At 56.3% G+C, this 230,686-nt stretch carries 157 protein-coding genes, 2 tRNA genes and 2 pseudogenes (1 of these 161 cut by a window edge); 68 read left to right on the top strand and 93 right to left on the bottom strand.

Translation table 11 applies throughout. The annotated features are described in order from the left end of the window. Nucleotides 1-165 precede the first annotated feature (165 nt). The 3 genes from K334_RS0101870 to K334_RS0101880 form a co-directional block, all read right to left on the bottom strand. Nucleotides 166-2,232: a glycoside hydrolase family 20 protein gene (locus K334_RS0101870; RefSeq protein WP_025881870.1), complete on the bottom strand. Its 2,067-nt coding sequence runs from the start codon at nt 2,230-2,232 to the stop codon at nt 166-168. A gap of 295 nt (nt 2,233-2,527) precedes the next feature. Further along, the gene (locus K334_RS13300) at nt 2,528-4,288 is read right to left on the bottom strand and encodes a M56 family metallopeptidase (protein ID WP_051218627.1); all 1,761 of its coding nucleotides are present in this window, start codon (nt 4,286-4,288) and stop codon (nt 2,528-2,530) included. A 7-nt stretch (nt 4,289-4,295) separates the two neighbouring features. Next, nucleotides 4,296-4,655 (bottom strand): BlaI/MecI/CopY family transcriptional regulator, encoded by a 360-nt coding sequence (locus K334_RS0101880; protein ID WP_025881869.1) that lies wholly within the window; start codon nt 4,653-4,655, stop codon nt 4,296-4,298. Between the two features lie 463 nt (nt 4,656-5,118). On the opposite strand from K334_RS0101880, the gene K334_RS15445 reads away from it, so the two are divergent. From K334_RS15445 to sucD, 4 genes are all read left to right on the top strand, one after another. Continuing rightward, nucleotides 5,119-5,325, top strand: coding sequence for a winged helix-turn-helix transcriptional regulator (locus K334_RS15445; protein WP_081658006.1), 207 nt, complete (start codon nt 5,119-5,121; stop codon nt 5,323-5,325). Nucleotides 5,326-5,442: 117 nt separating this feature from the next. After that, nucleotides 5,443-5,601 carry a rubredoxin gene (gene rd / locus K334_RS14335; protein WP_021589580.1) on the top strand — a complete coding sequence of 53 codons (159 nt, stop codon included), beginning with the start codon at nt 5,443-5,445 and terminating at the stop codon, nt 5,599-5,601. Nucleotides 5,602-5,861: 260 nt separating this feature from the next. Beyond that, nucleotides 5,862-7,001, top strand: a complete 1,140-nt coding sequence (gene sucC / locus K334_RS0101890; RefSeq protein ID WP_021589539.1) for an ADP-forming succinate--CoA ligase subunit beta — start codon at nt 5,862-5,864, stop codon at nt 6,999-7,001. Nucleotides 7,002-7,017: 16 nt separating this feature from the next. Continuing rightward, entirely contained in the window at nt 7,018-7,890 is an 873-nt protein-coding gene (gene sucD / locus K334_RS0101895) for a succinate--CoA ligase subunit alpha (protein WP_025881866.1), read from the top strand. Between the two features lie 140 nt (nt 7,891-8,030). Here sucD and K334_RS0101900 read toward each other — a convergent pair whose 3' ends face one another. Continuing rightward, nucleotides 8,031-9,311: an O-acetylhomoserine aminocarboxypropyltransferase/cysteine synthase family protein gene (locus K334_RS0101900; RefSeq protein ID WP_036889817.1), complete on the bottom strand. Its 1,281-nt coding sequence runs from the start codon at nt 9,309-9,311 to the stop codon at nt 8,031-8,033. A gap of 262 nt (nt 9,312-9,573) precedes the next feature. Between K334_RS0101900 and K334_RS0101905 the strand changes: the two genes are divergently transcribed. The 6 genes from K334_RS0101905 to K334_RS0101925 all read left to right on the top strand — a co-directional run bounded on the left by K334_RS0101905 (nt 9,574) and on the right by K334_RS0101925 (nt 15,082). Further along, a tRNA-Val gene (locus K334_RS0101905) sits at nt 9,574-9,648 on the top strand. Between the two features lie 11 nt (nt 9,649-9,659). Continuing rightward, nucleotides 9,660-9,741, top strand: a tRNA-Tyr gene (locus K334_RS0101910). 13 nt (nt 9,742-9,754) lie between these two features. Beyond that, nucleotides 9,755-10,111, top strand: coding sequence for a hypothetical protein (locus tag K334_RS14690; RefSeq protein WP_154655522.1), 357 nt, complete (start codon nt 9,755-9,757; stop codon nt 10,109-10,111). A 28-nt stretch (nt 10,112-10,139) separates the two neighbouring features. Next, complete coding sequence (gene purL, locus K334_RS0101915) at nt 10,140-13,925, top strand: phosphoribosylformylglycinamidine synthase (RefSeq protein WP_027444416.1); 3,786 nt, start codon at nt 10,140-10,142, stop codon at nt 13,923-13,925. Between the two features lie 40 nt (nt 13,926-13,965). Continuing rightward, nucleotides 13,966-14,502, top strand: a complete 537-nt coding sequence (locus K334_RS0101920; protein WP_027444417.1) for a chromate transporter — start codon at nt 13,966-13,968, stop codon at nt 14,500-14,502. Nucleotides 14,503-14,509: 7 nt separating this feature from the next. Then, nucleotides 14,510-15,082: a chromate transporter gene (locus K334_RS0101925; RefSeq protein ID WP_025881864.1), complete on the top strand. Its 573-nt coding sequence runs from the start codon at nt 14,510-14,512 to the stop codon at nt 15,080-15,082. Nucleotides 15,083-15,125: 43 nt separating this feature from the next. On the opposite strand, the gene K334_RS0101930 is transcribed toward K334_RS0101925, so the two are convergent. The 4 genes from K334_RS0101930 to K334_RS0101945 form a co-directional block, all read right to left on the bottom strand. Continuing rightward, on the bottom strand, nt 15,126-17,024 hold the full coding sequence (locus K334_RS0101930; RefSeq protein WP_025881862.1) for a glycoside hydrolase family 13 protein: 1,899 nt from the start codon (nt 17,022-17,024) through the stop codon (nt 15,126-15,128). Between the two features lie 13 nt (nt 17,025-17,037). Next, on the bottom strand, nt 17,038-18,963 hold the full coding sequence (gene pulA, locus K334_RS0101935) for a type I pullulanase (RefSeq protein ID WP_027444418.1): 1,926 nt from the start codon (nt 18,961-18,963) through the stop codon (nt 17,038-17,040). Nucleotides 18,964-19,026: 63 nt separating this feature from the next. Continuing rightward, nucleotides 19,027-21,159: a glycoside hydrolase family 97 protein gene (locus K334_RS0101940; protein WP_025881861.1), complete on the bottom strand. Its 2,133-nt coding sequence runs from the start codon at nt 21,157-21,159 to the stop codon at nt 19,027-19,029. Between the two features lie 78 nt (nt 21,160-21,237). Continuing rightward, nucleotides 21,238-23,931, bottom strand: a complete 2,694-nt coding sequence (locus K334_RS0101945) for a 4-alpha-glucanotransferase (RefSeq protein WP_027444419.1) — start codon at nt 23,929-23,931, stop codon at nt 21,238-21,240. Nucleotides 23,932-24,001: 70 nt separating this feature from the next. Between K334_RS0101945 and K334_RS14695 the strand changes: the two genes are divergently transcribed. Beyond that, nucleotides 24,002-24,181 (top strand): hypothetical protein, encoded by a 180-nt coding sequence (locus tag K334_RS14695; protein WP_154655523.1) that lies wholly within the window; start codon nt 24,002-24,004, stop codon nt 24,179-24,181. A gap of 100 nt (nt 24,182-24,281) precedes the next feature. On the opposite strand, the gene K334_RS0101955 is transcribed toward K334_RS14695, so the two are convergent. Next, nucleotides 24,282-25,604, bottom strand: coding sequence for an MFS transporter (locus K334_RS0101955; RefSeq protein ID WP_027444420.1), 1,323 nt, complete (start codon nt 25,602-25,604; stop codon nt 24,282-24,284). A gap of 84 nt (nt 25,605-25,688) precedes the next feature. Then, nucleotides 25,689-26,714, bottom strand: a complete 1,026-nt coding sequence (locus tag K334_RS0101960) for a LacI family DNA-binding transcriptional regulator (protein WP_021589588.1) — start codon at nt 26,712-26,714, stop codon at nt 25,689-25,691. A gap of 365 nt (nt 26,715-27,079) precedes the next feature. Here K334_RS0101960 and K334_RS0101965 point away from each other — a divergent pair, with 365 nt between their 5' ends. The 5 genes from K334_RS0101965 (at nt 27,080) to K334_RS14700 (ending at nt 35,149) form a co-directional block, all read left to right on the top strand. Continuing rightward, nucleotides 27,080-30,262 carry a SusC/RagA family TonB-linked outer membrane protein gene (locus tag K334_RS0101965; RefSeq protein WP_154655535.1) on the top strand — a complete coding sequence of 1,061 codons (3,183 nt, stop codon included), beginning with the start codon at nt 27,080-27,082 and terminating at the stop codon, nt 30,260-30,262. Nucleotides 30,263-30,286: 24 nt separating this feature from the next. Continuing rightward, nucleotides 30,287-31,915, top strand: coding sequence for a RagB/SusD family nutrient uptake outer membrane protein (locus K334_RS0101970; protein WP_027444422.1), 1,629 nt, complete (start codon nt 30,287-30,289; stop codon nt 31,913-31,915). An 18-nt stretch (nt 31,916-31,933) separates the two neighbouring features. Further along, on the top strand, nt 31,934-33,088 hold the full coding sequence (locus K334_RS0101975; RefSeq protein ID WP_081658007.1) for a SusE domain-containing protein: 1,155 nt from the start codon (nt 31,934-31,936) through the stop codon (nt 33,086-33,088). Between the two features lie 63 nt (nt 33,089-33,151). Further along, nucleotides 33,152-34,603 (top strand): Outer membrane protein SusF domain-containing protein, encoded by a 1,452-nt coding sequence (locus K334_RS0101980; RefSeq protein ID WP_027444423.1) that lies wholly within the window; start codon nt 33,152-33,154, stop codon nt 34,601-34,603. Between the two features lie 15 nt (nt 34,604-34,618). Next, on the top strand, nt 34,619-35,149 hold the full coding sequence (locus K334_RS14700; protein WP_154655524.1) for a hypothetical protein: 531 nt from the start codon (nt 34,619-34,621) through the stop codon (nt 35,147-35,149). A 1,129-nt stretch (nt 35,150-36,278) separates the two neighbouring features. On the opposite strand, the gene galK is transcribed toward K334_RS14700, so the two are convergent. From galK to K334_RS0102040, 11 genes are all read right to left on the bottom strand, one after another. After that, a complete protein-coding gene (gene galK / locus K334_RS13305; RefSeq protein ID WP_051218640.1) occupies nt 36,279-37,424 on the bottom strand; it encodes a galactokinase in 1,146 nt (381 codons plus the stop codon). An 81-nt stretch (nt 37,425-37,505) separates the two neighbouring features. After that, nucleotides 37,506-38,018: a GNAT family N-acetyltransferase gene (locus tag K334_RS0101995; protein ID WP_025881851.1), complete on the bottom strand. Its 513-nt coding sequence runs from the start codon at nt 38,016-38,018 to the stop codon at nt 37,506-37,508. A gap of 7 nt (nt 38,019-38,025) precedes the next feature. After that, nucleotides 38,026-38,226: a hypothetical protein gene (locus K334_RS0102000; RefSeq protein WP_021589544.1), complete on the bottom strand. Its 201-nt coding sequence runs from the start codon at nt 38,224-38,226 to the stop codon at nt 38,026-38,028. Between the two features lie 80 nt (nt 38,227-38,306). After that, on the bottom strand, nt 38,307-40,037 hold the full coding sequence (locus K334_RS0102005) for an RluA family pseudouridine synthase (protein ID WP_051218628.1): 1,731 nt from the start codon (nt 40,035-40,037) through the stop codon (nt 38,307-38,309). Next, nucleotides 40,021-40,926 (bottom strand): YitT family protein, encoded by a 906-nt coding sequence (locus K334_RS0102010; protein WP_025881895.1) that lies wholly within the window; start codon nt 40,924-40,926, stop codon nt 40,021-40,023. Before K334_RS0102010 ends, K334_RS0102005 begins: the two co-directional genes overlap by 17 nt. 36 nt (nt 40,927-40,962) lie before the next feature. Further along, on the bottom strand, nt 40,963-42,282 hold the full coding sequence (gene lpdA / locus K334_RS0102015; RefSeq protein ID WP_025881896.1) for a dihydrolipoyl dehydrogenase: 1,320 nt from the start codon (nt 42,280-42,282) through the stop codon (nt 40,963-40,965). Then, nucleotides 42,269-43,678, bottom strand: coding sequence for an aminomethyl-transferring glycine dehydrogenase subunit GcvPB (gcvPB, locus tag K334_RS0102020; protein ID WP_027444425.1), 1,410 nt, complete (start codon nt 43,676-43,678; stop codon nt 42,269-42,271). The genes lpdA and gcvPB overlap by 14 nt, the downstream gene beginning before the upstream one ends. Beyond that, a complete protein-coding gene (gcvPA, locus tag K334_RS0102025) occupies nt 43,675-44,994 on the bottom strand; it encodes an aminomethyl-transferring glycine dehydrogenase subunit GcvPA (RefSeq protein WP_027444426.1) in 1,320 nt (439 codons plus the stop codon). Before gcvPA ends, gcvPB begins: the two co-directional genes overlap by 4 nt. A gap of 3 nt (nt 44,995-44,997) precedes the next feature. Then, nucleotides 44,998-45,378, bottom strand: a complete 381-nt coding sequence (gcvH, locus tag K334_RS0102030) for a glycine cleavage system protein GcvH (RefSeq protein ID WP_027444427.1) — start codon at nt 45,376-45,378, stop codon at nt 44,998-45,000. Between the two features lie 174 nt (nt 45,379-45,552). After that, a complete protein-coding gene (gene gcvT, locus K334_RS0102035) occupies nt 45,553-46,629 on the bottom strand; it encodes a glycine cleavage system aminomethyltransferase GcvT (RefSeq protein ID WP_025881897.1) in 1,077 nt (358 codons plus the stop codon). 117 nt (nt 46,630-46,746) lie between these two features. Then, complete coding sequence (locus K334_RS0102040) at nt 46,747-47,718, bottom strand: lipoate--protein ligase (RefSeq protein ID WP_021589558.1); 972 nt, start codon at nt 47,716-47,718, stop codon at nt 46,747-46,749. 614 nt (nt 47,719-48,332) lie between these two features. Here K334_RS0102040 and K334_RS0102050 point away from each other — a divergent pair. Next, entirely contained in the window at nt 48,333-50,855 is a 2,523-nt protein-coding gene (locus tag K334_RS0102050) for a TonB-dependent receptor (protein WP_025881899.1), read from the top strand. Between the two features lie 191 nt (nt 50,856-51,046). On the opposite strand, the gene K334_RS0102055 is transcribed toward K334_RS0102050, so the two are convergent. After that, nucleotides 51,047-52,393: a YihY/virulence factor BrkB family protein gene (locus tag K334_RS0102055; RefSeq protein ID WP_025881900.1), complete on the bottom strand. Its 1,347-nt coding sequence runs from the start codon at nt 52,391-52,393 to the stop codon at nt 51,047-51,049. A 581-nt stretch (nt 52,394-52,974) separates the two neighbouring features. Here K334_RS0102055 and nhaA point away from each other — a divergent pair. Together nhaA and K334_RS0102065 are read left to right on the top strand one after the other, a co-directional pair. Continuing rightward, nucleotides 52,975-54,300: a Na+/H+ antiporter NhaA gene (gene nhaA, locus K334_RS0102060; protein WP_025881901.1), complete on the top strand. Its 1,326-nt coding sequence runs from the start codon at nt 52,975-52,977 to the stop codon at nt 54,298-54,300. 161 nt (nt 54,301-54,461) lie between these two features. Continuing rightward, the gene (locus K334_RS0102065) at nt 54,462-55,601 is read left to right on the top strand and encodes a nucleoside recognition domain-containing protein (protein ID WP_027444428.1); all 1,140 of its coding nucleotides are present in this window, start codon (nt 54,462-54,464) and stop codon (nt 55,599-55,601) included. A gap of 28 nt (nt 55,602-55,629) precedes the next feature. Here K334_RS0102065 and K334_RS0102070 read toward each other — a convergent pair whose 3' ends face one another. From K334_RS0102070 to K334_RS0102135, 14 genes are all read right to left on the bottom strand, one after another. After that, the gene (locus K334_RS0102070; protein ID WP_027444429.1) at nt 55,630-57,279 is read right to left on the bottom strand and encodes a beta-N-acetylhexosaminidase; all 1,650 of its coding nucleotides are present in this window, start codon (nt 57,277-57,279) and stop codon (nt 55,630-55,632) included. A gap of 88 nt (nt 57,280-57,367) precedes the next feature. Further along, on the bottom strand, nt 57,368-59,602 hold the full coding sequence (locus K334_RS13310) for a GH92 family glycosyl hydrolase (RefSeq protein ID WP_025881902.1): 2,235 nt from the start codon (nt 59,600-59,602) through the stop codon (nt 57,368-57,370). Next, nucleotides 59,599-61,743, bottom strand: a complete 2,145-nt coding sequence (locus tag K334_RS0102080; RefSeq protein ID WP_025881903.1) for a glycoside hydrolase family 31 protein — start codon at nt 61,741-61,743, stop codon at nt 59,599-59,601. The genes K334_RS13310 and K334_RS0102080 overlap by 4 nt, the downstream gene beginning before the upstream one ends. A 111-nt stretch (nt 61,744-61,854) precedes the next feature. Then, entirely contained in the window at nt 61,855-63,519 is a 1,665-nt protein-coding gene (locus K334_RS0102085; protein WP_027444430.1) for a RagB/SusD family nutrient uptake outer membrane protein, read from the bottom strand. A 13-nt stretch (nt 63,520-63,532) separates the two neighbouring features. Beyond that, nucleotides 63,533-66,646: a SusC/RagA family TonB-linked outer membrane protein gene (locus tag K334_RS0102090; RefSeq protein WP_025881904.1), complete on the bottom strand. Its 3,114-nt coding sequence runs from the start codon at nt 66,644-66,646 to the stop codon at nt 63,533-63,535. Between the two features lie 196 nt (nt 66,647-66,842). Further along, complete coding sequence (locus K334_RS13315; protein ID WP_154655525.1) at nt 66,843-70,229, bottom strand: hypothetical protein; 3,387 nt, start codon at nt 70,227-70,229, stop codon at nt 66,843-66,845. Nucleotides 70,230-70,239: 10 nt separating this feature from the next. Continuing rightward, entirely contained in the window at nt 70,240-72,690 is a 2,451-nt protein-coding gene (locus K334_RS0102100) for an ATP synthase F0 subunit C (protein WP_027444431.1), read from the bottom strand. 11 nt (nt 72,691-72,701) lie between these two features. Beyond that, the gene (locus tag K334_RS0102105; RefSeq protein ID WP_027444432.1) at nt 72,702-75,005 is read right to left on the bottom strand and encodes an FAD-dependent oxidoreductase; all 2,304 of its coding nucleotides are present in this window, start codon (nt 75,003-75,005) and stop codon (nt 72,702-72,704) included. After that, nucleotides 74,986-76,692 (bottom strand): sodium:solute symporter family protein, encoded by a 1,707-nt coding sequence (locus tag K334_RS0102110; RefSeq protein WP_027444433.1) that lies wholly within the window; start codon nt 76,690-76,692, stop codon nt 74,986-74,988. The genes K334_RS0102105 and K334_RS0102110 overlap by 20 nt, the downstream gene beginning before the upstream one ends. A 134-nt stretch (nt 76,693-76,826) precedes the next feature. Continuing rightward, nucleotides 76,827-77,846 carry a LacI family DNA-binding transcriptional regulator gene (locus K334_RS0102115; protein ID WP_021589556.1) on the bottom strand — a complete coding sequence of 340 codons (1,020 nt, stop codon included), beginning with the start codon at nt 77,844-77,846 and terminating at the stop codon, nt 76,827-76,829. A 9-nt stretch (nt 77,847-77,855) separates the two neighbouring features. After that, nucleotides 77,856-78,329 (bottom strand): 2-C-methyl-D-erythritol 2,4-cyclodiphosphate synthase, encoded by a 474-nt coding sequence (gene ispF / locus K334_RS0102120; RefSeq protein ID WP_025882296.1) that lies wholly within the window; start codon nt 78,327-78,329, stop codon nt 77,856-77,858. Between the two features lie 12 nt (nt 78,330-78,341). Beyond that, nucleotides 78,342-79,514, bottom strand: a complete 1,173-nt coding sequence (porV, locus tag K334_RS0102125; protein ID WP_027444434.1) for a type IX secretion system outer membrane channel protein PorV — start codon at nt 79,512-79,514, stop codon at nt 78,342-78,344. Between the two features lie 61 nt (nt 79,515-79,575). Further along, nucleotides 79,576-83,124, bottom strand: coding sequence for a type IX secretion system sortase PorU (porU, locus tag K334_RS0102130; RefSeq protein ID WP_027444435.1), 3,549 nt, complete (start codon nt 83,122-83,124; stop codon nt 79,576-79,578). A 38-nt stretch (nt 83,125-83,162) separates the two neighbouring features. Next, nucleotides 83,163-83,780, bottom strand: a complete 618-nt coding sequence (locus K334_RS0102135; protein WP_021589565.1) for a fumarylacetoacetate hydrolase family protein — start codon at nt 83,778-83,780, stop codon at nt 83,163-83,165. Nucleotides 83,781-84,241: 461 nt separating this feature from the next. Between K334_RS0102135 and K334_RS0102140 the strand changes: the two genes are divergently transcribed. From K334_RS0102140 to K334_RS0102160, 5 genes are all read left to right on the top strand, one after another. Further along, nucleotides 84,242-84,715, top strand: coding sequence for a GFO_1088 family ECF-type sigma factor (locus K334_RS0102140; protein ID WP_025880240.1), 474 nt, complete (start codon nt 84,242-84,244; stop codon nt 84,713-84,715). Continuing rightward, on the top strand, nt 84,708-85,178 hold the full coding sequence (locus tag K334_RS0102145; RefSeq protein WP_025880238.1) for a PG0215 family putative anti-sigma factor: 471 nt from the start codon (nt 84,708-84,710) through the stop codon (nt 85,176-85,178). Before K334_RS0102140 ends, K334_RS0102145 begins: the two co-directional genes overlap by 8 nt. A gap of 27 nt (nt 85,179-85,205) precedes the next feature. Next, entirely contained in the window at nt 85,206-85,658 is a 453-nt protein-coding gene (locus tag K334_RS0102150; RefSeq protein WP_025880237.1) for a DUF6108 family protein, read from the top strand. A gap of 11 nt (nt 85,659-85,669) precedes the next feature. Further along, nucleotides 85,670-86,539 (top strand): hypothetical protein, encoded by an 870-nt coding sequence (locus tag K334_RS0102155; protein WP_238318919.1) that lies wholly within the window; start codon nt 85,670-85,672, stop codon nt 86,537-86,539. Nucleotides 86,540-86,671: 132 nt separating this feature from the next. Continuing rightward, entirely contained in the window at nt 86,672-87,547 is an 876-nt protein-coding gene (locus K334_RS0102160; protein WP_025880234.1) for a hypothetical protein, read from the top strand. Between the two features lie 126 nt (nt 87,548-87,673). Here the strand turns inward: K334_RS0102160 and tsf are convergent, their stop codons facing one another. From tsf to K334_RS0102210, 10 genes are all read right to left on the bottom strand, one after another. Next, nucleotides 87,674-88,666 carry a translation elongation factor Ts gene (gene tsf / locus K334_RS0102165; RefSeq protein WP_021589568.1) on the bottom strand — a complete coding sequence of 331 codons (993 nt, stop codon included), beginning with the start codon at nt 88,664-88,666 and terminating at the stop codon, nt 87,674-87,676. A gap of 105 nt (nt 88,667-88,771) precedes the next feature. Next, on the bottom strand, nt 88,772-89,593 hold the full coding sequence (gene rpsB, locus K334_RS0102170) for a 30S ribosomal protein S2 (RefSeq protein WP_025880233.1): 822 nt from the start codon (nt 89,591-89,593) through the stop codon (nt 88,772-88,774). A gap of 143 nt (nt 89,594-89,736) precedes the next feature. After that, on the bottom strand, nt 89,737-90,123 hold the full coding sequence (gene rpsI, locus K334_RS0102175) for a 30S ribosomal protein S9 (protein ID WP_025880232.1): 387 nt from the start codon (nt 90,121-90,123) through the stop codon (nt 89,737-89,739). Between the two features lie 9 nt (nt 90,124-90,132). Further along, nucleotides 90,133-90,594, bottom strand: coding sequence for a 50S ribosomal protein L13 (gene rplM, locus K334_RS0102180; protein ID WP_025880229.1), 462 nt, complete (start codon nt 90,592-90,594; stop codon nt 90,133-90,135). 937 nt (nt 90,595-91,531) lie between these two features. Next, the gene (locus tag K334_RS13320; protein ID WP_025880227.1) at nt 91,532-92,749 is read right to left on the bottom strand and encodes a Gfo/Idh/MocA family protein; all 1,218 of its coding nucleotides are present in this window, start codon (nt 92,747-92,749) and stop codon (nt 91,532-91,534) included. Nucleotides 92,750-92,905: 156 nt separating this feature from the next. Then, the gene (locus K334_RS0102190; protein WP_025880225.1) at nt 92,906-93,838 is read right to left on the bottom strand and encodes a PorV/PorQ family protein; all 933 of its coding nucleotides are present in this window, start codon (nt 93,836-93,838) and stop codon (nt 92,906-92,908) included. A 1-nt stretch (nt 93,839) separates the two neighbouring features. Beyond that, the gene (locus K334_RS0102195) at nt 93,840-96,665 is read right to left on the bottom strand and encodes a S8 family serine peptidase (protein WP_025880223.1); all 2,826 of its coding nucleotides are present in this window, start codon (nt 96,663-96,665) and stop codon (nt 93,840-93,842) included. 27 nt (nt 96,666-96,692) lie between these two features. Continuing rightward, nucleotides 96,693-98,294, bottom strand: coding sequence for a DUF6850 family outer membrane beta-barrel protein (locus tag K334_RS0102200; protein ID WP_027444437.1), 1,602 nt, complete (start codon nt 98,292-98,294; stop codon nt 96,693-96,695). 14 nt (nt 98,295-98,308) lie between these two features. Next, a complete protein-coding gene (locus K334_RS0102205; RefSeq protein WP_027444438.1) occupies nt 98,309-101,032 on the bottom strand; it encodes a TonB-dependent receptor in 2,724 nt (907 codons plus the stop codon). 109 nt (nt 101,033-101,141) lie between these two features. Then, a complete protein-coding gene (locus tag K334_RS0102210) occupies nt 101,142-102,329 on the bottom strand; it encodes a DUF4876 domain-containing protein (RefSeq protein WP_025880220.1) in 1,188 nt (395 codons plus the stop codon). Nucleotides 102,330-102,602: 273 nt separating this feature from the next. On the opposite strand from K334_RS0102210, the gene K334_RS0102215 reads away from it, so the two are divergent. Further along, on the top strand, nt 102,603-103,550 hold the full coding sequence (locus K334_RS0102215) for an acyltransferase family protein (RefSeq protein WP_027444440.1): 948 nt from the start codon (nt 102,603-102,605) through the stop codon (nt 103,548-103,550). A gap of 6 nt (nt 103,551-103,556) precedes the next feature. On the opposite strand, the gene K334_RS0102220 is transcribed toward K334_RS0102215, so the two are convergent. Both K334_RS0102220 and K334_RS0102225 read right to left on the bottom strand, forming a co-directional pair. Continuing rightward, the gene (locus K334_RS0102220; RefSeq protein ID WP_025880219.1) at nt 103,557-104,582 is read right to left on the bottom strand and encodes an NAD-dependent epimerase/dehydratase family protein; all 1,026 of its coding nucleotides are present in this window, start codon (nt 104,580-104,582) and stop codon (nt 103,557-103,559) included. Further along, on the bottom strand, nt 104,582-105,301 hold the full coding sequence (locus K334_RS0102225) for an IspD/TarI family cytidylyltransferase (RefSeq protein ID WP_025880218.1): 720 nt from the start codon (nt 105,299-105,301) through the stop codon (nt 104,582-104,584). The genes K334_RS0102220 and K334_RS0102225 overlap by 1 nt, the downstream gene beginning before the upstream one ends. Before the next feature lie 109 nt (nt 105,302-105,410). Here K334_RS0102225 and K334_RS0102230 point away from each other — a divergent pair, with 109 nt between their 5' ends. Beyond that, the gene (locus K334_RS0102230) at nt 105,411-106,274 is read left to right on the top strand and encodes a glycosyltransferase family 2 protein (protein WP_025880217.1); all 864 of its coding nucleotides are present in this window, start codon (nt 105,411-105,413) and stop codon (nt 106,272-106,274) included. 8 nt (nt 106,275-106,282) lie between these two features. Beyond that, nucleotides 106,283-107,725: a lipopolysaccharide biosynthesis protein gene (locus K334_RS0102235; protein WP_025880216.1), complete on the top strand. Its 1,443-nt coding sequence runs from the start codon at nt 106,283-106,285 to the stop codon at nt 107,723-107,725. On the opposite strand, the gene K334_RS0102240 is transcribed toward K334_RS0102235, so the two are convergent. After that, the gene (locus K334_RS0102240) at nt 107,726-108,700 is read right to left on the bottom strand and encodes a glycosyltransferase (RefSeq protein ID WP_025880215.1); all 975 of its coding nucleotides are present in this window, start codon (nt 108,698-108,700) and stop codon (nt 107,726-107,728) included. Then, nucleotides 108,697-109,578 carry a LicD family protein gene (locus tag K334_RS0102245; RefSeq protein WP_025880214.1) on the bottom strand — a complete coding sequence of 294 codons (882 nt, stop codon included), beginning with the start codon at nt 109,576-109,578 and terminating at the stop codon, nt 108,697-108,699. The genes K334_RS0102240 and K334_RS0102245 overlap by 4 nt, the downstream gene beginning before the upstream one ends. A 120-nt stretch (nt 109,579-109,698) precedes the next feature. On the opposite strand from K334_RS0102245, the gene K334_RS0102250 reads away from it, so the two are divergent. Continuing rightward, complete coding sequence (locus K334_RS0102250; RefSeq protein ID WP_025880213.1) at nt 109,699-110,604, top strand: beta-1,6-N-acetylglucosaminyltransferase; 906 nt, start codon at nt 109,699-109,701, stop codon at nt 110,602-110,604. A 32-nt stretch (nt 110,605-110,636) separates the two neighbouring features. On the opposite strand, the gene K334_RS0102255 is transcribed toward K334_RS0102250, so the two are convergent. The 3 genes from K334_RS0102255 to K334_RS0102265 form a co-directional block, all read right to left on the bottom strand. Beyond that, nucleotides 110,637-111,986 (bottom strand): DUF6080 domain-containing protein, encoded by a 1,350-nt coding sequence (locus tag K334_RS0102255; RefSeq protein ID WP_027444442.1) that lies wholly within the window; start codon nt 111,984-111,986, stop codon nt 110,637-110,639. Between the two features lie 9 nt (nt 111,987-111,995). Then, nucleotides 111,996-113,411 (bottom strand): DUF6080 domain-containing protein, encoded by a 1,416-nt coding sequence (locus K334_RS0102260; RefSeq protein WP_027444443.1) that lies wholly within the window; start codon nt 113,409-113,411, stop codon nt 111,996-111,998. Nucleotides 113,412-113,506: 95 nt separating this feature from the next. Then, entirely contained in the window at nt 113,507-114,952 is a 1,446-nt protein-coding gene (locus K334_RS0102265; protein WP_025880212.1) for a DUF6080 domain-containing protein, read from the bottom strand. A gap of 184 nt (nt 114,953-115,136) precedes the next feature. Here K334_RS0102265 and K334_RS0102270 point away from each other — a divergent pair, with 184 nt between their 5' ends. Beyond that, nucleotides 115,137-115,631 carry a low molecular weight protein-tyrosine-phosphatase gene (locus K334_RS0102270; protein ID WP_036889829.1) on the top strand — a complete coding sequence of 165 codons (495 nt, stop codon included), beginning with the start codon at nt 115,137-115,139 and terminating at the stop codon, nt 115,629-115,631. 373 nt (nt 115,632-116,004) lie between these two features. Here the strand turns inward: K334_RS0102270 and trpS are convergent, their stop codons facing one another. The 7 genes from trpS to tsaB form a co-directional block, all read right to left on the bottom strand. After that, a complete protein-coding gene (trpS, locus tag K334_RS0102275) occupies nt 116,005-117,090 on the bottom strand; it encodes a tryptophan--tRNA ligase (protein ID WP_025880209.1) in 1,086 nt (361 codons plus the stop codon). A gap of 49 nt (nt 117,091-117,139) precedes the next feature. Continuing rightward, the gene (gene rseP, locus K334_RS0102280; protein WP_021589859.1) at nt 117,140-118,516 is read right to left on the bottom strand and encodes an RIP metalloprotease RseP; all 1,377 of its coding nucleotides are present in this window, start codon (nt 118,514-118,516) and stop codon (nt 117,140-117,142) included. Between the two features lie 91 nt (nt 118,517-118,607). Then, nucleotides 118,608-119,756 (bottom strand): 1-deoxy-D-xylulose-5-phosphate reductoisomerase, encoded by a 1,149-nt coding sequence (locus K334_RS0102285; RefSeq protein ID WP_027444444.1) that lies wholly within the window; start codon nt 119,754-119,756, stop codon nt 118,608-118,610. Nucleotides 119,757-119,788: 32 nt separating this feature from the next. Then, a complete protein-coding gene (gene rimM / locus K334_RS0102290) occupies nt 119,789-120,310 on the bottom strand; it encodes a ribosome maturation factor RimM (protein WP_025880208.1) in 522 nt (173 codons plus the stop codon). After that, the gene (gene murA / locus K334_RS0102295) at nt 120,303-121,613 is read right to left on the bottom strand and encodes a UDP-N-acetylglucosamine 1-carboxyvinyltransferase (protein ID WP_021589940.1); all 1,311 of its coding nucleotides are present in this window, start codon (nt 121,611-121,613) and stop codon (nt 120,303-120,305) included. Before murA ends, rimM begins: the two co-directional genes overlap by 8 nt. A gap of 6 nt (nt 121,614-121,619) precedes the next feature. Then, nucleotides 121,620-122,219 (bottom strand): DUF4290 domain-containing protein, encoded by a 600-nt coding sequence (locus K334_RS0102300; protein ID WP_021589918.1) that lies wholly within the window; start codon nt 122,217-122,219, stop codon nt 121,620-121,622. A 15-nt stretch (nt 122,220-122,234) separates the two neighbouring features. Then, nucleotides 122,235-122,942, bottom strand: a complete 708-nt coding sequence (tsaB, locus tag K334_RS0102305) for a tRNA (adenosine(37)-N6)-threonylcarbamoyltransferase complex dimerization subunit type 1 TsaB (protein WP_025880207.1) — start codon at nt 122,940-122,942, stop codon at nt 122,235-122,237. An 88-nt stretch (nt 122,943-123,030) separates the two neighbouring features. Here tsaB and K334_RS0102310 point away from each other — a divergent pair, with 88 nt between their 5' ends. The 8 genes from K334_RS0102310 to K334_RS13325 all read left to right on the top strand — a co-directional run bounded on the left by K334_RS0102310 (nt 123,031) and on the right by K334_RS13325 (nt 132,143). Then, nucleotides 123,031-123,909 (top strand): YicC/YloC family endoribonuclease, encoded by an 879-nt coding sequence (locus tag K334_RS0102310; protein WP_025880204.1) that lies wholly within the window; start codon nt 123,031-123,033, stop codon nt 123,907-123,909. Between the two features lie 136 nt (nt 123,910-124,045). Beyond that, the gene (gmk, locus tag K334_RS14340; protein WP_021589964.1) at nt 124,046-125,065 is read left to right on the top strand and encodes a guanylate kinase; all 1,020 of its coding nucleotides are present in this window, start codon (nt 124,046-124,048) and stop codon (nt 125,063-125,065) included. Nucleotides 125,066-125,074: 9 nt separating this feature from the next. Beyond that, nucleotides 125,075-125,659 carry a nicotinate (nicotinamide) nucleotide adenylyltransferase gene (gene nadD / locus K334_RS0102330; protein WP_025880201.1) on the top strand — a complete coding sequence of 195 codons (585 nt, stop codon included), beginning with the start codon at nt 125,075-125,077 and terminating at the stop codon, nt 125,657-125,659. 366 nt (nt 125,660-126,025) lie between these two features. Further along, a complete protein-coding gene (locus tag K334_RS0102335) occupies nt 126,026-127,846 on the top strand; it encodes a phosphoethanolamine transferase (RefSeq protein ID WP_025880198.1) in 1,821 nt (606 codons plus the stop codon). Continuing rightward, nucleotides 127,809-128,900, top strand: coding sequence for an acyltransferase family protein (locus tag K334_RS0102340; RefSeq protein WP_027444446.1), 1,092 nt, complete (start codon nt 127,809-127,811; stop codon nt 128,898-128,900). Before K334_RS0102335 ends, K334_RS0102340 begins: the two co-directional genes overlap by 38 nt. A 99-nt stretch (nt 128,901-128,999) precedes the next feature. After that, a complete protein-coding gene (locus K334_RS0102345; protein WP_025880196.1) occupies nt 129,000-130,043 on the top strand; it encodes an acyltransferase family protein in 1,044 nt (347 codons plus the stop codon). Nucleotides 130,044-130,141: 98 nt separating this feature from the next. Continuing rightward, entirely contained in the window at nt 130,142-131,032 is an 891-nt protein-coding gene (locus K334_RS0102350; RefSeq protein ID WP_025880194.1) for a decaprenyl-phosphate phosphoribosyltransferase, read from the top strand. Between the two features lie 58 nt (nt 131,033-131,090). Beyond that, nucleotides 131,091-132,143: an HAD-IB family phosphatase gene (locus K334_RS13325; RefSeq protein ID WP_025880193.1), complete on the top strand. Its 1,053-nt coding sequence runs from the start codon at nt 131,091-131,093 to the stop codon at nt 132,141-132,143. A 579-nt stretch (nt 132,144-132,722) separates the two neighbouring features. On the opposite strand, the gene K334_RS14150 is transcribed toward K334_RS13325, so the two are convergent. From K334_RS14150 to K334_RS0102385, 6 genes are all read right to left on the bottom strand, one after another. Further along, on the bottom strand, nt 132,723-133,349 hold the full coding sequence (locus K334_RS14150; protein WP_154655526.1) for a LolA-like protein: 627 nt from the start codon (nt 133,347-133,349) through the stop codon (nt 132,723-132,725). Nucleotides 133,350-133,366: 17 nt separating this feature from the next. Beyond that, nucleotides 133,367-134,698 carry a DNA recombination protein RmuC gene (gene rmuC, locus K334_RS13335; RefSeq protein WP_051218630.1) on the bottom strand — a complete coding sequence of 444 codons (1,332 nt, stop codon included), beginning with the start codon at nt 134,696-134,698 and terminating at the stop codon, nt 133,367-133,369. Nucleotides 134,699-134,736: 38 nt separating this feature from the next. Continuing rightward, on the bottom strand, nt 134,737-136,149 hold the full coding sequence (locus K334_RS0102370; RefSeq protein WP_025880191.1) for a threonine/serine exporter family protein: 1,413 nt from the start codon (nt 136,147-136,149) through the stop codon (nt 134,737-134,739). A 4-nt stretch (nt 136,150-136,153) separates the two neighbouring features. Beyond that, nucleotides 136,154-137,842 (bottom strand): putative transporter, encoded by a 1,689-nt coding sequence (locus K334_RS0102375; RefSeq protein WP_027444447.1) that lies wholly within the window; start codon nt 137,840-137,842, stop codon nt 136,154-136,156. 180 nt (nt 137,843-138,022) lie between these two features. Then, on the bottom strand, nt 138,023-139,693 hold the full coding sequence (locus tag K334_RS0102380; RefSeq protein WP_027444448.1) for a formate--tetrahydrofolate ligase: 1,671 nt from the start codon (nt 139,691-139,693) through the stop codon (nt 138,023-138,025). A 288-nt stretch (nt 139,694-139,981) separates the two neighbouring features. Continuing rightward, on the bottom strand, nt 139,982-141,193 hold the full coding sequence (locus K334_RS0102385; RefSeq protein ID WP_027444449.1) for an SGNH/GDSL hydrolase family protein: 1,212 nt from the start codon (nt 141,191-141,193) through the stop codon (nt 139,982-139,984). Nucleotides 141,194-141,407: 214 nt separating this feature from the next. On the opposite strand from K334_RS0102385, the gene K334_RS0102390 reads away from it, so the two are divergent. From K334_RS0102390 to K334_RS14155, 7 genes are all read left to right on the top strand, one after another. Beyond that, complete coding sequence (locus K334_RS0102390; RefSeq protein WP_025880190.1) at nt 141,408-141,890, top strand: hypothetical protein; 483 nt, start codon at nt 141,408-141,410, stop codon at nt 141,888-141,890. After that, a complete protein-coding gene (locus K334_RS0102395; protein ID WP_025880189.1) occupies nt 141,887-142,471 on the top strand; it encodes an RNA polymerase sigma-70 factor in 585 nt (194 codons plus the stop codon). The genes K334_RS0102390 and K334_RS0102395 overlap by 4 nt, the downstream gene beginning before the upstream one ends. Before the next feature lie 93 nt (nt 142,472-142,564). Continuing rightward, nucleotides 142,565-143,569 carry a FecR family protein gene (locus tag K334_RS0102400; RefSeq protein ID WP_027444450.1) on the top strand — a complete coding sequence of 335 codons (1,005 nt, stop codon included), beginning with the start codon at nt 142,565-142,567 and terminating at the stop codon, nt 143,567-143,569. Between the two features lie 62 nt (nt 143,570-143,631). Continuing rightward, entirely contained in the window at nt 143,632-146,889 is a 3,258-nt protein-coding gene (locus K334_RS0102405; RefSeq protein WP_248623496.1) for a TonB-dependent receptor, read from the top strand. A 20-nt stretch (nt 146,890-146,909) separates the two neighbouring features. Continuing rightward, a complete protein-coding gene (locus K334_RS0102410) occupies nt 146,910-148,493 on the top strand; it encodes a RagB/SusD family nutrient uptake outer membrane protein (protein ID WP_025880184.1) in 1,584 nt (527 codons plus the stop codon). A gap of 81 nt (nt 148,494-148,574) precedes the next feature. Next, nucleotides 148,575-150,410, top strand: a complete 1,836-nt coding sequence (locus K334_RS0102415) for an FAD-dependent oxidoreductase (protein ID WP_027444452.1) — start codon at nt 148,575-148,577, stop codon at nt 150,408-150,410. Between the two features lie 32 nt (nt 150,411-150,442). Continuing rightward, entirely contained in the window at nt 150,443-152,965 is a 2,523-nt protein-coding gene (locus tag K334_RS14155) for a family 20 glycosylhydrolase (RefSeq protein WP_051218631.1), read from the top strand. A 15-nt stretch (nt 152,966-152,980) separates the two neighbouring features. Here K334_RS14155 and K334_RS0102425 read toward each other — a convergent pair whose 3' ends face one another. Next, nucleotides 152,981-153,703 carry an SDR family NAD(P)-dependent oxidoreductase gene (locus K334_RS0102425; protein ID WP_025880180.1) on the bottom strand — a complete coding sequence of 241 codons (723 nt, stop codon included), beginning with the start codon at nt 153,701-153,703 and terminating at the stop codon, nt 152,981-152,983. 521 nt (nt 153,704-154,224) lie between these two features. Between K334_RS0102425 and K334_RS0102430 the strand changes: the two genes are divergently transcribed. After that, a complete protein-coding gene (locus K334_RS0102430; protein ID WP_021589931.1) occupies nt 154,225-154,428 on the top strand; it encodes a hypothetical protein in 204 nt (67 codons plus the stop codon). 94 nt (nt 154,429-154,522) lie between these two features. On the opposite strand, the gene cysS is transcribed toward K334_RS0102430, so the two are convergent. The 4 genes from cysS to K334_RS0102450 all read right to left on the bottom strand — a co-directional run bounded on the left by cysS (nt 154,523) and on the right by K334_RS0102450 (nt 158,087). Continuing rightward, nucleotides 154,523-156,013: a cysteine--tRNA ligase gene (cysS, locus tag K334_RS0102435; RefSeq protein WP_025880177.1), complete on the bottom strand. Its 1,491-nt coding sequence runs from the start codon at nt 156,011-156,013 to the stop codon at nt 154,523-154,525. Nucleotides 156,014-156,099: 86 nt separating this feature from the next. After that, a complete protein-coding gene (locus tag K334_RS0102440) occupies nt 156,100-156,792 on the bottom strand; it encodes a TrmH family RNA methyltransferase (protein WP_025880175.1) in 693 nt (230 codons plus the stop codon). Beyond that, nucleotides 156,792-157,214: a SufE family protein gene (locus K334_RS0102445; RefSeq protein ID WP_027444453.1), complete on the bottom strand. Its 423-nt coding sequence runs from the start codon at nt 157,212-157,214 to the stop codon at nt 156,792-156,794. The genes K334_RS0102440 and K334_RS0102445 overlap by 1 nt, the downstream gene beginning before the upstream one ends. A 78-nt stretch (nt 157,215-157,292) precedes the next feature. Beyond that, nucleotides 157,293-158,087, bottom strand: coding sequence for an Ig-like domain-containing protein (locus K334_RS0102450; RefSeq protein ID WP_154655527.1), 795 nt, complete (start codon nt 158,085-158,087; stop codon nt 157,293-157,295). Between the two features lie 322 nt (nt 158,088-158,409). Between K334_RS0102450 and K334_RS13345 the strand changes: the two genes are divergently transcribed. From K334_RS13345 to K334_RS0102480, 6 genes are all read left to right on the top strand, one after another. After that, the gene (locus tag K334_RS13345; protein ID WP_025880172.1) at nt 158,410-159,882 is read left to right on the top strand and encodes a leucine-rich repeat domain-containing protein; all 1,473 of its coding nucleotides are present in this window, start codon (nt 158,410-158,412) and stop codon (nt 159,880-159,882) included. Between the two features lie 13 nt (nt 159,883-159,895). Further along, nucleotides 159,896-160,522: a DUF4903 family protein gene (locus tag K334_RS0102460; RefSeq protein WP_025880171.1), complete on the top strand. Its 627-nt coding sequence runs from the start codon at nt 159,896-159,898 to the stop codon at nt 160,520-160,522. Nucleotides 160,523-160,596: 74 nt separating this feature from the next. Beyond that, nucleotides 160,597-162,951: a TonB-dependent receptor gene (locus K334_RS0102465; RefSeq protein WP_027444455.1), complete on the top strand. Its 2,355-nt coding sequence runs from the start codon at nt 160,597-160,599 to the stop codon at nt 162,949-162,951. Next, the gene (locus tag K334_RS0102470) at nt 162,948-163,649 is read left to right on the top strand and encodes an HmuY family protein (RefSeq protein ID WP_025880170.1); all 702 of its coding nucleotides are present in this window, start codon (nt 162,948-162,950) and stop codon (nt 163,647-163,649) included. Before K334_RS0102465 ends, K334_RS0102470 begins: the two co-directional genes overlap by 4 nt. Before the next feature lie 4 nt (nt 163,650-163,653). Next, complete coding sequence (locus K334_RS0102475; RefSeq protein ID WP_025880169.1) at nt 163,654-164,529, top strand: hypothetical protein; 876 nt, start codon at nt 163,654-163,656, stop codon at nt 164,527-164,529. Between the two features lie 44 nt (nt 164,530-164,573). Next, nucleotides 164,574-166,025, top strand: a complete 1,452-nt coding sequence (locus tag K334_RS0102480; protein ID WP_027444456.1) for a PepSY domain-containing protein — start codon at nt 164,574-164,576, stop codon at nt 166,023-166,025. Between the two features lie 189 nt (nt 166,026-166,214). Here the strand turns inward: K334_RS0102480 and K334_RS14345 are convergent, their stop codons facing one another. From K334_RS14345 to K334_RS0102525, 6 genes and pseudogenes are all read right to left on the bottom strand, one after another. Continuing rightward, nucleotides 166,215-169,580, bottom strand: coding sequence for a zinc-dependent metalloprotease (locus tag K334_RS14345; RefSeq protein WP_081658010.1), 3,366 nt, complete (start codon nt 169,578-169,580; stop codon nt 166,215-166,217). Nucleotides 169,581-169,907: 327 nt separating this feature from the next. Next, a pseudogene (locus K334_RS13355) lies at nt 169,908-172,113 on the bottom strand (SusC/RagA family TonB-linked outer membrane protein); the annotation flags it as partial. An 849-nt stretch (nt 172,114-172,962) separates the two neighbouring features. Next, the gene (locus tag K334_RS0102510) at nt 172,963-173,898 is read right to left on the bottom strand and encodes a peptidoglycan DD-metalloendopeptidase family protein (RefSeq protein ID WP_025880162.1); all 936 of its coding nucleotides are present in this window, start codon (nt 173,896-173,898) and stop codon (nt 172,963-172,965) included. Nucleotides 173,899-174,141: 243 nt separating this feature from the next. Next, nucleotides 174,142-176,244, bottom strand: coding sequence for an ATP-dependent DNA helicase RecG (gene recG, locus K334_RS0102515; protein ID WP_027444458.1), 2,103 nt, complete (start codon nt 176,242-176,244; stop codon nt 174,142-174,144). 39 nt (nt 176,245-176,283) lie between these two features. Beyond that, entirely contained in the window at nt 176,284-176,964 is a 681-nt protein-coding gene (locus K334_RS0102520) for a 2-C-methyl-D-erythritol 4-phosphate cytidylyltransferase (protein WP_027444459.1), read from the bottom strand. 3 nt (nt 176,965-176,967) lie between these two features. Continuing rightward, entirely contained in the window at nt 176,968-177,540 is a 573-nt protein-coding gene (locus K334_RS0102525; RefSeq protein WP_025880158.1) for a DJ-1 family glyoxalase III, read from the bottom strand. Between the two features lie 121 nt (nt 177,541-177,661). Here K334_RS0102525 and K334_RS0102530 point away from each other — a divergent pair, with 121 nt between their 5' ends. From K334_RS0102530 to K334_RS0102555, 6 genes are all read left to right on the top strand, one after another. Then, nucleotides 177,662-178,489, top strand: coding sequence for an NAD kinase (locus K334_RS0102530; RefSeq protein WP_025880156.1), 828 nt, complete (start codon nt 177,662-177,664; stop codon nt 178,487-178,489). 48 nt (nt 178,490-178,537) lie between these two features. Then, the gene (locus tag K334_RS0102535) at nt 178,538-180,235 is read left to right on the top strand and encodes an ABC transporter ATP-binding protein (protein ID WP_025880155.1); all 1,698 of its coding nucleotides are present in this window, start codon (nt 178,538-178,540) and stop codon (nt 180,233-180,235) included. Nucleotides 180,236-180,525: 290 nt separating this feature from the next. Next, nucleotides 180,526-181,245 carry an ABC transporter ATP-binding protein gene (locus K334_RS0102540; RefSeq protein WP_025880154.1) on the top strand — a complete coding sequence of 240 codons (720 nt, stop codon included), beginning with the start codon at nt 180,526-180,528 and terminating at the stop codon, nt 181,243-181,245. A 28-nt stretch (nt 181,246-181,273) separates the two neighbouring features. Further along, complete coding sequence (locus K334_RS0102545) at nt 181,274-182,533, top strand: ABC transporter permease (RefSeq protein WP_025880153.1); 1,260 nt, start codon at nt 181,274-181,276, stop codon at nt 182,531-182,533. A gap of 22 nt (nt 182,534-182,555) precedes the next feature. After that, on the top strand, nt 182,556-183,800 hold the full coding sequence (locus K334_RS0102550; RefSeq protein WP_027444460.1) for an ABC transporter permease: 1,245 nt from the start codon (nt 182,556-182,558) through the stop codon (nt 183,798-183,800). Nucleotides 183,801-183,848: 48 nt separating this feature from the next. Continuing rightward, the gene (locus K334_RS0102555; protein WP_027444461.1) at nt 183,849-184,961 is read left to right on the top strand and encodes an efflux RND transporter periplasmic adaptor subunit; all 1,113 of its coding nucleotides are present in this window, start codon (nt 183,849-183,851) and stop codon (nt 184,959-184,961) included. Between the two features lie 29 nt (nt 184,962-184,990). Here the strand turns inward: K334_RS0102555 and K334_RS0102560 are convergent, their stop codons facing one another. Further along, a complete protein-coding gene (locus K334_RS0102560; RefSeq protein ID WP_025880151.1) occupies nt 184,991-187,003 on the bottom strand; it encodes an alpha-amylase family glycosyl hydrolase in 2,013 nt (670 codons plus the stop codon). Between the two features lie 215 nt (nt 187,004-187,218). Here K334_RS0102560 and K334_RS0102565 point away from each other — a divergent pair, with 215 nt between their 5' ends. After that, nucleotides 187,219-189,495 carry a C10 family peptidase gene (locus tag K334_RS0102565; RefSeq protein WP_036889869.1) on the top strand — a complete coding sequence of 759 codons (2,277 nt, stop codon included), beginning with the start codon at nt 187,219-187,221 and terminating at the stop codon, nt 189,493-189,495. 88 nt (nt 189,496-189,583) lie between these two features. Here K334_RS0102565 and K334_RS0102570 read toward each other — a convergent pair whose 3' ends face one another. Continuing rightward, nucleotides 189,584-191,857: a GH92 family glycosyl hydrolase gene (locus tag K334_RS0102570; protein WP_027444463.1), complete on the bottom strand. Its 2,274-nt coding sequence runs from the start codon at nt 191,855-191,857 to the stop codon at nt 189,584-189,586. Between the two features lie 142 nt (nt 191,858-191,999). On the opposite strand from K334_RS0102570, the gene K334_RS0102575 reads away from it, so the two are divergent. Then, nucleotides 192,000-192,986, top strand: a complete 987-nt coding sequence (locus K334_RS0102575; protein ID WP_025880149.1) for a YqiA/YcfP family alpha/beta fold hydrolase — start codon at nt 192,000-192,002, stop codon at nt 192,984-192,986. Nucleotides 192,987-193,345: 359 nt separating this feature from the next. On the opposite strand, the gene K334_RS15140 is transcribed toward K334_RS0102575, so the two are convergent. Beyond that, nucleotides 193,346-193,543: a hypothetical protein gene (locus tag K334_RS15140; RefSeq protein ID WP_155803997.1), complete on the bottom strand. Its 198-nt coding sequence runs from the start codon at nt 193,541-193,543 to the stop codon at nt 193,346-193,348. A 363-nt stretch (nt 193,544-193,906) separates the two neighbouring features. Between K334_RS15140 and K334_RS0102580 the strand changes: the two genes are divergently transcribed. Further along, complete coding sequence (locus K334_RS0102580; RefSeq protein WP_025880148.1) at nt 193,907-197,065, top strand: glycoside hydrolase family 2 TIM barrel-domain containing protein; 3,159 nt, start codon at nt 193,907-193,909, stop codon at nt 197,063-197,065. Between the two features lie 206 nt (nt 197,066-197,271). After that, the gene (locus K334_RS13360; protein WP_051218633.1) at nt 197,272-200,046 is read left to right on the top strand and encodes an alpha/beta hydrolase family protein; all 2,775 of its coding nucleotides are present in this window, start codon (nt 197,272-197,274) and stop codon (nt 200,044-200,046) included. Nucleotides 200,047-200,171: 125 nt separating this feature from the next. On the opposite strand, the gene K334_RS0102590 is transcribed toward K334_RS13360, so the two are convergent. Both K334_RS0102590 and K334_RS0102595 read right to left on the bottom strand, forming a co-directional pair. Further along, complete coding sequence (locus tag K334_RS0102590; protein WP_027444464.1) at nt 200,172-202,361, bottom strand: glutamine synthetase III family protein; 2,190 nt, start codon at nt 202,359-202,361, stop codon at nt 200,172-200,174. A 124-nt stretch (nt 202,362-202,485) separates the two neighbouring features. Continuing rightward, nucleotides 202,486-202,665, bottom strand: a complete 180-nt coding sequence (locus K334_RS0102595; protein ID WP_021589885.1) for a DUF4250 domain-containing protein — start codon at nt 202,663-202,665, stop codon at nt 202,486-202,488. A gap of 171 nt (nt 202,666-202,836) precedes the next feature. On the opposite strand from K334_RS0102595, the gene K334_RS0102600 reads away from it, so the two are divergent. Next, complete coding sequence (locus tag K334_RS0102600) at nt 202,837-203,661, top strand: pyridoxamine kinase (protein WP_025880138.1); 825 nt, start codon at nt 202,837-202,839, stop codon at nt 203,659-203,661. Between the two features lie 65 nt (nt 203,662-203,726). Continuing rightward, a complete protein-coding gene (locus K334_RS0102605) occupies nt 203,727-205,385 on the top strand; it encodes a putative transporter (protein WP_027444465.1) in 1,659 nt (552 codons plus the stop codon). A gap of 168 nt (nt 205,386-205,553) precedes the next feature. Here the strand turns inward: K334_RS0102605 and K334_RS0102610 are convergent, their stop codons facing one another. From K334_RS0102610 to K334_RS15145, 6 genes and pseudogenes are all read right to left on the bottom strand, one after another. Beyond that, on the bottom strand, nt 205,554-206,444 hold the full coding sequence (locus tag K334_RS0102610; RefSeq protein ID WP_025880136.1) for a carbohydrate kinase family protein: 891 nt from the start codon (nt 206,442-206,444) through the stop codon (nt 205,554-205,556). A gap of 47 nt (nt 206,445-206,491) precedes the next feature. Then, nucleotides 206,492-207,709: pseudogene (locus tag K334_RS0102615) on the bottom strand (MFS transporter); the annotation flags it as partial. 174 nt (nt 207,710-207,883) lie between these two features. After that, on the bottom strand, nt 207,884-209,617 hold the full coding sequence (locus tag K334_RS0102620; RefSeq protein ID WP_025880132.1) for a glycoside hydrolase family 32 protein: 1,734 nt from the start codon (nt 209,615-209,617) through the stop codon (nt 207,884-207,886). A 35-nt stretch (nt 209,618-209,652) separates the two neighbouring features. After that, entirely contained in the window at nt 209,653-211,389 is a 1,737-nt protein-coding gene (locus K334_RS0102625) for a RagB/SusD family nutrient uptake outer membrane protein (protein WP_021589896.1), read from the bottom strand. Between the two features lie 23 nt (nt 211,390-211,412). Beyond that, the gene (locus tag K334_RS0102630; protein WP_025880130.1) at nt 211,413-214,526 is read right to left on the bottom strand and encodes a SusC/RagA family TonB-linked outer membrane protein; all 3,114 of its coding nucleotides are present in this window, start codon (nt 214,524-214,526) and stop codon (nt 211,413-211,415) included. Between the two features lie 59 nt (nt 214,527-214,585). Continuing rightward, nucleotides 214,586-215,041 carry a hypothetical protein gene (locus tag K334_RS15145; protein WP_154655529.1) on the bottom strand — a complete coding sequence of 152 codons (456 nt, stop codon included), beginning with the start codon at nt 215,039-215,041 and terminating at the stop codon, nt 214,586-214,588. Between K334_RS15145 and K334_RS0102635 the strand changes: the two genes are divergently transcribed. Beyond that, nucleotides 215,028-215,465 (top strand): hypothetical protein, encoded by a 438-nt coding sequence (locus tag K334_RS0102635; RefSeq protein WP_154655530.1) that lies wholly within the window; start codon nt 215,028-215,030, stop codon nt 215,463-215,465. The two genes, K334_RS15145 and K334_RS0102635, sit on opposite strands and share 14 nt — an antisense overlap. 185 nt (nt 215,466-215,650) lie before the next feature. Beyond that, entirely contained in the window at nt 215,651-217,873 is a 2,223-nt protein-coding gene (locus tag K334_RS0102640; RefSeq protein ID WP_025880125.1) for a substrate-binding domain-containing protein, read from the top strand. Between the two features lie 10 nt (nt 217,874-217,883). Here K334_RS0102640 and K334_RS0102645 read toward each other — a convergent pair whose 3' ends face one another. Then, nucleotides 217,884-221,270 carry a DEAD/DEAH box helicase gene (locus K334_RS0102645; protein ID WP_027444466.1) on the bottom strand — a complete coding sequence of 1,129 codons (3,387 nt, stop codon included), beginning with the start codon at nt 221,268-221,270 and terminating at the stop codon, nt 217,884-217,886. A 907-nt stretch (nt 221,271-222,177) separates the two neighbouring features. Beyond that, entirely contained in the window at nt 222,178-222,684 is a 507-nt protein-coding gene (locus tag K334_RS14350) for a nuclear transport factor 2 family protein (RefSeq protein ID WP_025880124.1), read from the bottom strand. Nucleotides 222,685-223,184: 500 nt separating this feature from the next. Between K334_RS14350 and K334_RS15365 the strand changes: the two genes are divergently transcribed. From K334_RS15365 to K334_RS0102670, 3 genes are all read left to right on the top strand, one after another. Further along, nucleotides 223,185-223,859: a Spi family protease inhibitor gene (locus tag K334_RS15365; protein ID WP_161625370.1), complete on the top strand. Its 675-nt coding sequence runs from the start codon at nt 223,185-223,187 to the stop codon at nt 223,857-223,859. Further along, complete coding sequence (locus tag K334_RS15370; RefSeq protein WP_025880118.1) at nt 223,819-224,457, top strand: C10 family peptidase; 639 nt, start codon at nt 223,819-223,821, stop codon at nt 224,455-224,457. Before K334_RS15365 ends, K334_RS15370 begins: the two co-directional genes overlap by 41 nt. A gap of 259 nt (nt 224,458-224,716) precedes the next feature. Beyond that, nucleotides 224,717-225,697, top strand: a complete 981-nt coding sequence (locus tag K334_RS0102670) for a hypothetical protein (RefSeq protein ID WP_161625371.1) — start codon at nt 224,717-224,719, stop codon at nt 225,695-225,697. 93 nt (nt 225,698-225,790) lie between these two features. On the opposite strand, the gene K334_RS0102675 is transcribed toward K334_RS0102670, so the two are convergent. The 3 genes in view from K334_RS0102675 to K334_RS0102685 are tightly spaced (at most 38 nt apart) and all read right to left on the bottom strand, a layout consistent with a single transcriptional unit that may run on beyond the window. Continuing rightward, the gene (locus K334_RS0102675; RefSeq protein WP_027444468.1) at nt 225,791-228,157 is read right to left on the bottom strand and encodes a beta-glucosidase family protein; all 2,367 of its coding nucleotides are present in this window, start codon (nt 228,155-228,157) and stop codon (nt 225,791-225,793) included. A 38-nt stretch (nt 228,158-228,195) separates the two neighbouring features. Next, entirely contained in the window at nt 228,196-230,511 is a 2,316-nt protein-coding gene (locus K334_RS0102680; RefSeq protein WP_373277769.1) for a glycoside hydrolase family 3 C-terminal domain-containing protein, read from the bottom strand. A 36-nt stretch (nt 230,512-230,547) separates the two neighbouring features. Continuing rightward, a protein-coding gene (locus tag K334_RS0102685; protein ID WP_025880112.1) for an esterase crosses the window boundary here: on the bottom strand, nt 230,548-230,686 show its 3' end. The gene runs 1,058 nt beyond the window's last position; 139 of the gene's 1,197 nt are visible here — the last part of the coding sequence; its start codon lies off the right edge, out of view — the gene reads right to left on this strand; the stop codon is at nt 230,548-230,550.

Here is a 230,686-nt window from a genome sequence, read left to right on the forward strand (position 1 = left end):
CGTCGCCCGAAAGCGGATGCAAAAGTAGGGACTTTACAACGAAAAACCAAGGAAATGCGAAAGAAATGTGCGAAAAAAGCAATCTTTTTATGTTTTTTCAGCCATCATCAACCAGCGAGAGAGGCTTCCACATTATTATATATAGCGATATACGTCAAAGCAAAATCACTTTACGATTACTTCATCCGTGAATATCCAACCGCCTTCAGGCCCTGCTTTTGCCTGGTAACGAACAAAGCGTGCTTTCGTTTCTCCATTCCATTCACAATCTTTCACGCAAAAATCGGCAGAGGTGTCAACATCATGGCGGCTGTCATCCAGCGTTTTGAAATTCTCCCCATCCTCCGAAACCTGTATGACAACCTCACCAGGTGTATAAATCACGGCACTGGCCGATTGGAAAAAGCTTGCCTTAACCTGCTTCAACGCCTTCACCTCGCCCAGATCAATCGTCACGTCCAACCGTCCATGTCCGATAAATCCCTGCCATGCGCCATCATGGAAGTCCCAACCGCCACGAATGCCGTCCACCAAAGCGCCGTCACCAGAACTCCGGTAATTGTCTGCATAGGGAGCATTGTAGGTCACCTTCTTGCCCAAAGCCAAATGGCAGAGCGGTTCTTTCTTTTCCGGTCGGTTTCCAATCTCCTTACGCAAGTCGAAAGGATGGTAACCACGGCCCGCCAAAACATCCTGCATACGCAAAGCCCTGCGATGGAAGTCGGCGAAATCCGCCTTGCGATTGCTCCATCCATTTTCGGCTATCGCAAACAAGCGTGGATAAAGCATATACTCGCAATGCGACATTGTCTCGACCTGCTCAGTCCATAGATTTCCCTGCACGCCAAGAACACGTCCGGCAATGCTGTCGGGCAACTGGCAGGCCGGGTCGAAAGAATGGCATTGTTCCAGCGGCATATAGCTGCCAAAGGCCTTCGGCTGCGAAGGAGGACAATCTTGGTAATGGTCCAGATAGCAATACCGACCCGGCGTCATGATGACGTCGTGACCCGCTTTAGAGGCCTCGATGCCGCCTTTCTCGCCCCGCCACGACATGACCACGGCATTGGGAGCCAGCTTTCCCTCGAGAATTTCATCCCATCCTATCAATATCCGGCCATGCCCGTTGAGGAAACGCTCTATGCGTGCCGTCAGATAGCTTTGCAATTCAGCCACGTTCGCCAACCCTTCTTGCGTCATCCGCAGCTGGCAACGGGGGCAGTTGCCCCAGGCTTTGCGCGAAGCCTCGTCGCCACCGATATGAATATATTTGGACGGAAAGACTTTCATCACCTCCTTCAAGACATTCTCCAAGAAAGTGAAAGTCTGTTCATTTCCCACGCAAAGGTCGGAAGACTTGTCCACAACACCTTGACACAGCAGTTCCGGATAGGCGTGCAAGGCCTCCACACTGTGTCCGGGCATTTCTATTTCAGGTATGACAATGATATGTCGCGCAGCCGCATACGCCACGATTTCCTTCAAATCCTGCTGCGTATAATAGCCTCCATAAGCTCCATCGTCCCCCTTGCGGGCGTAGGGGCGCCCCTCTTTGCGCCATTTATCCCAATTAGACTCCGTCCTCCATGCCGCCTCTTCCGTCAACTTCGGGTATTTCTTGATCTGCATGCGCCATCCGGCTTCATCTGTCAGGTGCAAATGCAGCCTGTCCATCTTCAGACAAGCCATCGCGTCCAGTTGCTTCATGATGAACTCCTTGGGCCAAAAATGGCGGGAACAGTCCAACATCAGTCCCCGATAGACGAACCGCGGCTCGTCCTTTATCATACAACAGGCTATGCGTCCCTGTTCCTCCAGTTGCCTCAACGTCTGCAAACCATAAAACAACCCCACCACAGTGGGAGCCTCCAAACGGATTTCCGTGGGCGAGACATGCAACTCATAACCTTGCAACCGCTTGTCATTCGCCGCCTGCCTGCCGTCCTTTTGCGGACGAGTGAGGTTCATTCGCACGATGCGGTCAGCCTTCTTGTCGAACGTCAAGGCAGGGAAAGCCTCGGCAACCTGCAGCCGCAGCCATCGGCCTTCCTTATGTTTCACGTTGGTGACAAGCCGAAGCCGCCCCGTCGTCACAAAGTTTCCATCCGTCTCGACATACGAAGTCGGCGCGGGAATCAGCTTCGCCGAACCCGCAGGCCGCGCACTTTCAGCTGCAAACGCGCTGGTGACACACGAGCAAAAAGCCAAGAAAAGAAATAAAAAGTGTTTCATGAAATAAAATGATTTATGCTTATGGACGCGACAGATTGGTTGAGACCACCATTCCATCCGCTATTTCAAACGCCATATACCCGTTGTTCTCGCATATCCGACCGACAGGTCACATGAAGTTTGATGCAAAGATATGTTTTTTTAGTGCAAGATAAAGAACCTATATGTCATTTTTTGCATCCGATGACGAAAGTGCCGAGCATTGACAATCGCAACACTCGGCACTTCCAGAAAGCCATCCCTCACGGACAGCCATTACCGGAGAGATTTATAGTTTACCATCAACCGTGGCCACTTACTTCTTTTTCAGCTTCACCAACACGACGGGCTTGCCGCCGGAATCGTACTGTTTCATCGTGGCTTCGTCCTTCTGCACGGTTATACTTTCAATGTCGTCGGGGTTCAAAGCGTCGACATTGTCGACACGCTTGCCATCGACAAAAAAGACAGACGACGTATTGCCCTTGACCTGTGATATAGTTACGCCGGTAGCATTGTATTGCTCGAAGTTGATAGGAATGTTATACTTCACTCTCACGGGCTTACCATTCAGCTTGCCCGGTTCCCATTTGGGCATGCCTTTGACGGCATCGAGAGCAGCCTGGTCGAGTTTCGGACTGACGCTCCTGACCACTTTCGGTTCGACAACGGCGCCATTCGTGTCCACGATGAACTGGACAACAACTCTTCCACTCGCCTTGGTAATCGGATATTTCACCTTGCCCGAGATATATTTCATCATCGCCTCCTTTCCACCAGGGAAGTTCGGCATTTGGTCCACTATATCATAAGCCGCCTGCTGCTTGTCGGCCGTCCGCGCCACGCCAAGCGTCACGTCGCGACGGACGCCCTTCACGGTAAACAGAACGGTGCCCGTGCCGACATATTTCACTTCCACAGCACTTCCGACGGGCACTTCCGACAGGCGATAGCGGCCTTCCTTGTCCGTCACCGTGCCCCGTTTGCTGCCCCGCAGCACAACGGTCGCGCCGACAACGGGCCGCCCTTTCGTGTCGCGCACCGTACCCGAAACGGTCAGTTTCTTCACGGGCCGGGCGGCTTCGTCCACGGCTGTCGCCGTCATGTCTTCCAACGTGGCGGCCGCCGGCGAAGGATTGGCAATCTCGGTCTGCAACAGTTGCTCGGCCTTGTCGGAGAGCGAACGGGCCATCGGCACATTGCGGCCTACCGTGCGCGCCACCGACTCGATGTTGCTTACTATCAACAATGCGGCTGCCAAGGGCGCAAAGAGCAGATACTTGGCCACGCCTATCTGCTTGGTTCTTCTCTTGTTCATCATTTTAATTCTCTTTTTAAGCGGTAAAACATTGAAGTTGTTGGCCACATCCCAATGGTTTGGATGATAAGCCAGGCCGAGCAGATGATACTGATAGGCTTTGCGCGCGTTGCCATCAGCCAGCACCTTGTCGTCGGCAAGAAATTCCAGATTGACTCTCACTTCGTGTTTCAGCAGCCAGGCGAACGGATTGAACCAGCAGAATATGCTGAACCATTCGGCCACCATCGTGTCGACGGAGTGCCACTGCGCCACATGGGCGTGCTCGTGGGTGAGTATTTCGTTCAACTGAACGGCCGTGTGACGGTCGGGATTGACGAATATCCAGCGGAAGAAGGAGAACGGTCCCTCGCAACCGTCCAGGCAATGCACCCGCATGCTGCCCATACGGCGCACCCGTGTCTTGCGGGCCAGGGCCACAATGCCCATCAACTGCCACGCCATTCGCAGCGAAAGCAGGCCCACACCGAGCCAATATACATAGCCAAGGGCGTCGAATACCGTCATCGTCGGCCCCTGGGCGTAGACCTCCAAGGCCGGCAGCACGTTCACGGCATAGCTCTCCGCCAGGGTGGCCGTGGCCGGCGTGTCCTCTATCCACCAAGCGATGTCGAGCACAGGCAACGCCAACGCCACGCCATAGATGGCCCACAGCGTGAAGCGGCGCAGCGTGAAAAACGTGTCGCGGCTCACCATCAGCCGGTAGAAACCGTAGAGCAGCATGAGCGCCAGATTGACTTTGAGCAGGTAAACAGCCATAAACTTGTCAATTTTCGTTTTCTATTTCAGAGATGATGTCGCGCAAATCCTTTTCAGAAATCTGCTCTTCACGCGCGAAAAAGGTAACCATGTCCTTGAACGAGTCTTTGAAGTAATCGCGCACGAAGCCCGTCATGAAGCTGCGCTTGTAGTCCGCCTCCTCGATGTTGGGCGAATAGCTGTAGCCCTTTCCTTCGCGTTCGGCCTTGACAAAGTCCTTCCGTTTCAGGTTGTTCACCACCGACGCCACCGTCGTATAGGGCGGTCGAGGCTCGGGCAGGGCCTCCACAATCTGCTTCACGACGCACCGGCCCAGTCGCCAAATGCACTTCATCACGTCTTCTTCTTGTCTGGTTAGATTTTCCATATCGTCGTTTCTCGGGATTTCAATTGAATGACGGCTTTTCAACAAGCACATTGCAAATCTACGAAAAAATCGTAACAATCAAACTGTTAGTGCGTTAATTAATTCTAAAAGCATGAAAAACGACCGATGGGCGTGGGTGTTCAAAAGCGCAGCAACTGCGTTTCTGCATGACAACGGCACTGCTTTGAGCGTGTAAAAGCAGCCCTTTGGAAACGTGAAAGCAGCCCTTTTGGCGCGCAACGGCAGCCCTTTTGCAAGCCGAAAGCGCAGCTTTTGAAAAACGACGGCGCAAGTATGGATTAAAAACCGTATTTTTGCAGGACGAAGAAGGCATATCAAGACACGAGCAACTACACACCTCCATTCACGGTTTCAGCCAAGGCCATCAATCTGATTGCTGACATTTCGGCGTTGATAGAACGTCATGCTGTCAGGTTGGAGCAGGCTGACAAGTTCCTGAAAAGTGGCAAAAAGCCTTTCCAACCTGTCGGAAACAACGTGGCATGTCTATGCTTTGATTAAGGAAAATCCCTATATGACAAATGTTGTTCTGGCCCGGCGGTTAGGTATTTCAGACCGTATGGTCAGGAAACATATCATGACTTTGAAAAGCATTGGGCTGCTCTCTCGGGTGGGAAGCAATAAAACGGGATATTGGAAGTTGAAATGACAAGGTTCGATTTGCCGATAAAAAACACGTCATTTATTTTGCCATTCCAAACCATTGCGCTATATTTGCAGCCGAGTTAATTAACAAAGACAATCAAACATTAAATACAAAGACATTATGAAGAAGTATGTATGCGACACATGTGGCTGGGTGTACGACCCCGAAGTAGGCGATCCGGACAACGGTATAGCACCGGGAACGGCGTTTGAAGACCTGCCCGAAGATTTCGTATGCCCCGTATGTGGTGTAGGCAAGGAAGATTTTAGCGAAGAATAAAGTCCGATTTGCACGAAATAAGAAGCCATGCTTCATCTGGAAACAGACGGGGCATGGCTTTTCTTGTGCGCCGTTGTGGCGGCGGAACGCTGCCACAACGACGCCCCGCAATGCCGTTGCGACGCTTCTGCCGACCGTTGTGCCCGCATACACCTTATTATATATAGCAAAAGCATAAAAATATCAGCATTTCCTTTCGCCCTTGGAAAATATTTTGTAATTTTCCGCGGTAATTCCTAAACATATATTATTTAATAACTATGAAGGTACATGAATATCAGGCAAAGTCTTTCTTTGCGAGTTATGGGGTCCCGGTGGACAGACACGCGCTGTGTCGCACGGCTGAAGAGGCCGTGGCGGCTTACCGGGAGTTGGGAACCGGCAAGGCCGTCGTCAAGGCACAAGTCCACACGGGTGGGCGCGGCAAGGCCGGCGGCGTGAAACTTGGCGGCAGCGAAGACGAGATTCGTCGCCATGCCGAAGCCATCCTGGGGATGGACATCAAGGGATTCACGGTCGACCGCGTGCTGGTGAGCGAGGCGGTGGACATCGCCGCGGAGTATTATGTCAGCATTCTTGTCGACCGAAAGTCGAAGTGTCCCATGATGATGCTGAGCCGTTCGGGCGGCATGGACATAGAACAGGTGGCCAGGGAAACCCCCGAGAAGATTGAGAAGATCGTCATCGACCCCGTTCTCGGCATGACGGACTTCCTGGCACGGCAGGCCGCTTTCAAGCTCTTCGACGACATGGTGCAGGTGAAGCAGGCCACGAAGATTTTCCAAAACCTCTACCGGTTGTTTGTAGAGAAAGACGCCTCGCTCGTCGAAATCAACCCGCTTGTCAAATTGGGAGACGGCACCCTCAAGGCCATCGACGCCAAGATGACGTTCGACGACAACGCCCTGTTCCGCCATCCCGACGTGAAGGAACTCTTCGAACCTACACCCGAAGAGCGCAAGGAGCAAGAGGCGAAGGAGAAAGGGTTCAGCTACGTGAACCTGGGAGGCAAGATTGGGTGCATGGTGAATGGCGCCGGACTGGCCATGGCCACGATGGACATGATTAAACTGTACGGCGGCGAGCCTGCCAACTTCCTTGACATCGGCGGCAGTTCCAACCCCGAGAAGATCGTGGAGGCCATGAAACTCCTCTTGAGCGACAAGCATGTCAACACCGTTCTCATCAATATCTTCGGCGGAATCACGCGTTGCGACGACGTGGCCAAGGGCCTGATAGAAGCCTTCAAGACGATAGAGACCGACATCCCCATCGTGATTCGCCTCACGGGAACCAACGAAGCCGAGGGCCGCGCGCTGCTCCAGGGCACCCATTTCACCGTGGGCACCAGCATGTCGGACGCCGGTCACAAGGCGGTAGAACTGAGTAAACAACATTAAAAACCATGATTAAGCTATGAGTATTTTACTGCATAAAGATTCGAAAGTTATCGTTCAGGGTATCACCGGTCGTGATGGCAGCTTCCATGCCACCAAGATGAAGGCGTATGGAACGCAGGTTGTGGGTGGCACATCACCCGGAAAGGCCGGTCAGGAGGTAGCGGGCATTCCCGTATTCAATACCGTCAGAGACGCCGTCGAGGCCACCGGAGCCGACACTTCCATCATTTTCGTCCCCGCTCCGTTTGCCAAAGACGCCATGCTCGAAGCCATTGACGGCGGCGTGAAGCTCGTCATCTGCATCACCGAGGGCGTTCCCACGCTCGACGCCGTGGCCGCACAGCGTTACGCAAAGATCAAGGGCGTGAAGGTGATAGGCCCCAACTGCCCGGGACTGATTTCTCCCGAGGAGAGCATGGCGGGCATTATGCCGACCAACATCTTCAAGAAAGGCCACACGGGGGTCATCAGCCGCAGCGGAACGTTGACATACGAGGTGGTTTGTCAGCTGACACAAGCCGGTCTGGGACAGTCGACGGCAGTCGGTGTGGGCGGCGATCCCGTCGTCGGACTTTACTTCGAAGACTTGCTCCGCATGTTCCAGGACGACCCGGAGACCGACTCCATCGCCCTCATCGGTGAGATAGGAGGCGACGCCGAAGAGCGTGCCGCACAGTTCATCAAGCAACATGTGACGAAACCCGTGGCCGTATTCATCTCCGGCCGTCAAGCTCCTCCGGGCAAACAGATGGGCCATGCCGGCGCCATCATTTCGGGAGGATCGGGCACTGCGGCCGGCAAGGTGGCGGCGTTTGAGGCCGTCGGCGTTCCCGTTGCCGATGAAACGAGCGAAATTCCCACGTTGCTGAAGAAGCAGTTGGGCCGCTAATCAGCGATGATTGATACACGAAAAGAGGATATTCGGTGCCGGATATCCTCTTTTTTATGGTTGGATGAATCGAAATGGGGCGTCGAGCGCCCATTTCACACTTCACGTTCCACATTTGTCACGGGCCTTCGCCCCGCCGTCTACAGCTTCTGCATGGCCTGTTCCAGGTCGGCGATGATGTCGTCGCAGTTCTCTATGCCGACGGAAAGGCGGATGAGGTCGGGAGCTATGCCCGCTTCGCGCAGCTGCTCGTCGGAAAGTTGGCGGTGGGTGTGGCTTGCCGGGTGGAGCACACAGGTGCGGGTGTCGGCCACATGCGTCACGATGGAGACGAATTCGAGGCTGTCCATCCATTTGATGGCTTCCTCACGACTGCCCTTCAAGCCGAAGGCGATGACGCCGCACGAGCCGTTGGGCAGGTATTTTTGCCCCAATTCATAATACTTGTTGTCGGGAAGTCCGCAGTAGTTGACCCATGCCACGCGCTCGTTTCGCTCCAACCATTCGGCCACGCGCTGCGCGTTGGCGCAGTGTTGGCGCACGCGCAGGTGGAGCGTTTCAAGTCCCAGGTTGAGCAGGAACGAGTTCTGTGGGGCCGGAATGCTGCCCAGGTCGCGCATCAGCTGCGTCACCAGCTTCGTGCAATAGGCCGCCTTGCCGAACGATTGGGTATAAGTCAGCCCGTGATAGCTCTCGTCGGGCGTCGTCAGACCTTTGAACTTGTCGCCCTGGGACTCCCAGTCGAAGTTGCCAGAGTCGACCACCACGCCGCCCACCTGTGCCGCATGGCCGTCCATATACTTGGTGGTGGAATGCGTGACGATGTCGCATCCCCACTCGAAAGGCCGGCAGTTGATGGGCGTGGCAAAGGTGTTGTCGACGACGAGGGGCACGCCGTGCCTGTGGGCGATGCGCGCGAAGCGCTCGATGTCGAACACGTGGACGCCGGGGTTGGAGATTGTCTCGCCGAAGAAGCACTTGGTGTTGGGACGGAAGGCCGCCTCTATCCGCTCGTCGCTCCACTCCGGGTCGATGAACGTGCAGTCAATGCCCAGCTTCTTCATCGTCACGCCGAACAGGTTGAACGTGCCGCCATAGATCGTATTGGTCGTGATGAAGTGGTCGCCGGCCTCACATATATTGAAGATGGCATAGAAATTGGCCGCCTGTCCCGAAGAGGTGAGCACGGCACCGACGCCTCCTTCGAGCGCCGCTATCTTCTTCGCAACGGCGTCGTTGGTAGGGTTGGCCAGGCGGGTGTAGAAGTATCCCGCGTCTTCAAGGTCGAAGAGGCGGGCCATCTGTTCGCTGGTTTCGTATTTGAAAGTGGTACTTTGGTAGATGGGCAGCTGCTGCGGCTCGCCCTTCGACGGCTTCCATCCGCCATGGATGCAGATGGTTTCCAGGTTTCTTTTCTTCATTTTTCGTTGTTGGATTATGTATGTGGTGCTGCAAAAGTAGTGCAAACGAACGGAACGCCCAAACAAGAAGGGCATTATTTTCATGTCGCGGGAATCCGAGAAGGCTGCTTCCGCGTCGCAAGGTGCATCCATGACGGTGCATGGAGCGGCGTTTGCGGCTCCAATGGCCGATGATTTTTGGTTAAAACATGTAAAATAACGATGTGAAAGTTTGGCTTTGTCGATATAATCCCATACTTTTGCACCCGCTTACGAGGAGTAAGGGCGTTTAGCTCAGCTGGTTTAGAGCGTCTGCCTTACAAGCAGAGGGTCGGCGGTTCGAATCCGTCAACGCCCACACTACGGTTCGGGTAGTTTCCAGAGTGGCCAAATGGGGCAGACTGTAAATCTGCTGCTTCTAGCTTCGGTGGTTCGAATCCATCACTACCCACAAGCCAAGAGATTTGAATTGCGGTTCAAGTCTCTTTTTTTTATTGCCCTTTTTCAATCAATTCAAACGTGAAGTGTCGGGTGCGCATCGTGCGGTGTTGGAATCGCCGCGCGTCGGTTTCAAGCCCACGGGCCTGCCTTTCCTGCGGGGAAGGATTGCTTTTGGCTCGCCATCGCTGCCCTTTCGGCTTGCAAAAGGGCTGCCGTTGCGCGCCAAAAGGGCCGCTTTCACGTTTCCAAAGGGCTGCTTTCACAAGCTGAAAGGGCCGCTTCTGCGCCGCAAAAGCTGTGCTTTCAGAAAACAAAAAAACAGCCTTACCGGATCATTTATTTGGTCATGTCATGCTTTTCGACTAACTTTGCAACATTGAGTTTAATACATAATTATAATAATTAAACATGATTCTTTTCTTTAGAACTCCTTCCCAAACCGTGATTGCGACAGAGATTAACCATCAACCCAATCAGGATGAGATTAACAAACTGTGTTGGCTCTATGGCAACGCCACGCCCGAAGAAGCCCAAACGTTGAATGGATACTTCGTCGGCCCACGCCGTGAAATGATTACTCCTTGGAGTACGAATGCCGTTGAGATTACTCAGAACATGAGTCTTGACGGCATTTTGCGTATAGAAGAGTACTTCCCCGTGGAGTCGGAACAGGCTACCCACGACCCCATGTTGCAACGTATGTATAACGGTCTGGACCAAAACATCTTTACCATTGACCACCGGCCGGAGCCCATTAAGTATGTGGACGACCTGGAAAAGTACAACGAGGAGGAAGGACTGGCACTGAGCGAGGACGAAATGGCCTATCTGCACACGCTGGAGAAGGAAAACGGACGACCGCTGACCGATTCCGAAATCTTCGGTTTTGCGCAAATCAACTCGGAACACTGCCGCCACAAGATTTTCGGAGGACAATTCGTCATCGACGGAGAGGAAAAAGAATCATCGCTTTTCAGCCTTATCAAGAAGACTACACAGGAGAATCCGAACAAGGTGATATCGGCTTATAAAGACAATGTGGCCTTCTCCGAAGGACCGGTTGTGGAGCAGTTCGCGCCCGCCGATCAAAGTACGAGCGACTATTTCCGGGTGGAAGACATCGAAAGTGTCATCTCGCTGAAGGCCGAAACGCATAATTTCCCGACAACGGTAGAGCCTTTCAACGGCGCCGCAACGGGCACCGGAGGCGAAATCCGTGACCGTATGGGCGGCGGTGTAGGCTCATGGCCCATTGCCGGAACGGCTTGTTACATGACAGCTTACCCACGATTGAAAGACGACAACGGCCAGACCGACGCCGATCGTACATGGGAAGAGCTTATCCCCGTGCGCAAGTGGCTCTATCAGACGCCCGAACAGATACTTATCAAAGCGTCTAATGGCGCCAGTGACTTCGGCAACAAGTTTGGCCAACCGCTCATCACGGGTAGCGTACTGACCTTTGAATACGAAACAACGACCGACGACGTGAACCCCAACGGGGCAGGACAGATTTACGGTTACGACAAGGTAATCATGCTGGCAGGTGGCGTGGGCTACGGCAAGAAGCGCGACTGTCTGAAGAAAGAACCGCAACCGGGCAACAAGGTGGTTGTCGTGGGTGGCGATAACTATCGTATCGGACTGGGCGGAGGCTCTGTCAGTTCGGTAGACACGGGTCGTTACAGCAATGGTATCGAACTCAATGCCATTCAGCGTGCCAATCCCGAAATGCAGAAGCGTGCCTATAATCTGGTGCGTGCGCTCGTTGAGGAAGACAATAACCCCGTGGTCAGCATTCACGACCATGGTTCGGCGGGCCATCTGAATTGTTTGAGCGAATTGGTAGAGGACTGTGGCGGTCGCATTGACATGCCCCAGCTCCCGATTGGCGACCCGACGCTGAGCGCAAAGGAAGTGATTGCCAACGAATCGCAGGAACGCATGGGCTTGCTCATCGACGAGAAGCATATCGAACACGTGCGCAAGATTGCCGAACGCGAACGGGCGCCGATGTATGTGGTAGGCGAAACGACGGGCGACGCTCACTTCAGCTTTGCCCAAAGCGATGGTGTCAAGCCGTTCGATCTCGATGTCAAGCAGATGTTTGGCCACACACCGAAGACCGTTATGGTAGATGAAACCGTCACACGTACCTACGCCGATGTACAGACAGATGATAAGAAAATCGACGAATATTTAAATAAGGTGCTCCAATTAGAGGCTGTTGCCTGCAAGGATTGGCTGACCAACAAGGTCGACCGCTCCGTTACGGGCAAGATAGCACGCCAGCAATGCCAGGGCGAGATACAGCTCCCGTTGAGCGATTGTGGCGTCGTAGCCCTCGACTATCGTGGCCGCAAGGGTATCGCCACGGCACTTGGACACGCTCCGCAGGCCGGATTGGCCGACCCGAAAGCCGGCAGTGTGCTCTCGGTTGCCGAAGCACTGACCAACATCGTGTGGGCACCGATGGCCGATAAGGAAACTCCGCTCAACGCAGTGAGTCTCAGTGCCAACTGGATGTGGCCCTGCCGCAGCCAGAAAGGTGAGGACGCACGCCTCTACGAGGGTGTTCAGGCATTGAGCGACTTCTGCTGTGCCATCCATGTCAACGTACCAACGGGCAAGGATTCGCTCTCGCTTTCGCAGCAATACCCCGATGGCAGCAAGATTATCGCGCCGGGAACGGTTATCGTCAGTGCCGGCGGCGAGGTCAGCGACGTACGAAAAGTGGTGAGCCCGGTGCTTGTCAACGACAAGAATACAAGCCTTTATCATATTGATTTCAGCTTCGACGAGCAGCGACTGGGCGGTAGTGCCCTTGCTCAAAGTTTGGGTAAGATTGGTAGCGACGTGCCTACGGTACAGAATCCGGAGTATTTTGTCGACTGCTTCAACGCCATTCAGGAACTCATCGAGCGTGGATGGATTATGGCTGGCCATGATATCAGTGCGGGCGGTTTGATAACCACCTTGCTCGAAATGACCTTTGCCAACACCGAAGGTGGTCTGCACGTCAACCTGCACGACCTGGCAGGCAATGATATGGTGAAAATGCTGTTTGCGGAGAACCCCGGTGTGGTGATCCAAGTGAGCGACGCGCACAAGAACGAGTTGAAAGAATTCCTCGACGACGCAGGTATCGGCTTCGCCAAGATTGCCTATCCTACGCCCGACAGCCGAAAGATTGTCGTGAAGAACGATGCTTACGAGCACACATTCGATATCGACAGCCTGCGCGACACGTGGTACAAGACCAGCTATTTGCTGGATCGCGATCAGAGTTTCAATGGTATGGCCAAGCAACGCTTCGACAATTACAAGAAGCAACCGGTAGAAATGAAGTTCAACAACGACTTCAAGGGCACGCTCGAAAGCTATGGTCTCAATGCCGACAGATGGAAAACAGCAACGGCCGACACCCAACAGCAGGCACCCAAAGCAGCTATTATTCGTGAAAAGGGTACCAATGGCGAGCGCGAAATGGCCTATTCGCTCTATCTGGCCGGCTTTGACGTAAAGGACGTGACGATGACCGACCTCATCAGCGGTCGCGAAACACTGGAAGAGGTCAACCTGATTGTCTTCTGCGGAGGTTTCTCTAACTCTGACGTTTTGGGCTCAGCCAAAGGTTGGGCGGGAGCTTTCCTCTACAATCCGAAGGCAAAAGAGGCGCTCGACAAGTTCTACGCACGTGAAGATACGCTGTCATTGGGTATCTGCAACGGCTGTCAGCTGATGGTAGAGCTCAATCTTCTCAACCCCGAACACAAACATCGCAGCCGTCTTCTGCACAATACGTCGAAGAAATTTGAAAGCATTTTCCTCTCGCTTAACATTCCACAGAACGACAGCGTGATGTTCCGTAGCCTCAGCGGCAGCAAACTGGGTATTTGGGTGGCCCACGGTGAAGGCCGATTCAGCCTGCCCGAAGCCGAAGATAGGTACAATGTCATTGCCAAATACAACTATGCCGAATATCCCGCAAACCCCAACGGCAGCGATTACAACGTGGCCGGTATCAGCTCGAAGGACGGCCGTCATCTGGCCATGATGCCCCACTTGGAGCGTGCGATCTTCCCTTGGCAGAACGCTTGGTACCCTGCCGACCGACGCAATGATGAGGTAACTCCTTGGATTGAGGCCTTCGTCAATGCCCGTAAGTGGATAGAAGAGAAGAAAAAAGCATAGAAAAGCAAGAAAAAAAGAAGCTAAATTTGAACCATAAATAATGTATCTCACATTATTCAAAACATTCTTTAAGATTGGCATAGTCACCTTTGGTGGTGGCTATGCCATGATTCCCATGATCAAGGCTGATGTTGTTGACAAATACAAATGGATTAACGAGGAGGAATTTCTCGACCTTTTGGCAATTGCCCAAAGCTGTCCGGGCGTGTTTGCCATCAACATCAGCATTTTTATAGGCTACAAACTACGCCGACTGAAGGGCGCGATCTGTACGGCATTCGGTACAGCCCTCCCCTCTTTCCTCATCATTCTGGCCATCGCCATGTTCTTCCATGCCTTTCAGGAGAACAAAACCGTGGCTGCCATGTTTGCCGGTATACGCCCGGCCGTGGTCGCATTGATTGCCGTTCCTACGTTTGAACTGGCCAAGAATGCCAAAATCGGCCTGTCCAACTGCTGGATTCCCATTGGCGGAGCACTGCTGATATGGCTTTTGGGTGTCAATCCGATTTACGTAATCATAGCCGCCGGACTGGGAGGTTATATCTACGGACAATACTTAAAGACCACGGAGTGAAACGCTTATGATATTCCTATACTTATTTCTGACGTTTTTCGAAATCGGACTTTTCGGTTTTGGTGGCGGCTATGCCATGATATCGCTCATTCAGGGACAAGTCGTGAACCGCTGGCACTGGCTTTCGATGGGCGAATTTACCAACGTCATCGCCATCAGTCAGATGACACCGGGGCCCGTGGGTATCAACTCGGCCACCTACTGCGGCTATACGGCCGTGAAGAATGCCGGCTTCGACGCACCCATGGCCATCCTCGGCTCGACCACGGCCACGTTCGCGCTGGTGTTGCCGTCGTTCATTCTCATGCTGCTCATCAGCAAAATGCTCATGAAATACATGCACACGCAACTCGTGGAAGACGTCTTTTCGGGGCTGCGTCCTGCCGTTGTAGGACTTCTTGGGGCCGCCGCACTGTTGCTGATGACGGCCGAGAACTTCTCAACTCCCGACAACCCATGGCAATTCTACATCAGCATTGCCCTCTTCGTGGCCACTTTTGTGGGCACCAAATACCTAAAAATCAATCCTATCGCCATGATAGGCTATGCCGCTTTTGCGGGTCTCTTGTTACTATATTGATGAATCGGGCTGATCAGATTTGCCTGACCAGCCCGATTCATTACTATTCCGACCACTCCAATATCAAAGTTTGGCGGGGCGACAGTGGCACATTGGCCGACAAATCGACCGGCTGTCCCGTCATCACATCGGTAGCCTGAACATGCTTGCCGATGATTTCCGCATAACGTTGAACTTCGAGTTGGGCATTGCGACGCAACCCATTGAGTACCGTCATCACCGTTTTTCGGCCATACCGGCGTGCAATGACGTAAACACCTTTGTGAGGTATGAACTGCGTCTGCGTGCCACGGCTGATCACCTCATTGCCCTGACGCCAGTGGAGCAATCGGCTTAGCCAGTTGAACATGGCATTTTCTTCGGCCGTACGGCCCTCTGGCGTGAACGCGTCGCGCTTATCGCCGGGAAAACCACCCGGGAAATCCTTGCGAACATTACCATCGGTCACGGCCTTAGTGCCATTCATAAGCACCTCTGTACCATAATAAAGTTGCGGAATGCGATTGATGGTAAGCAACAAAGCCAATGCCTGCTTCAGTGCCAGCGTGTCTTGTCCCTCTCCCAAGAAGCGGTCGGTGTCGTGATTCTCGATGAAAGCCATCACACTCGATGGGTCTTCATACAGATAATCGTAGCACAAACTGTTGTAGATGCGGTTCAATCCCCGCCACCAACCATCGGTTTCCTCGGCCTTCGCTTGGTTCAACTTGTCGAAGAAGCTGAAGTCCATCACCGTCTTGAGATAACTGTTGATGGTCGAAAGCTTTGAATCCTTCTGCCAAGCAGCCGTATAAGCCGGCTCTGTGACCCATGTTTCGCCCACCGTATTGAAGTTCGGATATTCCTCATCCAGCCTTTCCATCCACTGCGCCATAGCCTTGCGGTCGGCATACGGATAGGTATCCATGCGTATTCCGTCGATTCCGACGGTCTCAATCCACCACTCGCTGTTCTGTATCAGATAAGTGATGACGTGCGGATTGCGCTGGTTGAGGTCGGGCATGGTAGGCACAAACCAGGCATCCACCGTCTCCCGCAAGTCCACTTTCGACGCGTAGGGGTCCAATACGGGCGTCAACTTGTAGGAAGTTTGCAGATATTGGTCGTTCACCTTGGCCCGTTCGCCCGCCTTTTGCCCACGCTGTGCCTCCCGAAGCCACTCCGGCGTATTGAACCAGTCCCTTGTCGGCATGTCCTTTACCCATGGATGTTCGAAGCCGCAGTGGTTAAAAATCATATCCATAACCACTTTCAGTCCCTTCCGATGGGCCTCATCAATCAGTTGTCGATAGGCTTCATTGCTACCAAAGCGTGGATCTACCTTATAATAATCTGTCGCAGCATAGCCATGATAAGTACTTGTATTGCCTTCATCGGGCGAGTTATTCTCGAGCACTGGCGTAAACCACAATGCCGTAACGCCCAGTTCTTTAAGGTAATCCAAGCGCTCGCGAATGCCTTCAAGGTCGCCGCCGTGCCGCAGACTGGGCTTCGTGCGGTCTTCCTTGTAGGCATTGAGGCCTTTCACCTGTGCCGGATGGTTCTTTCCTTGCGCAAAACGGTCGGGCATGAGCATGTAGAGTACATCGGCATTGGTGAATCCCATGCGCTTATCGCCGGCCATCTCGCGCTCTTTGAGCGGATATTTCACCTTCTTGCCGTCGAACTTCAACGTCATCTCCCCGGGCCGGGCACCGTCCAGGTTCAGGTAAACCAGCAGATAGTTGGGCGAATCCAGCCGCACGAGCGAGTCGACGCGTGCCCCCGGATAGTCCACCGTGACGGTGGCATTGCGGATGTCCTTGCCGTAAACCATCAGTTGCAGACTCGGATTCTTCATGCCGGCAAACCAGTTGGCCGGCTCTATCTTGTCGATCTTAGGGGCCGCGTCCATCGACACGGAGCCGAGAAGAAAGCCCAACAAAGCGATTGTCTTTTTCATTTCGTGTAGTTTTTTAGTTGTGCAGAATCAATGCCGACTGAGGCGCCACGGTCACCTGACCGCCCTGCTGCCTGCCCATTCCCTCCTCACGGATGAGTCCGTCGCGGCAAACCACGGTGTAGTCGCCCGCCGGAATGTCCACCGTGCGGCTGTCACGACTGCCGTTGAGCACCACCACAATGCGCTTCCAAGGCTCGCCGGGATAATCGGTGAGCGTGAAACCGACCAGACAATCCTGCGTCGGAAGGAACGAAAGATGCGCCTTGACGTCAGCCGCCGAGCCGCCGCCGAAGGCCGGATGGTTCTTGCGAAGACGAATCAAGCGGCTGTAGTAGTCGAACACCTGCGGGTAACGCTTAAGATTGTTCCAGTCAAGACGATTGATACTGTCGGGCGAATTATAAGAGTTGTGCACGCCTTTCTTATCGCGCAACATCTCTTCACCTGAAAGAATGAAGGGCACACCCTGCGAAGTGAAGACGGCAGTTTGGGCCAACAAGTCGAGCCGAATAAGCTCGTCGTCGCCGATACCGGGCATTGAGGCGCGCAAGCGGTCAACAAGACACATGTCGTCGTGGCAACTGACGTAGCTGATATGCTGGCTCGGCTGGGCGGCCCAGGCCTTCTTGTCGTAGTTCACGCGTGCCATGTCGACCTCGGGATGGGCTATTCCGCCCACGATACCAAACTTCAGACTCTCTTCCTCGCCTGCGATACCGGCCAGAAAAGCCCCCTTCGTGTCATCCGAAAACGGTCCACGAAGCGCGTCACGGATGTTATCGCTGAAGGCCGCGATGCCCAGTAGCTGCGCCATGTGGCCCTTCATGGCCAGTTTTTCCTGCGGATAAACGCAGCTGCCGGCACTCCATCCCTCACCATATATAAATAGGTGGGGATCTATTTTGCTGACTTCGGCACGAATGGCGTTCATCGTCTCAATATCGTGCACGCCCATCAGGTCGAACCGGAAGCCATCGATATGGTATTCGTTGACCCAGTATTTCACGCTTTCAATCATAAATTGGCGCATCAACGGTCGTTCCGAAGCGGTCTCATTGCCGCAGCCCGAGCCGTTGCCGGGCTGTCCATCCTTGGCGTAACGATAGAAATAACCGGGATAAGTGCGCTCAAAGTTGCTGCCGTCCAAGTCGAAAGTATGATTGTACACCACGTCGAGAAAGACCCGAATGCCGGCCTTGTGCAGGGCCATCACCATCTGCTTGAACTCCTTGACGCGCACGGTGGGGTCATAGGGATTGGTCGAATAGCTGCCTTCGGGCACGTTGTAGTTCAGCGGGTCATAGCCCCAGTTGTACTGCGGTTGGTCGAGCTTGGTCTCGTCCACCGACGCGTAGTCGAACGAAGGCAGGATGTGAACGGCCGTGACACCGAGTTTCTTCAGGTGCTCGATGGCCCGTGGCTCGGCAAGGGCCAGAAATTTGCCCTTGTTCGCCATGCCCGAAGACACATCGATGGAGAAATCACGATGATGAAGTTCGTAGATGACGAGGTCGTGGGCCGACCGGTTCACCGGCCGCCTGTCGTTTTCCCAGCCTGCGGGATTGGTGTCGGCCCAGTCGATGATGGCTCCCCGCCGGCCGTTGACACCCACCGCCTTGGCAAAGACGCCCGGCGTCTCGCCCTTTCCGATGTCGAAGGTATAGAATCGTCCTTTCAGATTGCCCCTGACGGTGGCCGACCAAAGGTCACGGCCTATCTTCTTCATCCCCACCACACGCAGGGGAGTCCCCTGAAGGCCGTCGGCATAGATGCGGACAACCGGCTTCCGAGGCGTATTGAGTTTGAAAACGGTTTGCGAAGGGCTGTAAGTTACCTCCCTGAAATCGAACCGCGTGCCTTCGGAAGCAGCATGCAGCGGTGCCGATTGCGTCATCAGTGCAGCGGAAAACACGGCTAATAAAGACTTTTTTAGATTCATGTTGCGTTGGATTTTAGACACAACGCCCTTTCTCCAACACAGCGGAGAAAGGGCGAGAAATGATTATTTGGCAATCAAAGAGATGGCAAAACCGCCACCGGGAGCCTGCGTCAACTTCAGCGTGTCACCCTTCTTGACCACCCGTCGGGTGATGGTATAGGCCTTGGGGTTGTCCTTGTAGTGCGCATCCTTGGCGTCGGCATAAACCGTACACTCGTATTTGCGGCCCTTGTCGAGGAAGTCCAGCTTGACAATACTCCTGTGACCGTTCTCATCGCACTTGCCTCCGACAAACCAATTGTCGGTTCCTTTGGCCTTGCGCGCCACCGTAATGTAGTCTGCCGGCTCGGCCTCCAGGTATCTGCTTTCATCCCAATCACAGGCCACATCCTTGATGAACTGGAACGCGTCGTTGAACTTCGCGTAGTTCTCGGGCAAGTCGGCCACCATCTGGAGCGGGCTGTACATCGTCACATAGAGGGCCAGCTGCCCCACCAACGTCGTGCGAACCCACGACTTGTTGTTGCTCCACGTGCTGAGTTGGGTCTCCAGAATACCCGGCGTATAGTCCATCGGACCACCTTGAAGGCGCGTGAAAGGCAGGATGACGGTGTGGTCCGGGCGGTTGCCGCCGAACGCTTCATACTCCGTTCCACGTGCGCTCTCGTTCCCCACCAAGTTGGGATAGGTGCGGCAGAGGCCCGTCGGGCGCACAGCCTCGTGCGCGTTGACCATGACACGGTGCTTGGCAGCCTCTTTCACCACGTAGAGATAGTGCTCGTTCATGGACTGTGAGAAATGATGGTCGCCCCGTGGGATGATGTCGCCCACGTAACCGCCCTTCACGGCATCGTAACCATACTGGTTCATCAGCCTGAACGCATTCTCCATGTGGCGCTCGTAGTTGCCCACGCTGGAGCTTGTCTCGTGGTGCATCATGAGTTTCACGCCCTTGGAGTGGGCATATTCGTTGAGATATTTCAAGTCGAAATCGGGATAAGGCGTCACGAAATCGAAGACATCGCGCTTCCAATGGTTGGCCCAGTCTTCCCAACCGACGTTCCATCCCTCCACCAGCACCTGGTCGAGGCCGTTGGCGGCGGCGAAATCGATATACTTCTTCACGTTGGCCGTGGTCGCCCCGTGGCGTCCGTTGGGCTTCGCCTTCGTCCAGTCAATGCGGTCCAGCTTGATGGAAGGGTATTCGTCGGTGTAGTTCCATGAGCTTTTTCCGACGATCATCTCCCACCACACCCCGCAATACTTGGTCGGATGAATCCAACTCGTGTCCTCGATTTTGCAAGGTTCGTTGAGGTTCAGGATGAGATTCGACGACAACATGTCGCGCGCGTCGTCGCTGACGAGCACCGTGCGCCACGGCGTCTGACACGGCGTTTGCATGCAACCTTTCAGTCCGGTGGCGTCGGGCGTGAGCCAACTCTCGAAGACAAAGTTCTTGTCGTCCAGGTTCAGGTGCATCGTGGCGTAGTCGACGCACGCCGCTTCATGGATGTTGATGTAGAGTCCGTCGGCGGTCTTCATCTGCAAAGCCGTCTGCACGCCCGTCGGAGAGAAGACGGCCACCGACGAGTTCTTCCAGTTGACCGCGTCGTTGAAGCGTCCCCGTATCTCGGAGAGCCTGCTTTCCTGCGTCTCCTGCTCCTGCGTGTCGTAGTCGCCGGGCAGCCACCACGCCTTGTGGTCGCCCGCCATGGCAAACTGCGTGTGCTCTTCCTTGATGAGGAAGTAGTTGAGCGCCTTCTGCTGGGGGAACTCGTAGCGCAGTCCCATGCCGTCGTCATACACCCGGAAGCGGATGATGACATTGCGGTGGGTGGCCGGTTGGTTCAGGCTCACCTCCAATTCGTTGTAATGGTTGCGTATGGTGGCCGTCTCGCCCCACACCGGTTTCCACGTCTCGTCGAATGTCGACGTCTTGGTGTCGGCGATTTTGAAACCGTCCATCAGGTCGGTTTCCTTCATTTTGCGCGACGCGTGCCTGTCCTTAGCCAGTTCCAAACCCAGTCGGCTGGGCTTGATGACGCTCTTGTCCTTAAACGTCAACTCGTAGGTAGGCACGCCATTGCCTGTCAAAGAGAACGTCAGTTTGACCTTACCATTGGGCGACGTCACCGTCTGGGCGGCCGCCAGCATGGGCAACAGCACCATGGCGAGAAAAGTTTTGATTCGGTTCATGATTCTAAAAGTAATGTGATGGTTTCGTTCAAACGCGGCTTTCCCGCCCGAAAGGCACGGACGGGAAAGCCAAAGGGATTATCTTCCGCTTTCGGCCACCAGCTCGGCGACGTTCTCGCGGAAGCTTTCGTTGGCCATAAGCTCCTCTATCGTCATGTGCATGCGGTAGCGCCAATAGTGCTTGGGGTTGGCCGGAATGTTGATTCGCTCGGCATTGGGGTCGTCCAGACGCAGCCGTTCATCGATGGACAGCCAGTCCTGGATGGACAACACGCAGAGCATGGAGGGCGAACACAGGTGGCGGCTCACGATGTCGCGGGCCAACCAGCCCGGCAACGGATGGGGAGCGCCGCCCGACCGATGGAGCATGGTGCTGTAATAGGCCTGCGTGCGCTCGTCGTCCTCGTCCCACCACTGCCGCAGCGTGGGCATGTCGTGGCTTGAGATGGTGCAGACGGAACGGTAGGGATTGTCTTCCAGATAGCCGAAACGCACCTTCGGGTTCTTCGGCATGCTCTGTAGTTCGAGGCTCAAGACCTTCAGTTCGTTCATCACCCAGGGCACACAGTCCGGCACCATGCCCAGATCTTCGGCGCAAACGAGCATGCGCGTGGCCTGAACGAGCTTCGGCAACTTCTTCATAGCCTCACGATACCAGAAGTGGTTGTTGCGACGATAGAAGTAATCATTGTACAAGCGGTTGAAAGTAGCCTTGTCGCTGTCGTACAAAGCCTCGTAGGTGAAGTCGAACTGAGCGCTGATGCGCGGGTGGAAAAGGTTGGCATCCTTGCGGTCGCGCACGAAAAGCACGTTGCTGATGAGGGCGTACAAGCCGTCGCGGAGCCACAACGCCTGCTCGTCGGTGGCGTCGGCGAAGGCCGCCTCCACCTTTTTCTGCGTGTCATACTCGGGCTTCATGGCCCAGATGTCGTCGTGCAGATGTTGCAGATAGGTGTCTTTCACGCGCTGGGCGTTCGCCCGGAACACGCGGTCGACAACCCAATCGGCGATGAACGGCGTGGTGAAATGCTCCTCCTGGAAGCGCAAACCATAGGCTTCTATCTCCTCGCGGGTCATGCCGAGAGCCGGCGTGAACTGGCCCAGAAGGCCATGGACGGCGTCGGCGGGAATCTCCCAAATACGGAAGAAGCCCAATACGTGGTCAATGCGGTAGGCATCGAAGAACTTCCGCATGTGCTGGAAGCGGCGCACCCACCACGCGCAGTCGTCCTTCAACATGGCTTCCCAGTTGTAGGTAGGGAAGCCCCAGTTCTGCCCATTGACAGAGAAATCATCGGGAGGAGCCCCCGCCTGTCCGTTCAGATTGAAGTACTTAGGTTCCATCCACACGTCGCAACCGTAGCGATTGACCCCAATCGGGATGTCGCCTTTTAAGATAACACCCTTCTTGCGGGCATATTCGTGGGCGGCCTCCATCTGCGAATTGAGGATAAATTGCACGAAATAATAAAACTCTACCTGCTTATAAGCCTTTCTGGTTGTAGCCGACAGGGCCGCACGATCGGCCTCGTTCCACGTCTGATGGTCGGGCCAACGGCTGAAGTCGGCCGTTCCGTAGGTGTCGCGCAGGTGGCAATACTGGGCGTAAGGCACGAGCCACTGCTGCGCTTCCTTGAAGAACGCCTTGTATTCGGGCGTCTTCAGCAGCGCCTTTCCCTCCTGGGCGTAGAGTTCTTTCAGGTATTCGAGCTTGGCACGGTTCACCTGTTCGTAGTCAATCTGGCTGAGGGCGTTGAGCTGTTGGCGCAGGGCTTCGAAGTCGTTGCGCTTCTTCGGGTCGTTCAGCGCGGGCAGACGGCCGAGGTCGGCATACTGCGGATGGAGCGCGAAGATACTGATGCAGCTGTAGGGATAGGAATCCGTCCAGGTGTGGGTGGTCGTCGTATCGTTGATGGGCAGCAGTTGCAGCACCCGTTGGCGGGTCTGTGCCACCCAGTCGATCATCTTCCGGAGGTCGCCGAAGTCGCCCACGCCGAAGCTGGTCGTGCTCCGGAGCGAGAAGAGGGGCACCAACGTGCCGGCCAACTTGCGGTTCCACAGCTCGAAGAAGGCCTGGTCCAGCTCGTAGACGACGGCCTCGCCGTCCTCCAAGTCCATCGTCTCCACGGTGCGGTTCAGCCCCGTCTCCCACATCGGGTCGGCCTCGTCGCTGCCGAGAGCCACAAATTTGAACTCGATGACATCATCCTCGAACGCATCGGCATTGAGGTCGACGATCCATTCGTTGAAGTTGTGCTCATACATGGGCACTGCCTTGGCCGGATTCCACGCCCCCAGCACGTCGCTCTCGCCGCAGACGGCCAGCCGCTGGTCGCCCCGCAGCTGGGGGGCACGCACCACCAGGCGCACGGTCTTGGCGAAAGCCGTGGGATTCACCACCGCCGTCTTGCGACGGTTGACGCACTCCGTGAAGACCGAACTGTAGAGATAGGAGTCTTCGGGAATGTCGATCCACTTGTCGAAGATACGATACGTGTCGGCTTTGATTAGGTTCAGGTTGAGCGTGTGGCACTCGGTGGACCACTCGTGGCGGCGTTCGCTGCCCTCGCAGTCCACACTATAGAAATAGGTGAGCACACGGGCGAGATTGTCTTTCTTGAGTTCCAGCGCGCAAGTCCAGCGCAAACCGTCGACCGTGGCCATGCGGTATTGCGCGACGCGCTCGTTTCCTGACTTGTCGGTATCGACACAATTCAGCAACAGTTCTTCACCGAAGACTGTCCGATAGTCTATGTTGAAATATAAGTTCATAGTGAATGGTTAGTAAATACGCTCCAAAATTAACAATAATCCATGGTCGCCGCTTTCGCGACGAAAGGTATTGATGGAAAAAGAAATGCAATCGTTTGCATGGAGAAAAGGGTTGTTGAGGGATGAAAGCAAAGGGATGACGGGCGGAACATGGGCCTATGGCTTTGCAAAAGCATGGCTTTCAGCGCGCAAGAGCATAGCGACCGGCGTGCAAAAGGGCTGCTTTGAGCGGCTGAAAGGGCTGCTTTGAGGAGCTGAAAGCAGCCCTTTGTCAACACCGCCGCAAACTTATTGATTCTCAACCACTTGACAATCCGTGTCAGCACGACGGCCGCCGGTGCCGCAACCCTCTATTTCTCCTTGACGAATGACACGCACAGGGCGCCCACACCCAGCAGAACGCCGGCCACAATCATCATGTTGGACTGGTCGGAACCCACCAAGTGGAGCAGCACGCCACCCAGAAGGGCGGCCACAATCTGCGGAACACAGATGGTACCGTTGAACAATCCGAGGTAAGCGCCCATGTGACCGTAGCCTTGCAGGGCGTTGGTGACGAAGGTGAAGGGCATGGCCAGCATGGCCGCCCAGGCGCAACCGATGAGCAGGAAGGCAGCGAACTGGCCGTACTGGTTGGGGATGAACGGCACCAGGGCAAAGCCGATGCCTCCCAGCAAGAGGCTCAGCGCGTAGGCAAACTTGCGGTTCTTGAACTGCGGAAGCACCATGGCCCAGACCACACTGCCCATGGCTTGCACGGCATAGAGTATCCCCACCCAGTTGCCGGCCACCTGATAGGCCTCGGTCGACGTGGCGTGCGGGTCGAGCATGTCCACGTTCCAGCACGTGTCGGCGATGGCGCCGTTGGTATAGGTCCACATGTACATCAGCGCGGCCCAGCAGAAGAACTGCACCAGGCCCACCTGCCAGAATGTCTTGGGGGCTTTCTTCAGCAGCGTGAGCCAGTTGTCGCCCTCCTCCTTGCCCTTCACGTCAGCGCGTTCGCCGTTGTAGCGCGCGTATTCCTGCGGATTCCACTCCTTCACTTTCAGCGTGGTGTAGACGACACAGAGTATCAGGATGGCCGCGCCGATGTAGAACGACCAGATGACGGAGTCGGGAACAATGCCCGGCGCGGCCGTATTGGCAATACCCAAGGCCGTAAAGAGGAAGGGAAAGACAAAACCCACCACGCTACCCGAGTTGCAAAGGAAGCTCTGAATACTGTAGGCCAGCCCCTTCTGCCGCTCGTTCACCATGTCGCCCACCAGCATTTTGAAGGGCTGCATGGCCATGTTGATGCTGGTGTCGAGGAACATCAGCGACACCAAACCAAAGCCCATGGCGGCCGAAACGGTCAGTCCGAGCGAACCGGCGTTGGGCAACAGGCACATCACCAGCACCGCCAGAGCGGCTCCGATGAAGAGATAAGGGACGCGACGGCCGAACCGGCACCACGTTTTGTCGGACAACGTGCCGACAATTGGCTGAACCAGAATCCCCATCAGCGGTGGAAGAATCCAGAAATAACTCAGGTTGTGCGGGTCGGCACCTAACGTAGCGAAGATTCTTGAGATGTTGGCGCTCTGTAGCGCGTAAGCAATCTGTACGCCAAAGAATCCAAAACTCAGATTCCATAGGCCCCAGAAATTCATGTCCGGTTTTTGTTTCATTTTCGTAATATATTGTTTTTGTTATTCAGCATTTAGGTTTTGGCCACATCATTCAGCTGTGGTGAGCGGAATATCGGGCAACGTTTAGTGCGTCGTGCCCCGGATAATCAGTCGGGTTCTCACGATTCTCTTCTCCACTTTATCCATGGGAATAGAGCCTTCGACCTGTCCTATCAAGATATTGGCAGCCTCTTCGCCCACCCTTTTGCCTCGTTGCTCGACGGTGGTGAGCATGGGATCGCAGGCTATGGCGCGTTCGCCATTGGTAAATCCGCAGATACTCACATCCTCGGGAACCCGAAATCCCTGGCGTTTTGCCGAATAGAGAATGCCGATGGCGGTGTCGTCGTTGACAGCGAAGAAGGCGTCGGGACGTGGTTCGGCCGCCAGGATGTCTGGGGTGATGGCTTCCGCGTCGACCCGGTTGTCACAATAGCGGATCAGGTGCTCGTCGGGGGTGATGCCGTTGTTGAGCAAGGCGTCGCGATAACCGTTGTAGCGGTTCTTCGAAATCTCCAGTTTCATGGACGTTCCGTAGAACGCGATGCGCCTGCAGCCCGTGTCTATCAGGTGCTTCACGGCCGTATAGGCGCCCATGTAGTCGTCCACCACGACGCGACTGGCGTCGACTCCCGTGCATATCCGGTCGTAGAAGACCAGCGGAAGACCATGTTCCATGAGCTTGGAGAAGTGGTCGTACCGCTGCGTGTCTTTGGCTTGGGAGACGATGACGCCGCAAACCTTGTTCTCATAGAACGACTGGCAGAGCGCCACCTCACGTTCGTACTTCTCGTTGCTCTGCGCCACGAGGATGCGATAGCCCCGCGTCGAGGCTTCTTCCTCTATGCCGCTGAGGATGGAAGAGAAGTAGAAGTGGTTGAGTTGGGGGATGATGACGCCAATCAACTTCTGCGGTCGGACGCGGCTGTTGCGCAAACTCTCGGCTATGACGTTGGGATAGAAATTATGTTCGCGCGCGTAGGACTGGATCATCTGCCTGCGTTCGAGGCTGATGCGCGGGCTGTTCTTCAGCGCACGAGATACCGTCGACACGGAAATGCCCAGTTCCCGCGCGATATCCTTCATTGTTATAGGTGTAGTTTCAGCCATGGTGATGTTACAGGATAGTAGGTTCAAGAACTTCAAAATGAAGCGGCTGTCGTGCCATTCTCAATCTTTACGGTGGTACGGGTGCAAAGATAGCGCAAAACGGCAGTATCTTTGTTTGCGCAAAAGTAAAAAAAAACTTTCTAAAGCGCAAACGTTTGCACATCAAAAGCGGCATTTTCGGCCTCAAAAGGGTGACAACATTTCAAGAATCGGACTACTTTTGCAGCGTTGGCCATCGAACGCCATGCGCAAATCGTGGCGCCAACCACCTAATGACAAGTACATCTCGCCCTGAAAGGGCCTTCTTCCGACCGACGATAATTACTATTATATAAATAACGTTAACTTAAAACCAAAGCAAAATGATGAAGCAGGTAAAATTCAGATTACCGCTAAGGACGTATGTTCTCTTGTTGGGAATACTCCTTTCTGTCAGCGCCTTTGCACAACAAATCAGTGTCAAGGGACATGTTAAGGATGCAACCGGCGAACCAATCATCGGAGCCACCGTCAGAGCCGCAGGCCAACAAGGGGGCGCCGTTACCGATTTTGACGGTAACTTCACGATTCAGGCAGCCAAAGGCACTCTTATTACGATTTCATACATCGGTTATCAGCCGGCTAAAGTTGCGGCAGCGGAAAATGTGATCGTGACATTGCAGGAAGATAATCAGACATTGAAGGACGTCGTGGTCATCGGTTACGGCCGTGCCAAGAAGTCCGACCTCACCGGTTCGGTCACCGCCATCAAGCCGGATGACATGAACCACGGATTGCAGACAAACGCGCAGGACATGATCAGCGGCAAGATTGCCGGCGTGAGCGTCGTGAACGACGGTGGAAAGCCCGGCGGCGGCGCCACCATCCGCATCCGAGGAGGCTCGTCGCTCAATGCAAGCAACGACCCGTTGATCGTCATTGACGGGTTGGCCATGGACAACTATGGCGTGCAGGGATTGTCCAATCCGCTCTCGATGGTCAACCCCAACGACATCGAAAGCTTCACCGTATTGAAAGACGCTTCGGCAACGGCCATCTACGGAAGCCGTGCTTCCAACGGCGTCATCATCATCACGACCAAGAAAGGACGTGCGGGACAGGCACCGAAGGTGAGCTACAACGGCAACATCTCCATCGCTTCGAAGAAGAAGACGCTGGATGTGATGAACGCGGCGGAGTACCGTGAGTTCATCAAAAACACATACGGTGAGGACAGCAAGGCCTACAAGGCGCTGGGATGGTATGACGTGAAGGAGACAAACGTTGAGAAAACGTATGACAAGGACGGCAAGTTCACGGGCTACAAGGGCACCTACGAGCAGGGAGAGCAGCACTTTGCCGACACGGATTGGCAGAACGAGATTCTCCGCACGACCGTTTCGCACGACCACAACGTCACGGTGGCCGGCGGTTTGAAGAACCTTCCCTATCGCGTTTCCTTGGGTTACACCAACAATGAGGGTATCGTCAAGACGAGCAAGTTCGAGCGTTACACGGCCAGCCTCAACCTTTCGCCCTCTCTTCTCAACGACCATTTGAAGTTCAACATCAACGGCAAGGGCATGATCGCCAAGAGTCGCTATGCTGACGAAGGCGCCATCGGAGCCGCACGCTACATGGACCCGACCAAACCCGTGACGGCGACAGGCAACGACGTATATACCAAATACTTCGGGGGCTACACCCAGTGGTACACCTCTTCCACTTATATGGACAAGACCTGGCTTCAGACCCGCAACCGCTTCGCCACCGCCAACCCCGTGGCACTGCTCGAACAGAAGAACGACCGTGCCACTTCCAAGTCGTTTGTCGGCAACATCGAGGTGGACTACGCCTTCCATGGACTCGAAGACCTGCATATCCACATGAACGGGGGTGCCGATTACTCCACCGGAAAGCAGAACACGACCATCAGTCCCTACTCCACGACGAACAACTACTACGGCTATGACGGCTGGAACTCTAAGGATTCGTACAATCTTTCATACAATGCCTACATGCAATATATGAAGGATTTCGACAAGATTCACCATCTCGACGCCATGGCCGGCTATGAATGGCAACACTTCCACGTGAAGAGTGACCGCAACGGTTACGGCTGGATTCCCTCTACAAGCGAAGCGACTGTCGAGACATTCAACCCCGATGGCTCGCACAAAGCTAACGAGCCGCTGGCCAACACCAAGTATGACGCGCCTTCGACAGAGACCAAATACGCCAGCGAATACTATCTGGTGTCTTTCTTCGGTCGACTGAACTACAGCCTGATGGACCGCTATCTCCTCACCTTCACGCTGCGTAGCGACGGTTCTTCGCGCTTCAGCAAGGACAACCGCTGGGGCGTATTCCCGTCGGCAGCCTTCGCCTGGAAGATGAAAGAGGAGTCGTTCCTCAAGGATATCAATGTGATCAACGACGCCAAGCTCCGCCTGGGTTGGGGTGTCACGGGCCAACAGGAAGGTATCGGCGACTATGGCTACATCGAAACGTACAAGCCCAATGCCGACCACGCTTACTACAACATCGGCCTGAACAATGGTGTCACCTACCGTCCGGACGCTGTCAACAAGGATTTGACATGGGAAAAGACGACTACTTACAACGCCGGTATCGACTTGAGCTTCCTCAATGACCGGCTGATGTTCAATCTCGACTGGTATTATCGCAAGACGACGGACCTGATCAACACCGTCTATATGGCTGCCGGAAGCACCTTCCGCAACAAGCTGACCAGCAATATCGGAAGCCTGCACAACACCGGTTTCGAGTTCGGCGCTACCGTCCGCCCCATCCAGACCAAGGATTTCCGCTGGGAACTGAACTACAACTTCACCTACAACAAGAACAAAATAGACGAACTTGTCAGTGGAAACGGCGACAACTACTACGTCGAGACGGGTGGCATCTCTGCCGGAACGGGTGGCAATATCCAAGCGCATGCCGTGGGACATGCCGCAAGTTCATTCTACGTTTACCAGCAGGCATACGACAAGGACGGCAAGATGATTCCCAACACCTACGTCGACCGCAACGGAAACGGCTACATCGACAGTGGCGACCGCTACTTCTACTACAAGCCGACACCCGACGTGACGATGGGATTGGGCTCCAAGATGATTTACAAGAACTGGGACTTCAGCTTCGCCATGCGTGCCAGCCTCGGCAACTATGTCTACAATGACAACCTGGCGGGTGCCATCAACGTAGGTTCAGGTTCCATCTTCTCGCTGGGATATCTTGCCAACCGTCCGAAAGACGCCGTGGCATTGGGTCTCACCAATCCGCTCACCGAGCAGTTCTATTCCGACGCTTTCGTCGAGAACGCTTCCTTCCTGAAGATGGACAACATCACGCTGGGCTACAGCTTTGCCAACTTGCTCAAGGGCAAGAGCTACAACGGAATCAGCGGTCGTGTGTACGCCACCGTCCAGAACGTGTTCACCATCACCAAATACAAGGGCCTCGACCCCGAGATTTCCAACGGAATCGACCGCTCTCTCTACCCCCGTCCATTCACGATGGTACTCGGTCTCAACCTGAACTTCTAAGCAGATCTATTAAAGAAAACGATTATGACACTTACAAACATCAAACATATACTGCCTGCAACTGCACTTGCCATCGCCTCTTTTGGCCTTACGGCTTGCGTGGGAGACCTGGATGTGAAGAACATCAACCCACAGAAGGTCACAGAAAACAACCTGAACGGCAACTTCACGAAGATCTATGCCAACATGGTTTTGACCGGACAGACCGGTCCCGCTGGTGATGGAGACATCGATGACATCGACGAAGGCACGTCAAGTATGATCCGACAACTGTGGAACGCCAATGAACTTCCGACGGACGAAGCCCACTGCATCTGGGGCGACGCGGGCATTCCCGAGTTCAACCACAATGCCTGGAGCGACAGCCACCCCATGATGAAGGCGCTCTACTACCGCCTTTACTTCGGAATCACGCTGGCCAACTCCTTCCTCGAACAAACGGCGAGCGAGACAAGTGACGTCGTTCTCACCCAAAGAGCTGAGGCACGCTTCCTCCGTGCCATGTATTATTCCTACCTGATGGACCTCTATGGCAACGTTCCCTTCGTCACAACAATCACTGCCGAGCTTGCTCCACAGGCATCGCGGCAGCAGGTTTACGACTTCGTCCAGGCCGAACTGAAGGACATCAGCGGCGAAGGAGAGGGCAAGGAAGTGCTCAACGACCCGAAAGCCCGTGCCGCATACGGCCGCGCCGACAAGGCCGCAGCCTGGCTGTTGCTCTCCCGCAACTACCTGAACGCCGAGGTCTACACCGGCAAGGCCGCCTGGGCCGACGCGCAGAAGTACGCCCAGAAGGTGCTCGACGACGGCACCTACGACCTCTGTAAGAGCGGAACCACCAACTACTCGGCATTCCAGCTGCTCTTTATGGGCGACAACGACAAGAACGGAGCACAGAAAGAAATCATCCTGCCGGCCATCCATGACGGTCAGGAGACGCAGACTTGGGGCGGATGTCTCTTCATCATCGCCTCCACCTGCAACGACAAAATCAAAGACAAATATCCTTACGGAACGTCGGAGAACTGGGGTGGCAACCACGCCCGCAAGCAGTTTGTCGAGAAATTCTTCCCCAACGGCGGCTACGCCACGGGTACTCCCGACAAGGTAGCGGCTTCGGCAAAAGACAACCGCGCCCTCTTCTACAACGACGGCCACTCGCTGAGCATTGAGAAGGAAAGCGATTTCACCAAAGGTTTCGCCTATGTGAAGTTCCTCAACACGCATTCCGACGGCACGGCGCCCAAGCACACGCAGTTCGTAGACACCGACTTCCCCATGTTCCGTGCCGCAGAGGCCTATCTCAACATTGCCGAGGCCGACGCACGGCGGCACGGCGGCAAATGTTCGGACACCGGCCTGAAGATGGTCAACGAACTCCGCAAGCGTGCCAACGCTACCCAGGTGACGGCATTCACGCTCAACAACATCTGCGACGAGTGGTCCAGAGAGTTCGCCTTCGAAGGACGCCGCCGCATGGACTTGATTCGCTTCGGCAAATTCGGCGGCCAAAGCTTCTACAAATGGGAGTGGATGGGCGGCACCCAGTATGGAACGCCATTCGACAAGCACCTCAACATCTATCCAATTCCTAACAGCGACCTGAACGCCAACGGCAATTTGAAGCAGAATACAGGTTACGGTAAATAACGATTAACTGACAAAATTATGAAAAAGATCAATATAATGGCAGCATTGCTGATGGGCGCCGTCGTTCTCACGTCATGTGAAACCGACCGTGACGACAACCCTCGGCTCAACGTTCCCAATACATTTACACAACTGACACCGGCCATCGGCGAGAATGTCGTCAATCTGAAGAACAGCGAATCCATAGAGTTCAAGGCTGAGAAGGCTCCCGACTACGGCTTCCCCACGGAAACTTCCTACTGGATTCAGTTCACCGAGGCGGCCGATTTCTCAGACCCCGCGAAGGTGGCGTCGACCGATACGAAGGGAAAATCGGTCACCTACGAGGCTCCCGCCAATGAGATTGACCTCGGACTGATGAAACTTCGCGGCTACGAAGAGGCCGACCAGGTGAATGAAAACGAAGTGATCACGCTCAAGGTACGCCTCGTGGCCAGCCTGTCGCACGCCACCGACAGCAGCTCCTACGTCTATTCGCAGCCGCAGACCATCAAGGTGACGCCCTACTTCCTCAAGGAGAAGTTGCCGAAGTTCTGGTATCTCATCGGTGGTATCGTCGCCGATGGTTCCTGGAGCAACGATCCGGCCAAGATCGGCACGTCGCTTACGCCGATGTACATCAAGGCCGGCCAGTCCTACAACCGCTTCACGGGCGACGGTCTCATCGAGTATGTGGGCTATTTCACCGAAGGAGAGTTCAAGATTCTGGCCCCCGAAGGCCTCAGCAACTGGAACTACGGCATGGGCGGTGGTGACTTGAAGGACGGAGAAGGCTACAAGTACCGCGACGGAGGCGACGACACGGGCAACCTCACCTGCTCGAAGGCAGGCTACTACCGTATCACCATCGACACGAAAGAGCATGTGATGAAGACCGAGGAATACGCTCCGGAAGATCCGGTGAAGAAATATACGTCGATGAAAGTGGGCGATACGGACATGAAACCTGTCACGACAGTGGCCGGAGGCGAGAACCACGACTGGACCGCCACGGTGACTTTGTCCAACGTCAACATGAAATTCACGGCCAACACCGGCACCGCCTGGGGCACATCGGCCTTCCCCTGCGGTATCGCCACCACCGACGGAGGCCAGATTCCCGTAACGGCCGGCACCTACAAGATATTCTTCAACGACATCACGGGTGCCTACATGTTTATCGAGCAGAAATAAATAAAACCATGGGAACGGGGGAAAAGCATGGCGACTACCCCCTTCCCACAAACAGAAAACATCATGAAACTAAAATCATACATGATTGCGGCGGTCGCCCTGATGGGCCTGACAGCCTGCAACGAGGACTTTGGCGACTGGACCAACCAGGCCGGCAACAAGCAGGAAGCAGCCATCAACTTCGGCAACGGCAAGGTGACGGAAGTGGGCGTGATCGACCTTGCCCAATATCCGAAGGCTCCCGCCGACACCGACTCGGTGAAAGTGTGCACGATCGTGGCACCGACGACAACCTACAAGGAGACCACCAACCTCTATTTCATCAACTTGGGCGACAAGGAATATGCCGTAAGCGTCACCGGCAACATGCTGGTCAAGGACCTGAAAGCCTACGTGGAGAAGACGTTCGGCCTGCGGCCTGTCGAGAGAACTGTCACAACCACCGTCACAGCCTACACCGGCGACGGCAAGACGGCCGTCAAGAACACGCTCGTGGCGCAGTCCGGCAAATTCAATGTCAAGGTGATTCCGCAGGCACCGTTCATCGACGAGAAGGGCTACTACATCGTCGGCAACGTCAACAGCTGGAGTCTCATGCGCGACGAAGCCATGCACCTGACCAACGGAGGGGCCGACCCATACGACGTTCCTGAGTTCACGGTCGACCTGAAGCCCGTCGACGGCCTTGAGACCTACGAAATCAAACTGGCTCCGGCGTCCGCTTTCGGCGCCGACGACAAGGTCAGCAACTGGGGCAACGTGCTGTCTTCAGCCGACAGCGACCCCGTAGCAGCCAACTCGGGAACCATCAGCACCACCAACGCGGGCGGCAACATCAAGTTCGCTGCCGTAGAAGGTGCCAAGAAATACCGCATCAAGGTGAATGTGCTCAACGGCACTTACGAGGTGACGGCGATGAGCAATCCCGAACTTTACCTCACCGGCAGCAACTACAGCTGGGGCGGCACGTGGCTCAACCTGCATCCTGTCAACGGCAACGACGACGCTTTCTGGAGAATCATCTACCTGCACAAGGACGAGCAAATCAAGTTTGCGCCGCAAGCAGGCTGGGGCAACGACTTCGGCGCCCAGTACAAGATGGTGGACGAAGCCGGAGCCAACCCCTCTGGAACCGACAACATCGTCATCGGCAACGCAGGCTGGTATCTCGTCTATGTCAATACCAAGCCAACGGTGAAGACCGTTTCGTTCCTCAAGCCCACCGTCTACCTCATCGGCAACACGGCCGGCGAATGGAATGTCAACGCCAGCCACGCCTTCACCACGCCGACCGAAGAGAACGGCGAGTTCGTTTCACCTGCGTTTGCGGCTGATGACGACGTGCGCATGTGCGTCAGCTTCGACGGTTACGACTGGTGGCGCACCGAGTTCATCCTCAATGCGGGCGGGAAGATCGACTTCCGTGAGAATGGTGGCGAACAGACTCGCGTGAAAGGAGTCAAGGGCCAGCGCGCTTACCTCAACTTCACGACGCTCAGCGGCAGCTACAAGTAGACACAAGCCACCACCATGAAAGAGTGGGAAGCCCATAGCGGCCTCCCACTCTTTTTGCTTTTGGGCCATGAAGGGTGCGCCGTCGCGCCGCCAAATGGCCGAATCCAAAGGGATTTCCCCTTGCGCGAAATGCTTCATCAAGAACCTTTCCGCAAAGATTGGAGTCATGCTCATAACACTAAATCCCGACAGGGAAAAGACACTTGCGGCGCAGGCTTACCGCAAGCGCAGGCCCATGTCTTTGCCAAAGCAGCCCTTTCACCCGACAAAAGCACAGCTTTGACAAGCCCAAAGCTGTGCTCTCACCTGCTCAAAGCAGTGATTTCAACTGCTCAAAGCAGTGCTTTCACCTATTCAAAGCTGTGGTTTGACACGCCCAAAGCTGTGGTTTCACCTGTTCAAAGCTTTGGTTTGACACACCCAAGCAGTGATTTCAACTGCTCAAAGCAGTGGTTTCACCTGCTCAAAGCTGTGCTTTCACCTATTCAAAGCTGTGGTTTGACACGCCCAAAGCTGTGGTTTCACCTGCTCAAAGCTGTGCTTTGACACACCCAAAGCTGTGGTTTCACCTGCTCAAAGCTGTGCTTTGACACACCCAAAGCAGTGCTTTCACCTGCTCAAAGCTGTAGTTTGACACGTCCAAAGCTGTGCTTTTGCAAAGGGCAATGAGCCTGTTTCGCAACTCATCGACACACGCGCAAGAGACAGGGGAGATCGGTTGCAAGCAGACCAACCGTCACTCGGTAGCCGGCGCAACCGGTGTTCCTGATTTCCAACAATCAATCACTCCTCCTTGCCCGCCAACAACCCATGCTTGCCCCCCAACCACCCATGCTTGACCCCTCGTTTAAACCCTATCGGTTCATAGGAGCATGGTCATGCAGTACTGTGCGCCTGCAACCGCATGGCGGTTGGTCCTTTTAGAGCAGGCTTACATGACTGCACCCGAGGCCTTCCTGCGGGTATTGAAGCCAGCGGCTTCACCTCTCCGTAACCCCCGGTCATGCCGAAGGATGACCGGGGGAGGTGTGCCCGCCAGCCATCCGTCGACCCTGGAGGGGTCGCCCACGGTCATCACGGCTGTCTTTGGGCGACCCTTCCAGGGTCGATTTCCGCTTTGCCTTTCATCCCCTGGTCACTCCGCTTCGCAGAGATGACCAGGGGTTATCGAGCGATGAAGCCGCTGGCTTCACTTCTTGCGCAGTCTGCGACAGGCATTTCTTGATACTCAATAGTTCATTGGGGACACTATCATGGTGCATTGCGCATGCAACTACTTGGCGGTTGTAGGCGGGGTGTAAGCGGTAGTGTGCGCAGTACGGCATGACCATCGTCCAAAGAACGCTTGGGGATAAAAAAGACCAAGGCCTTCGGCCTAGATTTCTCTGTCACTGGTCAGGCAGGGTAGCTCACTTCGCTCGCAACCCAGCCCTTTAAAAAGGCCAACCGCTACGCGGTAGCAGGCGAAGTACAAGCAGTAGTTTGCGCACAGTACACCACAATCATATTCAAATGAACCTATTGGGGACAATTACTTGCATTTTGAATCCCAATGGGCGCTTTGGGTTGAAAGCCAATGGTGAATCGGAAGGCGGGAGGCAGGCGAGCCATCAAACATAAAAGCAGCAATCCACGGGTGGGATTGCTGCTTTATATGGAGATTGGAACGGCTGTCTTATGCCTCCAGACGGCGCGAACCGTCGCCGATGACCACGTCGTAGACGAGAGGTTCCTTGCCGAAACGCTCGTTGTACTTGGCCTTCGCCGTGGCGATGAAGCGGTCGTAGAGGTCGTCTTTCACCAGGTTGATGGTGCAACCGCCGAAGCCTCCGCCCATGACACGCGAACCAGTGACACCGCATTCGCGGGCGATGTCGTTGAGATAGTCCAGCTCTTCGCACGACACCTTGTAGTCCTTGCTCAGTCCTTCGTGCGTGAGATACATCATCCGGCCCACGGTGTCGTAGTCGCCGTGGGTCAGCGCGTCGGAAACGGCCAGCACACGGTCCTTCTCACCCAGCACGTACTTGGCGCAACGGTAGTCCTCTTCAGGGATTTCGGCCTTCACTTCGTCGAGCCACTCCCATGAAGCGTCGCGCAAAGTCTCCACGCCCTCGTGGCGTTTGGCGATGTGCGCCACGGCATTCTCGCAGCTGCGACGGCGGTCGTTATAGGCCGACGAGGCCAATTCGTGCTTCACGCAGGAGTTGAGCAATACCAAACGGTAGCCTTCGGGATTGAAGGGGAAGTACTCGAACTCGCTCGAACGGCAGTCGAGACGCATGAGATGGCCTGCCTTACCGAAGACAGAAGCGAACTGATCCATGATTCCGCAGTTCACGCCCACGTACTTGTGCTCGGTGGCTTGACCTACGCGGGCCAGCTCGAACTTCTCAATCTTGTTCTCGCCGAACAGCTCGTTGATGGCGAAAGCGAAGCAACTCTCCAGCGCGGCCGATGAAGACATGCCGGCACCGAGGGGCACATCGCCCGCGAAAGCTGTGTCGAAGCCCTGAACGGCTACGCCACGAGCCATCATTTCACGGCAAACACCGTAGATATAGCGTGCCCAGCTGGCTTTCGGGCCTTGCTCGTCGTTGAGGTCGAACGCTGCTTCGTCGTTGAGATCGATGGAGAACGCGTGTACGGTTTGTGTGCCGTTGGGACGGATGGCGGCAATCATGCCCTTGTCAACGGCCCCCGGGAACACGAAGCCCCCATTGTAATCGGTGTGCTCTCCTATGAGATTGATGCGGCCCGGAGAGGCATAGAAGCACTCGGCGGGCTGACTGAAGTGTTTGCAGAAAGCGTCGGCAACCATCTGGGTTGTGAGCGTTGTCGTTTGTTTTGTCATAATCTTTTAGGTATTTAGTTATATGAATTAAATCAAAATGCTGTGGTATCACTCGACTGAAAGAAGTTTCTCGAAGGCCAGCCGCGGGCCTTTGTCGCCGTAATCAATCTCGCCGCACGCCACGTAACCCGTGCTTTGCAGGATGGAAAGCATTTGCGTATTGTCGAAATTGGTGTCTATCTTCAGGCTGCCGACGCCCTGGCGGAGGGCATGTCGCTCGGCTTCATGGATGAAACGGCGGCCGTAGCCCCGGCCCCGGGTCCGCGTGTCGACGGCCAGACGGTGGATGACGAAGTAGTCGCCATGGGTCAGCCAGTGGGCCGAAGGCTGCGTGTAGGCCGGCTCGCAGTTCATGCCGACGGTGCCATAGGCCACGATTCGCCCGTCGTCCGCGAGCAGAAAAGCGCGTCCGAGGGCGATGTCCTGCCGGACGACGGCCTCCGACGGATAGTCGGGCGTCCATTGCTTGCGACCGTCGCGAATCATCTTCCAGCGGGCGTCGTCAATCAGTTGCCAGCAGGAAGCGAAGTCGTCGGCGTGGGCTTTGCGGAATTGAATCATGAAAAAGTCAATCGGACAACAACATGTCGGCCATTTCTTCGGGCGTATTGAAGGGCATGCCGTCGCTCAACTCGTCGTCGGTGAAGCCCCGGAGCACCATTTTGGCTTCTTTCTCGTCCATCACTTTCCGCCCGTCGGCGTCTTCCTTGGCCAGCATGGCGGCCAGCACGGCGGCACGGTAGTTGTCGATTTCTTCTTGTGAAAACATAGGTAAGGTGGTTTATGAGTTGCAAATATCTACATTTTTAATGATACTTGCAAGTGAAAAAAGGCAATTTAATGTTAACGTTAGAAGTCGGGCGGGCACTCGATTTCCATCTTCCGGCCCGTCAAGGGGTGGACGAACGCGAGGCGGGCGGCATGCAAGTACATGCGCGGAGCGGGCAAATCGCCGTAGAGCGGGTCGCCCACGATGGGCGCGCGGAGGCCTTCGGCATGGGCGCAGTGCATGCGCAGCTGGTGGGTGCGGCCCGTCTGTGGTCGCAGGGCCAGGCGCAGGAGCGTGCGACCGTCGCCGTCGGTCTGGCGGCCGATGACCTCATAGTCGGTGACGGCAGGCTTGCCATGCTGGCGGTCGACGCGTTGTCGGGGACGATCGAGGTAGTCCGGGGCAAGTGGAAGGCTGACAGTGCCACGCTGCCGGCCGTCGAGCAGGGGCGAATCGGCACGCGGGCGGACCAAGGCGATGTAGGTTTTGTGGATTCGGTGGCGCAGAAACAAGTCCTGAAGGGCGTGGTACATGTCTTCGGTCAGGGCGCAGAGGAGGAGTCCGCTGGTGTCCATGTCGAGCCGATGGGCCAACAGCAGGCCTTCGGCATGGGGCAACATGTGGCGCAACAGCGTGAGGGCCGACACGCGTTGACCCTTGCCCGGAACGGAAAGGAGGCCCGCCGGTTTGTTGACGGCGATGATAAAAGAATCGGAATAGACCGTTTCCAGCGTTTGTAGAGCCGCGGTGGCCGCGCTGTCGTTGGTGGAATCGGATGAAATAGGTAGATTGAGGTCGGCCGGTAGCAGGTCGCCGAGCATGAATCGCAGAATGGGCTTGCACTTGCCGTTGCAAGCCGGGTAGAAATGAAGGTGGTGGCGAACGGTGTCTTTCGGGCTTTCGCCCCACCAGAACATGGCCATTTGCAGCGGACGGAGCCCGTGGGTGAAGGCGTATTGCAGCAGTTTGGGCTCGCAACACTCGCCACTGCCGGCCGGTGGAAGGTCGGTCGGCGTGTCGGCGTGTGCCCAAATGGTCAGCAGGTCGGCCTCTTGTCCGTCCTTGTCGCGCATGTTGAATTGGGAAAAAAGCCAGCGTTGAAGATGGTCGGAGAGCTGACGACGGAGTCGACGCAGCTGGTCGAGGTCGTCTTGAAAGGCATTGTATTCTCTCTCTAAAGCCGTTTCGTTGCTCACCGACATCTTCAATCTGTGCAGTTCGGCCTTCATAAACTGGCTCTCACGGGTCAGCCGCTGTGTTTCTTCGGCCGTCAGGTCGCCCATTCTGCGGCGTTCGTCGCGGCGGGCCTTGGCCGTTTTCATCTCCTTCCTGTAGTTTTCGATGGTCTGCCGGCGTGTTTCTTCGAGTTGGCGAATCACGTCTTGCGCCACCTTCATCCGTTCGTCGCCTTCCAGTCGGCCTATGGCCTGGTTGATGCGGCTAATCTCCGCCTCGTGCCGTTTGAAGTAACCGTCGGGTTGGAGATAGTCGAACACGGCTGGAACGAAGCCTTCCCAGTCGCTGCGACCGTCTATCTGTCCCGAATAGGCGGCCAGATAGCCGACAGCCCCCGTCTCCTTGTCGGCCGCGACCAGCACGCCAAACATCTTGCCCTGGGCCGTTTCGCGGCGGAAAGCCTCGTCGATGGCATATCCTTCCACCGCTTCGCCCCGCAAGGCAGCCTGCAACAGCGACGCCGCGGCACGGCCATAAGCCTCCGGCTCATAGCAGAACGGGTTGTTGAATCGGCCGGGAAGGGGCGCGGAAAGGCGCAGCGGATGGAATGTCACGGTCTTAGGACTGGAGGGCATTGGGCTTCCTGCTGTCACGCAACTTCATCTTGAAGCGGTCGAAGCCCAGTCCGTAGACGCCGATGACGGCACTCTGCGACACGAAAGCGTTAGGGTCGATCTCCTCAATGAGCCGGAAGATGGAGGACGACTCGGTCTGGCGGGCCAGCACAAACAGTATTTTCACGTCCTTGCCGCTGTAGAATCCGTGGCCGTCGATGACGGTACAGCCGCGTTGCGCCCGCTCGTTGATGGCCTGGCCGATGGCCTGGCTCTTGTCGGAAATGATGAAAAACTGGACGGAACGCCGCATCATGTTGACGGCCTGGTCGATGAAGATGACGAAGATGAACAGGAAAACGTAGCCATAAATGACCATTTCCCAATCGTGAAGAACCAGGTAACTCGATGTGATGATGACCAAATCGCAGATGAAAACGATATGTCCGAGCGAGATGTCGTAGTACTTGTTGACCATCGCCGCTATCGTATCAGAGCCTCCTGTACTGGCATTGCACGCCAGTCCGAGCCCTGAACTGCCGCCCATGAAGAAAGCTCCGACGACGGTGGCCATGAACGGTTGGTCCTTCAGAAGGTGCGTATCTCCCATGAAGTGTTGGACGACGGCCAGCGTTCCGGTGAAGACGACGACGGCATAGATGGTCTTGGCGCAGAATTTCCAGCCGAGAAGCCAGAACGCCAGCAGCAGAAGTGAGATGTTGATGACCAGATAACTGGTCGTAACGGGGATGTTCAGTCCCCAATAGAGGATGGAGGCAATGCCTCCGACGCCTCCCATCGTGATGTGATTGGGCAGCATGAAGACGCCCAACCCTACGCTTCCCATCATCATGGCCAGCGCGATCAAGACGTAATCAAGCCACTCTCGATGTCTGTTTTTTCTTCCCATACATTGTCATTTGGGAACCAAAGTTACAAAAAAAGGTCAGGAATTCATACTTGCCGCATGCAAAATCTCGCCTAAAGTGGGATGAATGTGAATCATGTCGCGCAGCTGCGAGACCGTCGCACCCAAGCACATGAGGCTGCTGACCTCCTGTATCATGTCGGCACTGTGGGCTCCATAGGCGTGACAGCCAATCAGTTGGCCCTCGGCGTCGGTCAGCAGCTTCACCATTCCTTCGGTTTCGTCCATGGACACGGCCTTGCCGTTGGCACGGTGGTAGCCTTTCAGGCTGCCGTAGCCTTGCACATGCTCCTTGCAGAAGTCTTCCGACGCGCCTACGCTGGCCGCTTCGGGATAGGTGAAGACGGCCGACGGCATGATGTCGAGCCGGATGTGGTCGGTCAGTCCCAAGATATGGTTCACTACTTTGATACCTTGCATCGAGGCGGCGTGGGCCAACATCGTCAGTCCGTTGACGTCGCCAATGGCATAGACGCCCTCGACCGAAGTCCGGAGCCGGCTGTCGACGACGATACCCTTGGCCGAGAAGTCGACACCGGCAGCCTCCAAGTGAAGTTGTTCCAAACAAGGCTTGCGGCCAGTGGCCACCAAAATGGCTTCAGCATTGATGGTTTGGGCCTTGCCTTTGCGCTCGAACGTGACGCCTTCGGCCGTAATGGCGGTGACACCGGCCTGCATGTGGAACGTAATACCTCGCTTTTCCATCGACTTGCGAAGGCGTTTGGCAATGTCGCTGTCGAGCATGGGCAGACATTCCTTCAGATATTCGATGACCGTAACCTCACTTCCGAAAGTCTGGAATATGCTCGCAAACTCCATTCCGATGACACCTGCGCCGATAATCACAAGACTTTCGGGCACGTGGTCAATGGCTAATAGTTCGGAAGATGTCATGATACGGTCTTTGTCAAGCTGCCCGATGGGGGGCATTTTGGCTTCAGAACCGGTGGCGATGATGATGTTGGGGGCGGTGAAAGTTTCATCGCCGGTCGTCACGGTGTGTCCATCCACAAACTGAGCCTCGCTTTTTACCAACCGAATGTTGGGTGCAGAGAGCAAGGTCTCTATGCCGCCACGCAGCTGGGCCACCACTTCCGTCTGGCGCTGGCGCACATGCTGGAAGTCGACGGCGGCCTGCGGATCGGCCGAAAGGCGCGCGCGGAGCACGTCGGCTTCGTGACACCAGGTCTTGGTCGGTATGCAACCCACGTTGAGACAGGTGCCCCCTACGTTTCCCCGTTCGATGATGACCACGTCGAGGCCATGCTTTGCGGCATGCCCGGCGGCCTCATAGCCGCCGGGTCCGCCACCTATTATAATAAGGTCAATTGTCGTCATGCTGCATTTGTTGATAAGTGACCACGGGATGCTTGGCCGCCTGCACGTCGTCTACGCGGCCGATGGGCGTCAGATGGGGCGCGGCTTTCAGCTCTTCGGGCCGTTCCTTCGCCTCCTGGGCTATCTTCCGCATCACCTCGATGAAGCCGTCGATTGTCTCTTTGCTCTCGTTTTCGGTGGGTTCGATCATCAGCGACTCGTGGAAAAGCAGCGGGAAGTAAATCGTCGGTGCGTGATAGCCGTAGTCGAGCAGGCGTTTTGCGACGTCCATCGTCGTGACACCGGTCGACTTGTCGGCCAGACCGTCGAATACAAACTCGTGCTTGCAGAGTCCTTCGATGGGCAGAAGATAGAGGTCTTTCAGCCTTTCCTTGATGTAGTTGGCGTTCAACGTGGCCAACGGACCGACCTCCTTGACGTGCTCCTTGCCCAAGGAAAGGATGTAGGCGTAGGCCCGCATCAGCACGGCGAAGTTGCCTTCGTAGGGACTTACGGCGGGGAAGAAGGCTTCGAGGCCCGCTCTCACGCCGACGGGGCCTGCCCCCGGTCCGCCACCGCCATGCGGTGTGGAGAAGGTCTTGTGCAGATTGACGTGCATCACGTCGAAGCCCATGTCGCCGGGACGGCACGCACCGAGCATCGGATTGAGGTTGGCGCCGTCGTAATACATCAGTCCGCCACAGTCGTGGACAAGCTTCGCGATTTCAGGAATGTTCTTTTCAAACAGTCCCAGCGTATTGGGATTGGTCATCATCATGCCGGCGATTTCCGATCCCTGCACTTGGATGATGGCTTTCAGGTCTTCCACGTCGACAGTTCCGTCGGAGAGACTCTTCACTTCCAGCACTTCCAGCCCGCATACGGCGGCCGACGCGGGGTTGGTGCCGTGAGCCGAATCGGGAATGAGCACCTTCGTGCGCTTGTCGTCATGGCGACTTTCGTGATAGCCGCGTATCACCATCAGTCCCGTCAGTTCGCCGTGGGCACCCGCGTAGGGCTTGAGCGTGAAGGCGTGCATGCCCGTCAGCCGGCAAAGCAGCTGTTCCAAGTCTCGGCAAACCTCCCTGGCACCGGCCACGCTGTCGGCCGGTTGCAACGGATGAAGGTCGCGGAAGGCGGGCAGGGAAGCCATTTCCTCGCTGATGCAGGGGTTGTATTTCATCGTACAACTTCCCAAAGGATAGAACCCATTGTCCACGCCGAAGTTGTTGGCGCTGTGGTTCGTATAATGCCGAACGACCGTCAGCTCGTCACATTCGGGCAGTTCGGCGTCCTTTTCGCGGCACAATGACTGTGGAATCCGGTACTTCTCACACTCGAATCGTGGGAGAGAATAGCCGCGACGGCCCTCCTTGGAGAGCTCGAAAATCAAGTTTCCGTATAGTTTGTTGTTCATGATGCAGCTATTTTTACAAGTTTATCCATCTCTTCTTTCGTGCGTTTCTCGGTGACGGCAATCATCAGCAGGTTGTCGCCGACCTTGATTCCGCCGAAGATTCCAGCCGTTTCCAAGCGTTTGAGCAGTCCGTCGACGTCGCCGTCGTACCTTACGCAGAACTCGTTGAAGAACGGATGGGCGAACGCCTCGGTGAAACGACTCGTCGCCAGCAGCTGTTCGTGCAGATAATGGGCCTTGCAATACGACTGCCGGGCGGCCTCCTTCAGTCCCTCCTTGCCCATGAGGGCCATGTAGATGGTCACGAACAAGGCCATGAGCGACTGGTTGGAACAGATGTTGGACGTGGCTTTCTGCCGTCTGATATGCTGTTCGCGGGCCTGCAAGGTGAGGACGAAGGCCCGCTGTCCGCGGTTGTCCTGCGTCATACCCACAATGCGGCCGGGCATTTTCCGGATGAGTTTCTCCTTGCAACACATGTATCCGATGTAGGGACCGCCGAACTGCATGGGTATTCCCAGGCTCTGGCCGTCGCCGACGGCAATGTCGGCGCCCCATTCCCCGGGTGTTTTCAGGATGGCCAGGTCGGCCGCCACGCTGTTCATGATGAGCAACGCCTTGCCGGCATGGCAGCTGTCGGCAAAGCCCGTGTAGTCTTCGACGACGCCGAAGTAGTTGGGTTGCTGCACGATGACGCCCGCCACGCCGCCTGTTTCCAGCTTCGTCTGCATGTCTTGCTTGTCAGTGACGCCCCGTTTCTCGGCTATCGGCTCGACCACCATGTCGTGGAAGCGCGCGTAGGTCTGCACCATGTCCTTGATTTTCGGGTCCACCGTGTCGGAAATGAGGATGCGGTTGGCCTTCTTTCCGGCCGCCACGGCCATCATGGCAGCCTCCGCCGTGGCCGTCGTGCCGTCGTACATGGAGGCATTGGACACGTCCATGCCGGTCAGTTCGGCCATCATGCTCTGGTATTCAAAGATGTAGTGCAGCGTTCCCTGTGAGATTTCGGCCTGATAGGGGGTGTAGCTTGTGAGGTATTCGGACCGCGAGACGATGGAAGGAATCACGGAAGGAGTGTAGTGGTCGTAGACGCCGGCGCCGGCGAAGCACGTCAGCGGTCGGTTCTCACGGCCCAGTCTGTCGAAAAGCTGCCTGATTTCAAGTTCGCTTTTCGCCGAAGGTATGTCGTATTCGCCTTGAAAGCGAATCGTTGCCGGCACCTCGGCGTAGAGGTCTTCCAGTGAAGTCACGCCGATGGTGTCGAGCATTTCCCGGACATCCTTCGCCGTATGAGGGAAGTATTTGTAGTCCATGGCTCACTTGTTGCAGAATTCTTCGTAGGCCTTGACGTCCATGAGACGGTCCAACTCGCCCATGTCCGCCAGCTTCACCTTCATGATCCAGTTGCCGAAAGCGTCCTGGTTGACCAGTTCCGGCGCGTCTTCCAGGGCTTCGTTCACCTCGACGACGGTGCCACTCACCGGACTGACCAGGTCGCTGGCGGCCTTTACGCTCTCCACGGCGCCGAACTCGCCGTCGGCTTCCACGTCGTCGTCAACTTCGGGCAGGTCTACGTAGACCACGTTGCCCAGCTGTTGCTGCGCAAAGTCGGTGATACCAACGTAACCATACTCGCCTTCTACTCTCACGTACTCGTGCGACTCTGAATAATAGAGCCCTTCTATAAATTTAGCCATATTGTTAATGTGATGTTTTAAATGTTGAATGTGAAGTGTTTTAAATGTGAAATGAGAAATGAGAAATGTGTAATGAGAAGTGAGGAATGGGGAGTTTGAAATGAGAAATGTGGAGTTTGAAGTGTTCATTGCACATTCCTCATTGCACATTTCACACTTCTCACTTCACATTCCTCATTTCTTATAATGCTTGTCGTAGAATCTTTTCTTGACAACATGCCCCGGGAACACCTTCTTGCGAATCTGAATGTCGAGCGGCGTGTCGAGCTTTGCGCAGTCGGCGTCGACCAATGCCATGCAAACGCTCTTGTCAGTAGAGATGGTGTGATAGCCCGTGGTGACCACGCCCACCTCCCGTCCGTCCTTCAAAACGGCATAGCCGTGGCGCGGAATGGCCTTGTCGGCGAGTTCTATGCCCACCAGCTTCCTCCTGACGCCCTCCGCCTTCTGCTTGACGAGAGCCTCCTTGCCGATGAATTCGGGCTTGTCGAGCTTGCAGAACATGCTCAGGCCCGCCATGACGGGCGATATTTCGGGCGACAACTCGTCACCGTAGAGCGGCAATCCCACCTCGAAGCGCAGCGTGTCGCGGCACCCCAGGCCGCAGGGAGTGACGCCGGCGGCCATCAACGCGTCCCAAGCCTGCTGTATATAGGCATGCGAACCGTAGATTTCGAAGCCGTCCTCACCCGTATAACCCGTGCGGCTGACGATGATGTCGCCGATGGTCTTGACGGTGTAGAAGGTCAGTTCGTCGCACGCAAGGCGCAACACCTTCTCCATCACTTCGGCGGCTTCCGGGCCTTGGACGGCCAACTGACCGTAGTCGTCGCTCCGGTTCCGCAGGTCGATGTCGAAACCCTCGGCGTTCTGCCGCATCCAAGCCCAGTCCTTGTCGATGTTGGCGGCGTTGATGACGATGAAATAGCGCTGCTCGCCCATCTTGTAGACCAGTAGATCGTCGACCGTGCCGCCGTCCTCGTAGAGCATCATGCCGTAGAAAACCTTGCCGACGGGTGCGCCCGTCACGTCGTTGGTGAAGATGTGGTTCACCCACCGCTCGGCGTCGGGGCCTTCCACCGTCACCTCACCCATGTGGCTCACGTCGAAGACGCCACAGTGTTGGCGCACGGCCTGGTGCTCTTCCGTGATGTTGGTGTACTGGATGGGCATGTCGAATCCGCCGAAAGGCGAGATCAACGCCCCTTGTTTCACGTGTCTGTCATAGAGACAAGTTCGTTTGTTCTCCATAAGCTAATTATTATAAGTAAGCGGGAAAAATTGGTTGCTGTGCAATCGTCCGCCCCATCCGGCTCCGGACGGAATGGCCGTCGGCGGAAGTCGGGCGGTCGAGGTGTCGGCCACGGCTCATTCGAGCAGCAGTCGGATGAGGTCTTCCTTCTTCAGGTTCATGATGACGTCGGCCGTGTCGCCCTTCAAGGCTTCTTGCAGCGCCTCCTCGCGCAGTTCCGTGCCGATGAGCGGCTGCAAAATCTGGTCGTCGAGCGCGCCTATGAGGAAGTAGTCGCCCACCAGGTTGATGGCCTTGATGCGGTCGTTCTTCACCTCCATGCGTGCTTCCAGCTCGCCCACGCCGTCTATCCGCCTCTTCCTGACGAGCGTATAGCTGGGGTTTTTGCCGTAGATGAAGGCCGGGGCGAGGTATTCCTGCTCCAGTTCCTCAATGCCGCGGATGTCCGTTTCGGTCAGCATGATCTCGCCGTCGCACAGGTTTTGCCTGACGAAAGCCTTGAAGTCTTCCAGCGAAATGTCGGCATAGTCTTTCAGAAGCGCGATGTGCTGGCGCACGCTTTCCACGCCCTTGCTCAGCAGTTTCTCGTTGCTGGGCGTGATGGCGCCCACCATGTTGCGCATGTCGGTGTCGTAGAGCATGGTGCTGTGGACGATGCTGCGGCCCGGCAGTCGGTAGAAGGCCGAGCCGCTGACCTTCCGGTCGCCGATCATCACGTCGTTGCGGCCGCTGGCCCGGGCGTCGACGCCCAACTTGACGAGCGTCAGCACCACCATATTTATATAACGGTTGAACGTGAAATTGACGTTGTCTTCGTCCGTAATGTACGAGAACATGATGTTTTTCATGTCTGCATAGACGCATCCTCCCCCGCTCTTGCGGCGATAAGTGTGGATGTTGTTGGCCCGACAATAGTCCAGGTTCACCTCGTTTTCTATCAGTTGGTTGCGTCCGAATATCACACTGGGTTCCACTTGCCACATGAAGAAGCAGTCGGGAGCTTCGATGTGGCGGGCTACGTACTCTTCCATGGCCAAGTAAAAGGACAGCCGTCGTACGCGTTTTTCAGGCAAAGCTATATATTTCAATGGTTCAGGTTTTTGTAAATAGATATTGCAAACTTACATAAAATATTCGTATTCCAAGCCTATTGGGCGAAAAAAGTTTGTCGACAGCCCAAAGTAGTCCTTCCGAAGCACAGCCATTGTGTGAAAATATTTGACAAACAACACTAAAAAAGTGGCCTTTTTTGCAGACGAAAGTACTTTGGATGAAAAAGACGGCAGGATTTCGACGTTCACATTACAGCCTGACAATCAACCGATTAGCTGCAAACCAGGCAACAAAAGGACTGCCATGGCCGGCGAAAGCTGCACTCTTGGCAGGCAAAAGGGCTGCGGTGGGCGGACAGCCGCCATGCTTCAGGCATGGAAAAGGACTGAAACGAAGGCCTCGGAGGGCTGCTTTGGCGCGCTGAAAGGATGGAGACAAGCGGCACGGAAGCGGCCGAACGGCACATGGAAGCATGTCCGTGGGCTGACAGCGGCACGGAATGACACTCGAGACGGAGCCGTTTTTTAGTGAATAAAAGTTTACAAAAGCAGAATCGAAGCGCAATCATTACCCACAGATAGGTATTGGCTTTCCCGCAGAAAATGCCTACCTTTGCAGCACTCTAATTTTATTTACAAGCGATTTGATTATGAAAAAGCTTTTACTTTTTATGGTTGGACTTCTGTGTGCCTTGCAAATTGGCGCGCAGGAGACCGACGCCATGCTCTTCGGCGACGTCAAAAGCAAGACCACCGGAAAGCATTTGCCCTATGCCACCATCAAGGTGAAGGGCACGAAACTCAAGACTATGTGTGACAAAACCGGCCACTTCCAGCTGCCCCACTTGCCTCTGGGCAAGCAGACGGTCGTCGCCTCGATGGTGGGCTACAAGGACCAGGAGCTTGAAGTGATGATGCAGCGCGAGAAAGGCACGGGCGCCTACTTCCATTTGGACGACGACGAGCTGTCGGTCAACCAGGTGGTGGTGACGGGCACACGCACCCAGCACTATATAAAGAACGTGCCCATCCGCACGGAGGTGCTCACTTCGAAGGCCATCGTCAACAAGAATGCCCAGAATGTGTTTGAGGCATTGGAGAATACGCCGGGCATTCGGGTGGAACAACAGTGCCAGTTCTGCAACTTCTCCGAAGTGCGCATGCAGGGACTGGGGGCCGAACACACGCAGGTGCTCATCGACGGCGAGCCCATCTATTCGGGACTGGCGGGCGTCTATGGCCTTCAGCAGATGAATACCAACGACCTCGACCGCATCGAGATTGTCAAGGGCGCGGGCTCGGCCCTCTATGGCAGCAGCGCCGTGGCCGGAGCCATCAACCTTATCTCGAAGGAGCCGGGCTATGAGCCGAGTATCAAGGGCGACTTGCAGTTTGGTAACTTTGGTTATAAGAACTACAACGCCTCCGGTTCATGGCGTAACAGCGACATCGGCTTCAATGTGTTCGCGCAACGCACGGAGATGGACGCTGTCGACGCTACTCAGGACGGCGTGGGTCGCAAGGAAGTGAAGCACAAAGACGGCATTTCCGACCGTGTGAACGAAAAGGTGAACAATCTGGGTTTCGGTCTGTACTTCTACAATCCTTTCGCAAAGAACGACAAACTCGTCCTCCGCGGCAAGGCCACTGACGAGGAACGCCGGGGCGGTGTCATGACCGACGACCAGTATCTGAACCCCTTTACCGAAATGACGGAGAACATCAACACGAAGCGTCTCACGTCCGAACTCTCTTATTCGCTGCCCGTGGGCCGGTATTCGCGGTTCGATCTGGCGGTTGCCTACGTACATCACCGCCGCGAAGCGACCAACGACACTTATCTCGGTTCGTATAAGGAGACCCATGGAGGTAAGGAACCCGATGTCAGTAGCATGCGCCCCTATTTGGCTAAGGAGAATACGGTGACACCATCGCTCACTTTCGGTACGAAGATGAGCAATCATAATCTGCTGTTTGGCGCACAGGGCTATTTCACCCGCTTGCGTGAGACCGGCCTTTATTGCGTTACGGGCAAGCCCGGAGACGCTTATTATGGCACGGATTATACCTCTATCGGTAAGAAGCACGCCAATGAGTTCGGCTTGTTCGTGCAGGATGAGTGGGATGTAACCCCGCAGTTGAGCGTTGTTCCGGGCTTGCGCCTCGATAGCCATAGCTCGGGCGAGGAGTACTCGTCAAGCAAAGTCGTGTTTGATGGTAATTTCCCGAAGACCAAGTTCAATGAGACGAGCGTCAATCCTCGTGTGGCCATCAAGTATGCGGCTACTTCCAACCTCGTACTTCGTGCCAATGTGGGTACCGGTTTCCGTGCTCCTTACGGCTTCTCCGAGGACTTGCACCTCTGTTCGGGTTCGCCCCGCGTATGGAAATCGTCTGATCTGAAAGCCGAGAAGTCGCTCAGTTTCAACCTCTCGGGCGATTACTATGGCAAGAACTATCAGCTGAGTGCCAACCTCTTCCGCACGAATCTGCAGAACAAGATTGCCTTTGGCGATGCCGACGATAAGGTAAAGGCCCTGGGTTATACCTATCAGTGGGAGAATAAGGGCGATGCTTACGTGCAGGGAGTTGAACTGGGTGCTAAGATTAGCCTCATGAAAGACCTGACAGCCAACCTTAATTGGACTTTCAATCAAGGCGAATACAAGAACGTGCGCGACGAATGGAAGTTCGACGACATCATCAGTGGTCTGGAAGATGCTGTAAAGGAGGCGTTGGCCGGTGGTAATGCGGATGATTTGAAGACCGCGAAAGCCAACTTGGCCAGTGTTCAGAGCCGTGAGGCTGAGTACAAACAGTATGAGAAAGACAGCAAGCAGGTTTCACGTTTCCCACGCATGACCGGCGACTTTACGCTGGAATACACGCCTAATACGTGGACTTTCACGCTCACCAGCTCGCTCCAAGGCAGAATGTATATCGACTATATGGCTGAAGCCGGCATGCAAGACTCTAAGATAAAGAAGACCGATGCCTGCATGCTTTTCAACTGTCGTGTGGCTAAACGCATAGGTGAGATGTTCACGGTTTATGCCGGTGGCAAGAACATCTTCAGTTATATTCAGGACGAAAAGCACACCGATGACGCCGCGTTCATGTACGCTCCCGTCTTTGGAGCTACTTGGTATGCCGGTGTTAGTGTCCGTCTCTGACGCTCCGCACAGGCTTTAGCCGACTTCTTTTTTTATTCAAATCCATACAATCATGGGCCCGACAGCAGGAAAATGCTGTCGGGCCTTTTTTGTTTCCGTGCCTGTCAGATGCGAGTATATAAAGACGAATAGGCGGAACGTGATGAATCATGCTCGCTTTCTTTGCGCAACTCACCCGAAGTTCTGCCTCTTTATTCTTTGGGTCTATTTATCAATTCCTTAATATTGATCAATTTCAATTCATTCAGATAAGCGGCACGTACATTTTCCACCTTATTATATACATCACGGTTCCACGCCTTGTTAGGTGAAAAACCTAAAAGGGCAACCTTCGATGAAGGTGCGGATTCTAAACGAGCAATCATTTCACCCACAGTAATGTTATTCGTGTCATGTGTAGGGGTATAAGTGACCTCGTCAGTAGTAGGCGAATGATTCTCCGAAACAAGATTTACCTCTTTTAATTGATGTAGAATATCCATAGTAACACGTACCGGAATATGCGTTGCCGCTTTTATCTGCAAGGCTGTATGAGGAGTTTCACCATTTGCGAAACGCTGACAAATATGACTCAACACGGTCGCGCACATCACCATAAGATCGTTATGACATATATCTTGCGCATCTATCAGACGCTCATAATACTCTAAATTCTGGTTGGTATAGCTGAGTTCAGCACAGAAAAGACAGATATACCACGACGCAAGAATCCATAACATAAACAGCGGAAGTGCCGCAAAGGAGCCATAGATGGCATTATAGCTTGTGAGGAATATCTGTCCGTGAATATAAACAGCCTGTAAGCAGAGCATCGCCAGGCTGGCAATCATTGCGGGGCCTATTGTTTTAGTAATCTTAACCTTCGCATTGGGCATAAAAACATAAAGTACAATGAACATAAAAGTAAGAATTGCCCACGGCACAAGGTATCGAAGAGAAAAGCTTGCGATATTTCCAAGAATACGAAGACCATTTAAATTCTCTATAAAACTATAGAAATAGATGCTCAGTCCCGACAATATGATAATGCTGATAGGCACAAGAAACATCATCGCGGTGTAGTCTACGATGATCCTACTAAATGGGCGAGAATCCTTCACCTGCCATATACTATCGAAAGCACACTCCACCGTTCTTATCAACGAGAAGACACTGTAAAGCATGATCACCAATCCAATTCCAATAAAGAGTCCTGTTTTAGCATGAACAAGATAAGATTGAGTGAGCGTTAGCAGCCAAGTGGCAGCCTCTGGTTGTGCCGACAGCATCTCACGGAACTGATTCTCAATAAACTTACCAAAGCCAAAGCCATCCGCAATAGCAAAAATCATAGCGGCAATAGGCACGATTGCCATGAGCGTTGAAAACGAAAGTTGCGTAGCAGAGGCTATATGGTCGCGTTCTAAAAAGAATTTTACAGCGAGATAGAGTTTCTGCAGCTGTCTGATAAGTATATTTCTTAGTTTCGATCGATGCTCTGTTTTTAAGAACATACCTGTTGTCAAGAAGTATTTTATGCTTTGTATATCCATCTTCATTGTTGTTCCTTTTTCGTGAAAGAGTATAACTTATGATGCAAACTTAATAAAAAAGGCGAAATAAGCAACCATTTTCACCTTTTAATATTCACACTTCAAATCTAATTTGTCAAGTTTTATTCACTCAAAAACAAGCTTCTGAATATGCCCATCTGGCTCAGTGGAGCGGCCGTTTATAGAGGTTTGAAGCGCCCAAACGCATGGTTGTGAGGTCATAGTTATGCTTTCGCGTGGTGAAAGCATAGCTTTTAGCGTGTCAAAGGGCAGCTTTTACAACGCAAAAGGGCCACAATGAAAGCCCCAAAATGGGCAAAATAGGGCGCGAAAGGGTGATGAACGCATGGCGAAAAAAGCTAAATGGCTGATTGATAGTGATTTATGAAAATCGCGAGAATTGCGTTATTTCGTACCAAAATCTTTTTTGTGGCAAATAACGCAACCAGCAGAAGGCGTTTGTAAAGATAATTCAGATCGAGCGATATTTATGAAATAATTTCGTCCGTTTACTTATTTTTATTATTTTTGTATGCAACAAAGATTCAGGATAGCTTTGTGTTTATAATTTATCTTTAATAGATTGTATGAGAGAACTTTATCAAAAGAATATTGAGAACCGGCTGATTATCCCCACGATGCAGTTTCTGCACCGTGAGAAATCAAGCGGTATCGTGTTGGCCGTGTTTGTTGTTTTGGCGTTGATATTGGCCAATTCGCCCCTCCGTGATGAGTATTCGCAGTTTTTGGAACATCATTTCGGTTTCATCGTTGACGGTCGGCCCTTGCTCAACTTCAGCGTAGAGCACTGGATTAACGACGGACTCATGTCGATGTTTTTCTTCGTCGTGGGACTGGAACTGAAGCGCGAGTTTATCGGAGGCGAGCTGCGCGACTTGCGGAAGGTTGTGTTGCCGGTGGTGGCAGCTGTCTTTGGCATGCTCTTTCCGGCCGCCATCTATCTGCTTTTCAACCTTGGAACGTCTGTAGACCATGGCTGGGGAATCCCGATGGCTACGGATATCGCCTTCGCTTTGGCCGTGGTTTATATGCTGGGCGACCGCGTTCCCGTGTCGGCCAAAATCTTTCTGACGACGCTGGCCATAGTAGACGACCTCGGTTCGGTGATGGTCATTGCCCTTTTCTACACTTCTCAAATCTCTTTCTTCAATCTGGCGATCGGTTTGGCCTTACTTCTGACCATGTTTGTGGGCAACCGTCTTGGAATCAAGAATGTATGGTTTTATGGCGTTTTGGGCATCGGTGGCGTTTGGGTGGCCTTTCTGATGTCGGGTATTCACGCTACCATCTCGGCCGTTTTGGCGGCGATGGTTATCCCGGCTGACTCTCGCATCCCCGAATCCGCGTTTATTGCCCGCGTAAAGAAGCTCACCCGGCAGTTTGAACAGGCCGAAGCCAATAACGTAAGGACCTTAGAGCCCGAACAATTGGAAATCTTGGAGAAGGTGAAAGCCGACTCGATTCAGGCCATACCACCCCTTCAGCGGCTCGAACATGGCCTTCATCCCCTCGTTTCTTTCGTCATTATGCCCGTGTTTGCCTTGGCCAATGCCGGCGTTTCGTTTGTCGATATGGACGTTCGCATGTTGAGCGCGAATGGAGTTGCGCTCGGTGTGACGTGCGGTTTGCTTCTTGGTAAACCTCTTGGCATCCTTTCTGCCGTGTGGCTGACCGAGAAACTCGGACTGGGCAGGCGTTCCCGCTCCATCAGTTGGCGCACGGTGGCCGGTCTGGGCTTCCTCGCTTCCATCGGTTTTACGATGTCAATGTTCGTTACGATGCTGGCTTTCAATTCGCCCGAGAACCATAATCAGGCCAAGGTAGGTATCTTCCTGGCCTCTATTCTGGGCGGCATCATCGGCTATCGCTTGTTGAAAACGAAAGGAAAGTGATTTTATATAGCATATTTTTTCATTAAATATACGGACTTTTATGAGGTGAAGTGTAAAAAAGTGCTACCTTTGCGCAAGATAAACCGCACGCGATCACTTGAAATATTGTTCTCGTTTGTGCGGTCTTTGTAAAGAAATAAAAACTCTTTTAATTACAATCCATGAAAAGTCCTTTTAAGAAGAGACTGTCCGGTATTATCTGTCTGTTGGTGGTAGCGGCACTTTTTAGTTTTATTGGTTATCAGATGGGCGTGGCTCACATGCTCAACACCATCATGCACACGGCACATGACCTGTTGCTCAATACGGTGTTCTACTTGATGGGTATCTGCGTTCTGACGGGTGCTATCGGTAAACTGTTCGTAGAGTTCGGCGTTGTCGACCTGCTGGAAATGATTCTCCGTCCGTTGATGCGGCCTTTGTTTAATCTGCCGGGTGTGGCTTCGCTGGGGGCAGTCATGACTTTCCTGTCTGATAATCCCGCGATTATTTCGCTGTCGAAGGACAAACGATTCAGCTCTTACTTCAAGAAATACCAGTATATCTCGCTTACCAACTTCGGTACAGCCTTTGGTATGGGCCTGATTGTCATTGTTTTTATGGTGGGACAAGGCTTTTTCCTTGAACCGATGGTGGGACTTTTTGGAGCCGCTTGTGGCTGTATGGTTTCCACACGGTGCATGCAGCATTTTGTCGTAAAGGCTTATCCGGCCTACGCGGTGGAGAACGCGAATGGCAACGGCAACGGGTATGAGGAGCCGGAAATACAGCATCCCGAGGAAAATTCTGCCTTCCTGCGAACGCTGAACGCGTTGCTCGACGGCGGTAAGGCCGGTGTTGACGTAGGATTGGCCATTATTCCCGGCGTGTTGATTATCTCCACGCTTGTAATGGTGCTGACCTTCGGCCCCAGCAGCAATGGTACTTACACGGGCGCGGCCTACGAAGGCATTGATTTATTGCCGGCTTTGGCCAACAAACTTGACTGGTTGTTCGGCGCTTTGTTTGGTTTTACGGATCCTCATCAGATTGCTTTCCCCATCACAGCATTGGGAGCCGTGGGCGCCGCTTTGAGTTTGGTGCCCAATTTCCTTGCGCAAGGCTGGGTTGATGGCAATGCCATCGCCGTATTTACAGCCATCGGCATGTGCTGGAGTGGCTTTTTGAGTACGCATACGGCCATGCTCGACTCACTGGGTTATCGCGAACTGACAGGCAAAGCCATCCTTTCCCACACCATCGGCGGCTTGACCGCCGCTTTCGTGGCCCATATCACGATGCTGCTGATCGGCGTGATATAGGCCATGGGCATGCTATAGGGGCGGCATGCTACCACACGGCCCTGTCGTGATTGTATCTTTCGGGCCAGATATGCAGCGCATAGGTATAGCCATAGCGGTCGTAAAGGCGGGCAAGACGCGTGGCACGCGCCACGAAAGCGTCGTAGCTCTTGCGCGAAGCAGGCATCCATTGCACCTCGGAGAGCGCGGCCATGCGTGGCAACACCATGTATTCGGCCTGCGCCGTGGTGGGAACATATTCCGTCCATAGGTTTCCTTGCACGCCGATGATGTGTCGTGTGATGTCCGCCGACACGCTGTCCGGACGTGGATTGAAGCTGTACACCTGCTCAACAGGCAGATAGTTGCCGATGGCCTGCGGCTCGTACAGCGTGTTCTTGGCTTGATAATAATCGAAATAGGCATATCTGCCAGGGCAAGTGATTACGTCGTGGCCCGCCTTTGCGGCCTTGCTCCAGGTGGAAAGATAGCGTCGGCTGAGGACAATGGTCGACGGATTCAGCTCCCCTTCCAGTATTTCGTCCCATCCAATCATCGTTTTTCCTTTTCCGTTGATGTACTTTTCCACACGTTTGGTGAAGTACTGTTGCAGATGTTTGGCGTCTATGCCCAGTTCCTTTGCCTTCGCCTTGCAGCGTTCACACTGCTGCCAGCGTGTGGAAGGAGCCTCGTCGCCCCCGATATTGAAGCGTGCCGATGGGAAAATTTGGCACAATTCATCAATGATATCCTGCAAAACAGCATACACCCGTTCGTTTCCCACGCACAACACGTCGTGGTAAACGCCCCAATTGTGCCCCACTTCATAAGGGCCACCTGTACATCCCAGTTCGGGATAGGAGGCCAACATCGCCTTGGTATGCCCCGGAATGTCGATTTCGGGTATCACTTCAATGTGGCGTTGGCGGGCATATTCCACGACTTCGCGCATCTCCTTTTGCGTATAATAGCCACCATGCGGCTGATGGTCGTCCACGTCAGAGTTGTGTCCCACCACCGTTCCGCTCCTCCAAGCGCCAATTTCCATGAGCCTGGGATATCTTTTTATCTCGATACGCCAGCCCTGGTCTTCGCTCAAATGCCAGTGAAAGGCGTTCATATTGTGCAGGGCCATCAAGTCAAGGAACCGCTTGATGAAACTGAGGGGAAAGAAGTGTCGGCCGCAGTCGAGCATCATTCCGCGATAAGGCAGCAGCGGCGCGTCGGCAATCTGCACTGCGGGAAGCTCCACCCGTGGCGTCTGACCTTTCCCGGTGCCGTCAATGGTCACGGGCAAAGCCTTGCGCAGCGTCTGTATACCATAGAAAACGCCGGCCGCAGTGCCGCCTGCTATTGTGACCAGTCGGTCGTTCACCGTGATACGGTAGGCCTCTTTTCCCACAATCTTGTGGTCTATGGCCAGTCGAATGGCCTTTTCCCCTTTGGGAACATTGGCCACGCAGTCCATCTTCTGTCCTGTGACGTCTTCCACATATTGAGCCAGGAAGCGTGCGTTATGACGCATCAACTCTTCGGAAGAGCCACAGACAATCTTCGTCCTTTCGTCCAAGACGAACGGTTTGCCTTTTGCCAGCGTGATGGTTTGTGGCAATGGAACCACATGATAGTCAGCTGTCGCTGCCCGTGTGGTCATGAAAAGCAGCCAGGTGGCTGCGACAAGGATAGTTTGTTTCAGCATATTTTGAAGCAATAAGGGTTGTCATTTGAATAGATCTGCCTGTCGAGCCGATCCAATCTGCCCGGCAGGCAGGTGTAATTTCTGGCATTCAACGTGTAGGCGCCGACTTTTCCATGTGGAAAAAGAGCTTTGCGCCCTTCGTCAGGTCACAGTGTTTGATGAACTGGCTGTCATGGAGTTGCCCGTTCATCGCGAACTGCGACACGTAGACATTCGATGAACTGTTCTGCGGTGCGTCAATCTCAATGGTGCTGCCGCTGGGAAGTTGCAGCGTGGCATGCCGGAACAGCGGACTGCCCACTACGTATTCACCGCTCACGGGTGACAAAGGATAGAACCCCAAGGCTGAAAATACGTACCAGGCAGACATCTGGCCGTTGTCTTCGTCACCGCAATAGCCGTCAGGACGTGGCGCGTAGAGCCTCGACATGATGGTCCGCACAAGGCGCTGGGCCTTCCATGGCTGACCGAAAGCATAAAGATAGGGCACATGGTGCATGGGTTCGTTGAGATGCGCGTATTGTCCCATGTCGGCATTTTGCATCTCCCTGATGAGATGTATCACACCTCTCTTGTAGTAAGAGATGTCATAATGCTGGGGCTGCGTGAACACCGAGTCGAGCTTTTCCATGAATCTTGCCGGGCCACCCATCAGCTTTTGCAGCCCAACGACATCATGTGGCACGAACCAAGAGTATTGCCAGCTGTTGCCTTCGGTGAAATGGTCGCCCCAACGATAGGGGTCGAAGGGTGAAAGAAAGCGTCCCTTGCTGTCTTTCGGACGCATCAGCCCGGTGGCATCATCGAACAGATGGCGGTAGTTAAGGCTCCTGCGGCGAAACGTTTCCTGCTCCTTCTTCGGCCGGTTCAGCGCCCTGGCCAGGAGATAGATGCAATAATCGTCGTAAGCATACTCCAAAGTGCGCGACACGTTCTGGTTGATTCCCACGTCGCAAGGCACATATCCCAGCGTGTTATATTCATACCATCCCTTCCGTCCCACCGAACTTACGGTGCCGATTCCCTGCGTGCTCTTGCATATCGCTTCGTAGAGCAGGCCAATGTCAAAGCCGCGTATGCCTTTGAGATAAGCGTCGGCTATGACGGAAGCCGAATGTTGGCCGATCATACAGTCGCGATGACCCGGACTGAACCACTCGGGCAGCCAGCCACTTTCCCTATATGTATTGGCCAAACCTTGCATAATCTCCGATACAATGCGGGGAAACATCAGGTTGAGAAAGGGGAACTGCGCTCTGAAAGTGTCCCAAAAGCCGTTGTCGGCATAGAGAACTCCAGGCATGACACGCCCGTTGTAGGGACTGTAATGGATGGTGTCGCCCTTCAAATCCACCTCATAGAACTTGCGTGGGAATATCAACATGCGGTAAAGGCAGGTGTAGAACGTCCGCAATTCATCGTCCGTCCCACCCGTCACCCGCACTTTTGCCAATTCGGCGTCCCACGTTTGTTGGGCTTTTGCCCTCACTTCATCGAAACTCCGACGCCCTATTTCTCGCAGGTTCAGCTCCGCCTGCTCTTCACTGATGTAGGAAGTGGCGATGTTCATCTCCACCGTTTCGCCCCGCTTCAAGTCAAATCCCACGATGGCACCCACGTGTCGGTCCTTCAGTTCGCTACAGCCTTCCAGCAGTTGCTTGTCTTTCCAGGCCGCAGCGTTGAGAAAGGGACGATTGAAAGTTATCACGAAGTAGTTTCTGAAGCCTGCCGTCACGCCGCCGTTGTTCTTCGTGGTGTAGCCCACAACGCGCCTTTGTTGGGGCAGGAGCTTGACAAAAGAGCCGCCGTCGCAGGCGTCTATCACCACGTAAGCACTGTCGCCGCCGTTGAAACGCAGCCTGAATGCCGCCGCCCGTTCGGTGGGCGTAAGCTCCACGTTCACCTGCGGGTCACCCAGATAGGCGTGATAATAGTGAGGCTGTGCCACTTCCGTCTTGTGCGAGAACCAACTCCGCCGGCGTTCCTCCGTGAAATTGCCCCGCCGGGTTACGGGCATGACCGAGAGTTGCCCATAATCATTGATCCAAAGACTGGCCTGATGGGTTTGCTTGAAGCCATAGAGAAAGTTTTCCTGATAGGTATACAGAAAGCCATTGCCTATCTTCCCCGTATGTGGAGCCCAGTTGTTCATGCCGAACGGCAGGCACACGGTGGGATAGGTGTTGCCGTTGGAGAGCTCCATGCTTGAGAATGTGCCCATCAGCGGGTTTACATGGCGCGTCAATCCTTCCGCGTTGCCCACGGACGAAGCTGCCACCGCGAGCAGGAAGGCCAGAATGTGTTTTACGGTTTGTCGTTTCATAGTGAGGATTTGGGTTGTGGTTGGATGATTGTCCAGTCCTTTATTCTGTACTTCATGCCCTTGAACTTCCCGGTGCGCTTCATGTTTCCACGCCCGTTCCACCATAGTTTCACCTGATTATACAGGCCTTCTTCGAAGCGATAGCTTACGCCATCGTCTTCAAAAAGCGTGGTGCTGCGCGGCTGTCGGCCATATACGCGGCAGTGCAAGTCGAATGTCGTCTCGGGGGTGATGCAGTCTGTCGGTTCAGCCAAAGGCAGAATCGTACCTTCACGGACGAAGAGCGGAATATCGTCGAGCGCGAATGTCACGCTGTGCAGGCGTCCTCCTTCCAGCCGTTCGTTGGTGTTGAAGTCATACCAGTAGCCTTCGGGCAGATACACCTCTCTCCTATCGCCTTTTCCCACAATGGGACAAGCCAGCAAGTCATCGCCGATGAGGAACTGGGAGTCTATCGTGGCCGCCGTCTTGTCTTTGGGATAATTCAGCACCAGGGGCTTGAAAGGCGGTATGCCTTCGTTGCGGTAGCGTGCGAACTGCGTATATAAATAAGGTATAAGCGACATGCGGAAGTTGAGCAGACGGCGTATGATGTCCTCATTCCTTGTGGCCGAGGGCAGAAAACGGTCTTCATTGTTGAGCTGTTTGTCGAACTGCAACCACGCGGGGTTGCGCAAGTACCAGCCATTGAAGAGCGTTTGGGCCGACAATATGCCCACCTGTACACGGCGGAAGAAGTCCTCCTGGTCGGCGGACTCACGCACTTCGGGCGACCAAAGCAGCCCCGCCAGTCCGGCATTGCACACCATCCTCACGTAATCTTCCAAGTCGTAGGTGTCACTATAGACCGAAACGGGATAGGGAGCGGTCAACGCCCCCGAGGAGCGAACGTCCAGACAGGTGCGCATCCCGTGCTTTCTGAACACGCCGTAGAGGGTCTTCTGATAGAATGTTCCGAAGAGTTGGTGCATCTGTTCGCCGTCGATACCCGAGGGAAAGGTCGTCAATTCCGGGAAACTCCAGTTGAGATCGCCGCGCGTAATGTTGGAATTGTCGCACTCGTCCATCTTGAATGCGGCCACACCTTGCCTTACAAAGCAAGTGTCGTGATAGTCGGCGAAGACTCGTCGCACGGTGGAGTCGGCGAAGTCGGGCACCAAACCATTCCATACCAGATGGCTTCCCGCCCGTGTCTTGAGCGGTTGATACAGCGGAGAAGTGGGATGAATGAAAGCATGTTCCCATAAGTTGAGCTTGAAACCCATGGCCCGTGTGCGGCCGATCAGCTCGTGGGGAGTGGGAAAGTGTGCGTTGTTCCACACATACGAGCACGAGTAGGCGCGCGTCTGCCACTTGGGTTCCAGGCCAATGACATCACATGGGATATGTTTCTCTCTCAAATAACGGCATATCCGATAGGCGTCTTCCTGCTTCGCGTCGGTCTTCAACCTGTATTTCATGCCCAACCCCCAGAGCGCCGGAAGGCTTCCACCACCCGCAAAGAGGTTGTAGCGGCGCATCGCCGAAGCCATGTCGGGACCTGCGAACACCACCACGCTCACGCCTTTTGCCCCGGGGATGTCCACCTGTACGCGTGGTTTCGAGGCACTCGGGATGGCAGAGCCGTACAATTCGTCCGTGGAAAGTTTCACCTTCTGGTCGTCTGTGGCCGCATAGTCCGTGTTTCTACGATTCGTACCGATGTAGAAGGTCGTGTATCGGGCCGTGTTCACCAGCACGGCGTAGCCTTTGTTCGAGATGTAGAACGGCTGCGGCGCGTGGGTGTAGCCCAAGTCTTTCAGCGGATGGTCGTTGACGAGTGGGCGTTTCTTCTTGTTGTTCTGCACGAACGAGCCCATTTGCAGACCGAAGCCATAGATGTTCTCGCCGGGCGACAGCGGAATGTCCACCACACATCCCCGTGCATTCACCGCAATGTGTATGCCTTCTTTCTCAAAGGGGTTGGCTTCGTCGGGCATGTCTTTCAACTGTTTGGCCGCGGCTTCCTTGTAGCGCATGGGCGTGTGGGCGTCTTCCCGGCCCACAGTCGTGACGTACACGCCGGGTTCCAATTGCCGGAAGCGCTGGGCGGAGGCCGCGAGACTCAACAGACAGGCACATGCAATGATGAGTTTTCTCATGATTCAATCCGTTCTATATGGATAATCGGTTCGTCGAAAAGCACCTTGTGCGTTCCGTTGCCGCCAGCTGGAGTATTCCGGGGCTGCGGCAATCGGAACGCACGGCACAGATTATTCCCAATCGGGGTTCTGCTGCAGGTGGGTGTTCACCTCCCGCTCGCGCTTGGGAATGGGATACCAGATCTTGTAGCTCTTGAAATTGTCTTTCACCGACTGCGCATGACGCATATTGAAGAAGAAGACATTGGGCTTCAGGCCGTCGTCATTGGTGGTCTTGAGGGCTTCCACCACAGACTTGAGCTTGCCCCAGCGGATGAGGTCGAAGCGGCGCCAGCCTTCCGAACAGAGTTCACGCGAGCGTTCGTCCTTCAATTCCTCCATGAAGTCGGCCTTCCGGTAAGCATTTGCCAAGGCCGTGGCCGTGGCGGCATTGTTCTTGGCCGCGCGCAGACGGATGGGACGGAGCAGTTCGCGTGCCGCCGCTTCATCACCGGTCTTGTAGGTCGCCTCCGCATACATCAGAATGACATCGGCAAAGCGCAGGATAGGGAAGTTGAGCGTGCTGGTCGAGGCGGGAATGCCGGCCGCCGTCCGTGCCGCGGGCGAGCTTTGACGGAATTTGGCCAGGTAAGTGTTCGAGCCACTCTGGTACAATCCCGACGGAACATAGTACTCCACGCCTTCAATCATCTGCTTGTTGTTGGTCATCGTCCCGGCGATGTTCTGCTTGTAGCGTGCGTCGGCCTTGTCATAGAGCAGTGCCAGCTCGCCCATGGCGGGGAACCATCCCGCACCTCCGCCGTTGGTGGTGACGTTGCCGACAGGCCCCGTGAAGTGGGTGAACATGTAATACTTCGGCGCGTTCTTGCCGTAGGTGGCCACAAGCAACGCTTCCTTCACCTGCATCTTCTTCAATGGCACGTTGTCGGCCATGAAGTTGTAGCCGTATTCAGCCTGAAGCTCATATCCACCGTGCTCCACGATATCTTTGCAAATGGCTTTCGCCTCGGCATAAAGGGCCAGAGCGTCCACCCACTCGAAGCTGTTGAGCGGGAAGTGAAGGTCTTCCCCCACCTTGTTTTCCTTGCAAGCAGCCAGGTAGAGATACACTTTGGCCAGCATGGCGCCGGCCGTATATTTGTTGGCACGGGCCTCATACTTGTTGCGTTCGGGCAGTCCTTCGTAAGCGCTCTTGAGGTCTGAGATGACAAGCGCGTAGACATCTTTCAGACTCGAACGCTCCATCTGCGGACTGTCGTTCAGCGAAGTGGGTGTAGGAACGCCGCCCCAAAGCCATGCCAGATAGGTGTAATAGAAGCCACGCAGGAACCGTGCTTCGAGCACGACCTCCTTTCGGCGGTCTTCTTTCAGGTCGGCAACGCCGGCTGCCTGCTCAATGACGTTGTTGGCACGGTTGATTCCGGCATACAAGGCAAACCACGCGTCGGAAAGGAAGCGCGACTCGGAATTATAAGTGTAATTGCAAAAAGGCTTGAAGTCGGCCAATGGAATGTAATCCGTCCGACCGATCATCTCGTCACACCCCAGCTGCGTGAGCAGATGCAGGTTGCGCGAAAAGAGTGCGTGCGGAGCTTGGTGCTGTATGCTGTTGGCATTCATGGCGTCGTAAACGCCCGTGAGCGCCATCTCGGTGGCGTCGCCGCTGGCAAAAAGCGAATTGCCGTCGGCGAACGAATAGGCTTTCTCGTCCAAAAAGTCGCTGCAGCTGCACAGCAGTGCCAGCGAAATGCCCATGAGAATTGTCTTTGTTTTCATAATGCGGGAGTGTTTAGAAGTTGATGTTTATACCGAAAGAGAACGAACGGCTGCGAGGATAAGTCACGTTGTCGAGGCCTGTGATGAGCTTGTTCCAGTACGACACTTCGGGATCGAAGCCGCTGTACTTGGTCAGCACAAAGAGATTGTCCATCGAAAGTGACAACTGACAACCGGTGATCTTCAACGGCTTGAGCAGTTTTGCCGGCAACTGGTAGGCAAGATTCAAGTTCTGCAGGCGCAGGAACGAAGCGTCCTCGACGTAATAGGTCGACACCTCATTCTTGCCCGCTGCCTGCAATGCGGGATATTCGTTGGTGGCGTTGGTCGGTGTCCACCGCTTGTGGAAATAGTCGCTGGCCACATTGTGGTAGGCGCTGTAGCCTTCATACTTCCAACGGCCGATGTTGAGCACCTCGTTGCCGTAGCTGAAGTTGAAGAAGAACGACAACGAGAAGTTCTTGTACTCGAAAACGTTCTGCAAACCGCCGAAGAATTTGGGCTCGCCACGTGAAATCACTTTCTTGTCGTTCACCGGATCCACCTCGTCGTCGCCGTTGAGGCTCTTGAACTTCATGTCGCCGGGCTTCGACTTCACGCCTTTGACACGCACCACGCCCGGTTTCAGGTTGCCCGAGTCGTCGAAGTCCGACGTCTGATATACGCCGTCGAAGACATATCCCCATGCGCCGCCGATGGCTTCACCCACCTTCAGGCGCGACACTTCATTGATGATACCGTCGGATATGCTCACGGGAATGGCCGTAACTGAACCTAATGAAAGGATTTTGTTGCGGTTTGAGCTGACATTGAGCGTGGTGCGCCACTTGAAGTCGCGGCCGTCCACGTTGAGCGAGTTGAGCGCCAGCTCCACACCCTTGTTCTCTATCTCGCCGATATTCTGCCATTGCTTGAACGAACCGCTCTGGCTGGGCACGTCAGCCTGCAACAGCATGTCCTTGGTGCGCTTGTAATAGAGGTCGACCGACAAGCTGAGGCGACGCTTGAGCACGCTGATGTCCATGCCGAAGTCGTACTGCGTGGTGGTCTCCCACTTGAGATTGGGGTTGGCAAGCTCGGAGGGAGCGAGTCCCATGATGGCACTTTCGTCGGAATTGAGCACGTAGTTGAGGTCCAGGCGCGAGAGGGAACGATAGGGAGTGATGCGGTCGTTGCCCGACGTTCCCGCGCTCAGACGCAGTTTCAGTTCGTCGATGGCGCGCAGCTTCTTCATGAAAGGTTCGTTGTGTGCCTTCCACGCCAACGCAACAGAGGGGAAAGTCGCGTACTTGTTGTTGGCTCCGAACTTTGAAGAACCGTCCCGACGCAGCGTGAACGTGGTGAGATAACGGTCCTTGTAGGCATAGAACAGGCGGCCGAACTCCGACATCCGCGTCTGACGATACTTGTTGGTGGCGGGCTTGTTGCGCAACGCGCCGGCCTGACCGAGGTCGAATACGGGGTTATAGGTCTGCACCTTGAAGTTCTCTGCGGTGATATTCAGACTCTCCCACACGTAGCTGCTGGTCTCGAAGCCCAGCATGGCGTTCACGCTATGCCCGTTCTTCCAACTCTTGCTGTAGGTTGCCGTCGTCGTACTCTGCCACTGTTCGGTGTTCGTTTCGAGCACGTTGGCCAGTCCGTTGCGGGCATATCCCCAGGAAGTCAGCGAAGAATACCACTCTTGCGACTTCGAGAAGGTGAGTCCGGTGTTGAGCGCCGTGCGCAGCGTAAGCTCGGGAATCGGCTTGTATTGCACGAATCCGTTGGCGAGCACACGGGTGAGTGGCGTCTTCTTATAGGCGTTGTAGAGCGTCTGCGAGGGGCTCGACATGTTGGCGTTGTCGGGGTCTCCCGGGTCGATCTTGAAGTTGAAAGGCTTGTAGATGAGCAGCGATTCGAGCCAACCGTTGTACTGTTCGCCGCCGCCGACGGTCACCGGGCCGTAAAGTTCGGTTCTCACGATGGCACCATTGCCCCCTACACGCAGCTGCTGGTTGGGTGCGTACTCCACTTTATAGCGTCCCGTGTAGCGCGTAAAGCTGTTGTTCTTGGCGATGGCGTTCTGCTTCAGGTATTCACCGCTGAGCGAATAGACCAGCGCGTTGGACTTGGTGCTGCCGTTAACGCTGAGGTTATAGTTCTGCGAAAAACCGGTACGGAAGAGTTCGCGCTGCCAGTCGTGCGAGGTGTTGTCCTCAAATTCCTTCCCGAAAACACGGGCGCGGTCGGGGGTTCCGTCACCATCGGTGTCGATACCCCACTCTTCGCTCAGGGGAAAACGTGAGAAACGATAGTCGGCAAACTCCTGTCCTTGCAGCATTTTGATGTGCTTGCTCACACGACTGATACCGAAACGCATGTCGAGCGACACCGTCGTTTTGTTGTAATCGCCTTTCTTCGTGGTGATGACAATGACGCCGTTGGCGCCTGCCGAACCATAGATGGCGGTGGCGGAAGCGTCCTTGAGCACCTGCACCGACTCGATGTCGGCGGGATTGATGCCCGCCAGCGGGTTGAACCGTGCCCTGCCCGAGATGGTCGAAGTGGCCACTTCGCCGCTGTTCACGTCCACGAGTGTGCCGTCGATGACGTACAACGGCTGCGTGCCCGCATTGATGGAGTTGTTGCCACGGATGACGATGTTGACGTCGCCGCCCAGCTCTCCCGACGAAGAAGTCACGTTCACGCCCGCCACTTTGCCCGTGAGCGCGTTGAGCAACGAGGGCGTTCCCGACTTCTTCAGGTCGCCCATGTCCACCGTTCCCACAGCTCCCGTGAGGTCTTTCTTGAGCATGGAGCCGTAGCCGATGACCACAACCTGTCCCAGTTCTTGCGCGGCGGACTGCATCACGATGTACAGATTGCCCGTCTTACCGGCCTTGCGGTGCACCGATTCCATGCCGATGCTCGAAAAGACAAGCACCGAACGTTCGCTGCCCACAGTGAGGTTGAACCGTCCCTGCGCGTCGGTCACCGCTGCGTTCGTCGTCTTCTCCTCCGTCACGGTGACGCCCGGAAGCGGCGCTCGCGTGTCGTCCACCACCGTTCCCGTCACCTTGTGCTGGGCCAGTGCGTTCAAACTTGTAGCCAAGAGGGCTACCAATACAATTAAAACACTTTTCATATAGATTGTCATTTAGGTAAACTTGTCGTTTTGGTTTCTGTTTCGTTTGTCGAAGCTGTCCTTTCAGCCGCTCAAAGGGCCGCTTTCAGGTTGTGAAAGGACTGCTTTTGCCGTGTAGAAGGACAGCTTTTACAACCTCAAAGGGCTGCTTCCACAAAGCCTTCCGCCAGCGTCGGCGCGCAGGGGGCCATCTCTGTCAGTCCTTCATGCCCGCAGGAGCCGGAAAACCGACGCTCTTCGTCAGCGTCGTCCTGGCCCCTTTGCGCAGCACCAGTTGCAGTTTCAACGCCCGACGGGCAGGCAACCGGGTGAAGCTCCATTCACAGGGGAAGCCTGCACGTGGCTTTTCGACCGCGGCCTCGGCCGACGGCAGGCAGCTCAGTTCGGCGCTGCAGCCCTCGGGCAGCGGCCTGTCGATGTAGCCATAGACCGAATCCCAGCCGAAAGGCGAGCGGATGCGGAAGAGATACAGTCGGCGTGTCTTGTCGAGTTCCACCTGCCGCATGCCGTCCGCCACGGGCGGCAACGCGTCTTCTTCGGGCTTTCCTACCAGCGGAAAGGCTATCGCCGTCAGGCCTTTCGGTGCCATGTCGGCCACGAACCGATGGTCTTGGCAAGCCACTTCGTCGCTTTCCACGCTGTTCCCCGTGCCAAAATCGTAGCGCACTGCCTGCGTGTCGGCAGCCACCAAGGCCGTGTTCAGGCTTACCGTGACACGCTCCGTCGTGTCGCGTTCGTTCATCATGACCAGCCAGAAGGTGTCGTCCGACACGCCCGAAAGCCAGTTGACGGCCGGCGAAGACACCGCCGCCACCCTCTGCGGCATGTGGAGTCGCACGCCGTTGTCGTGCAGGATGGTGCCCTTCGGCCCGCCGTAAACGCGATTGTTGAACCAAACGAAACCCTGCTGCTTGCCATATGGGAAGCGAATCGCGTTGCGCGAACGCTGCGTGGCCTCGGTGACGAGATAGTCGAAGGTGAAGGTCAGGTGCGACGGAATGTGGTGATAGTAGAACGAAGTGACATCGGGGCCTTTGTAAGGATAGAGCGAGTCGAGCGGCAGGTCGGTGTAGCCGGCCGCATAATAGCCCGGATAAGAGGCGAAGCGGCCTATCACGGCGTTGCGGGCGTAGGTCTCGAAGATGGGCGCGGTGCCCGTTGTGTTGAGTCGGAGCAGCGAAGGCGCCCAGGTGGAGAGGTACACATGGTTGAGGTTGTCGGCCTTCGTGAAGAAGGTCATGGGCTGTTCGAAGCTCAACCCCACGGGCGAGAGCAGCCGGCCGTCCACTTGTTTCTCCACCACATCACCCGTCTGGCGGGGATAACCCAGCTTGAACCGCTTCTCACGCTTCCAGAATATGTTGGCATTCCCGGTGTAACGGCCGCCCGGATGAATGGTCATGGGCGTGTCGTCGACCGGTGGATAAGACCGCTGCGCGGCCATCGTGAAGTGTGCCCCGTAGGCCGCGGCGGCGAGATAGGCCTTCTCCCGCGTGACGTCGTAGAGGTCCAGCAGGTCGAACCATTGTGGATAGGCCTGCGCGTGATAGAACATCCAGTCATGGACAGGCCTGGAAGGATTGGCATAAAGCGTGGAGTCGATCATCCGGTTGGCCCCGAGCATGGCGCGCACCAGCCACTGCTCGTCGCCTGTCAGCCGATAGGCGGCCAGGTCGTCGGCCCACGTGGCGTCTACGCCGTAGCCCTTGCTGTAGCGTGGTTTGCCCTCGGGCATGGCCAGTCGCACGAGCCATGGGTTCTTGTTCATCAGCAGTCGGTGGAGCGCTTCGAAGTGGCCCGTGTTGTATTGCGACTTGTAAGGCGTGAAAGTGTTCACCATCGTTTCCGTCTGTGGGTCGCGTTCGTTGGGAAAGCCCCATCTGAAGCCTTTGCGCGACAGCATATATTCGATGGCCGGCAGGGCGCGTGTCAGATAAAAGGACTCGTCGTGCGTGACGACGGCGGCCGAAAGGAGTCCCAGCGGCGCCGCCTGCACCACCTCGGTGCGGATTCGTGGATTGCTCTCGATGTCGAGAAAGCCGCGCATGGACGCGTCCCATCCCGAGGCTTCGTCGCTCTTCAGCAGGTTGACGGTGTGGAATGCGGCGTCGGTGAGTGAGGTTGTTTGCAGTCGGTAGTCCTTCACATTGAACAAATTGTCGGAGAGATACTGAAACGAATGGTGCCAGGCCAGGGGCAACAGGCCGAAGACGAACGACTCGGACAGCGTGGCGCCGGCCTCCTTGCGGGCCGCCGTGCTCCCGGGAATGGGCGCGAAGGCGACAGGCTGCACTTGGTTGTCGCGGTTCTTCAGCGAGAATCCCATGTCACAAGCCCCCCAACTGCGCGAGAGCAGACTGGGAACAGGGGCCACGAAGCCACACATTCCGCCGCGTTCCACCATGCTCACGGGCTGCGGCGTGAGTGCCAATGGCAGCAGATTGGGCGTCGCCGGCTGCCGGCGGAACTGGTACAGGGGCGAAAGAAGCACGTTTGAAATCGACTGCGGCTGGCTTTCGTGCAGGGCTGCAAAGGCCAGACTGTAGTATTGTGGCGTGCGAATGCGGCACGTGAAGTCCACACGGAAGAAGCATCTGTCCTTCGGCAGAGTCCAAAGAGAGCTCAAACTGTCGTTTTCGGCCGTGACATAGTCGATGCGCAGCGCGTCCGTTCCGACGGGTTCGCAGCGGTATGCCTTCATCGGCAGTGTCGTTCCGGAGCGGAAGGGGTCGTGCAGGTCGGCCGATTCGTACACGTCGTAACGCTTGCCGGCCACGCGCAACCGTCGGGGTTGCCCTCCCGTCCATGCAGGGAGGAAGCCGCTGTAGTTGAGCCCGGGCTGTTTCGACTTGATTAGAAACACGCCGTTGTCGGGCTGCGTCGGCTCCGGCGACACCCAACGACCGTCGGCCTTGACGGAAACCTTCTGCATCAGCGCGTCACCTTGCCTGTAGAGGCGCAGCCGCAGCAGCCCGTTGGACAGTTCGGCCAGCGGCGTGGCGGCTGAATCGACCCTGTTGCAGACGGTTGCCAGCCGGTCGGCAGCCTGCTGTTCCAAAGCGGTGAGGACGGGACGGGTCGTGAATGCCGCCAGCTGGCGAGCCGTCATGCGGTTGGGATCCAGGCTTTCGTCGGCAGTGAGCAGCACGGCGTCGAGGCGGGCGTAGTTGGCAGCCACGTCGCGGGCCTGCAACACGTGCTTGCCTTGAGTCAGTTGCGCCACGCCCACTTTCTCCCAACGATACCCATCGTGCCTGTGTACACCCTGAAGGGCCAGCGGCGTGCCGTCTATCAGCAGTCGCGAAGTCCGCGTTCCAGGTGCCTGAGCGGCAAAGTCCTTGGTTCGCGACCACACATGATAAGACACTTGGGCCGCAACTTCAAAGACCGTGAGCGCATCGGCAGCCCTACCGCCGCCCGATGTCACCATGAGCATGGCTTTGCCGAGGGCTTCCGGGTCTTTCTCCGTCTTCCAACCTCCTTGATATTGGAAGCTTTCCGCCTCCAACAGGCAGGTCTGCGCCGACGCGGGCTGCACGAATACGGCTGCAGCGCACAGCGTCATCATCCATTTTGTCGTCATAGCGTAGCGTTTATTCGGTCGTCTTAATGATTCGGATACCGTGCGCGGCCAGCATTCCGTCCACCGGCTGTCGGCGGGAGCCCAGCTTCAGCCGCATCCTCACGGGCACATCGCGGCTGTTCATCAGGATGAAGTAGAGATGCGAGCCGTGCGCCGACCGTGCGCCGAGCACCTCTATGTCGGGATTGGCGTTGTCGACGAGCCGTTCTTCGAGCGTCAGCGTCACCCGTTCGCCATCAATGACGCCTGCACGAAAGCCCGTAATCTTGTGCGGGCCTACCTTCGGCGTCACGAAACCGCGTGGAAAGGCCACCCGTCCTTTGCTTCGAAGCTCGGCTTCGGCCACGAGATAGTCGGTCAGCCAGCCCATTTGCCACCACGCATGCTGCGGATAAGGCAGCGCAACCTTGTTGAAGTGCGCCCAATAGTAGGCCGATATGCCCGAAAGAGGGTCTATAAAACTGTCACGTCCGTTGGCCGCGGCGCGCGCCATGTCGAGAAACAGCATGTCGCCGGTCTGCCGATAGAGTCGCACGAACATGCCCGCGAAACTCGAAAGCAGGATGGGGCCTTGGGGATTGGCCGACCCGATGACGCCGATATGCTCGCAAGCCAGTCCCGCCTGCGTGTAGCGCAGCGGATTGAAGAGGCTTCCCGACTTGTCTTTCATGAGCTTCGTGTCGGCCGGATGCGTATATATATAGGTGGTGAAGTAGCGTGCCGTGGCGAGCGCGGCTTCCCGGTAGCGCTTGTTTTCGGTGAGTTCATACATGTCGAGCAGGGCCTGTACCGACATTCCCGTGGCGAAATCGGGCGCAAAGCGGGTGTCTCCGCACACGCCCACAAAGGCATTCCGCCGCACGGCATGGCCTATGAACCAGTCGGTTCCACGCACGGCGGCGCGCAGATACTTCTCGTCACCGAGCATTTTATAGGCCACATACATGCCGTAAAAGGTGGGCCGCAGGTCTTGGAGGTCGGGAAGAATGGGAGTGCCGTCCGTCAGTTTCAGGCCCAGCGGCCAGCTTCCGTCCGGTCGTTGCATGGAAAGCAACAGGTCGGCCGAAGTCCGCAGGCTCTTTGACAGGGCCGAATCGGCCGGTTCGAACAGCAGCATGTTGGCCACGTCGATGATCGAGTAGTAAGTGATGGCGATGGGTTCGATGTGTTCTCCCCACTCTTCCACCCACCGTTTGCTCTTCCACAGGAAGTATTGGCCTTGTGGAGCACCCGCGTATTGGCCGTCGACGAACTGCTGTTTCAGCTTGAAATTGCGCACGAAAGGCAGCAGATTGTGGGCCATGGCCGTATCGTTGGCCAGGCGTACCATCATCCACATGGCGCCATAATCGGCGTTTTTCATGGCATCGTTGTCCGCTCCATGCACCCCGCCGCGGTAGTCTTGCGCGCTGATGGGCGTACCCTCGAAGTCCACCTGTCTGAAAAGGTGCGGCATTTCGGCCCTCATGTAGCGGTAAATCTTGCCCAGGCGCGACGAGAGTGACAGCGCATTGCGGGTCTTCCGCATGTTGTCGAAACCATACATACCGTAAACGACCCGCTTGTAGACGTCGTACCAGCCCCGGCGCGACAGGAGAATGCGGTAGGCGAAGCGCAGTGACTGTCCCTTGCGGAGCAGGGATTTGGACGTGCCCAACACCGGATAATAGAGTTGCGGCGTGAGCGTTCCCTCCGGATTCATGGCCGCGTAGCCCACATTCCATTGGTGATGCGTGTTCTCCCCACCGACATAGGGGCTTCTGGGATAGGCCTTCTCGGGCGCAACCCCCAAGGTGAGCCCCGCCGTTTGCAGGATGGACACGGGCGTGGTGGCGCACTTGTCCTGATAGAGAACGGGCCTTTCGGGCAGTCCGTGTTCATATACATAGGCACTGACGAAGTCGGGATTCACCCTCGTGGCATGCACATAGCCCGGGATGACGGCCTTGAAGCCCTTCCGCTTGTCGGCGATGGGCAGGCAAGGTGTTGACAACGAGAAGCAACCGTCTTGCCTGGCCACGAGGGTTTGGGTGACAGCAAGCGCGTCTCCCTGCATGGTGAAGCGCAGATACACGGTCGCCCAGCGGTTCTCGGTCGTGAGAATCAAAGGCTCCCGCGACACGATGCGGTATGCGGACAGCTTTGTGCGCGTGCCGGCCGTGAGCAAGGACACGTCGGTAACGTTGTCGAGCCATGCCCGCCGAGGGTAAATGAAGTTGCGTTCGATGAAAGGCACCTTGCATGAAGTCGTGAAAGTGTCGACTACCTGCGGCTTGAAATCCTTGTCGGCGACAAACAAGTGCTGTCCGCCCAAGGGCAAGCGCACTTCACCCCGAGCCGTCTGAACGACCAACAGGTTGTCGACCGGCCTGTAGACGGGTGCCGTCGGCTTGCCGGCGCCGCGCAATGTCCATGCTGCGGACAGCAGAACGAGGAGGGTTGTGATTCTATGGAACGTCATGGTAAGTCTTTTTATTTGAATTGTATGCCCATCAAGGCCACGGCCGCGTTGGACGACGTGTTTGAAAGACGTATTTCCAGCTGCCTGGCGACAACACCTTGTGGCCCGAAAGACACATTCACCAAGGCCTGATAGTTGTCCGTGACGGTGAAACGGGCGTGTCCGTTGACGACAATCTCAATCCTGTCGACACACTGCGGCATGCGGTTCTCGGCGTGTCCCCACTGCACCGACTCCATCGGATGGTCGTAGTCGACGTCGGCAAGAAGCGTCACCGCGCTGATGTGCTGCTCCTTTTCCCAGGTGAAAGTGAGCGTGGGACGGCGGTCGGACAAGGCCGCCACCCAGGCGTTGGGCTGCGCCACGGGACGATAAGGCAGCGACCGCAGGTTTTCAGGGCCGAAACAAGTCAGGCCGGGCGCGATGCGCATGGCGATGTTGTAGGCCTTCTTGCGCCGTTCGGGACACCAGAACTCAAAACTTTCCACGCCGATGTCGGTCAGCGGCTGCTGTCTGCCCCAGTTGGACACGGCCGGCAGCCGCTTGTTGAACACGGCCAGCACGCCACTGATGATGGTGTCGGACGACTGCAAGGCCACCTGCTCGTTCTTCATGAAGCACACGAAGGCGTAACAGTCGGTCGGAATCTGTGCGGCGAAGTCCAGTTGCCGCTCCTGCTCCCCTGCCTGCAACGCGAGTTCCTGCACTTCCAAGGTGCGGTCGGGGGTGTGGTTGAACGGCTTGCTGCTGACGCGCAACTCCACCCGCAGGTTGGTGGCGCCATCGGCGCGCATCGCAAGGGTGACGGAAGGCATTTCCCCTCGGCGCACGGGGAGCATTTGGGCGACCGAATGGATGAGCGTCTTCCACTCGCCGTTGGGCGGCAGCACGTCCAGCACCAAGGAGGAAGAGGCCGTGATGTCGGCTTGTCGCAGCACGTCGTCGGCAAGGGCGACGGCTGTCTGTGGCAGATAGACGCCATTGCGTGTGAGGAGTTGCTGCAATCCGGCCATGTGGCGCGCTTCCATCAGCCCATGGGGTGAGCAGTGGTGGTTCACGCAATACGCGGCGGCGGTGCCCACAGCCTCGCCACCCGCCGCACAAGTGGCCATCACCCGTGTAGAGGCAAAGGCCACATGGCTGGCGCTGATGATGCGTCCTGCCAAGTAGAGATTGTCTATGTGGGGCGTGATGTAGCAGCGATAAGGGATGGGATAGACGCCTTTTGAATGCCATTGGCTGCACGCCTTCTTCTCTTTGCTGAACACGCCGTCGGCCGGATGCAGGTCGAGAGACCAGCCGCCGAACGCCACCGTGTCGGGTTGAGGGCGTTGTTCGACAACATCCTGCTGCGTGAGCATGTAAAGTCCGGCAAACCGGCGGCTCTCGCGCTTTCCGGGAATCGTGCCCGCCCATTCGAGGGTGAGGCTTTCGGCTTCGGGAAAGCGGCCGGAGTTCTTGATATAGTTCCATATTCCGTAGACCACACTGAGCAATTTGTACTTCACTTCCTCGGTGTCGCCCACGGTGTCGAGGCGTCCTCCGTATTCAATCCACCAGTATTTGCAGCCGGCCTGTGCCGTGAAGAAATATTCCGGATTATGTATCTTGTTGATGTTGCGCTCCACTTCGTCGACGGTCAGGGCGAAATGAGGCGGCACATAGCGCACGGGCTTGCCCTCATCCTTGATATAGAAGAAGATGGTATGCCCCAACAGCTCGCCGTAGGTGGCCTTGTCGGGCGCGAACTTCTCGCCGAACTCCGCCGCGTCTTCCGCTCCCTGGCGATAATGGGCGCCTGACATGTAGGCCAAAAGGCCGTCGCCCGTCGCGTCGCAGTAGAGTTCAGCCTCGAAGTGGTATCGGATTTCGTTCTGGGGGTTGTACGCTGCCACGCCGCCGATGTTCCGCGCGTCCTTCTTTTCAATGTCATAGATGACCGTATTGAGGTAAAGGGAGATGTTCTTCTCGGCAAGAACCTTGTCAAGCAATACGGTGTCGAAGATGACGGGGTTGCCCTCTCGGTTGCGGAAAGTGTTTTCGACCAGCAGCTCATTGAGCAATCCGCCTTCTCTCGCCCAGCGGTTGTTGTTGCCCATGTGCGAAGTGGCGCCCAACACCCACAGACGCACTTCGCTCGAAGCGTTGCCACCGAGCACGGGACGGTCCTGCACCAGCGCCACGCGCAGTCCCTGCCGTGCCGCCGCTATGGCCGCGCACACGCCGGCCATGCCGCCACCGGCCACGAGCAGGTCGGTGGCGACGCGTTCGGTCCGTTGCGCGCGCTTGTTGCTTTCAAATTGTTTCTCTATCATGGTGATTCTGTTTTTTCATTGTTGTCCTTGCAGTCCATGAAAGGGCTGCTCCTATCAGCATGAAGCAGCCTCCTGTGCCTGCGACAAGACTACCATGGTCTGCCGACAGCAGGCCCAATGCCGCGACGGAAAGGCCGATGAAGAATATCCCCAGCCCTATGATCCGCTTGCTGTAGGCGTTTTCGCTTTCCACTTCGGGGCTTGTCCGCGCCGCAAGGCTGCCGCGGCGGGCGTTGTTGGCCTCCTCCCATGCGGTGTAGGCGGCGTATCGGCGGCTGCTTTTGCCCGCAAGTTTGAAGTAGAATTCGAACGACGCAAGCATGAGGATGGGCAGGGCGCAACCGAAAACCATCTCTCCCGTGCGGCTGAAGGCGAACCCCGTCAATGCGGGGGCTACGAATTTAAGCAGCGCGTTGACCGCAAGGCTCACGATGGTGGTGGCCAAGACGGTCGCCCCCGTTTGCCGGTGGGAGAACAATGTCCATATCACGGGCAGGTAAAGTGGCACTCCCGTGAGCGCAGCCAGGCTGATGACCACGTTCACGACGCCACCCATGTGCTGGATGAGCAGCGCGATGAGCATGCTGACGACACCGAATGCCACGGTGGAAAGGCGCGCCACCAATATGAGACGGCGTTGCGGGCTGTGGGGATAGAGGCGTCTGTACAGGTCGTTGGTGACCACGCCCGAGGCAATGTTGAGCTTTGAGTTCATCGCGCTGGTCGTTGCGAAGATCATTCCGCCAATCATCAACCCCAAAATACCCTTGGGCAACACCTCCTTGCACATCATTAGATAGGCTCCTTCGCTCTCCATCGCGCCAAGCGAGGGGTTCAACAGCTGATAGACCATGGGCGGAAGCATCCACAAAACAGGACTGAGGAAATACAATGCGGCGAAGAACCAGCCGACGCGACGGGCGTCGGTGGCCGTGCGGACACAGGTGAAACGTTGTACGTAGGCCCAGTTGCCACCCAGGAAGATGGCGTTGTAGAGGCCGAAAGCAAGGATGAAGGGCAAGGGATAGTCGTCGGTGGTCAGCCGGAAGAACCTTTCGGGCAGGTGCGCCACGAACGACTGCACGCCATCCACGCGTTCCAACGACATCGGAACGACGATGATGATGGCCGCCATGAGGATGATGAACTGCAACACGTCGGTGGAAACAACGGCCCAAAGCCCACCCACAGACACGTAAAGGATGCAGAACGCGCCCAAAAGGATGATGCAGAGGTTGAGGTTCAGCCCCGTGGAGACCTCAACGATCTTAGCCACGGGATATAGAAACGAAGCGGTGAGAAACAGCGAGATGAAGAGAAACAGGAAAGTATAGGTCTTCTGCACGTGTACGCCGAGGCGTTTGTCGATGTATTCGGCCACGGTGAGCGAACCTGTCCGGTGCCAACGCGGGGCTATCCACGTGCCGACCACCAGTCCTGCCACGGCCATGGTCCACTGAATGCTGACCGCCACCCATCCCTGAAGGTAGGCCACGGAGCCCCATACCACGAAGGTGCCGGCCGAAAAGAAGCTCATGAAGAGCGACAGACCGCTGGTTTGCCAAGGCACGGCACCACCCGCCGCGAAGAAAGAGGTCATGTTCTTGCCTTGTTTGGCAAACGCCATGCCTGCCGTGAGCACGCCAAGGGTGAGCAACGCCACCATGATAAAGTCGAGAAGGCTCATGATTGTCTGGATTCTTTTTGCTGTTTGATCGTAATAGGAGGTTTCCCGTAAGCAAAGTTACGGTTAAGAAGCGGCAAAAAGAATCAAAAAGACGGAATATCTACGTAAACGTTTACGTAACGTCAGACCATCGCCTACCTCTTGTCGACAGGCAATGTGGATTTGCGCACGTTCAGTTTACCGTCAAGGATGATGGTCTCAATGGGCGTCGCCACGTCTGCCATCAGCCGGAGCAGCCGTCGGGCGGCCATCCTGCCCATCTCAAACGTGGGTTGCAATACGCTGGTCAGCTCCATGATGCGCCCTATCGGCGATTCGGAAAAGCCTGCCACGGCCATATCCTGTGGTATGCGCAGGCCTCGTTTGCGCAATTCGAGCATGCAGCCGACGGCAATGGGGTCGTTGACGGAGAAGATGGCGTCGGGTCGTTCTTTGAGACTCAACAGATAATCTACGCCCACTTTCGCCCTATCTTGCTGAACACCAACGTACATGATGTATTTTTCCTGAATGGGAATGCCATGCGATGAGAGGGCGTCAAGGTAGCCTTGCATCCGCTCTTTGGTGACAGCCAGGTGTTCGTTGCCTGCCAGATGGGCGATGTTGCGGTAGCCGCATCGCACAAGATGGTCGACCATCTTGAACGCCCACTTGCGGTCGTCGAGCACAACTTGCGTGGCATGCAGTTCAGGCAACACACGATTGACGAACACCATGGGCATTCCTTCTGCCATGAGACGATTGTAGAGGTCGCTGTTGCGGGTGTCTTTCGCAACCGAGACGATAAGTCCTTCCACCATGCCGGCCTCCAACATCTCGATGTTGCGGCGTTCGAGCGTGGCGGACTCGCTGGACTGGCAAATCAACACTTGATAACCTTGCGCATTCATGACCTCTTGAATGCCGATGATGATTTCCGGAAAGAAGAAGGTCGTGAACTCCGGAACGACCACTCCTATCATGTTGTTGCGCCGTTTCAGCAGGTTTCGTGCGTGGATGTTGGGCTTGTAATTCAATTCGCGGGCCTTGTCAAGCACGCGGCTGCGCGTTTCTTCACTCACTTCATGGCTGCCGTTGAGTGAGCGCGAGACGGTGGCTACCGACATCCCCAGGCTTTTGGCAATATCCTTGATGGTGGTTTTGGGCGACCTCATTTCTTCTTCCTATTTCTCTATCAAGCAGACGGCATAGGCGGCGATACCTTCCTCGCGGCCCATGAAGCCCAGCTTCTCCGTCGTCGTGGCCTTGATGGACACCTGGTCTTCGTCAATGCCCATCACTTCGGCCATGCAGGCTTTCATGGCGGGCACGTGCGGATTGACCTTGGGGCGTTCGGCACAGATGGTGGCGTCGACATTGCCGACACAGTAGCCCTTGGCGGCAATGAGCTTCACCACCTCGCGCAGGATGACCTTGCTGTCCATGTCGAGTGTGGCGTCGCTGGTGTCGGGGAAATGATGGCCGATGTCGCGCATGTTGGCCGCACCCAGCAACGCGTCGCTGACTGCATGCAGCAGCACGTCGGCGTCGCTGTGGCCCAACAGGCCCTTCTCGTGCTCGATCTTGACACCTCCCAGCCACAAGTCGCGGCCCTCCACCAGCTTGTGGACGTCGAATCCCATTCCCACTCGTATCATATCCTGATGATTTTATCGTTTAAACAAATCCTTGATTCCATCCATGTCGAAGCTCACGGTGAAGCGGAGCGTCTGGTCGAGCGGGTTGCTCTTGGCCGAGGCGATGACGTATCCGGCGTCGATGGACAGCACGTTCATCTTGAACCCCGCCCCCACGGTGAAGTATTTCATGTTGCCTTTGCTCTCACTCTCATGGTGATAGCCGACCCGCACAGTGAACTTGTCGTTATAGGTGTACTCTCCGCCCAGCGACCACTGCACTTCCTGCAATTCCTCCTTCAGTCCGCCGGGCGCGTCGCTGAAGCTTTTGAAGATTCCCCCGATACTCGACACGTCATAATAGTCCTTCTGCACCCGCGTGTCGTAGTCCGTTCCGGCCTCGTCCGCGCCCTGGACGGGATAGGTCGGCACGAGCAGTTTGTTGGCGTCGGCGGCAATCGTGAACTTGTTGTACGCGTCGACGGGCACCATGAGCGAAGCGCCCAGCCGCAGGTTGGTGGGGATGAACTCACTTCTGTTGGACCCTCCGAACGAAATCTTGCTGCCGATGTTCGAGATGTTCAGGCCTATGCCGAGCTGACACTCGCGCTGTCCCAGCATGATATAGTTCTGGTAATAGGCCGCGATGTCGGCCGCGAAGGCGCTGCCGGGCGTCGTTTCCTGCGTATAATTATAGGTAAGATCCGAATAAATCCACCTGACGGCGGCGCCCAAGGAGAACTTTTCGCTCAACATCAATGAGTAAGCCACGTCGAACGACATCTCGTAGGGGTTGATGGTCATGTCATATTTGCCGTCGCCCGAGCTGCTGTAGCCCACTTCTCCCAGCGAGAAGTAACGCAACGACGCGCTCACGGCACTGTAGTCGCCTATCCGGTAGTAGCCCGAAAGGTAGCCCAGGTCCATGTCGCTCACCAACTGGCGCAGCCACGGCGTGTAGTTGATGGCCACGCCGGCCCTCGAAATGGCGAACGGATACTTGGCGGGATTCCAGAATTGCGACACCACGTCGGGGTCGGTGGCCGCTCCCACGTCGCCCATACCGCCGGCACGGGCGTCGGGGGCTATCATCTGTGAGGTGACGGAATACCTGACGGGGTTGAAAATCTTATCTTTCTGCGCGGACACGGTCAGCGCAAAGACCGGCAACAGGAGCGTTGCGATGAGTCTTGAACGGTTTGTCATCTGATGGTTTTATGCGTTTCTACTTCATTATCGCTATCATTTTCAGAAACGTCCGGGCCGCCTAATTATTGCCCACGACGATGAGTTTCTGCGCCTTCGACGCCTTTTTGCCTCCATCTGCGCCCACCGTCACCCGATAGATGTAGATTCCCGGCTGCACGCGGGCGCCGTTCCGCTGGCGCAAGTCCCACCCTATCCGATAGGAACTGTCGGCGGCCGTGCCGCTCTCCGCATGCGACCAGCGCAGCCGTCCGGCCACGTCGAACACCTCCACCTGCACCTCCATGCGACTGCCGCGGCGGTCGTGGTTGATGAGGAAGGTGGTGGCGGTGCGGGCGGGATTGTCGGTCACGCCGATGCTGCCCAGCTGCGGCCCCAGCCCCGGCACCACTTCAAACGCCAGTTCGGTCGTGGTGGAATTGTTCAGGACGTCCCAGGCCCTGAACTGCAGCCTGTGGGGGCCGGGCGAAAGTTCGGGAATGGTGAAGAAGAGGCGGCCTCGGGTGTAGCTGCCGAAGTCGTATTGGAAATGGTCGTTCAGTCGATAGGTCTTCTCGGCATCGCCGTCGATCACCAATTCCAGGTCGTGGCCAATGCCGGAACCCGACGCGTTGATTCCATTCGCGTCGTGGAGTTCCGCTCCGAAGAGCGGCGTGGCGTTCACCTTGCCGCCGTTTTCGAACTGCGGCGTGTTGAGATAGCAGAACAGCGACGGGCCCTTGCCGTCGTCATCGGCCTCGGCCGACCCGCCCACCAGGAAGTCCTCGCAGGCCCCGTGGCCCGTCAAATGCCGGTCGGCGTCGGCCGCGAACAGGTTGATCAGCCCTCGGCCCATGCTGTAGTTCATGTCCTTGGGCACGGCGAAGGTCACGGCAAACCGCCCGCCCCTTATGCTGTCGGTGCCATTGTAGAGCGTTTTTTGCCGGTCCTTGAACACGAAAGCCGTGTCCACCTCACTCTGGTTGTTCATCCGGCAGGTGACGGCTTCCTCCGAATCGCGCACCGTCAGACTGACAATGCCCTTGAAATCGGGCTGTCCCTCCACGTGGCCGACCACCCTGGCGATGGCTCCCGCCGCCAGCACGGGCATGCTTTCTCCGCCCACCGCAACACCGTTGATGGAGTCGACCACCACTTGGCACGACGGGAGGTTCAGTCTTACGGCCGGATCGCCCAGCAACGCGTACTGCAACTTGTTGATGGTGGGGTCCTGTCCCGTCTCTATCATCTCGATCTTGGCCAGCCGTTGCGCCTCGCCTATCGTGTTGTGACGTCCTCCGGACTGTCCCAATACATATTTAATATAGGCCTCGTTGAGCACCCGATTGTAGGCTTCATACACCGTCCGGGTCGTTCCGAAGAAGGCGAAGGTCCCTCCCTTGGGATTGAGCACGGCCGTCTCGCCGATCGTGGGCACGCTTCCGTCGAACGGCATGATGTCGCACGAGGCCGTCACCCACAGCGGCAGGTTCCTGTTGTCGAACGTCTCGAAGTCGGTGATGCGCAGCACGGCCTCGTCGGAAAGCTGATATTCTATGCCATGGCCGGCATAATCCATGATGAGCGCGCCGCTTTGCTGCTGCTGTTTGACGAGGCGGGCGGCGTCGGGATAGGTCTTTCCCGTGCTCGAAGCCACCCTTTCGTAGGCGTCCCACATCACTTTCCTCACCACAAAGCCCGGATGTGCCTTGACGGTTTGGTCGGCCGCCTCGTTTGCTTGCAGCATGTGGATGTTCTTGTTGCCGTCGTCTCCCATGAACATCAGCGTGTTCTGCCACGCTCCGGGCTGGGCGTTCTCCACGTAGCGGATGGTCTTGTCCACCATCGTCGCGGCCTCTTCGGGCGTCGTCACGGGCATGCGGCCCACCGCCAGGTCGGGTTTGCCGTAGGAATATTCGCCATCGGCGGTCGTCAGTTGCTCACCGTCGTCGAGCAACGTGTAGAAATCGTCCGCCACATAGCACTTCACGGCGTTGAAAGAGTTCTCGCTTTCGTAGCACAAGAGGTGGTCGGCGGGGTCTTTCCACCGTCCGTCGCTCGTCAGCATGCGGTTGTCCCACAGTCCGTCGCCCATGAGGAGCAGGTAGCGGGGCAGGTCCTGCTCGGTCGACGCACGGTCGTAGAGCATTTTCAGATAGCGCTTGTAGGCCGAGGCGTCGGGCGTTCCGCTCGAAAACTCATTGTAGAGTTCGTCGGCCGCCACGATTCTGACGCGCAACTCATCGTGTTGCTCGTGGAAACGCTTGAGTCTTTCGGCCTGTTCCCGCAACTTCCGCGACGCGGGGATGACGATGACCATGTCGGTCGGGCCGTCGCCGTGCAGGTTCTGGTTGGCCACCGCGCCCACATACTCGGGCGACGGGAACGTGGCGGTGAGCCTTGGCGCCGCCACAGGCTTGTACCAGGCCATCGACACATGGTCGAGCCGCATCGGGCCACCCGAAACCACCCGCAGGCCGACCGTCGCCGACGCCTTCAGCGAGCCGACCTCGTAGATGCCCGTGGCCTGGTTGCCATGGTCGTACTCGTCGGTGAGGCGCACACGAAGCGTGCCGAGCGCCTTGCCGTCGAGCGACACCTCCACATCCGTGTTGGTCTGGGCCGTCACGCAGACCGACAACCGGGCGTAATCGCTCTGCTGCGGATTGTCAATGACCACTTCCTTGGTCCCGCCGACACCGACGGATTCCGTGTCGAACAAGTTGCGGCCGCCATGATACCATGAAAAGCCGTCGACTTCATGGAGCGAATGGTAATGTGACGGCAAAGGATAGAAAGCGGAAAGAAAGGCCGTGGAATCCTGTTGCAGCGCGGGTGTGTCGGATTCGGTCAGGAAATAACAGCCATAGTCTGAATAAGGATTGCGCGTGCGGCGCGTGGCGGCCTTGTCGCTCCACGACACCGGCCCCTGCGCGTAAAACAGCCGCCGGCCATCCACCACGCATTGCGCCACCTCGTGCAGGTCGTCGGTCTGCCGCAGATAGTCGTCCGTGAGCACTTCGGGCTGCAACGCGCCGCCATAGCCGTAGATTCTGACCCTGCTTGCGTCGCCGAAGCCGGCCTTGCGCGCCAGTTCGTCGGTCAGCTGATAGACTCCCGACGCCGGCACCCGTATCTTGGCCCAACGTCCCGAGGCCAGGACGGAGCTTTCGGCATAGCGTTCGCCCGGCGCGGGGGCCTTCGTCCGCCCTCCCGCACGCGTAACGGCAGGCCGCGGACGAGCCTCCACCTGGAGCATGAAGCCCACCAGGAAGCGATAACGCCCTTCGTGGAACGCCAGGGGCGTCAGCTCCAGCTGCAAGGCGGCCTGCTTGCGGCTGACCGTCATCCGCTGGTGGACGGCGGGAAGGGCGCCCAACGGGGCGCGGGTCTTGCGCACGCAGGCGTCGACGTCGGCCGGCGACATGTCGAGATACTCGGGATAGAGCAGCCTGACCTGGTAAATGGAGTCTTGATAGCGGCCCGAAAGGGGCAGCGAAAAGGAGAAACGAGGCAACAGGCTGTCGATCCTGACCTCGTCATAGGTCAGGTTGAAGAACCGCTGGTAGGCCTGAACGTGCAGGGCCAGCAGCAAACCGACGACACAAAGAAGGTGTCTGAGCTGCTTCATATTGTACAGAAACGCCCGCAAAGGGGGCTTCGAGAGGGTTATTTACAATTGAATTCCAACACCTTGCGGTCTTCGAGATAGCCTTCCAGATGGTCGTCTACGCAGACCGGGCCGCACCCCGTGGGGCAGCCGGTGTAGAGAATGTCGCCCGTCTTGAGCGTGAAATAGCGGCTGATGTAGGCTATCAGCTCGTCGACGGTGTAGAGCATGTCGCTCGTGCAGCCCGCCTGCACGGTGCGCCCGTTGATGTCGAGGTGGAAACGCAGGGCCTGGACGTCGCGGAACTTCTCCAGACCGACCCACTCGCCAAGGGCCGCCGACCCGTCGAAACCTTTGCACAGCTCCCACGGAAGGCCCTCCCGGCGGAGCTTCTGCTGCATCTCGCGGGCCGTGAAGTCAATGCCCACCGTCACCGCGTCGTAGTAGCGGGGCGCGAAACGCTCAGCGACGGTCTTGCCCAACTTGCAGATGCGCACCACAATCTCGGTCTCATACTCGACGCGTCCCAGATGGTCGGGGATGAAAAAAGGCTTGTGGTCCTTCAGCAAAGCCGAGTCGGCTTTCGTGAAAATGACCGGAACCTCTGGTTTGGAAAACGGAACATGCAACGATTTATTGTGCTCGGGATAGTTCATTCCCACTGCAAATATCTTCATAAAGCTCGCTTAAGTTGGTTCTGCCGTACAAAGGTCATGATTTTTTTTGACACCGACAAGCAAACCGAAGCTTTTCAATGGACGGGCACGGACGTGCCGCGACGGCCCGGAAGCGGGCCGGCAAACCTGTCGTCGGTGCCTTTCTGCGCAGCCCAAGTCGCGCCGCGACGCGCCGACCGCCACCCTCCGGGTTTGCGAAAGGATGGCGACGGGGTTGCGAAAGCACTGCGACGGACTTGCAAAAGCAGTGCTTTGACACGCCGAAAGGGCTGCTTCTACAGGCTGAAAGGGCAGCTTCTACAGGCTGAAAGCTGCCTTTTGACAACCCCACCGTCACACAAAATACTCTCCATCGTTACACAAAAACGGACGAATCATTGCCCATGACCCGATTTTTTTATTATTTTCGTGTCACAAAAGGCACCTGGGTGCGTAATCATGGTAACGAACCGAGAAATTCGATGACTGTCGACGAATATAAAGAAGAGGCCTGCCGCGTCAGACCGCAACTGCTTTTCATGGCCCGCAGATACATGGGCGACGGGGAGGAAGCCGAGGACGTCGTGCAGGACGTGCTGCTCAAGCTGTGGCAAATCCGCGACACCTTGCGCCAGCCGATGGACGGTTTCGCCACGATTCTCGTGCGCAACCGCTGCATCGACCTCATCCGACGACGGCCCGAAAGGCAAGCCATCAGCGAAAACATGGCCGAGGAAAGCCACGAGGCCGACGAACGAATCGACCGAATGATGAAGATCATCGACCGACTGCCCACCTTGCAGCAGACCCTCATCCGACTCCGACACATGGAAAACATGGAGATGAAGGACATGGCGGCCCTCATCGGGAGCAACGAAGTGGCGGTGAGAAAGGCGTTGAGCCGAGCCCGACAGGCCATCAGAGACAACTTTTTAAAAGAAGAAGGACATGAATGACGAAGAGAATATCAGACAACTGGTCGACCGTTTCTTTGAAGGGGAGACGACATTGGCGGAAGAACGACGGCTCTATCGCTATTTCCAGGGCAACGATGTAGCAGCCGAGCTGCTGCCACTGCGTGAGATGTTCATGTCATTGGGCTTCATCGGCACGGCACCGGCGGGGCAAACGCTACCGGAAAACACGGCGCAGGGGCGGTTGAAAGTCGGCTTCAGACGCAGAATCGTCGGCGTGGCGGCAGCCGTGGCGGTGCTGCTGGCGACGGGCGCGGCCCTCCTCCACCTCGACCATGAGCAAAACTACTGCAAGGCCTACGTCAACGGACGGCTCGTGACCGACCGGGCGGCCATCCTCAACAGCGTGGACGCGACGATGGGCGACATCGGCGAGGCGGGACAGACGGGCGCGGACCGCCAGCTGCGCGACATCTTCGGCGGCGGGGGCGGCGAACACGATTAGACAACATCACAATTCAATACGACGGATATGTTAAGACGAATCTTACTCATGCTCACCATGCTGCCCATCTGGGGCTGCGCACAGGCCCAACAGGGACTGAACGTGGGGGCCTTGTTCGACGGCAAGGTCGTGACGAAGGCGCAAATGCGGGACGCCGAGGTCGTGGAAGTGAAGGTGAAAGGCCGCGCACTCAGCAAATACAACCTCGATTTCTACCGCAGCTACGGCTTCCAGGCCACGCCGGAGCAGAAGGCCAAGGTGGACGAAATGGTGGAACGCGACCGGCAGAACGCCGTGAGCAGCGAGACGACACGGAAAGACGGCGGCACGACCGTCATCCTCACGATGACGCCCGACGGCCCCGTCAACCGCTTCCTGTGCTACATCGCCAAACGCAACGGCAAGCGGACCGCCCTCAACGTGGTGTACATGGAGGGGCGGGTGAGGAACATCGGCGAACTGAGAAGACTGATTAAATAAAACGAAAGACTATGATGAAGACAACACTTCTGGCATTGACGCTGGCCGTAGGCGGCCAGGCGATGGCCGACAACAGGGTGGAGAACGACACGGTGGTGGTTCGCAACCCGAGGAAGGTAACCGTGGTGACCTCCGATTCGCTGCAATCCATCCTGATCGAGGGCAGCGACGACAACCCGAACTACCGCTACAGCAACCGCATTGAGCTGGTGGACAGCAACTATGTGTCGACGTCGGCCATCAACCGCGACACGTGGGACTTCACGTTCGGCTTTTTCAAGAAGAAGAGAAAGGGCCGGCCGCAGTCGGACATCACGTCGGACTTCGCTTTGGGATTCTGCGGCGTCATGGACGCGCCCGAGCAAATGGACGTCAAACCGTTCAAGTCGTGGGAGATCTGGTGGCTATTCGGCACCTACCACTATCGTCCGTGGCACAACGGGCATGCCTTTTCGGTGGGCATGGGCTTCGACTGGCGCAACTACCGCATCGTGGACAACTATCGGTTTGCGGCCGACGACGACAAGGTGGTGACCCTTGAGAAGTATGCCGACGGCGCCAAGCCCCGCTTCTCGCGCGTCCATACGTTCGACCTGGTGGTCCCCTTGCGCTACGAGTACATGGGCAAACACTTCGGATTCTCGCTGGGGCCGGTGCTGAATCTCAACACGAAGGGCAGCCTGAAGACCCGCTATCGGATGGACGGAGCAAAGCACAAGGACACGACGAACGACCTGAAAACCAAGCTGGCGACCATCGGCATGATGGGCACCGTGACGGTTTACCACACCACCGTCTACTTCAAATACCGTCCGAGCAGCCTCTTCAGGAAAGGCTACGGCCCGCAGTTCAAGACGTTTTCGTTCGGAATCGTCCTGTAACGGACGTCAGCAAGGCCGAAAAAGCAGCAAAAAAGTAAAACGGAAGCTAAGTTGCGGAAAATTAACAGCGGCCAGTTGCGCATGTCGACGAAAGATGATACTTTTACCGCACGAACCAAACGATTTGTTCTTATGAAAGCCATGAGATTGCTATTGCCGCTCGGCTGTCTCCTCGCCTCATCCCTTTTCATCGCGTGCAGCAATGAGACGGAGGAGACGACGAGGCCCATCGAGATTTCCGCCAAGGGCGAATACAACGACGTTCTCACCTACACGCTGACGACAGACACGCTCGATTGCGACTTCGACATCACGTCGAGCATGGGCAGATGCACGGCCGTGGTGCTGGACGCAGACCCGAAGAATCCGTCGGCCGTCGTCGTCCAGAACGGCAACCACGTGACGGTGAAGCTGCTGCGGGAGCATACCAGCATCCGACTGAGTGACGAAAGTGGGCAGGAAAGACGAATCGACATCCGGTCGACGAGCGAGAAACTGAAGCAGGCGGGCTATGTCGTGGACTTCGCCTATGGCACGACGATGAAGCTGAAGCCCACCTTCGGCACAGGCAAATACCGCGTCGTCCGCAACAGCGACGTGGCCGACATCACGATAGACGCCGAGGATGTGCTCCACATCAAGGGCAACCGAGGTGGCGCGACGGGCTACTACACGCTCGAAGACCAGCGGGGTATCAAGGCGTTTCTCGAAGTGCGGGTCAGGGACGGGCGTGACATCACGTCGTCCCGGCTGGACGTCACGGCCGCCCGGGGCCAGATGTTGAGCTTCCCCATCAAGCTCGCAACGGGCGATTGGCGCATTGAGGAACAATCGTTGCAGTGCGGCGCGTTCATTCTGGACAAGCAGTCCATCGGCATAGACTACCCTCTGGAGCATGAAGTGCTGTGCATGAACATTCCAACTGACGCCAAGTTGGGGCTGGAAAGCTTCCACCTGAAAGACCGAAGCGGCCAGACCGTCACCGTGAACGTAACGATAACGGAATAAGCGGGCGGCCTTTCGACCTACGACGCCACAGCCTCCGCCATTCCTCAAGCAGGAAATGGATAGAAAAAAGGGTGCGCTTCGCAATGAAACGCACCCTTGTTGTTTTGCTTTGAACCAAAGTCGAGATTAGTCGGCTACCAGCGTGAAACGCTTGTAGGCGACGATTTCGAGGCCCTGGGCCTTCAACCAGTCCTTCACGGTGACCTTGTCGCCGTCTGCGAACTGGAACTCCTGGTCTACGAGGCAGTTCTCCTTGAAGAACTTGGCCAAGCGGCCTTTGGCGATATTCTCAATCATGTTCTCGTTGAGGTTGGCTGCTTTCTCGGCTGCAACGGTCTCCTTGATCTGCTTTGCCTTGTCGGCGTCCTCCTGCGTGAGCCAGCCTTTCTTCACGTTGCTTTCGATGTGGTCTTCCGAATCGACGTGGGCGGGGTTGATACCGGCCTTCTTCAAGGCGGCGGCTACGGCCTTCTCCACCTGCTCTTCCTTGGTCTTCTCAACGGCAACCTTGTACTCCTCGTCCTTCACCGACTGGGGAACGGAAGCCTCGTCGAGGGCCACCGGCTTCATGGCAGCCACCTGCATGGCAATCTTGTGGCCAGCCTCTTCGTTCTCGGCGTTGAACTGCACCATCGTAGCCAGCGTGTGCTTGCCCATGTGGTCGTAAACGGAGATGTTGTCACCTTCGAGGAAGTTGTAGCCATCCAGCTCCATCTTCTCGCCGGTAATGCCCGAACGCTGTGTCACAACGGCCTGTGCCTCTTCGCCATTGGCCAGCTTCAACGCCTTCACCTCATCCAAAGACTTGGCACGGGCGGCAACGGCCGCGTCGAGAATCTCCTGTGTCATCTGGATGAAATCCTTGCCGTTGGCCACAAAGTCGGTCTCGCACTTCACCGCCACCATGGCGGCAAAGCCTTCAACCTTCTTCACCAGTACGCAACCATTCGACGTCTCACGGTCGGAACGCTTGGCGGCGATGGCCAGTCCGCGCTCGCGGAGCAGTTCCTTAGCCTTTTCGAAGTCGCCCTCGGCTTCGGTGAGTGCCTTCTTTACATCAGCAAGACCTGCGCCGGTCATGGCCCGCAGTTTCTTGATATCTTCAATTGAAATAGCCATAATATTGTTTTTCTAAATGTATTTGCTGAAAAATGAAAGGGACTTAGGGTGCCGACAGGAGCATATAGACCCTATCCTACACCATAAGACCCTATGATTCACTGTTTATTCTGCTGCGGGAGCTTCTTCAACCTCCACCTCAGCTTCGTCTTCCTTGCGGGCTTTGCGGACACGCTTGGGCTTCGCGTCGGCCACTTCCTCTGCCTGTTCAGCGGCAGCTTTCTCGTCGGCCTTCTCGGCCTTGCGCTCCTCCAAGCCTTCGGCAACGGCTCCGCAAACGGCGTCGAGGATGACCTCTACGCTGTCCTTGGCGTCGTCATTGGCGGGAATGACAAAGTCGATGTTCTTGGGATCGGAGTTGGTGTCGACGATACCGAACACGGGAATACCCAGACGGTTGGCCTCTTTCACGGCGATGTTCTCCTTCATCACGTCAACGATGAAGAGAGCACTCGGCAGACGAGTGAGGTCGGCGATGGAACCAAGGTTCTTTTCGAGCTTGGCACGCTGACGGCTGATCTGCAACAGCTCGCGCTTCGAGAGATTGGCGAACGTTCCGTCGTTCATCAGCTTGTCGATGTTTGTCATTTTCTTCACTGCCTTACGGATGGTGGGGAAGTTGGTCAGCGTACCGCCGGCCCAACGTTCGTTCACGTATGGCATGTTGACGGCGGCAGCTTTGTCTGCCACAACGTCCTTGGCCTGTTTTTTAGTAGCGACAAACAGTATCTTCTTGCCCGACTTGGCAATCTGTTTCAGAGCTTCGGCAGCCTCGTCAACCTTGGCTACGGTCTTGTTCAGGTCGATGATGTGAATGCCGTTGCGCTCCATGAAGATGTAAGGAGCCATGGCGGGGTTCCACTTGCGCTTGAGGTGGCCGAAGTGGCAACCTGCCTGAAGCAGTTGGTCAAAATTTGTTCTTGACATTTTTCGTTTCTTTTGTTTGATTGTTTACTTTCCTTTGTAATTCTCTTAGAACCAGCCCGACAGTAATCCAGCCGTCATCGGCCCCGATGGAGCCGCGAAACATAAAGTCTGTCGGGTTTGGATGCTAAACTTGCGTCCAGTGGTTAACGCTTACTGAACTGGAAGCGACGGCGAGCCTTGGGCTGACCCGGCTTCTTACGCTCGACGGCACGGCTGTCGCGTGTGAGGAAGCCTGCGTCTTTGAGGGCCTTCTTGTCCTCCGCGTCGATCTTGACGAGCGCACGGGCGATGGCGAGGCGCAGTGCCTGGCTCTGGCCGGTGAAGCCTCCGCCGTCGAGATTGGCCTTGATGTCATACTTGCCCTCAGCCTCAAGGAGCTGCAGCGGCTGCTTAACCACGTACTGCAGAATGGCTGATGGGAAAAATTCTGTCAAATCTTTCTTATTGATAGTGATCTTACCGGTACCTTCCTTCAGGTAAACACGAGCTACAGCGCTCTTGCGGCGACCAATTGCATTAATGAGTTCCATCTTGATTCTTTATTTATACTGGTTAATATCAATAGTCTTCGGCTTCTGTGCAGCCTTGTCGTGCTCGGTGCCCTCGAATACGTAGAGGTTGCTGAGCAAGGTGCGGCCCAGACGTCCCTTGGGAAGCATGCCCTTGACGGCGTGGCGAACAATCTTGTCAATGCCGTTCTTGCGTGTACGAAGCTCGGCAGGCGTGTTGAAACGCTGGCCGCCCGGATAACCTGTATAGCGGGTGTAAACCTTATCCGTCTCCTTCTTGCCGGTGAACACCACCTTGGAAGCGTTGATGAGGATTACGTTGTCTCCACAGTCCACATGAGGTGTGAAGTTCGGTTTGTACTTTCCGCGAAGCAGCTTGGCTACTTTAGAGCAAAGGCGGCCTACAACCTGGTCGCTGGCGTCGATGACGACCCACTCCTTCTTAGCTGTTTCCTTGTTGGCGGAAATAGTCTTGTAACTTAAAGTGTCCATTTTGAATAATTAATTTTACTACTAAAAAACTTTTATTACCGTATTCGATAACAGAGACCTCGCGGCGCCTCCAGTCTAAAAGAGACCATCCACAGCATTATCTCTGATGCGACGGCCGATTCACTAACCGCTCTCCTCGGCCAAAAGAAGAACTATTAACACGACCACGCTATGAGAATCCTAAGCGTATTCCCACAATCGGACTGCAAAGTTACATATTTTATGACGAGATGGGGCCACGGCATGGAGAACGCGGCTTTTATTTTACAAAACATTAACTATTTTCAGCATCATTAACGAGCCATTTCCGTCGTTTCATGGTCGAGCAGCCGTTTTCGTCGGAGAAGCGTCAGCGTCCTGATCCGTAAAATCCTGCCGCCGTTTGTTAAGGACATAAATACATGGGGAGACTAAGACATATTCCCGTTGCTGCGTGTTTTAGACAGAAGTACATAAGGACATATTTTCCTGGCAGAGTGTTTAGGACATAAGTACATAAAGACATATTTTCCTTGGCGTGTTTTTTAGGACATAAGTACATAAAGACATATTTTCCAAAGTATGCCTTTTATTGATTCTGTGGTCGCTTGCGACCCTTTCTTTCACCCTAAACTCCAGCAGAAAATATGTTCTTATGTACTTATGTCCTAAAAAGTGTCTATAGAAAAATATGTCTTTATGTACTTATGTCCTAAACACTCTGCCAGGAAAATATGTCTTTATGTACTTATGTCCTAAAAAGTGTCTATAGAAAAATATGTCTTTATGTACTTATGTCCTAAACACTCTGCCAGGAAAATATGTCTTTATGTACTTATGTCCTAAAAAGTGTCTATAGAAAAATATGTCTTTATGTACTTATGTCCTAAACACTCTGCCAGGAAAATATGTCTTTATGTACTTATGTCCTAAAAAGTGTCTATAGAAAAACATGTTCTTATGTACTTATGTCTAAATTCCAGGCACCGCGTGTGAAGTCGGGTATGTCCACAGGGCAGCCTCCCTGCTCTACGGAAAGGCGTGTCAGCTCGACTAGCGACGACCATTCCACGGCGTCGTAGACATCCATGTCGAGCGGCAACCCTTGCCGCAGACAGTGTATCAGCCGATAGTCCATCATGAAATCCATCCCCCCATGGGCTCCCACACGTCGGGCCAAGTCGCCATGCGACTGGTAGAATGGATGGTCGTAGCGGGCAAAGAACGCCTCTTGCTCGCACGTTTCGTCCACTCCGGGGACGAGAGACTTCATCCGTCCGTGGCTTTCTCTCTCAACAAAGCCGTGCGTGCCGCTCAACAGATACCGCCTTTCGTAGGGGCGAGGGCTTGATATGTCGTGCTGTAGAACCATTGTCTTGCCTTTCAAAGTCGTGACAATCGTCGTGTTCATGTTGCCCAACCGGCATTCGGCGGCCATGTCGCGCCCCGCAACCTCGGGGTAGTTGAACTGACGGTTTGAGACTGAAACCAAGCGGGCGAGACGATCTCCCCGATGAATTTTCATGGCCTGACACAGCGGACCCAGCCCATGCGTGGGATAAGGATTGCCCGTTGTCAGCCAGTGGCCTATGTAGTCGGGGCGCTTGGCGAAGTCGATGTGGCTCAAATCATGTACATAACTGCCCTCGGCATGCGTCACTTCACCGATGGCACCTTGCGAACAAAGATGCAAGGCCGCCATCTCGAACCTGTCGTAGCAGCAGTTTTCAAGCATCATACAGTGCCTCCTGCAACGCTCGGCCGCATCGACGATGCGCCAGCAGTCGGCTATCGTATTCGCAATCGGCACCTCGCAGGCCACGTGCTTGCCATGTTCCATGGCGTAAACGGCAATGTCGGCATGCAGCCGGATGCTCGTACAGACGTAGACCAGGTCGATGTCATCGCGCCGGCACACTTCCTTCCAGTCGTCGGCGCCGCCATATTCATCGGCCGCCGGCATGCCGTGCGACTCCAGCACCGCCCTTGCCTCTTCCCTGTTTTCGCGCTGCAGGTCGCAGACAGCCCTCACCTCGACGCCGTCGAGATACATATAATGGACCAGCGACTGCCTGCCGCGGTGCCCGAGACCGATGAACGCGATGCGGACGACAGGGAGCGGCGCGCACCGAAGCGCCACCACATGCGGATATTCACGAGATTCGAGATTCTTCATTACACCTTATATTAATATAACACGCCATCAATGGCCTTTATTCTATTGACGTGAAACGAAGCAGAATATTGTAAGTGCCGCGTTATTATCGCCCCATCACGCTTATCTTATAGTTTCTTGAAATCTAGAACAGCTTATAAAGGCTTCCACCCCCTCCTACAAGTCCACCTGCATACCGGCCATATACAAATGTGAAGCGCCGTCTTTGGCCGTCAGTCGGACAGCTGCATCGAACGCAATCCGCCCCACTCTCACGCCCAAACCAGCACCCAGGTAGTCGTCATGGTCACCTGCATGTCCACCCAAACGCAACGAATAACGCTTAGCCAGCGTATAATCGACACCACCACTCAACATTCCACTGACCTTGGACTTCCCCGACGGCAGATAAACACCACCATCCAGCGTTACATCCAGTTCCTGGTTGCGCGCCGTAGCCAACCTCAACGCACCACCGCCATGCAACAATGGCGACAGTGTTTGCCACCGGTCACCCGTTCCGACGACACCCAGATCGCGCACAGCCAGGTTCAGTTTATACCTCATCAGTCCCTTCTGTCCGTGAAAAGCCATGCCTATTCCCAGCCGATAGGCATTGTCTTGCACGTCGGTTTTCTCAGATATCATGCCCAAAATGCCATAAATGGCGAAGCGTCCCATCGCATGGACATAGCCCACATCCACACCATACGAATACAATCGCATAGCGTCGGCTACGGGTTTCATGTTGATATCGAGCACCGGGCCGGTCTTGCCCTGAGCAAAATAGCGTGCGCCACCCATCAACAGGTGCTTTCCCGAGCGGTGCAACAGGCCCAACGTATGCAAGCCCATGCTGCCGCCGGCCCCATCCACCAGTCCGAAGGCGTAATTTGCACACATCGTTGTTTGGGTATCGTCAAAGCCTACGGATGGATCGGCATAGACCAACGCACGCTCGGAAAAGCCGAACACGCCACCGCCGTGCGCCAGTGAAACGGCCGACACAGGCATATCCACGATTGCCATACGCCTTCCTTGCGCATGGACGGACAACGCCACGACCGTCAACGCTACGGTTGAATACAGCTTGTACATGATGGTTTTCATCTTATTTCTTTACAAATTTATCCTGATAGACCACTCCCCGATTCACCAAGCTCACCACATAGCTGCCACGGGCAATGCCGCTGACGTCCATCAGCAACGTTCGCTTCTGCCGGTCCAGCGCGGCAACGCTGAAACGCTTGCGCAACACTTCCTTGCCGGCCATGCTTCTGACGACAACTTCCGCATCACCTTCTACTTCCTCGCCCACCTTTATATATAAGGTGGTGGTCGCTATAGTTGGATAAACGGCATAAATGCCTTCCTTTTCATACACGAACACGGGTATCGAGAAGACGCCTGTCTGGCCATGCACGTCGGTTGCCGAGAGTTCTATCGTGCTTTCTCCGAATCGTTTGCCCGTTATCGTCATCTCGCCGTCTGCAACCTTCACCTCGACAGAGCCGTCATGTTTGGTTTCATACACCAGTCCGTCAGGCTTCTCGTCGACAATCCAGTCTTTCAACGCCACCGTCTTGTGCTGTCCGCGCTTTATGTTGAGCGTTTCAAAGCCGGCTTTCAACGTCGGTGTCTTGTCGGCGACAATTTCAATAAACAACGTAAACGAGGAGCTTGCGCCGTACTCGTCCTTCACCGTAAGGGTGAGAGGATAAATACCAGGGATGTAGTTCGTGGCTTCAACATGCAACATGACCTTGTTGTCCTGTGTCGTTATCCCCACAGAGCCTGCGTCGCGGAATTGATAACTGCACTTATGGTTCTCCTTGTCCGTGATGGTAAACACCACGTCGGCCTTGTCCCTACCGGCCAAAGTCAGACGATTACCGTCCATGCTGACCGCTATTGTTGGTGCCTCGTTGTACAACGTCGTGACGCCATTCTGCAAAATCACCAGCGGCGATGTCTTTCCATTGCGTGCTACGGCCTGTATCGCAAAATAACAAGTGGTATTGGCCGCCATGCGCATGTTGGTTCTTTCAAACACTTCATCAGCTTTGGCATAGTTGGCATTGATCAAATGCCGGGTGGCCTGCCCGCAATTGGCTTGTGTAATAGGCTGTTCCGACATGTAAAGTATATAGTTTTGGAGTGAGCCGTCACTTCCCTTGTTGGCCGACTTCCATGCGATTGTCACGCTGTTGTAGCCACTTTTGCTCTTCTCAGGCAGAAATTGAGGCGCAACGGGTTCCACCGTCATGTCATAATCGGCCAGCGCTTCCATCGCGTCCACGTACCCCAGCCCCATGCCATCGAAATGGTTGGCCGACACATACTCGTTATAATTCATCTGCTTCACCCCTGCAAGCAGACGTCGACGCAACTCCGCAGCCGTAAAAGCAGCCCCTCCGTATTTCGAAACGACCAAGGCGGCAATGCCCGACACATGCGGACAGGCCATCGACGTACCTTGCATATAGGCATAACCGTTCTTTCCTTCCGCGTTCGGCGGCACCGTACTGAGCACGGCCGACGTCGGCAAGCCGTTCTCGCGCGGGTATTTCTCCTTCACGGGTTGCGAACCGCCCGGTGCAGCCAGGTCGACGGTTTCACCATAGTTGGTATACCACGACGCCTGAAAGTCGGGATTGAAAGCCGCCACACTGACAACATCGTCGTCAGCGGCCGGATATGTCGGCGAACGCAGCCCGTCGTTGCCGGCCGCAAAGATGACAAGGCCTCCCTGCATCACAGGTTTCTCGGTCTTGTCCCCGCCTGCATACTTGTTGAAGTAGGCGATCGCCTCCTTCACCACTTGCGGAGTGGCCTTGCTTCCTGCGCCATAGCCCCATGAGTTCTGGCTGATGACCGCACCGTTATTGGCTCCGTAGACAATCGCGGCTGCATCCAGATTTCTGTTTCCCGTACCGATCGTTTCCGTCGACTCGGGATCTGTCGGATCATAGTTGGGATTATCCTTGAATATCTGACAGCACATGATGCGCGTTCCGCTGTCTGCCGTACCGTCGCCGCCGGCTATTCCACACACGCCACGGCCATTGTTGTTGCGCGCCGCGATGGTTCCGGCCACATGCGTGCCATGCCTTGTCGGCGTGACAACACCTTTGTCATCGGCGAAGTTGTAACCGTAATAATCGTCCACGTAGCCATTATTGTCGTCATCCAGCCCATTCCCGGGAATCTCTCCCTTGTTTGTCCAGAAGCTGCCTTGCAGGTCGGGATGGCCCGTATCTACGCCGCCATCCACCACAGCCACGACAACCTCTCTCTTTCCTGTAGTGATTGTCCACGCGGGTTCTACGTTGATGTCGGCACCGACAATGCTGCTCACCACTGGATTGCCTTTTTCATCCGTATAGTTGCCGATATTGCCACGATTGTTGAAGTCCCACTGCCGGCTGTAGAGCGGGTCGTCAAAACGCGAGGGGCCTCCATTGTCCCGTGTCGGGGCCATGTCGACCGCCTGAAAGCTCACTTTCTCCAGCTTGGCGGCAAACACCGGCTCCACAAACGTCGCCACGTCGCCCCTTGCCGCGTCACCGACAGCCCGCGTCATCGACTCCGGAGCCTTTGACAGCTGCATGGTGTACCACAGGTCAAGGCCCTCCCGCTGCTGCAAAGCCTCGTCCTTGCCGGCATAAGGGAAAATGCGGGTGAGCCGAACGGCCCCCTGCACCCGCATATACTCGTCCAGACGATGGCTGCCCGTGGGTATGGTCAGCTCCCGTTTCGTGCCATCCAGCTGCGCCACGATGTCCTTGTGCAACTTCACACTCAGCTCTTGAGCGGCATAACCGTCCACAGCCGGCGTCTCGATAGCCTGCTTCGACTCTGTAAAAGCGTCGGAACAAGCCCCCGAAAGCAGTGCTATGAGGAGCCAACCAAGGCCTGATTGCATCTTTATTTTCATCTTTTCATCCTTTAAAAGCACACTTGTTCAAAAACGAAGAAACAGTCCTGTCCGTATATTGACCATTTCCCGATAGTCGGAATTCAAGTAACCACCTTTTACAAAGCCCCCGACAGCGAGCTTGTCCGACAGTTTTCGCAAGCCCACGAGTCTGCCTTCGAGCGTTTGACGGCTTTCTCCACGCAGCAGATAAGGCGTATAAGCCATGGCTTCCTGCACCGCATCGGTCGTCGCCGTCACATTGTAACTGTTGTCCCAACCGCTCTGCATGCCGGCATTCAGCCCTGTCTCCCACGCAAAGTGCCCACGTTGCCATTTGTACTCTACACCCAACGACATCGTCAGAGTCTGGTTTGCCACCTTCATCTGTGGGCTGTCATAACGCTCTTCGTCACGCTTCCAGCCTACGGCCGCCATCATGGCTACGCTCGATTGCAGCCTGACGGGACTGATGACCTTCGACCGCAAGTCCATACTGACGCCACTGCTGTGATAAAGTTGGTTTGTTCCGACTTTCACATAGTCGAACAATCCCTCGTCGGCATGCTGCACCTGCTGCTCATAAATATGCTCACTGCCGCTGCGCGCATACTCTTTTGCCGAAAACTGAAACAGCCAGAAGCACTTGTCAAACCTGCGCTCGACAATCAGCTGTTGGTGGAAATGGTGCGTGTGCGAGCCAAAGAGCTCCTTGAAATTGGCTTCTTCGCTGTTCATCGAACGATACTTCCAGCCAGCCGCAAGCGTCCAGGCCCACAAACCATCGTGCATCCAGGCCATATCCGCCCCTATTCCATGCAACGTCTGCTGACGGCCATAGCTCACGGCACCCTGACTTTCACGCCGATTCCACAAGCCGAAGCCATAGAAATCCATAAAACGCACGCCATCCAGCAGGCTCTTGGCCGCAATCGACTGGCGACTCCATTCCGGTCTCAACGTCAAGGCAACGATATTCCGCTGCCACACGCGCGACATCCCCAAGCCAACGCCCACCGAATGGGTGTAGTTGGAATGCCGCGGATTCTGTCTTCGCGCCTGGGCAATACCCTCATAGCGAGCCTCCAGCCCCCATTGCCACCCTCCAAGGGCGAGGCTATAGCCGCCATAAACGGTATATATCTCCCGATTGACGGCACTCTGTCCCAACGTGTCGGCCACGAAGTAGGGCGCATAGTCCTCCGGATGGGTGGCGTAGTTGAGCGACGTGCGCGTCATCTCGCCACGCTGATAGGCCGCCATGCCGAAAAGCGTGCCCGAACGCTCGGTATGCAGTTCGCCACCGGCCAGCAACCGGCCGAACGTCTGCCGCTTGCCGTCATAGTGGATGAAGCGCCCCGCGGCATTGACGTTGTCGAACGAGGCTGCCAAGACATTGTGTTCGGGGCGATGCAGACCATCAAAGGCGCTGCTGTCGGCACGCCCCATCATGTAGTCGACAAGCGACACCATGGAGCGGGCCACATACAACCGGCTGTTTTCCAAGTCGTTGTTATGCCACCGACGCTCGTCCACCACCGTTTGTGAAGAGGTGGCGTACTTCTTCAAGTCATATTCCAAGCCGCTTTGCCCCCTGGCGCCGGTCGATAGGGCCAGGAAAAGCGGAAGACTGATTATCGTTTTGTTCATGACATGACTGCTTTTTAAAAAGACATGGTGAGTTCCGCGCCGAAGAAAGGCTTCTGCCAGTTGCGTCGCGACTGCGCGTAACCGTCGCGATACTTGGGACTCACCTGCACGATGTTGTTGGCAAAGAAGGCCAACTTCACATGACGGTTGAATTCCTTGGTGGCTTTGATACTCCACAAGAGCGACACGGGCTGCTTGTTTTCCTTATACCGCGACGCAAGATAAGTGCGCCGAAGGCTCTTCAGCAGCTCGTCGTCAGCCAATCTGAACGTCCTGACCTCGCCATCCGTGTCCATATAACGCTCGGGATAGGCGTTGACGTCGGTCACAAGTCGATATTTCTCAAACCACACCACCTGAATGAAATTCGTAAAGATGAGCTTCCACTTGGGCAGATGGGTGTTCACCCACGCATTGGTGTTGAAGTTGGAGCCGATTTGCTTCTCCGATCCGTCGAAGATTCCTACGTAAGGATACATCTGTTCGCCCACCATGACGGACGGGCGATACATCACCGGCACGCCACTGGCATACTCCGTGCGATAGTAGGCGCCATTGATTTCCACCTCACTCCTGACCGCGGCCATCGTCGGAATGTGCAGACGGTACTCCAATCCCTGCTTCACCGTGCGGGCACTGTTGGTCGGCACCTGCATCTCCATGAACGTCCGCATCTCCCGCGACTTGAAATCGGCCTTCGTAGGTTTGGCTTCCACCGGATGCAACAGCTCATAATAATAGGTGTAATGGGCCGGAACATAGGTGGTGAAGTAGGCTACACCGCCTTTCATCAACTCACGAAAACCGGTCAAATTCAGCTCGAAGCCCCGCCAACGCAGGTCATATCCCACCTCCAACTTGCTGTTCTTATTGGCAGAAAGCCGCTCATTGACCGGATTCTGAATCTTCGTATTCGTGATGAGCAGCCGCTTCGAGGCGTCCGTAAAGTAAGCGTTGAGCGCGATGAAGTCGTGATACACCTTGTCGGGATAGAGATAATCGGCCGACGGCAGCTTGTTTTCCACGCCGTAACCAGCCCGCAGCGTGTGGCTCATCTCGTCGCCACCCGCCTTGTGATAGAACGTATAAGCCGCTTGCAGACGTGGTTCGAGCAGCATTCGGCCATTGAGCTTGTAGTTGGAAGGCAGGTTGAACATGGTGGTCGACCGCGCGCCAAGCGAACCATTCAACTCATGTCGACCGTGACGGTAGCGCAATTTGCTCTCCAGATAGCCGGCATGATTGACCAGCGATGGGATGTCGCTGTTCTTCCGCGGGCGAATGAAGTCGGCGGAGGGGAACGGCGGGCGCATCGGGTCGACCACGGCGCCGTCTCCAAGGTTCTTGGTGGTCGTGAGCGAAGTGCCCAACAACAGATTATAGCTGAGTTCCTTTCCGAGATTGCCCGACTTCCGGGCATTGAGTTGAGCGAAAACATTCAACGGACGGTTGTCTATTTTATAATAGGTGTCGTAGGTTGAAGGCAGATAGACGCCCTCGCTCTCACCTTCTTGCAGGCTTTGTTGCAGCGGCATGACCGTGCGGTTGATGACATGTTTGTGATGTTTCAGAACGTTGCGGGTGTAATCGGCCGAGGCAATCAGCTCCAGATTGTCGAGCCACGGTGTGTTGAGTGACACGTTCAACTTGCCCGACAGCGTGGCCCGCTCATAGCGCGAGTTGTATTTCTCATGGTAAGTCTTGATGAGTTCGTCGGTCTTGTTGTTGCTGAACGAGGTCACATAACTGCCCAGAAGGTTCATGTCGACCGTCTTGCCCCACCACCGTCGCTGGTTGTTCCAGTTGAGTTGCGCGCTCACTCGGTTGTAGGCTCCGCGCGCATCTTCCATCCGTGCCTGCGACCGCACGATGTCAGCACCGGCATAAAGCGTTCCCAGCCGCTCGGAGATGTGAAATCCCTTGCCCACATAGGCCAACTTGTTGAGCGGATCGAACTTCACACGGGCCTGCAGCGGGCTGGCACCTTGCTTGGCGTTGACCCGTATGGTGCCGGAACTGAGGTTTCCCTCTTTGGCCGACGAGATACCGCGCGTCAACGTGACGTTCTCGATATGGTCGGTGGATATCGTCCGCAGGTCGACACCCGTGTTGACGCTCACGTTTCCCTCACCGTCTGCCGCCGACTGGCCCGTAACGCCGGCCATCTGAATGCGCATGCCGTCGTTCTGCACGGGCACGCCATTGACCGTCAGCCCCATGCCGAACGAGGTGCTCATGTCCGTTCCCACCTGGCGGCTGCTGATGAGCGCGCCATCCTGCATGTTGTTGCTTCCCATCTTGCCGCCGGGCAACAGCACGAAGATGTCCTTCAGCGACGTGGGCTGGATGTATTCCAGCGTCTCTTGCTCGATGGTGGCGTCGCTGCCGGTCTTGTCGTGATACCTGGCCGTCACGGTGACATCCTTCAAACCGAAGCTCTGTTCGTCCAGTTTGATGTCGAGTATTTCGCCACCGGGCTTCACTTGCAACTCCACCGTATGATAACCCATGCAGCTGACACGCAGATGAGGCTCCCGCAGTTGCGGAACGACAAGCTTGAAGTTGCCGTCCATGTCGCTCACAGCGCCCTTGGCGGCCTCTTTCACATAAACGCTGGCAAAGGCAATCGGCTTTCCGTCGGCCCGAGCGGTCACTTTTCCACGGATGACTTGCTGCGCCGCTGCCGTCAACGAGGTGGCCAACAGCAGAATGACCCATGCGCATTTCACATATCGCATACCTGTCAAATCAATGTATCTTGTAGGTTGTCTGAATGCAGAAAATCTCCTTTCTCCCTCGCATGGGGGAGAAAGGAGACGCTAAATAAGGAGAGTTTGAATGGACAAACTATTTCTTGGGGTAGCTCTTCTGCCCATTGGGAACCACCACAAAGTCATTCTGACTGTCGTTGGTATCGAGCACATATCCCTTTTCGGCGGGCTTACGCTGAACAAACAGGCTCTTGAAACCACCATAAAGGCCGTCGTCTTGAATCTGAATGCTGCTCTTGTCGACCGCTGCGGGCAATACTTTATGGAAGAAATTGTCCTTGCAACCCGTCTCGGCAGCGTCAATTATCCAACGAGTCGGTATGATAAGATAGTCTTGTTGCATGTTTCCATAGGCCCCGGACACCTTCATCTTCACCAAATGCTTGGGCACATAGTCGCCCAAATTCTCATCGGTACGCAAGAGCATGAGCGGCGCATGGCCTGCATATCCCCAGCTGAAAGCCTGGAACATGGAGTAGTTGACCGTGAGATTGGGCACTTCGGCGTTGTCGGTTGTCATCGAATACTGATGAGGCACGTACACTTCGAAGTCGGCCCCGGTCAGATTGACGGCTCCTTTCTTTGTTCCACCCTCGGAATGGTCGATGGCCGTGTGGGCGATGACGAGCGATTCACCGGGCTTCACCAGGTGTTCGCGGCCGCTACCGGGTATCGTATAGAGCTGACTCACGACGATTTGGTCTTTCTGAAGATAAGCGCTTTTCACGCCATCGTCCTCTATCGCGTTGTAATCTCCGCAGATGGCAAACGACAATCCGTCGGCGTACAGCGGGCGATCACTCACGTTTCGGATGGTGAAATACTCTTCATAATAAAGGTTTGTGAACTCGTCGACCTTGGAACAGTTGAAGAACAACTCGTCAAGCACGAAGGTTTTGGCCATCGTCGACTGCAAATCCTTCACCTCGACCCTGCACGCCTTGTTGGCTTCGCTGAAGGTAAAGTTCTGCAAACTGCCATACATGGTGCCCGCACCGTCGACAAGGTCCTCGGCCACAACGTCGTATTGTCCCAGCGGCACGCTGAAAACGGCCACGCCAGAGGCGTTGGCGGCAGACGTAAACTGCTGGCCTGAACGCGACTCGGTGAGCTTCACGGTGAACTTGGCGTAATCCACATTCGTTTTACTACTGCCCAATTGCACCGTCAGTTGGCTCAACTTCTCGGTATTATCGTCGCTTGAGCATGAAGAAAAGCCGACAATGCCAAGCAGAGCGATAAGGAATAAAATTGTTTTTTTCATACATCTTTTGAATTAGAGGAGCAAAAGTAGCACATTCAAATCATGCGGACAATACTTAAAAATAGGTATTACAAGCGGGCAAGGGCCGCCATCGTGTTGTTGTCGCAGCCTTTTTGCCGTCTCATTGCTGTGCTTTCGGTTTGCAAAAGGGCTGCTCTTGTCTCCTCATCGCTGTGCTTTGACCGACCAAAAGCAGCCCTTTCGCAAGCTGAAAGCCGGCCTTTTTTTCGTACCTTTGCCAGCGAATAAAAACAACTGGTAAAATTCTGGCGCATGAACACGAATCATTCCCAACCGAGAATAGAGGAACTCGACTATCTGAAAGGTATTCTTATCTTGCTGGTCATCAGCTTTCATCTGGTGTATATCGGCCAGTCGTACCCTTATCTCAAGCAATGGGTCTACACGTTCCACATGCCCGGTTTCCTGTTGCTGTCGGGTTATCTCATGAATATCGGCAAACCAAAGGTTGATTTCTTGAAAACAATTTTATGGTTGGGCGTCCCCTATCTGCTATTGGAAAGCGGTTATACGCTGATGGCGTCACTACTGCCCATCCACGACCACATCGACCACCTCACGCCAATGGTTTTTATCGACAAACTTCTGGTTCATCCGCTGGGCCCTTATTGGTATCTGCACACGCTGATTCTATGCGGTTGCGTTTATTACATCATTGGCAACTGCACGGAAAACAAGCGATTACTAAAGTTTTCGCTTATGGTTGTAAGCTGTTATGGACTTTCCCTACTGGGATTTATGGATTTTTCATGTGCCTGCTACTTCCTAGCCGGCGCGCTGATCAAACAATATGGCTACCTGTTTACCGATGTATTCAAAGGTTCTTGGATAGCCCTGATTGTTTTGGTGCTGCTTTCCACCGACGCGTCTCTTTTTCACAAGGCCTCTGTATATGGTATTATGATCGTCTATTGCGCAATGAGTAGCATGTTGCTCATCCTTCGTTTTCTGCCTCAACGTTTACGGCAAGGAACTTGTTTTCTGGGACGCAACTCGCTACTTCTTTATCTTTTCTCTCCTGTTTTTACGATTCTTTGCAAGTATCTGCAACCTTTTCTGGCCTTCGACCGCTCAGCCCTGCTCTTCTGGATGGCGTCTCTCGTCATCTGCGTTTGCGGTTCGCTGCTCATCGGAAAGGCATTAGACCTCCTCAACCTCAGCCCTTTCATCTTCGGAAAGCGCAAGGTTGTAACCATGTAAAGACGTTTATTCCATTGATCTGATTAAATGCTCATACATCACGTATGGCTCAAACAATGGCTTCCAGCCCAACTGTAGCAGTTTGGAAATGTCCAAACGAAGCCTTGTTGGTGGCGGATAAGGCGCGTTGGGGTCTACGTCGATAACGACCTTACTGCCTTTTCCAAAGTGTCGCACCATGTATTCGGCCATCTCCCGAATGGTGCAATAGGTGTCGGGCGATGCCACATTATAGGTTTCTCCGGCCGTTCCACGCGTAAGAATGAGCAGAATGGCCGTCACTGCGTCAAGCGTATAGCAGTGGTTGCTGGCCGCTTCGCCCCGACTTTTCAGTATCAAATCGGTACCGGCGACAATGTTTCGGGCGAACGTCGTCGTCACCCGACAGTCCGTCTGCGGCACATCGGGGCCGAAAGTCTGGCACAACCGCACCATTCTCACGGGCAAACCATATTCCCGGCAATAGGCCAGACAGAGGTTTTCGGCCATCCGCTTACCCTCCGGATAGCTGCTTCTGACCGACTGCAGGTCAACAAATCCCAAGTCAGACTCCCGCAAGGGACGCTCATCATTACTCACCGCGCCGTAAGCTTCCATCGAAGAGAGATAGACAAAGGCCGAAACGCGCTGCCGAAGGGCCATTTGCAACAGCCGATCAGTGCCCATTACAATCGTCTGAATGGTCTCTACGGGATGCGAACAAAAGTATTTGGAAGAAGTAGGTGCCGCCAAATGCACCACATAATCAAAACTCCGGGTTGCCAAAGCGTCAAGATGGGCCATGTCGCCCTCCACAAACAGCAGGTCATCCGTAGCTTCAAAGAGAGCTTCGGCAGCCTTGCGATCGCGTACTAAAGCTAAAATCTGCGTTTTCTCGGCCCACTGTCGGTTCCACGCCTGCACGCAATGAATGAGCGTGCGGCCCAGCAGTCCCGTTGCGCCGGTTATCAACAGCGTCTTGCCCGCCAGCTCCGCGTCGGGCGCGAAGTGCGCCGTGAGTCGGTCGATGTCTGCTTTTAACACCTGATTCATCACAGTCCGAATATCTGTTGGTCCTCGTGTACCTGTATCATCGCACGTAAAACGAAGAAGTCGGTGGGTGTGGTTATCTTGATATTCTCCATCGGGCCGATGACCGTTCCGGGCTTACAGCCATACGCGCTCATCATGGTGCAGGAGTCGATGAAGTCGTGTCGCCCCTCGGCCTGTGCCCTTCGATGTGCCTCAAGGATGTCGGCCAAGCGGAAACTCTGTGGCGCACGGGCAATCAGAGAGTGATCGCGCGACGGAATCTCAAGCGAACCATCGGCCTGGCGCACGATAAACGTTTCCGTTGCCGGCACACACGTAACGCAGGAACCGCACTCTTCGACTTTACGAATGTTGTCGGTAATGGTTTCTTCGGTAATCAACGGTCGCACACCGTCGTGAATCAGCACCGTGGCATCGCCCCCCTTGGCATACGATTCGGCAGCGCAAAGGCCGTTGTAGATAGAGTCCTGACCCGTCGTTCCACCCGGAACAACCGCCACAACCTTGGTAATTTCAAACTTCTTGAGCTGCTTATTCAGATACGGAATCCAACTTTCGATACACGCAACAACAATGGCGTCTATCTCAGGATGGTTATCAAAGAGTTCTAATGTATAGATAATGATGGGTTTCCCATGAAGATCGAGAAACTGTTTGGGCTTCGATTTCGTGTGCATTCGTAGCCCCGAACCACCGGCAAAAATAACGGCTATATTCATGCTTATATGTTCTTATCGTTACAAAGATAGGCTAAACAAACGGAAAGTCAAAGTGAAAGTTTATTTTTATTTGCTTTGGACTTCCTTGAAGAACTACTATCTTTGCAATATGTTCAGAATTTACTTAGAGAAAATCAAGCTGGCCGTGCAGAAACGCGCCAAAACGGCACAGACCCAAAAGAGCTATTCCACTTGGAAAGCCAAGGGCTACGAGAACGAACCGCTCGTAACCGTCATTTTCCAGACCCACAATAAGAGTTTGCAGATATGCCATGTGCTCCGGAAAATCAGAAAATGGCCCATCAAAACCGAAGTGATTGTTATCGACGATGGCTCTTCGCTCGACCACACGGAACGCTTAGCGAAGGAGCTGAATAGCGCCAACGAGTTTCTGGTACGCTGCAATGATCTCTACGAGAACGTCACTTACGACAAGACTATCCGCATGGCCAATGGCCAATACATCGCTTTGTTGCAAGACGACGACGATTTTGCCGACACACAGTGGATGGACGATGCCCTGAACTACTTCAAACAATATCCAGATATGGCCATTCTGGGCGGTAACTGGAAGGTGAATCTGACTTTCGTCAAGGAGACCGAGCAACGCGTCGGCACCCGTATCGACGATGCCTCACGCCCTTTCTGCTTCGCGCCGTCGGTCAATCGTGCGCCCATGTGGATCAACAAGGCAATCTTCGACGCCAAACTGCATCGCATTGACTTCCGTTTCGCGCCTTTCCAGTACGATGATGACGAACTTTGTCTGCGTGCATGGCTCGAAGGATGCACCGTAGGCTGGTACGACGCGGGCTTCCATTCGCTGGCCGCGGGGGGCATGCGCCTTTGGAATAACAGCTTTTCTGCCGAACAGGCCCGGCGCAACGGCCATCTGCTTTATACGCTCTATGCCGATCGCATGGATACCATCCTGCAACGTGTGGCCGACAACAACCGCCGTCTTACCGAATAATTCCGACTATGGCAACACTCAAGGAGAAGGCGGCAACGGGCATTTTCTGGGGAGCTATCAGTAATCTGCTCACCCAAATCATCAGTGCTATCATCGGATTCTACCTCGGTCGTATCCTCGTTCCTGCCGAATACGGACTCGTGGCCATGTTGGCCATCTTCTCGGCCATAGCGGGCGTGTTGCAAGAGAGTGGCTTCACGGCGGCACTGACCAACTTGAAGGAAGTGACCGACAAAGACTACAATGCCGTTTTCTGGTTTAGCACACTCGTCAGCAGCAGTCTTTACCTTGTTTTATTCTTCTGCGCGCCGCTCATCGCGGACTTCTACGGACAGCCCGAACTTGTTCCTCTCTCCCGATTGGTGTTCGCTTCGTTCGTCGTGGCAGGCATCGGCACGGCCCACGCGGCCTATATGTTCCGCAACATGATGAACAAGGGCAAGGCCATCATCAGCACCGTGGCCTCTATTACATCGGGCGTAACGGGACTGGTGCTGGCCTACAACGGGTTCTCTTATTGGAGTTTGGCTTGGCAACAATTCGTTTTCATCGTCGTGACCGACCTCGGTCGCCTCTACTACGTGCGATGGCTGCCCAGTCTGAAGATTGATTTCAGCCCCATCCGACGCATGTTCGGTTTCAGCAGTTCCATCATGATTACCGCGCTCATTACGCAGGTGAACAACAATATGCTGTCCATCATCTTCGGTAAGTTGTTTTCGACAAAGTCATTGGGCAACTTCACGCAAGCCTTCAAGTGGGATTCGATGGCCTACACCTTTGTTTCGGGCACTATCAATCAAGTCGCCCAACCCGTATTATCATCCATCAACGACCAGGAAGAGCGCCAACTTCACGTCTTCCGCAAGTTGCTGCGTTTCACGGCCTTTATCTCTTTTCCTGCCATGTTCGGTCTTTCGCTCGTTGCCCGCGAGTTTATTCTGCTCACGGTGCGCGATAATTGGGTCGACAGCATACCGCTTTTGCGCATTCTCTGCATCAGCGGTGCCTTCCTGCCGTTCTTCACTTTGTATCAGAATATGGTGATCAGCCGCGGCCGTTCCAACATTAATATGTGGGCAAACGTGTCGCTTATCCTGCTGCAACTGACGATATTCATTATCTGTAGTCGGTTCAGCATTCTCCACATGGTGGTACTCTATACCATTATCAACATTCTTTGGATAGGCGTTTGGCAAACCATCGCCCGCCGTATCATCCGGTTGAGCCACCTTGCTTTCCTTAAAGACATCCTTCCTTTCATGCTTTCGGCCGCCGTTTCGTGTGCCGTGGCCTACCTGCTGACCATCAATTTCAGCAATCTATGGCTCATCCTGATACTACGCATCGTCATTGTGGCCACGCTGTACTTCTGCATTATGAAGTTCATGCACGCACAAATACTCGAAGACAGTATTGCCTTCTTCATGAAAAAAACAAAAAATAAGTGATTAGCGGATATGCTGTCGCTGATAAAATACGGCAGTCAGCGGAAACAGAAAGGCCCTAACGAGATTCTTGGGGTCACTGCCTGCCGTGTGAAAGAGCTGACTGCGATGGCGAAGGCAGAACACTTGAAAGCGGATGAAGTTGAAAACACCCCGCCGGGTCTGGTACTTCATCATGCGTAAGGCGGCCCGATGGCTGGTTGTATCGACCTTTAAATGTTCCAAAAGGTCGAGCCAGCGCAGGTAATAGTCATTACCCGACCTTTTTATTTCCCGATAATGCTTCACGCACCATACAATCATACGGAGACCGTTGCCCACCGTGGGCACGCTGTCGGCGTTCGACGAGTAAGTGGACGCGCCATGGTAACGCCGTTGATTTACAAGTTTGGCGTCCACGTAGACCACGCTTTCGTAGACGGCAGCCACCACGGATAAGATCATATCGTAGTAGTTGTGCCGGAAAATGGCGCAATCCATAGGCAGCAAGTCAAGCAGTTGACGACGAAAGAACATCGTGTGGCCCGCGATTTCGGCACAATACATCATGCGCAGAGCCGTCGTGTTGGGTCGCCGTGGGTCTTGGTAGACGAAAGAACCATCTTCGGAGAAGGGTACCGACCGACCGCCGCACAGCAACTGATGGCCGATGGCCGCTAACTGGCGTTCCAGTTTGTCGGCTTCCCACAAGTCATCCTGATCGCAAAGAGCAATAAAATCACCTTGCGCACGTCGCATGGCCGAATAGAAATTGGCATTTACGCCCATGGATGTCGCGTTCTGAAACAACTGGATGACAGGGTATCGCGTGGCATAATCGCGCAGAATGGTCAGGGTTGCGTCGGTAGAACCGTCGTCCTGAATGATGATTTCATCGGCAGGACGTGTCTGCCGCAGCACGGAGTCGAGCTGTTCGGCCACGAATTTGGCACCATTATAGGTGCAGATGACAACGGAGATGGTGGCTTGCTTCATCATTTGCGGATGGTTTGTCGGATGGTGGCCAACGAAACCCGCTCATCCATGTTGAAATAAACCTTTTCGTGATGCGACATTCGTTGCTCTACGGGCGGCAACTGCATGTAATCGCCGAAGAAATGGCGTAAGTATTCGTCGTAACGCAGGGGCAAATCAACTTCCAATCCTTCGAACATAAACGACTTCGTTCCGGCTATCCACGCCTTTGGATAGACCTCTTTGCCATGATAAACGCCGCTATAAGTGACAACGTTTGTAGCCTTTTCAAAGGGATAAAGGCGGCAGATGGCGTCCATCCTGCGCAGCAAATAACGACGATAAGTGCCACGAGCAACAAACCCGAAGGCCTTTCTGACGAAGCGCCCCCACTCATGTGGCTGCTTCAACAGGCCCAGATAGTCCGTGAAACGATAACGGGTGGAGATTGCTTCCATGCGATTCTGTATCTTCTCGAAGCGCCGTTTCAGTCGCCAAGCCTCATCCTTGTCGTCCGCCGTGCCGTCGAGCGGAAAGATATCAATGAACATTCCGTAGACACAAGGCGTATCGACCCGCTCCATGATGGTGGTATCGCGGCGGCAAAGTTTCGAGAAGTGCATGAAATAGTTGGGCGTGTTGTAGGGAGTGCATAGCTCGTAGCGTCCCATATCTTGTCGGGCGCAAATATCCATGAGTCGATCATAGTCGGGACGCGGCATAAACACGTCGATATCGTCGTCCCAAGGGATGAATCCTTGGTGGCGAATGGCGCCGATAGCGGTACCTCCGGCACAGTAATAAGTAAGGTTGTGGGTCTTGCAAAGGGCGATAAAATGTTGGAAAATGTCGAGCAAGACGGCATTCCAACGGGGCTGAAGCGCGGGCGTGAGTATCATCATAGACGGCTGTTTTTATCCGTTTACAAAGGTAGTGCTTTTTTATTGTCGTCCGAAATAAGCCTCTTTATAATTTCAAAGCAGCCGTTTTTTTCCTATCTTTGCAGGAAAACAACGACCAATATGACCCAACTTGCCTTCTTGATTTCGGCCCATACCGACCCACAGCACCTTTGCCGTTTGGTAAAGAGCCTGCCTGCCTCGTCCGAGTTCTTCATCCACATCGACGCAAAGTCTGATATCCAACCGTTCCGCACGCTACTACAACAGCCCAACGTACACTTCGTAAAACCTCGTATCGACGTAATGTGGGGCAGTATCGGTGTGGTTGACAGCCAGATGTCGATGATTCGTGAGGCTCTTGACAGCGGAATCAAGTTCGATTATCTCATCTCCATGAGCGGACTCGACTATCCGCTGTGGAGCAACGAGCGGATATTGGAGTTCTTCGGGCAAGACCCCGGGCGCCAATACCTGCACGGCGTGTGCATGGAAAACCAGCAGGAAGCCGCCAAACTCTACCGGCAACACCGCCCCTACAACTATAGATCATGGCGATACGGCACCTTGAAGAGCAAATTCCGGTCGGCCTTGCGCGAAATTCTCTACTTGGTTGGCTTCAGAAAGCCCCTTCGCTTCGAGGCCGAAGGCAAGTGGTACAAGCTCTACAAGGGTTCGATGTGGTGGGCCATCACGCCCGATTTGGCAGAATTGGCTTACGATACGTGGAAGAAAAACACGGCGTATGTGCGCTATTTTCACGATTCGTTCGCACCGGACGAGACCTTTATCCACACGTTGGTGTTCAATTCAGACTATGCCAAGCACAGTTTGGGCGAGAAGGAGCGCTTCACCCGATTAGCAGACGTTACGCCATTGACGTTCATCGACTACACCCATGGCATCAAAGTGTTTGACGAGACCGACTATGAGTTGCTCGTCGGCTCGGGCAAAATGTTCTTCCGCAAGGCCGTGACGGGCAAGAGCGACGCGTTGCTCGACCGCATCAATCGGCTCCGCGAGGGCTGACAGCCTGTTTCCGGCACCCTTTTTACCTTTTCTTATAACAAATAACCCACGATGATTTGTCCGTTGTAAGCCCACAGATAAATCGTCAGGAAGGCTACGGCATAGCGCAACGACTGCCGCAGTCCGGGTTTTCGCGTGGCCAAAAGCAAGCTGCCCACGGCAATCGGCACGATGAAGAGCCAGCCGGCACTCATGAGATAGACTTCGGTCAGTGCGAAACCGAGGCCGAAATGCAGCACGGCGTCGCAGAGGAACCAACAGAACACAAGGCGCAACAGGCTGTCGCGGCGTCCGCACCAAAGGCCCAAGACAAAGAAAAGGACGACAACCACCTCAATCAGATAGCTGCCCACAGCGTCATAACGCACGATGACAGGCCGCTTGTGACCGGCGTCCTGCAACGCGAAATCACGATGCAGCTGAATCGACTCGCCGAAGATGTTCTCCACCAAGCTGGGCCAGCGCGGCGTCGAAAGCGTAATCCATTTGGCAATTTCACCGTCGCCGAAGTCCTTGGCGTTGACCTTGGCCTGCGTCTTGCGGGCTTCTTCGCGCACCCGCCTCACCCTCTCGGGATTCTTCTGCTCGAGCTTCTGCTCGATCTTGCGCACCTCCCGCGCCTGCGGCACTTCAAAACAATGGTGGTTCAGCCGCTGTATGCCGACCAGCAGGAGTATCGGCAGCAGACCGATCGACAGGATGGGACACCAACGAAACACGCTTCTCCCCTTGACGAAGAGGGCCGCCAGATACACCTTCACGATGTTGGACAAGGAGATTCCGCCCGTGAGGAAAGCCATCAGGCCCAGCTTCCACGACGCCACGTCGCGCTTCTCACGCATCGCCCGGCCGCCGACATAGAGCGTCAGGAGCAGCAACAGCATGGAAATGACGAAGTGGTCGGGCACGACGCAGGCCAGGAGGATGTGGCCGAAGGAGAAGAAGAAGGCTGTGAGCAGCAGGCTGTCGGCTCGGGAAAGGCCCATGAGTTCGCGCAGGATGCGAAACAGGAACAGGCCCGAATAGACCGCCGAGAAGAGCAAGACCACCGCCATGAGCAGCACGGCGCAGTTGGTTTCCGTCACGGCCATCAGCCCTTGATTGAGCCAATAGAGCGGGTAGAGCAGCGAGAAGAACAGCGGATGGCGCACCGTGTCGAAGTGGATGCGCAGTCCGGAGATGGTGATCCACGACCAGCAGTCGTAGCCCGACACTTCGAAGGTCTTCCGGAATATCGACCAGAAGCCGCCGTGGGCGCCCAAGAAGTACTGGTGGGCGTGCTGATGAATGACGAGGGCGTTCAAGCCGATGAACACCAACAGCAACACCAGGGCCAAGCCCCGCTCTTCCTTTCGGATTCTGAACAGGCGAAAGATGGACATACGGAAAATTCAAGATAAGAGACAAGTGGTGAGGAGCCAGCCGTTCCACACGAAAAAGGCCAGCGACAACAGACCCACCAGGCTGCGCCAAAGTGGGCGAAGGCGGCCGTCGCGCAGGAGAAAGGCCAGCGTGATGGGCAATATATAAATCCAATGGGCGGCCATGATGTAGACTTCGGAAATGCCGAAGCCCAGTCCCAGGTGGAGCGCCGCGTCGACAGCGACGAACGAAAGCACCAGCCAAAGGAAGCGGTCTCTGCGCCCCAAGGCGACACCGAGCAGGCAAAGCAGGCCGACAAGGCCGACGGCAACATAGGGCAAAGCGTTGGAATAGCGCACAATCTCGGGCCTGTCGCGCAACACATCGCCCAGGAGATGCGACCGATGGAAGACCATCGACTCGCCCATGAAGTTCTCGACGAAGGCCTCGCCACGGTCGGTCGACTTGTTGGTCCAGCTCAACAGGCCCGTATTTTTGAAGGGAATGCCCGTCTTCGCGTGGTTTCGGCGATATTGTTCGTGCGCTTCCTTCCGCAACTGGGCCTTTACGGCCTTGGCCAAACCGGCCGAATCGCCCGCCTGCAGCGTGTCTTTGACGCGGGCCTCAAGCTGCCGGCGGTGCTCCTGGCGGTGCTTTTGGGCGGCGGCCATGCGTGCGTCGACGCGCGGCTGCTCGAACACCTGATACTCCGCCACGGTGAAAAGTCCGAGCAGGAGGGCCGGCACTGCGACGCCGAAGGCCAGAAAACGCAAGCGGAAGAAGCGACGGCCGTTGACGAACAGGGCCGCCAGAAAGGTCTTCAGGCCATTGCTGAGCGACACGCCCGCCGTGAGAACGAAGAGCCAAACGGCCGTTACGACACGCATCGGGCGGCCTTCGCGCAACTGCCGACCACTGATCCAGAGCGTCAGCAGCAGCAACATGAGCGACATGCAGAAGTGGTCGGGCACGCTGAACGTGAGCAGAATGTAGCCCAACGACATGAAGAAGAACGTGAGCAGGTTGCTGTCCAAAGTGCCCAAACCCATCACCTGACGCAGAATCCGCAGCAGGAAGACGAGCGCGTAGCCCCCGCAAAAGAGATTGACGACGGCCATCAGCACCATGCACAGGTTGCTTCCGAAGAGCCACGACAGTCCTTGGTTGAGCAGATAGGCCGGATAGAGGAGGAAGGCGATGAGCGGATGGCGGTAGATGTCATAGGCAGGAGACCATTGGGTCAGGATTTCATAGGTCCAGGCGTCGAACCCCGAGACGTGAAAACGACTGACAAGAGCCTCATGGATGTCGGTGGTCACGCCGGCAAAGCGCAGCCAGCCGTAACGCACGGCCATGCCTTCAAGCCACAACAGATAAACGAAGAACCACAAAGCGGGCCGTCGTTCTTCCTTGCTCAACTTGAAAATGCTTGCCAATTGCTTCATCACGATTCATGGATTGTCGTGCAAAAGTACATAATAATTTTGACTTCACGCGCTTTCGCAGGCCTTACTTGCCGCCACGGGGGCTTCTCCTCGCGTCAGCCGCCCAGAAGATAGCGGCCGTAGAGCCACAGGTTCCAGCCATAGAGGAAGAGCGACAGCGAGAACACGAGCAGGCGAAGGCCACGCAACAGCCCCTTCCGCCGCCGACAGGCCCGAAACAGACTGCCGATGACGATGGGAAGGACGAAGAGCCAATGCGCGCCCATGATGTAGACCTCGTTCAGTCCGAAGCCCAACACCAGGTGGATGAACGCGTCGAAGCCGAAAAACGACAGCGCCAGCCACATGAACCTGGCGCGACGGCCTGCCCATACGCCCGCAAGGAACAGCCCGACGACGACGGCTTCTATGCAGTAGTTCAGCGGCGAACGGTAGGTGACGATGGCGGGACGGCCCCGCAGCACGTCGCCGAGCAAGTGGTCGGGATGGAGCATGAGCGTTTCGCCAAACCAGTTCTCGACGATGGCGGGCAGGCGGGGCGTCGAAATGTCGGTCCATTGCGCAAACTCGCCCTTGGCGATGGGCTCTCCTTGCCCCTGCCGGCGGTGGAGTCGGTCGGCGGCAGCTTGCCTTCGGGCTTTCTCCCGCTGCGCCAACTGCCGCAAGGCGGCCACGACGGCGACCGAATCGCGCAGCCGGGTGGTGTCGCGAAACTCTGCGAAGAGCCGCTGCCTGCGCTGTTCGGCCTTCTGCCTGCGGGCTTCCTGGCGGGCCTTGAAACGTGGTTTCTCGAAGTAGTTCCACTCCCAACGGGCCGCGCCCCACAGCAACAGCGAGGGCAGGAGCACGGCGGGCAGCAGGTAGGACGGGCGGAACAGACGCCGCCCGTTGGCGAAGAGGGCGGCCAGAAACACCTTTATGCCGTTGTTGAGCGAGACGCCGGCCGTCAGAAAGAACAACACGACGGTCTGCAAGCGGGTCAACGGCCGCCCATGCTTCATCTTCAGGCCGGCCACATAGAGCGTCAGCAGGAGCATGAACATGGAAAGGGCGAAGTGGTCGGGCACGCTCGACGACACCATCACCATGGCGAAACCGAAGCAAAGCGCCGTGAGCAGCACGCCGTCGGCACGCCCCAGGCCGACCAGCTCGCGCAAAATGCGGTAGAGGAACAGGCTGCTGTAGACACAACAGAACGCCAGCAGCGCGCCGACGACAAACTGCACGCAGTTGAGGCCGGTCAGATGGATGCACACTTGGTTGACCTGATTGGGCAGATACATGAAGAAGGCCAGCAACGGATGGCGGTATATATTATAAGGTGTGGCCCAACTGGAGACCACTTCGTAGGTGAGCGGGTCGAAACCGGAGACGTGGAACGTGCGGACGAAGAGCCGATGATAGGCGTCGCTCAGCTCGGTGAAGGCACCGGCATAGCACCGTATGACCATCGCGTTGAGCGACAGGCCATAGAACAGGGCACCCAAGGCGAGCCAACGCTCGTCGGAGCGCACCCGAAAGAGCCGCAACCATGCTTTCATCGGTGCAAAAATACACAATAAATGCGGAGCCGTCAAATGAAAACACGGCTTTTTATGACTTTCGCCATAGGCCGACGGCCGTTTTCCAGACCATTTGTCGTACCTTTGCCACGCGAGGGGGGAATGGCCACGGGCAGCCTTCACACCGCCGAGTCCCATCCCCTGCATTCATCCGACAAACAAAATGGAAAGAAATATGAACGCAACGAAAGACAAAAAGAAACTCTTGTTCATCTGCCTGGGCAACATCTGCCGTTCGCCGGCGGCCCATGCCGTGATGCAGAAGATGGTGGACGACCGACAACTGACGGCCCAATTCGAGATAGACTCGGCCGGTATCGGCGACTGGCACGTGGGACAGCTGCCCGACCGACGCATGCGCAGGCACGGAGAACACCGCGGTTACCGTGTCGACCACCTGGCACGGCAGTTCAAGGCGGCGTCGGATTTCACCCGTTTCGACCGCATCGTCGTCATGGACGAGGAGAACCACCGCATCATCACCGGGCAGGCACGCACGCAGGAAGAGGCCGACAAGGTGGTGCGCATGGCCGATTACTTCCGTCATCACGCAGCGGCCACCGTGCCCGACCCTTACTATGGCGGCGACAGCGACTTTGAACTGGGCCTCGACCTGATAGAGGACGGCTGCGAAGGGCTGCTCGAAGAACTTGCATGAAAGCGACTTCTACGGACAAAGACAAGGCTTTGGCAATGCGGAAGCATCCCGACGGTGGGCGTAGAAGCATGGCGTCTGCCTGAAACGGGCAAGGTTTTGGGACGAAATCACACGACTCCTACACAATCAATAAACACCTAACAATCAGGAAGTTATAAACGCAACACAAAAGGACTGCCTGGACAATTGCATGGCAGCCTTTCGGTATTGCGAAAGGCCTGCTTTGAGCTTGTGAAAGCAGCCCTTTCAGCCGCCAAAAGGATAGCTTTTGCATGCTGAAAGGACTGCTTTCAAACGCCAATGGCATGGCGATGAGAAAACGACAAGCCCACCTCATACGGGTCATTGATGGCAGACCCGACGGCATTCCCTCCTATTTCTTGAACATTTCGGCCTGCGACCGGATGAGTTCGGCGTCGTTGAAATAGTCGATCTGCATGGCCTTGCGCACCTCGTCCATGGTCTGCGCGCCGATTTCGCGGGCCGCGTCGGAACCCTTTTTCAGGATGTTGTAGATCTCGGGGATGTCCTGTTCAAAGGCATGACGGCGTTCACGGATGGGTTCGAGCATACGGTTGAGCACCTGGTTGAGGAACTTCTTGCACTTCATGTCGCCCAGACCGCCGCGCGTGTAGTGGTCTTTCAGCTCGTCGAGGTTGTGGTATTCGGGCCAGAAATCGGCGAAATCGGCGTCGGTGGAGAAAGCGTCGAGATAGGTGAAGACGGCGTTTCCCTCCACATGGCCTGGGTCGGAAAGGTTGAGATGCGTAGGGTCTGTGTACATGCCCTTGACCTTTTTCCACACCGTTTCGGCGTCGTCACTCAGATAAATGCAGTTGCCGAGGCTCTTGCTCATCTTCTCCTTGCCGTCGGTGCCGGGCAGACGGCGGGCCGTCAGGTTGGCGGGCAGCATGATCTCGGGCTCCACCAGCACGTCGCCATAGGTCTGGTTGAAGCGGCGAACCAGCTCGCGGGCCACCTCAAGCATGGGTTCCTGGTCTTCGCCGGCGGGCACGATGGTGGCCTTGAACAGCGTGATGTCGGCCGCCTGGCTCACGGGATAGCAGAAGAAACCCAGCGGAATGTTGGCTTCGAAGTTGCGCATCTTGATCTCGGTCTTCACCGTCGGGTTGCGCTGGACGCGACTTACGGTGATGAGATTCATGAGATAGGTGGTCAGTTCGGCCAGTTCGGGAATCCGGCTCTGGATGAACAGCGTGCACTTCTGCGGGTCGAGACCGGCCGAAAGATAGTCGAGCGCCACCTCGATGATGTTCCGCCGAATCTTCTCGGGGTTGTCGGCATTGTCGGTCAGGGCCTGCACGTCGGCCATGAAGACGAGCATGCGGTCGTAGTCGCCTTCGTTCTGGAGTTCCACGCGACGGCGCAGCGAACCCACATAGTGGCCCAGATGGAGCTTGCCCGTGGGGCGGTCGCCTGTCAATATTACTTTTCCCATTTTCTTATTTCAGTATTTTGATGTTTAAACGAATGATTTCCAAACGGCATTACATGTAGCCCAACCAGCGCAGGATGTCGTTGAGGTTGGCCACAATCATGAGCAACATGAGCAGTCCGATACCGATGTATTCGGCCACAATCATGAAACGTTCCGAAGGTTTGCGGCCCGTAATCATCTCATAGAGCAGGAAGAGCACGTGGCCGCCGTCGAGAGCGGGAATCGGAAGGATGTTCATGAAAGCCAGGATAATACTCAGGAAGGCCGTCATCTTCCAGAAGAGATACCAGTCCCACTGCGAGGGGAAGAGGCTGCCGATGGCCCCGAAGCCGCCAAGGCTCTTGGCCCCGTCGGCCGTGAACACGTACTGCATGTCGCTGACATAGCCCTTGAGCACGTTCCAGCCGTAGGAAATGCCGGCGGGGAAGCTCTGGAAGAAGCCATAGTCCACGTGGGTGGAGGGGTAAAGTTTCTCTACGGACGAGAAAGCCACGCCCAGTCGCAGCTCGGGCGACAGGATGACGGCCGTGGAAAGGGTGTCGCCGGTGGCCTGTTGCAGGTAGCTGATGGTGGCGGTGCGTATCTTCAGGCTGTCGGCGGGCGTCCTGGCCCCCGTCATGGCGTCGTCGAGACGCGACAGCTGTTCGGTGAACTCGTTGGCGGAATCGACCGTTTTTCCGTTGATGGACAGCAGTCGGTCGCCCTTCCTGACGCCCAGTTTGGCCGCCGCGCCGCTCGTGATGACCGAATCGACCGTCGCAGGCACGAACGGACGGCAGAACATGGGCGTCGCTTTCAGCATTTCGAGCAGGTTGATCTCGCCCGACAGCGCCACGCGGGTGGGCTTTCCGTCGCGGATGACATTGACAAACCGTGCCTGGGAAATGCCGCGGAAGAGGTCGGCGTTGAAGTCCTTGAACGCTCCTCGGTCTGTTCCGACGAGGACGTCGCCGTCCTTGAAGCCCATGCTTTTGGCCTCCTGGTTGAACTTCATGCCCATCTTCATGTCCTGCACGCGCACATAGTTCTCGCCCCAAGTGAACATAATCATGGAGTAGATGAACAGCGCCAGCAGGAAATTGACCAGCACGCCGCCTGTCATGATGAGCAGACGCTGCCACGCCGGCTTCGCGCGAAACTCCCATGGCTGCTCGGGCTGCTTCATCTGTTCGGTGTCCATGCTCTCGTCTATCATGCCGGCAATCTTGCAATAGCCGCCGAGGGGCAGCCAGCCAAGGCCGTAGGCCGTGTCACTGTTCTTGGGTTTGAACTCGAAAAGATGGAACCAGGGGTCGAAGAAGAGGTAGAATTTCTCTACTCTGACACCAAAGAGCTTGGAGAAGAAGAAGTGGCCTCCTTCGTGGAGGAGCACCAAGAGAGAGATTGAAAGCATGAACTGCAACAACCTGATCAGAAAAACTTCCATAAATGATAATGCTTTGTGATTGGATTCTAATGAATATTTCTTTTAAAGAGGCTTGCGCCTACCGACAGAAGGACGGCGGGCGCAGGCCGTTTCATAACAGTTCGCTTGCGATGCGGCGGGCTTCGGCGTCGGTCCTGACGTAGGTATCGTAGTCGGGAGCGGCCTCGAACGTGGCCCTTTGCATGGTCTGCTCGATGATGTGGGCCATGCCGGGGAAGCTGCAGCGACTCTGTCGGAACGCGGCGTTCACCACTTCGTTGGCCGCATTGAGGACGCAAGGCATGTTTCCGCCCTTGTCGAGCGCCTCATAGGCCAGCGCCAGGCACTTGAACTTGTCGAGGTCGGGCTCGAAGAACTCCAGCGGCTGCCGGAAAAGGTCGAGCCGCCGGCCGTCGAGATGCAAGCGTTGGGGGAAGGAAAAGGCGTATTGGATGGGCAACCGCATGTCGGGCACGCCCAACTGGGCCTTGACGCCGCCGTCGGCAAACTGCACCGCGCTGTGGACGATGCTCTGCGGATGGACCAGCACCTGTATCTTGTCGGCCGGAACGCCGAAGAGCCACCTGGCTTCCATCACCTCGAAGCCCTTGTTCATGAGCGAAGCGGAGTCTATCGTGATCTTTGCGCCCATGTCCCAGGTGGGATGTTGCAGGGCGTCGGCGACCGTTACGGCGGCCAACCGGTCGGCCGTGAACGTGCGGAAAGGACCTCCCGAACAGGTGAGCAGTAGCTTTTCAACCTCATTCATGTCCTCGCCGACGAGGCATTGGAAGATGGCGCTGTGCTCGCTGTCGACCGGAAGGATGGGCGCGTGGTGCTCCATGGCCAGCCGGGTGATGAGTTCGCCGGCCACGACGAGCGTCTCCTTGTTGGCCAGGCATATCTTCTTGCGGGCCTTGATGGCACAGATGGTCGGCGCCAGGCCCGCGTAGCCCACCATGGCGGCCAGCACCATGTCGACCGGACCGGCCTCGACGATTTGCTCCAGGGCTGCCGCGCCGGCGTAGACCTTGATGTCGGACTGGTCGGCGAGCAGTTCCTTCAGCCGCCCGTAATGCGTTTCGTTGGCTATCACCACGGCGGCGGGCTTGAACTCATGGGCCTGCGCGGCGAGCAGCTCCACCCGATTGTTGGCCGTGAGGCAATATACCTCGTACAAGTCGCTGTGCTGTCGGATGACATCGAGTGCCTGCGTGCCAATGCTTCCGGTGGAACCGAGAATGCAAATCTGCTGTTTCATACGTCAATCAAACAATGTATAAATCATTGGTTTCAAAGTTCGAGAATGCCTTCGGGCACACGGACATGAATCCGGTGACGCGTCTTGTCGACCTGCTCGACCAGTTCTTCGGAGGCCGGAACCAAGACTTCGCGGCCGTCGGCCGTCTCTACTTCAAACAAGATGTTGATGGTGGTGTCGTCCACATGCGTTATCGTGCCGACAAGGGTGTCCCGTCGGGCGTCGACCAGAGCGTAACCCACCAGTTCGGCCCACGTGGCTTCGCCCTCGTGGCGGTCGGCCTGCTCGCGTGGGAAGTAGACCTCGCAGCCCGTCAGTTCGCGAGCCTGCGCCTCGGTGTCGATATCCGCAAACTTCACCAGCACCCTTTCGTCGCTGCGAAAGCGGTATTCCTCCATGAAAAAGGGCACGAGAATGCCATCGATCTCCAAGATGAGGCTGTCTGATTCCACGCGGTCGAAGATGTCGTCGGTGCACAACATCCTCACTTCTCCTTTGACACCATGGGGCTTGCCCAGCTTTCCTATCTTATAAACGTCTTCTTTCTTAATCATTCACACGGGTGATTTTGGCGCCCAAGCGGTTGAGCCGCGCCTCGATGTCTTCATAACCACGGTCTATCTGCGCGATGTTGGCGATGCGACTCGTGCCTTCGGCGCTCATGGCGGCGATGAGCAGCGCGATACCCGCACGGATGTCGGGACTCGTCATGCGGCCCGCACGCAGCCTGATGTGGTGGTCGTGGCCCACGACTACGGCCCGATGGGGGTCGCAGAGAATGATCTGCGCGCCCATGTCGATGAGCTTGTCGACAAAGAACAAGCGGCTTTCGAACATCTTCTGATGGATGAGCACCGTGCCACGGGCCTGCGTGGCCACGACAAGGAGCACGGACAACAGGTCGGGGGTCAAGCCCGGCCAAGGCGCATCGGCCAAAGTCATGATGGTGCCGTCGATGAACGAATTGACGACGTAGTGGGGTTGCCGTGGAACGAACAGGTCGTCGCCGGCGACTTCCATGCGAATGCCCAACCGTTGGAACGCTTCGGGGATGATACCGAGGTCTTTCAATGACACGTTCTTGATGGTGACGCCGTCGCCTACCATCGCCGCCATGCCGATGAAGGAGCCTACCTCGATCATGTCGGGCAGCACTTGATGACGTGCTCCGTGCAGGCTTGCGACGCCGACGATGGTCAACAGGTTGCTGCCAATGCCGCTGATGCGGGCGCCCATGGCGTTCAGCAGGTGGCACAGCTGCTGGATGTAAGGCTCGCAGGCCGCGTTGTAGATGGTGGTCGTGCCGTCGGTCAGCACCGCGGCCATGATGATGTTGGCGGTACCGGTGACCGACGCCTCGTCGAGCAGCATGTAGCAGCCGCGCAGCGACTTGCCTTGAATGCGGTAGACGTTGCGCGCTTCGTCCCTTTCAAAGCGGGCACCCAGGTTCTTGAAGCCCAGGAAATGGGTGTCAAGGCGGCGCCGTCCAATCTTGTCGCCGCCGGGTTGCGCCACGGTGGCGGTGCCGAAACGGCCCAAGAGCGGGCCTATCATCAGCACGCTGCCCCGCAACGAGGCGCACTTGCGCACAAACTCCTCGCTGTCGAGGTAGTCCAGGTTGAGCGAATCGGCCACGAAAGCATAGTCGCCATGGGCATGGCGGGTGACCTTCACGCCTATTTCCTTGAGCAAAAGAATGAGATTGTTGACATCCAGGATGTCGGGAATGTTCTGGATTCGCACCTCTTCTGAAGTCAGAAGCGAAGCGCAAATCACCTGCAAGGCCTCGTTCTTGGCGCCTTGAGGAGTGATTTCGCCCTTCAGCCGGCGTCCTCCTTCAATGATAAATGACTCCATCAAGGATTATCTTTTCTTTTTGTTATTCTTCACGACGGGCTCTCTATCGCTTATTTTGTCGAATCTGAAGCGGTTGAGGTCGAGCTGTATCTTGCCGTCGGTAAACCGCGCCAGGTCGGAAACGACCTTTTCGTCATCCGTCGAGCCATGGCTCCAATGGACCAGGTTGCGCTTCATCTGGTTGGCCGTGAGCTTGGCGAGTTCATCCCGCTCCTCTCCGGGCTCCATGGTCTTGAGCCGTTCGAAGATGTCGAACATCATGCTGCCGTAATGGCGCACGGGGATGCGGCTCATGGGATAGGCCATCGGCTCGGGCTTGACGGCTATCTTGGCCGCATGCGACACGTCGACGGGATAGTCGATGTCGAGCTTGAAGTCGCTCATCAACGCCAGATGGTCCCACAACTTCTGCTTGCGGCCGGCGGCTTCGCCGTCCTGTGGGAACATGCGGTCCATGATGTCCACAATCGTCTCTGCGCAACGCTGGCGTTCCTCCTTTGTGGGCAGGGCCACGGCATGGTCCACCATCCTTTGGATTTCACGTCCATACTCGGGCAACACCAGCCTTTCGCGCTGGGTGTTGTAATCTAATCCTTCTATATTCATGAGTGTTTGTCTTCTTTACAAGTGGAGGGAAGCCAGCATGTCCTTTGATTTCTTAGCCACGAAGTCCTTCAAATAGAAGGGAACGAAATAGGCCACGTCCTCAAACTTCTCCTGGGCTATGCGGCGTTCGGCCAGCGGAAACATGTATTTGGCCAGCGGCTGAACGCCTTCCAGCAGGCGGGCGTTGGGATGATCGACGACCTCCATGCACTTGGCAGCACCGTTTCCCATGAAATACACGGGGCCTTTGTCCAGGTATTCCCTATACGTTTCGGCGTCCACCACGTCGGCGTGGATGGGCCGCACCTCTTTGAGCGAACGATCAAAGAGCTGCGCATAGACTTCCATTCGGCGTGCGTCGAGCATCGAACACAGCAAGGCATGCTCCTCCGCGACCTTCTCCTGCAACAGAACGGGCACCGTCATCAGCTCCAAGGTGGGGACGGCAATCAGCTTGACGTCGCGTCCATAGCAGATTCCCTTGGCCATGCTGGCGCCGATTCGCAAGCCCGTGTACGACCCGGGGCCACAGCTGACGGCCACGGCGTCCAACGGTATGGCGTGACTGTCGATGAACGACAGCGCCTCGTCTATGAACTGACCCAGCTTGACCGCATGATTGGGACCGCTATAGTCCTCTTCATTGAAAATACACGCTGCGTCATTGCTCACCGCAACGGAGCAAACATCGGTGCTGGTATCTATGTTCAATATGCACGACATAACTATTAAATCTTCTAAATAACGTGCAAATGTACGCCTTTTCTCGCATTTTTTCTTACTTTTGCAGAAATTTAACGTCAAGCTGAGTATGATACAATCAATGACTGGTTATGGGAAATCCGTCATAACCTTCAAGGAGAAGAAAATCAACGTTGAGATAAAATCCCTAAACAGCAAATCCTTAGACCTTTCAACACGCATCGCACTTCCCTACAGAGAGAAGGAAATGGAGATACGCCAACTAATAGCCAAGACGATGGAAAGGGGCAAAATAGACTTTTCCATCTGGATAGAGAAAGACGCATCGGACGACGCCACTCCCATCAACACTGCCGTCGTAGAGAAATACTATCGGCAGATCAAGGATATTTCAGCAGCTACCGGCATTCCGGAACCTACCGACTGGTTCTACACTTTGTTGCGAATGCCCGACGTTACCATCAAGAACGAAACCGAAGAACTTACCGAAGAGGAGTGGAAAGCTGCCACGACAGCCATCCAGAACGCGCTCGACCACCTGACAGCCTTTCGCAAACAGGAGGGTGAAGCGCTGCAAAGGAAGTTCACGGAGAAGATAGACAACATCGCCAACCTGCTCGCCGGCATCGAACCGTACGAGAAAAGCCGCGTGGAAAAGATACGGCAGAACATCGTCAAGGGCCTGGAGTCGATACCGGAGGTGGACTACGACAAGAACAGACTGGAGCAGGAACTCATCTATTATATAGAGAAGCTCGACATAAGTGAGGAGAAGCAGCGCCTCACCAACCACCTGAAATACTTCCGCGAGACCATGGACGAGGAAGGACATGGCGTCGGCAAGAAGCTGGGATTCATCGCCCAGGAAATGGGACGCGAGATCAACACCACCGGAAGCAAGAGCAACCAGGCTGAAATGCAGAACATCGTGGTGCGGATGAAGGACGAACTGGAACAGATCAAGGAGCAAGTGCTGAATGTGTTGTGAGGGCCTACAACCCACCCCGGCCCTCCCAAAGGGAGGGTGTGCTGTCTGATACTTCGAAATGCTTGAAGATGGCGGGACAGTAGCATTACTTTGATAGGCAGTCTTGTGTATAGCCTTTCGCAATCATCAACATTTTATGAAATATGGATATGAAACGACAGACCGGGCCACTTACCAATTATTATTGGAAAGGGCTAAGTACATGCGCAATCATCCGACAGATGCGGAACGGAAACTCTGGCAACATCTTGCTCACAACCAACTTGGAGTACACTTCAGACGGCAACATCCCGTCTTCGATTATATCCCTGACTTCGTATGCCTTGCCTCGCAACTCATCATCGAGGTAGATGGAGGCTATCATTTGGCAAGTGAACAATGTGAAAAAGACAATCAAAGAACAGCTTGGCTTGAAGCAAAAGGATTTACCGTAATTCGCTTTTCAAATGAGGAAGTACTCAATCAAACCGACAATGTGCTAAATACGATTAAATCAACATTGAAAACTTGTATGGAAAAAGATAATCAAGCGAAACACAACACAGGCAATCTTCCGCTAGATAGTACACCCTCCCTTTGGGAGGGCCGGGGTAGGTTACTCATCTTCTCCGCCCCTTCAGGCTCGGGCAAGAGCACAATCGTGCAGTGGCTCATTGCCAACCACCCCGAACTGAACCTGGCATTCTCCATCAGTTGCACGTCGAGGGCGCCGCGGGGAACCGAGCGCGACGGCGTGGAATACTTCTTCCTGACACCCGAAGCCTTCAAGGAGAAGATACGGAACGACGAGTTTCTCGAATATGAAGAGGTGTATCAAGACCGCTTCTACGGCACGCTCAAGAGCCAGGTGGACAGCCAGACGGCCCGGGGGGAGAACGTCATCTTCGACGTCGACGTGAAAGGTGGCGTCAATATCAAGCAGTTTTACGGCGAACGGGCCTTGAGTATCTTCATCCAACCGCCGTCGGTGGAGGAGCTGCGACGCCGCCTTGTGGGCCGGGCGACCGACGCGCCCGAGGTCATCGAACAGCGGCTGGCCAAGGCCGACTATGAACTGACGTTCGCCGACCGGTTCGATCATGTCGTCGTCAATGACGACCTGGCCAAGGCCGAGCAGGAAACCTACGAAATCATAGCCCGCTTTCTGGGCAAATAAGCCATTCGGATGAGCAGCATCGGAGTCTTCGGAGGTTCGTTCAACCCCATCCACGTCGGCCACATCGCCCTCGCCCGAGAGCTGCTCACGGTGGGCGGACTCGACGAGGTGTGGTTTGTGGTGTCGCCCCAGAACCCACTTAAGCGCAACGCCTTCCTGCTGGAAGACGCCAAACGGCTCGAAATGGTGATGCTGGCACTGCGCGACGAGCCGCAACTGGCAGTCAGCGACATCGAGTTCAGGCTGCCCCGACCGTCCTACATGCTCCATACGCTCCAGGCGTTGACCCTCGCCCATCCGCAACATCGCTTCTCCCTGCTCATCGGCGGCGACAACTGGGCCGCCTTCGACCGCTGGTTCGGCCATCGCGAGATACTCGCCCACTACCCCGTCGTCGTCTATCCGCGCGGCGACTCGCCCATCACAGCCGCCGACCTGCCCACCAACGTCACCCTTGCCGACACCCCGCTCATGGACATCAGCAGCACGCGGATTCGCCAAGCCGTCAGCGAAGGCCGCTCCATCCACGGCCTGGTGCCCGCCGTCATCGAGGCCTTGGTGGTCAAAAACTATCGGTCGGCCACCTCATTGTAAGCTCTTCAAACGGCAGTTCCCCACCCCTGTTTTCCATCGCTTGACGACACCTTTGTCAAAGCTGCCCTTTTGCCTTGCGAAAGAGCCGCTTTTGCTTTGTCAAAGGGCAGCAATTGCAAGCCAAAAGCAGCCCTTTTGCAAGACAACCGCCCATCGTTTCTCATTCCACACTTCACATTTCACATTGTTTCCAGCCCTTTGGGAAAACGAAAAGCACTCCGTCTGAAAAGCATGGCCGTAGAATCGGCGCGCAGCAGCCCGGCGACGTCCATGCCACCGCTTATCCACAGGCGCACGAATAGTTTTCAGCCCATCGCAAGGAATTATCGGGAAAAAAGCATATCTTTGCAAAAAATCACGATTCTGATGAGCTATCTGAAGACTATCGGCAACATACCGGGCTGGCTTTTCCATCCCATTCGGGTGAACGCGCTGTTCTTTCTCACCATGTATCTGCTGGGATGTCTCTGCGCATGGGCCACGCTGCCCGACAACGGCCATGCCCGTCTGTACGAAAACCTGTATCAGGAGCTTTTCCTCGACCTCTATCTCGTCTGCCTCGTGCTGGCGGCCGTCCCGCGGAAGCTGCGCCGATGGGTGCGGCTGGCGGCCTACATTATTCTATATATGGTGGCCCTGGCCGATGTCTATTGCTTCTCGAAGTTCGGTTCCACGCTCAATCCGTCCATCCTCATGCTCATTGGCGAGACCGACAGCCGCGAAGCGGGCGACTTTCTGTCGTCATTGCTCTCATTCGACGTCATCTTCAGCAAGGTGGGATGGATTCTGCTGCTCATCGTCATCAACCTTTTCCTTTATTATCTGCCCCGTTTCAAGCGGCTGACGCTGCCCCGCATACGGCTCCACGGGGCCTTCCGGCAAGCTCCGGGCACGCTCTGCGGTCTGTTGTTGCTGTGGGGCGGCGTGAGCAGTTGGCCCAACAAGACTGCCACCGTCAAGCTGATGAGCGGCAAGACGATAGGGCAGGTGGAGCACACGCTCACCGAGAAGGACCACGCCGTGCTCTACACGCCCGTCAGCCGATTGGTCTTCAGCCTCTACGCCAACTCACTGGCCGCCCGACAGGTCGTCCAGCTCATCAAGGCGGCCGACAAGGTGACGGTGGACTGCTGCTCGTTCCGCTCGCCCAACATCGTGCTGATCATCGGAGAGAGCTACGGCAAGCACCATTCGCAGCAATACGGCTACTTCATGAACACCACCCCACGCCAGGTGGAGCTGGAGAAGAGCGGCCGACTGGTCAAGTTCGGCGACGTCGTCTCGTGCTGGAATCTCACGAGTTTCGTATTCAAGAACGTGCTCTCCACCCACGTCGTGGGCCAGAAAGGGGAATGGTGCGACTATCCTCTCTTCCCCGAACTGTTCAGAAAGGCGGGCTATCAGGTGACATTCCTCACCAACCAGTTCCTCGCCAAAGCCAATCAGGCGGTCTACGACTTCAGCGGCGGCTTCTTTCTCAACAACCCGACGCTGAGCAAAAAGCAATTCGACCTGCGCAACGAAGCGCTCTACACCTTCGACGACGGGCTGCTCCAATGCTACGACCGCTTCCAAAAGGAAGGCCGGATCAAGGCCCACAGCCTCACGATCTTCCATCTGTTGGGCCAGCATGTCAACTACAAGCAGCGCTATCCGCGCGACCGCACCCGCTTCTGGGCGGCCAGCTACGAGGACAAACGGCCCGAACTGACCGACAGGCAGCGCAAGGTGTTGAGCCAATACGACAACGCCTGCCTCTACAACGACTCCATCGTAGACCAGATTGTCAGGCGTTTTGAGCAGAAAGAGGCCATCGTCATCTACATGCCCGACCACGGAGAGGAGTGCTACGAGGGCACGCGGGGCTTCATCTGCCGCAACCACAGCGCGGCCATCGACTACGACCTGGCCCGCTACGAGTTTGAGATTCCGTTCTGGATCTACTGCTCCCCGCGCTACATCCACGCCCATCCCGACGTCTACCAACGGATTCTACAGGCCCGAAACCGGCCTTTCATGACCGACGCCCTGCCCCACCTGCTGCTCTATCTGGCCGGCATCCACTCCCGAGACTACCACGACCGCTACAACGTCATCAGCGACCAATACGACGAAAGACGCCCCCGCATCCTGAAGGGCACCACCGATTATGACAAACTCAGACTGCAATCAACCGCTGCTCAGTAGAACAGAGTGCAACATTCTCCGTGGAATGGCCATCCTGGGCATATTCCTTCACAACTATTGCCACTGGCTCAACCCCATTGTCAAGGAGAACGAGTATCAATATTTCCAGCATAATGCAGACTGGCTGCTGCATGTTCTCGCGGCGCCCGACCAGAACCTGCCCCTCCATCTGCTGTCGTTCTTCGGCCACTACGGCGTCCCCGTCTTCCTCTTCCTCAGCGCCTACGGCCTGGAAATGAAGTATGGCGTCCACCAACAGCCGACAGCCAGCAGCCGACAGCCATCAGCCATCGCCTTCATCGGCCGGCACTATCTGAAGCTTTTCAAGATGATGATCGTCGGTTTCGTCGCTTTTACGATGACAGACTACGTCACCCGCGGCCCACACCACTACGCCCTCCTCGACATCGTGGCCATGTTGGGCATGTTCAACAACCTGCTGCCCAGTCCCGACAAGGTCATCTGGCCCGGCCCGTACTGGTTTTTCGGGCTCATGCTGCAACTCTATGCCGTCTACCGGCTGCTGCTCCACCGCCGTTCGTGGAAAGTGACGGCCCTGCTGATGGCCGTTTGCCTCGTCATCCAGCTGTTCCTCGATCCCGAAGGCGAAGCACTCAACCGCTATCGCTACAATTTCATGGGCGGCATGCTGCCTTTCGGCCTCGGCCTGCTGTATGCCCGCTTCGGCCGCAGGCTGTCCACCCGGGCCTATCTCAACCTTTTCGTGGCGTCGACGGTCCTCACCGTCGCGTGCAGCCTCAACTTTTATGCCTGGACTTTCGTGCCCGTGTTCATCTGCGGCGGCAGCATCGGCCTTGCCAAAGTCGTCACCCGGGTGAGCCGAAAGCCCTTGGGCAGCCATGTGGGCGGCCTCCTCAACTGGCTGGGTGTCATCAGTCCGGCCCTCTTCGTGTGCCACCCCATCACCCGAAAGATATTCATTCCCATCAGCCGGGGCGGCGATGTCTATGCGGGGCTGGCCCTCTACGTCACGGCCAGCCTGCTCCTGGCTGCGATATGGCCGGCGATTATGAAAAGTAAAGCCCCAAAATAACTGATGATTTCCCATTGATCAAAAGACAACACTCCCCATTTCACTCTCCACCCGAAGCCCCATTTCACATTCCACACTTCACATTTCACATTCACAGATATGCGCATCAAGGACATCGAACTCTCCAACATCTCCCGCTATCGTGGCGAACTGATGGGGGCGGCCATGCTCTTCATCATCCTTTTCCATGTGGGACTGCCCCGGAACGACCTCTTTTTCGGCTTGCGGCGCATGGGCAACATCGGTGTCGACATCTTCCTGTTCCTCAGTGGTATAGGCCTGTGGTTCAGCTGGGTCAAGAGTCATGCGCCGAAAGCAGGGCAGGAAGACGCCCCACAGCCCTTTTCGCGCCGCTACCGGGCCTTCCTCAAGCGGCGGTTTCTGCGCATCTATCCCGCCTGGCTCTTCGTCGCCGCGCTCTATTACATCCCCCGTTTTCGTCCCACCACGGCCCTATCATGGCTCGACCTGGTGGGCGACATCACCATCAACTGGGACTTCTGGCTCCACGACGAACTCACTTTCTGGTACATTCCCGCCATCATGATGCTCTATCTGTGGGCACCGCTCTACATGGAACTCATCCGCCGCCACCCCATCTACCGCTGGCTGCCCGTCGTCATGGTCATGTGGTGCATCCTCGTGCAGTGGGTGACGCCCATCCACGACCTTGTGGGCCACATCGAGATATTCTGGAGCCGCATACCCATCTTCTTCATCGGTATCAACATGGGCGAGATGACCCGCCGGAAGACGACCATCGACGGCACAGGGATATGGATGATACTCCTCATGTTTGCCATGTCACTGGCCGCCAGCGTCTTTCTTGAGCAGACAAAGCACGGCCAGTTCCCGCTGTTCATTGAGCGAATGCTATATATACCACTGACAATTACGGCTATTCTCATGTTGAATCGCGTGTTTCGGCGCACCCCCGACTGGTTCAACGCCACCTTCCGCTTCTTCGGCAGCCTAAGTCTGGAGGCCTATCTCATCCACAGTCATTTCGTACTCGACTATCTGCCGCCCCAATGGAGCTACTGGCCCACCTTCCTGGTGTGCGTCGTCTGCACCATACCACTGGCCTGGCTGCTCCACCGACTGGCCGCGTTCACAACCAAACGGCTAACCGACCACGCATGAAACACAATCGAATTTGCTCGAAAAATACATAAAAACAAATGAAACACAACAACGACAACCCGCTGTCCAACAAGCCCTTCAGCCCTTCCGAACAGCACATGAGCACCTGGCAGGGGGCCTTGGCCTTGATACGTCCGCACCAATGGATCAAGAACTTCTTCATCTTCATCCCCATGTTCTTCGGCGGCGGGCTGCTCAACGCGGCCGACATCTACGCCTGCGTGGTCACTTTTCTGGCTTTCAGCTTTGCCGCGTCGTCCATCTACTGCTTCAACGACATCTATGACGTCGACGCCGACAGGCGCCATCCGGCCAAATGCCACCGCCCGATAGCCGCGGGCGTCATCTCCATCAAGGCCGCCTATCTGCTAATGGCAGCCATGTTTACGGCTTCAATGGGCGTTCTCACCTTGTTGCAGCACGACTCTTGGGTGGTGGGAGGCGTCATCTTCTTCTATTGGTGCATGAATCTGAGCTACTGCATCAAGCTCAAACGCTACGCCATTCTCGACGTCTGCATCGTCAGTTTCGGCTTCGTGCTGCGCATCATAGCGGGCGGCGAGGCCACCGACATCGTGCTGAGCCGCTGGATTGTGCTCATGACATTCCTGCTGACGCTGTTCTTGAGCTTTGCCAAAAGGCGTGACGACGTGCTCAGAATGAATGAGACGGGCGAGGCGCCGCGGCAGAATACGAGCCGCTACAGCCTGACTTTCATCAACGAAGCCATCACGATTACGGCCAGCGTGACGCTCGTTTGCTACATCATGTACACGGTAAGCCCCGAGGTTGTGGCCAATTTCCACTCCGATTACTTGTACCTCACCAGCGTATTCGTGCTGCTCGGACTGCTCCGCTACATACAGTTGGCGGTGGTGGACAAGAAGAGCGGTGACCCCACCAAGGTGATTCTGCACGACCGTTTCACACAGTTGATCGTGCTGGGATGGCTCGTATCGTTCCTACTGATCATCTATCTCATCAAATGATGCGCCCCATGCCCGACTCCTCTCCATCCTCCCGACCGACCAAACGCCCTTCCCGCACATGAGAAAGATCATCCTGAGCGACTTCGACGGCACGCTCACGACCTGTGACACGCTGTTGGCCTTCAGCCGTTTTGCCTGCGGCCGCTTCCGAATGGGTGCGGGATTCATCCTGTTCAGTCCCATTCTCATACTGATGAAGCTCCACCTTTATCCCAATTGGAAAGCCAAACAACGGCTCTTCCGTTGGTTTTTCGGCGGCATGCCGCTCGACCGTTTCAATGCGCTTTGCGCCGACTTTGCGGCAAAAAACAGCCATCTGCTGCGCCCGAAAATGGTTCGTCTACTTGCGGAAGCCCGACAGGAGGGAACGGAAGTCATCGTCGTGAGCGCCTCGATAGACAACTGGGTGGCCCCGTTCTTCGACGACGACATCCACGTGGTGGGCACACAGATTGAAACCAAGGACGGAATACTGACCGGCCGCTTCAAGACAAACAACTGCTATGGCCCTGAAAAGGTGAGAAGGGTGGAACTGCTGCTGGACGACGAGCCGAGAAGCGGACTGCGGATAACGGCCTATGGCGACAGCCGGGGCGACCGTGAAATGCTGGCTTACGCCGACGGGGCTTACATAGTGAAGAAAAACGGCGACATAAAAGCCATGAAAGGGTATGAGAAAAGCGCGCCCGAAGCTGGGCGAAACGCATGGAAAGACAACAAGACATACGGTGAAATCATCCGATTCGGCGTCGTGGGCGTCACGGCCACGGCCATCCAATACGGCATTTACCTGCTTTTCCTCCCGCTCTTGGCCTATTTTTTCCCTTCGGCGGCCGACAATCCGCTGGCCACGGCAGCGAATACGATAGGCTATCTGGTCAGTTTCGCCTTCAATTTCGTGGCTTCCACCCACTATACTTTCCATGTGAAAGCCAACGCCCGGCGCGGCGCCGGCTTCGCTTTGAGCCACATAATCAACTATCTGTTGCAGACCTGCTTCCTCAATCTCTTCATCCTGCTGGGCCTGAGCAAGCAGATGGCGATGATTCCGATGTTCTGCGTGTGCGTGCCCGTCAACTTCCTGCTGGTCCGTTTCTTCCTGAAGAGATGACAAAAGCACGTCTTTCGCCGTCCCAAAGCTATGCTTTTGCGTGACAACCGCTGCCCTTTTGTCTGCCCAAAGGGCAGCGATGAGAGCGCAAAAGGGCTGCGGTCACAATACCCTTGTCAAGACATAAGGACGTTTGCTTTTAGACATAAGGACATAAGAGCATGTTTTTTTGTTGTTGTTTTTAAAGACATAAGTACATAAGAACATATTTTCCTTGATGTGTGTATTAGACATAAGTACATAAGAACATATTTACTGCTGGAGTTTAGGGTGAAAGAAAGGGGTCGCAAGCGACCACAGAATCTATTAAAAGCACACTTCGGAAAATATGTCTTTATGTACTTATGTCTAATACACACATCAAGGAAAATATGTTCTTATGTACTTATGTCCTAAAAAACAAAGCACGCCCTGCTTCAAACGGTCTTATGTGGTCGCTTGCGACCGCCAAAATATCACCCAAAGCACAAAAAGAAAAATATGTTCTTATGTACTTATGTCTTTAAAAACACACAAAGAAAAATATGTCCTTATGTACTTATGTCTAAAAACAAACGTACTTATGTCTTAAAACGGCCTTTACTCTGTCCGTTTGTCGGTGAATTTGTAGCCCGCAAACTGCTGGCGGGGGAATGTAAATATGTCGTCGCCGATGTTGCCGCTGTGGAAATTGCTGATCTTGATGGTCGTCCAGAAGAGCGCAACCTTGATTTTCAGGCTCACCGGCGCGTAGGTTCGTCCGTCGATGAGGGCCTTCACATGCTTGATATAGCCCGAGACACCGTCCTTGGCGTCGAGCGTCACCTCGTAATACTGCTTCTGTCCCCTGACATGATAGGTGTAGTTGTCGGGATGGAAGGCGAACTTACTGGCATACTTGTCGCGGTTCGGCGAGTTCGGGTCATGCAGTTCGATGGTCTGTTTCTTCGTGTCCACCTTGTAGAAACTGCGCCCGTCGCACCAGGAAGCATAGCGTTTCTCGATGAACTTCTGCTTCTTGCCCTTATACCAGATCGTTCCTGTCGTCTTGTAGAGGCCTATGATGTTGACATGATAGCTGAGCGTGCAACCTTGCGGGCCGAACACCATGGAATAAGTCTTGTCGAAAATGCGGCGCGCCTGTGCCTCGTTGGCCGACAAAGCCGCAGTGGCCGTCAGGCTGACAGACAGCAATGCCGCCAATAGAATGGTTCTGAAATGTCTCATCTTTTACCTTTGTAGTTTTATTCAGCCTTCTCCAGCGACTGCTGCGCTGCTGCGTTGTCCTGCGCAATGCGCACCTTCCGCTTCGGATTCTCCTCCCCTCCGAACGCTATCAGCTGGCGGGCAGCCGTCACGATGCTCTGCCCCGACGACTGGGTGGTGCGCTTCACGTCGTCGAAAGCGTCCTGCGTCTTGCGCAACTGCTCGTCCACCTTTAGGAAACGCTCGTAAAACAGCTGCACACGGTCGATGACCGTGTTGGCCGTCTTCATGATTTCCTGCTGGTTTTCCACCTGCCGCACCTGCTTCCAGGTCATCTCCAGCACGCGCAACATCATGTAGAGGTTCTGGCTTCCGGCCATGACCACCCCCTTGTCGTAGGCCTCTTTCCACAGCCCCGGCTCACGCGCCAGGGCCAGTTGCAGCGCGCCTTCGCTGAAAACGTACATCATCACGAAGTCGATGCGGTGGCGGCCGTCGCGGATATACTTGCTGTAGTTCTTTCTGGACAGCTCGTTCACGTGGTTGCGAACCGACAGGATGTGGCGTCGCAGGGCGTCCTCGCGTTCCAGGTCGGTGTCGGCGTTGTGGTAGTCCTCGAACGCCTTGAACGACATCTTCGAATCGATGATGACGTCCCGGTTGTCGGGGAAGTGCAGGATGACGTCGGGGATGAGGCGATGGCCGTCCTCCTCGTATATCGTGTTGCCCTGTTCGTCCTTCATCGTGGCCTGCTCTTCAAACTGCAGCCCCTCTTCCAGCCCCATGCTTTCGAGCACCTGCTTCAGCCGAAGCTCGCCGAAGTTGCCCTGTGTCTTGTTTTCGCTGGTCAGCGCGCTGGCCAGTTTGTCGGCCCGCTCGCCCACCTCGCGGGCTTGTTTCAGGTTTTCCTTAATGCTCTGGTCGAGCCGTGTCATCGATTCGTTCTGCTGACGGTCGCTCTTTTCCACAGCTTCCTTCATCTGCCTGATGTTCTCGTGCAGTGGATTGAGTATGGAAGAAAGTTGCTGTTTGTTGTTTTCCGACAGCTCCTCGGCCCGCTCTTTCAGTATCTTCTCCGACGCCGAGTTCATCTGTTCACGTATCAACTTCAGCTGTTGCTCCAGCTGTTCGCGCTGCGCCTGCCGCAAGTCGGCCAACTGCCGCTCGTGGTTCGTCTTCAACTCCTGCTTTTGTGTCTCGAAGTCGGCCCGCAACTCCTCGGTCTGACGAGTACTATCGGCAAGTTTCGACTGCAAGACGTCGCGCTGCGACTGCAACGCCGACAAGGTCTTTTGCCACTTGCTTTGGCACAACAGATAGCCCACGGCCAGGCCGGCCGGCAGACATAGAAGTGAAATCAGTATTTCCATGATGCAATGAAAGGGAGTGTTGAAAAATGAAAAGTCGGTCAGTTCTCCACCACGTCGTGCAAATCGACAAAGTCACCGTGGAGCCTGCGTCGCTGAATGAGCAGTTCGGAGAGTTGCTTCTTGCGCTTCTGGAAGAGCATTCGGCGGAAGAATATGTTCGGAATGGCCAAGCCGATGGCGATGCAGAGCGTCACCAGCGAAGCCATAATGCCGTTGTGCATGGCCACCGTCACCTCGCCCACGACGCCCCGCATGCCGATGAAGGCGAACAAGCAGCGATACATCAACACGCCGGGTATCATCGGGATGACACTCGGGATGGAAAGACAGTGGTGGGGGGTGTGGAACCAGTGCATGGCTTGCGTGGCGATGATGCTCACAAGGGCCGAACCGGCGAGCGAACCGATAATCAGTCCCATGTCCAAACCTATGTTGTCGCTGCTCGGACCCAAGTTGACGAAGTTGCGGGTGCACACGGCAATGATACCGCCGATGGCCACCACGGGCAGCAAACGGCGTGGAATGTTGAAGATCGTGCTGAAACCTACGGCCGAAATGGCTGCGGCCAGCGCGAACTCCCAGTATTCGTGGTGCGGAGTCATGCTCAAGTTGGTCACGAAATTGTTGATTCCGCACACGCCGATGGCGAAGGCAATGCCGAAAGCCATGGCCATCACCATGAGCAAGGTGTTGATGAAGCGGACCAAACCCACCTGAACGTAGCCGTCGAGCATGTCGCTTACAAAGTTGATGATGGGCACCCCGGGCACGATGAACAAAGCGCAGGCCAGCAAGGGGTGCCAGGGTGTCGTCGAAACCATGAACGACGGCAGGGCCGAAGCTATGCCTGCGTCCGTCGAAAGGAAAGAGGTGAGCCAGGCCAGGATGGTCGACAGGAAGGCCGCTATCGCAATGTTGACATAATGGTTGCTGCCTTTGTGGTTGAGAAAGGTGCGGAAGCGCATGCCCAGGATGGCCGCTATCGACGCGTAGAAGAACGCCGTCCAGTCGCAACCGAACTGGATGCAGAAGCCGCCGCAGGCAAATCCCGCCGCCACAGCCACCTGCCAATCGGTGTAATTCCGCTTCTTTCGCTTGATCTGGTTGAGTTCCGCCTCGTACCGATCCAGTGTATAATCCTCCATAATGGCCCTCCACGACAGCTTGCTGACGGCCGCAATGGCGTCCATATTGATACCGTGCCTCTCACAACGTTGGAACTTTACGAACGAATGGTGGTCGTCGCTGAGGTTCACCATGAGCATAGTGTAGTTCACGAAGATGTGGAGATTCTGCTCGGGAAGGCCCAGGAAGGCCGCCGTCCGCTTCATGTTGCGGAGGATGCGGGCCGTGTCGGCCGAGCTTTCCACAAGCAACCGCCCCGTCTTGAGCAGCAAGTCGAGCTTGCGGCGCAGCTCCAGTTCGGCGGGAGTCTGTAGTTCTGTTGACATGAAATTAACCTAATACTAATATTAATATCTGAATCGTGACGATGCGAAGGAACATGGCGAAGGGATAAACGGTGGAATATCCCACGGCTGGAGAGTCGCTTTGGGTCAGTTCGTTGGCATAGGTGAGCGCCGGCGGATTCGTGTTGGCGCCGGCCAGCACGCCGATGAGCGTGAAATAGTTCAGCTTCATGAAGTAGCGGCCGATGAGCGCGCCTGTCAACAGCGGCACGATGGTGAGCAGAACGCCGTAGCCCAACCACGTCAGACCTTCCTGGCTGATGACCGTAGAGAAGAAGTCGCGGCCCGTTCCCAGGCCCACGCAGGCCAGAAAGATGCAGATTCCCACTTCCCTTATCATCAGATTGGCACTGATGGTGGTATAAGTCACGAGGTTGTGCTTGGGCCCCAGCCAGCCAATCAGCAGCGCGACGATGAGCGGTCCGCCCGTCAGTCCGAGCTTCAAGGACTCCGGTATGCCGGGAATGATGATGGGAATGTTGGCCACGATGCAGCCCAAAGCGATTCCAAGGAAGATGGGAATGAGGTTGGGGCTGTTCAATCGGCGCAGCGAATTGCCCATCATCTTCTCCAAATGGCTGATGGCAAGCTCGTTGCCGACCACCGTCACGCGGTCGCCCATTTGCAGATGAAGCCCCGCACTGGCCACAAGGTCGACGCCCGAGCGGTTCACCCGCGTGACGTTCGCGCCGAAATTCGAACGTATTTTCAGTTGGGCAAGGGTCTTGCCGTTAATTTCCGGCTTCGTCACAAGGATGCGGCGCGAAATCAACTCATTGTTGTAGTTCCCCCAGTCCACTTCCGCGGGAACGCCGAGCAGGGCGGTGATGGCCTCGATGTCGTTCGGGCGCGCTATCACCAGCAGCTTGTCGCCCTTGTTCAAGACCGTTTTGCCGTTCACCACCTCGTTGAACTCGCCGGTGGCGACGTGCAATATGCGCGAAACGATGAAGTTGCGGTTCAGCAATTCGTGTACATGCTCTACCGTCTGGCCCTCTATCATCTCATTCTCCACCTCCACGGTGAACGTCCTGACGGTGAGTTCTTCCAGATGGCCCAGCCCCGTGGCGGCCTGGCTGTCCTCCTTCTGCATGTTGAGTCGGAAGAGATAGCGCAGCGCCATGAACGTAAGGATGACGCCGATGACACCCATCGGATAGGTCACGGCGTAGCCCATGGCGATGTCGGGCGAATCGATGTGGTTCAGGTCGCTGTTCGCCTGCTGGGCGGCGCCCAGTCCCGGCGTGTTGGTCACGGCTCCCGAGAGGATTCCGGCCATGGTCGTGATGGGAATGCCGGTCGTGAAATGCAGCACGACGGCCATGGTCACGCCGACCGAAACGACGGCCAGCACCAGCATGTTGAGCGGCAGTCCGCCGCGACGGAACGAGGCGAAAAAGCTGGGACCTACCTGAAGACCGATGGAATAGACGAAGAGAATGAGGCCGAACTCCTTCAGGAAGTGGAGCAAATGCTCATCCAGATTGAAACAGAAATGGCCGAACACCAGACCGATGAACAGCACCCAGGTGAGTCCCAGCGAGATGTTGGCCACCTTGATCTTGCCCAATGCCAGCCCCAAGGATATGACCAACGCCAAGACCATGACGGAATGAGCGACTCCGCCGCCCCACAAGTCGGGGAAACCGATAAACAAATTACGAATCAATTCCATTTTTTTACTTATTATTGAAACAGCCGTGACCTCGGAAGTCACGGCCCGGATGTTACCCGTACATGGCTGCAAGTCCACCTTTGCAGCCGCCATAAAACCTATTTCGACTGCAAAGGTAGCAAGTTTTTCCCATATATTGGGCCAATTGGCGCAATATATGGGCGATGAGGGGCGTGGGATTCAATCGAGCCCCTCAATCAGTCCGTCGACGATGTCGATGCGTTCGGCCTGCGGATGCTTGGGCAGCCCCGGCATGCGCATGATTTCGCCCGCCACGGCGACGATCATCTGCGCGCCGGCGTTGAGCACGAAGTCGCGCACGGTGAACACAAAGTCGCGCGGAACGCCATAGGCCTTGGCGTCGTCGCTGAACGAATACTGCGTCTTGGCGATGCAAACCGGCAGCCGTCCGTAGCCCATGGCCTCGATGTCCTGCATCTGCCGGATGGCGGCGGGCTTGAACACCACCTTCGCCGCGCCGTAGACGCGCTTGGCCACATGGTTCACCTTGGCCTCGATGCTTTCTTCCGTCGCGTACACATATTCTATTTTGCCCGACGGCCGTTCGGCGATTGTCTCCACGGCCAGCCTTGCCAACTCCTCACAACCTTCGCCGCCACGCATGAAAGCGGCGTTGGGAGCGAAGCCGACGCCCATCGCCTCGCAGTGCCGGCGCACCCTTTCCACCTCCTCTTCGGTATCGGTGTTGAACTCATTGAGCGTCACGATGACGGTCTGTCCCATGGCCTGGAGGTTCTGCACGTGCTTGTCGAGGTTGGCCAAGCCGCACGCCAGTTCCCTGTCGCCGTGCGACTCGTCCGCCCCCACGCACATGCCGCCGTGCATTTTCAGTCCGCGCGTGGTGCACACCAGCACGGCCAGCTTGGGTTGCAGCCCCGCCTCGCGGCACTTGATGTCCAGGAACTTCTCCGCGCCCAGGTCGGCGCCGAACCCGGCCTCCGTCACGACATAGTCGCCGAGGCTCATCGCCATCTTCGTTGCGATGATACTGTTGCATCCGTGTGCGATGTTGGCAAACGGTCCGCCATGGATGAAGGCCGGCGTGCCCTCTATCGTCTGCACCAGATTGGGCTGGAGGGCGTCGCGCAGCAGCACCGTGATGGCGCCGGCCACGCCCATGTCCTTCACCGTGAAGGGCTTTCCGTCGATCCGAATGCCCAGCAGTATGTTCTCGATGCGGCGTCGCAGGTCGTCCTCGTCGCGCGCCAGGCACAGAATCGCCATGATTTCGCTGGCCGGCGTGATGTCGAAGCCGCTCTCATCGGTCATTCCGTTGGTCTTGGGGCCCAGCCCCGTCACGACATCCCGCAAGTTGCGGTCGTTCACATCCAGCACGCGCTTGCGCCAATAGACCTCCTTCAGCGCGAAGCCGTCTTCCAAATGCTGGTATCGGTAGTTGTCGAGCAGGGCCGTAATCATGTTGTGTGCCGTGGTGACGGCATGGAAGTCGCCCGTGAAATGCAGGTTGATCTTCTCCATCGGCAGCACCTGCGAATAGCCGCCGCCGCACGCTCCGCCCTTCATTCCGAAGCAAGGGCCCAGGCTCGGCTCGCGCAACGCCAGCACGGAGCTGTGTCCCAACCGGTTCAAGGCCATGGAAAGACCGATGCAAACGGTCGTCTTGCCAATGCCGGCCTTGGTCGGCGACATCGCCGTCACAAGGATAAGGTTGCTTCGTTTCACCTTTTCGGGGTCGACGAGTGTGGTCGGCACCTTGGCAATATACTTGCCGTAAGGCTCCAGGTCATGGGCGTCGACGCCCAATCCGGCGGCCACCTCTGCTATAGGACGCATGTTGCATGCGCGCGCGATTTCAATATCAGATTTCATATAATAACGGATTTATTGAGAATTACTGCCACAAAGATAATGCTTTTTCACCTAAAAACCGCCGTCATCGGCCACAAGATACCTGCTAATGGTGACGCTCCGGCGGCGCAGATTCATCCTTTTTAGGTATTGCAGCGTGTGCCTTTATTTCATAATTTTGCATCCAGAACAGGAATGGAACTTTAATAAGCCATTTTTTTTGAATAGATCATATTAATTTGAATAACGATTGGGACAGGCTGTGAAGTTTGTCCCAATTGTATTGTAGGCCCATTCCTGCGCCACCGTTCATTTCTCTCCACGGGCTATTTCCTCCGCCGCGTAGTAGCCCATGGCCCTGTATCCCTCGGCATTGGGATGCAGCCAGTCGCTCTGATACTCCTTGCGCAACCTGTGATGGTTGGCCGGATCCTGCATGAGTTCGGCGAAATCGATGATTCCGTCCACGTCTTTGCGCCGGCCACGAATCCACTCGTTCACCGTCTCCCGGGCCGCTTCGTGGAAATAACTGTAATAGCCTGCGCCCTCGAAGGGCGTGATGGTGGCCAGAAACACTTTCAAGCCGCGGGCCTTGGCCTTGGCTATCATCTGCCCGTAGGCGGCTATCAGCCTGGCGGCCACCTGCTCGCTGTTGCCTCGGGCGGCCCCGATGTCGTTCACTCCCTCGAAAATCACGACGTGCGTCACGCCGCTCTGCCCCAGAATGTCACGCTCGAAGCGGTCGCGCCCCGGTGTCCCGAAACCGCCGGGAAGCACCACCCGATTGTTGCCTATCCCCAGGTTGAGCACCCCAAGGGTCGTTATCCGGTGCTTCAGGTGCAGCGCCTCGCTCATCATGTCGGGCCAGCGGTTCTGCGCGTTGTCGTTGGAGTTCTTGCCGTCGGTGATCGAATTGCCCAGAATGGCGATGGCCCCGGCCTTCATGTCGTAGACGTCGATGGCGGCGATGTTGAACCAATGTTCCTCACGGAAGGCCTTGCCGAAGTCGCTCTCGGCATTGGTGACGCCCGGCAGGATGTAGGACGTGGTACGCGAGCCCATGTGCACCGTCGGCACGGCGGGAGCCTTGGCATAGTTGATGGTGACGGTCAGCCGCTCCAAGCCGTGGAGTTCAAAGTTCAGCGGGTCGCTCTCGACGCTCTTCCCGGCCGGAATCACCACCTTGTACTGCTTTCCGAATTGCAGATAACGGGCCGTGCGGGGCACAAGTTCGAACGAATCCTTCGACAAGGCGATGTAGACGGAGCGTATCTCGACGGGGGCCGCCCCGTAGAGATTGCTCAGTTTGAGCCGCAATACGCTGCCGCCAATCGACGCTTTCACGATTTGCCGCACCGACCGATTGGTCATGTTGTTGTCATAGGGCATGTAGGACTTCACCACCGGCTGCGGCGCCGTGGCCCAGGTGCCCACCCAGCGGCCCAGCGTGACAGTCTGTTTCTCCTGTGCCGACAGCGGCAGAGCCAGGGCGCAGACGCCCATCAGCAGCCATCGTCTCATCCTTGTCATCTTTCTTGTCTCCATCATCATCTATCATTGTCGTCCGTCGTCCCTCCTCGGCGGCAGGATGACAGATGCAAAGATAGGGAAAAAATGATTTTTGTAAAGATACAGGTGTGAATTTTAACACTTCAGAAAAGCTCCATCCAGCTCGTCCCAAGGCTGCCGAAAGGGCTTTTGCGGGGCCATTCATGCCCCTTCGCGCCCCATCGCAGTGCTTTTGGCGGCCCATCGCTATGCTTTTACAAGCCCAAAGCACAGCTTTCAGGGGCTGAAAAGGCTGCCGAAAGGGCCTGAAAACGGGCTTGGCAAGAAGAAAAAAAGGGCTACCCGGGGCTCCAAGAACAAAAAACTTCTGATTATCAAGCAGTTGCAAAATCGCAAAAAACGGGCTTTTTCGGAGCCGGCGGCTGTTTCGTGGAGAATAACGCAGCCAGCGATGACTTCATGTAAAAATAATTTACCGAGAATTAAAAAACGCCACGAGCTGTTTGTCGGCTCCAAAATAAACCGTACTTTTGTCAGACCTGCGCAGCCGCCGCACCTGCTTTCGCCCAGTGAAACGCCACGAACGAGCGCACGGCTTTTCGACGTCTGCCTTGTTGGATTTACATACTTTTGCCAAGACGATGGTCCTTCGCACGTCGAGAGTCGTCAGATGAGCAAGCCAAATATCTCCCCAATCCGCCGTATATGAGCACGCACGAATCCGACCGCATCCTGCTGGCCGCCCTGAGCCAAGGCGACGAAGAGGCTTTCGACGCCGTCTTCCGCAACTATTACCCCAAGATCAAGTTCTTCGCGACCCGCCTTTGCGGCGACGAAGCCGAAGGGGAGAACATCGCGCAGGACCTTTTCATGCAGCTGTGGATCAGGCGCGACCGGCTGACCGACATCCAACACTTGGAAAACTACATCTACACGATGGCCAAGCGGGCGTCGTTCGAACAGATCCGACGCTCGCTTCTACGCCGGCGCGCCCGCCTCGACACGCCCGCCGAAGCGTCGGACGACGCCCTCGACGACGAACTGCACTGCAAGGAGCTGATGGCACGCATCCGACAGGAGGTGGAGCACATGCCCAAGCAGCGGCGACGCATCTTCCTGATGAGCCGGTACGAGGGACTCACCAACGAACAGATCGCCCAAGAGCTGGGCCTCAGCAAGCGGACGGTGGAGACCCACATCACGCTGGCACTGCAGCAACTGCGCCAATTCATGCCGCTGCTGGAACTGCTGACGCTCGTGCTTGTAATCGGAAGCCGTCACCAATCGTAAGAAACCTTTCCTCTTTATCTTTTATTAACACACCATGGGTTACGTGTAATCCATGGTTCATCCCTCCTATCTATATCAACCGAAGTCCAACACATGGAAATCAAAGAAATCCAACAGCTTGTCCAGGCCTACTTCGACGGCATCTTCCCACCCGAAGGACGGTCGTTGCTGAAACGCTGGCTCATCCTTCCGACCGATGCCGAGCGGAAAGACCACGCCCTCAAGGCCGTCTGGAACAACGCCGAACCCGACGCCACCGACGTCGAAGCAGCCCTGGAGACGTTCCGAAACAACCGCCGAAGCTACGAACGGCAGCGGCAACGACGGCACAGAACGGCCCTGCTGCTCCGCCGGGCAGCCGTCTTGGCCCTTCCATTGCTGGCCGCCGCGGCCGCCTGGAAGCTCTCCGCCGACTATCACGCACAGCCCCGGCTGGCCGAATTTCATGTGGGCGAAGGACGCATCGACAGCCTGACGCTGGCCGACGGCTCCAAGATCATCGTCAACGCGGCCTCCACGCTGCTCTACCCCGCAACCTTCAACCCGCACACGGGCCGCCGCGACGTCTTCCTGACGGGAGAAGCCCACTTCGAAGTGGCCAAGGACGAGCGCCATCCCTTCATCGTCCACGCGGGCAACCTCGACATACGGGTGCTGGGAACCCACTTCAACGTGCGTGCATACGCCGACGACGGCGACATCGTCACCACGCTCGAAGAGGGCAGCGTCAGGCTCTCCGACGACAGCAGGGCCGCCCTCATGAAGCCCGGCGAGCAAATCGCCTATCGACGGGTCGACGGCTTCATGCGACGGAAGCAGGTCAAGGCCGACGATTTCAGGCTGTGGACCCAGGGACGGGTCGACTTTCACGACCAACCGCTGCAGCTGATACTCGAACAAATCGGCACGCTCTATCACGTCACGTTCGACATCGACGACTCCATCGACCTGCGCCAACGCTTCACCATGGACTTCAACCGCAACGAGAACATCGACGAGGTGATGGCCGTCATCAGTCGGCTGGACAACGGTTTCCGATACCACCGACAGGGAAAGACCATCCGGCTCCACGCCAAAAGGAAGACCGCCGCGCCATAGGACGCAGCCTTGACAAACCCATCGACAAGCACATTCCATCAAATACTTTAATTCTAAAACTCATGATGCTTAAATTCAATCATCACCCAAGGGTGCCCGGGCGAAAAGGACAGCTGCTCCTTCTCGGCCTATGCCTCGCGTTCTCCACCCACACGATGGGCCAGAACCAAGTTGTCAACCTACAGAAAACCACCAACAGCGTGCAATCGCTCATCACGGCCATCGAGCGGCAGACCTCGTTGTCCGTCGACTACAGGCAAAGCACGCTCAACCTGGACCGAAAGGTCAAGACCGCTTCTCGCTCGGAGAACCTCTCTTCCCTCCTCGATCAAATGCTCAAGGACACCGATTTGGAATACACCTTGTCGGGACGGCACATCATCATCACCCCAAAACAGGGCCGGGCGAAGGCTCCACAGCAGGCGGGTGTGCCGCAAAAGGTCAAGGGGCAGGTGGTCGACGCAAAGGGTGAGCCGCTCGTCGGCGTCACCGTCAAGGTGAAAGGCACCACCCAGGCCGCCATCACCGACATGAACGGCAACTACACCATCGACGCCCGCCGCGGCGACACCCTGGAGTTCTCCTATGTGGGCTTCACCAACAAGGAGATAAAAGCCGATGGCGGCAAGGGGAATGTGACACTCAGCGAGAGTGCAGAGACGCTCGACCAGGTGATTGTCATCGGCTACGGTACGGTGAGAAAGGCCGACCTGGCCGGTTCGGTGGGCGTAATGGACGGCAAGAAGTTCAGCGACCAGCCTATCACTCGGATTTCCGACGCCTTCCAAGGACGCATTTCGGGCGTGCAGGTGGCCAACAGCGGCGTGCCCGGCGGCACCATCAAGATACGTGTGCGCGGCGCAGGCTCGGTCAACCGCAGCAACGACCCGCTCTATGTCATCGACGGCATCGCCCGAGAAAGCGGCTTACAGGGTATCAATCCCGAAGACGTACAGTCGGTGCAGATACTCAAGGACGCCTCGGCCACGGCCATCTACGGTTCGCGCGGCTCCAACGGCGTGGTGCTCATCACCACCAAGAGCGGGCACGAAGGCCGCACGCAAGTGAGCTTCGACGCACAGATAGGTGTGAGCAATGTGGCCAAACGCTACAAAACGCTGTCGCCCTACGAGTTTGCCACAGCCTACAACGAGGTGCACGCCAACACTTTCGACGGGGCAAGCCTCAACGACTTCAAGAACGGAACAAAGGGAACGGATTGGCAGGACGCCATGTTCCAGACCGGAACGACACGCGACTACAAAGTTGCGCTCAGCAGTGGCAACGCCACCAACCAGTATTACGTCTCGGCCAACTACATGGGACAGACGGGGGCGGTCATCGAAACGAAGAACGAACGCTATCAGGCACGCGTCAACCTCTCGTCCGACATCACGCCATGGCTCAACATCAAGACCGACATCAACGCATCGCACACGAAGACGAAGAACTTCAACTTCGGTGCTTCCACCGAGAACGTACTGTGGAACATGCTCAACTTCTCGCCCGTCACCGACATCCGAGACGCCAATGGCAACTACGTGAAGCGTGACTACTACTGTGCGCTCACGTCGGACAACCCTGTCGCCATGATGAAAGAGAACGAAGGACAGACCCGTCACGACATTTTCACGGGACATGTAGACCTGCGGTTCAACATCATGAAGGGCCTCACGTTCACTACAACCAATGGCGTGGACTACATGGACACGAAGTATTACAACTTCACTTCCAAGAAAGTGGGCGACTCCAACGGCATGTCCAACCGCGACGGACAGCGCATGACACTGCAGACGACCAACAACCTGACCTACAATGGCAGCTGGGGACAACACTCCCTGACGGCGACAGGCGTCTTTGAAGCCACGCGTTCGAAGTATCGCTACATGTATCTGGCGGGTGACAACCTGCTGACCGAGAGCGTGAAGTGGTGGAACGTGGGCCTGGCCCGCAGCCGCAACCAAGACAACGGCTACTCTTCGTGGACACTGCTTTCGTGGGTCGGCCGCGTCATGTACAACTATGCCGACCGCTATCTCGTCACCGGCACGTTCCGTGCGGACGGCTCTTCCAAGTTCTTCAACAACAAATGGGGCTACTTCCCGTCGCTGGCCGTGGCGTGGTCGTTGGGCAACGAGGAGTTCATGAAACGTCAGAACGTCATCCAGGACGCCAAAGTGCGGGTGAGCTATGGCCTTGTGGGCAGCCAGGCCATCGACCCCTACGAAACGCTGGGGCTGATGCGACAGACGGGCTACGCCTTTGGCGGAACCTCCAAATACACCGGTTTCTGGTCGGGGACGAGCGTAGCCACACCCGATCTGACCTGGGAGAAAACGCATCAGTTCAATGTTGGCCTCGACTTCGCCATGCTCAACCGGAGTCTCCGTTTCTCTTTCGACTTCTTCAAGAAGCTCACCAAGGACGGACTTCTCAAGAAATCAATGCCCAACTATGACGGCGGCGGCACCTATTGGGTCAATGCGGCCGAGGTTTCCAACCAAGGATTGGAGTTCTCCATCGACGCGAATGTCGTCAACAGGAGCAGCTTCAACTGGTCAAGTACGCTGACCGGAACTTATCTGAAGAATGAAGTTACGTCGTTGGACAACATCCCCTACGTCACCGGATATACGCCCGCGTCGGGTCTTACCGACGCCGTCACCCGCATCGTAAAGGGCAAACCCATCGGTTCCTTCTATCTTTACAAGTGGACCGGGCTTGACAAAGACGGCCACGACACCTACGCCGACCTCGACAACAGCGGCACCGTGTCGGAAGGCGACCGCTCCATCATCGGCAACGCCAACCCCGATTTCACGCTGGGATGGAACAATCACCTCACTTACAAGAACTGGGAACTCAATGTTTTCTTCACGGGTGCGTTCGGAGCGCAGCGTCTCAACCTGATGAGATACTCGGGAGCGTCGATGAACGGCAAGTCAACCTTCGTCACATTGAAGGAGGCTTACTACGAATCCTTCGGCAAATCTGCCCATCCGCGCTACCCCGCCTTGAACGTGACGGGCAACAACTACCAGGCCGCGTCGACCAAATGGCTTGAAGACGCCGACTATCTGCGGCTCGACAACATCACCCTGGCCTACAACCTGTCGAAGAACATCACGAAGTTTGCCGACCTCCGCATCTCTCTCAGCTGCCAGAATCTGTTCACCCTCACGGGCTACAAGGGCATGGACCCGGCCGGCTTGTCGTTCATGGACTCGTCATTGGGAAGCGTGGATGTCAACGACGGTATCGACATGGGGGCCTATCCGCTCTGCCGAACATTCACTATCGGCGTGAAGATGAACTTCTAATCATTTAACCTTATACTGTTATGAAACTCAGATACATATTCTATAGCGCGCTGACAATGGCCGTAGCGGTCACTTCCTGCAACGATGCGCTCGATGAAAACCCCAAGGGTAAACTCACTCCAGAGACCTTCTTCTCCACCCAGGACGAACTGGACATGGGCACCTATGCCCTCTATCGCAAGGTCTGCGACATGCAGACAAACACCAATCCGATGATGGCGGCCTGGCAAGGGGACGACATCACGACCAATCCGGGCAGCAACAAGCAAGACTTGGCCGACGTGGACGCATTCCATCCGAGCGACGGCAACAAGGGTGCCAAGTGGCTTTGGGAGACTTCCTACAAAGTAATCAAGGCGGCAAACGGTATCGTCAACAATGTCGAAAAGTGCCCGACGACCAAGGAGGAAATCAATATCGCCCTGGGACAGGCCAAGTTCTGGCGGGCACTCAACTACTTCTTCCTGGTCAGAAGGTTCGGTCCTGTTCCGCTGACGCTGAAAGGTGATGTGGACTACAACCGCCCGTTGAGCAGTGTCGAAGCCGTTTACACGCAGATAGTGAGCGACCTGAAGGACTGCGTGGCTACGCTTCCAACCTCCTACAGCACCAAGCCGCGCCACATAGACGGCAACAACGTCTACATCACCAAGCAGGCGGCAGAAGCCACTTTGGCCTCCGTCTATATGGCAATGGCCGGCTGGCCGCTCCATCAAACGGCCTATTACAAGGACGCCGCGGCCATGGCCAAGGGCGTTATTGATGGAGTGAAGAGCGGAAAGTACGAGTATATTCTCGAACCGGAGTACAAACACGTGTATTCCGTCAGCCACAACAACACCAACGAGACCGTCGTCGGTATCAACTACTCGGGTTCTTTCGTCTGGGACGAGGACTCCGAGATGTCCAAGAGCAACCTCTTCGAATCGCTCGGAGGCTGGGGCGACGGCTGGGGAACCATCAAGTTCTGGAAAGATTTCCCCACCGGACCGCGCAAGGACGCCACTTATAATCCCAAGATATTGAAGAACAACGGCCGTAAAGGTGAGACAGAACTCATCGATTGGTGGCAGACCGAGGAGTGTCATCCTATGTTTTGCCTGCTCACGATGGGCGAAGGAAACGGTGATTATGACTACACCAAGCCTGCATCCTACACCTCGACGAACGGTCACCGCCATCGTCTGATCCGCTATTCAGAGGTCTTGCTGTGGTATGCCGAGGCACAAGCACGTGCCGACGGTACACCGAACGCGTTGGCATACGAGTGCGTCAACAAGGTAAGAAGCCGTGCGGGACTGCCCAATCTCACCCCGGGACTCGGCGGCGAGGCCTTTGCCGAAGCCTGTTTCAAGGAACATGGTTGGGAAGTGGCCGGCTATTGGAACGCGCTCGTCACCCGTCGCGACGACCTCATGCGCCTGAACAGGCTGGAACAGACCTTCAACGATCGCGTGAAGAACGAGCCGATAGAGGTGGCTCCGGGCATTTCGGTGAAGGAGACGGTGCTCGTTCCGGCCAATGTGAAGTGGCAGGGAGAGAAGAGTATCTACCTTCCCTACCCCGCGTTCGACGCCGAGTTGAACAAGAATCTGAAGCGATAGCGCATTGAACACTCCATTTCGGGTAGGCTTCCGCAACTCGATGGCGGAAAGCCTACCCTCCTTTTCACAACCAACATTCCGATGAAACACTTCTTCCTGCTACTCTTCCTGCTGGGCATGGCGCCCCCCCTGCCTGCCACCGACCTTCTCATCGAAGCCGAGAGCTTCAAGGATAAGGGTGGATGGCGGGTCGACCAGCAGTTCATGGACATCATGGGGTCGCCCTATCTGCTGGCGCACGGCATGGGAAAGCCCGTGAAGGAGGCCGCCACGTCGTTCCATCTGCCGACGGCCGACACCTATTATATATATGTACGCGCGTATAACTGGACGTCGCCGTGGGTCTCGGGCAAGGGGCCAGGGGGCTTTGCCGTCGCCCTCGACGGCCGGGTCGTCGGCACGGCGGGCCACTATGGTCAGGCGTGGGAGTGGCAACGCGTGGGACAAAGCAGGCTCAAGGCAGGCAACCATCGCCTCGCGCTCCGCGACTTGCAGGGCTTCGACGGCCGTTGCGACGCCGTCTTCCTGACCAACCGCAAGGACTTCATTCCACCGAAAGACGCCGACACCGCTTGGAGAGACGCGCTGAATCCTGTCCAGACGACCACCCGAAACTTCGATTTCGTGGTCGTCGGCGGTGGTGTCGCGGGCATGTGCGCCGCCGCTTCGGCCGCCCGACTGGGCCTGAAAACGGCCTTGGTCAACGACCGCCCCATGTGGGGAGGCTGCAACAGCTCAGACATCCGCGTACACTTGGGCGGCGACATCGAGGTGGGACGCCATCCCAACTTAGGCAAGATGATATGCGAGTTCGGCCCGTCGCGCGAAGGCAACGCCCAACCGGCCCCTTATTATGAAGATGAAAAGAAGGACTCGTTTCTCCGAAGCGAACCCAACATCACCCTATTGCCCAACTATCACGCCGTGGACGTCAGAAAAACAGGGAATAAAATCACCGACATCGTCATACAACACATCGAAGACGGCAGCCGCATCAGGCTGGAAGCACCGCTCTTCGCCGACTGCACGGGCGACGGAACGATAGGCTTCAAGGCCGGGGCCGACTATCGGATGGGCCGCGAAGGCAAGGACGAGTTCTACGAAGAGCACGCGCCCGAACGACCGGACTCCATGACCATGGGGGCTTCCATCCAATGGTATTCCGTCAAGGGCAAGGAAAACTTCCCGCTGTTCGACAACGGCATTGCGCTGAACGACGAGAACTGCGACTTCGTCACACGAGGCGAATGGACCTGGGAGACGGGAATGGACCGCAACCAGATCACCGACGCCGAACAGATACGCGACTACGGACTGATGGCCGTGTACTGCACGTGGAGCTGGCTCAAGAATCATTCGGCCCGAAAGGCCGAATACCGCAACCGAAAACTGGCGTGGGTGGGCTACGTCAGTGGCAAACGAGAGTCGCGCAGGCTGCTCGGCGACTACATCCTGTCCGAGGAGGACATCATGAAGAACGTGCGCCACGAGGACGCCTCCTTCGCCACGACCTGGAGCATAGACCTGCATTATCCCGACTCCGTGAACCAACGGCAGTTTCCGGGCCGCGCCTTCAAGGCCGACACCCGCCATCAGGTGCTCAGCCAGCCCTACGACGTGCCCTACCGATGCCTGTATTCGCGCAACGTCGACAACCTTTTCATGGCGGGACGCGACATCAGTGTCACCCACGTGGCACTGGGAACGACGCGCGTCATGCGCACTTGCGGCATGGCGGGTGAGGTCGTCGGCATGGCGGCCCACCTCTGTCGGAAGCACGGAACGCTGCCCCGGGGCGTCTACCGCCACCACCTGGGCGACCTGAAAGCCCTGATGGCGAAAGGCGCGGGCCGCCCCGACGCCGTGTTCAACCAGGGCTACAACGTCTGGAACCCATGGAGCAGAACCAACAAATAACCTTTTCAAACCGATAAAAGACCACATCTCCCATGCTTAAGAACCTCCTTGCCTGCTGCATCCTCGCCTTCGGGCCGCTTCACGCCCATGCGCAGGCCCTCATCCCGCAGCCTGCCCGGCAGGAAATCCACGCGGGACACCTCGACCTCACGTCCAACATCAAGATTGTCGCACGGCTCCCCAAAGCCGAGAAAAGCCGGCTCACGGCGGTCGCCCGTGAGCTTTTCGAGCAAGCTCCCTCCAACCAACACAAACTCGTCCTCCTGCTGACGGCCGACGGAAAGGCCGCCGACGCCTGGAACGACGCCGCCCTGCAAGGCTATCGGCTGCACGTGGCCAACGACACCATCCGCATCGAAGCCCCCAGCGGCATGGGCGTCTTCTATGGACTGCAGACCCTCGGCCAACTCATCGAGGGCGACCGCATCCCACACACGACAATCGTCGACCGCCCGAAGTACGCCCACCGGGGCTTCATGCTCGACTGCTCGCGCCACTTCTGGTCGGTGGACTTCATCAAGAAGCAGCTCGACGCCATGGCTTTCTTCAAGCTCGACCACTTCCATTTCCACCTGACCGACGGCGGAGGATGGCGTCTGGAGATTGGAAAATATCCCGAACTGACACAAAAGACGGCTTTCCGCAGCCATGCCGACTGGGACGAATGGATTGACAACGGCCGCCGGTTTTGCGGCCCAAGCGACGCCGGCGCATACGGCGGCTACTATTCGCAAGCGCAAATCAGGGACATCGTGGCCTACGCGGGGGAGCGATACATCACCGTCATCCCCGAAATCGAAATGCCGGGCCACAGCAACGAGGTGCTCCACGCCTATCCCGAACTGTCGTGTACGGGCCAGGGCGACGGCTTCGACCTGTGTGTGGGCAACCCGAAGACCTTCACCTTCCTGACCGACGTGCTGCGAGAGGTGATGCAACTCTTCCCTTCGCGCTACATCCACGTGGGCGGCGACGAGGCCACCATGCGCTTCTGGAAGAAATGTCCGAAGTGCATGGGACTCTACAAGGCCCACCACATGACCGACACCGCGCAGATACAGAGCCACCTGATGGCCCGCGTCGACAGTTTCCTGACCGCCCACGGGCGCAAAATGCTGGGCTGGGACGAGATTCTCGACGGCAACAGGCTCTCGCCGGGGGCCACCGTCATGTCGTGGCGGGGCGAGAAAGGGGGCGTTGAAGCTGCCCGACTGGGCCACCATGCCATCATGTCGCCGTCCAAAAAGTGCTATCTCGACAAGTATCAGACCGACCCGTCGACCCAGCCGAAGGCCATCGGCGGCTATACGCCCCTGGACTCCGTCTACGCCTACGACCCCATGCCGGCCGCCTTGGCGGGCACGCCCGAGGGCGCGCTCATCGACGGAATACAGGGCAATCTGTGGACGGAATACGTGGGAACGGAGTCTTATGCCGAATACATGACCTATCCGCGGCTGCTGGCCATCGCCGAACGGGGCTGGGGAACGACCACCGCCTACGGGCATTTCAGGCGGCGCGTCGCGGCCATGGCCAAGAAAATGCGGGCCAAGGGCTACACCGTCTTCGACGTGGAACAGGCCGGGAAGCCTTTCGACTTCACGGTTCTGCAATGGAATATATGGCAGGAAGGCACGATGATCAAGGGCGGTTTCGACGCCATCGTGGAGGAACTGGCCCGCCTGAAGCCTGATTTCGTCACGCTGAGTGAAGTCCGCAACTACCACGACACGAACTTCACGGCCCGCCTCGTGCAGGCTTTGAAGAAGAAAAACGTCACTTACCACTCGTTCCTCTCCTACGACACGGGCGTGCTGAGCCGTCATCCCATCGTCGATTCCGTGGTGGTGTTCCCGCTCAACAAGGACCATGGCACGATCCACAAGCTGAAAGTGAACGTCAACGGACGCGCCATTGCCGTCTACACAGGCCACCTGGACTATCTGGACTGCGCCTACTACAACGTGCGGGGCTACGACGGCACCAACTGGAAGGAGACCACCCGCCCGTCGTCGGTGGACGAACTGCTCAAACTGAACAGGCTTTCATGGCGCGACGACGCGACAAGGGTGTTCCTCAACGAGGCCCGCCACGACCTGGCCGAGGGCACGGTCGTCATCTTCGGCGGCGACTTCAACGAGCCGTCCCACCTCGACTGGACGGAGGCCACGGCCCAACGCTACGACCATCATGGCTTCGTCGTGCCCTGGACGGTGTCGAAGATGATGGAACAGGCCGGTTTCAAGGACACTTATCGGGAGCTTTATCCCAATCCCGTGACCCATCCGGGCTTCACCTACCCGTGCTACAACCCGCTGGCCGACATCAAACTGCTCACCTGGGCGCCCAAGGCCGACGAGCGTGAACGCATCGACTACGTGTATTACCAGGGCAAGGGCCTGCAAGCCACAGGCATTCAGATCTTCGGCCCCGCCGCTTCGGTGTGCCGGCTGAAGCCCGTCGAGGACGCCGAGGCCGATCCGAAGCTGGCACCCATGGGCATTTGGCCCACCGACCACAAGGGGCTGCTCGTGCGTTTCAGGCTCTCTCGATGAGCCGACGCCGTCCCGCTACAACCGCAAACGCCGCCAGACACAGCGAGGCAGCCGCCTCCAAAGGGCCGTGAAGAGCCGCCAACGCCAGTCGATGACGACCACATGGCGGCGACGCACGACGGCCTTGACGATTGTGCGGGCCACGGCGGCCGTGTCGAGCAGCATGGGATAGTGCATGGAGCCTGTCAACAGCGGCGTGTCGACGAAGCCCGGACGGATGTCGGTGAACCCGATTCGCAGTCCCTGCCTGTGGGCCAGCTGCTCCAGAGCCTGCAAGTAAGTGGACTGCATGGCCTTGGTGGCGCTGTAGGCCGCCGCGGGGCCGAGCCCTTTCGTGCCCGCTACCGAGGTGATACAGGCGATGTGCCCGCCACCTTGACGTGCCATGCGGCGGTAGGCCACGCCCACCATCCGCGTGAAACCCACGCCGTTGGTCGCCAGCGTGGCCATCTCGATGTCGGGTTCCAGCCCGCGGTTCTGCTTGCCTATGCCCGACGCGTGGAAATAGAGGTCTACGTGCCCCATCGTCTCGAAGAGTTGTTCCAGCTGTTGGGCAGCCTCGGCGTCGGTCACGTCGACGCGTGCCACGCTCACCCGCCCGGGAGCCATGGCCCGCAAGGCCTCAAGCGGTTCCTGGCGGCGGGCCGCCAACGCCACCGTCCATCCCTTCTCGATCAACAATCGGGCCACCTCGCGGCCGATACCGCTGCTGGCCCCCATGACAATAGCTTGATTCATACGCATAACAATTGAGGATTTCAGTAAACACACAATACTTGTTACAATGCCCGAGCGCAGCCTGACTTATACAAAGGCAGTGCCAGCGAGCGGCATGAGAACTTGTTCTCAAATGCCCGAGCGCAGCCTGCTTTATACAAAGATAGCGCAAACCTCCCAAAAGTCCAACAACGGGGTGGAAACGGCCGCAGGAATAAGCATACAAATTAATTGCAATCGCTTGATATACAACTACTTTCGCAACGAAACCGTTTAACGTTATTTATACTAAATCTGCCATTTTACCTTACTTTAGGTATTGACACGTATTGAAATAATGCCTATATTTGCAGTGAATTTATCAGGTTACTAATTTTAGGAGGACACGATTATGAAACAGAAGGAATCTTTATTACCGCAAATCCTACAGGATTTCACTCGTGAAAGAACGGATGACGACACCCAACTTTACATCCTTGAGACAGATGTTTGGTTCAACTAAAGCATGGTTCATTTGAAGATTAAATAAATGAAAACCCCTTTTGAGGCCCGGCTGCGACGACAGCCGGGCCTCTTTCGTGTGCGTTTGTCTTTCAACCCCATCGCCTTCTCGATTTCAAAGCTGTCTGGACAAGGCCGAAGAACTGCAATACGTTCCGCTGCCGGTCGACGGCCAAATCGACCGCATCACGATAGAGGCGGGATATGGCTACAGAGGATTCGCCGAATTGTTCTTCTACCAGTAGGCCAGCAGCCCGCCCTTCGACCTGAACGACAACGTCCCGACCGGCAGTCTGCCAGTCGGGACGTTTTGTATGATGACCTGTGGGGTGGCGGTTGCTACTTGTTCAGCTTCCAGGTGACGCCGTCCTTGGTGTCTTTCACCTCAAAACCGGCGGCGGAGAGGGCGTCGCGTATCTGGTCGCTCACGGCCCAGTTCTTCTCGGCCTTGGCCTTGGCGCGCAGTTCGAGCACCATGTCGACCACCTTGCCGTAGGCTTCCTCGCGCCGTTCGTTGTTGTCGGCCTGTTCGCCGCGCAGTCCCAGCAGGTCGCAGACGAAGAGCCGCATCGTCTCGGACAGCTCTTTCAGGCAGTCGGCACATATCCGCGCCTTGTGGTCGAGCAGCGTGTTGACGACGTGGCAGGCCTCGAAGAGGTAGCTGATGACCTGTTGGGTCTGGAAATCGTCGTTCATCGCGTCGTAGCAACGCTGCCGAAGCTCCCTGACGAACTGCTCCGTCGCGTCGTCGCACGTGTCCGACACAGGCACGCGGGCCAAGTCTTCCAGCCCGTTCATCAAGCGTTCCAGCCCCTTCTCGCTCGCTTTGAGGGCGTCGTTGGAGAAGTCCACGGTGCTGCGATAGTGGGCGGAGAGAATGAAGAAGCGGATGGTCATGGCGCTGTAGGCCTGTTCCAGACTGGCATGGCTGCCTGTGAAGAACTGTTCCAGCGTGATGAAGTTGCCCAACGACTTGCCCATCTTCTGGCCGTTGATGGTGATCATGTTGTTGTGCATCCAGTAACGCACCATCTGGTCGCCCTGACTTGCCACGGCCTGGGCTATCTCGCACTCGTGATGGGGGAACACCAAGTCCATTCCTCCGCCGTGGATGTCGAAGTGGTCGCCCAGGTATTTGCGGCCCATGGCGGTGCATTCGCAGTGCCAACCGGGGAAACCTGTGCTCCAAGGGCTGGGCCAGCGCATGATATGTTCGGGCTGGGCTTTCTTCCAAAGGGCGAAGTCGGCCTGGTTGCGCTTCTCTCCTATGCCGGCCAGCGAGCGGCTTTCGTTGATGATGTTCTCCAGATTGCGGCCCGAAAGAATGCCGTATCGGTGGTCTTTGTTGTATTTTTCGATGTCGAAATACACGCTGCCGTTGCTCTCGTAGGCATATCCGTTGGCCAGAATCTGCTTCACCAGCTCCTCCTGCTCGATGATATGGCCCGTAGCCTGCGGCTCGATGGAGGGCGGAAGCACGTTGAGCGCGTCCATGGCCTGGTGGTAACGGTTGGTGTAATGCTGGGCGATTTCCATCGGTTCGAGCTGCTCCAAGCGTGCCTTCTTCTCTATCTTGTCGTCTCCCTCGTCGGCGTCGTGCTCCAAATGGCCCACGTCGGTGATGTTGCGCACGTAGCGCACCTTGTAGCCCAGGTGCTTCAGATAGCGGAAAAGGATGTCGAACGTGATGGCGGGACGGGCGTGTCCCAGGTGCGGGTCGCCGTAGACGGTGGGTCCGCAGACGTACATGCCCACGTTGGGCGCGTGCAACGGCACGAATTTCTCCTTACGACGACTGAGCGTGTTGTAGATCAGCAATGTCTGTTCCATAAGCGGATGATTGGTAATGATGTGCAAAGGTAATGGAAATATGATGAAAATCAAAGCGCGAAAGTCCTAAACCACGGCCTTGCGGGCTATTCCGCGGCGGCGGTGAGCAACAACCGGCGGGCAAACTCCCAGATGACGATGCCTGCCGTGACGCTGACGTTGAGGCTGTGCTTGGTTCCGAACTGCGGAATCTCCAGGCAACCGTCGCTCATGTCGACCACGCTTTGCTTCACGCCCCTCACTTCGTTGCCGAAGATGATGGCTGTTGGGATGGCGGACGGCGGGCGGCGGGCGGCGAGGGCTGGCCGGTCGGTTTGCAAGAGCTGGCCTTTCGGCGTGTCGAAAGGCAGCGGTTGGGCGGTGAAAGATGGGTCTTTCGGCGTGTCGAAAGGCTGCTTTTGCGTGGTGAAAGCTGGCTGATGGGAAACCAGTTGCAGGTCTTGCAGTTTCGTGGAACCTTGCACTTGCTCGATGCTATACACGAAACAGCCGTCACGATGCAGCTGTTCGACAGCCTCTTCGGTGGTCGCGAAGTAGCGCCAGTCCACGCTGTCCTCGCCTCCAAGGGCCGTCTTGTGAATCTCGGGATGGGGCGGTGTGGCCGTGATTCCGCAGAGATAGACGGCCTCCACGCGAAAGGCGTCGGCCGTGCGGAACACGCTGCCCACGTTGTAAAGGCTCCGCACGTCGTCGAGAACGACGATGAGCGGCAGCTTCCGGGCTTCCTTGAACGCCTCGACGGAAAGCCGGTTCATCTCGATGGTCTTGAGTTTGCGCATCATGATTTGGCTGAATACACCAGCGCATAGGCCTTGATGCGCTTCACCATGGCCAATAAGCCATTGCTACGGGTGGGCGACAGATGGTCGCGAAGGCCGATGCGGTCGATGAAATAGAGGTCGGCGGCGAGGATTTCCTGCGGCATGTGCCCGCTGATGACACGGATGAGAAGCGCGATAATGCCCTTCACAATGAGCGCGTCGCTCTCCGCCGTGAACCTCAGACGGCCCTCGACAAGGTCGCACTGCACCCAGACACGGCTCTGACAGCCGTCAATCAAGTTCTGTTCAGTTTTGTATTTGTCGTCCAAAGGCGCCAGGTCGTTCCCCAAGTCGATGAGCATTTGGTACTTGTCCATCCAATCCTCGAAGTCCTCAAACTCCTCGATGACTTCGTCCTGTAGTTCGTTGATCGTTTTCATCATGCTGCAAAAATAACACAATCTATCCGAACTGCCAAGGCAACGGGATTGAAACTTCCGCCGCAAAGGGGCATGAAGCTACATCTTCACGAACTTCACAGGCTGGCGTATCACCACTTTCTTCAACTTGGGATACTGCTTTTCGTAGAAACGGCCTACGCTGCGCTCCAGTCCGAGCTGCGGACTGACGCTCATGTTCTCCACCGGTTCTTCCACGTCATGGTCGAACAGGGTGAGCTGAAAGACGTCGGTGGCGTCCTGAACAGCCTTGTTCCATACGACGGCGTACTTCTCCAGCACCTTGTCCGCCTTGTCGTAGATGTACAGGCGATAGGCTTTGGCCGGCACGTATGCCCGCATCCTGATGACATAGCGCAACCCGGCGAAGCGTTCCTGCGCATCCTTGACGATGGCCAGCGAGTCGTCGTGGCCCACGCCCTTGACCGTACAGCGCACTTCGTCGCCCGTCGTGATGACGGTTCTCGCAATCCACGCGTTTTCAAAATCAGTCACGACGACCACGAATGCGGCCGACTGGCCTTTGGCGTCGGTCACGGTGATGCGGGCCGAACCCTCCTTGACGCCCTGCACCACGACCTGCTTCGGCTGGTCGTTGACGCAACGCGCCGTGGCCACGCGCTCGTCCGACGACACGGCTGTAATACTGCCCGACGCGCCCTGCACGTTGACGCTGCCGCCTTCGGTGGTGTACACCTTGAGCGTGTTGCCTTCCAGCCTCACCTGCTTGCCTGTCAGGATGTCACCAATCACTTCGTCCTGTGTGAAAAACAGCCTTTCGTCGTCGCTGCATGCTGTCAGCAGCAGCCCACCGGCCAACGCCAGCATGGAAAAAAGAAAATGAATTCGTTTCATGAGAGATCCCTCCGTTTTATACTTGTTTTCTACTTGACAAACGACGTAACGTCGGAAATCTTGCAGCAACATCCGCGATATTTTCATCCCGTATGAGGATGATAAAGTGAAAAGACCTATATTTTAATAAGGTGTAATAGCCGTAAAGTCATCGCTGAATAGAAAAAACATCCTCATAAATGAGGATAAATTAGCCTTTGTGCTGCATTTTCATAGCCGTTCCTTTCCTTCAAAATCGCAACAGATGGGTATTGCATACCAGTAGTATCCCCACTAACTTTGCAGAAGATTATCATAAATAAAACTAAAACATTTTACACAAATGAAAATCAAAGATAGTTTTTTGCCTTTATTGCTTCTCTTCTGTGTTTTGGACTTCACCTCTTGCAGTGACAACGATGGCCCCGGTTACAGTGCTTCGGCCCTGAAAAATGCCGAGTTGATGACCATTCTGAAGTCGAAGGGCTACACTTTCGACCAGGAAGGCAAGCTGGAACTCAACGACTTGGCCAACAACACCACGTCGCTCGACCTTAGCGGTACCAAGATAGCCGACTTCACAGGCCTTGACATCCTGCCCAACCTGAAAGAAGTGAAGCTTTCGAACAACGGCTATGGTCCTTCGTTCGACTTCGCGAAGTTGCCCGCACAGATAACGGGCGTTGATCTCACAGGCAATGAGATTTTTGACTACGCGAATCTGATTGATGTGAAAGTGGAAGAGAACGGTGATGAAACCATCATGGACCGCCATTCACTCACAAAATTGTATTTGCCAGCCGAAGCAAAGTATGACATGAAAACGCTCGTGCGCTTCTACCGTCAGCATAAAAACGACGTAGATGCGGGGAAACTCGACATGAAGATGGCTGACGCAAAGGGCAACCTACAGGCTTACAACACGCTTCGCGAGATTCCGGACGCGTTCCTTTTGGCCTATTTCAAGGAGACCTTCCCCAGTATCATGGCCTCAGATGGAAAGCATGTAGACCTCTCCAAACGATTGGACAACAAGGATAAGACGGCGGATTTTCAGATTTATGTAGAAAAAGCAAAAGACCCTCACCCAAAATCGGTAGAAGGCGTGCAATATATCTTGTCTAATCCTTATTGGGAAGGGAATAATTTTATGCTGAATATTCCTGAGAAAGTGGAACTCCCTTATTTGGAAATAGCTGACAAGTTACAGCAGTTGTTCCTCTTGAGGGTTGATGTTACTCATGGTATCAACTTTGAAGGAGCCAAGAGTCTATGCCGTGTAATGCTGCAAAGTGTTGCGAAGATGTCGGAGGTGGATTTGTCGAAGAGTTCCTTATTTGGACAAAGAGGGGCTTCTACGGAATTGTCGGAGATGGGAGGAACGATCATCGCCTTGGTCGACTGCCCCGATCTGACGACGGTGACATTCCCTCAAAAAGAAGTATTGCGGGCTGCTCAAATGGAGTTTGTGCAACTGCCCAAACTCTCCTCCATCGACCTGCTGCACTTTACGGGAGTTGGTACATTGGATTTAGGTAACCTAAATGCAGCGTGCAAACTGACTTATCCCGCTGCATTGAAAGAGTGGTTCGACTATGGAGGCTATGTGCCGAACGACCAATTGCATACGGATTTTGCCTGTACGGAAGACGTGTTCAACCATCAGGAAACCAAGGACTTCATCAAGAAGTTTTATAAAGAAAGTACTCCTAAGCGTTTGCATTGTTCAAGTCAATATCTGTATGCCCACAATAGTGGCTTAAATATCCGAGGTATCAGTTGGAAACGTTCGACGTATTTAGATTTAATCAAATAATAAATATTGTAATATGAAAGCAACTCAGATATTTCTTTGCGGTCTTTTTGCCGCTGTCCTGGGACTCACGTCTTGCAGCAGCGACAATAATCTGGAGGAGAAAGACCCCAACGTGGAATATGTGAACGAGGCCAAGAATATTCTCAATGGCGACATTGTGTTGTCGACCAAGGCTACTATGAACGGCGTCGACAAGACCTTGTTGCCCAACGGTTGCCCGACGAAGTTCAGTTTCGAATGGGAAAAGGATAGCATGCAGCTGTCGCTCAAGGGATTCACCGTGGGCAACATGCCGCTGATTGTCTATTTCTCATGCAAATGTAAGTTCATGCAGCTCAACTCCTGGGAGAAAAACGAATACAAAGGGGAAGGCTGGGTGAAGTTCAAGGGAAAGGACGGCAACGTGACGGGCGACCCGAAAGACAACTCGGGCGTGCAGAAAGGCAGCGGTGCCGGCGTGGACGGCTATCTGAACGTGAAGACGAAAGAAATCATCTTCATCGTGAACTACAACATGATGAACGTGCGGTCGGAATGCTTCCTGCAGACCATCGACAGGAACCGCATCAACAACTATGCGGCGGAATTCGCACAATATGAGAAAGACTTGGCTGCCTACAAGAAGGAGCACGGACTGTAGAGTTTACCAACACAACAATTACAAAAGGGAACGGTAGCCTGGAGTTGGCTTCCGTCTCCCTTTCTTGTTTTGATATGAAAATTCAGCGAACGTACATTATCCTCCTGTTCCTTTGCCTATTTTCGATGACGACTTGGGCGAAGCGACAAGTAAAGTTTCAGGTGAATGAACAGGGAACACGACAACCGGTGGTCGGGGCGACCGTCCGAGTGGCTGTCGGTCAGGACATGGCTAACGCGGTCCTTGCCATTACCAATGCCGACGGACAGGCGACGATTGATGTCGACAACGTGAAAACAGCCCACTATCAAGTTGAGGCCACGGGCTTTGCCACGGTGAGAGGCAGTTTGGATGTTGCCGTCAGCGAAGTGAAGGTGACTCTGCGTGAGGACGTCATGCAGCTAAGCGGCGTCGTGGTGACCGGTTCGCGCACCGAACGACCGGTCAAGTTGTCGCCCATTACGACACAGGTGCTGGGCGGAAAGGCTTTGGTGGACGCGGGCTACAGCGACTTGCAGCACGCCCTTCAGCAGGAGACGCCGGGCATGAATATACAGAAAGTGGGCTTCGGCAATGAAATCTCCATGCAGGGACTCGATGCACGCCACGTGCTCTTCCTGCAAGACGGCGAGCGCATGACGGGTGATATGGCGGGCAATCTCGACTATGAACGCTTCAATCTGCACGCCATCGATCGTGTGGAAATCGTGAAGGGGGCCAGCAGTACGCTCTATGGAAGCCGTGCTTCGGGCGCCGTCATCAACCTGATTTCAAAGAAGACCGTGAAGCCGCTCGACATACAGGCCGGCATGCGGTGGGCGCAGATGAACGAACGCAACTACAAGAATCCGTCGCCAAAAGACTTTCTGCACATGTTTGAGAAGAACAGCGACCGTCCCAACTTGCAGGCATGGGTATCGGCAGGCTTCAAGCAAGGTGCCTTCACTTCGCAGACGGACGTGTGGTACAGCGAGAGCGACGCCTTCTACATGTACCAGTCGGACCATGACAAAAAGGTCTACACGAAAGAGGCCAACCCGTTTCTGCCCCACGACATCACGCTGACGGGCGTGGCGGCCCGTTCGCCCATGGGCATAGAGGGCACGGAACATGTTTCTGCGGCCCAGAAGCTGTATTTTGAACCGAACAAGAAACTGTCGGTACAGGCCTATGGTTCGATGTTCTTCATGAACTCGTATGACTTGATACAAGATATGACTTTCTCGCAGAGCCGTGACTTCATGGCCGGCCTGAAAGCACGCTACGACGTGGGTAACTGGTTTACGGTGAACTTGAGCCTGCACAGCGACTTCTACGACCGCTTCAAACGTCACGAGCGGCTGGATGAACGCAAGAAGGTGTACAAGAGTCGCATCCTGGAACCACGGCTGACGCTGACAAGCGACTATTTTAAGGGGCACAGCATGATTCTCGGCATAGAACATACCAGCGACGACCTGACGAGCGACCGTTTCGTAAACCGCAGGATGACTACCCGGTCGCTGCACGAAACGGAGTATTTCATGCAGGATGAATGGACTGCCAACGACCATTGGATGGTGTCGACAGGTGTGCGGACCAACTTTTCCAAGGCTTTCGGCTTCATGTGGATGCCCAAGATAGCCTTCAAGTACTCCCCCGACAGCCATTGGGCCATCCGTGCCAATTACTCCATGGGCTATCGTGCGCCCAGTATCAAGGAGCTCTTCTTCAACTGGGACCACTTGGGAATGTTCCAAATCAAGGGAAACGAAGAATTGAAACCTGAGAAGAACAATTACTTCTCTATAGGAACGGAATACAGCAACGACCACTTCTTCATCAATGTGAACACCTACGGAAACTTCTTTCGTAAGAAGATAGAAGGCGTATGGCATATCTACGACATGCAGTACAACTTTGAATATACGAACCTGAGCAGCCAACGCATGCTGGGTGTCGAGGCGATTGTCAAATGGCACTTGGCCGATTGCCTGACGCTCAACGGCACCTACAGCTACGTGAACCTGAGCAAACAGAACGGCGTACAGGTGAACACGACCTCTCCGCATGCCGCAACAGGAAGCGTCGACTACACGCTCAACAAGAAAAACTATCGTCTGAAGACCATTTTCAGCGCATCGCTCATGGGTGAAAAGATGTTCGACGTGCAGGACCGGGTCTGGGTGGAAGAGGAAAAGAAGAGCTACGACGCCTACTTCCGCTGTACACTGCCGACCTACGTTCTGTGCAATCTGGCCGTGGTGCAGACATTATATAATAAGGTGAAAGTGACGGTGGGGGTGGACAACCTCTTCAACTATGTGCCCCACACACTGGGTTCGGGTATCACGATGTTCAACGTGCCAGCCACCTGCGGTGCCAAGGGTTATGTGCAACTGGAATTCTTGGTAGAGGATATTGTGAAAGCGTTAAAAAGAAAGAAATGAAACATCAACTGTCAACGATTTTACTAACTTTGTCTCTGGCATTGGCGTCATGCGTCAGTTATGAAGCCGAACCGTTTACGGGAAAAGTGTTGCCGCGTGTTACGGGCTATACGACGGGTATCACCAACGATTGGCTGTATATCAATCTGCGGACGGGACAGATTTTCAATCTCAACAAGCCCAACGGTGATATTGCCGAGGGTGACCAGAAAGAGCGATTGGACTGGGACATTGCCTTTTGCGGATATAGGATGAGGACGAACAGCGGCACGTCGGGCAAGGGCCAAGGCGGTGCCGCCGATTTGGGATATGGCCAGTATGAGACGTGGCAGACTGCCTCACAGCTGCCGACCGACTTGCAATGGACAGTGGACGACCACAGCGTGTATGTCACCATGTCGCAGAACGACTGGAACAAATACCTGATTGCCAACAAGCTGGACTTCAATCAAAATCCCTGGTTCGACCCGAACAAAGGACCCGCAACGACACAGACCGACGCCAATCCTGTTTTAGCAAAGGCGATGACATTCACCGGACCGCCTCCTGTCTATACACCTTCATTCCACACATACGTCGTGAGAACGGCAGATGGGCAGCGGTATTTCAAGCTACAGATTATTAGTTGGTATAAGGCCGACATAGAGATAGGCGATACGGGCGGACAAATGAGTTATTATTGTGATGAATTGAAATAAGACAATGGAAACGAAAATCGAAAAGAATCATTGGGGAAAGACCATCGCGTCTTTCCTCCTCGTGTTGTTTGCCATGCCGCTGGGGCATGCGTTGATGATCGTCATGGAAAAATTCATGAGCGAAGGGGCGATGCACGTCGCAGGTTTCATACTGGGACTGGCAGGACTGGTCATGGTCATCGCGGGCGTATTCGTCAAGGGCGACACACGGCAGACGCTGTGGGGACTGTTCGGAGGCTTGCTCTTCTGGACGGGCTGGGTGGAATTTCTTTTCCTCTATTATGCCCGTCGCTACGGCGTGCAGCCCGAAATAGAGCATGGCGTAGTCGTGACCAAGCCCGAATATCTCATCCTACCGGCTTCGTTCGGCATGTGGATGATGACGATGGTCATGTATATCTTCAGTACGAAAAACGGATGCGACTTCATCACGTGGATACAGAAGGTATGCTTCAAGGACAAGCGGCGCATCATCGTCACCCAACCCATGACGCGCCACACGAGCATCGTCACCTTCATGGAAATCAACATGATTCTTTGGGCGATGTACTTGTTGCTGATGTTCTGCTACGACAAGAATTTCCTCGGCGACCATCATCCCATTACCTTCCTGGTAGGGCTGGGTTGCTTCGTGGGAGCCATCTTCATGTTCAAGCGCGAACTGAAGATCGCCGCGTGGGGGGCCAACATCCGCATGGCCATCGCCACCGTCATCATATTCTGGACGCCCGTGGAGATATTGGGCCGGATGAATTTCTTCCAAGAGTTTTGGGTGGAACCCGACAAGTATGTCTTCCAGATGGTTTCCATCCTGGTGGCGTTCGTGGCTTTAGGCGCCTATCTGTGGAAAAAGGGCACTGTCAGGAAGTCGGACAGATGACCCGCGGTCACCGCGCTTCTCATATTCTTAAGACGAGACGATAGATGAAAAAGGCTGTTTGGCGCAAGCATCACAAGTGGTTCGGACTGGTGCTGGGATTCTTCATTGTCATGTTTTCCCTGTCGGGATTGGTGCTCAACCATCCTTCCGTCTTTTCGGGAGTCAACGTCAGCCGGTCGGTTTTGCCGTCGGACTATCTGTACGACCATTGGAACCGGGGACTGCTGCGGGGCACCATCGGGTGGCAGGGACGCGTACTGGCCTACGGGAACAGCGGAATCTGGCAGACCGACAGCACCGCCTCGTCGTTCGCAGACTTCAACCAAGGGCTGCCCGAAGGGGCTGACTTCCGTCAGATTCGCGGAATGTCGGTTACGCCTTCGGGCGTTCTCTTTGCGCTCGGGCAATATGGATTGTACCGTCTGCATGCCGGCAAGGGCTGGCGTGAAGTGCCGTTGCCCCGTCAAGAGGAAAAGCTGAGCGACATCACCATGCGTGGCGACAGCCTTGTGGTCACGGGACGGTCGCACGTGTATCTTTCCATACCGCCATACAGGAGCTTTAGACAGTTGACTTTGCCGCAGGCGGAAGGCGACGACGGCAAGGTGTCGCTCTTCCGCACCATCTGGCTTCTGCACAGTGGCAAACTCTTCGGCACTGTGGGGGTACTTGTTGTCGACAGTGTTGCTGTCATTCTCATCTTCCTCACACTTACGGGAATCGTCTACTGGCTCGTTCCGCGTGGCGGCAACGGGCGGTTGCGGCGACTCGTGCGACGTTTCTCCACATGGCACGACCGCACGGGTCGGCTGACCATAGTCTTGACGTTGCTCCTCTGCGTCACAGGTTGGTTCCTGCGACCACCCGCGCTGATAGCCATTGCCTCGGGCAAAATCCCTCCCCTACCTTTTTCGACGATGGACAGTGACAATCCATGGCACGACAAGTTGCGCACCCTCCGCTACGACGAGGCGGCGGGCGACTGGCTTCTTTACTCGTCAAACGGTTTTTATTCCTTGAAGAATCTCCATGCACGGCCAAAGGCGGTGGGCGTCCAGCCGCCGGTGAGTGTCATGGGAATCAACGTGGAGGAGAAAGACAAGGACGACAGTTGGCTTATCGGCTCGTTCAACGGTATGTACAAATGGGACAGGAGCAACCATACGGTGACCGATTACTATACCGGCCGACCGGCGAAGCCGATTACAGGGAGGCCCGTGGGAACGCATGTCGTGGCCGGCTACAGTGCGGATTTCGGCACAGCCGGCGTCGTCGTCGACTACAACCACGGTACCGCCGCTTTCCCCATGCCTCAATGGATGGCCGCGCTGCCCATGTCGCTGCGCAACGTCTGCATAGAGATACACACGGGACGCATCTATACCTTCCTGGGCGCAGGAAGCATTTTCTACATCTTCCTGATGGGCATCGCCGTTTTCTGGTGCATCTGGACCGGATGGAAGATACAAGGTCGGAAGCGACACGGCTCCGCTTGAATGCCGCCGCCGAAGTAATGCCAAGCCTTCAGCCCGCTGCTCGCACCGAATCTCCCACTGCCTGTTGCGCAAACACGGCCCTTTCAGCCGCTGAAAGCTATCCTTTCAGCCGCCGAAAGGGCCGCTTTTACAAGTTGACCGTGCCTCTTTTGCAAAACGGGAAGCCCCCTTTTGCAGCGTGAGGGCTCATCACGTGTTCAGATACTTCTGCACGCGGGCATGGAGCAGCACGTAGTGGGCCTTGGTTTCGGGCGTCCGCGTCGTGGCGATACGCTCTTCGAGCAGTTGTTTCAGCTTCAGCGCGTAGTGGAAAACGTATTCCGCCGTGCGGTCGACCGTGGCCATCCACATCGTTTCGGGTTCGCCATAGCCGCTGCCGAAACCCAGGAACGACTCGTCCGCATGCGCGTCGTGGAGGCCGCGAACCTTTCCCACCTGCTTGACCTCGTCCACATTGGCCTTGAGTTTCTCCACATATACCTTCTGCAAGGCGATGTCGTCTTCGTCCAACGCCTCGTTTCTGGCGATGGTTTTGGCCCAAACGTTCCGGTAGACGTCGTCGCAATACTCCAAAGGAGAGTAGGATGTGGAGTCCAGATAGAAGCTCAATGCCAACCTCGGCGTGGCGGAGAGGGCCATTTCCTGTATGCCGGAAGCCAGCGTCTTGTAGGGATGGCTGGCCAACTGCGGCAACCGGTTCTCGATTTCGGCCACGCCCCGCTTGCCGAAGCGCCGCGCCTCGTCGAGCATCCACAAGGCGGCGGCCCGCTGTCGGTCCTTGGGCACCACCCGATAGCGCGGCAGGCCCGACGTCTCCGTCGTCTGATAAAGGCGTATGCCGCTCACGTTGGCATAGACATTGCGCACGTAGCCGTAGGCCTGCGACACCATCTGCCGGTAGAGTTCCGCCTTCCTCGCTCCGTCGCCGTCGGGTATCCACGCGTCGAAGTGGCCGAGAATGTAGTTCAGGTTCTGCAATCCATAGTCGCTTGCCTTGAGCGGATCGTCTCCCAAGTCCTCTTCGATGGCCGTGGGGTCGTATCTGAAGCCCGACTGTTGCAGCCCATAGCGGTACATCGGGTCGCCGGCGTGGGCGTCGATGAGCTGCCGCAGCGGCCTGACATCATCCTTATAGCCCTTGGAACGCGGGAAAACACGATACGCCCACTCCAAGGCATAGTAGTCATAGACGCCCAGGGACGGCGGCGTCAACGCCACTCCCCGGTCAGAAGGCTGTGCCACATAGTTGAAGCGGGCATAGTCCATGATGGAAGGCGTGGTGCCGTACTGCCGCGTGAAGGTGGCGGAGCGCAGCGAGTCGGTGGGGAAGGCGGCAGAAGCCGCCATGTTGTGCATGAAGCCCAGCGTGTGTCCAATCTCATGCGCGATGATGTATTCGAGGGTCGACGCCACGATACTGTCGGGCATGGAGGCCGTTCGGGCGGCCGGGTCGAGCTGCGCCGTCTGCACAAAACGCCAGTTGTCGATGGTGTTGATGACGTCGTTGTAGACCAAGACGGTGGCCGTCACGATCTCGCCCGTCCGCGGGTCGACCCACGAAGGCCCCATGGCATTCTCCACGGACACGGGCTGCAACTTCAGCAGACAGCTGTAGAAATAAAGCTCGGACTTGTCGGCAAGGTTGATGTCGACGTTCGGGGCGAGGTTCAATCCTGGCGTTCCGAAGCCCGGCGTGGCCCCTTCCGCGCCGTCGGTCAAGACCGAACGCCCGCCCGAAGCGCCCGAAGCGCCGCTGCCCGTGGCTTTCGAGACGGCGGACTGCGCATAATTGACGAATGTCCGCTGCAAAACGCGCTCTCCCTGTGAAGGTGCGCGAAGCTGTTCGGCACTCGCAAACAACACCTTGTACACGTCGTCGAAGTATTCTTTCTGCGTATAGCCGCCCGGAGCGAGGAAGGAAGACACTGCCACACGGGTGCGGGCGGCGAGAAGGTCGTAAGCCATGAACTCAAGCGTCTGGTCGTAATAGCTCACCGCCATGAAGCCTTTGCGCTCGAAGGAGCGGTCGGCGTGCCTGGTGAAGTTGACGGCCTGTTGCAGGCTCCATTGCAAGGAGCGTCGCTGCAAGTCCTTGCCCACCACCTGATAGCGGGGCGTGCCCGACGAAACCTTCATGTCGTTGAGATGGATTCCGCCCACGTTGGCGAGCACCTGCTTGTAGAGTGCGTAGTGCGTTTGCGCTATGCTCAAATAGAGTTTGTCCTTGATGCGGCTGTCCTCGTCGTTCTTGAACCTGTGCGACAGTCCGCTTTGAACCGCCCGCAGATTGCGAATGGCCAGGTTGGCGGACGCGATGGCGTCGTTGCCCAGTGCGCCGGCTTGCACCCGCGGGTCCCATTGGGCGTTGCGACCGGCGTAAAATCTGAGGCGTGGATTCTTGACTTTGCCGTCGACAAAAGCCTCCAATGTCTTTTTCTCTTCGTCGATCGACACGCGGTCGGGGTCGAAATAGCGATAATTCCAGTCGATGGTGAAGTGGTCGTACATGCCCAGTGCCGTCGGTGCCAGGGCCACGCCACGGTCGGAAGGCTGCGCGACGTAGTTGTAGTGCACGTCGTCCATCACGGAAGGGGCAAGCCCCATGGTGGATGTGAAGCGTGCGTTGCGGAGCGAGTCGGTAGGGTAAGTGGAGGAAGCGCCGGGGTTTTCAAGAAGTCCCAGCATGCGTCCAGCCTCTCTCGTTACCAACATCGAAAGGCCTTCGGCGAACTTTTCGGCCGACAGGCGGTTGGAGCGGACCGACGGGTCGACTGCGGCCGTCTCCACGAAACGCCACTTGTGGAGCAAAGTCTCCACGTTGGAGTAGATGAACATGGAAGCGTTCATGATTTCTCCCGTGTTGGGATTGAAGCGGACGTCGCTCGTCGGTTCGGCCGAAGAGCCGTTCGGAATGTAGCGGATGCAAGAATACCGAATGTTGTCGGGGTCGAAACCGGCCTGCTTCTGCGGGAAATCGACCACCTCAAGCGCGTGTCTGAAGCCAATTCGCTCGAACGCCTTGTTCCAACGAAGAATCCCTTCGCGAATGGGTTGCTTCCATGTTTCGGGGAAAGCGTCGTCCAGATAGAAGCGGATGGGGGCGACAGGTTCGGACAATCTGCCCTTGGCGTAGGCCTTCTTGTCCTTCGGGATGAGGTTCCAGCGGTGTGAATAATAGATTTGCCGGCTCTTCGTTCCCTCTTGCGGAATGCCCAACCTGACCGAGAAATCAACCCCGACGCGCGAGTCCATGATACGGGGACGCATCATGCTCTGCGGCAAGAGCGTCACACTATAGTTCACACCGACCGTCGTCGGCCGCTCTCCACCGATGGGCATGGACATCAACGACGTGGATATTGTGTACGTGAAGTCGTCGTAAACGGTCAGGTTCGTATCGAAACTCTTGATACCCCTGATGAATGAAAGCTCAGGTTTCGGTGTCGCCTTCAACGTGTAATTGCCGCTGTGCGTGGGCATGACGGGCAGCAAGTTGGTAGGTTTGCCCAGCAGGGAAGTGACCTCAAAGACCACCCCCCTCTCCTCAAACCGCATTTGAAGGCCGTTCTTATATCATTCTCCTACCGTTCAAGCCAGGGCGTATATAAAGCTCCCTGTACGCCCGAAACGCCCGTGTATAAAGGACTTCACGCATACCAACAAAAAAAGGCCACACGCGTAAACGTGCAGCCCTATGTGTGTAAACCTTTCGCCAGCCTCATGTAAACGAAAAGCCCTTCGATGTAAACCAAAATTAAACCAATGTAAACGTTTCGTTTTGTGGAGTCTCAACCATCAAACTACGCATAACTCTTTGTAAACTAACGACTTTACCAACTTTTCAGCCCTCCATCATCCTATACACTTCGTTCTGTGCCCCATAATGTCGAGCAGCAAGTTGTCGGTGTTCTTGACATAATAGTCTGCCGAGAGGTCGAGCCTGCCACGGAAAGCGGTGAAATCGACACCGACGTTCGTGCTTAGGGTGCGTTCCCATTTCAAGTCGGGGTTGCCGATGGTCATCGGTACGGCACCGGTGCCCTTGCCGTAATTGTACGTGCTGTTATAGCTGTAAGTGGTCAGCGCCTGATAGGGGTTGAAATTGATATTGCCCAGATATCCTATGCTGGCACGAAGCTTCAGCAACTGGATAGGCAGGCCCTTCATGAACTTCTCATTGTGCAGGTTCCATCCTCCACCTGCGCTCCAGAACGGTGCAAAACGGCTGTTCCTGCCGAACTTCGACGAACCTTCATAGCGATAAATCAGATCGAGAAAATACTTGTTGTCCCATATCGTGTTGGCATTGACGAAGAATCCCACGCCGGTCGAGCGTGTGTCGGAGCCTGTCGGACGTCCCGTCAGGTCGTAAGAGGTGGCAAATCCCGGATGACCGAGCTTGTCGGAATAGAATCCGATTGACTTATACCCGGCCGCGTCGACAGAAGACGACTCGATGCTGCTGCCGCCCCATAGCCGTCAGGAAGAGCTTCTTCATGAAATAGCTGTTGTATGACAACATCACCTTGCCCTGATAAGTGGTGGTGTTCACCCATTCGTCCGTCAACGAACCGCGTTGGTCGGACGACTTGGAGCGGATTTCATTGTAAGAGAAAGGAGAAACGAAACGGCGCGTGTCCTGCTTGCTGCGATTGATGGAGAAGTCGCCGTCCAGACGGAACTTCTCTCCCATCCATACCTGCACGTTGGTCGTATTGAGGAAGTCGAAGGTGTTGCGCTTGCCGTAACTTCCCAAGGACGCCTCGTAAAGGGGATTGGCAAGATCGTGATAGAAAGATTTCCTCAGTTCCCCCTCGGCGTCGTAAGGATTCTCGTAAGGGTTCTGCCTCACCCACGTCACGAAGTCGCCGTAAGGAGAATCATTGCTGGTGATGGAGGAAATGGTAGCCGTATTGGACACGAAGAACTTGCCCGAGACGTTGTACGACAATTTAAAATTGGTGGAAAGACGGGTGCGGTCGGAGCCTTTCATCACGCCCGCATCCTTGCCGTAGCGCACACCCAGGTTGTATTTGGCCCGCTCGTCGCCACCGTCTATGCTCAAGCTGTGCGCCTGCGAGACGGCGTTGCGAAGGGGCTTTGACAACCATCGGTATCGACGCCGTTCTGCACTTCGTTGAACAACCACGCGTATTCCCTGTCCAAGGCGTATTGCCGCGAAGGGTCGCTGTCGCTGAACAAGCCTGCCAAGCGTTCATACTCCAACTTCTGACCGGCATTGAGCAAATGGTAGTCGTGCAAATCGGGCGTAGACAATCGGAGAGTTCCGCTGTAATTGAGTTTCAGTTTGCCGCCTTTCAAAGCCTTGGTGGTAATCACGATGACGCCTGCCGAAGCCTTGGCGCCATACAAGGCCGAAGCCGAAGCGTCCTTCAGCACCGTCACCGACTCGATGTCGTTCATATCCATATCGTAGACATACTCCGCAGAAACCTGCGAACCGTCTACCACAAACACGGGCATGTTGGCCTGGCCCTCGAAAGTGGCGCGGCCACGGATGTTGATGTCGGCCAACTTATTGGGGTCGGAACCCCGACAGATTGTCCTCCAGGATGACCATGCCGGGAACGAAGGAAGACAAGCTTTGCAAGACGTTCTTAGTGCCCATGTTCAACAGTTGCTCGCGGTTTACCGCCACCTGCGCACCCGTAAACGAGTTCTTGTTCTTCGTTACATAGCCCGTCACCAGCTTTGTCACCGAGCGATAGCCTATCGACGAAACGGTGATACGGGCTTCTTTCTTGTCGGTCTGTATCTGATAATCGCCATTGATGTCGGTCACATATCCGCCGTTGACGCCTTCCACGCGGATGATGGCACCAATCAAGGGCTCGCCGTGCTCGTCGGTCACCTGACCGTAAATGCCGGTCTTGCGCTGCGCAGGCTCTTTTCGGGCCAACTTCAGCGTATCGCCCTCCATGCTGTAGGCCAGCGGCAACTGGTTGCTCAACGTCAGGAGCAAACTCGACAACGACTGCTCGCGCACATCGAAGGTGACTCCCCGGAAGGTTTTCACGTTGTCATTATCATACGAAATGGTCAGTCCTGTTTGTCTGGCGACTTCCATTGCAAACTCTTCAACGGTGGCATTGCGCAGCGAAAGGGTTACTTTCGCCTCGTTTTGCCCCTGGGCATGCAACAAAAGAGACAAAGGACCATAGCACAGAATGTTCAAAAAGAGAACAATCCAAATGCGTTGAATGAATTGAATCTTCTACATCTTTCTCTTAATTATGGAGATTTTTATTGAATACAATCCGTCTCATGCGAAAAAGCACTACCCGCCTCTTCTCAAACGAGACCTCTTGCGTACGAATGAATACAATCTTTTTGTAAGTCAAATCCGTTTAGTCGTCTAGTATCTTGCACCTATTTTGAAATAGGTGGGCGCAAAATTATAAAAGAAATGCGACAATTCATGCTCTTTTATCCATAAAAAATGAAAAAAACTATCATTCTTTAGATAAATCAACGCTGGCTTGGGACAAGCCTTCTGTCGACAAACTCTTTCTGAAGGATAAGGAAAGACATAGCCCGGCAGGGCTTATTTACTTTTCAATAACAACACAAACTGATTGTCAAACAAGCTCTTGAGAACTTGTATATTCACCAACCATCATCTATAAAACCACCTTTGGCCTCAGCTTACACAGTCAAAACTGTTATTATCCTTTTTTCATTGCTACATGGTCATCGTGCTTTGCGCTGACAACTGCTTGGCGGTTGGCCTTTTATAGGGGCTTGATTGCCCGCTGCATGCGCCACGCTGCCCAGGCGTCGTTGGCGGTTGGCCCGGCCAAAGGGTGGCAATTAAACTGAAAAAGTTATCCTTTCAGCGGATGAAAAGAGTGCTTTCATCCGCTGAAAGGATAACTTTGACATACTGAAAAGGCTGCTTTCGGAAGCCTGTTTCAGCCTATGAACAGCGCAGTATCTGGCCCGGTCTGATGCGGGTGGACTTCGTGATGCGGTTCAACTCGCAGAGGCGGTCGACCGAAATGCCGCGTTTCTTGGCGATGGTGGCCAGCGATTCGCCGGCCTTCGCCTTGTAGTAGACGATTTCCTCGGCGGCGTTCTCCTTCTCGACATAGTCTCCGCGCACCATCTCTTGCGTATAACCGCCGTTTCCTATCTTGCCGCGCACGCGGGAGGCAAGCTCCGACTCCTCGTCATAAGTGCGTGCGTTGTAGACGTAGTAGTCGCCCGTCACGTCCTGATTGCGGAAGTCGAACATCAGCGCAGGGTTGAGGGCCATGCCGCAAAGGCGCGTCTCGAAGTGGAGATGGGAGCCTGTGCTCCGGCCCGTATTGCCGCCGAGGCCGATAGGTTCGCCCGCCCTGACGACCTGGTTTTCGGCCACCAGCTGGGCCGAAAGGTGGCCGTAGATGGTCTCCAGGCCGTTCGGATGGCGGATGACGATGTATTTTCCGTAGCCGGCGGCCTCATATTTCACGATTCTCACCTTGCCGCTGAACGCCGCGCGTATGGTGTCGCCGATATAGACCTTGATGTCGAGCCCCTTGTGCTGGCGTCCCCAGCGCGCGCCGAAGTTGCTTGTGACAACTCGACTCGTGGTGGGCATGCAGAAATGGCGTAGGCTAATCTTGAAGGAATCGGGCACATTGGCGATGCGATGCGCGTATTTGTTGTTGAAATCCTCGTAGAGTTGGGCGGCGGGCGACTCCATTTCCTCGCGTGCCGTGAGCGACTTGAAGATCAAGGTGTCGACGGCCTTCATCTTTCTGTCGACCGGAGCCTGGCGGGCCAGCAGGTCTTGCGCGGCCACGGGCAGTGTCGTCAAGGCAAAGAGGGTCGCTATGGCCATTCTCCGAATATGCTTCTTTAAATCCATTTTCTATTATTTAGGTTTAAGTCAAAGTGTGGAACGAGGTAGGAAATCCACGTGCCGCCATCCGCGGGAAGACAAATGAAATGGCAAATGCCATTTGAAAACCGCTTCATTTTCGATGAACGACTTCGCAAAGATAGCAAAAAACTGAGGAAGTTGTAGCCCTGTTAACAGTTTTTATTGGCTTTTTAACAATCAACCGATTGATTATAGGACAGTTATAGGGGCTTTATACAAACGGGGAGACTACGAAATGGCCGCCCAATTGACGTTAGTTTTTCTTAACTCTTTGAGCCGGTTCCACAGCATTGCGTTTTGGTTCTTTTCACAATTGGGGTCGTCGTCGATGATTTTCCGGGCTTCGTCGCGCGCCATCTGCACCAGTTGGCCGTCGCGGGCGATGTCGGCAATTTTCAGGTCGAAGGCGATTCCGCTCTGCTGGGTGCCCTCCAGGTCGCCCGGACCACGGAGTTTCAGGTCGGCTTCGGCAATGCGGAAGCCGTCGTTGGTGTCGCACATGATGTCGATGCGCTTGCGGGTGTCCTCCGTCAGCTGGTGGTTCGTCACCAGGATGCAGTACGACTGCTTGGCGCCGCGGCCCACCCGTCCGCGCAACTGGTGCAATTGCGACAGTCCGAACCGCTGGGCGTCGAGGATGACCATGACGGACGCGTTGGGAACGTTGACCCCCACTTCTATCACCGTCGTGGCGACGAGTATCTGGGTATGGCCGCTGACGAACCGTTGCATCTCCGCTTCCTTCTCGGCGCTCTTCATCCGGCCGTGCACCTTGCTGATGTTGAACTCCGGAAACACCTGGAGCAGCGCCTCGTAGCCGTCCTCCAGGTTCTTCAAATCACTCTTTTCGCTCTCCTTGATGAGCGGGAATACGATGTAGACCTGGCGCCCTTGATGGATCTGTTGCCTGATTCCGGCGTACAGACTCGTCGTTTGGTCGTCATATTTGTGGATGGTCTGGATGGGTTTGCGGCCCGGCGGCAGTTCGTCGATGACGCTTACGTCCAGGTCTCCATAGATGGTCATGGCCAAGGTGCGGGGTATCGGCGTGGCGGTCATGACCAGTATGTGGGGCGGATTCTCGCTCTTGGCCCACAGGCGGGCACGCTGGGCCACGCCGAAGCGGTGCTGTTCGTCGACGACGGCCAGCCCCAGGCGCGCGAACTGCACCGTCTCCTCAATCACTGCATGGGTTCCGACGAGTATTTGCACGTCGCCCGCGGCCAGTCCGTCCAGCACGGCCTTGCGCCGCTTGCCTTTCACGACGCCCGTGAGCAGCTCCACGCGGATGGGGAGGCCCTTCAGAAACGCCTGGATGGTGGCGAGGTGCTGCTCGGCGAGTATCTCCGTCGGGGCCATCATGCAGGCCTGGAAGCCGTTGTCGATGGCGATGAGCATGCTCATGAGGGCCACCAGCGTCTTGCCCGAGCCCACGTCGCCTTGCAAAAGGCGGTTCATCTGCCGGCCGCTGTTCATGTCCGACCGTATCTCGTGCATCACCCGCTTCTGCGCCCGGGTCAGTTCGAACGGCAGGTTGTGGGCGTAGAAGTCGTGGAAAGCCTTGCCCACGTGCGCAAAGCAGTAGCCCCTGTACTTGCGGCGGTGATCGCTCGCGTACCTTAATATATTGAGTTGAACGTAGAAAAGCTCCTCGAACTTGAGGCGCACCTGTGCCCGTTGCAGGTCGTCGAGGCTCTTGGGATAGTGAATCAGGCGCATGGCCTGCTCCCGGGAGATGAGGTGCAGCGGCGTGGTGATGAACGGCGGCAAGGTCTCGCCGATGGCGTTTTCGGGCAACTTGCCCACGAGGGTCTTCGTCAGCTTCTCGATGGCGCGGCTGGTCATGCCGTGGTTCTTCATCTTCTCGGTCGTATTGTAATACGGCTGCATGCCCATCTCGTTGAGCTGGAGGTCTTCCGCCTTCTCCATCTCGGGATGGGCGAACTGATAACGGCCGCCGTAGACGGTCGGTTTGCCGAAGACGATGTACTCCACGCCCACCTGGCAGCTCTTGTAGACATACTGCGCGCCCCGGAACCACACCAGGTCGACCACGCCATGGCCGTCGGAGAAGTGGGCCACCACGCGCTTCTTGCGGGGCGAAGTGGTGAATTCCTCGAAGCTGAGAATCTTTCCCTTGATTTGCACGAAGGGCATTTGGCCGTTCAACTCGTCGATGTGATAGATCTTGCTGCGGTCTACATATTTATAAGGGTAGGTCTCCAGCAGGTCACGCCACGAGTTCACGCCCAGCTCATTGGCCAGCAGCGTCTTCTTCTTCGGCCCTACGCCGGGAAGATACATGATGTCTTGGTCGAGGATGGAGGACATGTCGGGTGGTGGATGATGGATGTTGGATGACGAGGGGTGTCAGGTTGTGGGATGGCGGAGCAACGCTTCGGCGACAATGAGGTCGAAGGGGGTCGTCACCTTGATGTTTTCGCGGTTTCCTTCGACCATGGCTACCTGGCAACCCAGCGCTTCTACGACCGAAGCGTCGTCCGTGAACGACTCCCGAAAGGGCTGTCTGAAGGCCCGGCGGGCCAGGGCGACGTCGAAGACCTGGGGCGTCTGCACGACACGATAGTCGCTACGCAGCACGTTCTTGCCGCCGCCCAGCCTGTCGACATAGCGCAACGTGTCGGTCACGGGCAGCACGGGAATGGCCGCATAGGCGTCTTCGGCCGCGTCGAAGCACCTCTCTATCGTGTCAATCGACACGAAAGGACGCACGCCGTCGTGGATTCCCACCAGCCCATCGGCGTCCTCGAGGATGGCGTCCAGCCCGTTTCGAGACGACTCAAAGCGCGTGGCGCCGCCGTCGACGACCGTGTGCGCGATGTCGAAATGGTGGTCGCGGCAGAGTTGCCGCCAGTAGGCTTGCTGGCTTTCGGGCAGCACCAGGATGATGTTCATGGCCCCGTCGTAGGCGTGGAAACGCTCGATGGTGCGCATCAGGATAGGTCTGCCGCCCACGGGGAGGAACTGCTTGGGCACGTCGGCCCCCATACGCAGCCCCTGGCCGCCCGCTACAATGATGACATGGTTCATCGCCTACTCCGCTTCGTTCATCAGATGGGCGTACTGCATGCCCTTCTCCAACTCCCGCACCCGTGCTTCGTCGACGAAATAGCGCAGGATGCGATAGGCGTAGGGCAGTGTGGCGGCCGGTCCTTCGCCCGTGATGACGTTGCCGTCTTCCTGAAACAACGCGCCCGTATAGGTGGTCGAAGCGTTGAAATGCTTCTCGAAGCCCGGGCTGCAGGTGGCTTTCCGCCCGTCGAGAATGCCGCAACCGGCCAGCACCATGGGCGCGGCACAGATGGCGCCGATGCGCTTTCCGGCCGCGTTCTGCCGCTTCAAGGCCTCGCGCACGCCCTCGTGTTCGTTCAGGTTGACGCTCCCGGGCAGCCCACCGGGCAGCAGCAGCATGTCGGCATCGCGCAAGTCGGCGTCCTCGAACTTGATGTCGGCCTTGATGGTGACGCCGTGTGACGACTCCACGAACTCGCTTCCTGTCACGCTGACGGTCTTGATGTCGACGCCGCCGCGGCGCAGGATGTCCACCGGAGCCAAGCCTTCGATCTCTTCGAAGCCGTTGGCTACAAATTCATACACTTTTGCCATAATTTAATAGTTGGTTGATGGAATTGTCATTAAAAAGCAGTATTTTTGCTCATGCAAATATACGAAATGTTTGCTATATTGCCGTCACATGGCAATAAAAGAATTATAAACCATCGTTTTTATGTCACGACAACGACAGAGTTTTGCCATCATCGGCAACGAGTGCAGGCGTCAGGAGTCGCAGTCCTACGTCGAACGGATGGTCGAGTATCTCGAAGCGCACGGGGCCACGGCGGTTGTCGAGCCGGAAAGCCTCGACGGCGTCGACTATGTCATCTCGATGGGCGGCGACGGCACGTTCCTGAAGGCCGCCAGCCGTGTGGGCGCGCTCCAGACGCCCATCATCGGCGTCAACATGGGCCGTCTGGGATTCCTGGCCGACGTGCTGCCGAGCGAGATAGCGCACACGCTCGACAAGGTGTTCGAGCAGGATTATGACATCGAAGACCACACCGTCATCGAACTGTCGTCCGACGGCGAGCCCGTCCAGAGCAGTCCGTTCGCCCTCAACGACATCGCCGTGTTGAAGCGCGACTCGGCTTCCATGATCTCCATCCGCACCTATGTAAACGGCGATTTCCTCGTCACGTACCAGGCCGACGGCCTGATTGTAGCCACACCGACGGGCTCCACGGCCTACAGCCTGAGCAACGGCGGCCCCATCATCGTGCCCCAGAGCGGCAGTCTCTGCATCACGCCCGTGGCACCGCACAGCCTGAACATCCGTCCCATCGTCATCAACGACACCAGCGAGATTGTACTTGAAGTGGAATCGCGCAGCCACAACTTCCTCGTCGCCATCGACGGACGCAGCGAAAGGATGGCCGAAGGCGTCAGGTTGACCGTGCGCAAGGCCCCCTATGTGGTCAGAATCGTGAAACAGAAGAACCGCCGTTATTTCTCCACCCTGCACGAAAAGCTGATGTGGGGAGCCGACACCCGCCAGTAGTCCCGGGCCTTCTTGCCGCCGGCAGGCCGTGGGCGAAATCCCAATTGCATGAACATCTCGCGTTATCTCTCCATCCCCCGTTCCAAATACGACTCCAAAGCCATCATGAAGTGGCTTTGGCGCATTCTGCGCGGCCATCGGCTGCAACTCTTTCTCAACGCGCTCATCGGCCTGGCGTCGGTCGCCACGAGCCTCCTTCAGGTGTGGGCGGTGAAGCATGCCATAGACGTTGCGTCGCATGTGCTGCCCGGCAACGTCTATGCCGCGGTCGCCTTGATGGGCGTTCTGGTGCTGGCCGACTTCCTGTTGAACATCGCTTCGGTCTGGGTGAAGAACCTTTTGGGAATCAAGGCACAGAACCGCATGCAGCAACGCATGCTCGACCGCCTGCTCCGCGGCCGATGGCACGGCAAGGAATCGCACCATTCGGCCGACATACTGAACCGCCTCGAACTCGACGTGGTGAACGTCATCACCTTCATTACCGAAACGATTCCCTCCACACTGTCCACCCTTGTGCTGTTCGCGGGGGCCTTCTTCTACCTTTTCCTCATGGACAGGACGCTGGCGTTGCTCATCGTCATGATGATACCCGTGTTCATGTTGGTCAGCAAACTCTACATCGGGAGGATGCGGCAGCTCACCCGCCGGGTGCGCGACTGCGACAGCAAGGTGCAGAAGGTGCTGCAGGAGACCGTGCAGAACCGCATGCTCATCAAGACGATGGAGAGCGATGCCACGATGGTCGACCGATTGGGCGACACGCAGGACGAGCTCCGCCACCACGTGGTTCGCCGCACCTTGTTCAGCGTTTTCAGCAATCTGGTCCTGGGACTGGGCTTCGCCGGCAGCTATCTGCTGGCCTTCTTGTGGGCCGCCGTGCGCATGTCGGCCCACACATTGAGCTTCGGCGGCATGACCGCCTTCCTGCAACTGGTCAACCGCATACAGACGCCGGCCCGCAACCTGACCAAGCTCGTGCCTGCCATCGTCAGCGTTTTCACGGCGGCCGAGCGACTGATGGAACTGGAGGAGAACCCTTTGGAAGAACAGGGGGAGCCCATCCAGATGGGCACGCCGTGCGGAGTGCGCTTCAGCGAGGTGGGCTACGCCTACACCCAGGTCGACGGCAAGGTCATCGACCGCCTCTCCTTCGACTTCAAACCCGGCTCGTGCACGGCCGTGTTGGGCGAGACCGGCAGCGGAAAGACGACCCTCGTGCGCCTCATCCTGGCCCTGCTGGCCCCGCAACAAGGCTCCATCGAAATCTACACCGACGGCAAGACCGCCCGTCACCACTCATCACCTGTCACCCAACACCTGACTCCCCGCCACCGCTGCAACCTGGTCTACGTGCCCCAGGGCAACACTTTGCTCAGCGGAACCATCCGCGAAAACCTCAGATTGGGCAAGCTCGACGCCACTGAAGACGAAATGATGGACGTGCTGCACCAGAGCTGCGCCGACTTCGTGAGCCAGCTGCCCGACGGCCTCGACACGCAATGCGCCGAGAAGGGCGGCGGACTGAGCGAGGGACAGGCCCAGCGCATCGCCATCGCCCGCGCCCTCTTGCGCGACCGGCCCATCATGCTCTTCGACGAAGCCACGAGCGCCCTCGACCCTGAAACGGAGCGGCAGCTGCTGCAAAGCATTCTCTCGGGCCGCGACCGCACCATCATCTTCATCACCCACCGCCCCGCCGTCATCGACTATTGCGACCAGGTGCTGCGCATAGACAAGACATAGGGGGGTGTGAGGGTGTGGTGGAACAATACAAGCTCGGCCCCACCGACACTGCCCGTTCATCCGCCGTTTCCCAACCGCGGTGAACCTGTTTTCCAAAAGCAGCCCTTTTGGCTTGCAAAAGGGCTGCTTTTAGCGTGTAAAAGGACTGCTTTTGGCGGGCAAAAGGGCTGCTTTTGCAAAACGGTCGGCCCACGAAGGCAAAACGGGCGTGCCGCGGCGAAAATTCCACGGTCTGCAACTTTCCACGCCATCGCTGCGTCTATACAGCAACGTTACATTCCAAAACGTATATGATACACCTGAAAGATATCAACAAAACCTATCAAGGCGCCCAGCCTTTGCACGTGCTCAAGGGCATTGACCTCGACATCGGGGAGGGTGAATTTGTGTCCATCATGGGCGCGTCGGGCTCCGGCAAGTCCACACTCTTGAACATATTGGGCATTCTCGACAACTACGACAGCGGCGAATACGTGCTCGACGACACGCTCATCAAGGGCCTCAGCGAGCGTAGGGCGGCCGAGTATCGCAACCGAATGATAGGCTTCATCTTCCAAAGTTTCAACCTCATCGGCTTCAAGACGGCCGTGGAGAACGTCGAACTGCCGCTCTTCTACCAGGGCGTCAGCCGCCGCAAGCGCCGCCGAATGGCCCTCGACTACCTCGAACGGCTGGAGCTTCTGCCCTGGGCCGAGCACTATCCCAATGAGATGAGTGGCGGCCAGAAGCAGCGGGTGGCCATCGCCCGCGCCCTCATCACGCAGCCCCGCGTCATTCTGGCCGATGAACCTACGGGCGCGTTGGACAGCAAGACATCGATGGAGGTGATGCGACTGCTAAAGCAACTCAATGCCGAGGAGCACAAGACCATTGTTGTGGTGACACACGAGAGCGGTGTGGCCAACGAAACCGATAAGATCATACACATCAAGGACGGCCTGATAGGCCGCATAGAGGAGAACCTCGACCATCATGCAGGGCCCTTTGGCATGGACGGCGTGATGAAATGACGGGAAGAAAACAAAGCAACAAGAACCTATGAGAGATGTGATAGCCGAGATATGGTCGACGGCCAAGCGCAACAAACTGCGCACGGCACTCACCGGTTTTGCCGTGGCATGGGGTATTTTTATGCTGATTTTCCTGTTGGGTGCCGGCAACGGGCTTATCAATGCCACCATGGAGAACAACGGCCGCTTCATGGACAACTCCATGTCGGTGTACGGCGGCAGGACGTCGAAGCCTTTTGAAGGACTGAAGGAAGGGCGTTGGCTGACGTTGAACGACAAGGATTTCGAGACGACCACGTCACGCTTCGCCTCGAATGTGGACGAGATGGGGGCCAGCATATCGCAAAACAGCGTGACCATCGCCTACCGCGGAAACTATACGAGCACGTCGCTCAACGGCGTATATCCCAACGAAGCCGCCATCTACAAGCTGGAAATGCGCCATGGCCGCTTCATCAACCGGATCGACAACGAGCAGTCGCGCAAGGTGCTGGTCATCAATGAAGACCAGGCCAAGGAGCTCACCAACGGCGACATCGCCGCCCTGGTGGGGCGATATGTCGATGTCGGGGCCTTCGGATTCCAGATTGTGGGAATCAGCAAGAGCAACAAGAGCGGCTTCAACAGTGCGGCCTACACGGCATTCAACACCGTTCGCGGCATCTACGGCCGTGGCGACAAGGCCGACGAACTGCATTTCTCCTTCCACGGACTCGACACGGAGGAGGCCAACAAGGCCTTCGAGAAGCGTTATCGGGCCAGTCTGAACCGCAACCACCGGGCCGCGCCCGACGACGAAGAGGCGATATGGCTGCACAACCGCTTCACGCAAGCCTTGCAGATGGACACCGGTATCGGCATTGTCCGCACCGCCTTGTGGATCATCGGACTCTTCACGCTGCTCAGCGGCATTGTGGGCGTGTCCAACATCATGCTCATCACCGTGAAGGAGCGCACCCGCGAGTTCGGCATTCGCAAGGCCATCGGGGCCAAGCCGTGGTCCATCCTGAAGCTCATCATCGTCGAGAGCGTCATCATCACCACCTTCTTCGGCTACATCGGCATGCTGGCCGGCATTGCCGCCAACGCCTACATAGACGCCACCATCGGCCACATGCAGGTGGACTCGGGCGTGTTCACAGCCACGATGTTCGTCAATCCCACGGTGGGTGTCGGCGTCTGCGTCGAGGCTACGCTGGTCATGGTGCTCGCCGGCACGTTCGCCGGCCTCATCCCGGCCCGCAAGGCGGCCCGCATACGGCCCATCGAGGCGCTGAGGGCCGAATGACCATTTGCTTTTTCCATTGATTATGAAGATAGACATCGACACATACAAGGAGATTCTCGACACGCTGACGCGCAACAAGAGCCGCTCTTTCCTGACAGGCTTCGGCGTGTTCTGGGGCGTTTTCATGCTGGTGGGCCTCATCGGGGGCGGCCGCGGCCTGAAGGAGTTGCTCTCGAAGAACTTCGAAGGCTTCGCCACCAACTCCGCCATCGTCTTCGCGCAGCCCACGACCAAGCCTTTCGCGGGCTTCCGGAAGGGCCGCCAGTGGACCATGGAGTACAAGGACGTGGCCCGTCTGCAAGCGCAGGTGCCTGAACTGGACGTTGTCTCGCCGGTGTTGAGCAGCTGGGGCGGCAGCGTCGTCTTCTCCGACAAGAAGGCGCAGTGCTCCGTCAAGGGGCTGTTGCCCGACTATGCCAGGGTGGAGGAGCCCAAACTCTACTACGGCCGCTACCTGAACGAGATGGACATGCAGCAGCGTCGCAAGGTGTGCGTGCTGGGAAAGAAAGTCTACAAGACGTTGTTTCCCGGCGGCGGCGACCCCTGCGGACAGCTGGTGCGCATCGACTCCATCTACTACAGCGTGGTGGGCGTGGACTACAACACGGGAAACATGAGTATCAACGGCCGTGCCGAGGAGAGCGTCACCATCCCCTTGACGCTCATGCAGCAAGCCTACAACTACGGAAACAGAGTCCATCTCATTTGCGTCACGGCCAAACCGGGCGTCACGATGAGCTCGATCACGCAACGGATGCGCGACGTCATCGCCCGCAGTCACCACATCGACCCGACCGACGAGAAAGCGGTCACCGTGTTCAACACCGAGGTGATGTTCGGCATGGTGGACAGTTTGTTCTCCGGAGTCAACTTCCTGATATGGCTGGTGGGTATCGGCACGCTGCTGGCCGGGGCCATCGGCGTGTCCAACATCATGATGGTGACGGTGCGGGAGCGCACCACCGAGATCGGAATACGCCGCGCCATCGGCGCTACACCACGCAACATACTGGGCCAAATCGTCAGCGAGAGCATCATCCTGACGGCCGTCGCAGGCATGAGCGGCATTCTCTTCGCCGTCATCATCCTGCAACTGGCCGAGATGGCGAACACCACCGACGGCATTGTCGCTTCGCATTTCCAGATAGGTTTCTGGACGGCTGTCGGCGCGGTGGCCCTCTTGAGCGCCCTCGGCGTGCTGGCCGGACTGGCTCCCGCAGCCCGGGCGATGAGTATCAAGCCTGTCGACGCCATGCGAGACGAGTAGCGGAAGCGTGCGGAAAGAATCGAAAATCAAGTAATACGCATAACGAATATGAAGAAGTATCTTAAGTTTATTGTCGCGGGCGTCATCGCCTTGGTGTTCATCGGGACGTTCGTCTTCCTGTGGATGCAGAGCCGACCGAAGACCGTAGAGTATGAAGTGTGCACGCCGAAGGTGATGGACTTGCGCAAGACCACCATCGTGACGGGCAAGATAGAGCCTCGCAACGAGGTGAACGTGAAGCCCCAGATCAGCGGTATCATCACGGAAATCATGAAAGAGGCCGGCCAGATGGTGCAGGCGGGTGAGATTATCGCCAAGGTGAAGGTGATTCCCGACATGGGACAGCTGAGCAACGCCCAGGCCAGGGTGCGTCTGGCACAGATCAACTTGAAGCAGGCCGAGACCAACTACCAGCGCGAGAAGGCGCTGTTCGACAAGGGATTGGTCAGCGCCGACGAGTTCGACAAGGTGCGTCAGGCCTACAACCAGGCCCGCGAAGAGCGGCAGGCGGCGGACGACAACCTGGAAGTGGTGCGCGACGGCGTGTCGAGCGGCAACGCCAACACCAGTTCCACGCTCATCCGGTCGACCATCAGCGGGCTGATTCTCGACGTTCCGGTGAAGGTGGGCAACACGGTGATTCTCAGCAACACGTTCAACGACGGCACCACCATCGCCACTGTGGCCAACATGAACGACCTCATCTTCCGTGGAAACATCGACGAGACCGAGGTGGGAAGCCTCGTTGCGGGCATGCCGATGAAGATAACAATCGGCGCGTTGCAGAACGAAAAGCTCCAAGCCAGCCTGGAATACATCTCGCCGAAGGCCGTGGAGAGTAATGGCGCCAACCAGTTTGAACTGAAGGCGGCCATCACCGGACTGGGCACGACGCGCATCCGGTCGGGCTACAGCGCGAATGCCGAGATCGTATTGGCCGAGGCCAAGGGCGTGATGACGGTGCCCGAGAGCTGCATCGAGTTCGTAGGCAACGACACGTTCGTCTACGTTGTCAAGGGCGACGCGCAGCAACCGGTCTATCAGCGGCGGCAGGTGAGCGTGGGCTTGAGCGACGGTATCAACATCGAAATCAAGAAAGGCCTCACACGGAAAGACTCCGTGAGAGGCCCGAAGAAGGTGGCCGACAAGGACGGACAGTAGCGACAGACCCGAGAAACGGGCCTGAACACTTAGCGGCTGACCGCCACTTTCCTGCCGTCGTGGATGTAAATGCCCGGCGGCAGTGGCTTTTCCACCCGCTGCCCCCGCAGATTGTACCAGTTGTCGTCGTGTGAAGATTTGGATTCGGTGACGGAACGGATTCCCGTCGTTATCGTCTTGAATCTATATTTGCCATTGGAGTCGATGGAAGGGCCGATGGTGAGGAACGTCGTCGTGCGGATGTTGTCGATGTCGACGGTCTGGGGAGCGCCCGACCCCACGCTGAATACGAAGTTGACACAGTCGGTCGGGCTGTTGATGCGGAAGGTTTTGACAAACCATTGCTTGCCGTCGACCGTCTCCTTGACCGTCACCTTGTCGCCCGGCCACGTGTTCTTGGCCGGCCCGTGGCTGCCGTCACCGCCCCAAGTCCAGAAGTTCATGCCGGCGGTGGCTGCCGTCCAGGCGGCTCCGGCCTCATCGGCACGCACGTAGACCTTGATGTCGTAGGCGTCGAAACGGCTGATTTGGTAGTCGCGTTGGCACACGCCCGTCACCACGCCGCCGACCAGCAATCCCACCGTCAGCGTGCAGTTGTCGGTCAGCGTGAGGCTCGTGCCGCCCGAAACCTGCGTTCCATGGGTGGCCGTGGGCGTCGAACCATCGGTCGTATAGACCAGTCTGGCACCCGAACGGGCCGTCACCGCACTCAACAAGACCTTCACCTCGTTCTGATATTCGCCCGAAGCACGGTCGATGAAGGCCGTTTCGGCGTCGTTGCTCAGGTAGTAGGCGTAGTGATAACCCTGCAACACCTTGGTGAACTGTGCCCCGTCGGGCGCGTAGTTCTCAGTGGAACCGATGACGGCGATGAGCTTTCTCCGTCCCGTCGACTGCACTGCGACATGGTTTCGGCTGCTGTTGAGGAGGAAGGCGTAGTCGCTCGTGTTGGTGATTCCAGCCATTTTGCGCACGTCAATCATCGCTTTGATGTCCTGTTTGCAGGCCAACCAGTGCTTGAAGAACACGCAAGGCGTGCCCGGCATGGCCAGCATGTAGGCGTTGGCGGCCAGCGTGTCGGCGCCGATGGGGTCCTGGCCTTCGCCGTTGGAGCGTTTTTCGGTGTCGTGGTTTTCGACGAACGTCACGGAATAGCGTCGGTAATCAGCGTCATGCACCAGGTTGTCCGAGCTGTTCAGCTTGGTCCAGTTCCTCTCGCGGATGGCGTCGCGCACGTTGTAGCGGAACGGGAAGTCGAAGGCCGCGCTCTTCCTGCCCGTCGCGGCAATCCAGTTCTTGACCCTATAGAGGCCGTCCCAGCATTCGCCGACGGAATATTCCACGCCCGCCGCGTCGTTGTAGTCGGCTACGTGTGCGCCGGCGAAGCCCTTCACCATATCATATCGGAACCCCACGTAGCCCATTTCCTTGAGCAGGAATTGCTCGTAGGCCTTCACGACAGCCTTCACGTTGGCGCTGTTGTGGTCCAGGTCGCGCATACCGGGCCAGTCCTCGCCGTCATCCCTGTGCGCGCCGAGCGTGACGCCGTCCTTCTTTGCCTGTTCGGCCGTCACGTAACCGGCGTTCCGGCTGTCGTCGTCGGCCGTGATGTCGGTGGTCTTCAGCTGGTAAGCCGTGCCGTTGTAGGTCTCCAGGGGGAACTCCCACCAGCCCTTAGTGTTGTGGTGGTTGACGACGATGTCGGCCATCGTGCCCAGTCCTTTGGCCTTGAACGTGGCGATCATGCGCTTCAGTTCGGCCGCCGTACCGAAGCTGCTGTTCTGGTCGAAGTAGCAGTAGGGGTCGTAACCCATGGAAGTTGCGTTGAGACATCGGCCACTTTGCGGCACCCAGATGAGCGAGAAGTAGCGGCTCAGTTCGTCGGCTTGGCTCTCAAGTGCCGTCCATTTGCTGTCGGCAAACGAGTCCCAGTAGAATCCTTGCAGCATGACGCCGCCATAACCGGCCGGCCATCCCTGCGACTGCGCGGCGAGTTGAAGGCTCACGAGGAGTGCCGTGAGCATGGAGAAAAGCTTTTTCATCGTGATTGTTTGGCTGAGATAATATGCTGCAAAAATAACCATTTCCCACCAACCGGCCCCCGCTTGATTTGCGTCAAGCGTCCTTTTGCCTGCGCAAACGATTGCATTTGCCGGCATTCCATCGGCCATGCGCTTTTTCAAGCAGCCGTTTTGCACTGTAAACATTATTTCTTACCTTTGCGGCAAAGTTCTTCATGAACATCAACAGAACAACAATGACTCAAAAAAAACAACAAAACAGGCGCATGCCTGCCGGTAATCCACTCCAGCCCCTTCGTTCCTTATCCCGCACGTTCGTGCTTGCGCTGCTTGCCCTGGCAGCCTTCTCTTCGCTTTCGGCCAAGCGGGTGACGCCGCAAAAGGCCCACGACATCGCGCTGAAATACGTGCAACCAGACCGTCATCGGCCCTCCGTTACACGCTCAAAGGGCAGCTTTGAGACGGCAATGGAGCCTTTCTACGTCTTCAACGACACGCGGGGCAAGGGCTTCGTCGTGGTCGCCGGCGACGACGCCATGGGCGAAGTGCTCGCCTACAGCGACACGGGCCGGCTGGACACGCTGAACGCCAACCCGGGCGCAAGGTTGCTGTTGCAGGCCTACCGCGAGCGTTTCGCGCAGCTGCAACAGCACCCCGAGACGGCAAAACCGAGCACACGGGCCGTCCCCACGTACAAAGCGGTGGCGCCGTTGCTGTCGTGCAAGTGGAATCAGGACTATCCCTACAACAAGAAAACGGGCTATCGCTACACCGGTTGTGTGGCCACGGCGATGGCGCAGATGATGTATTTCCATAAATGGCCCACCCGAGGAAAAGGTGAGAACACTTATATCGTTTCGTACGACAACAGGACTTTACATGCCGATTTCAGCAAATCGCGCTATGACTGGGCACACATGAAAGATTGGTATGACAATCGTCACCACTATACCGATGGGGAAGCGGACGCCGTCGCTCTGCTGATGAGCGATGTGGGCATTGCTGCCAACATGCAATATACCCCCTCTTCGAGCGGCGCTTACGACAACGCAGCCGAACGTGCCTTGCAAAACAACTTCGATTACACTACCGCCCTTGTGACAAGAGCTGACGAGGGCACGGCGGGCTTCACCGAAATTGTGCGGCAGGAACTGCTCAACGGTTTTCCCGTATATCTCTCCGGATTTTACAGTCTGGAAGGAAGCGGACATGCATGGGTGACCGACGGTCTGAACGACAAGGGACTTTTCCACATGAATTTCGGATGGGGAGGACAAAGCGATGGCTACTTCTCGCTCACCGCAACAGATGTCGCACAAAGCGGAAGCGAATTTGGCGGACGGCCATTGTCCTTCAAATTCAGGCTCACCGCTATCCTTGCCCACCCCAACAAGGCCGATGCGAAACCCATAGACCCATCTCTTTTGCCCGACAGTCCTAAACTCAAGTTCAACTTAGGCGGCAGTCTGCGCTTACCCGAAGGCCACGCCAAGACCTTCGCTACTACAACGATTCTTCCTGCGGAGATGTGTGAATTTGTCAACAAAGGCAAGGATTTCAGAGGCGATATCGGTGTCGGCATCTTCGATATGGAAGGCAAACTGCTGAAAATATGCCCATCTGACGACCACGCCACAGGAGGTTTCACGCAACGGATGTACGCCAACTACGACAATGGCGCCATGAAAACCGACTATCTTATCAACGTTCCGCAAAAGATAAAGGTTGATGTTTCAGGACTTACCGACGGCTATTACCAGCTTCTTCCCATTTGTGTTCCGAAGAAAAATGACGGTAAATGGGGCGAATGGACACGCATGAAACTGGCTCCACGCATGGAAATAGAAATCAAAAACAAGATGGTACGCGTATCGGAAGAAGGCTTCTTCGAGGCTGGTTTTCAACTTTCCGAACATCCATCGAAGACGAATTTCAAGCCCGGAGACGAAGAAAAGGTATATTTCGCCGTCAGAAATAAAGGTGGGTTGGAGCGCACTTGCTACGCCAAACTACAGTTGCTGGGCGCGAACGATCAGGTTATGCTGGAAGTTCGGCAAGAGAATAAAACGGAGTTGACAGGGTTCGACGTCACCCTGTTGCCTCTTACCATCAAGATTCCCGCAGATTTCGCGGAAGGACGCTACCGCACCAAACTGGAATTGATTTACGCCAATGGCAACGGCATTGACGATTCCGAGGCCGAACGACATACGGTTGCCAAGGTGCACGGCAATGACGAAACGCTCTTCGACATCTCGTCACAGGCCACCCGCATAGAGAATACACCGACAACCGACTTCCGTCTGACCATCGATGGCAATACATTGACCGTACAGGGCAAGGCTTTGCAATGGATAAAGATCTTCGACCAGACAGGACGACTGCTCAAGCAGGCCGCAGCCACGAGCAAGCACAGTGCCGTTCTTTCGCTCAGCGGCCTTCCACAAGGCGTTTATCTCATGCAGGCAGCCGATGGCGGACATGTCTACGCCCGTCGTTTCCTGAAGCGATAAATCCACCTCCGACTTTTGATCACAATCATATAAAAAGGCGCCCCCTGACCTATCAGTGGGCGCCTTTTGTGTGATGACACGTAAGACGTTACTTACTCATGCTATAAGGGCGGGCGTCTTGAGCCGTGGCGCGTTGCTTATTGGGCACTGCCGACAGGTCGAAGCGGAGGGCCGCGCCCCGCAACAGGTCGGTATGCGTCAGATAAGTCTTGTCGTATTCCGCGCCGTTGACCGTCAGGCGGTTGATATAACGATTAGCCGGCGAGTTGTTGTCAGCGTCGATGGTCACCGTTTTTCCATTCTCCAAATGCAGCGTCACATGCTTGAAATAGGGTGTTCCCACCACATACTGGTCGCTACCGGGGCATACAGGATAGAATCCCATGGCCGAGAACACATACCACGCCGACGTCTGCCCGTTGTCCTCGTCGCCGCAATAACCATCGGGATGGGGCGTATAGAGGCGATCCATCACCTCGCGCAGCCAGTACTGGGCTTTCCAAGGCTGCCCGCTGTAGTTGTAAAGGTAAATCATGTGCTGGATAGGTTGGTTGCCATGAGCGTAGTTTCCCATGTTCATAATCTGCATTTCGCGTATCTCATGAATCACGCCCCCATAGTAACTATCGTCGAAAACCGGCGGAACGACGAACACGGAGTCCATCATTCGGTTGAAAGTAGCGTCGCCACCCATCAGATGAATCAGTCCCTGCGGATCATGAAACACGCACCACGTCCAGTGCCAAGCATTGCCCTCGGTGAAGGCATCGCCCCATTTGAAGGGACTGAAGGGGCTTTGGAAGCTGCCGTCCTTGTTGCGTCCACGCATCAGATTGACTGTTTTGTCAAACACGTTACGATAGTTCTGTGCCCGCTTAGCAAAAGGCTCCAGTTCCTTTCTCGACTTTCCGAGTGCCTTACCGAATTGATAAATGCACCAATCATCGTAAGCATACTCGAGCGTTCGGGCCACATTTTCATTGATATTCACGTCGTAGGGCACGTAGCCCAACTTATTATAGTATTCATATCCCTTACGTCCCGTGCTGCTAACGGTAGGATGTACGGCATTGGCACCATGCTTCACGGCCTCCCACAAGGTTTCGGTGTCGGGCGTGCGAATCCCTTTCAGATAGGCGTCGGCCACGATCGAGGCCGAATTATTGCCCACCATGCAACCGCGATGGCCCGGACTGGCCCACTCAGGAAGGAACCCGCTCTCCCTGTAAGCGTTGGCCAAACCCTGCTGCATCTTGGCGTTCATCGACGGATAAACCAGATTGAGGAAGGGGAACAGGCAGCGGAAGGTGTCCCAGAAGCCTGTATCAGTAAACATATAGCCCGGCAACACCTTACCGTTATAGGGACTATAATGAACAGGATTGCCGTCTTTGTCGATTTCGTAGAAGCTTCGTGGGAAGAGCACCGACCGATAGAAGCAGCTGTAGAACGTACGCAGATGGTCAATATTGTCGTCTTTCACCTCGATACGGCTCAACACCTCGTTCCAACGATGGCGCCCTTGCGCCACGATTTCATCGAAACCGCTGTTGCCCAGCTCCTTTAGGTTCTGTTCGGCCTGCGCGTAACTGATGAACGACGAGGCCACCCGGGCGTGCACGGTTTCGCCCCGACGGGTCTTAAAGCCGATAATGGCCCCGGCATGCTCGTCCCGCAGTTCGGTCGTTCCTTTCTGTACGCCCTTTGGATTGGCTGTGGCGGTAAAGTCGAAAGGCTTGTCAAAGACAATGACAAAGTAGTTTTTGAAACCTTCGGGCACACCTCCGTTGTTGTAAGTGTTGTAACCTACAATCTTGTTTTCCGAAGGAATAATCTTCACATACGACCCTTTCATATAGGCGTCGACCACCACCTTGGCGGCATCCGTCTGCGGAAAGGTGAAACGAAAGATGGCCGCGCGCTCCGTCGGTGCCACTTCGGTCACGATATCATAGTCGGCCAGATACACCCTATAATAATAAGGTGTCGCCTTTTCGGCCTTATGCGAGAACCAACTGGCCCGCTTTTCCTCGTCAAAGACGGCCTTTCCGGTGATGGGCATGAGCGAAAACGTGCCGTAGTCGTTAATCCACGGACTCGGCTGATGGGTCTGCTTGAAGCCCCGCAGCTTATCGGCGCCATAGGTATAGGTCCATCCGTCGCCGTTCTTGCCGGTCTGCGGCACCCAGAAGTTCATGCCCCAAGGCAGGGCAATGGCAGGATAGGTGTTGCCGGTAGACAGCGAATGCTTCGACTCGGTGCCCACAAGCGTGCTTACGTAGTCGACGGGTTGCGCGCCAGACTGGGCCAAAGCGGCCGCAGCGAGGCAGAGCAACACTGCCGAAACCAGGATTTTTTTCATAAAGATGTAAGTTTTTAGGTTGATTCACTTAGGTTGTCACGCGTCGCGGCTCGATGACGGCCCGCCACATGGCCGCAAGCAAAATTACGGATTTTATCCGTCGGCTGCAAATAATAGGCCGATAATACGTAACTTTGCGCCCATGAATCCATATATCAAGCAATATCCCGACCTCATGGCGGGCAAAAAGATCATGTATGTGCATGGTTTTCTTTCGTCGGCGGCCAGCGGCACCGTCAAGATGTTGCGTGAACTCATGCCCCAAGCCACCCTCGTGGCCGACGACATCCCCGTGCATCCCGCCGAAGCCATGGCCTTTCTGCGCGCCATGGCCGACCGCGAGCGGCCCGACCTCGTCATCGGCACGTCGATGGGCGGCATGATGACCGAAATGCTGACGGGCTACGACCGCATTCTGGTGAACCCGGCATTCGAGATGGGCGACACGATGAGCGGCATGACAGGCCGCCAGGAGTTTCAGAACCCACGCAAGGACGGGGTTCAGGAACTGATGGTGAACAAGAGTCTCATCAAGGAATACAAGGACATCACGCAACAGTGCTTCGCCCAAGTGACGCCCGAGGAGCGGCAACGGGTCTACGGCCTTTTCGGCGACAACGACCCGGTGGTCCACACTTTCGACCTTTTCCGCGCCCACTACCCCAACGCCATCCGCTTCCACGGCGAACATCGGCTCGTCGACAAGGTGGCCGTGCACTATCTGGTGCCGGTGATTCGCTGGATCGACGACCGGCAGAACCGGACCGAAAGGCCCGTCGTCTACATCGACTTCGCATGCCTGCACGACGCCTACGGCCACCCCACGAGCAGCATGCACAAGGCTTATGAACTGCTGTTGGAGCACTACGACGTCTACATCGTGGCCCCGGCGCCCACCAACGACCACGCGTCGCTCGCCAAGGTGCAGGAGTGGTGCGAGGAATACTTGTCGGCGCCGGCCCATGACCACGTGCTCTTCGCCAACCGCAAGGCCTTGCTCTACGGCGATTACTTCATCGACCCCGCGCCGGCGGCCGACTTCATGGGCACCGCCATAGCCTATGGCAGCGACAGTTTCAAGACTTGGGAGGACATCATCACGTTCTTCGAGCGGCTCGGAGGGCAGTGATGGTCGGGTGATGACGGAATGGGATGAAGGTGGCAGATGGTGAAGGCAGGTGTCTAAAGCTGGCCTTGCCTGGCCGATTCGACCCTTTCGACCGGTCTTACTTGGTTTTTGGGCAAAAAAAAATCGCAGGAACCCACGTCCCTCCGACCAACATTGGTGGGGCCGCCTTTCGGCACCACCATTCTAAAAACCAATCTTATACCTAATAACTAAAAACCTAAAACTAAAACATGAACAATTGCGTTTCCTTCAACAACAATCTTTGATTACCTTAACCAATAACCTATATCCTGATTCCAAACAATCTATTGAATTACCTTAACTAAACCTATGTTTCGTTTCCCTTGACAATCTTTTCTTTACCTTAAACCAATCCTATCCTGTTGTCGGTTATCTGAACAATCTTTTATTACCTTAACCAAACCTATTGGCCTTGATCCTTTATAACAATCTCTATTCTTTACCTTAAGAGTAACTAACCCTTGTTGTTCTTTTGACGTTGCAAAGGTAATCATCATTCGGCCATCATGCAATAAAAACACTTCGTTTTCATCCAAAAACCTTGTTATTCTTGACGTAAATCAAGCGTTGTGTGCGCACACAACAGCCCAATCACCCTTGAAAGGAGGTGGAATTTGAAGTTGAAATGTGCAGTGTGCAGTGTGAAATGATGGGCGGCTGTCTTGCAAGAGGGCTGCTTTGGCACGCTAAAAGGGCCGCTTTTAGCGCGTAAAAGCTTTGCTTTTAAAAGCTGAAAAGGCAGCTTCTGCATTTCAGCCGCCCATCATTTCACACTGCACACTGCACATTTCACATTTCAAAAGCAGCCATTTCAAACGTTTTTCGTATATTTGTGGCTGTGAAATAATCACTGAATCATTCATCGAAACAAATTTCAACGTCAATCCCCAATCAGCAACATGAGAAAAACCGTACTGCTGGCATTGATGGCCTGTGCCGCCAATGCGCTTGCCACGCCGCAAACCGGCGTCGAACCGACCTACACCGAATGGCACGACCTGCAGGTGAACGAGGTCAACCGCTTCCCGCTTCACACTTCGTTCTTCGCCTTTGAGAACGAAGCCATGGCCCGACGGGGCGACAAGACGGCTTCGGCCAACTACCTGTCGCTGCACGGCGCCTGGAAATTCAACTGGGTGAAAGACGCCGACCGGCGCCCCACCGACTTCCATCGAGCCGACTATGACGACTCCACTTGGAAGACCTTGCAGCTTCCGGGCATTTGGGAACTCAACGGATATGGCGACCCCGTCTACGTGAACGTGGGCTACGCGTGGCTGCACCACTTCAAGAACAACCCGCCACAAGTGCCCGTCGAGAACAACCACGTGGGCACCTACCGCCGCCACATCGACCTTCCCGCCGACTGGAACGGCAAGCAGGTCATCGCCCACTTCGGCTCGGTGACGTCCAACATCTACCTTTATGTCAACGGACAGTACGTCGGCTACACGGAAGACAGCAAGGTGGCGGCCGAGTTCGACATCACGAAATACGTGAAGCCGGGCCGCAACCTCATCGCCTTCCAGTCGTTCCGATGGTGCGACGGCTCCTACAGTGAGGACCAAGACTTCTGGCGGTTGTCGGGCGTGGCACGCGAAAGCTATCTCTATGCACGCAATCCGAACATCCATATAGAGAACGTTCGCATCGTGCCCGACCTGAAAAACGACTACAAGGACGGCGAGGTGGCCATCCACGTGACGGCCAAGGGCAACCCCATCGCCGAGTTCTCACTCTACAACGCCGCCGGCGTGAAGCTTCTCAACAGCACGCTCGACTTCAGAAAGAACCACGTGGGCTCGGCACACTACACCCTGCGCAACGTGAAAGCATGGACGGCGGAGACACCTTATCTATATAAGGCCGTCGTCACGCTCAAGGACCGCAAGGGCAACGTCGTGGAATCGACCACCCAGAACGTCGGTTTCCGCAAGGTGGAGATTCGCGGCGCGCAGCTGTTGGTCAACGGCAAGCCCGTCCTCATCAAGGGAGCCAACCGCCACGAGATGGATCCCGACGGCGGATATGTGGTCAACCGCGAGCGCATGGTGCAGGACATCAAGATCATGAAGCGGCTCAACATCAACGCCGTGCGCACCTGTCACTACCCCGACGACCCACAGTGGTACGACCTCTGCGACGAATATGGCCTCTACGTGGTGGCCGAAGCCAACCAGGAATGCCACGGACTGGGCTACGGCGACGATTCGGAAGCCAAGAAACCGCAGTTCGCCAAGCAGATCATGGAGCGCAACCAGCACAATGTGGAGGCGCATTTCAACCACCCGAGTATCATCACTTGGAGCCTCGGCAACGAGACGGTGGACGGTCCGAACTTCGTGGCGGCCTACGATTGGGTGAAGGCCGCCGACCCAAGCAGGCCCGTGCAGTGGGAAATGGGCAAGAAGAAGCCCCACACCGACATCGTATGCCCGATGTACAGGTCGCCCGAGGAGAGCGAAGCCTACGCCAAGAGCGACGCGCCCGAAGACCAACGGCCCTTCATCCAGTGCGAATACAACCACACGATGGGCAACTCCAGCGGCGGACTGCAGGACTACTGGCGGCTCATCCGCAAATATCCGAAGCTGCAAGGGGGCTTCATCTGGGACTTCGTCGATCAGGCCCTGCACCGCAAACCGGGCAAACTGATGAGCCTGAAGGTCGACGAACACACGCCCTACAGCCAGCTGCTGGGCATTGAATACTGCTATGGAGGCGACTACAACACCTACGACGGCTCGGACAACAACTTCAACTGCAACGGCATTATCGGCCCCGATCGCCAGCTGAATCCCCACGCCTACGAGGTGGCCTACCAGTATCAGGACATCTGGGTGACGCCCGTCGACCTGAAGAAAGGCGTCGTCGAGGTCTACAACGAGTATTTCTTCCGCAACCTGAGCAACTACAAGCTCGTGTGGAACGTGCTCGCCGACGGCAAGAGCGTGCAACAGGGCGAGGTCGGCGACCTGACGGTGGCGCCGCAGGAGAAGGCCCGGCTGACGCTGCCCATCCGCGACGTCGACGCCAACGAGGTGCTGCTCAACGTGCGTTTCGTGACCAAGACGGCCGAACCGCTCGTCGAAGCCGGACAGACGGTGGCCTACGAGCAGCTGACGCTGAAGGCTTTCACGCCCGAAAAGGCCACCGACGCCGACGGCAAGGTGAAGATTGTCGACAAGAAGAAGGACGCCGAGCTGCTGCTGACGGCCGGCGGCATGACCGTGGCGTTCAACCGTACGAGCGGTCTCATGACGCGCTACGAGGTGGACGGCCGCAACTACATCGCCGAAGGCGGCTCGCTGCGTCCCAACTTCTGGCGTGCGGCCACCGACAACGACATGGGTGCGGGCTTCGCCAAGCGCTTCAAGGTGTGGAACAACCCCGAGATGAAACTCCTGTCGCTCACCGCTGAGACGCGCAAGGAGGGCAAGGCTGCGCCGGCCGAGGTGACGGCTGTCTACGACATGCCTGTGGTGGGCGCGCAACAGACGCTCCGCTACCGCGTCGACGCCAGTGGGAAAGTCAACGTGAGCCAGTTGTTGGAGCCTAAGGCCGGTGCCAAGGCGCCCGATATGTACCGCTTCGGCATGGTGATGGACATGCCCTACCGGATGGACCGCACCACGTTCTACGGCCGCGGGCCCATCGAGAACTACGCAGACCGCAAGGCTTCGCAGCTCGTCGGCGTCTACAGCAGCACGGCAGACGACATGTTCTATCCCTACATACGCCCGCAGGAGACGGGTACTTTCAGCGACCTGCGCTACTGGCGGCAGGCCGACGGCGAAGGCAACGGCCTGCAAGTGACCGCCGACCAGCTGTTCTCGGCCAGCGCGCTGCACTACAACATCGCCGACTTGGACGACGGTGAGGCCAAGGAGCAGCGTCACAGCCACCAGATTCCCAAGAGCCGCTACACCGTTCTCTGCATAGACGGCGCGCAATACGGCCTCGGCGGTCAGGACAGTTGGGGCGCATGGCCTTTCGAGCAGTATCGCCTGCACTTCGGAAAGAAGGCCTTCAGCTTCACGATGGCACCCCTTAGATAAGGCCAAAGCCGTCTCCCGACCGACGACCGACGCGTCTTTTTAGATTTCATCTGACTGCCCCCGCGCCCGATACGACTGTACCGGACGCGGGGGCACAGCGTGTTTCCACCACCCATGTCAAGCCCCTTTCTCGCTTTCTCCCACCAACTATTGGGCCACATAGCTTCTTTTCATTATATTTGCAGGCAAATCATTTTTCAACCGTTATGCACAAATCCCTCCTACTGCTGTTCATCAGCCTTTCATCCTTGAACTTCGCCGTGGCGAAACCACAGGATTCCGTCGCGCAAAGCCTTCGGGGCGACGCCAAACAGAAGAAACCACTGACCCACGCGGTCTACGACGACTGGCAAACGGTCGACAAGCCGAAACTCTCCACGCACGGACGCTACGCCGCCTGGGAAGTGAATCCCCAGCAAGGGGACGGCATGCTCCGGCTGCGCGACGCCTCCGGACGCCTGATGACGCTGCCCCGGGGCCACCAGTTGCAGTTCACCGACGACGAACGGTTTGCCGTGACCCTCGTGAAACCTACCTACGCGCAGACCCGACAGGCCAAAATCAAGAAAAAGAAGAAGGACGACATGCCGCTCGACTCGCTGGTCGTGATTCGTCTGAACGACTTCACGACACGGATGTTTCCAAGGGTGAAGTCGTTCGACATGGCCCGACACAACAACAAGGTGGTGGCTTTCGCGCTGGGAAAGGACGACAAGGGCAAGGAAAAGAAGAAGGAAAAGAAGGACGCGGCCACCGACATGATGGTGTATTTCTTCGCCGACGACGACACGCTGCGCCTGCCCCACGCCGACAGTTACGCGATGGCCAACCACGGCCGACGGCTGGCCTACGTGGAAAAGACCGACAAGCACAAGTGCGTCATGAAGGTCGTGGACCTCGACCGTCGGCAGACGGTGGCCGTCAACGACACGACCGCCTACCTCTCGCGCCCCTCTTTCAGTTGGCAGGGTGACAAAATGCTGTTCCTGGCTTCGGCCGACACGGCCAAGACGGGCAGCAAGCACTGTGCCATCCATGAATACAAGGTGGGCGGAAAGCCACGCACGCTGCTGCCCACGGACTACAGCGACGGTCTCGACAAGGGCTGGGGTGTCACCGAAAACAGCGCGCCTTTCTATTCACGGGACGGCAGACAGACCTTTGCGGGCATACAACCTTACGTGAATCCCGACGATACGACGAAGTATGACTTTGAAACGGCCGAGCCAAACATCTGGCGTTACGACGCCGACGAGCTGCCGCCCATGCTCAAGGCACGCATGGCCGACAACCGGAAGCAGACGATTCTCTGCGCTGTCGTGGGCGGACGGCTGGTTCAGTTGGGCCGTTCGATGTACGACCGTGTGCGGCTGGCCGACCGTGGCAACGCTTCCTACGCGCTGTCGACCGACCACACGGCGGGCAAACTGGCCGAACAGTGGGACTTCCAAGGCCGTGTGCAGCTTTCGTTGGTCGACACCCGTGACGGCAGTCGCACGCCGATAGCCGACACGCAGCTCGAAAACGCCATCATCTCGCCCGACGGCAACCATGTGGCATGGTTCGATTTGCGGCAGCGGCAATGGCTGGCGTGGAGCCGGAAAGACCGTCAGACCCGCAATCTCACGGCCCGGCTGAAGACGGCCTTCCATGATGAGGACGAAGACCATCCCATGTTGCCCGCGCCCTACGACCGCGCTTATTTCACCACTGACAGCCGCCAGCTGCTCGTGGCTGACCGCTACGACGTCCATCTCCTGTCGGTCGACGGCAAGGACAGCCGCTGCCTGACCCGCGGAACGGGTCGGCGCGACAGCCTTCAGTATCGTTATGTCAACCTGCCACGTCCCGACGACATCGAGGGAGTGGACTTGAAACGACCCATCTGGCTGCAAATGTTCAACTATCGGGACAAGACGCAGGGCTACGCCACGACCGACTTGCGGGCCAACCTGCACGTCGTCGACGCAGGGCCTCACAGCTATGGCGCGCTCACTACAGCCGATTCGGCCCCGGTATGCCTATATAGGAAAGGTGACTTCGCCCACCCGATGGACCTCTACATGCGCACTGACACGACGCTCCGATTGTCTTTCATCAACCCTCAGCAGCAGGATTACCTCTGGGGCACGGCCGAACTCCATCGCTGGAAGGCCTTCGACGGCACGCCACTCGACGGCCTTCTCTACAAGCCCGAGGGCTTCGACCCCAGCAAGAAGTACCCCGTGATGATCTATTTCTACGAGCGGCGCAGCGAAAGCCTCTACACCTACTACTCGCCGGCCCCCAGCCGCTCGATCGTCAACATACCGTATTTCGTGAGCAACGGCTATGTGGTGTTCGTTCCGGACATCGTCTACCGCCCCGGACATCCCGGAGAGTCGGCCTACAACTGCATCGTGAGCGGTGCCGAGTCGTTGACGAAACTGCCGTGGGTCGACGCCGCCCACATGGCCATCCAGGGACAGAGCTGGGGCGGCTATCAGGTGGCCTACCTCGTGACCCGCACCAACATGTTTGCCGCTGCAGGCGCGGGCGCTCCCGTCAGCAATATGACGAGTGCCTACGGCGGTATTCGCTGGGAATCGGGCATGAGTCGCCAGTTCCAATACGAGCAGACGCAGAGCCGCATCGGGCAAGACCTGTGGAAAGGATACGACCTTTACGTCGAGAACTCACCCCTCTTCGGCATTCCGAAGATACAGACGCCGTTGCTCATCACCCACAACAACGCCGACGGAGCGGTGCCCTACTACCAGGGTATCGAGATGTTCATGGGCATGCGGAGGCTCGGCAAACCGGTGTGGCTCATCGAATACGACAAGGAAGCCCACAACCTGCGGGAACGAAAGAACGCCAAAGACCTGAGCCAACGCCTCTCCGACTTCTTCGACCATTATCTGAAAGGCGCGCCCATGCCCGATTGGATGAAGCCCGACACACCTTACATCATCAACGGTAAGGAAATAAAAAGGAAATGAAGTGTGGAATGTGAAATGTGAAGTATGAAATGAGAAGTGTGGAATGTGGAGTGTGAAATGAGGAATGTGGCAATGTGGAATGAAAAACTTCACACTTCACATTTCACACTTCACACTTCACATTATCATCTGATGAACAACAGTTCCCTATACTTGGGCAACGTCCAGAGTTCATCGGCCACGATGAGTTCCAACTTGTCTATCTGATAGCGCACCCTGTCCATCTTCGGAATCACCGTGTCGTGGTAGGCGACGGCCTTCTCGCGCTCGTTCTGAATCCTGTTGGCCACTTTGCGGGCGTCGACAAGCTCCTCTATGCCCGTCTCTATCAGCTGGGTGCGCTCCGCAATCTCACGGATGATCTTCACGTTGCGGGCCGTCAGGGCCTTGCCCTCTTCCCTTCCGAAGACATTGAACATGCCTTCCACGTTCTTGGCCAGCCTGCTTTGGTAGTGCGTGGCCACTGGAATGATGTGGTTCATGCTCAAGTCGCCCATCACGCGGGCCTCTATCTGAATCTTCTTGGTGTACGTTTCCCACTTCACCTCGTTGCGGGCTTCCAGTTCACTGCGGCTCATGACGTTCATCTTCTCGAACATCCGGATGGTCTCGGGGTCGAGATAGCGGTCGAAACAGAGCGGGCACGAAGCCTCGCAGTCGAGTCCGCGGCGGGCGGCCTCGGCTTTCCACTCGTCGCTGTAGCCGTTTCCGTCGAAGCGGATGAGGCGGCAACGACGGATGTCCTCACGAATCACGTCGATGATGGCGCTCGTCTGGTCTTCGCCGCCGGATATCAGCGCGTCCACCCGCTGCTTGAAGTCAGTCAGGGCCTCGGCCACGGCCGTGTTGAGCACGATGAGCGCGCTGGCACAGTTGGCCTCCGAGCCCACGGCGCGGAACTCGAAGCGGTTGCCCGTGAAGGCGAACGGACTCGTCCGGTTGCGGTCGGTGTTGTCAATCATCAGTTCCGGAATCTCCGGAATGTCGAGTTTCATGCCCTTCTTGCCCACGACGTTGAAGAGTTCGTCCTTGTCCGCCTTCTCGATATGGTCGAGCAAGTCGGTCAACTGTCGGCCCAGGAACGACGAGATGATGGCCGGCGGCGCCTCGTTGGCCCCCAGTCGGTGGGCGTTCGTGGCGCTCATGATCGACGCTTTGAGCAGTCCGTTGTGCCTGTAGACGCCCATCAGCGTCTCGACGATGAAGACAACGAAGCGCAGGTTGTCCTCGGGTGTCTTGCCGGCAGCGTGCAACAACACGCCCGTATCGGTGACAAGACTCCAGTTGTTGTGCTTGCCCGAGCCGTTGATACCGTCGAACGGCTTCTCATGGAGCAACACCCGGAAGCCGTGTTTGTGGGCCACCTTCTTCATCAAGCTCATCAACAGCATGTTGTGGTCGACCGCCAGGTTGCATTCCTCGTAGATGGGAGCCAGCTCAAACTGCCCCGGCGCCACCTCGTTGTGGCGCGTCTTGCAGGGAATGCCCAGTTCCAGGGCCTGCGTCTCCAGGTCTTTCATGAAGGCCTGGACGCGTTCCGGGATGGTGCCGAAGTAGTGGTCGTCCATCTGTTGGTTCTTGGCCGAGTCGTGCCCCATGAGCGTCCGTCCCGTCAACATGAGGTCGGGACGCGCCGAGTAGAGGCTTTCGTCCACCAGGAAATACTCCTGTTCCCAGCCCAGGTTGGTCTGCACCTTCTTCACTTTCCTGTCGAAATAACGGCAGACGGCCGTTGCCGCCTCGCCGACGGCATGCAGCGACTTCAGCAGCGGGGCCTTGTAGTCGAGCGCTTCGCCCGTGTAGGAGATGAAGATGGTGGGTATGCAGAGCGTGTCGTCGATGATGAAGACGGGCGATGTGGGGTCCCAGGCCGAGTAGCCGCGGGCCTCGAAGGTGTTACGAATGCCGCCGTTGGGGAAGCTCGACGCGTCGGGTTCCTGCTGAACGAGCAGCTTTCCCGAGAACTCCTCTATCATTCCACCCTTCCCGTCGTGCTCGACGAAGGCGTCATGCTTCTCCGCCGTGCCCTCCGTCAGGGGCTGGAACCAGTGCGTGTAGTGCGTCACGCCGTGCTCCTCGGCCCACCGCTTCATGCCGGCGGCCACGGCGTCGGCGATGCTCCGGTCGAGCCGGCAGCCGTTGTCGATGACGTCTATCAGTTTGTTGTAGACCTCCACCGACAGATATCGGTACATTTTCGGGCGGTTGAACACATACTTGGCAAAGTATTCGGACGGCCGTTCCTTGGGGGCGGGCACCTCCAGGGGACGCTTGCGGAACGCTTCGGCTACGACTTCAAATCTCAAGTTCGACATGATGATGATGTTTTTGATTTACTAAAGTGGCGGTTTCGCTGGCAAAAATACGAAAGAAGAGCGGCCCGAAGGCCGAAAACAAAAGAAACTCCCACGGCAGGTGAGAGCTTCTCGCTGTATTCTTTTACCAGAACTTGTTATATTTCTCGCTGTATTCGAAGCCGGCCGCGGCCAACTTCTTTTCCAAATCGCGTCGGTTCACGTCCATGTCATCACACAAGGCGTCGAGCGAACGATAGTCGTCGCGCAGCAACATGTTGACGGCACTGAACAAAATCATCGGATCGTTAGGTAACTTATCCATTATTTTCCTTCTGTTTTAAAACGATTGCAAAGTTACTTGAAATCAACGGCTTGACGAAGGAATTTAAATATTTTTCATATAAAAAGATGATTCTGTTTCGATTATCCCCCATTTCCTTTTGATTTATCTCCCAATTGAACTACCTTTGCACCGCTGACAAGTTATATCCCAATGAGCAAGAAGCAGATTCTTCTGATCAACGACATGGCCGGTTACGGCAAGGTGGCCACGGCCGCCATGCTCCCCATCCTCTCTTATTTCGGCCATCCCACCTACAACCTGCCGACGGCGTTGGTTTCCAACACGCTGGACTACGGCAAGTTCAACATCCTCGACACCACAGAATACATCAAAGGCGTGTTTCCCGTCTGGAAACAGCTGGGCTTTTCGTTCGACGCCATCGCCACCGGCTTCATCGTTTCCGAGCTTCAGGCCGGCATCATCGCCCGCTATTGCAAGCAGGAGGCCGCCAAGGGCACCGTCGTCTACGTGGACCCCATCATGGGCGACGAAGGAAAGCTCTACAACGGCGTCACGCCGGCCACCATCCACTCGATGCGCGAAATGCTCGGCGTGGCCCACCTGTGCTATCCCAACTACACGGAGGCCTGCTATCTGACCGACCGCCCCTACCGACCGGAGGGCGTCGGCCGCGACGAAGCCGAGAGCCTGCTGCGCCATCTGCGCAAGCTCGGCTCCAAGTCGGCCCTCATCACCAGCATACCGGTCGACGGGCAGCCATCGGTCGTGGGCTACAACCACGAAGACGACGGCTTCTTCCAACTCACCTATGACGAGATTCCCGTGCATTTCCCGGGCACGGGCGACATCTTTTCGGCTGTGCTCATCGGCCACCTGCTCGACGGCGGGCCGCTGCCGGCCAGCACCCGCAAGGCCATGGACGCCGTCTATACGTTCATCAGCCTCAACAAGGACAACGAAGACAAGAACCGAGGCATTCCGTTGGAGCAGCACCTCGACATACTGAAACGATAATTCCACGGCCGACACGGAGCCTACGGGCTTCGACGGCCGTTTTCCGTAACCCTATCTCCTCATCTATGTGGCTCGAATCCTTATTCAGCATCCATTCAGCCGTGCAGGCCGTAGCGGTCCTGTCGGCCGTCTGCACCCTGGGACTTGCCCTCGGCAAGCTCCACTATAAGGGCATATCGCTCGGCATTGCCTTTGTTTTCTTCATCGGAATCATAGGCGGTCACTACGGTTTCACGCTCGACCGCGACGTCCTTCTCTTCGCCGAGAGCTTCGGACTGTCCATGTTCGTCTACGCACTCGGCCTCTATGTAGGCCCCAACTTCTTCGGTTCGCTGCGCCACGAGGGCATTCAGCTCAACCTGTGGGGGCTGGGCGTCATCCTCACGGGCACGCTCATGGCCATCTTTCTGTGCTATGTCTTCCCGGTGAACGTGGCCGACATGGTGGGCATTCTCTGCGGGGCGACCACCAACACGCCTGCTTTGGGTGCCGCACAGCAGGCCTTGGAGCAGATGGGACTGCCGAGTGGACGCGCCGCTCTGGGCTGCGCCGTCACCTATCCGCTGGGCGTCGTGGGCGTCATCCTGGCCATGGTGGTCATGCGCAAGCTCTTCGTGAAGCCCATCGACCTGCACCCCCACTCGCCGACGGACGAAGACCACACCTATGTGGGCCAGTTCGTGGCGGTCAATCCGGCCCTGGCGGGCAAGACGCTCGCCGCCATCTCGCTCATGACCCACCGCCACTTCATCATCAGCCGCGTGTGGCGCAACGGCCAGGTCATCGTGCCCCACGCCACCACCGCGCTGCAAGTGGGCGACAACCTGCTCGTGGTGACCAACAAGGACGAAGTGCCAGCCATGGAAATCCTGTTCGGACAGAAGGTGGAAAAGGACTGGAACCGCGACCAGATAGACTGGAACGCCATCGACTCGAAGGTCGAAAGCCGGGTCATCGTCATGACAAAGACCCAGCTCAACGGCAAGAGGCTCGACCAGTTGCAGCTCCGCAGCACCTACGGCGTCAACGTGAGCCGCGTCACCCGCGGCGACATCAAGCTGCTGGCCACCGACAATCTGCGGCTGCAATACGGCGACCGCCTGACCATCGTGGGCCCGCCGGCCGACATCGACCATGTGGAGGCCTTCCTGGGCAACGCCGTGCAGACGCTGAACGAGCCCAACCTGGGCGCCATCTTCTTCGGAATGCTGCTCGGCGTGGCCGTCGGCACCATCCCCATCGACATCCCTGGCATGACGGCCCCCGTGCGCCTGGGCATTGCCGGCGGCCCCATCATCATGGGAATCGTCATCGGCGCGCTCGGCCCCCGCGTGCATTTCATCTCCTACATGACCCGCAGCGCGGGCCTCATGCTGCGCAAGCTGGGCCTGTCGCTCTATCTGGCGTGTCTCGGAATCGACGCCGGCGGCCAGTTCTTCGAGACTGTCGTGCGCCCCGAAGGCCTGATGTGGGTGGGCATAGGCTTCGTGCTGACGGTGGTGCCGGTGCTCATCGTGGGCTGCATCGCGCTGCGATTGCACAAGTTCGACTTCGGAACCATCTGCGGAATCCTTTGCGGCAGCATGGCCAACCCCATGGCCCTGACCTATGCCAACGACACGATAGAGGGCGACACGCCGTCCGTCAGCTACGCCACCGTCTATCCGCTGGGCATGTTCATCCGCGTGGTCATCGCCCAAGTGCTGGTCATGTTTCTGGCATAGCTGAACCACTGCATTCCAAAAGGGCTGCTTTTGCGTCGCAAAAGCAGCCCTTTGACTTTCCAACGGCAGCCCTTTCAGCCGCCAAAAGCTGTGCTTTGAGGTTCCAACGGCAGCCCTTTCAGCCGACAAAAGCAGTGCTTCCGGAAGGCCGGGGCACAGCCGTTGCAATCATATAATGTAGTTTTCTGTGTTGATCTCGGGCATGGCGCCTTTCTGGGTGCACACGTAGGCGCTCACCTTGACGGCCCGCTTGTGAGCTTGCTCGATGGTCTTGCCCTCCAGGATGGCCGCCGTGAAGCTGCCGGTGAACGAGTCTCCGGCGCCAACGGTGTCGGCCACTTCGACCTTCGGCGTGTCGACGAAGCTCTTCTTCTTGGGCGCGAAGACGTAACTGCCGTTCACGCCGCAGGTGAGCACGAGCATTTTGAGGTTGTACTTGCCCAGGATGAGCCAGCACTTGTTCTCTATGTCGAGGCCGGGATAGCCGAAGAGGCGGCCGATGGTGACGAGTTCCTCGTCGTTTATCTTGAGGATGTCGCAGGCATTGAGCGAGTCGCAGATGACCTCCTTCGTATAGAAGTTCTGTCGGAGGTTGATGTCGAAGATCTTGAGGCAGTCCTCGGGCGTGGCCGCCAGGAACTTCTGGATGGTCTCCCGCGACACGGTGTTGCGCTGGGCGAGCGACCCGAAGCACACGGCGCGGGCGTGGCGGGCCACGTTTTCCAGCTCGGGCGTGAACGGAATGTTGTCCCATGCCACGTCGGTCTTGATGTCGTAGGTGGGCACTCCTTCGTCGTCGAGCGTCACCTGCACCGTTCCCGTGGGATAGTCGACCGTCGGCATGATGTAGTGGAGTTTCTTTTGGTCGAACTCCTTGCGTGCCTGGTCGCCCAACATGTCGTTGCCCAGGGCGCTGACGGCCATGGCGTCGAAGCCGAACTGGCTGGCGTGATAGGCGAAGTTGGCGGGGGCGCCGCCCAGTTTGGAGCCTTCGGGCAGACAGTCGAACAGCGCTTCGCCCAAGCCCACTACGTATCTCTTTTGTTCTTTCTTGGTCATGACGTTTACTTTTTTACCTTTTTCACGTTTTTACTCTTTTACTTTTTTTACCTTTTTACCTTTCCGATGTAGCTGAACAGGTAGGCCACGCCGGCCGCCATCACGACGACGGCGCCACTCTGGCCCACGGCGTCGCCGGCCAAGCCCATCAGCAATGGGAAGACCGTGCCGCCGAAGAGTCCCATGATCATCAGTCCGCTCACCTCGTTCTTCTTCTCGGGCACAGCCTGGAGGGCTTCGCTGAAGACGATGGAGAAGACATTGCTGTTGCCGTAGCCCACCAGGGCGATGGCAACGTAGAGCGTCAGTTTGGATTCACCGAAGTACATGCCCGCCATACTCAACGCCATCATCGCTACGCTGATGACGAAGAAGGTGCGGTTTCTCATCACCCGCAGGAAGAAACTGCCCGTCAGGCAGCCCAAGGTGCGGAAGATGAAGTAGAGGGAAGTGGCGAATCCGGCCTCGTTTAGTGTCATCCCGAGGCGTTCTATCAGAAGTTTTGGAGCAGTCGTATTGGTTCCCACGTCGATTCCCACATGGCACATGATGCCCAGGAACGACAGCAGGACGATGGGTTTGGCCAGCAGTCGGAAGCAGGCGACATACTCGCCGAACACCGAAACATGGCCGGTCAGGACGTCTTTCTCCTCTTCTATGGCCGTAGAGGAGAGCAGGAGCGTGGCCACAATGCCGACGACCATGTAGATGGGGAACAGCACCCGCCAGCCGAGGCCGAACGCCGGTATCGTGGCCGTGGCCCCCCACATGGCGATGTAGGGTGCCATGAACGAGGCGATGGCCTTGACAAACTGGCCGAAGGTGAGCGTCGAGGCCAGGTTGCCGCCCTTGATGACGGTGCTCACCAGCGGGTTGAGCGACGTCTGCATGAGCGCGTTGCCGATTCCCAGTAGGGAGAAGCTCACCAACATCACGCCGAAGCTCTCGCCGAAGATGGGCAACAGCAGGGAGACGAGGGTGACGATGAGCGACAACAACACCGTCTTCTTGCGGCCGATGCGGTTCATCAGCACGCCCGTGGGCACCGAAAAGATGAGGAACCAGAAGAAGACGAGCGAGGGAAAGAGGTTGGCCGTGGTGTCGTTCAGGTGCAGGTCGGCCTTCACATAGTTGGAGGCGATACCCACCAAGTCGACGAATCCCATCGCGAAAAAGCAGAGCATGACGGGAATCAACGCCATTTTGTTTGATTTACTCATTATATTTAGGTTTTGATTTCTTGTGAACCGGCTTTGCGAATCGACCTTGTCATCGGGCGGCGGAGGCTTGCCGGAATTGTGGTTTCTTGGGTTTTACGACTGCAAAATTAGCATTTGGCGGCATAAAGCCATTGTTGAAATCGTTCATTTGATTGCAAAAATGTTACATGAAACATTTTTACTACACAAAAGAACGATTCCCGCAAGGCTGCCGAAACTTCATTTCAGGTTGTAGACGGTGCAGCGGGCCTTGCCTTTCAGGGTCACTTTCGTATAGGGTTCGCTTGGGAATACAAGGTTGGTCATGGCCACCTTACCCTCGGCGTCAATCGCTTCGATGCTGCACTTATCGATAAACACCCGCAGCTGACCGAGCTTTCCGAGCGTGGGAGCAGTGGTAACACAGGGGAAAGCGTCGCTGAATTGCACGTCGCCGCTCTTTGTGCGATCCATCGAAAGGGTCTGGCGGTCGGCGTCATAGGTCAGGACAAGCTGCTCGCCCCGTGCGTTCGACAGGGTCACGGTGGCCGAATGGCGGAAGTCTACCACCAGTTCGCAGGCCGATGTCAGCGCTTTGCCCTTCTTGCCACGCAACGTCAGCAGTTCTTTCGATGGCGTTGAACTCAGGAAAGTGTCGCCTTTATACTCAAACAGTCCCAAATCACGCGGCACGGCGTTGGCCGAACGATATTGCGTTGTGGGCACTTGGTTGGCATATTGCCAGTTGCTCATCCACGCCAAGGCCACCCGTCGGCCGTCGGGAGCGTTGTCGAAGCTGACCGCCGCATAATGATCTTTGCCGTAATCCATCCACTTGGTCACCTCGGGTTTCGTATCGCAGACGAAGCGATGACCATCAAAATGCCCCGTAAAGTACTGCGTGGCCGAACCGCCAAAGGGCCCACCGGGATTGATATTGCACAATAACACCCACTTATCTTGGCCTGCCGACGTTGCGTTTTTGACAGGAAGCCTGAACAAGTCGGGGCATTCCCACACGCCACCATGGTTGCCGTATTCGTGGCCGAAGCTGCTTTCATACTTCCATTGCTTCAGGTTCGCCGACGAATAGATCTGCATTTCCTGCCCGGCGGCCAGTATCAGGTACCACCGACCATACTCTTCGCTCCAGAACATGTGCGGATCGCGGAAGTCGGGAAGGGTCGACGTGATGACCGGATTGCCACTGTACTTCTGAAAGGTCTTGCCTCCGTCGGTGCTGTAAGCCAGACTTTGCGTCTGATTAGCCCCCGCGCTGGTATACATCGCTACGATAGCACCGGCGCCGAAGCCCGCCGTGTTGTTGTGGTCTACCACCGACGAACCGCTGAAAATCGTCCCCAGCGCGTCCGGTTCTATGGCTTCACCCTCATTTTGCCAGTGAATGAGGTCGCGGGATGTAGAGTGTCCCCACGTCATGTTCTCCCATGTAGAGCCGTAAGGATTGTACTGGAAGTACAGATGCCACACGCCGTCCTTGTAGAACATACCATTGGGGTCGTTCATCCAGCCGTAAGCGGGCGTGTGATGATAGGCGGGACGGAAGCGTTCGCGGTTACTTGCGTCGAAGGTATCGGCCGTTTTGAGCAGCTTCCACACCGCGAAATCGTTGATATTACCCGTCGAACGGCGGTTGCCGGAGAAGATAATATCGAGCAGGAGAGGCTCTCCCTGAAGGTCTTTTAGGTCTACCGGCACCATATAATCTTTCTTATCAAGCGCCAACCGACAGTTAAATTCCTTCACAACGGTGTGCCCTTTGATGACGCGCACACGTGCGTTCTCCTCCTTTTCCTCCACGGGCAGCAATAGGTAACGTGCGGACGTCTGCAAACGATAGATAGCATGGGTGTCACTGAGCGCGTTCATACTACCGATAGCGGTCTGTGCGCCGGCTGTCAGGCCCGTCATGAGACAGGCCACGGACAGCAATATTTTCTTCAAACTTATCATACGATATTTGGTTTTAAGGTTTTTAACGACCGTTCTTATTGATAACCATTGTTCTGGGTGTACAATCCCGGAATGTAATAAAGCTGATTGTAGGGCACGGGGAAGAACTCGTTCTTGTCAGGCGTGAACCGCGCGTCCTTGTAATACTGCGCGAACTTCGTGCCATCGTATTCACTGTTCACCTCTGTTTTGAAATATCGGTTCAGCGTTTCCGAAGCAATGCCCCACCGGCGCAGGTCAAAGAAGCGCTCATGTTCCATCGCCAGCTCCAGACGGCGCTCCCAACGCAGACACTTACGGGCCGTATCCTTGTCTTGGAAGTAGCTATCGGGATAGAGCGCAATCTCACATTGGTCGGCCGCATAGGCGATATGCTTGTTCACGGAGTTAGCGGCACGCTGCCGGATGGCGTTGATTATCGTCTTGGCGTCGGCCAATCGTCCGGTTTCGATGAGCGCTTCCGCACGCATGAGCATAACATCGGTGTAACGGAACATGTATTCGTTCATGGCGAAAGCCTGCCAGGGATTGTTGTAGGTCTCACCCTTGCTGCGCTGCGGCACTTCTTTCAAAGACGTGTAGTAGCCATACGCGCTTGGGTTGCGCGAGTTGTCCTTCGTCAGGGTGTATTCTTTCTCATACTTATAGGGGAACGTCGGCATGCCCACCGTGTGGAACAAGCGCGGATCCCACTTCTGTGTGTTAGGCTGACCGTTGACCGGATGAGCCGGTGTTTTGTCGAAATCGTCAAACTCGGGCAGTCCATTGCGGGTCTTGAAAGCGTCTACTAAGTTCTGCGAAGGCTTGTGAAAGTCCCATCCGCACGACCATATTCCCCAGCAACCGTTCAGCGTATTCGACCAGTTGCCACGTCCGAAGGTGGTATTATCGTCCTTATAGTCGGAGCATTGGATAGAGAATATCGACTCCTTGCTGTTCTTATATTCGGGCAGGAATATGTCGCCGTAGTCCTCCAAATAGCCGTAGCGCGACTTACTCACGACATCCGTGTAGTCAACAACCTTCTGCATGTAGTCCGCTTTGATGTGGCTGATGCCCGTTGTCTTCTCATAACCGTCGCCCCAAGCCAATTGCAGGTAGCATTTGGCTAAGTAAGAAGCCGCCGCAATCTTGTTGATTCGACCGCCTTCCTTCTGTATTTCGGGCAAAACGTCATACGCTACCTTGAAATCGGCGATGATTTTGTCGAACAACTGCTCGTAGGTAAACGCGTCGTTGTGGGTCTGCTCCTGCGCGTTGGTCTTGAAAACCTCCTCGTCAATCCAAGGAATCTTGCGGAAAACGGTGATGAGCTTATAATAGAAGTGTGCACGGAGGAACTTCACCTCAGCTATGCGCTCCCGTGTTGTGGCCTCGCCCAGCTTATCATTGCCGTTTTTTTCGAGCGACACCAGCGCACGATTGCAGCGCGACACGGCCGCATAGAGCCGATACCACAGCTCGTCAAGCGGGCCGATGGTCGACGTCAGGTTTGTCCAAACCTCAAAAGGATGATAGTCGGTGTCGTTAACGCCCGAACCACCTTTCAGGCAATCGTCGGAAGTAACGTCGCCGTAGGGCCACAGATTGAACGGAAACTGATACCAGCAGTCGCCTAACATGGCGTAAGCACTGTTGACCATGCTCTCCGGATCGGAGAAAGCCTTGTCTTCATCGACCACGGCCGTGGGCTTATAATCCAGAAAATCATTGCAGCTTGTCAGTGTAAGACTACCTGCGAGGGCCAAAATGGCAATATATATCTTTTTCATTTTGCTTATCGTTTATGTATTATTTAAAAACCAACTTGAAGGCCGAATGATACGGAAGTAGGAATAGGATAACTCCAGTTGGGGTTTTCGGGATCGGAACAGGTAAGACTGCTGCTCTTGAGGGTCAGCAGATTCTGGCCCGATATGTACACACGTGCCGTGGCAACCCGCAGTTTCGACAGAACGGATGTCGGGATGTTGTAGCCCAACTGCAAGGTACGCAGTTTCAGATAAGAGCCATTCTCCACGTAATAAGACGAGGCACGTCCTTCGTCGGCGGTGTTATTGGTTGTCAGGGCCGGAATGGTCGAGCTTGTATTACCTGTCGTCCACGCGCCCAACATGCGGTTACCCTTATTGGAACCTGGGTCGGTGATACTCCAGAAATCGGTCTGGAACTTCTGATTATTATAGACATCCTGATTGTATACGCCCTGCCAGAACATCGTCAAGTCGAAGTTTTTGTAGTTCAAAACGGCATTCAGACCATAAGAGAAGGCCGGAACGGGATCGAAAATCCATGTTTGGTCGGCCGAGGTTATCTTTTGGTCGCCGTCCAGATCCTTATATTTCAAGCCACCCACGCGGGCGTTGTCCTGACCCGACGCGGCCACTTCTTCCTTCGACTGATACAATCCGTCTGCCACATAGCCCACGATGGAGCCGTATGACTTGCGCGACTGAACGAGATTTTCCTTTGTGGTATGCGCGTAAGAGCCGGTCGTCGACGCGGGCAGACTGGTCACTCTGTTGCGGAAGAAATCAAGACTGCCGTTGAAATCAACGCCTAACCCATTGGCAAAAGTCTTACGATAGCCCACGGCGAACTCCATACCCCAGTTGCGGAGCGAAGGGCCGTTCGACCAAGATGCGCCACCTTCGCCCATCGCGCCTAAGTAAGCGGGATTGATCAGCATATCGTCCACGTCCTTGATATAGGCATCGACATTACCATAGAGCGAACCGCCGAAGAACATATAGTCGATACCGGCGTTGTATTGCGTTGCCGTTTCCCACTTCAAGTTAGGATTGGCCGTCTGCGTAGCTCTGTAACCGGAGGGGAAAGTGCCCGAACCGGCCAGACGAAGGTCGTAAGCGGTAGAGGTAACACGGTCGAGTCCGTAGTCACGGGTGTAGAGTCCGAACTGCGCGTTGTTGTCGATGGCCTGATTACCGGTCTTACCCCAAGAGAGTCGGAGCTTCAAATCGTCGAGCCATTTCTGCTGCAACAACTGTGAAAGACGGAAACCGAGCGAGGCTGCGGGGAACGTTCCCCAACGGTGATTGGCACCGAAGCGCGACGAACCATCATGACGAATGGTAAACGAAGCCAGCAAAAGGTCTTTGAAATTATAGTCTACCTTACCGAAGAAAGAGGCCAACCGATAGCCCACCTTCGCACCGGAATTGCGCATCGTGCCCGTGGCGGCATTGGGCCACATGTAGTCCGTGTCCTCCAAAGCGTAGTCTTCGGAGTAAGCACTGAAGTCTACGACGCTTTGCTTATTGATTTCGGAACCCGCGAGCAAGGAGAAGTTATGTTCGTTTAAGAGCGTAAAGTTATAGTTCAAGGTATTCGACCACGTGTAGTTTACGTTGTTGGTCTGGCCCAAAGTGGTCTTGGCCATGTTGTTCTTCACCACGTCCGACGTGAACGTATGGGTGAGGGCGTTAATAAAAGAGGTCGTGAAGTCGATACCGAAGTTAGAGCGGAAGAGCAAGCCCTTGATGGGTTTGATGTCGACAAAGGCATTGCCGAAGAGTCGCCAGAAATCTAAATGGTTGTCCTTGTTGTGATATTCCTCGCGCACGGGATTCTGGCGGTCGCTCATACCACCCACCGGACCACCGAAAGTAACACCATCTTCTTCGTAAACGGGCACGATAGGCGCCATCTTCAAGGCGTTTTCCATCGGCGCTACGTCCACTTGCTTGGTGTAGGTAACGGTGAAATTCTCACCCACACTGACCATCTTATTAATATGATAGGTAGCGTTCATACGTGCCGACAGGTTTTCAAAGTTGGTATACTTCAATATACCGTCATTCTTCTTGTAGCCCAGCGAGAACATCGCGGAGTGCTTCTCGTTGGCATGCGAAAGAGAAACGTTGTAATTACGGGCAAAACCGGTGCGCGAAATCTCGTCTACCCAGTCGGTATCGGAGAAGCGCATGGTCTTCTTGCTATTGATGAAACCATCGTAGCGACCATTAATCGTATAATTCACGTATTTCGACAGGGCCGGATTCCACACGCTGATGGCGGTTCCGTTGGCCGCGTTGATGTTGATTCCGTAGTTCTGAGCGTAGGTCACGGGGTCGACGCCGTCGTTAAGGGCGGCCTGCACCATGGCCGTAACATATTCACGGGTGTTGCTGAGCTTCATCTTGGACTGCGCGGTATAGAACTGCGCCGTCAGGTTGGTAGAGAAATCGACCTTTACCTTATCCCCTTTCTTGCCTTGTTTGGTGGTAATGATGATTACACCATTGGCCGCACGGCTACCGTAGATAGAGGCCGAAGCAGCGTCCTTGAGCACCTGCATGCTCTCAATATCGCTGGCATTGAGCGAGTTGAGGGCCGAGTTGGTTGGCACGCCGTCAACAATATAGAGTGGATCCTGCGACGTATTGAACGAACCGATACCACGAATACGCACCGTACCCGTGCCACTGGGCGAACCATTGGCAGTAATATTCATGCCCGGAACCTTGCCTTGCAGTGCACGCATGGGGTCGGCATCGGGCGAAGTCTTCAGCGCGTCGGTCTTCACGACGGCCACCGAACCGGTCAGGTCGGCCTTGCGCTGAGTCTGATAGCCCGTTACGACTACCTCGTTCAATTCTTTCGCGTTTTCTTTCAGCTGTACACGCATGTTCGCTTCGGCTTTCTGCTCCAGCGTAGCATAGCCAATATAGGTGAAAACGAGGACAGCGCCCTGCTTCACTTTCAGCTTGAAATGACCATCAAGATCGGTTACGGCGCCATTGGTCGTACCCTTCTCCATTACCGTAGCACCGATGATAGGCTCATTGGCCCCATCAACAACGGTACCACCAATCTCTACTTGCGCATAAATTAATGTGCAACAGAACATGAGTAGCATGCTCGTCAGAATTCTTTTTAGATTGTCCATTCGCTTTTTACTATTAGGTTGATACTTTCTTCTCGGGTTTTCAGGATTCTGCGGCAAAGTTAAATGAAAGCCATCGCAGCTCTTGCCACAAATCGTTCATAGGCTGAAACGATTGTTGCATGCAACATTTGTGATTGCAAATGAACGGAATTTGCTAATGGAAGGGCAGCGCGCAGGGGCGGAGGACGAGGCGGCTGATTGCGACAATGCCGCAATCCACACGCAACGACAAGCAACAGGAAGCAAGCGGAGGGCAGAACGGCGAAGAACAAGTGCCCCCAGGTCAAAATGCGGGGCTGCCATGACGTTGGTGTGGCGGGCGATATCATCGCCCGAAAACCAGCTGTCCATCGCCCGAAAGCCCGCCGGCAATTGCAAAGAAAAGCCAAAAAGCGGCGGCGGCAGGCCAAAAAAACACAAAATAACGGCAAAAACCGGCGGCGCTCCTTGCTTTTTTGTCGTCCTTTTGCTATCTTGCTTTCGCTTTCAAACACCGCCACCATGGAAAAGCCCAAGCTTGTTTCCGGCCCTCCCTCGTCTTCTGAAACCGCCGCTTCCCATCCGTCCCCCAACGAAATCGCAGGGGCCGTCGCGTCGGCACTGCGCGAGAAGGCCCTGGCGAAGCTGGAACGGGCCCGCCCCTACCAGGCCCCGACGAGACCGTCGATGAAGCGTCGCTGCGACTACAACGACTACACGGCCCCTAAAATCTACATGGTCACGCTGATGGTGGAGGGCCGCAGGCCGCTCTTCGGCACGCTCTCGGGCGACCCGCACATCCCTTACGCCACGCAAGAAAGGGCCCGGCTCATCGTATCACAGGCCGAGCATCACAACGAGCGGACAGCCTTCAGCCGCAACAAGTGCCTGGAACTCAACGAAATGGCCCGACTGCTCTGTCAGGACAGCCCTCCGCCTTTCCAAGAAGCCCCCTTTTAGCTGGCAAAAGCTGTGCTTTGATCTGGCCAAAGGCCCCCTTTCGCTGCCCAAAAGCAGCCCTCTCACAATCCTTTTTTACCTTTTTACCCTTTTACTTTTTTACCTTTAAAAGACAAAAGCAGCCCTTTTACTTTTTCATCTTTTTACCCTTTTACTTTTTTACCTTTGCAATACCCCCCAACCATATGAAAATACCCCATCTGCAACCATTGATTCCACTTCTTGCGGCACTGCTGTTGTCGTGCTCGGGCGGCAGCAGGAAATACGAAATCGGCGTGTCGCAATGCTCCGAAGACATCTGGCGCGACAAGTTCAACCAGGAATTGCGCACCGGCGCCTATGCCTATAACGACGTGACGCTGCACTTTGCCTCGGCCGACGATTCCGACATGCGCCAGATAGAACAGATAAACCGGTTCGTCAACCGCGGCGTCGACCTCATCATCGTGGCCCCCAACCAGACCAACACCATCACGCCAGCCATCGAAAACGCCTACCGCCACCACATTCCCGTCATCGTCTACGACCGCAAGTCGGGCACCAGCCACTACTCGGCATACATCGGCGCCGACAACAGAGAGGTGGGACGGCAGATGGGCCACTACATCGCCACGCGGCTGAAGGGCCACGGACGCGTGGTCGAAGTGATGGGGCTGCGCGGGTCTTCGCCCGCCATCGAACGCCACGAGGGCTTCATGGAGGCGCTCAAGGCCCATCCGGGCATACAGGTGGCCGCCACGCTGCAAGGCGACTGGACCGGCGCTTCGGCCGAACGGGCCATGCGCCGCTTCCTGAAGCAGGACAAGGGCCGCATCGACTTCGTCTTCGGGCAGAACGACCGCATGGCCATGGGCGCCCGCGACGCCATTCTGGCCCACGACAGGCAAGCCACGACCCGCTTCTGCGGCGTCGACGCCCTGCCCACGGGCGACAGCGGACTCGAACAGGTGCGCGACGGGCTGCTCGAAGCGTCCTACATCTACCCCACCCGCGGCGACGAGGTGATGGAACTGGCCATGAACATACTGACCGGCCGGCCCTATGAGCGCGAGAAGAAACTGAAGTCGGCCCTCGTCACCCGCGAAAACGCCAACGTGCTGCTGCTCCAGGCCGAGGAGGTGGCACGGCAAAGCAACGACCTGAAACGCCTGCACGACAAGACCAACGACTATCTCAGCCGCTACAACACGCAGCGGTGGATGCTCATGATGGCCGTCGTCATCCTCATTCTGCTCGTGGCGGCCATCTTCATGACCTACCGCTACTACTACGAACGCATGCGCATCAACGAGGAACGCGAACGGATGCAGGGCCGACAGCTCGACTTCTTCACCAACGTGAGCCACGAGATACGCACTCCCCTGACGCTCATCGCCGACCCCATCAACCATATCGTGGAGCGGGGAAGGCTGAAAGACCACGACCTCGACACGCTTCGGTCGACAGCCCGCAACGCCAACGAACTGATGAAGCTGGTGAGCGACATCCTCGACTTCAAGAAAATAGAATTCGACACGGCAGGAAACCGCATCGACAAGCAGGACAACATTTCGGACAAAAACGTGCCTGAATGCGCCGAAACGACTGCCGACGCGACGGAGTCGGAGCCTGACGGCGGCCGCGAGACGCTGCTCGTCGTCGACGACAACACCGACATCCGCCACTATCTGCGCACGGTGCTCCGCGAACGGTTCCACATCGTCGAGGCCGCCGATGGACAGGAGGGACTGCAAAAGGCCCGCGAGCACGTGCCGGCCCTCATCATTTCAGACATCATGATGCCCGTGATGAGCGGACTGGAACTATGCCGACACGTGAAGGCCGACACCGCCACGAGCCACATTCCCATCATCCTGCTGACGGCCAAGAGCGAGGACTCGCAGGTGGCCGAGGGCTACAAGAGCGGCGCCGACTCGTATATCACCAAGCCTTTCAGCTCGGCCGTGCTCATGGCACGCATCGACAACATCATGCAAAGCCGCGACCGCATGCGACGCCTCTATGCCCGACAGACGGTGAGCAGCAACGGCGACGCGACGGAGCCGCCGACGACAGCCAGGAACGACGACCTGGCACGGCCGTCGGCCCGCGACCAGGAGTTCATCGCACGTCTGCACGACGTCATCCAGCGCCACATGGTGGAGAGCGAGTTCAGCGTCGAGGTGATGGGAAGCGAAGTGGGACTGAGCCGCGTGCAGCTCTATCGCAAGGTGAAGGCCCTCACGGGTCTGTCGCCGGTGGAGCTGTTGCGCAAGTCGCGCCTTGTCAAGGCCGACCAACTGCTGCGCTCCAAGGACATGAACATATCGGAAGTGGCCTACGCCGTGGGCTTCACGTCGCCCAGCTACTTCTCGAAATGCTTCAAGGACGAGTTCGGCATGCAGCCGGTGGAAGCCTTCAGAAAGTGAGAAGGCGGAACTATTGCCGCCAAATGCCTTGCTTTTCGCCTATCTCCCGAATCAGTTCGGCGAAGACGCGGTTGGCCTTCATGAGCTGTTCGTTGCCCGTAATAATCATCTGTTTGCGTGCCCGGGTGAGGGCCACGTTGAGCTTTCGGTCGATGACATGCCCGTTTTCCTCGAAGCAATTGCCCGTCAGGAAATCGAGCTGGTAGTGTTGTTGGATGGTGAAGGAATAGATGATGACGTCGCGCTGCGACCCTTGGTAGCGTTCCACCGTGTCGATGCTGACGCGTTCGAGGGCCGGAATGCCGAGCGTCTCCACGCGTTTGCGAATCATGGCTATCTGGTTGCGGTAGGGAACGATGACGCCCACCGTCTTGTCGGGGTCGAACCGGGAGCCATAGAAGCGATGGATGCGGCGCAACACGTCGGCCACGATGGCCGCCTCCGCGGTGTTCACCTTGTCCGACAGCGCGGGTTCGTGGCAGAAAGCCGAGGGGATGTAGACCATACGCCGCCGCTTGAGCAGGTCGTCGAAGGCGTCGAGGGGGGGCGCGGCATAGCCGAGACTGTCCTCCCGCTGGTGAGGCAGGGGCACGGGGTGCAGCTTTTCCGCGCTGTAGAACATGCGGTTGGGGAACGCGGCGACATCGGGGTGCATGCGACCCTGGCGCCGCAACACGCCCACAAAGCGGCTGCGGCCGGCCCGACGCTCCAGGCGGAGCAGACGTTCGAAGAGCGACTGCCGGCAGTTGTCCAGCCCGATGGCGCGCAACGACGGCTCCGTGACGGCCGACACGGCCTCGTCCTGCTGCACCACGGCGGGCAGTTGCTTGTGGTCTCCGACGAGAATGAACTTGCCGCAGTGGGTCAACAGTCCCACGATGTTCGGCTCCAAGATCTGGCTGGCCTCATCGACCATGGCCACGGCGAAGCGTTTCAGGCTGAAAAGATACGACTTGCTTTGCAGCGTACTCGTCGTTCCCACGATGACATGGGTGTGCAACAGCCGCTGACGGACGGCGTCCAGGCGGGGCGTGGCTTCGACAATGGCCCCCAGCAGATGGTCGCGGTAGCGCGCGTCGCAGGTGTATTCGTTGCCGATGCGGATGTAGTCGATGGCATTGTCGGTCAGCATGCCGCACAGTTCGTCCACGGCGCGGTTGGTATAGGCCATCAGCAGAATGCCCTCGTCGGCCGGTTTCACGGCCAGGGCTTCCCTGACGAGAAATTGCAGGGCCATGCTGGTCTTGCCGGTGCCGGGCGGTCCCACGAGCAGAAAGTAGTCGCGGGCCTGCCGGGCCTTCAGCACGACGTCGTCGTAGCTGGGATGATAGGCCGTCGTCAGCCCTGCGGTGGTGTCCACTTCCGGCTCTCTCTGCCCCAGCAGGAGCTGCCGGCAACGGCTGTCGGCCGTCATCAGCTGGTGCAACGAGCGAATGGCGGCCGTGGTGCCGACGTCGCTTCCGCCGTGTTCGATGGCGTAGTGGTCGGCCTGTCGGTGCAGGTTGAGTCCGTTGATGAGCTTCAGTTGGAGGCGGTCGGTGCGTATGTCGACGAGCGTTCCCTTATACAACGGCGCCTCACGAACGTCGGGCTGCGCGCCATCCGCGTAGCCATAGAAGTACACAAGGTCGCCCAGTCGGAAGTTGGGGAGGAAGTCTTCGCCCTGATCGGGCACGCGCAGCATAATCAAATCCACGCCGCTGAAGTCGCTGCTGCGCTCCGCCGACACGATGGTCAGCCCCGTATAGATGTTTCCGGTCTCCCGTTTTTCGGCCAAAGGCATGTTCCACAGGTCGGCCACGGCATTGCCCACGCCCTCCTGTTGGCCCACTTTCGCGGCCAACTGTTCGCGATAGACAAAGGTCATCATGCGGCAGAAATAGGCGCGTTCCACGTCCGTCAGCCGCTGCAAGGGCTGGGTGACGGCCTGCAGTCGGGGCAGAACGTAGCGTTGGAAGAAAGGTGTGGCGACTTGTTTCTCGTTGAGCGTGGCCGGCGTAAGGCTGTCGAGCACGCGTCCGAAGCCATGGAGCGCAAAGTCGAACTCCCCGAAGACGACGGCGTTGCGCAGGCGGATGGCCTCCCGAAACAGCTTTTGATAGAAATTGACGACCACCAATCCGCCGGGCAGCGGGTATTTGGAATAGAGCAACCGGATGTCGGTCTGGTGGTTGCCTACGTGGAAATTCTGGCGCAACACGCCGTAGTAGAGCAGCAACTGCACGTAGTGGTCTTCCTTCTGATACGACCCGTACTCGTTGGGAAGGTTGCGCTGGATGTTGAAGTTCTTGCCCGCTTTCTGCTCCACGAGCAGCTTCATGTCGGCCGTCATGAGGTCGACGCGGCCTTGCAGGCCCAGTTGCTCGCACACGAAGGACGGTTCCAAGAGAACTTGACGGCGGTCGTAGGTGAACGCCGTGCGGGGTTTGAACACCGTCGAACTGAACTCGCCGAATAGTTCGGCCACAATCTGCCGGATGTTCTGGGTCTGCGAGAGTGCCGCCGCCTTGAATTGCTCGTCCCGATTGAGGTCTTCACAGGTGCAGAACTCCAGCGCTTTCTCCCTGAAGTTCTTCTTGAAGGTCTCTTTCCACTCATAACGACCCTCTCCGTTGATGATGTCGTCGAGTGCCTTGCCTGCAAAGTCACCCACCAGGATGGCCTGGCTGTTGGCCGCCGGGGCCATGCGGTTGACGGTATAGGCCAACGGATGGTGGCCATAGTCGGTGAAGCAGCGGGCGATACTGCTGATATCGACCAGGAAATCAGGCTCCACGACGATGAGCTGGGCCGAGGCCCGTGCCCGACGGGACTGCGACAGCGTGGGTGCCGACACGTCAATCAGGTTGAGTTGCATGCCGGGCCGCAACATATCAATAAGGTATAGCTGGTCATCGGCCAGGCTCACGGCCACCTCCCTCTCGTCGGCGTCCTGGTCGATGGTGGCGGTGAAGCCGTCGGCGTCGGTTTCCCGCACGATGCAACGCACGCAACGATAGTCCACGGGCTGCAGATTCTCGTGCGGCCGGTCGGTGTGGGGAATGCGGCCGACGATCTCCCGCGGCACATCCACGCCGAGAACGGTCGAGATGAACAGGGCCAGCGCACGGCTGTTGTAGCGCAGGTCATCCGCCGTGGGTCGTCCGGGGCGGTTGGTTTCACGGCGCATGCGCTGGATGGCGATGGCGTCGGCCATGCCCACATGGTGCTTCTTGCAGAGAAAGTCCACTTGCGAGAAGAGGTTGCCGAAGGCCAGATTGCTCCCCGCCAGCCCCTCGTGACACACCTGCACCAGCGTTTCGTGCATCAACTTGTTGGCCATGGCCCCGTCGGTCATGCCCAGTATCTGCGCCACCCGACCGAAAAGCTCGGCCGCTATCTTGTCCGTATCGTTCATATCGCCGCAAAGATAGCCGTTTTTCACGGAGCGACAAAAGGTAAAAAGGTAAAAAGGTAAAAAAGTAAAAAGGCCATTGGAAAGGTAAAAAGCAGGAATATGAAGTGTGAAATGACGTGTCGATGAAATATAAAAGCTGCCCTTTCACCTCCTTAAAAGGCAGCTTTTAGCGTGTGAAAAGGCAGCTTTGATTTTCCCAAAGAACCACGTTTGAAAAGTAAAGGATAAAAAGAGAAAAGAGAAGAGTGTAAAGTAAACTGTGTCAGGTCGGTTCATAGGAGCATGGCCATGGTGCACTGCGCACTACCGCCTTGGCGGTTGCAGGCACCCCACCCTAAAGCAACAAGGTATGACTATTCCAAATCAAGGCCACCTGCCATGCGGTTGTTGGTGTTGTGCCCACAGCCATCTTACATTGCGCGTCAAAGCCCATGAAGCCAGCTATATAAATAAGACCAACCGCCCTGGCGGTTGCAGGCGGAGTACAAGCGGTAGCATGCGCAATGCGCCATGATTATGTCCCTATTCGTCGATTGGATATAAGGAATGCAGCATGACTATGTCCCCATAAACCGATTGAGTATCAAGAAATGCCTGTAGCAGGCAGCGTAAGAGGTGAAGCCGGAGGCTTCATCGCTCGATAACCCCTGGTCATCTCTGCGAAGCGGAGTGACCAGGGGATAGAAGACCAGGCGGAAATCGACCCTGGAAGGGTCGCCCAAAGACAGCCGTGATGATGGTGGTCGACCCCTCCTGGGTCGACGGATGGATGGCTGCCTCGCTCCCTTCCGCCCACTCCGGCCCGTGCCGGGCACGACGCCGTGCGTGCCATCGGGCACCGCCCGAATCCGTCCATGCAATCACCGCCTTGCAAAAGCGGCCTTTCGGGCTTGCGGAAGGGCCGCTTTCACCGCCCAAAAGGACTGCTTTCAGAAACCAAAAGCTGCCCTTCTGCAAGCCGAAAGGGCAGCGGTGGCAAACCAAAGGACAGCGAGCGGCAAGACGCCCCCGCCCCTTCTGCCGCAGCCGACGGCAAAAGGGGCGGGGAAAAGGCCGCGGCCCTGTCGCCGTCCAACGTCACCGTCTGCTGTCCGTTCTGATGGAAGGTCAGTTCGGTCGTGGCCAGGTAGTCGCCGAAGGCCTTCACGATCTCGCGGCAGCCGTTGAGCGTCGTCGTGGGGCGGCCCTCGGCGTGGTTGACGACCTTGGCGTCCTCGGTGAAGAGCAGCCCTTGCAGTTCCACCTCCTTGGTGTCTGCCAGCGTGGAGAACGTGTCCACCACGTTCTTGATGGCCATGCGGTCTTCAATCGCTTCGATGCGCTGCTCCAGTGTCTTTTCGTTGATGTTCTGTCCGTTCATTGTCGCAAAATTGAATGCCGTCATGAGGGCGGCGATGAATAATGTTCTTTTCATTTGTCTCTCGTTTGAATTTCTGCCGCAAAGGTACGGCCTCCGCCCGAAAGACGGGTTATCGCTTTTGCCCGAAAAGCTATCCATACTGCGCAAGCCGCCTGCCGAGTCGCCCGACCTGCCTTTTTGGGGAATCGCAAGCCCGCTTTCACGGCGAACATGCAGCCCTTTTGCAACGCCCAAGACCATCGACCGATTTCCTTAACAAAAGCAAAAGTCCACAGGTTTGTGGTCCACAAAGTTGTGAACTCAATGCTTTTCCAATAATTTTGCATCAAAAGGAGACGCAAATCATGGACAAACCTTTTGTTTACGGCATGTCCGTCGAGGGCGGCAACTTCACCGACAGGGCCAAGGAAACGACGCGGTTTTTGAAAAATGGTTCGCCAAGGAGTTCATGTAGGCCCCATGACGACATGACGGCGGCACGGGAGCCACCCACCGCTCAAGACATTGTTTTTCATATAAGCAAGACAGTAATGACAAAAAGCACAAACACAATTTTGAAAGGAATACGGCACGTCCTTGACACGGGCATGCTGATGTATGAAATGCGGACGCTGCTGCTCGTCCTGCTGCTCTCCACGACGATGGCCGCCGCACTTGCCGCCTCCGTCGACGAGCTGCAGGCACGCCGGAAGGCGGCACGGTTCCTCGCCTCCAAGGGTGTTGGCATGCCCAAAACGGCAAAGACGACGCGCGCCGGCGTCTCCGTAAACGCAGCCGTCCCCTTCGGACAGCCGGAAGGCACGCCCTTCTACGTCTTCAACGGCGACCACGGCTTCGCTATCATCTCGGGCGACGACCGCACGGCACCCGTTTTGGGCTACTCCACCACATCCACCTTCACGTGGGACGAGGCTCCCGACAACCTCAAGTCATGGTTGCGGGGATATGCCGACCAGATAACGGCGCTGCGCAACGTCGACGCCCAATCGGCCGCAAACATCGCTTCGCCCGGCGAAGGCATTGCTTCAAAGCCGAAGATAGAATCGATGACCACCGCCAAGTGGGACCAGAACACGCCTTACAACAGGCATTGCCCGAAGTCGCCGACGGGTGGCGGGCAGACGGTGACGGGCTGCGTGGCCACGGCCATGGCCGAATTGCTCTACTATCATTGGCAAAAGACACCCGATGATGGTCAAGGAGACGCAGGCTGCCATGCCGGCGTATGACACGGACACGCCGTGGCCGGGCAACCGGCTGATCCATGTGGACGGCATAGCCCAAAACAGCGTGATAAACTGGGCCGACATGCTGCCAACTTATAGTCAGGGAACATACACCGACGCACAGGCGGAAGCCGTGGCCAAGCTCATGCAATATTGCGGCGTGTCGGTCTACATGGATTACGCCAGCGGCGCGTCGGGCGCCAACGCCTTCCACGTGCCCAACGCGCTGATCAAGTATTTCGGTTTCGACCATGCCACGCGCATCATCGACCACGAAGACTTCTCGGTGAACGAATGGAACCGGGTCATCTACAATGAATTGGCCGAAGGTCGACCCGTGTTCTACAGCGGCGAGGCAGGGGGACTGAACGGCCACGCCTTCGTCATCGACGGATATGCCGGCAACAACTACTTCCGGGTGAACTGGGGATGGAGCGGAGCAGGCAACGACGGTGCCTATCTGCTCTCCATCCTCGAACCGAACGCCAGCGGCACGGGCGCGGGAAACGCGAAAGGCGGCTACAACCAGCTCATGCGCGCCGTGATTGGGGCCAAGCCTGCTACCGCAGGAAGCCCCAGAACAAGGAGTCCAATATCATAGTGCAGAACTTCAAGGTGGACGAAGGCCAGCTCAGTGCCAACTTTGTCAACGGACTGGATGTAGAACAAAAAGCGGAATTGGGTTTCGCCTATCGCAAAGCGGATGGAGAATTGCAGCTGGTTGCCGCCACGGCAAGCACGAAAATGGCCCCTCCCAGGAAGCTGTACTACTCGCCCTACACCCTCAAGTGCCCCGTCACGTCGCTGTCCGACGGCACCTACAAGGTAGTACCCGTGGCCCGCACGCAGCCTGAAAACAAGTGGCAGAGCGTGTGGTCGGCCGAAAATATGCCGAGGCGACCGTCAAAAGCGGACGGGTGGTCGGCTATACCATCAAGCCGACGCCGTCCGTCGAACTGTCGGAGCTGGCTGCCGGCGACATCGCCTTGACCGGATTTGCGCTCCAGGTGTCGTTCAAGGCGAAGGGAACAGGCCCCGACGGACTTGCGCAAAGCCTCTACATGTTCGTCTCAACGACGACGGAGAAAGGCTACTGGAAGACCAGCCAACTGGTCATTGTGGGCAACGGAGAGACGAAAGACATCAAGATGACGTGGACACCCAAGGACGTCGGCACCTACACGATATGGATATGCGCCGACAGAGAGGGCCAACAGGTCGTCGGAGAGCTGACCGACATCAATGTGCGGAAGGGCTGCGGCAGTACCAACACAGGCTTACTCAAATTTGACACGCTCATGGGAGTCAGCGTAAACAACACGCTGAAGAAGCATTCGGTCGACGAAGACGGCCGGCTGATTACCCTTGTCGGCACAAAGGACTTCTATGGCTCGTTCACGGTGAAGATCAATCGGGGACTCAGCTCAATGGTGTCGACTGCACTATACAAGTACAACACTGAAACAAAGAAGTACATATTCCATAAGAGTGGAGAGTCAGGCTGGCTGGCGGCCGAAGCCGGCGCGCAATACAACGGGCACATATCCTTCCCCGGACTTGCCGAGGGCACCTATCTGTTTGTCGTGGGACTGGGACTAAGTAAGGAGGAACAGCCTCTTGAGAATACAAACAAGCTCTACTGGTACAACGACGCCTACTGCTTCACCATCAGCGAGGCCACGGCCATCGACACGCCGAGGGCAAATCGTGGCGACACCGTCTCCATCCACACCCTGCGGGGGACGAAGGTGGCCACCGTGAAGCGCAGCGAAGTCGACCGTTTCCTGCAATCGCTGCCCCACGGCATATACGTCGTCGACGGAAAGAAGGTCGCACGATAGACGGCGGCGACATCCAACATGCCCGAAAGCAATGGCACCGGCCAGCTTTCGGGCATGAAAGGTTAAAATGGGAGGTGGAGAAGCAGGCTTTTTCTACATTCTTTTCAATACATCGAACTGTTCAACAGGCCGCAACACGTCGTGCACCTTGGCCTCCCACGCCTTCACTTCGACAGAGAGCGTGGCCTTGATGTCGCGCGACGACGCGCCGACGCGCAGCTGATACTGGCCGGCAGCCACCTTCCAGGCCGAAGCATCGGCATCGAACGAAGCCAGGTCGGCCGTCTTCACGGCCAGCGTCAGCGTCTCGGCTTCACCCGGTTTCAGACTCTTGGTCTTGGCAAAAGCCTTGAGTTCCTGCGCAGGTTTGTCGCATTGCCTGCTGTCGGGAGCCGCCACATAAAGTTCAACGACCTCCTTGCCCTCTGCCTTTCCCACGTTCTTCACGCTCACCGTCACGCTGATGACGTCGTCCTTGACGTCCACCTTTGCGTCGGCATAGTCGAACTTCGTATAGCTGAGCCCATAACCGAAGGGATAGGACACCTCTTTTCCGAAGCTGTCGAAATAGCGGTAACCCACATAGATGTCCTCTTCATAGTTGGTATAGTCCACGTCTTTCTCGCCATTGCCGGCCTTTCCTTGATTTGTCAAGTTGAGATCGGGCGTCTTGTCGATGGGGAAGTTGCGGGAAGAATAGGCGTCGGTGAAGTTCACGGGCCACGTCATGGTGAGCTTGCCCGACGGCGAAGCCTTGCCACCGATGACATCCGCCACCGAGTTTCCACCCTCCTGGCCGGCTTGCCATGCACAGAGGATGGCGTCGGGCATGTCCTTCCAGGAAGCCGTTTCGATGACACCACCGACATTGAGCAGCACGATGACCTTCTTGCCGACCTTGTGATAGGCTTCGCAAACCTGTGAAATGAGTTGCTTTTCCTCTTTGGACAGATTGAAATCGGCCACCTTGCGGTCGATGAACTCCCCGCTGATGCGGCCCAAAGTGATGACGGCCACGTCCGAAAGCCGCGCCTGCCGGTCGAGTTGCGCGGCCTCGAAGTTCATTTCCACGGGTCGGGGCGTCGGCAGAAACATGGCCAGCATGGCCGCTTTCTTGCTTTTCTTCACCGCAGCTTCCAGCTTCGCCTTCGCTTCCGCCTGCCGTTGGGCGACATACCGGGTGTATTGCTGCTGCAAATCGGCATTCACCTGATAGCCCGCAGCCTTCAAACCATCGAGCAATGACACCACGTAGGCATGGTTGACGTTGCCCGAGCCGGTGCCACCCGCAATGAAGTCATAGCTTGTGCAACCGTAAAGCGCCACCTTGGTGTCGGACGCCTTGGTGGCTATCGGCAAGGTGTTGGCCTCATTTTTCAGCAGCACCATGCCTTCGGTCGCGCTCTGTCGCGTCACGGCGGCATGTGCCTTGAGGTCGGGTTTGTTGCTGTATTTGTAGCCTTGATAGCGCGGTGTCTTCTCGATGAGGCTCAGAATGCGGGCGACATTGCGGTCGAGGTCGGCTTCTTTCAGCCTTCCACTCTTCACGCCGTCGACAATCGACGTGAACTGCTCGGCCTTGCCGGGCTGCAACATGTCGTTGCCGGCCCACATCTGCGCAGCTCCGTCCTTGCCGCCGAACCAGTCGGTCATGACCGTTCCTTCATATCCCCACTCGTCGCGCAGGATGGTGGTGAGCAAGTCTTTGCTTTCCGACGTGTAGACACCATTGATTTTGTTGTACGAAGACATGACCGTCCAGGGCTGCGCGTCCTTCACCGCAATCTCGAAAGGCTTGAGATAAATCTCCCGGATGGCACGTTGCGAGACGCGTGCGTCGGTATTCATGCGGTTGGTTTCCTGATTGTTGAAGGCAAAGTGCTTGATACTGGTGCCCACGCCGTTGCTCTGAATGCCGCGGATATAGGCTGCAGCGGTCTTTCCGGCCACCACGGGATCCTCACTGTAGTACTCGAAGTTGCGGCCGTTGAGTGGGTTGCGATGGATGTTGACGGCAGGAGCCAGCAACACGTCGACGCCATATTCCTTCACTTCCGCGCCCATCGCCTTGCCCACTTCCTCAACGAGTTGCTGGTTCCAGGTGGAGGCCAGCAGCGTGCCGATGGGGAAATGCGTGCAGAAGTAGCTGGCTTTGTCATCCTTGCGGTGGGCGTCGATGCGCAGCCCGGCGGGCCCGTCAGCCAGCACAATGGCCGGTATGCCGAGCGAATCGAGCGGATAGGTGGTGCCGGCGGCACCCGGAACAAGCGCCTTGGTGGCACCGATGACGGCATTGTCGCCGCTCATTCCGGCCATGCCCGTGCCGATAACGAAGTGGGCTTTGTCCTCCAGCGACAGTTTCCGGAGCACGTCTTGTTGGTCTATGGTTCTGCCTTGGGGCGCGCACGACACGACAAGCGACGCGGCCAAAGCAACGGGAAATAGTTTTTTTGCTTTCATTGGTTGTTTCATTTAACAGAAAATCAGTTGCCCATCACTCAACGCCGAAGGAGATGGAGTTTGACGGTGGGCTTCATCACATTGTCTACTTTGGTCTTCATTCCGTCGACCTTGACCGACAAGGTCTTCTCCACATGGCTGGAAGAAGAGGCCAGCATGAACCGGTAAGTCCCTGCGTCGACCACCCATGCCGAAGCTTTCTCATTGAAAGAAGCCAGGTCGCGCGCCTCCACCATGAGTTCCACGGTCTCGCGTTGGCCAGGTTGGAGCAGCTCGGTCTTGGCATAATCCTTCAACTCCTTGGACGGTTTGTTGAGCAGTTTGCCCTTGGGCGCGACCACAAAAAGCTCCACCACGTTCCTGCCCGCCCTGCTTCCGGTATTCACGACGTCGACCGTCACGACATATTCAGCACCCTTTCGCGTCATCTTGGCGTTCTCATAAGCAAACGTGGTGTAGCTCAGGCCGTAGCCGAAGGGATAACTCACGGGCTTATTGAAGCTGTCGAAATAGCGATAACCCACATAGATGTCCTCGTCATAGTCGGTGAAATCGATGTTGGCCTTGGGCTCCCGCTTGGCACTCTGCTTGTCGCCACCCCACATATACATCGTTGCCAAGTCCTTCGTATCTTTCACATCAGAAGGGAAATTGCGGTCGGAAGCGGCGTCGCCATACTTGTTTTGGAAAGTGACCGGCAAGCGGCCCGACGGATTCACTTGGCCCGAGAGCACGTCGGCAATGCTGTTGCCCACCTGTTCGCCGCTCTGCCAAGTGCAGACAATGGCGTCGACAAGGTTCTTCCAGGAAGCGGTTTCGACCGGACTGCACACGTTGAGCAGCACGACGACTTTCTTTCCTGCCTGTCGATAGCCCTCACTCACCTGCTTGATCATGGTCTGTTCCTTCTCATACAGGTTGAATTCATCCTGCGTGCGGTCGGCCGCCTCACCGCTCTTGCGCCCTATCGTTATTACGGCCACGTCGGTATTGGCCGCCGTCTCGGCCACTTGGCGGTCGGTCATGTCCATCTCTTCAGCCCTGTTGAGCGGCCGGAGTGAGAATGGCGGAAGGCCGTTGGGATAAAGACGTTTCTGCTCTGCGGCGACATGTTGCTTGTATTGGTCGAGCAACGGCTTGTAGACGTTCATGCCGGCGTTGCGCAGCCCCTCCACCAGCGACACGGTGTAGCGACCCACCATCGTGCCGCCGAAGCCCGTTCCGCCGGGAATTATCTCATAACTGGTGCAGCCGAAGAGCGCCACCCGACTGCCCGGAGCCAAAGGAAGCGTAGCTTTGTTTTCGAGCAACACCATGCCTTCCGCTCCAATGACACGATCGTCAAGAGCATGCTGTTTGAGATCGGGTTCGTTGGAATAGGGATATTCCGCGAAGCTATGGCTCTTGACAACGAACTGCAACACGCGTCTTACGTTACGGTCGAGCACTTCCATGGGCAGTCTGCCGCTCTTGGCGTCTTCCATCAGCTGATTGAATTGGCGTTCCTGGCCAGGTTGCAGCATGTCGTTGCCGGCCAACATCGAGAGCGTGGCGTCCTTGCCGGCATTCCAATCGGACACAACAAGCCCGTCGAACCCCCACTCCTTGCGCAGAATCGTTTCAGTCAGGTCGACATCTTCGCATGTGGCTTTGCCGTTAATGCTGTTGTAGGCCGTCATCACCGTCCAGGGATTGCCTATCCGCACGGCCAGTTCGAATCCTCGGAGATACAGTTCGCGCAGCGCACGCTGGCTCACCCTGCTGTCATTGGCATTGCGGTTGGTCTCCTGGCTGTTGGCTGCGAAGTGCTTGACGCAGGCCGCCGTGCCCTCGCTTTGTATGCCTTTCACATAGTAGGCGGCCATCGTTCCCGACAAGTAGGGGTCTTCCGAATAGTATTCATGGTTGCGCCCGCACAGAACGTTGCGCATCAGGTTCATGCTGGGGGCCAGAATCCAGTCCAACCCATATTCTTTCGTCTCGTTGCCGATACCCTTTCCCACGGTGAAAGCTGCCTTCTTGTCCCATGTCGAGGCCAGCGCGATGCTCGTCATGTAATCTGTACAGAAGTAGTCGCGGCTGTCGAAGTCGCGATGCGCGCTCATGCGAAGGCCTTGGTTGCTGTCGGCGCAATACGTAGAAGGTATGCCCAGACGGGGGATGGCGTAGCTGCTGCCGGCCGTTCCGGGGAACTTCACGTCACGGCCGAAGCCCATTCCGCACCCCAGAACCAAATGGCACTTCTCTTCGAGAGTCATTTCCCTCACCACTTGGTCGATGTTGTCGGGGCGCAAGCGGGTCTGTGCCACTGCCGTTGCGCCGTGGCCAAACAACAGGGCCACAGCGCAGATCATCATATCACTTAACTTCATCTTGAAAATTCTGCACGATTACTTGAACAACAGAGGCGCAAACTCACTCAAATAGATGCGCCAGTTGCGCCAGATATGTCCTCCATCGCTCTCCAGATAGGTGTATTTGTAAGCCTTGGAGTCCAGATAGTCGCGCAGCGCCGTGTTGTTCTTGTAG

This window comes from Segatella baroniae DSM 16972 = JCM 13447, assembly GCF_000426585.1.
Lineage (GTDB): Bacteria > Bacteroidota > Bacteroidia > Bacteroidales > Bacteroidaceae > Prevotella > Prevotella baroniae.

Bases quoted from the DNA above. Each gene is read 5' to 3' on its own strand.
- K334_RS0102080 (WP_025881903.1), bottom strand. From the start codon at position 61,743: ATGAGAAAACTCATCATTGCATGTGCCTGTCTGTTGAGTCTCGCGGCC.
- K334_RS0102450 (WP_154655527.1), bottom strand. From the start codon at position 158,087: ATGAAACGAATTCATTTTCTTTTTTCCATGCTGGCGTTGGCCGGTGGG.
- K334_RS0102375 (WP_027444447.1), bottom strand. From the start codon at position 137,842: ATGGAATTGATTCGTAATTTGTTTATCGGTTTCCCCGACTTGTGGGGC.
- K334_RS0101945 (WP_027444419.1), bottom strand. From the start codon at position 23,931: ATGAACTTATATTTCAACATAGACTATCGGACAGTCTTCGGTGAAGAA.
- K334_RS0102270 (WP_036889829.1), top strand. From the start codon at position 115,137: ATGGAAAGAAATATGAACGCAACGAAAGACAAAAAGAAACTCTTGTTC.
- K334_RS0102445 (WP_027444453.1), bottom strand. From the start codon at position 157,214: ATGAAAACGATCAACGAACTACAGGACGAAGTCATCGAGGAGTTTGAG.
- gcvPA (WP_027444426.1), bottom strand. From the start codon at position 44,994: ATGGACTACAAATACTTCCCTCATACGGCGAAGGATGTCCGGGAAATG.
- K334_RS0102145 (WP_025880238.1), top strand. From the start codon at position 84,708: ATGAATGACGAAGAGAATATCAGACAACTGGTCGACCGTTTCTTTGAA.
- K334_RS0102385 (WP_027444449.1), bottom strand. From the start codon at position 141,193: ATGAGACGATGGCTGCTGATGGGCGTCTGCGCCCTGGCTCTGCCGCTG.
- K334_RS0102285 (WP_027444444.1), bottom strand. From the start codon at position 119,756: ATGAAACAGCAGATTTGCATTCTCGGTTCCACCGGAAGCATTGGCACG.
- K334_RS0102250 (WP_025880213.1), top strand. From the start codon at position 109,699: ATGACCCAACTTGCCTTCTTGATTTCGGCCCATACCGACCCACAGCAC.
- K334_RS13345 (WP_025880172.1), top strand. From the start codon at position 158,410: ATGAAAATCAAAGATAGTTTTTTGCCTTTATTGCTTCTCTTCTGTGTT.
- cysS (WP_025880177.1), bottom strand. From the start codon at position 156,013: ATGGAACAGACATTGCTGATCTACAACACGCTCAGTCGTCGTAAGGAG.
- K334_RS0102470 (WP_025880170.1), top strand. From the start codon at position 162,948: ATGAAACATCAACTGTCAACGATTTTACTAACTTTGTCTCTGGCATTG.
- K334_RS0102605 (WP_027444465.1), top strand. From the start codon at position 203,727: ATGTGGCTCGAATCCTTATTCAGCATCCATTCAGCCGTGCAGGCCGTA.
- K334_RS0102525 (WP_025880158.1), bottom strand. From the start codon at position 177,540: ATGGCAAAAGTGTATGAATTTGTAGCCAACGGCTTCGAAGAGATCGAA.
- tsf (WP_021589568.1), bottom strand. From the start codon at position 88,666: ATGGCTATTTCAATTGAAGATATCAAGAAACTGCGGGCCATGACCGGC.
- K334_RS0102610 (WP_025880136.1), bottom strand. From the start codon at position 206,444: ATGACCAAGAAAGAACAAAAGAGATACGTAGTGGGCTTGGGCGAAGCG.
- K334_RS0102510 (WP_025880162.1), bottom strand. From the start codon at position 173,898: ATGGATTTAAAGAAGCATATTCGGAGAATGGCCATAGCGACCCTCTTT.
- K334_RS14345 (WP_081658010.1), bottom strand. From the start codon at position 169,580: ATGCGGTTTGAGGAGAGGGGGGTGGTCTTTGAGGTCACTTCCCTGCTG.
- K334_RS0101920 (WP_027444417.1), top strand. From the start codon at position 13,966: ATGTATCTCACATTATTCAAAACATTCTTTAAGATTGGCATAGTCACC.
- rpsI (WP_025880232.1), bottom strand. From the start codon at position 90,123: ATGGAACTCATTAATGCAATTGGTCGCCGCAAGAGCGCTGTAGCTCGT.
- K334_RS0102600 (WP_025880138.1), top strand. From the start codon at position 202,837: ATGAGCAAGAAGCAGATTCTTCTGATCAACGACATGGCCGGTTACGGC.
- K334_RS0101980 (WP_027444423.1), top strand. From the start codon at position 33,152: ATGAAACTAAAATCATACATGATTGCGGCGGTCGCCCTGATGGGCCTG.
- lpdA (WP_025881896.1), bottom strand. From the start codon at position 42,282: ATGACGACAATTGACCTTATTATAATAGGTGGCGGACCCGGCGGCTAT.
- K334_RS0102160 (WP_025880234.1), top strand. From the start codon at position 86,672: ATGAAAGCCATGAGATTGCTATTGCCGCTCGGCTGTCTCCTCGCCTCA.
- K334_RS0102255 (WP_027444442.1), bottom strand. From the start codon at position 111,986: ATGTCCATCTTTCGCCTGTTCAGAATCCGAAAGGAAGAGCGGGGCTTG.
- K334_RS0102240 (WP_025880215.1), bottom strand. From the start codon at position 108,700: ATGATGAAGCAAGCCACCATCTCCGTTGTCATCTGCACCTATAATGGT.
- K334_RS0102050 (WP_025881899.1), top strand. From the start codon at position 48,333: ATGAAAAAGCTTTTACTTTTTATGGTTGGACTTCTGTGTGCCTTGCAA.
- K334_RS0102530 (WP_025880156.1), top strand. From the start codon at position 177,662: ATGTCACGACAACGACAGAGTTTTGCCATCATCGGCAACGAGTGCAGG.
- K334_RS0102475 (WP_025880169.1), top strand. From the start codon at position 163,654: ATGGAAACGAAAATCGAAAAGAATCATTGGGGAAAGACCATCGCGTCT.
- K334_RS0102070 (WP_027444429.1), bottom strand. From the start codon at position 57,279: ATGCTGAAACAAACTATCCTTGTCGCAGCCACCTGGCTGCTTTTCATG.
- K334_RS0102055 (WP_025881900.1), bottom strand. From the start codon at position 52,393: ATGAAGATGGATATACAAAGCATAAAATACTTCTTGACAACAGGTATG.
- porV (WP_027444434.1), bottom strand. From the start codon at position 79,514: ATGACAAACCGTTCAAGACTCATCGCAACGCTCCTGTTGCCGGTCTTT.
- K334_RS0102400 (WP_027444450.1), top strand. From the start codon at position 142,565: ATGGAAATCAAAGAAATCCAACAGCTTGTCCAGGCCTACTTCGACGGC.
- K334_RS0102195 (WP_025880223.1), bottom strand. From the start codon at position 96,665: ATGAAAATAAAGATGCAATCAGGCCTTGGTTGGCTCCTCATAGCACTG.
- K334_RS0102310 (WP_025880204.1), top strand. From the start codon at position 123,031: ATGATACAATCAATGACTGGTTATGGGAAATCCGTCATAACCTTCAAG.
- K334_RS0102245 (WP_025880214.1), bottom strand. From the start codon at position 109,578: ATGATGATACTCACGCCCGCGCTTCAGCCCCGTTGGAATGCCGTCTTG.
- K334_RS13310 (WP_025881902.1), bottom strand. From the start codon at position 59,602: ATGAAACGACAAACCGTAAAACACATTCTGGCCTTCCTGCTCGCGGTG.
- K334_RS0102425 (WP_025880180.1), bottom strand. From the start codon at position 153,703: ATGAATCAAGCTATTGTCATGGGGGCCAGCAGCGGTATCGGCCGCGAG.
- K334_RS0101880 (WP_025881869.1), bottom strand. From the start codon at position 4,655: ATGGAAAATCTAACCAGACAAGAAGAAGACGTGATGAAGTGCATTTGG.
- K334_RS0102405 (WP_248623496.1), top strand. From the start codon at position 143,632: ATGATGCTTAAATTCAATCATCACCCAAGGGTGCCCGGGCGAAAAGGA.
- rpsB (WP_025880233.1), bottom strand. From the start codon at position 89,593: ATGTCAAGAACAAATTTTGACCAACTGCTTCAGGCAGGTTGCCACTTC.
- K334_RS0102115 (WP_021589556.1), bottom strand. From the start codon at position 77,846: ATGAGGTCGCCCAAAACCACCATCAAGGATATTGCCAAAAGCCTGGGG.
- K334_RS14150 (WP_154655526.1), bottom strand. From the start codon at position 133,349: ATGAGACATTTCAGAACCATTCTATTGGCGGCATTGCTGTCTGTCAGC.
- K334_RS0102265 (WP_025880212.1), bottom strand. From the start codon at position 114,952: ATGAAAGCATGGTTGCGGCTCTTTCGGGTGCGCTCCGACGAGCGTTGG.
- rimM (WP_025880208.1), bottom strand. From the start codon at position 120,310: ATGATTAAGAAAGAAGACGTTTATAAGATAGGAAAGCTGGGCAAGCCC.
- rd (WP_021589580.1), top strand. From the start codon at position 5,443: ATGAAGAAGTATGTATGCGACACATGTGGCTGGGTGTACGACCCCGAA.
- K334_RS0101960 (WP_021589588.1), bottom strand. From the start codon at position 26,714: ATGGCTGAAACTACACCTATAACAATGAAGGATATCGCGCGGGAACTG.
- K334_RS0102595 (WP_021589885.1), bottom strand. From the start codon at position 202,665: ATGGATAAGTTACCTAACGATCCGATGATTTTGTTCAGTGCCGTCAAC.
- nadD (WP_025880201.1), top strand. From the start codon at position 125,075: ATGAGCAGCATCGGAGTCTTCGGAGGTTCGTTCAACCCCATCCACGTC.
- K334_RS0102335 (WP_025880198.1), top strand. From the start codon at position 126,026: ATGAGCTATCTGAAGACTATCGGCAACATACCGGGCTGGCTTTTCCAT.
- K334_RS0102560 (WP_025880151.1), bottom strand. From the start codon at position 187,003: ATGAAAAAGCTTTTCTCCATGCTCACGGCACTCCTCGTGAGCCTTCAA.
- K334_RS14155 (WP_051218631.1), top strand. From the start codon at position 150,443: ATGCTTAAGAACCTCCTTGCCTGCTGCATCCTCGCCTTCGGGCCGCTT.
- K334_RS0102225 (WP_025880218.1), bottom strand. From the start codon at position 105,301: ATGAATATAGCCGTTATTTTTGCCGGTGGTTCGGGGCTACGAATGCAC.
- K334_RS0102675 (WP_027444468.1), bottom strand. From the start codon at position 228,157: ATGAAAGCAAAAAAACTATTTCCCGTTGCTTTGGCCGCGTCGCTTGTC.
- K334_RS0102215 (WP_027444440.1), top strand. From the start codon at position 102,603: ATGAACACGAATCATTCCCAACCGAGAATAGAGGAACTCGACTATCTG.
- K334_RS13360 (WP_051218633.1), top strand. From the start codon at position 197,272: ATGCACAAATCCCTCCTACTGCTGTTCATCAGCCTTTCATCCTTGAAC.
- K334_RS0102155 (WP_238318919.1), top strand. From the start codon at position 85,670: ATGATGAAGACAACACTTCTGGCATTGACGCTGGCCGTAGGCGGCCAG.
- K334_RS0102620 (WP_025880132.1), bottom strand. From the start codon at position 209,617: ATGATAAGTTTGAAGAAAATATTGCTGTCCGTGGCCTGTCTCATGACG.
- K334_RS0102640 (WP_025880125.1), top strand. From the start codon at position 215,651: ATGAAAATACCCCATCTGCAACCATTGATTCCACTTCTTGCGGCACTG.
- K334_RS0102345 (WP_025880196.1), top strand. From the start codon at position 129,000: ATGCGCATCAAGGACATCGAACTCTCCAACATCTCCCGCTATCGTGGC.
- K334_RS0102005 (WP_051218628.1), bottom strand. From the start codon at position 40,037: ATGCCCTCCAGTCCTAAGACCGTGACATTCCATCCGCTGCGCCTTTCC.
- K334_RS0102010 (WP_025881895.1), bottom strand. From the start codon at position 40,926: ATGGGAAGAAAAAACAGACATCGAGAGTGGCTTGATTACGTCTTGATC.
- sucD (WP_025881866.1), top strand. From the start codon at position 7,018: ATGAGTATTTTACTGCATAAAGATTCGAAAGTTATCGTTCAGGGTATC.
- K334_RS0102220 (WP_025880219.1), bottom strand. From the start codon at position 104,582: ATGAATCAGGTGTTAAAAGCAGACATCGACCGACTCACGGCGCACTTC.
- trpS (WP_025880209.1), bottom strand. From the start codon at position 117,090: ATGGGAAAAGTAATATTGACAGGCGACCGCCCCACGGGCAAGCTCCAT.
- K334_RS0101970 (WP_027444422.1), top strand. From the start codon at position 30,287: ATGACACTTACAAACATCAAACATATACTGCCTGCAACTGCACTTGCC.
- K334_RS0102535 (WP_025880155.1), top strand. From the start codon at position 178,538: ATGAACATCTCGCGTTATCTCTCCATCCCCCGTTCCAAATACGACTCC.
- K334_RS0101955 (WP_027444420.1), bottom strand. From the start codon at position 25,604: ATGAAACAAAAACCGGACATGAATTTCTGGGGCCTATGGAATCTGAGT.
- recG (WP_027444458.1), bottom strand. From the start codon at position 176,244: ATGTCCTCCATCCTCGACCAAGACATCATGTATCTTCCCGGCGTAGGG.
- K334_RS0101900 (WP_036889817.1), bottom strand. From the start codon at position 9,311: ATGAAGAAAAGAAACCTGGAAACCATCTGCATCCATGGCGGATGGAAG.
- K334_RS0102190 (WP_025880225.1), bottom strand. From the start codon at position 93,838: ATGAAAACCATCATGTACAAGCTGTATTCAACCGTAGCGTTGACGGTC.
- K334_RS0102150 (WP_025880237.1), top strand. From the start codon at position 85,206: ATGTTAAGACGAATCTTACTCATGCTCACCATGCTGCCCATCTGGGGC.
- K334_RS0102090 (WP_025881904.1), bottom strand. From the start codon at position 66,646: ATGAAAAGTGTTTTAATTGTATTGGTAGCCCTCTTGGCTACAAGTTTG.
- K334_RS0102555 (WP_027444461.1), top strand. From the start codon at position 183,849: ATGAAGAAGTATCTTAAGTTTATTGTCGCGGGCGTCATCGCCTTGGTG.
- K334_RS0102625 (WP_021589896.1), bottom strand. From the start codon at position 211,389: ATGAAAAAGATATATATTGCCATTTTGGCCCTCGCAGGTAGTCTTACA.
- tsaB (WP_025880207.1), bottom strand. From the start codon at position 122,942: ATGTCGTGCATATTGAACATAGATACCAGCACCGATGTTTGCTCCGTT.
- K334_RS0102550 (WP_027444460.1), top strand. From the start codon at position 182,556: ATGAAGATAGACATCGACACATACAAGGAGATTCTCGACACGCTGACG.
- K334_RS0102395 (WP_025880189.1), top strand. From the start codon at position 141,887: ATGAGCACGCACGAATCCGACCGCATCCTGCTGGCCGCCCTGAGCCAA.
- K334_RS0102105 (WP_027444432.1), bottom strand. From the start codon at position 75,005: ATGATAGAGAAACAATTTGAAAGCAACAAGCGCGCGCAACGGACCGAA.
- K334_RS14350 (WP_025880124.1), bottom strand. From the start codon at position 222,684: ATGAAAAGAACATTATTCATCGCCGCCCTCATGACGGCATTCAATTTT.
- K334_RS0101995 (WP_025881851.1), bottom strand. From the start codon at position 38,018: ATGATTCAATTCCGCAAAGCCCACGCCGACGACTTCGCTTCCTGCTGG.
- K334_RS0102480 (WP_027444456.1), top strand. From the start codon at position 164,574: ATGAAAAAGGCTGTTTGGCGCAAGCATCACAAGTGGTTCGGACTGGTG.
- K334_RS0102410 (WP_025880184.1), top strand. From the start codon at position 146,910: ATGAAACTCAGATACATATTCTATAGCGCGCTGACAATGGCCGTAGCG.
- K334_RS15370 (WP_025880118.1), top strand. From the start codon at position 223,819: ATGATGGTCAAGGAGACGCAGGCTGCCATGCCGGCGTATGACACGGAC.
- rseP (WP_021589859.1), bottom strand. From the start codon at position 118,516: ATGGAAGTTTTTCTGATCAGGTTGTTGCAGTTCATGCTTTCAATCTCT.
- K334_RS0102110 (WP_027444433.1), bottom strand. From the start codon at position 76,692: ATGAGCCTTCTCGACTTTATCATGGTGGCGTTGCTCACCCTTGGCGTG.
- K334_RS0101965 (WP_154655535.1), top strand. From the start codon at position 27,080: ATGAAGCAGGTAAAATTCAGATTACCGCTAAGGACGTATGTTCTCTTG.
- K334_RS0102210 (WP_025880220.1), bottom strand. From the start codon at position 102,329: ATGAAAAAAACAATTTTATTCCTTATCGCTCTGCTTGGCATTGTCGGC.
- purL (WP_027444416.1), top strand. From the start codon at position 10,140: ATGATTCTTTTCTTTAGAACTCCTTCCCAAACCGTGATTGCGACAGAG.
- K334_RS0102680 (WP_373277769.1), bottom strand. From the start codon at position 230,511: ATGATCTGCGCTGTGGCCCTGTTGTTTGGCCACGGCGCAACGGCAGTG.
- K334_RS0102580 (WP_025880148.1), top strand. From the start codon at position 193,907: ATGAGAAAAACCGTACTGCTGGCATTGATGGCCTGTGCCGCCAATGCG.
- K334_RS0102465 (WP_027444455.1), top strand. From the start codon at position 160,597: ATGAAAATTCAGCGAACGTACATTATCCTCCTGTTCCTTTGCCTATTT.
- K334_RS13320 (WP_025880227.1), bottom strand. From the start codon at position 92,749: ATGAAGAATCTCGAATCTCGTGAATATCCGCATGTGGTGGCGCTTCGG.
- K334_RS13325 (WP_025880193.1), top strand. From the start codon at position 131,091: ATGAGAAAGATCATCCTGAGCGACTTCGACGGCACGCTCACGACCTGT.
- K334_RS0102380 (WP_027444448.1), bottom strand. From the start codon at position 139,693: ATGAAATCTGATATTGAAATCGCGCGCGCATGCAACATGCGTCCTATA.
- K334_RS0102575 (WP_025880149.1), top strand. From the start codon at position 192,000: ATGAATCCATATATCAAGCAATATCCCGACCTCATGGCGGGCAAAAAG.
- K334_RS0102300 (WP_021589918.1), bottom strand. From the start codon at position 122,219: ATGAATATAGAAGGATTAGATTACAACACCCAGCGCGAAAGGCTGGTG.
- K334_RS0101975 (WP_081658007.1), top strand. From the start codon at position 31,934: ATGAAAAAGATCAATATAATGGCAGCATTGCTGATGGGCGCCGTCGTT.
- nhaA (WP_025881901.1), top strand. From the start codon at position 52,975: ATGAGAGAACTTTATCAAAAGAATATTGAGAACCGGCTGATTATCCCC.
- K334_RS0102565 (WP_036889869.1), top strand. From the start codon at position 187,219: ATGACTCAAAAAAAACAACAAAACAGGCGCATGCCTGCCGGTAATCCA.
- K334_RS0102350 (WP_025880194.1), top strand. From the start codon at position 130,142: ATGAGCACCTGGCAGGGGGCCTTGGCCTTGATACGTCCGCACCAATGG.
- K334_RS0101925 (WP_025881864.1), top strand. From the start codon at position 14,510: ATGATATTCCTATACTTATTTCTGACGTTTTTCGAAATCGGACTTTTC.
- rmuC (WP_051218630.1), bottom strand. From the start codon at position 134,698: ATGGAAATACTGATTTCACTTCTATGTCTGCCGGCCGGCCTGGCCGTG.
- K334_RS0102200 (WP_027444437.1), bottom strand. From the start codon at position 98,294: ATGAACAAAACGATAATCAGTCTTCCGCTTTTCCTGGCCCTATCGACC.
- murA (WP_021589940.1), bottom strand. From the start codon at position 121,613: ATGGAGTCATTTATCATTGAAGGAGGACGCCGGCTGAAGGGCGAAATC.
- K334_RS0102440 (WP_025880175.1), bottom strand. From the start codon at position 156,792: ATGCGCAAACTCAAGACCATCGAGATGAACCGGCTTTCCGTCGAGGCG.
- K334_RS0102645 (WP_027444466.1), bottom strand. From the start codon at position 221,270: ATGAACGATACGGACAAGATAGCGGCCGAGCTTTTCGGTCGGGTGGCG.
- gcvH (WP_027444427.1), bottom strand. From the start codon at position 45,378: ATGGCTAAATTTATAGAAGGGCTCTATTATTCAGAGTCGCACGAGTAC.
- K334_RS0101940 (WP_025881861.1), bottom strand. From the start codon at position 21,159: ATGAACCGAATCAAAACTTTTCTCGCCATGGTGCTGTTGCCCATGCTG.
- K334_RS0102085 (WP_027444430.1), bottom strand. From the start codon at position 63,519: ATGAAAACAAAGACAATTCTCATGGGCATTTCGCTGGCACTGCTGTGC.
- K334_RS0102065 (WP_027444428.1), top strand. From the start codon at position 54,462: ATGAAAAGTCCTTTTAAGAAGAGACTGTCCGGTATTATCTGTCTGTTG.
- K334_RS0102205 (WP_027444438.1), bottom strand. From the start codon at position 101,032: ATGCGATATGTGAAATGCGCATGGGTCATTCTGCTGTTGGCCACCTCG.
- K334_RS14700 (WP_154655524.1), top strand. From the start codon at position 34,619: ATGAAAGAGTGGGAAGCCCATAGCGGCCTCCCACTCTTTTTGCTTTTG.
- K334_RS0102140 (WP_025880240.1), top strand. From the start codon at position 84,242: ATGACTGTCGACGAATATAAAGAAGAGGCCTGCCGCGTCAGACCGCAA.
- K334_RS0102100 (WP_027444431.1), bottom strand. From the start codon at position 72,690: ATGACGTTCCATAGAATCACAACCCTCCTCGTTCTGCTGTCCGCAGCA.
- K334_RS0102340 (WP_027444446.1), top strand. From the start codon at position 127,809: ATGACAAACTCAGACTGCAATCAACCGCTGCTCAGTAGAACAGAGTGC.
- K334_RS0101870 (WP_025881870.1), bottom strand. From the start codon at position 2,232: ATGAAACACTTTTTATTTCTTTTCTTGGCTTTTTGCTCGTGTGTCACC.
- gcvT (WP_025881897.1), bottom strand. From the start codon at position 46,629: ATGGAGAACAAACGAACTTGTCTCTATGACAGACACGTGAAACAAGGG.
- K334_RS0102590 (WP_027444464.1), bottom strand. From the start codon at position 202,361: ATGTCGAACTTGAGATTTGAAGTCGTAGCCGAAGCGTTCCGCAAGCGT.
- rplM (WP_025880229.1), bottom strand. From the start codon at position 90,594: ATGGACACTTTAAGTTACAAGACTATTTCCGCCAACAAGGAAACAGCT.
- porU (WP_027444435.1), bottom strand. From the start codon at position 83,124: ATGAAGCAGCTCAGACACCTTCTTTGTGTCGTCGGTTTGCTGCTGGCC.
- sucC (WP_021589539.1), top strand. From the start codon at position 5,862: ATGAAGGTACATGAATATCAGGCAAAGTCTTTCTTTGCGAGTTATGGG.
- K334_RS0102230 (WP_025880217.1), top strand. From the start codon at position 105,411: ATGTTCAGAATTTACTTAGAGAAAATCAAGCTGGCCGTGCAGAAACGC.
- K334_RS0102235 (WP_025880216.1), top strand. From the start codon at position 106,283: ATGGCAACACTCAAGGAGAAGGCGGCAACGGGCATTTTCTGGGGAGCT.
- K334_RS0102000 (WP_021589544.1), bottom strand. From the start codon at position 38,226: ATGTTTTCACAAGAAGAAATCGACAACTACCGTGCCGCCGTGCTGGCC.
- K334_RS13315 (WP_154655525.1), bottom strand. From the start codon at position 70,229: ATGACGACAAAATGGATGATGACGCTGTGCGCTGCAGCCGTATTCGTG.
- K334_RS0102370 (WP_025880191.1), bottom strand. From the start codon at position 136,149: ATGTCAACAGAACTACAGACTCCCGCCGAACTGGAGCTGCGCCGCAAG.
- gcvPB (WP_027444425.1), bottom strand. From the start codon at position 43,678: ATGAACAACAAACTATACGGAAACTTGATTTTCGAGCTCTCCAAGGAG.
- K334_RS0101930 (WP_025881862.1), bottom strand. From the start codon at position 17,024: ATGAAAAAGACAATCGCTTTGTTGGGCTTTCTTCTCGGCTCCGTGTCG.
- K334_RS0102460 (WP_025880171.1), top strand. From the start codon at position 159,896: ATGAAAGCAACTCAGATATTTCTTTGCGGTCTTTTTGCCGCTGTCCTG.
- K334_RS0102630 (WP_025880130.1), bottom strand. From the start codon at position 214,526: ATGGACAATCTAAAAAGAATTCTGACGAGCATGCTACTCATGTTCTGT.
- gmk (WP_021589964.1), top strand. From the start codon at position 124,046: ATGAAATATGGATATGAAACGACAGACCGGGCCACTTACCAATTATTA.
- pulA (WP_027444418.1), bottom strand. From the start codon at position 18,963: ATGAATCTAAAAAAGTCTTTATTAGCCGTGTTTTCCGCTGCACTGATG.
- K334_RS0102260 (WP_027444443.1), bottom strand. From the start codon at position 113,411: ATGAAGCAATTGGCAAGCATTTTCAAGTTGAGCAAGGAAGAACGACGG.
- K334_RS0102540 (WP_025880154.1), top strand. From the start codon at position 180,526: ATGATACACCTGAAAGATATCAACAAAACCTATCAAGGCGCCCAGCCT.
- galK (WP_051218640.1), bottom strand. From the start codon at position 37,424: ATGGTTGCCGACGCTTTCTGCAAACACTTCAGTCAGCCCGCCGAGTGC.
- ispF (WP_025882296.1), bottom strand. From the start codon at position 78,329: ATGATACGAGTGGGAATGGGATTCGACGTCCACAAGCTGGTGGAGGGC.
- K334_RS0102635 (WP_154655530.1), top strand. From the start codon at position 215,028: ATGGAAAAGCCCAAGCTTGTTTCCGGCCCTCCCTCGTCTTCTGAAACC.
- K334_RS0102545 (WP_025880153.1), top strand. From the start codon at position 181,274: ATGAGAGATGTGATAGCCGAGATATGGTCGACGGCCAAGCGCAACAAA.
- K334_RS13300 (WP_051218627.1), bottom strand. From the start codon at position 4,288: ATGGCTGTTTACCTGCTCAAAGTCAATCTGGCGCTCATGCTGCTCTAC.
- K334_RS0102415 (WP_027444452.1), top strand. From the start codon at position 148,575: ATGAAACACTTCTTCCTGCTACTCTTCCTGCTGGGCATGGCGCCCCCC.
- K334_RS0102570 (WP_027444463.1), bottom strand. From the start codon at position 191,857: ATGAAAAAAATCCTGGTTTCGGCAGTGTTGCTCTGCCTCGCTGCGGCC.
- K334_RS0102520 (WP_027444459.1), bottom strand. From the start codon at position 176,964: ATGAACCATGTCATCATTGTAGCGGGCGGCCAGGGGCTGCGTATGGGG.
- K334_RS0102135 (WP_021589565.1), bottom strand. From the start codon at position 83,780: ATGAAGATATTTGCAGTGGGAATGAACTATCCCGAGCACAATAAATCG.